This is a genomic window from Streptomyces sp. NPDC050416 (assembly GCF_044458845.1).
Taxonomy (GTDB): domain Bacteria; phylum Actinomycetota; class Actinomycetes; order Streptomycetales; family Streptomycetaceae; genus Streptomyces.
In genome coordinates this window covers 284,278-514,963 of sequence record NZ_JBITII010000003.1, presented here as the reverse complement: position 1 = coordinate 514,963, position 230,686 = coordinate 284,278, and the positions used below count along the sequence as shown (strand labels likewise).

Annotated in this window: 184 protein-coding genes, 3 tRNA genes and 8 pseudogenes (2 of these 195 running past the window's edge); 80 read left to right on the top strand and 115 right to left on the bottom strand. The window is 70.5% G+C overall.

Annotation, left to right across the window (positions count from 1 at the left end; genetic code table 11):
* The 14 genes and pseudogenes from ACIBL4_RS11875 to ACIBL4_RS11810 form a co-directional block, all read right to left on the bottom strand.
* A pseudogene (locus ACIBL4_RS11875) lies at positions 1-121 on the bottom strand (helix-turn-helix domain-containing protein) (it extends 108 nt beyond the left edge of the window).
* Positions 121-330 (bottom strand): annotated as a pseudogene (locus tag ACIBL4_RS11870) (DUF2975 domain-containing protein); the annotation flags it as partial. The pseudogenes ACIBL4_RS11870 and ACIBL4_RS11875, both read right to left, overlap by 1 nt.
* 89 nt (positions 331-419) lie before the next feature.
* Positions 420-2,384, bottom strand: coding sequence for a TIGR03960 family B12-binding radical SAM protein (locus tag ACIBL4_RS11865; protein ID WP_399408872.1), 1,965 nt, complete (start codon positions 2,382-2,384; stop codon positions 420-422).
* Positions 2,385-2,504: 120 nt separating this feature from the next.
* Positions 2,505-4,006 (bottom strand): annotated as a pseudogene (locus tag ACIBL4_RS11860) (CHAD domain-containing protein).
* Positions 4,007-4,071: 65 nt separating this feature from the next.
* On the bottom strand, positions 4,072-4,680 hold the full coding sequence (locus ACIBL4_RS11855; RefSeq protein WP_399408871.1) for a hypothetical protein: 609 nt from the start codon (positions 4,678-4,680) through the stop codon (positions 4,072-4,074).
* A gap of 22 nt (positions 4,681-4,702) precedes the next feature.
* Positions 4,703-5,905, bottom strand: a complete 1,203-nt coding sequence (gene rodA, locus ACIBL4_RS11850) for a rod shape-determining protein RodA (protein WP_399408869.1) — start codon at positions 5,903-5,905, stop codon at positions 4,703-4,705.
* Complete coding sequence (gene mrdA / locus ACIBL4_RS11845; RefSeq protein WP_399408867.1) at positions 5,902-8,148, bottom strand: penicillin-binding protein 2; 2,247 nt, start codon at positions 8,146-8,148, stop codon at positions 5,902-5,904. The genes rodA and mrdA overlap by 4 nt, the downstream gene beginning before the upstream one ends.
* A 148-nt stretch (positions 8,149-8,296) precedes the next feature.
* Entirely contained in the window at positions 8,297-8,968 is a 672-nt protein-coding gene (gene mreD, locus ACIBL4_RS11840) for a rod shape-determining protein MreD (RefSeq protein WP_399408865.1), read from the bottom strand.
* Between the two features lie 13 nt (positions 8,969-8,981).
* Positions 8,982-9,929: a rod shape-determining protein MreC gene (gene mreC / locus ACIBL4_RS11835; RefSeq protein ID WP_399408863.1), complete on the bottom strand. Its 948-nt coding sequence runs from the start codon at positions 9,927-9,929 to the stop codon at positions 8,982-8,984.
* Positions 9,930-10,073: 144 nt separating this feature from the next.
* Positions 10,074-11,093 carry a rod shape-determining protein gene (locus ACIBL4_RS11830; protein ID WP_030569938.1) on the bottom strand — a complete coding sequence of 340 codons (1,020 nt, stop codon included), beginning with the start codon at positions 11,091-11,093 and terminating at the stop codon, positions 10,074-10,076.
* 265 nt (positions 11,094-11,358) lie between these two features.
* Positions 11,359-11,772, bottom strand: a complete 414-nt coding sequence (gene ndk / locus ACIBL4_RS11825) for a nucleoside-diphosphate kinase (RefSeq protein ID WP_274816273.1) — start codon at positions 11,770-11,772, stop codon at positions 11,359-11,361.
* Positions 11,773-11,836: 64 nt separating this feature from the next.
* Positions 11,837-12,193: a DUF4233 domain-containing protein gene (locus tag ACIBL4_RS11820; protein WP_399408860.1), complete on the bottom strand. Its 357-nt coding sequence runs from the start codon at positions 12,191-12,193 to the stop codon at positions 11,837-11,839.
* A 6-nt stretch (positions 12,194-12,199) separates the two neighbouring features.
* The gene (locus tag ACIBL4_RS11815; protein WP_399408859.1) at positions 12,200-13,723 is read right to left on the bottom strand and encodes a bifunctional folylpolyglutamate synthase/dihydrofolate synthase; all 1,524 of its coding nucleotides are present in this window, start codon (positions 13,721-13,723) and stop codon (positions 12,200-12,202) included.
* A gap of 171 nt (positions 13,724-13,894) precedes the next feature.
* Entirely contained in the window at positions 13,895-16,519 is a 2,625-nt protein-coding gene (locus ACIBL4_RS11810; RefSeq protein ID WP_399408857.1) for a valine--tRNA ligase, read from the bottom strand.
* A gap of 138 nt (positions 16,520-16,657) precedes the next feature.
* Between ACIBL4_RS11810 and ACIBL4_RS11805 the strand changes: the two genes are divergently transcribed.
* Complete coding sequence (locus tag ACIBL4_RS11805; RefSeq protein WP_399408855.1) at positions 16,658-17,605, top strand: hypothetical protein; 948 nt, start codon at positions 16,658-16,660, stop codon at positions 17,603-17,605.
* A 61-nt stretch (positions 17,606-17,666) separates the two neighbouring features.
* Here the strand turns inward: ACIBL4_RS11805 and clpX are convergent, their stop codons facing one another.
* The 5 genes from clpX to ACIBL4_RS11780 form a co-directional block, all read right to left on the bottom strand.
* Positions 17,667-18,953 (bottom strand): ATP-dependent Clp protease ATP-binding subunit ClpX, encoded by a 1,287-nt coding sequence (gene clpX / locus ACIBL4_RS11800; RefSeq protein ID WP_399408853.1) that lies wholly within the window; start codon positions 18,951-18,953, stop codon positions 17,667-17,669.
* A gap of 182 nt (positions 18,954-19,135) precedes the next feature.
* Entirely contained in the window at positions 19,136-19,843 is a 708-nt protein-coding gene (locus tag ACIBL4_RS11795) for an ATP-dependent Clp protease proteolytic subunit (protein WP_086560987.1), read from the bottom strand.
* 109 nt (positions 19,844-19,952) lie between these two features.
* Positions 19,953-20,558, bottom strand: coding sequence for an ATP-dependent Clp protease proteolytic subunit (locus ACIBL4_RS11790; RefSeq protein WP_030240055.1), 606 nt, complete (start codon positions 20,556-20,558; stop codon positions 19,953-19,955).
* 335 nt (positions 20,559-20,893) lie between these two features.
* Complete coding sequence (gene tig / locus ACIBL4_RS11785; RefSeq protein WP_399408851.1) at positions 20,894-22,276, bottom strand: trigger factor; 1,383 nt, start codon at positions 22,274-22,276, stop codon at positions 20,894-20,896.
* 193 nt (positions 22,277-22,469) lie between these two features.
* Positions 22,470-22,546, bottom strand: a tRNA-Pro gene (locus ACIBL4_RS11780).
* Positions 22,547-22,711: 165 nt separating this feature from the next.
* On the opposite strand from ACIBL4_RS11780, the gene ACIBL4_RS11775 reads away from it, so the two are divergent.
* Positions 22,712-22,785: transfer RNA gene (locus tag ACIBL4_RS11775), tRNA-Gly, on the top strand.
* 96 nt (positions 22,786-22,881) lie between these two features.
* A pseudogene (locus tag ACIBL4_RS11770) lies at positions 22,882-23,276 on the top strand (RNA-binding protein).
* 200 nt (positions 23,277-23,476) lie between these two features.
* On the opposite strand, the gene ACIBL4_RS11765 reads toward ACIBL4_RS11770, so the two are convergent.
* The 3 genes and pseudogenes from ACIBL4_RS11765 to ACIBL4_RS11755 all read right to left on the bottom strand — a co-directional run bounded on the left by ACIBL4_RS11765 (position 23,477) and on the right by ACIBL4_RS11755 (position 24,957).
* Complete coding sequence (locus ACIBL4_RS11765; protein WP_399409328.1) at positions 23,477-23,770, bottom strand: PQQ-binding-like beta-propeller repeat protein; 294 nt, start codon at positions 23,768-23,770, stop codon at positions 23,477-23,479.
* A 263-nt stretch (positions 23,771-24,033) separates the two neighbouring features.
* Positions 24,034-24,673, bottom strand: a pseudogene (locus ACIBL4_RS11760) (serine/threonine-protein kinase); the annotation flags it as partial.
* A gap of 89 nt (positions 24,674-24,762) precedes the next feature.
* Complete coding sequence (locus ACIBL4_RS11755; protein ID WP_338778944.1) at positions 24,763-24,957, bottom strand: hypothetical protein; 195 nt, start codon at positions 24,955-24,957, stop codon at positions 24,763-24,765.
* A 695-nt stretch (positions 24,958-25,652) separates the two neighbouring features.
* Here ACIBL4_RS11755 and ACIBL4_RS11750 point away from each other — a divergent pair.
* Positions 25,653-26,765 carry an acyltransferase family protein gene (locus ACIBL4_RS11750; RefSeq protein ID WP_399408849.1) on the top strand — a complete coding sequence of 371 codons (1,113 nt, stop codon included), beginning with the start codon at positions 25,653-25,655 and terminating at the stop codon, positions 26,763-26,765.
* A gap of 15 nt (positions 26,766-26,780) precedes the next feature.
* Here ACIBL4_RS11750 and ACIBL4_RS11745 read toward each other — a convergent pair whose 3' ends face one another.
* Positions 26,781-27,242, bottom strand: coding sequence for an HD domain-containing protein (locus tag ACIBL4_RS11745; protein ID WP_399408847.1), 462 nt, complete (start codon positions 27,240-27,242; stop codon positions 26,781-26,783).
* Positions 27,243-27,272: 30 nt separating this feature from the next.
* A complete protein-coding gene (locus ACIBL4_RS11740; protein WP_399408845.1) occupies positions 27,273-28,451 on the bottom strand; it encodes a PP2C family protein-serine/threonine phosphatase in 1,179 nt (392 codons plus the stop codon).
* A 161-nt stretch (positions 28,452-28,612) separates the two neighbouring features.
* On the opposite strand from ACIBL4_RS11740, the gene ACIBL4_RS11735 reads away from it, so the two are divergent.
* Positions 28,613-29,872 carry a GNAT family N-acetyltransferase gene (locus tag ACIBL4_RS11735; RefSeq protein WP_399408843.1) on the top strand — a complete coding sequence of 420 codons (1,260 nt, stop codon included), beginning with the start codon at positions 28,613-28,615 and terminating at the stop codon, positions 29,870-29,872.
* Positions 29,873-29,885: 13 nt separating this feature from the next.
* Here the strand turns inward: ACIBL4_RS11735 and ACIBL4_RS11730 are convergent, their stop codons facing one another.
* Together ACIBL4_RS11730 and ACIBL4_RS11725 are read right to left on the bottom strand one after the other, a co-directional pair.
* Positions 29,886-30,698 (bottom strand): Fpg/Nei family DNA glycosylase, encoded by an 813-nt coding sequence (locus ACIBL4_RS11730; protein ID WP_399408841.1) that lies wholly within the window; start codon positions 30,696-30,698, stop codon positions 29,886-29,888.
* Between the two features lie 1,026 nt (positions 30,699-31,724).
* On the bottom strand, positions 31,725-32,210 hold the full coding sequence (locus tag ACIBL4_RS11725; RefSeq protein ID WP_399408840.1) for a ribose-5-phosphate isomerase: 486 nt from the start codon (positions 32,208-32,210) through the stop codon (positions 31,725-31,727).
* Positions 32,211-32,426: 216 nt separating this feature from the next.
* Between ACIBL4_RS11725 and ACIBL4_RS11720 the strand changes: the two genes are divergently transcribed.
* Positions 32,427-33,923: an amino acid permease gene (locus ACIBL4_RS11720; RefSeq protein ID WP_399408838.1), complete on the top strand. Its 1,497-nt coding sequence runs from the start codon at positions 32,427-32,429 to the stop codon at positions 33,921-33,923.
* Positions 33,924-33,991: 68 nt separating this feature from the next.
* On the opposite strand, the gene ACIBL4_RS11715 is transcribed toward ACIBL4_RS11720, so the two are convergent.
* Complete coding sequence (locus tag ACIBL4_RS11715; protein ID WP_399408836.1) at positions 33,992-35,797, bottom strand: serine/threonine-protein kinase; 1,806 nt, start codon at positions 35,795-35,797, stop codon at positions 33,992-33,994.
* Between the two features lie 209 nt (positions 35,798-36,006).
* On the opposite strand from ACIBL4_RS11715, the gene ACIBL4_RS11710 reads away from it, so the two are divergent.
* Complete coding sequence (locus tag ACIBL4_RS11710; RefSeq protein WP_399408834.1) at positions 36,007-36,750, top strand: hypothetical protein; 744 nt, start codon at positions 36,007-36,009, stop codon at positions 36,748-36,750.
* Positions 36,751-36,835: 85 nt separating this feature from the next.
* Here the strand turns inward: ACIBL4_RS11710 and ACIBL4_RS11705 are convergent, their stop codons facing one another.
* Positions 36,836-37,417, bottom strand: coding sequence for a biotin transporter BioY (locus tag ACIBL4_RS11705; protein WP_399408832.1), 582 nt, complete (start codon positions 37,415-37,417; stop codon positions 36,836-36,838).
* Between the two features lie 380 nt (positions 37,418-37,797).
* On the opposite strand from ACIBL4_RS11705, the gene ACIBL4_RS11700 reads away from it, so the two are divergent.
* Together ACIBL4_RS11700 and ACIBL4_RS11695 are read left to right on the top strand one after the other, a co-directional pair.
* The gene (locus tag ACIBL4_RS11700; RefSeq protein ID WP_399408830.1) at positions 37,798-39,201 is read left to right on the top strand and encodes an amino acid permease; all 1,404 of its coding nucleotides are present in this window, start codon (positions 37,798-37,800) and stop codon (positions 39,199-39,201) included.
* Between the two features lie 133 nt (positions 39,202-39,334).
* Positions 39,335-39,982 carry a superoxide dismutase gene (locus ACIBL4_RS11695; RefSeq protein ID WP_399408828.1) on the top strand — a complete coding sequence of 216 codons (648 nt, stop codon included), beginning with the start codon at positions 39,335-39,337 and terminating at the stop codon, positions 39,980-39,982.
* A 123-nt stretch (positions 39,983-40,105) separates the two neighbouring features.
* Here ACIBL4_RS11695 and ACIBL4_RS11690 read toward each other — a convergent pair whose 3' ends face one another.
* Together ACIBL4_RS11690 and ACIBL4_RS11685 are read right to left on the bottom strand one after the other, a co-directional pair.
* Positions 40,106-40,720, bottom strand: a complete 615-nt coding sequence (locus tag ACIBL4_RS11690; protein WP_399408826.1) for a histidine phosphatase family protein — start codon at positions 40,718-40,720, stop codon at positions 40,106-40,108.
* Positions 40,717-42,264: an FGGY-family carbohydrate kinase gene (locus ACIBL4_RS11685; RefSeq protein WP_399408824.1), complete on the bottom strand. Its 1,548-nt coding sequence runs from the start codon at positions 42,262-42,264 to the stop codon at positions 40,717-40,719. Before ACIBL4_RS11685 ends, ACIBL4_RS11690 begins: the two co-directional genes overlap by 4 nt.
* A 160-nt stretch (positions 42,265-42,424) precedes the next feature.
* Between ACIBL4_RS11685 and ACIBL4_RS11680 the strand changes: the two genes are divergently transcribed.
* Genes ACIBL4_RS11680 through ACIBL4_RS11635 form a run of 10 tightly spaced genes read left to right on the top strand, consistent with a single transcriptional unit; the run spans position 42,425 to position 52,284 of the window.
* A complete protein-coding gene (locus tag ACIBL4_RS11680) occupies positions 42,425-43,846 on the top strand; it encodes an extracellular solute-binding protein (RefSeq protein WP_399408822.1) in 1,422 nt (473 codons plus the stop codon).
* 2 nt (positions 43,847-43,848) lie between these two features.
* Positions 43,849-44,724, top strand: a complete 876-nt coding sequence (locus ACIBL4_RS11675; RefSeq protein WP_399408820.1) for a carbohydrate ABC transporter permease — start codon at positions 43,849-43,851, stop codon at positions 44,722-44,724.
* Positions 44,725-45,549, top strand: coding sequence for a carbohydrate ABC transporter permease (locus ACIBL4_RS11670; protein ID WP_086601815.1), 825 nt, complete (start codon positions 44,725-44,727; stop codon positions 45,547-45,549). It begins immediately after the preceding gene.
* A complete protein-coding gene (locus ACIBL4_RS11665) occupies positions 45,546-46,634 on the top strand; it encodes an ABC transporter ATP-binding protein (protein ID WP_399408818.1) in 1,089 nt (362 codons plus the stop codon). Before ACIBL4_RS11670 ends, ACIBL4_RS11665 begins: the two co-directional genes overlap by 4 nt.
* Complete coding sequence (locus ACIBL4_RS11660) at positions 46,631-47,455, top strand: DeoR/GlpR family DNA-binding transcription regulator (protein ID WP_399408816.1); 825 nt, start codon at positions 46,631-46,633, stop codon at positions 47,453-47,455. The genes ACIBL4_RS11665 and ACIBL4_RS11660 overlap by 4 nt, the downstream gene beginning before the upstream one ends.
* Positions 47,433-48,512 carry an ABC transporter ATP-binding protein gene (locus ACIBL4_RS11655; RefSeq protein WP_399408814.1) on the top strand — a complete coding sequence of 360 codons (1,080 nt, stop codon included), beginning with the start codon at positions 47,433-47,435 and terminating at the stop codon, positions 48,510-48,512. Before ACIBL4_RS11660 ends, ACIBL4_RS11655 begins: the two co-directional genes overlap by 23 nt.
* Positions 48,509-49,540, top strand: coding sequence for a 2-hydroxyacid dehydrogenase (locus tag ACIBL4_RS11650; protein WP_399408812.1), 1,032 nt, complete (start codon positions 48,509-48,511; stop codon positions 49,538-49,540). Before ACIBL4_RS11655 ends, ACIBL4_RS11650 begins: the two co-directional genes overlap by 4 nt.
* A gap of 31 nt (positions 49,541-49,571) precedes the next feature.
* Positions 49,572-50,996, top strand: coding sequence for an FGGY family carbohydrate kinase (locus ACIBL4_RS11645; protein ID WP_399408810.1), 1,425 nt, complete (start codon positions 49,572-49,574; stop codon positions 50,994-50,996).
* A 26-nt stretch (positions 50,997-51,022) separates the two neighbouring features.
* Entirely contained in the window at positions 51,023-52,057 is a 1,035-nt protein-coding gene (locus ACIBL4_RS11640) for a glycerophosphodiester phosphodiesterase family protein (RefSeq protein ID WP_399408808.1), read from the top strand.
* Entirely contained in the window at positions 52,057-52,284 is a 228-nt protein-coding gene (locus ACIBL4_RS11635; protein WP_399408806.1) for a hypothetical protein, read from the top strand. The genes ACIBL4_RS11640 and ACIBL4_RS11635 overlap by 1 nt, the downstream gene beginning before the upstream one ends.
* A 3-nt stretch (positions 52,285-52,287) precedes the next feature.
* On the opposite strand, the gene ACIBL4_RS11630 is transcribed toward ACIBL4_RS11635, so the two are convergent.
* Positions 52,288-52,926, bottom strand: coding sequence for a DsbA family protein (locus tag ACIBL4_RS11630; protein ID WP_399408804.1), 639 nt, complete (start codon positions 52,924-52,926; stop codon positions 52,288-52,290).
* A 137-nt stretch (positions 52,927-53,063) separates the two neighbouring features.
* Here ACIBL4_RS11630 and pepN (ACIBL4_RS11625) point away from each other — a divergent pair, with 137 nt between their 5' ends.
* Positions 53,064-55,643, top strand: a complete 2,580-nt coding sequence (pepN, locus tag ACIBL4_RS11625; protein ID WP_399408802.1) for an aminopeptidase N — start codon at positions 53,064-53,066, stop codon at positions 55,641-55,643.
* A 196-nt stretch (positions 55,644-55,839) separates the two neighbouring features.
* Positions 55,840-56,880, top strand: a complete 1,041-nt coding sequence (locus ACIBL4_RS11620; RefSeq protein ID WP_399408801.1) for a hypothetical protein — start codon at positions 55,840-55,842, stop codon at positions 56,878-56,880.
* 407 nt (positions 56,881-57,287) lie between these two features.
* On the opposite strand, the gene ACIBL4_RS11615 is transcribed toward ACIBL4_RS11620, so the two are convergent.
* The 3 genes from ACIBL4_RS11615 to ACIBL4_RS11605 form a co-directional block, all read right to left on the bottom strand.
* Entirely contained in the window at positions 57,288-58,430 is a 1,143-nt protein-coding gene (locus ACIBL4_RS11615) for a serine hydrolase domain-containing protein (protein ID WP_399408799.1), read from the bottom strand.
* A 92-nt stretch (positions 58,431-58,522) separates the two neighbouring features.
* Positions 58,523-60,277: a TIGR03767 family metallophosphoesterase gene (locus ACIBL4_RS11610; protein ID WP_399408797.1), complete on the bottom strand. Its 1,755-nt coding sequence runs from the start codon at positions 60,275-60,277 to the stop codon at positions 58,523-58,525.
* 267 nt (positions 60,278-60,544) lie between these two features.
* Entirely contained in the window at positions 60,545-61,012 is a 468-nt protein-coding gene (locus ACIBL4_RS11605; RefSeq protein ID WP_399408795.1) for an NUDIX hydrolase, read from the bottom strand.
* Between the two features lie 220 nt (positions 61,013-61,232).
* Here ACIBL4_RS11605 and ACIBL4_RS11600 point away from each other — a divergent pair, with 220 nt between their 5' ends.
* A complete protein-coding gene (locus ACIBL4_RS11600) occupies positions 61,233-64,529 on the top strand; it encodes a S8 family serine peptidase (protein WP_399408793.1) in 3,297 nt (1,098 codons plus the stop codon).
* Positions 64,530-64,596: 67 nt separating this feature from the next.
* Here the strand turns inward: ACIBL4_RS11600 and ACIBL4_RS11595 are convergent, their stop codons facing one another.
* Both ACIBL4_RS11595 and ACIBL4_RS11590 read right to left on the bottom strand, forming a co-directional pair.
* The gene (locus ACIBL4_RS11595; RefSeq protein WP_399408791.1) at positions 64,597-65,784 is read right to left on the bottom strand and encodes a hypothetical protein; all 1,188 of its coding nucleotides are present in this window, start codon (positions 65,782-65,784) and stop codon (positions 64,597-64,599) included.
* Position 65,785: 1 nt separating this feature from the next.
* The gene (locus ACIBL4_RS11590) at positions 65,786-66,322 is read right to left on the bottom strand and encodes an RNA polymerase sigma factor (protein ID WP_399409327.1); all 537 of its coding nucleotides are present in this window, start codon (positions 66,320-66,322) and stop codon (positions 65,786-65,788) included.
* 360 nt (positions 66,323-66,682) lie between these two features.
* On the opposite strand from ACIBL4_RS11590, the gene ACIBL4_RS11585 reads away from it, so the two are divergent.
* A complete protein-coding gene (locus tag ACIBL4_RS11585; RefSeq protein WP_399408789.1) occupies positions 66,683-67,699 on the top strand; it encodes an aspartate-semialdehyde dehydrogenase in 1,017 nt (338 codons plus the stop codon).
* Here ACIBL4_RS11585 and ACIBL4_RS11580 read toward each other — a convergent pair.
* On the bottom strand, positions 67,696-68,196 hold the full coding sequence (locus ACIBL4_RS11580) for a DUF1203 domain-containing protein (protein ID WP_399408787.1): 501 nt from the start codon (positions 68,194-68,196) through the stop codon (positions 67,696-67,698). The two genes, ACIBL4_RS11585 and ACIBL4_RS11580, sit on opposite strands and share 4 nt — an antisense overlap.
* A 261-nt stretch (positions 68,197-68,457) precedes the next feature.
* On the opposite strand from ACIBL4_RS11580, the gene pepN (ACIBL4_RS11575) reads away from it, so the two are divergent.
* Together pepN (ACIBL4_RS11575) and ACIBL4_RS11570 are read left to right on the top strand one after the other, a co-directional pair.
* Positions 68,458-71,031, top strand: a complete 2,574-nt coding sequence (gene pepN, locus ACIBL4_RS11575) for an aminopeptidase N (RefSeq protein ID WP_399408785.1) — start codon at positions 68,458-68,460, stop codon at positions 71,029-71,031.
* Positions 71,032-71,309: 278 nt separating this feature from the next.
* Entirely contained in the window at positions 71,310-71,633 is a 324-nt protein-coding gene (locus ACIBL4_RS11570; protein WP_356924030.1) for an ArsR family transcriptional regulator, read from the top strand.
* On the opposite strand, the gene ACIBL4_RS11565 is transcribed toward ACIBL4_RS11570, so the two are convergent.
* Positions 71,605-72,576, bottom strand: coding sequence for an EamA family transporter (locus ACIBL4_RS11565; protein ID WP_399408783.1), 972 nt, complete (start codon positions 72,574-72,576; stop codon positions 71,605-71,607). The two genes, ACIBL4_RS11570 and ACIBL4_RS11565, sit on opposite strands and share 29 nt — an antisense overlap.
* A 104-nt stretch (positions 72,577-72,680) precedes the next feature.
* On the opposite strand from ACIBL4_RS11565, the gene ACIBL4_RS11560 reads away from it, so the two are divergent.
* Entirely contained in the window at positions 72,681-73,199 is a 519-nt protein-coding gene (locus tag ACIBL4_RS11560) for a MarR family transcriptional regulator (protein WP_356924028.1), read from the top strand.
* Positions 73,200-73,539: 340 nt separating this feature from the next.
* Here ACIBL4_RS11560 and ACIBL4_RS11555 read toward each other — a convergent pair whose 3' ends face one another.
* The 3 genes from ACIBL4_RS11555 to ACIBL4_RS11545 all read right to left on the bottom strand — a co-directional run bounded on the left by ACIBL4_RS11555 (position 73,540) and on the right by ACIBL4_RS11545 (position 76,283).
* A complete protein-coding gene (locus ACIBL4_RS11555) occupies positions 73,540-73,827 on the bottom strand; it encodes a hypothetical protein (protein ID WP_399408781.1) in 288 nt (95 codons plus the stop codon).
* Between the two features lie 86 nt (positions 73,828-73,913).
* Positions 73,914-76,007: a 4-alpha-glucanotransferase gene (gene malQ / locus ACIBL4_RS11550; protein WP_399408779.1), complete on the bottom strand. Its 2,094-nt coding sequence runs from the start codon at positions 76,005-76,007 to the stop codon at positions 73,914-73,916.
* Positions 76,008-76,283 (bottom strand): hypothetical protein, encoded by a 276-nt coding sequence (locus tag ACIBL4_RS11545; protein WP_399408777.1) that lies wholly within the window; start codon positions 76,281-76,283, stop codon positions 76,008-76,010.
* Positions 76,284-76,506: 223 nt separating this feature from the next.
* Between ACIBL4_RS11545 and ACIBL4_RS11540 the strand changes: the two genes are divergently transcribed.
* The 4 genes from ACIBL4_RS11540 (at position 76,507) to ACIBL4_RS11525 (ending at position 82,011) form a co-directional block, all read left to right on the top strand.
* Positions 76,507-79,362, top strand: coding sequence for a beta-N-acetylglucosaminidase domain-containing protein (locus tag ACIBL4_RS11540; protein ID WP_399408775.1), 2,856 nt, complete (start codon positions 76,507-76,509; stop codon positions 79,360-79,362).
* A gap of 83 nt (positions 79,363-79,445) precedes the next feature.
* Positions 79,446-79,979 carry a PadR family transcriptional regulator gene (locus ACIBL4_RS11535; protein WP_399408774.1) on the top strand — a complete coding sequence of 178 codons (534 nt, stop codon included), beginning with the start codon at positions 79,446-79,448 and terminating at the stop codon, positions 79,977-79,979.
* Positions 79,976-80,662 carry an ABC transporter ATP-binding protein gene (locus tag ACIBL4_RS11530; protein ID WP_399408772.1) on the top strand — a complete coding sequence of 229 codons (687 nt, stop codon included), beginning with the start codon at positions 79,976-79,978 and terminating at the stop codon, positions 80,660-80,662. Before ACIBL4_RS11535 ends, ACIBL4_RS11530 begins: the two co-directional genes overlap by 4 nt.
* Positions 80,659-82,011: an FtsX-like permease family protein gene (locus ACIBL4_RS11525; RefSeq protein ID WP_399408770.1), complete on the top strand. Its 1,353-nt coding sequence runs from the start codon at positions 80,659-80,661 to the stop codon at positions 82,009-82,011. The genes ACIBL4_RS11530 and ACIBL4_RS11525 overlap by 4 nt, the downstream gene beginning before the upstream one ends.
* Positions 82,012-82,113: 102 nt before the next feature.
* Here ACIBL4_RS11525 and ACIBL4_RS11520 read toward each other — a convergent pair whose 3' ends face one another.
* A complete protein-coding gene (locus ACIBL4_RS11520) occupies positions 82,114-82,650 on the bottom strand; it encodes an HNH endonuclease (protein WP_010046718.1) in 537 nt (178 codons plus the stop codon).
* Positions 82,651-82,963: 313 nt separating this feature from the next.
* On the opposite strand from ACIBL4_RS11520, the gene ACIBL4_RS11515 reads away from it, so the two are divergent.
* The 8 genes from ACIBL4_RS11515 to ACIBL4_RS11480 all read left to right on the top strand — a co-directional run bounded on the left by ACIBL4_RS11515 (position 82,964) and on the right by ACIBL4_RS11480 (position 91,406).
* Positions 82,964-84,067, top strand: coding sequence for a mechanosensitive ion channel family protein (locus ACIBL4_RS11515; RefSeq protein ID WP_399408767.1), 1,104 nt, complete (start codon positions 82,964-82,966; stop codon positions 84,065-84,067).
* A 322-nt stretch (positions 84,068-84,389) separates the two neighbouring features.
* Positions 84,390-85,601 carry an ROK family protein gene (locus ACIBL4_RS11510; protein ID WP_399408765.1) on the top strand — a complete coding sequence of 404 codons (1,212 nt, stop codon included), beginning with the start codon at positions 84,390-84,392 and terminating at the stop codon, positions 85,599-85,601.
* Positions 85,602-85,657: 56 nt separating this feature from the next.
* Positions 85,658-86,995 carry an ABC transporter substrate-binding protein gene (locus ACIBL4_RS11505; RefSeq protein WP_399408763.1) on the top strand — a complete coding sequence of 446 codons (1,338 nt, stop codon included), beginning with the start codon at positions 85,658-85,660 and terminating at the stop codon, positions 86,993-86,995.
* A gap of 3 nt (positions 86,996-86,998) precedes the next feature.
* Positions 86,999-87,943 carry a carbohydrate ABC transporter permease gene (locus tag ACIBL4_RS11500; RefSeq protein WP_399408761.1) on the top strand — a complete coding sequence of 315 codons (945 nt, stop codon included), beginning with the start codon at positions 86,999-87,001 and terminating at the stop codon, positions 87,941-87,943.
* A complete protein-coding gene (locus ACIBL4_RS11495; protein ID WP_399408759.1) occupies positions 87,940-88,833 on the top strand; it encodes a carbohydrate ABC transporter permease in 894 nt (297 codons plus the stop codon). The genes ACIBL4_RS11500 and ACIBL4_RS11495 overlap by 4 nt, the downstream gene beginning before the upstream one ends.
* Positions 88,834-88,839: 6 nt before the next feature.
* Positions 88,840-90,105 (top strand): 6-phospho-beta-glucosidase, encoded by a 1,266-nt coding sequence (locus ACIBL4_RS11490; protein WP_399408758.1) that lies wholly within the window; start codon positions 88,840-88,842, stop codon positions 90,103-90,105.
* A complete protein-coding gene (locus ACIBL4_RS11485; protein WP_399408756.1) occupies positions 90,096-91,067 on the top strand; it encodes an N-acetylglucosamine kinase in 972 nt (323 codons plus the stop codon). Before ACIBL4_RS11490 ends, ACIBL4_RS11485 begins: the two co-directional genes overlap by 10 nt.
* A 117-nt stretch (positions 91,068-91,184) precedes the next feature.
* The gene (locus tag ACIBL4_RS11480) at positions 91,185-91,406 is read left to right on the top strand and encodes a hypothetical protein (RefSeq protein ID WP_399408754.1); all 222 of its coding nucleotides are present in this window, start codon (positions 91,185-91,187) and stop codon (positions 91,404-91,406) included.
* Between the two features lie 311 nt (positions 91,407-91,717).
* Here the strand turns inward: ACIBL4_RS11480 and ACIBL4_RS11475 are convergent, their stop codons facing one another.
* The 3 genes from ACIBL4_RS11475 to ACIBL4_RS11465 all read right to left on the bottom strand — a co-directional run bounded on the left by ACIBL4_RS11475 (position 91,718) and on the right by ACIBL4_RS11465 (position 93,514).
* Entirely contained in the window at positions 91,718-92,434 is a 717-nt protein-coding gene (locus ACIBL4_RS11475; protein WP_399408752.1) for a DUF1963 domain-containing protein, read from the bottom strand.
* A 93-nt stretch (positions 92,435-92,527) separates the two neighbouring features.
* A complete protein-coding gene (locus tag ACIBL4_RS11470) occupies positions 92,528-92,821 on the bottom strand; it encodes a winged helix-turn-helix transcriptional regulator (protein ID WP_399408750.1) in 294 nt (97 codons plus the stop codon).
* Between the two features lie 291 nt (positions 92,822-93,112).
* On the bottom strand, positions 93,113-93,514 hold the full coding sequence (locus ACIBL4_RS11465) for a DUF4234 domain-containing protein (protein ID WP_399408748.1): 402 nt from the start codon (positions 93,512-93,514) through the stop codon (positions 93,113-93,115).
* A gap of 270 nt (positions 93,515-93,784) precedes the next feature.
* Here ACIBL4_RS11465 and ettA point away from each other — a divergent pair, with 270 nt between their 5' ends.
* From ettA to ACIBL4_RS11450, 3 genes are read left to right on the top strand one after another with little or no spacing between them, the layout of a single operon-like run.
* Positions 93,785-95,449, top strand: a complete 1,665-nt coding sequence (ettA, locus tag ACIBL4_RS11460; RefSeq protein WP_399408747.1) for an energy-dependent translational throttle protein EttA — start codon at positions 93,785-93,787, stop codon at positions 95,447-95,449.
* A gap of 2 nt (positions 95,450-95,451) precedes the next feature.
* The gene (locus ACIBL4_RS11455) at positions 95,452-95,865 is read left to right on the top strand and encodes a thioesterase family protein (protein ID WP_356924005.1); all 414 of its coding nucleotides are present in this window, start codon (positions 95,452-95,454) and stop codon (positions 95,863-95,865) included.
* A complete protein-coding gene (locus tag ACIBL4_RS11450; protein ID WP_399408745.1) occupies positions 95,862-96,530 on the top strand; it encodes a hypothetical protein in 669 nt (222 codons plus the stop codon). Before ACIBL4_RS11455 ends, ACIBL4_RS11450 begins: the two co-directional genes overlap by 4 nt.
* A gap of 15 nt (positions 96,531-96,545) precedes the next feature.
* Here the strand turns inward: ACIBL4_RS11450 and ACIBL4_RS11445 are convergent, their stop codons facing one another.
* Positions 96,546-96,959 carry a globin gene (locus tag ACIBL4_RS11445; RefSeq protein WP_399408743.1) on the bottom strand — a complete coding sequence of 138 codons (414 nt, stop codon included), beginning with the start codon at positions 96,957-96,959 and terminating at the stop codon, positions 96,546-96,548.
* A 66-nt stretch (positions 96,960-97,025) separates the two neighbouring features.
* On the opposite strand from ACIBL4_RS11445, the gene ACIBL4_RS11440 reads away from it, so the two are divergent.
* Positions 97,026-98,021, top strand: a complete 996-nt coding sequence (locus ACIBL4_RS11440; protein WP_399408741.1) for a methyltransferase domain-containing protein — start codon at positions 97,026-97,028, stop codon at positions 98,019-98,021.
* 42 nt (positions 98,022-98,063) lie between these two features.
* Here the strand turns inward: ACIBL4_RS11440 and ACIBL4_RS11435 are convergent, their stop codons facing one another.
* The 12 genes from ACIBL4_RS11435 to ACIBL4_RS11380 form a co-directional block, all read right to left on the bottom strand.
* Positions 98,064-99,548, bottom strand: a complete 1,485-nt coding sequence (locus ACIBL4_RS11435) for an FHA domain-containing protein (protein WP_399408739.1) — start codon at positions 99,546-99,548, stop codon at positions 98,064-98,066.
* A gap of 32 nt (positions 99,549-99,580) precedes the next feature.
* Positions 99,581-100,927 (bottom strand): VWA domain-containing protein, encoded by a 1,347-nt coding sequence (locus ACIBL4_RS11430; protein WP_399408737.1) that lies wholly within the window; start codon positions 100,925-100,927, stop codon positions 99,581-99,583.
* Positions 100,928-101,027: 100 nt separating this feature from the next.
* Positions 101,028-102,401, bottom strand: a complete 1,374-nt coding sequence (locus ACIBL4_RS11425; RefSeq protein ID WP_399408735.1) for a PP2C family serine/threonine-protein phosphatase — start codon at positions 102,399-102,401, stop codon at positions 101,028-101,030.
* Positions 102,402-102,404: 3 nt separating this feature from the next.
* Positions 102,405-105,074 carry a tetratricopeptide repeat protein gene (locus tag ACIBL4_RS11420; protein WP_399408733.1) on the bottom strand — a complete coding sequence of 890 codons (2,670 nt, stop codon included), beginning with the start codon at positions 105,072-105,074 and terminating at the stop codon, positions 102,405-102,407.
* A 17-nt stretch (positions 105,075-105,091) separates the two neighbouring features.
* A complete protein-coding gene (locus ACIBL4_RS11415) occupies positions 105,092-106,426 on the bottom strand; it encodes a hypothetical protein (protein WP_399408731.1) in 1,335 nt (444 codons plus the stop codon).
* A 48-nt stretch (positions 106,427-106,474) separates the two neighbouring features.
* A complete protein-coding gene (locus ACIBL4_RS11410) occupies positions 106,475-107,509 on the bottom strand; it encodes a glutamate ABC transporter substrate-binding protein (protein ID WP_399408729.1) in 1,035 nt (344 codons plus the stop codon).
* A gap of 29 nt (positions 107,510-107,538) precedes the next feature.
* The gene (locus ACIBL4_RS11405; protein ID WP_399408727.1) at positions 107,539-108,990 is read right to left on the bottom strand and encodes a hypothetical protein; all 1,452 of its coding nucleotides are present in this window, start codon (positions 108,988-108,990) and stop codon (positions 107,539-107,541) included.
* A 163-nt stretch (positions 108,991-109,153) separates the two neighbouring features.
* On the bottom strand, positions 109,154-109,594 hold the full coding sequence (locus ACIBL4_RS11400; protein WP_399408725.1) for a GNAT family N-acetyltransferase: 441 nt from the start codon (positions 109,592-109,594) through the stop codon (positions 109,154-109,156).
* 73 nt (positions 109,595-109,667) lie between these two features.
* Positions 109,668-111,077, bottom strand: a complete 1,410-nt coding sequence (locus ACIBL4_RS11395; RefSeq protein ID WP_399408723.1) for a Cys-Gln thioester bond-forming surface protein — start codon at positions 111,075-111,077, stop codon at positions 109,668-109,670.
* 279 nt (positions 111,078-111,356) lie between these two features.
* Positions 111,357-111,833, bottom strand: a complete 477-nt coding sequence (locus tag ACIBL4_RS11390) for a single-stranded DNA-binding protein (protein ID WP_399409325.1) — start codon at positions 111,831-111,833, stop codon at positions 111,357-111,359.
* A 323-nt stretch (positions 111,834-112,156) separates the two neighbouring features.
* A complete protein-coding gene (locus ACIBL4_RS11385) occupies positions 112,157-114,112 on the bottom strand; it encodes a GTP-binding protein (RefSeq protein WP_399408722.1) in 1,956 nt (651 codons plus the stop codon).
* A 3-nt stretch (positions 114,113-114,115) separates the two neighbouring features.
* The gene (locus tag ACIBL4_RS11380; protein ID WP_399408720.1) at positions 114,116-115,723 is read right to left on the bottom strand and encodes a dynamin family protein; all 1,608 of its coding nucleotides are present in this window, start codon (positions 115,721-115,723) and stop codon (positions 114,116-114,118) included.
* A gap of 320 nt (positions 115,724-116,043) precedes the next feature.
* Between ACIBL4_RS11380 and ACIBL4_RS11375 the strand changes: the two genes are divergently transcribed.
* Positions 116,044-116,116 (top strand) — tRNA-Arg (locus ACIBL4_RS11375).
* A gap of 180 nt (positions 116,117-116,296) precedes the next feature.
* On the opposite strand, the gene ACIBL4_RS11370 is transcribed toward ACIBL4_RS11375, so the two are convergent.
* From ACIBL4_RS11370 to ACIBL4_RS11320, 11 genes are all read right to left on the bottom strand, one after another.
* Positions 116,297-117,691 carry a tyrosine-type recombinase/integrase gene (locus ACIBL4_RS11370; protein ID WP_399408718.1) on the bottom strand — a complete coding sequence of 465 codons (1,395 nt, stop codon included), beginning with the start codon at positions 117,689-117,691 and terminating at the stop codon, positions 116,297-116,299.
* On the bottom strand, positions 117,691-117,888 hold the full coding sequence (locus ACIBL4_RS11365) for an AlpA family transcriptional regulator (protein ID WP_030835967.1): 198 nt from the start codon (positions 117,886-117,888) through the stop codon (positions 117,691-117,693). Before ACIBL4_RS11365 ends, ACIBL4_RS11370 begins: the two co-directional genes overlap by 1 nt.
* Entirely contained in the window at positions 117,885-119,249 is a 1,365-nt protein-coding gene (repSA, locus tag ACIBL4_RS11360) for a replication initiator protein RepSA (RefSeq protein ID WP_399408715.1), read from the bottom strand. The genes ACIBL4_RS11365 and repSA overlap by 4 nt, the downstream gene beginning before the upstream one ends.
* Positions 119,242-119,427 (bottom strand): hypothetical protein, encoded by a 186-nt coding sequence (locus ACIBL4_RS11355; protein ID WP_399408713.1) that lies wholly within the window; start codon positions 119,425-119,427, stop codon positions 119,242-119,244. Before ACIBL4_RS11355 ends, repSA begins: the two co-directional genes overlap by 8 nt.
* An 88-nt stretch (positions 119,428-119,515) precedes the next feature.
* Positions 119,516-119,839, bottom strand: a complete 324-nt coding sequence (locus ACIBL4_RS11350; protein ID WP_399408711.1) for a SpdD-like protein — start codon at positions 119,837-119,839, stop codon at positions 119,516-119,518.
* 25 nt (positions 119,840-119,864) lie between these two features.
* A complete protein-coding gene (locus ACIBL4_RS11345) occupies positions 119,865-120,020 on the bottom strand; it encodes a hypothetical protein (protein WP_142163881.1) in 156 nt (51 codons plus the stop codon).
* Between the two features lie 9 nt (positions 120,021-120,029).
* The gene (locus ACIBL4_RS11340; RefSeq protein ID WP_399408709.1) at positions 120,030-120,221 is read right to left on the bottom strand and encodes a mobile element transfer protein; all 192 of its coding nucleotides are present in this window, start codon (positions 120,219-120,221) and stop codon (positions 120,030-120,032) included.
* Position 120,222: 1 nt separating this feature from the next.
* Entirely contained in the window at positions 120,223-120,360 is a 138-nt protein-coding gene (locus ACIBL4_RS11335; protein ID WP_399408707.1) for a hypothetical protein, read from the bottom strand.
* 74 nt (positions 120,361-120,434) lie between these two features.
* Entirely contained in the window at positions 120,435-121,115 is a 681-nt protein-coding gene (locus ACIBL4_RS11330) for a DUF2637 domain-containing protein (protein WP_399408705.1), read from the bottom strand.
* 83 nt (positions 121,116-121,198) lie between these two features.
* Positions 121,199-122,554, bottom strand: a complete 1,356-nt coding sequence (locus ACIBL4_RS11325; RefSeq protein ID WP_399408703.1) for an FtsK/SpoIIIE domain-containing protein — start codon at positions 122,552-122,554, stop codon at positions 121,199-121,201.
* Positions 122,555-122,556: 2 nt separating this feature from the next.
* On the bottom strand, positions 122,557-122,910 hold the full coding sequence (locus ACIBL4_RS11320; protein WP_399408701.1) for a hypothetical protein: 354 nt from the start codon (positions 122,908-122,910) through the stop codon (positions 122,557-122,559).
* A 422-nt stretch (positions 122,911-123,332) separates the two neighbouring features.
* Here ACIBL4_RS11320 and ACIBL4_RS11315 point away from each other — a divergent pair, with 422 nt between their 5' ends.
* Positions 123,333-124,376 (top strand): XRE family transcriptional regulator, encoded by a 1,044-nt coding sequence (locus tag ACIBL4_RS11315; protein ID WP_399408699.1) that lies wholly within the window; start codon positions 123,333-123,335, stop codon positions 124,374-124,376.
* Here ACIBL4_RS11315 and ACIBL4_RS11310 read toward each other — a convergent pair.
* Positions 124,360-125,154, bottom strand: a complete 795-nt coding sequence (locus tag ACIBL4_RS11310; protein WP_399408697.1) for an NUDIX domain-containing protein — start codon at positions 125,152-125,154, stop codon at positions 124,360-124,362. The two genes, ACIBL4_RS11315 and ACIBL4_RS11310, sit on opposite strands and share 17 nt — an antisense overlap.
* Positions 125,155-126,191: 1,037 nt before the next feature.
* Between ACIBL4_RS11310 and ACIBL4_RS11305 the strand changes: the two genes are divergently transcribed.
* Both ACIBL4_RS11305 and ACIBL4_RS11300 read left to right on the top strand, forming a co-directional pair.
* On the top strand, positions 126,192-130,283 hold the full coding sequence (locus ACIBL4_RS11305; RefSeq protein WP_399408695.1) for a hypothetical protein: 4,092 nt from the start codon (positions 126,192-126,194) through the stop codon (positions 130,281-130,283).
* Positions 130,284-131,143: 860 nt separating this feature from the next.
* Positions 131,144-131,995 carry a hypothetical protein gene (locus tag ACIBL4_RS11300; RefSeq protein ID WP_399408693.1) on the top strand — a complete coding sequence of 284 codons (852 nt, stop codon included), beginning with the start codon at positions 131,144-131,146 and terminating at the stop codon, positions 131,993-131,995.
* A gap of 575 nt (positions 131,996-132,570) precedes the next feature.
* On the opposite strand, the gene ACIBL4_RS11295 is transcribed toward ACIBL4_RS11300, so the two are convergent.
* From ACIBL4_RS11295 to ACIBL4_RS11285, 3 genes are all read right to left on the bottom strand, one after another.
* Entirely contained in the window at positions 132,571-133,101 is a 531-nt protein-coding gene (locus tag ACIBL4_RS11295) for a hypothetical protein (RefSeq protein ID WP_399408691.1), read from the bottom strand.
* Positions 133,102-133,602: 501 nt separating this feature from the next.
* On the bottom strand, positions 133,603-133,908 hold the full coding sequence (locus tag ACIBL4_RS11290) for a hypothetical protein (RefSeq protein ID WP_399408689.1): 306 nt from the start codon (positions 133,906-133,908) through the stop codon (positions 133,603-133,605).
* 592 nt (positions 133,909-134,500) lie between these two features.
* Entirely contained in the window at positions 134,501-134,779 is a 279-nt protein-coding gene (locus ACIBL4_RS11285) for a hypothetical protein (RefSeq protein WP_030901140.1), read from the bottom strand.
* A gap of 78 nt (positions 134,780-134,857) precedes the next feature.
* On the opposite strand from ACIBL4_RS11285, the gene ACIBL4_RS11280 reads away from it, so the two are divergent.
* Positions 134,858-135,613, top strand: a complete 756-nt coding sequence (locus ACIBL4_RS11280; protein WP_399408687.1) for a GntR family transcriptional regulator — start codon at positions 134,858-134,860, stop codon at positions 135,611-135,613.
* Between the two features lie 635 nt (positions 135,614-136,248).
* The gene (locus tag ACIBL4_RS11275) at positions 136,249-137,214 is read left to right on the top strand and encodes a D-2-hydroxyacid dehydrogenase family protein (protein WP_399408685.1); all 966 of its coding nucleotides are present in this window, start codon (positions 136,249-136,251) and stop codon (positions 137,212-137,214) included.
* 269 nt (positions 137,215-137,483) lie between these two features.
* Here ACIBL4_RS11275 and ACIBL4_RS11270 read toward each other — a convergent pair whose 3' ends face one another.
* The 3 genes from ACIBL4_RS11270 to ACIBL4_RS11260 form a co-directional block, all read right to left on the bottom strand.
* Positions 137,484-138,350 (bottom strand): tyrosinase family protein, encoded by an 867-nt coding sequence (locus ACIBL4_RS11270; protein ID WP_399408683.1) that lies wholly within the window; start codon positions 138,348-138,350, stop codon positions 137,484-137,486.
* The gene (locus ACIBL4_RS11265) at positions 138,334-138,792 is read right to left on the bottom strand and encodes a tyrosinase family oxidase copper chaperone (RefSeq protein WP_399408681.1); all 459 of its coding nucleotides are present in this window, start codon (positions 138,790-138,792) and stop codon (positions 138,334-138,336) included. Before ACIBL4_RS11265 ends, ACIBL4_RS11270 begins: the two co-directional genes overlap by 17 nt.
* A 232-nt stretch (positions 138,793-139,024) precedes the next feature.
* The gene (locus tag ACIBL4_RS11260) at positions 139,025-139,171 is read right to left on the bottom strand and encodes a hypothetical protein (protein WP_399408679.1); all 147 of its coding nucleotides are present in this window, start codon (positions 139,169-139,171) and stop codon (positions 139,025-139,027) included.
* Positions 139,172-139,348: 177 nt separating this feature from the next.
* Here ACIBL4_RS11260 and ACIBL4_RS11255 point away from each other — a divergent pair.
* Positions 139,349-139,486 (top strand): annotated as a pseudogene (locus ACIBL4_RS11255) (glycosyl transferase); the annotation flags it as partial.
* Between the two features lie 128 nt (positions 139,487-139,614).
* On the opposite strand, the gene ACIBL4_RS11250 reads toward ACIBL4_RS11255, so the two are convergent.
* The 4 genes from ACIBL4_RS11250 to ACIBL4_RS11235 all read right to left on the bottom strand — a co-directional run bounded on the left by ACIBL4_RS11250 (position 139,615) and on the right by ACIBL4_RS11235 (position 145,208).
* Positions 139,615-140,898, bottom strand: a complete 1,284-nt coding sequence (locus ACIBL4_RS11250) for an LPXTG cell wall anchor domain-containing protein (protein ID WP_399408677.1) — start codon at positions 140,896-140,898, stop codon at positions 139,615-139,617.
* An 895-nt stretch (positions 140,899-141,793) separates the two neighbouring features.
* On the bottom strand, positions 141,794-142,015 hold the full coding sequence (locus ACIBL4_RS11245; protein ID WP_399408675.1) for a hypothetical protein: 222 nt from the start codon (positions 142,013-142,015) through the stop codon (positions 141,794-141,796).
* Positions 142,016-142,753: 738 nt separating this feature from the next.
* Positions 142,754-143,062, bottom strand: a complete 309-nt coding sequence (locus tag ACIBL4_RS11240) for a hypothetical protein (protein ID WP_399408673.1) — start codon at positions 143,060-143,062, stop codon at positions 142,754-142,756.
* A gap of 1,810 nt (positions 143,063-144,872) precedes the next feature.
* On the bottom strand, positions 144,873-145,208 hold the full coding sequence (locus ACIBL4_RS11235) for a hypothetical protein (RefSeq protein WP_399408671.1): 336 nt from the start codon (positions 145,206-145,208) through the stop codon (positions 144,873-144,875).
* A 475-nt stretch (positions 145,209-145,683) separates the two neighbouring features.
* On the opposite strand from ACIBL4_RS11235, the gene ACIBL4_RS11230 reads away from it, so the two are divergent.
* Entirely contained in the window at positions 145,684-146,892 is a 1,209-nt protein-coding gene (locus ACIBL4_RS11230; protein ID WP_399408669.1) for a S8 family peptidase, read from the top strand.
* 950 nt (positions 146,893-147,842) lie between these two features.
* Here ACIBL4_RS11230 and ACIBL4_RS11225 read toward each other — a convergent pair.
* The 9 genes and pseudogenes from ACIBL4_RS11225 to iolC all read right to left on the bottom strand — a co-directional run bounded on the left by ACIBL4_RS11225 (position 147,843) and on the right by iolC (position 160,397).
* A complete protein-coding gene (locus tag ACIBL4_RS11225) occupies positions 147,843-149,363 on the bottom strand; it encodes a von Willebrand factor type A domain-containing protein (RefSeq protein ID WP_399408667.1) in 1,521 nt (506 codons plus the stop codon).
* Between the two features lie 149 nt (positions 149,364-149,512).
* The gene (locus ACIBL4_RS11220; protein ID WP_399408665.1) at positions 149,513-150,385 is read right to left on the bottom strand and encodes an ABC transporter permease; all 873 of its coding nucleotides are present in this window, start codon (positions 150,383-150,385) and stop codon (positions 149,513-149,515) included.
* Complete coding sequence (locus ACIBL4_RS11215) at positions 150,382-153,036, bottom strand: CocE/NonD family hydrolase (RefSeq protein ID WP_399408663.1); 2,655 nt, start codon at positions 153,034-153,036, stop codon at positions 150,382-150,384. The genes ACIBL4_RS11220 and ACIBL4_RS11215 overlap by 4 nt, the downstream gene beginning before the upstream one ends.
* A gap of 198 nt (positions 153,037-153,234) precedes the next feature.
* A complete protein-coding gene (locus tag ACIBL4_RS11210; RefSeq protein WP_399408661.1) occupies positions 153,235-154,626 on the bottom strand; it encodes an APC family permease in 1,392 nt (463 codons plus the stop codon).
* A 199-nt stretch (positions 154,627-154,825) separates the two neighbouring features.
* On the bottom strand, positions 154,826-156,328 hold the full coding sequence (mmsA, locus tag ACIBL4_RS11205) for a CoA-acylating methylmalonate-semialdehyde dehydrogenase (RefSeq protein WP_399408659.1): 1,503 nt from the start codon (positions 156,326-156,328) through the stop codon (positions 154,826-154,828).
* 14 nt (positions 156,329-156,342) lie between these two features.
* Positions 156,343-158,226, bottom strand: a complete 1,884-nt coding sequence (iolD, locus tag ACIBL4_RS11200; RefSeq protein WP_399408657.1) for a 3D-(3,5/4)-trihydroxycyclohexane-1,2-dione acylhydrolase (decyclizing) — start codon at positions 158,224-158,226, stop codon at positions 156,343-156,345.
* A gap of 140 nt (positions 158,227-158,366) precedes the next feature.
* A pseudogene (locus ACIBL4_RS11195) lies at positions 158,367-158,471 on the bottom strand (5-deoxy-glucuronate isomerase); the annotation flags it as partial.
* A gap of 88 nt (positions 158,472-158,559) precedes the next feature.
* Positions 158,560-159,450, bottom strand: a complete 891-nt coding sequence (locus ACIBL4_RS11190) for a deoxyribose-phosphate aldolase (protein ID WP_399408655.1) — start codon at positions 159,448-159,450, stop codon at positions 158,560-158,562.
* The gene (gene iolC, locus ACIBL4_RS11185; RefSeq protein WP_399408653.1) at positions 159,447-160,397 is read right to left on the bottom strand and encodes a 5-dehydro-2-deoxygluconokinase; all 951 of its coding nucleotides are present in this window, start codon (positions 160,395-160,397) and stop codon (positions 159,447-159,449) included. The genes ACIBL4_RS11190 and iolC overlap by 4 nt, the downstream gene beginning before the upstream one ends.
* 410 nt (positions 160,398-160,807) lie before the next feature.
* Between iolC and ACIBL4_RS11180 the strand changes: the two genes are divergently transcribed.
* Positions 160,808-161,008 carry a helix-turn-helix transcriptional regulator gene (locus ACIBL4_RS11180; protein WP_399408651.1) on the top strand — a complete coding sequence of 67 codons (201 nt, stop codon included), beginning with the start codon at positions 160,808-160,810 and terminating at the stop codon, positions 161,006-161,008.
* Positions 161,009-161,069: 61 nt separating this feature from the next.
* Here ACIBL4_RS11180 and ACIBL4_RS11175 read toward each other — a convergent pair whose 3' ends face one another.
* Together ACIBL4_RS11175 and ACIBL4_RS11170 are read right to left on the bottom strand one after the other, a co-directional pair.
* Complete coding sequence (locus ACIBL4_RS11175; RefSeq protein WP_399409323.1) at positions 161,070-162,113, bottom strand: zinc-dependent alcohol dehydrogenase family protein; 1,044 nt, start codon at positions 162,111-162,113, stop codon at positions 161,070-161,072.
* Positions 162,114-162,278: 165 nt separating this feature from the next.
* Positions 162,279-164,489 carry an MMPL family transporter gene (locus ACIBL4_RS11170; RefSeq protein ID WP_399408649.1) on the bottom strand — a complete coding sequence of 737 codons (2,211 nt, stop codon included), beginning with the start codon at positions 164,487-164,489 and terminating at the stop codon, positions 162,279-162,281.
* Between the two features lie 163 nt (positions 164,490-164,652).
* Here ACIBL4_RS11170 and ACIBL4_RS11165 point away from each other — a divergent pair, with 163 nt between their 5' ends.
* From ACIBL4_RS11165 to ACIBL4_RS11155, 3 genes are all read left to right on the top strand, one after another.
* Positions 164,653-165,318: a TetR family transcriptional regulator gene (locus ACIBL4_RS11165; protein ID WP_399408647.1), complete on the top strand. Its 666-nt coding sequence runs from the start codon at positions 164,653-164,655 to the stop codon at positions 165,316-165,318.
* Between the two features lie 77 nt (positions 165,319-165,395).
* Positions 165,396-165,635: a heavy-metal-associated domain-containing protein gene (locus ACIBL4_RS11160; RefSeq protein ID WP_399408645.1), complete on the top strand. Its 240-nt coding sequence runs from the start codon at positions 165,396-165,398 to the stop codon at positions 165,633-165,635.
* A 148-nt stretch (positions 165,636-165,783) separates the two neighbouring features.
* The gene (locus ACIBL4_RS11155) at positions 165,784-168,039 is read left to right on the top strand and encodes a heavy metal translocating P-type ATPase (RefSeq protein ID WP_399408643.1); all 2,256 of its coding nucleotides are present in this window, start codon (positions 165,784-165,786) and stop codon (positions 168,037-168,039) included.
* A 638-nt stretch (positions 168,040-168,677) separates the two neighbouring features.
* Here ACIBL4_RS11155 and ACIBL4_RS11150 read toward each other — a convergent pair.
* From ACIBL4_RS11150 to ACIBL4_RS11140, 3 genes and pseudogenes are all read right to left on the bottom strand, one after another.
* Entirely contained in the window at positions 168,678-169,967 is a 1,290-nt protein-coding gene (locus tag ACIBL4_RS11150; RefSeq protein ID WP_193505044.1) for a citrate synthase, read from the bottom strand.
* A gap of 340 nt (positions 169,968-170,307) precedes the next feature.
* On the bottom strand, positions 170,308-172,581 hold the full coding sequence (locus ACIBL4_RS11145) for an ATP-dependent RecD-like DNA helicase (RefSeq protein WP_399408641.1): 2,274 nt from the start codon (positions 172,579-172,581) through the stop codon (positions 170,308-170,310).
* A gap of 92 nt (positions 172,582-172,673) precedes the next feature.
* Positions 172,674-172,997 (bottom strand): annotated as a pseudogene (locus tag ACIBL4_RS11140) (multiprotein-bridging factor 1 family protein); the annotation flags it as partial.
* A 310-nt stretch (positions 172,998-173,307) separates the two neighbouring features.
* On the opposite strand from ACIBL4_RS11140, the gene ACIBL4_RS11135 reads away from it, so the two are divergent.
* Positions 173,308-173,529 carry a hypothetical protein gene (locus ACIBL4_RS11135; protein ID WP_399408639.1) on the top strand — a complete coding sequence of 74 codons (222 nt, stop codon included), beginning with the start codon at positions 173,308-173,310 and terminating at the stop codon, positions 173,527-173,529.
* 19 nt (positions 173,530-173,548) lie between these two features.
* On the opposite strand, the gene ACIBL4_RS11130 is transcribed toward ACIBL4_RS11135, so the two are convergent.
* Together ACIBL4_RS11130 and ACIBL4_RS11125 are read right to left on the bottom strand one after the other, a co-directional pair.
* Entirely contained in the window at positions 173,549-173,809 is a 261-nt protein-coding gene (locus ACIBL4_RS11130) for a hypothetical protein (protein ID WP_399408637.1), read from the bottom strand.
* A gap of 34 nt (positions 173,810-173,843) precedes the next feature.
* Complete coding sequence (locus ACIBL4_RS11125) at positions 173,844-174,437, bottom strand: CGNR zinc finger domain-containing protein (RefSeq protein ID WP_399408635.1); 594 nt, start codon at positions 174,435-174,437, stop codon at positions 173,844-173,846.
* An 88-nt stretch (positions 174,438-174,525) separates the two neighbouring features.
* On the opposite strand from ACIBL4_RS11125, the gene ACIBL4_RS11120 reads away from it, so the two are divergent.
* The gene (locus ACIBL4_RS11120) at positions 174,526-175,314 is read left to right on the top strand and encodes an MBL fold metallo-hydrolase (protein ID WP_399408634.1); all 789 of its coding nucleotides are present in this window, start codon (positions 174,526-174,528) and stop codon (positions 175,312-175,314) included.
* Positions 175,315-175,321: 7 nt separating this feature from the next.
* Here the strand turns inward: ACIBL4_RS11120 and ACIBL4_RS11115 are convergent, their stop codons facing one another.
* Together ACIBL4_RS11115 and ACIBL4_RS11110 are read right to left on the bottom strand one after the other, a co-directional pair.
* Complete coding sequence (locus ACIBL4_RS11115; protein ID WP_399408632.1) at positions 175,322-175,975, bottom strand: dihydrofolate reductase family protein; 654 nt, start codon at positions 175,973-175,975, stop codon at positions 175,322-175,324.
* Positions 175,976-176,091: 116 nt separating this feature from the next.
* A complete protein-coding gene (locus ACIBL4_RS11110; RefSeq protein WP_399408630.1) occupies positions 176,092-176,457 on the bottom strand; it encodes a hypothetical protein in 366 nt (121 codons plus the stop codon).
* Positions 176,458-176,645: 188 nt separating this feature from the next.
* On the opposite strand from ACIBL4_RS11110, the gene ACIBL4_RS11105 reads away from it, so the two are divergent.
* The 5 genes from ACIBL4_RS11105 to rbsD all read left to right on the top strand — a co-directional run bounded on the left by ACIBL4_RS11105 (position 176,646) and on the right by rbsD (position 182,551).
* Positions 176,646-177,713, top strand: a complete 1,068-nt coding sequence (locus tag ACIBL4_RS11105) for a LacI family DNA-binding transcriptional regulator (protein ID WP_399408628.1) — start codon at positions 176,646-176,648, stop codon at positions 177,711-177,713.
* Positions 177,710-179,254 (top strand): sugar ABC transporter ATP-binding protein, encoded by a 1,545-nt coding sequence (locus ACIBL4_RS11100; protein ID WP_399408626.1) that lies wholly within the window; start codon positions 177,710-177,712, stop codon positions 179,252-179,254. The genes ACIBL4_RS11105 and ACIBL4_RS11100 overlap by 4 nt, the downstream gene beginning before the upstream one ends.
* Positions 179,244-181,193 (top strand): substrate-binding domain-containing protein, encoded by a 1,950-nt coding sequence (locus tag ACIBL4_RS11095; RefSeq protein WP_399408624.1) that lies wholly within the window; start codon positions 179,244-179,246, stop codon positions 181,191-181,193. The genes ACIBL4_RS11100 and ACIBL4_RS11095 overlap by 11 nt, the downstream gene beginning before the upstream one ends.
* Before the next feature lie 69 nt (positions 181,194-181,262).
* Complete coding sequence (locus tag ACIBL4_RS11090; protein ID WP_399408622.1) at positions 181,263-182,165, top strand: ribokinase; 903 nt, start codon at positions 181,263-181,265, stop codon at positions 182,163-182,165.
* Complete coding sequence (gene rbsD / locus ACIBL4_RS11085; RefSeq protein ID WP_399408620.1) at positions 182,162-182,551, top strand: D-ribose pyranase; 390 nt, start codon at positions 182,162-182,164, stop codon at positions 182,549-182,551. The genes ACIBL4_RS11090 and rbsD overlap by 4 nt, the downstream gene beginning before the upstream one ends.
* Before the next feature lie 218 nt (positions 182,552-182,769).
* On the opposite strand, the gene ACIBL4_RS11080 is transcribed toward rbsD, so the two are convergent.
* Positions 182,770-183,273, bottom strand: a complete 504-nt coding sequence (locus ACIBL4_RS11080) for a GNAT family N-acetyltransferase (RefSeq protein ID WP_399408618.1) — start codon at positions 183,271-183,273, stop codon at positions 182,770-182,772.
* Positions 183,274-183,329: 56 nt separating this feature from the next.
* The gene (locus ACIBL4_RS11075) at positions 183,330-184,043 is read right to left on the bottom strand and encodes a GNAT family N-acetyltransferase (protein WP_399408616.1); all 714 of its coding nucleotides are present in this window, start codon (positions 184,041-184,043) and stop codon (positions 183,330-183,332) included.
* A gap of 86 nt (positions 184,044-184,129) precedes the next feature.
* On the opposite strand from ACIBL4_RS11075, the gene ACIBL4_RS11070 reads away from it, so the two are divergent.
* Complete coding sequence (locus ACIBL4_RS11070; RefSeq protein ID WP_399408614.1) at positions 184,130-185,326, top strand: AAA family ATPase; 1,197 nt, start codon at positions 184,130-184,132, stop codon at positions 185,324-185,326.
* A 14-nt stretch (positions 185,327-185,340) separates the two neighbouring features.
* Positions 185,341-186,963 (top strand): VWA domain-containing protein, encoded by a 1,623-nt coding sequence (locus tag ACIBL4_RS11065; protein ID WP_399408612.1) that lies wholly within the window; start codon positions 185,341-185,343, stop codon positions 186,961-186,963.
* 588 nt (positions 186,964-187,551) lie between these two features.
* Here the strand turns inward: ACIBL4_RS11065 and ACIBL4_RS11060 are convergent.
* From ACIBL4_RS11060 to ACIBL4_RS11045, 4 genes are all read right to left on the bottom strand, one after another.
* A complete protein-coding gene (locus tag ACIBL4_RS11060) occupies positions 187,552-188,355 on the bottom strand; it encodes a sugar phosphate isomerase/epimerase family protein (RefSeq protein ID WP_399408610.1) in 804 nt (267 codons plus the stop codon).
* Between the two features lie 44 nt (positions 188,356-188,399).
* The gene (locus ACIBL4_RS11055) at positions 188,400-189,332 is read right to left on the bottom strand and encodes a GNAT family N-acetyltransferase (RefSeq protein WP_399409321.1); all 933 of its coding nucleotides are present in this window, start codon (positions 189,330-189,332) and stop codon (positions 188,400-188,402) included.
* A gap of 167 nt (positions 189,333-189,499) precedes the next feature.
* On the bottom strand, positions 189,500-190,096 hold the full coding sequence (locus tag ACIBL4_RS11050; protein WP_399408608.1) for a dihydrofolate reductase family protein: 597 nt from the start codon (positions 190,094-190,096) through the stop codon (positions 189,500-189,502).
* 307 nt (positions 190,097-190,403) lie between these two features.
* Positions 190,404-191,453 (bottom strand): LacI family DNA-binding transcriptional regulator, encoded by a 1,050-nt coding sequence (locus ACIBL4_RS11045; protein WP_399408606.1) that lies wholly within the window; start codon positions 191,451-191,453, stop codon positions 190,404-190,406.
* Positions 191,454-191,744: 291 nt separating this feature from the next.
* Between ACIBL4_RS11045 and ACIBL4_RS11040 the strand changes: the two genes are divergently transcribed.
* Genes ACIBL4_RS11040 through ACIBL4_RS11030 form a run of 3 tightly spaced genes read left to right on the top strand, consistent with a single transcriptional unit; the run spans position 191,745 to position 194,904 of the window.
* On the top strand, positions 191,745-192,896 hold the full coding sequence (locus ACIBL4_RS11040; RefSeq protein ID WP_399408604.1) for a Gfo/Idh/MocA family protein: 1,152 nt from the start codon (positions 191,745-191,747) through the stop codon (positions 192,894-192,896).
* Positions 192,893-194,062, top strand: coding sequence for a dihydrodipicolinate synthase family protein (locus tag ACIBL4_RS11035; RefSeq protein WP_399408602.1), 1,170 nt, complete (start codon positions 192,893-192,895; stop codon positions 194,060-194,062). Before ACIBL4_RS11040 ends, ACIBL4_RS11035 begins: the two co-directional genes overlap by 4 nt.
* A 44-nt stretch (positions 194,063-194,106) precedes the next feature.
* Entirely contained in the window at positions 194,107-194,904 is a 798-nt protein-coding gene (locus ACIBL4_RS11030) for a sugar phosphate isomerase/epimerase family protein (protein ID WP_399409319.1), read from the top strand.
* Positions 194,905-194,954: 50 nt separating this feature from the next.
* Here ACIBL4_RS11030 and ACIBL4_RS11025 read toward each other — a convergent pair whose 3' ends face one another.
* Positions 194,955-195,584 carry a GNAT family N-acetyltransferase gene (locus ACIBL4_RS11025; RefSeq protein ID WP_399408600.1) on the bottom strand — a complete coding sequence of 210 codons (630 nt, stop codon included), beginning with the start codon at positions 195,582-195,584 and terminating at the stop codon, positions 194,955-194,957.
* Positions 195,585-196,027: 443 nt separating this feature from the next.
* Here ACIBL4_RS11025 and ACIBL4_RS11020 point away from each other — a divergent pair, with 443 nt between their 5' ends.
* On the top strand, positions 196,028-197,863 hold the full coding sequence (locus tag ACIBL4_RS11020; protein ID WP_399408598.1) for a glycoside hydrolase family 3 protein: 1,836 nt from the start codon (positions 196,028-196,030) through the stop codon (positions 197,861-197,863).
* 113 nt (positions 197,864-197,976) lie between these two features.
* Positions 197,977-198,633 (top strand): hypothetical protein, encoded by a 657-nt coding sequence (locus ACIBL4_RS11015; RefSeq protein ID WP_399408596.1) that lies wholly within the window; start codon positions 197,977-197,979, stop codon positions 198,631-198,633.
* A gap of 36 nt (positions 198,634-198,669) precedes the next feature.
* Here the strand turns inward: ACIBL4_RS11015 and ACIBL4_RS11010 are convergent, their stop codons facing one another.
* The 3 genes from ACIBL4_RS11010 to ACIBL4_RS11000 all read right to left on the bottom strand — a co-directional run bounded on the left by ACIBL4_RS11010 (position 198,670) and on the right by ACIBL4_RS11000 (position 204,414).
* The gene (locus ACIBL4_RS11010) at positions 198,670-200,097 is read right to left on the bottom strand and encodes a S28 family serine protease (RefSeq protein WP_399408594.1); all 1,428 of its coding nucleotides are present in this window, start codon (positions 200,095-200,097) and stop codon (positions 198,670-198,672) included.
* 96 nt (positions 200,098-200,193) lie between these two features.
* Entirely contained in the window at positions 200,194-200,586 is a 393-nt protein-coding gene (locus tag ACIBL4_RS11005) for a hypothetical protein (protein ID WP_399408592.1), read from the bottom strand.
* A 108-nt stretch (positions 200,587-200,694) separates the two neighbouring features.
* Positions 200,695-204,414: an ABC transporter ATP-binding protein gene (locus ACIBL4_RS11000; RefSeq protein WP_399408590.1), complete on the bottom strand. Its 3,720-nt coding sequence runs from the start codon at positions 204,412-204,414 to the stop codon at positions 200,695-200,697.
* Between the two features lie 190 nt (positions 204,415-204,604).
* Between ACIBL4_RS11000 and ACIBL4_RS10995 the strand changes: the two genes are divergently transcribed.
* Both ACIBL4_RS10995 and tesB read left to right on the top strand, forming a co-directional pair.
* Positions 204,605-205,762, top strand: coding sequence for an acyl-CoA dehydrogenase family protein (locus ACIBL4_RS10995; RefSeq protein WP_399408588.1), 1,158 nt, complete (start codon positions 204,605-204,607; stop codon positions 205,760-205,762).
* Positions 205,763-205,807: 45 nt separating this feature from the next.
* Positions 205,808-206,698 carry an acyl-CoA thioesterase II gene (tesB, locus tag ACIBL4_RS10990; RefSeq protein WP_399408586.1) on the top strand — a complete coding sequence of 297 codons (891 nt, stop codon included), beginning with the start codon at positions 205,808-205,810 and terminating at the stop codon, positions 206,696-206,698.
* Here the strand turns inward: tesB and ACIBL4_RS10985 are convergent.
* Both ACIBL4_RS10985 and ACIBL4_RS10980 read right to left on the bottom strand, forming a co-directional pair.
* A complete protein-coding gene (locus ACIBL4_RS10985) occupies positions 206,695-207,483 on the bottom strand; it encodes a phosphatase (protein ID WP_399408584.1) in 789 nt (262 codons plus the stop codon). The genes tesB and ACIBL4_RS10985 overlap by 4 nt on opposite strands.
* 93 nt (positions 207,484-207,576) lie before the next feature.
* Positions 207,577-209,643 (bottom strand): PucR family transcriptional regulator ligand-binding domain-containing protein, encoded by a 2,067-nt coding sequence (locus tag ACIBL4_RS10980; protein WP_399408582.1) that lies wholly within the window; start codon positions 209,641-209,643, stop codon positions 207,577-207,579.
* Between the two features lie 128 nt (positions 209,644-209,771).
* On the opposite strand from ACIBL4_RS10980, the gene ACIBL4_RS10975 reads away from it, so the two are divergent.
* The 3 genes from ACIBL4_RS10975 (at position 209,772) to ACIBL4_RS10965 (ending at position 213,977) form a co-directional block, all read left to right on the top strand.
* The gene (locus tag ACIBL4_RS10975; protein WP_399408580.1) at positions 209,772-211,235 is read left to right on the top strand and encodes a sodium:solute symporter; all 1,464 of its coding nucleotides are present in this window, start codon (positions 209,772-209,774) and stop codon (positions 211,233-211,235) included.
* 76 nt (positions 211,236-211,311) lie between these two features.
* Positions 211,312-212,295 (top strand): agmatinase, encoded by a 984-nt coding sequence (gene speB, locus ACIBL4_RS10970; protein ID WP_399408578.1) that lies wholly within the window; start codon positions 211,312-211,314, stop codon positions 212,293-212,295.
* Entirely contained in the window at positions 212,292-213,977 is a 1,686-nt protein-coding gene (locus ACIBL4_RS10965; RefSeq protein WP_399408576.1) for a thiamine pyrophosphate-binding protein, read from the top strand. The genes speB and ACIBL4_RS10965 overlap by 4 nt, the downstream gene beginning before the upstream one ends.
* A 63-nt stretch (positions 213,978-214,040) precedes the next feature.
* Here the strand turns inward: ACIBL4_RS10965 and ACIBL4_RS10960 are convergent, their stop codons facing one another.
* Together ACIBL4_RS10960 and ACIBL4_RS10955 are read right to left on the bottom strand one after the other, a co-directional pair.
* Positions 214,041-214,529, bottom strand: a complete 489-nt coding sequence (locus ACIBL4_RS10960) for an ATP-binding protein (protein WP_399408574.1) — start codon at positions 214,527-214,529, stop codon at positions 214,041-214,043.
* Positions 214,530-214,680: 151 nt separating this feature from the next.
* Entirely contained in the window at positions 214,681-215,316 is a 636-nt protein-coding gene (locus tag ACIBL4_RS10955) for a hypothetical protein (RefSeq protein WP_399408572.1), read from the bottom strand.
* A 269-nt stretch (positions 215,317-215,585) separates the two neighbouring features.
* Here ACIBL4_RS10955 and ACIBL4_RS10950 point away from each other — a divergent pair, with 269 nt between their 5' ends.
* Positions 215,586-216,437 (top strand): serine hydrolase, encoded by an 852-nt coding sequence (locus ACIBL4_RS10950; protein ID WP_399408570.1) that lies wholly within the window; start codon positions 215,586-215,588, stop codon positions 216,435-216,437.
* Positions 216,438-216,489: 52 nt separating this feature from the next.
* Positions 216,490-217,515: an esterase-like activity of phytase family protein gene (locus tag ACIBL4_RS10945; protein WP_399408568.1), complete on the top strand. Its 1,026-nt coding sequence runs from the start codon at positions 216,490-216,492 to the stop codon at positions 217,513-217,515.
* A 284-nt stretch (positions 217,516-217,799) separates the two neighbouring features.
* Here ACIBL4_RS10945 and ACIBL4_RS10940 read toward each other — a convergent pair whose 3' ends face one another.
* Positions 217,800-218,396, bottom strand: coding sequence for a TetR/AcrR family transcriptional regulator (locus ACIBL4_RS10940; RefSeq protein ID WP_020273324.1), 597 nt, complete (start codon positions 218,394-218,396; stop codon positions 217,800-217,802).
* 86 nt (positions 218,397-218,482) lie between these two features.
* Here ACIBL4_RS10940 and ACIBL4_RS10935 point away from each other — a divergent pair, with 86 nt between their 5' ends.
* The 4 genes from ACIBL4_RS10935 to ACIBL4_RS10920 are packed head-to-tail and all read left to right on the top strand — an operon-like array spanning position 218,483 to position 224,155.
* On the top strand, positions 218,483-220,099 hold the full coding sequence (locus ACIBL4_RS10935; protein WP_399408566.1) for a carboxyl transferase domain-containing protein: 1,617 nt from the start codon (positions 218,483-218,485) through the stop codon (positions 220,097-220,099).
* A 14-nt stretch (positions 220,100-220,113) separates the two neighbouring features.
* Complete coding sequence (locus tag ACIBL4_RS10930) at positions 220,114-222,042, top strand: acetyl/propionyl/methylcrotonyl-CoA carboxylase subunit alpha (protein ID WP_399408564.1); 1,929 nt, start codon at positions 220,114-220,116, stop codon at positions 222,040-222,042.
* Positions 222,039-222,989, top strand: a complete 951-nt coding sequence (locus tag ACIBL4_RS10925; RefSeq protein ID WP_399408562.1) for a hydroxymethylglutaryl-CoA lyase — start codon at positions 222,039-222,041, stop codon at positions 222,987-222,989. The genes ACIBL4_RS10930 and ACIBL4_RS10925 overlap by 4 nt, the downstream gene beginning before the upstream one ends.
* Before the next feature lie 5 nt (positions 222,990-222,994).
* Positions 222,995-224,155 (top strand): acyl-CoA dehydrogenase family protein, encoded by a 1,161-nt coding sequence (locus tag ACIBL4_RS10920; protein WP_399408560.1) that lies wholly within the window; start codon positions 222,995-222,997, stop codon positions 224,153-224,155.
* Between the two features lie 186 nt (positions 224,156-224,341).
* Here the strand turns inward: ACIBL4_RS10920 and ACIBL4_RS10915 are convergent, their stop codons facing one another.
* Both ACIBL4_RS10915 and ACIBL4_RS10910 read right to left on the bottom strand, forming a co-directional pair.
* Positions 224,342-224,764, bottom strand: coding sequence for a hypothetical protein (locus ACIBL4_RS10915; protein WP_399408558.1), 423 nt, complete (start codon positions 224,762-224,764; stop codon positions 224,342-224,344).
* 12 nt (positions 224,765-224,776) lie between these two features.
* Positions 224,777-230,566, bottom strand: coding sequence for a polymorphic toxin-type HINT domain-containing protein (locus ACIBL4_RS10910; protein WP_399408556.1), 5,790 nt, complete (start codon positions 230,564-230,566; stop codon positions 224,777-224,779).
* On the opposite strand from ACIBL4_RS10910, the gene ACIBL4_RS10905 reads away from it, so the two are divergent.
* Positions 230,517-230,686, top strand: partial view of a hypothetical protein gene (locus ACIBL4_RS10905; protein WP_399408554.1) — the start only. Its footprint extends 757 nt past the window's final position; the window shows 170 of its 927 coding nt (coding positions 1-170); the start codon lies at positions 230,517-230,519; the stop codon falls past the right edge of the window. The two genes, ACIBL4_RS10910 and ACIBL4_RS10905, sit on opposite strands and share 50 nt — an antisense overlap.

Sequence of the window (230,686 nt, the reverse complement as noted above, 5' to 3'; positions counted from 1 at the left end):
TGGCGCGACCGTTCTTGAGGACCGCGAGGTTGGCGGGGGTGATGCCGACGCGTTCCGCGAGTTCGCCCACGGACATCTTCCGCCTGGCCAGCATCACGTCGATGTCGACGGCGATCGGCATCAGATGACCTCTTCCAGCTCGGCCTGCATCCGGGCCGCTTCGATGTCCCGTGCGACGGCCTGGGCGAGCAGCATCCGCAGGACGAGCACGACCAGCGCGACACCCGGCACGGCCACGACGACCCCGCACAGCAGCAGCACCACCCCGGGAGCGACGGCCTCGCCCGGGGCGAGGACGACCGCGAGCGCGAAGACCAGCAGGGCGGCCGACGTACGCGGCGGAAGCGAAAGAGCCCCCTCCGAGTCGGAGGGGGCTCCCCGTGCGGCGAGACGGATGCGGTGCCGCCGCCGGACGACCGTCAGTGCGCGTGCCCGCTCGGCGCCGGGGCCGCGTTCTTGACCGTCAGGGGCAGGAGCTTCTTGCCCGTCGGGCCGATCTGGATCTGGGTGTCCATCTGCGGGCAGACACCGCAGTCGAAGCACGGCGTCCAACGACAGTCCTCGACCTCCGTCTCGTCGAGGGCGTCCTGCCAGTCCTCCCAGAGCCAGTCCTTGTCGAGGCCGGAGTCCAGGTGGTCCCAGGGCAGGACCTCCTCGTACGTGCGCTCGCGCGTCGTGTACCAGTCGACGTCGACGCCGAAGGGGGCCAGGGCCTTCTCCGCGCACCGCATCCAGCGGTCGTACGAGAAGTGCTCGCGCCAGCCGTCGAAGCGGCCGCCGTCGTCGTAGACCGCGCGGATGACGGCGCCGATCCGGCGGTCGCCGCGGGACAGCAGGCCCTCGACGATGCCGGGCTTGCCGTCGTGGTAGCGGAAGCCGATAGAGCGGCCGTACTTCTTGTCGCCACGGATCTTGTTGCGCAGCTTCTCCAGGCGGGCGTCCGTCTCCTCCGCCGACAGCTGCGGCGCCCACTGGAAGGGGGTGTGGGGCTTGGGGACGAAGCCGCCGATCGAGACCGTGCAGCGGATGTCGTTGGAGTTCGAGACCTCGCGGCCCTTGGCGATGACCTTCGTCGCCATGTCGGCGATCTGGAGGACGTCGTCGTCGGTCTCCGTCGGCAGGCCGCACATGAAGTACAGCTTCACCTGGCGCCAGCCGTTGCCGTAGGCGGTGGCGACCGTGCGGATCAGGTCCTCTTCCGAGACCATCTTGTTGATGACCTTGCGGATACGCTCCGAGCCGCCCTCGGGGGCGAAAGTGAGGCCGGAGCGGCGGCCGTTGCGCGTGAGTTCGTTCGCCAGGTCGATGTTGAAGGCGTCCACGCGGGTGGACGGGAGGGAGAGGCCGACCTTGTCGTCCTCGTAGCGGTCCGCGAGGCCCTTGGCGATGTCGCCGATCTCCGAGTGGTCCGCCGAGGAGAGGGACAGCAGGCCTACCTCCTCGAAGCCCGTCGCCTTCAGGCCCTGCTCGACCATGTCGCCGATGCCCGTGATGGAGCGTTCACGGACCGGGCGGGTGATCATGCCGGCCTGGCAGAACCGGCAGCCGCGGGTGCAGCCGCGGAAGATCTCCACCGACATGCGCTCGTGGACCGTCTCGGCCAGCGGGACCAGGGGCTGCTTGGGGTACGGCCACTCGTCGAGGTCCATCACCGTGTGCTTGGAGACCCGCCACGGGACACCGCTGCGCTTCGGTACGACGCGGGCGATACGGCCGTCCGGCAGGTACTCGACGTCGTAGAAGCCGGGTACATACACCCCGCCCGTCTTCGCCAGGCGGAAGAGGAGCTCCTCGCGGCCGCCGGGGCGGCCCTCCGCCTTCCAGGCGCGGATGATCGCGGTGACCTCCAGGACGGCCTGCTCGCCGTCACCGATCACCGCGCAGTCGATGAAGTCCGCGATCGGCTCGGGGTTGAACGCGGCGTGGCCGCCGGCCATGACGATCGGGTCGTCCAGGCCGCGGTCCTTGGACTCCAGGGGGATCCCGGAGAGGTCCAGGGCCACCAGCATGTTGGTGTAGCCCAGCTCCGTGGAGAAGGACAGGCCCAGCACGTCGAAGGCCTTCACGGGCCGGTGGCTGTCCACCGTGAACTGCGGGACACCGTGCTCCCGCATCAGCTCCTCGAGGTCCGGCCACACGCTGTACGTGCGCTCGGCGAGGACGCCCTGCTGCTCGTTGAGCACCTCGTAGAGGATCTGGACGCCCTGGTTGGGCAGGCCGACCTCGTAGGCGTCCGGGTACATGAGCGCCCAGCGGACGTCACAGGAGTCCCAGTCCTTGACCGTGGAGTTGAGTTCTCCGCCGACGTACTGGATCGGCTTCTGCACGTGCGGGAGCAGAGCTTCGAGCTGCGGGAACACCGACGCAGCGACTTCGGCAGGCATGTCGCGCACCTTCGTGAGCTGGACTGAACGGACAGGGTGACCATCCAGACTAACGCGACCCGGACGCACCTTCGTACGCGCGGAAGATCAGCGAAAGATCAGCGGAGGATCAGAGGAGGGTCAGAGGCCCGCCGCCCCGTCCTTGATCCCGGCCCAGAATCCGGGCAGCTCGGTCTCCACGCGCACCGCCCGTTGCTCCTCGCGCTCATGGAGCAGGCCGTAGGTGAAGGCGCTCTCCCCGGCCGCGTGGGCGACCGCCGACAGCTCGCGCAGGGCCTGCCTGGCCATCACGCTGTCCTGGTGCTCGCCGAGCAGGGTCTGGAGCGCCTTCATGGACTTGACCAGGTCCTTGGCCGGCTTGCCGAGGGCAGGCCGGGCCGCCTCCGCGGCGTAGCGGGCGCGCTTGGCCTTCTTGCGGGCCTCGTGGATCGCGACGTCACGGTCGGTGCCGGGCTCCAGTTCCACGGCCCGCTCGACCAGCCCGGCGACCTTGCGGAAGTCCTTCTTCACGGCCCTGGCGATCGGCTTGCGGGGCTTCTTGCCGGCCGCCTTCCGCAGGGGCGGGTCGGCGATCAGCGCGTCCAGGGTGTCGAGCAGGGCGAGGTAGCGGCGGGAGTCCAGGACGCCGATGAGCCGGCCACGGTTCCCGCCGTGCTCGGTTCTCGCCCAGGTGTGCAGCCGCTCGCCGACCGGTCCGCGCACCAGGGTGGCCGGCACCTCGTCGAGGGCCGCCGTCAGCCGTTCGGTCAGCACCTCGCGGTCCCGGTCCAGGCCCAGCTCACCGGCCAGCCACTTCAGCCCGTCACCGACCGGGTCGGTGACGGTCCGGTCGAGGATCTCGCCGTAGGACTTGAAGACGCTGCGCAGCCGGCGGGTGGCCACGCGCAGGCTGTGCACCGAGTCCTCGATGTCCCGCCGCACGGCCGGGTCGAGCTCGACGAGGGCGTCCCGCTGGGCCCGCACGTACGCCAGGACGTGGTCCGAGGCCGTCACCGGTTCCGCGGCCGGGGCGCGCGCTGCTCGTGCGGCGCCGTCTCCGCCAGGGCCCGCGCCAGCTTCGATGCCGAGGCCGACGGCCGTACGCCCGCCTTGCGCAACCGCTTCTCGACCTTGTCGAGGAAGGCCGGGTCTCCCCCGTCGGCGAGCTCCACCTCGATCTCCGTCCACTGCGCCGCACCGCCGCCGGCCGTGAGCCGGTCGGCCTGGACGGCGTCGACGCTGACCTCGGCGAGCAGCCGGCCGTCGGCGTCGACGAGGTGACGCACGTCACGGTCGGAGCGCAGCCGGACGACGGGCAGCAGTGCGCCGCCGCGGACGCGGGAGCGGACGAGCCCGGCGAGGTCGTCGGGGAGGGTGTCGGAGAGCGGGGCCTGGATCTCGTCGCGGACGCCGGGGGCGACGGGGAACTTCAGATGCCAGCCCGCGTCCGAGCCGCCGGTGCGGCGGCGCAGGGTGACGGACGACGCGGCGAGGCGTTCGTCGGCGGTGTCGTAGTAGGTGGCGTCGAGGTGGGCGACGCCCTTGTCGAGCACGGCCGCGACACCGGCGACACCGGTCAGGTCGGGAAGCCCGCCGTCCTCGGACTCGTACTTCCGTTCGACCTCGCGCTTCGTCTCCGCCATGACATGAATCTAGTGGCAGACCAGCCGGGACGGCAGTGGCCGGCGCCTCACAAGGGGCGTCGCGCTCAGGTCGTCAGCAGGGCCCGCATCTCCTCGCCGTCCGGGAACGGCGCGTCCTCCACCGTCCGGGAGACGAGGTACACGTGGGCGTCCTCGAACTGGTGGTACGACAGCGGCTCCGGGCCCTGTCCGACGATCAGCACGTTGTGCTCCAGGCGCCAGCTGACGTACCGGGTCGTGAATTTGGGCTGCCGGATGTCGTGGTCCGGCAGGCCCAGCCGGTCGGTGAAGCGCCGCACCACGGTGCCGAAGTGCGCGTCGAACTCCGGCCGCCAGGCGCCCTCCTCGCTGGTCCAGCCGGGCAGGGTGCCCCAGCAGTCCTCGTCGAGCAGGCCGCCGTCGACCGAGTAGAGGTAGGCGAACGGCAGGTAGAGCGAGCCGTCGCCGTCGCAGGTGACGAAGTGGCCCTGCGGGGTGACGTCGGTGGCTTCGGGGACATCGGGTGTGTCCTCGTACGCCGGTCCCCGCACCGCCTGCGACCAGTCGCGCCAGCCGCCCTCGCGCATCCGCGCCTCTATGGCGTCGCCGTCGGTCAGGTCCAGCTCCGCCAGCGCGAGGAGCTGACTCACCAGGTCCTCGGTCACCGGGCACAGGGCCACGTACTCCCCGGACATTCCACTCCCCCGTTACTGCCCGCTAGGCCGACATCGGGCGCTGGAGCCGGATCGACTGCAGCAGACCGACCGCTATCCACACGGCGAACATCGACGAGCCGCCGTACGACACGAACGGCAACGGCAGGCCGGTGACCGGCATGATGCCGAGCGTCATGCCGATGTTCTCGAACGTCTGGAAGGCGAACCAGGCGACGATGCCGGCGGCGACGATCGTGCCGTACAGGTCGCTGGTCTCCCTGGCGATACGGCAGGCCCGCCACAGGATGATGCCCAGCAGCAGGATGATCAGGCCGCCGCCGAGGAAGCCCAGTTCCTCCCCGGCCACGGTGAAGACGAAGTCCGTCTGCTGCTCGGGCACGAACTGGCCGGTGGTCTGCGAGCCGTGGAAGAGGCCGGAGCCGGTCAGTCCGCCGGAGCCGATGGCGATGCGGGCCTGGTTGGTGTTGTAGCCGACACCGGCCGGGTCGAGCTCGGGGTTGGCGAAGGCGGCGAAGCGGGCGATCTGGTAGTCGTCGAGCACCCCGATCTGCCAGACGGTGACCGCGCCGATGGCGCCCGCGCCGAGCAGCCCGAACACCCACCGGTTGGTGGCACCGGAGGCGAGCAGCACGCCGAGCACGATGATGACCATCACCATGACCGACCCGAGGTCCGGCATGAGCATCACGATCACCATGGGCACGGCGGCCAGGCCCAGCGCCTGCATGACCGTGCGGTGGTCGGGGTACTGCCGGTCGCCGGCGTCGACTCTGGCCGCCAGCAGCATCGCCATGCCCAGGATGATCGTGACCTTCACGAACTCCGAGGGCTGGAGGGAGAAGCCGCCGGGGAGCTTGATCCACGAATGGGCGCCGTTGATCGTGGAGCCGAGCGGCGTGAGCACCAGCAGGATCAGCAGGACCGAGAAGCCGTACAGGACCGGCACGGCCGTGCGCAGGCCTCGGTGGCCGAGCCAGATCGTGCCGGCCATCAGGGCGAGGCCGATGCCGGTGTTGAGCAGGTGCCGGATGAGGAAGAAGTACTGGTCGCCCTGGTTGAGCTCTGTGCGATTGCGGGTCGCCGAGTAGACGAGGAGCGTGCCGAGCAGGGACAGGGCCATGGCCGACATCAGGATCGGCCAGTCCAGCCGACGCGCCACCGAGTCGCGGGCGAGGAGTCTGGTCCAGCCCGAGCGCTCGGGGCCGTAGCCGGAGACCTGGAAGCTGTTCACACCGCCGGTCATGTCGGCAACCTCCGGCTTCCCCGCCGGCGCCGGCGCCTTCGGGTGTCACGGTTCTCCGGCGACGGCGGGGCCGACGTGGCCGGCTGGAGCGGGTCGGCCGGGGCGTTCGGGTCCTTCTTGTCCGCCTGCTGGTCCTTGGCCGGGTCCTTGGGGACCTTCGGGGAGGCGATCGTGCCGTCCGTCTTGACCTTCGGCAGGGCTTTCTCCGGGCTGGGCAGCAGGGCCTTCTTCCGGTCGATGTCGCCGTCCGGGGAGACGCCGTACAGCGCGTTGTAGATGTTGCGGACGGCGGGGCCCGAGGCACCGGAGCCCGTACCACCCTGGGAGATCGTCATGACGACCGAGTAGTCCTTGGTGTACGTGGCGAACCAGGAGGTGGTCTGCTTGCCGTAGACCTCCGCCGTACCCGTCTTGGCGTGCATCGGGATCTTGTCCTGCGGCCAGCCGCCGAACCGCCAGGCGGCCGTACCGCGGGTGGCGACTCCCGCGAGGGCTTCGTCTATGCGGTCGCGCGTCTGCTGCGTCATCGGCAGCTTGCCGTGCGGCTTGGGCTGGATCGGCGTGACGGTCTTGCCGTCGGCGCTGATGACGGCCTTGCCGACGGAGGGGTTGTAGAGGGTGCCGCCGTTGGAGATGGCCGAGTAGATGGTGGCCATCTGGATGGGCGTGACGAGCGTATCGCCCTGGCCGATGGAGTAGTTGACGGAGTCACCGGCGCGCATGCGGTTGCCTTCGAGGCAGTTCTCGTAGGCGATCTTCTCGGCGTAGCTGCCGTTGCGCTTGCCGGTGCGGCACCAGGCGTCCTTGTTGGCCTTCCAGTAGTCCAGCTTCCACTTGCGGTCGGGGACGCGGCCGGTGACCTCGTTGGGCAGGTCGATGCCGGTCTCCTTGCCGAGGCCGAACTGGTGGGCGGTCTTGTAGAACCAGTCGTTGGCGTTCTTCTTCGGCTTGGTGCCGCCGTCCCTCTTCCACTCCTCGTGGGAGAGCCGGTAGAAGACCGTGTCGCAGGAGACCTCCAGGGCGCGGCCGAGGCTGATCGGGCCGTATCCCTTGGACTCGAAGTTCTTGAAGACCTGGCCGCCGATCGAGTACGAGCTGGAGCACTGATAGGGGCCGTCGAAGGAGTACCCCGCGTTGACCGCGGCGGCCGTCGGGATCACCTTGAAGATGGAGCCGGGCGCCGACTGGCCCTGGATCGCGCGGTTGAGCAGCGGGTAGTTGGAGCTCTTGCCGGTGAGCCGCGCGTAGTCCTTGGCGGAGATGCCGCCCACCCAGGCGTTCGGGTCGTACGTCGGGTTGGAGGCCATGGCGACGACGCGGCCGGTCTTGGCCTCCATGACGACGACGGCGCCGGAGTCAGCCTTGTAGTTGGTGCCCGTGTTGCGGTCGTGCTCCTTGCGGGCCTGCTTCATGGCCTCGTTCAGCTGGTACTCGGCGATCCGCTGGACGCGGGCGTCGATGCTGGTGACGAGGTTGTCACCGGGGTGGGCCGGGTCGGCCTCGGCCTGGCCGATGACGCGGCCGAGGTTGTCGACCTCGTAGCGCGTGACGCCGGCCTTGCCGCGCAGCTGCTTGTCGTACTGGCGCTCCAGGCCGGAGCGGCCGACCTGGTCGGAGCGCAGATACGGCGAGTTGGTGTTCTGGGCCTTCTTGATCTCCTCGTCGGTGACCGGCGAGAGGTAGCCGAGGACCTGGGCGGTGTTGGCCTTGCCCGGGCTCGGGTAGCGGCGCACGGCCTCGGGCTCGGCGGTGATGCCGGGGAAGTCCTCGGCGCGCTCGCGGATCTGGAGGGCCTGCTTGGGGGTGGCCTCGTCGGTGATGGGGATGGGCTGGTACGGCGAGCCGTTCCAGCAGGGCTGGGGCGTCTTGGCGTCGCAGAGCCGGACCTTCTCCTGGACCTCCTTGGGCGTCATGCCCAGGACTCCGGCGAGCTTGGTGAGGACGTCCTTGCCGTCGTCCGGCATCTTCAGCAGCTCGGTGCGGGAGGCGGAGACGACCAGTCGTGTCTCGTTGTCGGCGAGGGCCACGCCGCGCGCGTCCAGGATGGAGCCGCGGACGGCGGGCTGGACGACCTGCTGGACGTGGTTGCCCGACGCCTCCTTGGCGTACGCCGCGCCCTCACGGATCTGGAGGTACCACAGGCGTCCGCCGAGGGTGAGCAGGAGGGACAGGACGAGGACCTGGATGACGACGAGCCGGATCTGGACCCGTGGGTTCCGCCCGGTCTCGGGGATGTTGGTCACTGCGGCTGCCTCCCCCTCTCGGTGCGCGTACGGATGTACGGGTACGAAGGTGTCTCCGGGCACGCGTGTGCGGATACGAATGAGGAACGACGGGCCCAGGAGCCGGCGTTCCTACCGGAGGGGTCCGTTCGGGTGAACTTCCCTGCGTTCACAGCCGCTTGACCCCCTTGATGCGCCCGGCCCGCGCCATCCGCGCCCGGGCCGCCTTCATGCGCAGCCCGTTCCGCTGGCTGCCGATCTTCAGACCGGTGCCGCCGGAGAGCCAGCCGGAGGAGATGTCCGTGGCCTTGGCCCCGGAGCCGGTCTCGGCGAGCGGATCGTTCTCGGCGCGTCTGGCCAGCGCCATCACCCCCGGCACCACGAACGGGGCGAGCAGCAGGTCGTACAGGGCGGCCGTGAACAGCAGGCTGCCCAGACCCACATGGCGCGCGGCGGTGTCCCCGACGAGAGCACCGACCCCGGCGTACAGCAGGGTGGAGCCGAGGGCGGCGGCGACCACCACGACCATGGGGCCGGTCGCGGACTTCAGCTGGCCCGTCTCCGGCTTCACCAGGCCCGCGAGGTAGCCGATGACGCACAGCACGAGCGCGTAGCGCCCGGCAGCGTGGTCGGCGGGCGGGGCCAGATCGGCGAGCAGGCCCGCGCCGAACCCGACGAGGGCGCCGCCCACATGGCCGTACACCAGGGCGAGGCCGAGGACGGTGAGGAGCATCAGGTCGGGCACGGCGCCCGGCAGGTGCAGGCGGGCGAGGACGCTCACCTGGATCACCAGGGCGACGACGACCAGGGCGGAGGAGAGCAGGATCCGGTTGACGCGCATGAGGTGACAGCTCCTACTGCTCTTGCTGGTTCTGGCCGTCTGCGGGGGCCTCGGCGGACGGCGTCACGGTCACCGTCACCGTCGGCCTCGGAGTCGGCTTCGGCTTGGGCGGGAGCACCGTGTCGCGCGGGTTCTTCTTGGGGGCCTCGACGACGACGCCGACGATGTCGAGCTTGCTGAAGGCCGCGTACGGCGTGACGTAGAGCGTGCGGGTCAGACCGCCGCCGGACGGGTCGACGCGGGAGACCACGCCGACGGGCACGCCGGGCACGAACGGCCGGTCGGCCTGCGAGCCGAAGGTGACCAGGCGGTCGCCCTTCTTCACCTCCGCCTTGCCGTTGAGGAGTTCCACGCGCAGCGGGCGGTCGCCCTGCCCGGAGGCGAAGCCCAGCTCGTCACTGGCCTCCATCCGGGTGCCGACCGTGAAGTCGGGGTCGCTGGCGAGCAGGACCGTGGCGGTGTTGGGTCCGACGGTGGTGACCCGGCCGACGAGCCCGTCCCCGTTCAGGACGGTCATGTCGCGTTTGATGCCGTCGTTGGCGCCGACGTCGATGGTGATGGTCCAGGAGAAACCCTGCGCGGCCCCGATGGCGATGACCTCGGCTCCCTTGATGCCGTACTGCCCCTGGCCGGCGATCTTCAGCATCTTGTCGAGCTGCTTGAGGCGGCTGCGGCTGCGGTCGTCGCTGCCGAGCCGCGCCTTCAGGGCCGCGTTCTCCTCTTCCAGCGCGGCGAGCCGGTCGTGCCGCTCACCGGATTCCCGGATGGCGGAGACCGCGTTGCCGACCGGGTCGACCGCAGCCGACACACCGCTCTCGATCGGGCCGAAGACCGTCGCCGCGCCCTGCCGGGCACCGTCGACCGGGGAATCCTCCCCACCGCGAATGTCCACCGTGATCAACGCGAACGCGATGGCGATCAGCAGCACCAGGAGCAGCCGGCTCTCTCGTGTGTCCCTCACGTGCGGCGGCCGTGCCCTTCCTCATAGGAATTCGGGAAGCCCCAGGGAAACCCGAGGGGCTGCATTGTGGGAGCTTATGCATCTATATCAACGATCCGCCGTACGAGAGGAGATCATCCCGTACGGCGGAATCGAAGAGTTACGTCATCTGCGCGGCTGGGCGTCCAGCACCTGCTGGAGCGCCTCGAACTCCTCGACGCACTTTCCGGAACCGAGCGCCACGCTGTCCAGAGGATCCTCGGCGATATGGATCGGCATGCCGGTCTCCCGGCGCAGCCGCTCGTCCAGGCCCCTCAGCAGCGCTCCGCCGCCGGTCAGAACGATTCCTCGGTCCATGATGTCGCCGGACAGCTCCGGCGGGCACTTGTCGAGGGTCGTCTTGACGGCGTCGACGATCGCGTTGACCGGCTCCTCGATCGCCTTGCGGACCTCCGCGGCGGAGACCACGACGGTCTTCGGCAGCCCGGACACAAGGTCCCGGCCTCGGATTTCGGTGTGCTCGTCGGTGTCCAGGTCGTACGCAGAACCGATCGTGATCTTGATCTGCTCGGCCGTGCGCTCACCCAGCAGGAGGGAGTACTCCTTCTTGATGTGCTGGATGATCGCGTTGTCCAGCTCGTCGCCCGCGACACGGATGGACTGGGCGGTGACGATGCCGCCGAGAGAGATGACCGCGACCTCCGTGGTGCCGCCGCCGATGTCGACCACCATGTTGCCCGTGGCCTCGTGGACCGGCAGGCCGGAGCCGATGGCAGCGGCCATGGGCTCCTCGATGATGTGCACCTGGCGGGCGCCGGCCTGGGACGACGCCTCGATGACGGCACGGCGCTCGACGCCCGTGATGCCCGAGGGCACACAGACGACGACCCGCGGACGAGCCAGATACCGCCGCTTGTGGATCTTCAGAATGAAGTAGCGGAGCATCCGCTCGGTGATCTCGAAGTCGGCGATCACACCGTCCTTCAGCGGACGAACGGCAACGATGTTGCCGGGCGTTCGCCCGATCATCTTCTTCGCTTCGGCACCGACCGCGAGGATGCCACCGGTGTTGGTGTTGATCGCGACGACGGACGGCTCGTTGAGTACGATCCCGCGACCCCTGACGTACACCAGCGTGTTGGCGGTCCCGAGGTCGACAGCCATGTCACGGCCGATGAACGACATTGAGTTCCCCATCAGGATTCGTCTGGCCTTCCCACTAGCTTTTGAGGGCTTTTCAGGTAGGCAAAGGTGGGTGCTGTGACGTGAAGGCTTCCATCGTAGACGCGCCTTCGCGAACACTGCGGGAGGGTCTCCGCCATTGTCAGCAGACGCCGCAGGGGTTCGCTTGTGGAGACGGGCGTTCGGGGACCATCGTTCCCTCGATCGCCACGCATATGCCAGAAAAGTCCGGGAGCCGTGGCTCCCAGACTTCCCTCGCCGTTTCACTTCAGGCGCGACCCGGGAAGAAGATCTTCACCTCGCGCTCGGCGGACTCCTCCGAGTCGGAGGCGTGGATCAGGTTCTCCCGGACGATGACGCCGTAGTCGCCGCGGATGGAACCCGGGGCCGCGGCGATCGGGTCGGTCGGCCCGGCGAGCGCGCGCAGCCCCTCGATGACCCGCTCACCCTCGACGATCATCGCCACGACCGGGCCGGAGGCCATGAACTCCACCAGCGGCTCGTAGAAGGGCTTGCCCTTGTGCTCGCCGTAGTGCTGCTCCAGCGTGTCCTGGTCCAGCGTGCGCAGCTCCAGCGCGGTGATCGCCCAGCCCGCCTTGCGCTCGATGCGGCTGATGATCTCGCCGGTCAGGCCGCGACGGACGGCGTCGGGCTTGAGGAGGACGAGGGTGCGCTGGCTCACGACGGGCTCCTATGCATCAAGGTTGTGCGGTGGAACGAGATTACCCGGCGTGTCGGGGAGCCTGTTACGCAGCGTCAGGTGTGGAGGAGCCGGACCGGTCCGCGAATCGCGCCTTCGCCTCGTCCACCTTCCGCCCGTAGTGCACCGACGCCCACCACAGGGCCGCGAAGACCACGCCCAGGAAGAACATCATCGGCACGGCGAAGCCCGACGCGATGAGCGCGATCTGCAACGCCCAGCCGAGCGCGACCCCGCCCGGGCGCGTCACCAGACCGCACAGCACCAGGCACAGGAACATCGCGACACCGCTGACCGTCCACACGGTCGCCATGGACAGGTCGGGATCCTTCATGGCGACCAGACCGGCGAAGCCGATGATGAAGAACTCGCCGATCAGGGTCGACGAACAGAGCGTACGCACGGGATCTCAGCCCCTCCCCAGGAGCAGTCGGGCCTCGCCGACGGTGATGACGGAACCGGTGACGAGCACACCGCCGCCCGCGAACTCGCCCTCCTCCTCGGCCAGCGTGATCGCGGCCTCCAGCGCGTCGGGCAGCCGCGGCTCCACCTGGACGCGCTCCTCGCCGAACACCTCGACGGCGATACCGGCCAGCTCGTCGGCGTCCATCGCGCGGTGACTGGAGTTCTGCGTGACCACGATCTCGGCGAACACCGGCTCGAAGGCCTCCAGCAGCCCCCGCACGTTCTTGTCGCCGCTCGCGCCGACGACACCGATGAGCCGGCTGAACTGGAAGGCCTCACCGATCGCCTCGGCCGCCGCCCGGGCGCCCGCCGGATTGTGGGCGGCGTCGAGCACGACCGTCGGGGAACGCCGCACGACCTCCAGCCGGCCCGGCGAGGCGACGGCGGCGAACGCCTTGCGGACCGTGTCGAAGTCGAGCGGCTCGGCCCGCTGCGCGCCGACGCCGAAGAACGCCTCGACGGCGGCGAGCGCGACGGCCGCGTTGTGCGCCTGGTGCGCGCCATGCAGCGGCAGGTACACCTCCGGGTACTCGCCGCCCAGGCCGCGCAGGGTCAGCAGCTGACCGCCGACGGCCACCTGCCGCTCCACGACACCGAACTCCAGGCCCTCCCGGGCCACGGTCGCGTCCACCTCGACGGCCCTCTTCAGCAGCACCTGCGCCGCGTCGACCGGCTGCTGCGCCAGGATGACCGTCGCACCCTGCTTGACGATGCCGGCCTTCTCGGCGGCGATCTCCGCGTGCGTGGTGCCGAGCCGGTCGGTGTGGTCGAGGTCTATGGGCGTGACGACGGCGACGTCGGCGTCGATCACGTTCGTGGCGTCCCAGGAGCCGCCCATGCCGACCTCGACGACGGCGACGTCGGCGGGCGCGTCGGCGAACGCCGCGTACGCCATGCCGGTGAGCACCTCGAAGAAGGACAGCCGGTACTCCTGCGACGCGTCGACCATCTCCACGTACGGCTTGATGTCCTGGTACGTCTCGATGAACCGCTCGGGCGCGATGGGGGCGCCGTCGAGACTGATGCGCTCGGTGATCGACTGCACGTGGGGCGAGGTGTAGCGGCCGGTCCGCAGCTCGAAGGCGCCGAGCAGGGCCTCGATCATGCGGGCCGTGGAGGTCTTGCCGTTCGTCCCCGTGATGTGGATCGACGGGTAAGCCCGCTGCGGCTCCCCCAGCACGTCCATCAGCGCGGCGATCCGGCTGACGGAGGGCTCCAGCTTGGTCTCGCCCCAGCGGGTGGCGAGCTCCGCCTCGACCTCGCGCAGGGCCTTGTCGACCTCGGGGTCGGCGGGCCGGGTCGGGATGTCGGCGTCGGGCGGGCCGCCCTGGGTGCGCAGGGTTCGGCTGCCGGCTTCGATGACCGCGAGGTCGGGGTCGCGGGTGGTCTCCTCCGCGATGATCTCATCGAAGGTGTTGAGGGGGTCGGGCTGGTCGTCGGCGTTGTGGTCTGGGGGGAGCTCGCTCACGGGGCCCAGTCTACGGAGACGGACTGACATTGTTCGCCGTGGGCGGGTGCGGGTCCATGGGGGCTGGTCGCGCCCACGCGGCGCAGCCGCACATCGATACAGCCCCGCGCCCCTGACTACGTCACGGCCCCGGCGCTGACAAGCACCGGGGCCGTGCGACCGTACGAACCTTTACGCCTGCGGCAGCCTCTCCAGCTGTGCCTGGATCCGGGTGATGTCCTCCTCCGCCTTGGCGAGGCGGGTGCGGATCTTGTCCACGACGTGGTCGGGGGCCTTCGCCAGGAACGCCTCGTTGCCGAGCTTGGCGTTCGCCTGCGCCTTCTCCTTCTCCGCCGCCGCGAGGTCCTTCGCGAGGCGCTTGCGCTCCGCCGCCACGTCGATCGTGCCGGAGAGGTCGAGGGCGACCTCCGCGCCCGCGACCGGCAGGGTCGCCGTGGCCGTGAAGGCGTCGCCCTCCGGCTGGAGCCGAAGCAGCTGGCGGATGGCGGCCTCGTGCGTCGCGAACGGCGTGCCGTCCAGGGCGAGCCGGGCCGGGACCCGCTGACCGGGCTGGAGGCCCTGGTCGGCGCGGAAGCGGCGGACCTCGGTGATGACCGACTGCAGGCTCTCGATCTCGCGCTCGGCGTCGGCGTCCCGGAAGCCACTGTCCTTCGGCCAGTCGGCGATGACGACCGACTCGCCGCCGGTGAGGGTGGTCCACAGGGTCTCGGTGACGAAGGGGACCACCGGGTGCAGCAGCTTCAGCGTGACGTCGAGAACCTCACCGAGGACCCGCTTGCTGACCTCGGCCGCCTCGCCGCCCGCCTGGAACGTCGTCTTGGACAGCTCGACGTACCAGTCGAAGACCTCGTCCCACGCGAAGTGGAACAGCGCGTCGGACAGCTTCGCGAACTGGTAGTCGTCGTAGTACGCGTCGACTTCGGCGACGACCGTGTTCAGGCGGGAGAGAATCCAGCGATCCGTCGCGGACATCTTCGACGGGTCCGGCAGCGGGCCGTCCACCGTCGCGCCGTTCATCAGCGCGAAACGCGTCGCGTTCCAGATCTTGTTGGCGAAGTTGCGCGAGCCCTGGACCCAGTCCTCGCCGATCGGGACGTCGACACCGGGGTTGGCGCCGCGCGCGAGGGTGAAGCGCAGGGCGTCGGAGCCGTACTTGTCCATCCAGTCCAGCGGGTTGACCGCGTTGCCGAAGGACTTCGACATCTTCTTGCCGAACTGGTCGCGGACCATGCCGTGCAGGGCGATGGTGTGGAACGGCGGGGTGCCGTCCATCGCGTACAGGCCGAACATCATCATCCGGGCGACCCAGAAGAAGAGGATGTCGTAGCCGGTGACCAGGACCGAGTTCGGGTAGAACTTCGCGAGCGACTCGGTCTGTTCGGGCCAGCCCAGCGTGGAGAACGGCCACAGGCCGGAGGAGAACCAGGTGTCGAGGACGTCGGTGTCCTGACGCCAGCCCTCGCCGCTCGGCGGCTCCTCGTCGGGGCCGGCGCAGACGACCTCGCCGTTCGGGCCGTACCAGACCGGGATGCGGTGACCCCACCACAACTGCCGCGAGATGCACCAGTCGTGGAGGTTGTCGACCCAGTCGAAGTAGCGCTTCTCCATCTCCTGCGGATGGATCTTGACCCGGCCGTCGCGGACCGCGTCACCGGCGGCCTTCGCGAGCGGGCCGACCTTGACCCACCACTGCATGGACAGGCGCGGCTCGATCGTCGTCTTGCAGCGCGAGCAGTGGCCGACCGAGTGGACGTAGGGCCGCTTCTCGGCGACGATCCGGCCCTCGGCGCGCAGCGCGGCGACGATGGCGGAGCGGGCCTCCAGGCGGTCCTGGCCCTGGAAGGGGCCGTGGGCGGTGATGACCGCGTGCTCGTCCATGATCGTCAGGGCCGGGAGGTCGTGGCGCTGGCCGATCTCGAAGTCGTTCGGGTCGTGGGCCGGGGTGACCTTGACGGCACCCGTGCCGAACTCGGGGTCGACGTGCTCGTCGGCGACGACCGGGATGGAGCGGTCGGTCAGCGGCAGCTTCACCAGCTTGCCGATCAGGTGCTTGTACCGCTCGTCCTCGGGGTGAACGGCGACGGCCGTGTCACCGAGCATGGTCTCGGCGCGGGTGGTGGCGACGACGATGGTGTCGTCCCCGTCGCCGTACTTCATGGAGACGAGCTCGCCGTCGTCGTCCTGGTACTCGACCTCGATGTCCGAGATGGCGGTCAGGCACCGGGGGCACCAGTTGATGATGCGCTCGGCGCGATAGATCAGCTCGTCGTCGTAGAGCCGCTTGAAGATGGTCTGGACGGCCTGGGACAGGCCCTCGTCCATGGTGAACCGCTCACGCGACCAGGCGACGCCATCTCCCAGGCGCCGCATCTGTCCGCTGATCTGCCCGCCGGACTCGGCCTTCCACTGCCAGACCCGCTCGACGAAGGCCTCACGGCCCAGGTCGTGCCGGGACTTGTTCTCCTTGGCGAGCTCCCGCTCGACGACGTTCTGCGTGGCGATACCGGCGTGGTCCATGCCGGGCTGCCACAGCGTCTCGTAGCCCTGCATCCGCTTACGGCGGGTCAGAGCGTCGATGAGCGTGTGCTCGAAGGCGTGCCCGAGGTGCAGGCTGCCCGTGACGTTCGGCGGCGGGATGACGATCGTGTACGGCGGCTTGTCGCTCTTCTCGTCCGCCTCGAAGTAGCCCCGCTCTACCCAGCGCTCGTACAGCGGCCCCTCTACGTCGGCCGGCGCGTACTGGGTCGGCAGGTCGGTGCTGGGCGCTGGTGGCTGCTGCTGAGCGTTCTCGGTCACGGGGGTCAGTTTAGGGGTGTCACCACCCCGTCCCGAAACGCGTTTGCTGTGTAACGGTGCGGGCCCCGATGCCATGCACACGGCGGGTCTGCGCCAGGATGTCTCGAACGCATAAGCATCTGGAGGGGAACCCAGAACATGAGCTACAACCAGCCGGGCCCGTACGGCGGGCAGCCCCAGCAGCCCGGACCGTACGGCCAGCCCGGTCCGTACGGCCAGCAGCCGCAGGCGCCCCAGCCCGGCTACGGCTACCCCCAGCAGGCCCCTCCGCCCCAGCCCGGCTACGGCTACCCGCAGCAGCCCCCGCAGGGCGTCCCGCCCCAGCCGGGTTACGGCCAGCAGCCCCCGTACGGCCAGCAGCCGCCCTACGGCCAGGCCCCGTACGGCGTCCCCCAGCCCCCGGCCCCGGGCGGCAAGAAGAAGACGGGCATCATCATCGGCGCGGTCGCGGTGGTCGCGGCGATCGCCGTGGGCGCGTACTTCGTGATCGGCGCGGGCGGTGGCGGCCTGGAGGACGACGGGCCGCACAAGCTCACGACGCCGGCGACGGTGCTCAGCGACTACAAGCGCACCACGAAGGACGGGGCGACCGTCGGCACCGACTCGACGGCGGAGCTGGAGAAGAGCGGTGTCAAGAACGCCAAGTCCGCGGCGGCTCTCTACTCCACGGTGGATCTGAGCGACTACGACCCCGACGATCCGTCGTCCGCGGCGAAGATGGCGACGGCCAAGACTCTTTCGGTGGCCGGTGCCTACGGTGAGATCTCCGACCCGGAGGCGACGCTGGACCTGTTCTTCGCCAACTTCAAGAAGTCGGCCGAGAAGGAGTCCGCCACCGGGTCCGGCAAGCCCGAGCTGGTCGGCGAGCCCGAGGCGGCCGACCTCGACGGCGCGGTCATGAAGTGCCAGTCGGTCAAGGGGCAGGACCGGGCGACCAAGCAGGAGAAGACCAACTGGTTCTGCGCGTGGGCCGACTACAGCACCATCGCCATCGTGTCGCCGGGCGAGGCGGCCAAGGGCGTCACCAAGGACGTGGCGATCGACCTCACCACCAAGGTCCGCGGGGAAGTCCGCATCAAGGCCTGACGCCGGAAACGACGAAGGCGCCCAGCAGAAGTGCTGGGCGCCTTTCGCGTGCGGTGAGTGACTAGGCCGTCTTCTGCTCTCCCGGACCGCGTCCGCGCGCATCCCGCGGAATCAGCGTCGGGTTGACGTTCGACTGGACGACGTCCGCCGTGATGACGACCCGGGCCACGTCCTTGCGGGACGGGACCTCGTACATCACGCCCTGGAGGACTTCCTCCATGATGGCGCGCAGGCCGCGCGCGCCGGTCTGGCGCAGGATGGCCTGGTCCGCGATCGCTTCGAGGGCCTCGCGCTCGAAGTCCAGCTCCACTCCGTCGAGTTCGAAGAGGCGCTGGTACTGCTTCACGAGCGCGTTGCGCGGCTCGACGAGGATCTGGAGCAGGGCCTCGCGGTCGAGGTTGTGGACCGAGGTGATCACGGGCAGGCGGCCGATGAACTCGGGGATCATGCCGAACTTGACCAGGTCCTCCGGCATGACCTCCTGGAACTGGTCCTTGGACTCCATCTCGCGCTTGGAGCGGATCTGCGCGCCGAAGCCGATGCCCTTGGCGCCGGCCCGGGACTCGATGATCTTCTCCAGGCCCGCGAAGGCACCGCCCACGATGAACAGCACGTTCGTCGTGTCGATCTGGATGAACTCCTGGTGCGGGTGCTTGCGGCCGCCCTGCGGCGGGACGGAGGCCGTGGTGCCCTCGAGGATCTTGAGGAGGGCCTGCTGTACGCCCTCCCCGCTCACGTCGCGCGTGATCGAGGGGTTTTCACTCTTCCTCGCGACCTTGTCGATCTCGTCGATGTAGATGATCCCGGTCTCGGCCTTCTTGACGTCGTAGTCGGCGGCCTGGATCAGCTTGAGCAGGATGTTCTCGACGTCCTCGCCGACGTAGCCGGCCTCCGTGAGGGCCGTGGCGTCGGCGATCGCGAAGGGGACGTTCAGCATCCGCGCGAGGGTCTGCGCGAGCAGGGTCTTGCCGGAGCCCGTGGGGCCGAGGAGGAGGATGTTGGACTTCGCCAGTTCGATGGCGTCGTCGCGGCCGCTCGCCCCGCCGTTCTCACCGGCCTGGACCCGCTTGTAGTGGTTGTAGACCGCGACGGAGAGGGCCTTCTTGGCGGCCTCCTGGCCGACCACATAGCCCTCGAGGAACTCGTAGATCTCGCGGGGCTTCGGGAGCTCCTCCCAGCGGACCTCGCTGGTCTCCGCCAGCTCTTCCTCGATGATCTCGTTGCAGAGGTCGATGCACTCGTCGCAGATGTACACACCGGGCCCTGCGATGAGCTTCTTGACCTGCTTCTGGCTCTTGCCGCAGAACGAGCACTTGAGCAGATCGCCGCCGTCACCGATGCGTGCCACGGTGTGCTTCCCCTTCGCCTGGGAGACTCCTGGACGCCGACGTCCAAGCGGACTCCTGGTGCTGCCTTATGTCCGACGGTACCTTGCCGGGCCCCTCGTTCGGGCCCCCCTTGGCGCGGTTCACTTTGACGTGGACCGTCCGAAACCGTGCCAAGGGGCGGCAGACGATACAGCCTGTCGCCTCAGCGCAGGCTCGAGTTGTCCATCTTCCGGGTGGAGATGACCTGATCGATCAGGCCGTAGCTCAGCGCGTCCTCGGCCGTGAGGATCTTGTCGCGCTCGATGTCCTCGCGGATCTTCTCGATCGTCTGGGTCGAGTGCTTGGCCAGCATCTCCTCCAGCTGCGTACGCATGCGGAGGATCTCGTTGGCGGCGATCTCCAGGTCGGACACCTGGCCGCGGCCCGTCTCGCTGTAGGGCTGGTGGATCAGCACGCGCGCGTTCGGCAGGGCCATGCGCTTGCCCGGCGTACCGGCGGCGAGCAGGACGGCGGCGGCGGAGGCCGCCTGGCCCATGCAGACCGTCTGGATGTCCGGCTTCACGTACTGCATCGTGTCGTAGATCGCCGTGAGCGCCGTGAAGGAGCCACCGGGGCTGTTGATGTAGACCGAGATGTCACGGTCGGGGTCCATCGACTCCAGGCACAGCAGCTGCGCCATGACGTCGTTGGCGGAGGCGTCGTCGATCTGGACGCCGAGGAAGATCACACGCTCCTCGAAGAGCTTCGCGTACGGGTCGTACTCGCGGATGCCCTGGGAGGTGCGCTCGACGAAGCGCGGGATGATGTAGCGGGACTCGGCCTGCGGGCCGGTGTACTCGCCCTGAGCGGCGCGCATGTCCTGCACGGCGTGCATACGGTCGTAGATCCCGCTGCCGGGGAACTGGTTCACGGTGTCTCCTGAAAAGGGCTGAGGCGGTCGGCTGGGGCTGTCTGGGGTCTCGGGGGCCCGGGAGGGCTCCGTGGGCCTCACGGGGCGCCACAGGCCCCGTGGGGACCTCTCAGGCCCCGGTGCCGCCGCCGCCCGGCATACCGGCTGCCGTGGGGATCACGTCGTCGATGAGGCCGTACTCCTTGGCCTCGAAGGCGTCGAACCAGCGGTCGCGGTCCGAGTCGCGGGTGATCTGCTCGACCGTCTGGCCGGTGTGCTGGGCGGTGAGCTCGGCCATGCGCTTCTTGGTGTGCAGCAGCCGCTCGGCGTGGATCTTGATGTCCGAGGCGGAGCCCGCCAGGCCGGCGGAGGGCTGGTGGATGAGGATCTCGGCGTTCGGCAGCGCGAAGCGCTTGCCGGGGGTGCCGGCGCTGAGCAGGAACTGTCCCATCGAGGCCGCGAGGCCCATGGCGATCGTCACCACGTCGTTCTTGATGAACTGCATGGTGTCGTAGATCGCCATGCCGGCCGTGATCGAACCGCCGGGGCTGTTGATGTACAGGTAAATGTCCTTGTCCGGATCGGCGGCAAGGAGCAGCAGCTGTGCGGTGATCTTGTTCGCGATGTCGTCGTCGACCGGCTGGCCGAGGAAGATGATCCGCTCGTTGAGCAGCCGGTTGTAGACCTGGTCGCCGAGGCCACCACCGATGGAAGGCTCGCCGGCGGCTGAAGGCATCAGATTCGTCACGTATCCACCTGCTCGTCTTACGACGGCGCCGGGCCGTCTCACGTGTTCCCTGCGGGGCGGGAGCCGTATCGGAGACTCCACTGCCCTGGTATTCATGGACCCTAACGCGCGGGTCCCTTCGGGGAATCCCGGAGATGGGAGTGTTCGCCGGGGGCGTAGCGCTGCGCGGCTGTGGCGGGGTGATTCGGTCCATCGGCGGCTGCGGGCGCGTCGTGGTGGCTCGCGCAGTTCCCCGCGCCCCTGGGGTGTCCTATCCCCCTGGGTGACAAGAAGGCCCTGGGGCGTGCCCCAGGGCCTTCTCACGAACTCACCGCTGCCGGGGCTCAGCCCTCGGTCTTCTCCTCGGCGGTCTCCGACTCGGCGGCCTCGGCCTCGGCGGACTCGGCCTCGTCCTCTTCGTCGTCGAGGTCGATGATCTCGCCGTTGGTGTCCTTGACCGTGGCCTTCTCGACCACGACGGCCAGGGCCTTGCCGCGGGCGACCTCGCCGACCAGGAGCGGAACCTGGCCGCCCTCGACGACCGCCTGGGCGAACTGGTCGGGGGACATGCCGGAGGAGGCGGCACGCCGCATGAGGTGCTCGGTGAGCTCCTCCTGGTTGACGTTGAGCTTCTCCTGCTTGACGAGCTCGTCGAGGACGAACTGCGTCTTGATGCCCTTGACCGCGGCCTCGCGGGTCTCGGTCTCGAACTCCTCCTCGCTCTTGCCCTGGATCTCCAGGTACTTCGCGAGGTCGAGACCCATCTGGCCGAGCTGGTGGTGCTCGAGGTTGTGCTTGCGCGTGTTGACCTCGTCCTCGAGCAGCTTCTCGGGGACGGGGACCTCGACCAGCTCGAGCAGCTTCTCCAGGACGCGCTCCTGGGCCTGCGTGGCCTGGTCGTACTGCTTCATGTTCTCCAGGCGCTTGCGGCTGTCGGCGCGCAGCTCCTCGATGGTGTCGAACTCGGAGGCGAGCTGAGCGAACTCGTCGTCCAGCTCGGGCAGTTCACGCTTGGCGACCTGGGTGACCTTGACGGTGACCTCGGCCTCCTTGCCGGCGGCGGAGCCGCCCTTGAGCTCGGAGGTGAAGGTGGCCTCGCCACCGGCCTCCAGGCCCTTCACGGCGTCGTCGATGCCGTCCAGCAGCTCGCCGGAGCCGATGGTGTAGGAGACGCCGTTGGCGACGCCGTCCTCGAGGACCTCGCCCTCGACCTTGGCCTCCAGGTCGATCGTCACGACGTCGCCGTCCTCGGCGGCACGCTCGACCGGGGCGGTGGTGGCGAAGCGCTCACGGAGCTCCTCGACCGCCTTGTCGACGTCCTCCTCGGTGACCTCGACGGCGTCGACCTCGACCTCGATGCCGGAGTAGTCCGGGATCTCGATCGCGGGGCGGATGTCGACCTCGGCGGTGAAGTTCAGCGTCTCGCCGTCCTTCAGCTCCGTGATGTCGACCTCCGGCTGGCCCAGGGGGCTCAGCTCGGCCTCGTTGACCGCGTCGGTGTAGAACTTCGGCAGCGCGTCGTTGACGGCCTCCTCCAGCACCGCACCGCGGCCGAACCGCTGGTCGATGACCCGGGCCGGGACCTTGCCCTTGCGGAAGCCCTTCACCGTGACCTGCTGGTTGATCTTCTTGTACGCCGCGTCGAGGCTGTCCTTGAGCTCCTCGAAGGGCACCTCGACAGTGAGCCGAACCCGAGTCGGGTTCAGGGTCTCCACGGCGCTCTTCACGGTTCGGTCTCCTTGTGGCTGACTTCTTGGGTTCTGCCGGTGCCAGAGCGGCCCGGCGGATTTCGCCGCCCGGAGGACTTCAGACGATGAGACACACGGGCGTGCAGCTTGCATAGTAACGGCAGCGACTACACCGCCCAAAAGGCGATCACGCGAGTGATCGGGGGACGATCACGCGAGGTGACCGGGTGGCTGGTCGGGGTGGCGGGATTTGAACCCACGGCCTTCCGCTCCCAAAGCGGACGCGCTACCAAGCTGCGCCACACCCCGTCTGGTGCGACACGTAGGGTACATGCCGCCAGGCGGTGTGGCCGCCGCATTTCCACAGGGGCCCGTGCCGCGTCGGCCACGGCGGGAATGCGGTGTGCGACGGACGGGGCCGACCCGCTACGATGCCTTCAGTGCCGCGGTCGCCCGACCTGCGGCGCGCGCTGTGCGGGCGTAGCTCAATGGTAGAGCCCTAGTCTTCCAAACTAGCTACGCGGGTTCGATTCCCGTCGCCCGCTCCATACGGCTCAGGGCCAGGCGGAGGATCATTCCTCCGCCTGGCCCTGAGTGTTTCCTGGCCCTGATCGCTGCAGGGGGCGTGTCGTTACGGTGATCGCATGACGCCCGACTCCCTCGCACCCGCGGACATCGCGTCGATGCCCAGGATCGAGTTCGCTTTCCCCGGTCCACTGCGCGACCGGCTCGTCGCAGCGATCCTCGACGGTTCGAAGACCTCCACGACCGGACTCGTCGTCCACTACGAGCACGGGGGAGAGCCTCTGCCGGAAGTCGGGAACCGCGCAGGTGGATATCGCGCACGTGACAGATGAGGGGGAAGGGCACAGCAGCGTGGCCGAGTGGCGGGTAGGGGCACGAGCGGTTCTGGCACAGCGAGGAGATGCGGGCGGCCTTGGGGGACCCCGGCTTCACCGTCGACGACACGACGCCGGCGGTTCTGGAACGCTTCCGCCTCGTCGTCGACCTGCGCCCCTCCGACGAGCAGGACAGGTAAAGCCGGCGTCCTCTTCGGCCGGTGTCGGCTCCCGCCAGGGTGTCTCGGCGGCCCTTTTCGGGTTGCCGACGCCGGAGGCGTCCGGCTGTCCGCGGTGCGGAGCCTCTTCGCGCAGCCAGGCGCTCAGCGCCTCGACGTTGGCCCGATCGGCGTCGTCGGCCGAGATCATCCCGTTGGCGACCCAGCTCATGGCGTTCGGTCTATCCCGCCGGCGCTCGACCGGTCGATCCATTTCGGCCTGATCCGGGGGACGGGGTGCGCAGGTCCCGTACGTCGACGGTGTAGACCGAGCGCTCGCCGTACGGGACGTACAGGGCGTCGCCGACCAGGGTGAGAGGGGCGCCGGAGGCGTTGTCGGTCCGGCCGCCGTCGTCGCGGCCGGAGCGGGTGCCTTCGACCTTGCCGGTGACGGCGTCCAGGGCGGCCACCCGGCCGCTGGGGGACGCGACGTACACGTGGGTGGCGGAGGCGGCCGGGGGGCCCGGCCGTTCCACGGTGGAGTTGCTGTCCCACAGGGCCCGGCCGGTGCGCGGCGAGACCGCGCTGACGCCGCCGCTGGTGCGGGTGAAGTAGACGGTTCCGCGGATCAGGTACGCGCCGGACGCGTCGGACTGCCCGGCCGGGACCCGTACGGCGGTGAGCGCGCGGGTGGAGACATCGACCAGGGTGAGGCCGCTGCCCAGCGTGATCGCGTCCGCGAGCACCAGGCGGTCGCCGTCCTGGCCGAGCACGTCCGGGGCGCCCTTGGCCTGGACCGTCCGCGGCGGGTGGCGGCGTGGGTGAGGACCGAGCCGAGGGAGAAGATGTCGGCGGCCGGGCCGACGTCCTGGGGGGGACGCGAACTGTTCCGGGGACATGAAGGGCGGCGTGCCCATGACGCGGCCGGTCTGGGTGAGGACGTCGGAGGCAGCGAACTCGGCGGCACGGGAGATGCCGAAGTCGATGACACGGGGGCCGTCGTCGGCGAGCATCACGTTGGCCGGCTTCAGGTCGCGGTGGACTACTCCGGCGCGGTGCATGTCGCGCAACGCCTCCGCCAGGCCGGCGGCGAGTTCACGCAGGCGGGGCAGGGGGAGCGGGCCGTGCTCGCGGACGTGGGTGCCTAGGTCGGCGCCCGGGATGTAGAGCGTGGCCATCCAGGGGCGCGGCGCGTCGGCGTCCGCGTCCACGACGGGGGCCGTGAAGGCTCCGCTGACCTGGCGGGCGGCGGCCACCTCGCGGCGGAATCGGGCGCGGAACTCGTCGTCGTCGGCGTACTGGCCGTGCACGACCTTGATGGCGAGGGGCCGGCCGGAGGCCGAACGGGCCAGGTAGACCACGCCTATGCCGCCGGAGCCGAGGCGGTCCTCGATGCGGTAGCCGCCCACTTCGGCCGGGTCCAAGTCGCGCAGCGCCATCCCCGTACGTTCCCCCCGTCACGCACCGCCCCCTGGTCGGGAAGGAGCGTATCCGCACGACGAACCCCGGGACGGCGGCAGCGGCCCGGTCAGAAGCTGATGGAGTTGATGGTCTCCGCTATCGAGTTGAGGAATCGCTGGATGTCGTCGGCCATACCGGTCGAGGCGAGGAAGAAGCCGAAGAGGATCGCCACGATCGCGGGCCCTGCCTTGATGGATCCCCCTCTCAGCAACACCACAAGGATGATCGCCAACAGCAGCACCACAGACAGTGAAATGGCCACAACTGATCACACCCTCGGTCGGTCCGCTCTCCCGGCCCGGTGACGCGACCCCGCGCACCCCGCCAGAACCATCGTGCCACCAACCCGGCCGGGCTATGCGGATCGTGACGCATCGACCACGTCACTCGTGTCCGGGCCGGTGCGCGGCCCCTGCGGCCGCGGGTCGAACGGCAGTGACTCGTACGGGAATTCGAGGCACCACCCGCACAGGGAATTCGACGGAATCGTTTCCATGCCCACACAACGCGTTCGCAGCTAATTCGAATTGCCCCCGCAAGTTCCTCAACGACCCTGCGGCAGGCTCCGGAGAGGCACGGAAGGGGACATTCCACAGGAGTCGCCTGCTGGTCTTATGCGCCGCTTAGTCCGGAAGTGTCACGACAAGCAGGACGGGGTGTGAGGGACACCGTCCGTCGCCGGACGATGTGTTGGCCATCACTCCCGCAAGGACGTCAACTCCCCGAAATCCGGGGTACCCACAGCGAATAGCCAGGATTCACATCCGGCGTTTTACGAATAGCCGCAGGGAACGCTAGGGTGCCTCAGATGTTCCACGCTGCCTCGTCCCCCGCAAGCGCAGCGAGGTCCCGGATCGTCTCCCCGAGCTCCTGGTGGGAGGGTCTGTGACGAACTCGCTGCGACCGAACGGCGACCGCAGGGCGCCACTTCCCCCGGCACAGTCCTCTGCCGACGGAGTGCCGAGCCCGCGCTCGCCGCAGAGCCCCCAGAAGAAGCAGAACGGCAAGCAGCGCGACGCGTTCTTCGACAACGCCAAGTACCTCGCGATCGTGCTGGTCGCCATGGGCCACGCCTGGGAACCACTCAAGGGCGACAGCCGGATACTCGAGGCCGCGTACCAGGTCGTCTACGCGTTCCACATGCCGGCGTTCATCATCATCTCCGGCTACTTCTCGCGCAGTTTCGACATGCGGCCCGACCGGCTCAAGCGCCTGATCACCGGTGTGGCCGTGCCGTACATCGTCTTCGAGACGGCCTACCCGCTCTTCAAGCGGTTCATCGACAACGATCCGCACCAGGACATCAGCCTCCTCGACCCCTGGTACCTGACCTGGTTCCTGTGCGCGCTGTTCATCTGGCGGCTGACCACGCCCATCTGGAAGGTGGCGCGCTGGCCGCTGCCGCTCGCGCTCGGCCTCGCGATGCTCGCGACCGTCTCCCCGGAGATCGGTGACGACCTCGACCTCCAGCGGGTCCTGCAGTTCCTGCCGTTCTTCGTGCTGGGCCTGGTGATGAAGCCCGAGCACTTCCACATGGTGCGCCGCCGTTCCGTGCGGATCGCCTCGGTGCCCGTCTTCGCCGCCGCGCTGGCCTTCAGCTGGTGGGCCGTACCGCGCATGAACACCGCCTGGTTCTACCACCGGGACGCCGCGCAGGAGCTGGGCGCGCCGTGGTGGACCGGCCCGGTCATGGTGCTCGCGATGTTCGGCTGCTCCCTGGTGCTGACCGCCTGCTTCTTCGCCTGGGTGCCGCGCCGCCACATGTGGTTCACCGCGCTCGGCGCCGGCACGCTCTACGGCTACCTGCTGCACGGCTTCCTGGTGAAGGCCGGCGACTACCAGGGCTGGTTCGAGTCGGCGTGGATGCACCGGCCGCTCGGTGAGATCGCCGTGACCGTCGTCGCGGCCGCCGTGGTGACGGTGCTGTGCACCAAGCCGGTGCGGCGGGTCTTCCGGTTCGCCATGGAGCCGAAGATGGAGTGGGCCTTCAAGCGGGACGCGGCCGAGGTCGCCCGTGAGCGCCAGAGCGCCGAGCGGCGCGAGCGCGAGCGCGAGAAGGTCAACGCCTGACGCCCCTGCCCCGGTTCATCCGACGAGACCGAGAAGTGCGCGCATCCGCGAGTACTTCTCGGTCAGTCGCGTGCGGGTGGCCTCGTCGAGGACCGCGAGGCGTGCCGGGTCCGCGTTGTGCGCCAGGTCCGACTCCTTCACCAGCAGCGCGCCGGGCGTGGCGAGGATGCGCGCGGCGTACGCCTCGGGCGGCTCCCCGGCCCGCTTGGTGACCGCCAGGACGATGTCCTTGGTCCGGCTGCTCAGCGCCGCCTCGCGCAGCCACTCGGGCGAGAGCGCGTCGTCCTCGACGGCATCGTGCAGCCAGGCCGCCGCGATCTGCTCCTCGTCGCCGCCCCGTGCCCGTACGCCCTCCGCGACAGCCTGGAGATGCTCCGCGTAGGGCCGTCCGGCCTTGTCGGTCTGGCCGGCGTGCGCGGCGCGGGCGGTGGCCTCGACCTCGGCCAGGGTCAGCGGGGTGCGGGGTTTCTCGGTCACGGCTCCAGTGTGCACCCGGAGAAGCGCACTTCAGCGGGGAGCGGCGGCCGTCGGGCCCTCCCGGCAGATCAGCAGCAGCGCCCGGTCGTCGTTGACGTCCTTGGCCACCGCCTCGATGAGGTGCCAGGCGGCGCCGTGGAAGCCGCCCGCCACGTACCGGTCGGCCTCGCCGGTGAGGCGGTCGATGCCCTCGACGATGTCGCGGTCGGAGGTCTCCACCAGGCCGTCCGTGAACAGCATCAGCACGTCACCCGGGCGGAGCGAGCCCTTCACCGGGTCGAACTGGGCGCCGTCGTACACACCGAGGAGCGGGCCCTCGGCCGTCTTCTCCTCCCAGCGGCCGCTGCCCGCGCTGAGCTGGAGGCCCGGCGGGTGGCCGGCGGAGTAGAGCTCGTAGTCGCCGGAGTCCAGGTCGAGGACCAGGTGGATGGAGGTCGCGAAGCCCTCGTCCCAGTCCTGGCGGAGCAGATAGCCGTTGGCGGCCGGCAGGAAGGCGTGCGGGGGCAGCGAGCCGAGGAGGCCGCCGAACGCGCCGGACAGCAGCAGGGCGCGGGAGCCCGCGTCCATGCCCTTGCCGGAGACGTCGGTGAGGACGACCTCGAGCGTACGGCCGCCGTTGGTGCGGGCCGCCACCACGAAGTCGCCCGAGAAGGACTGGCCGCCCGCCGGGCGCAGCGCCATCTCGCGGTGCCAGCCGTCCGGCAGGCCGGGCAGCTTGCTCTGCACCCGGATGCGTTCGCGCAGGTCGAACAGCATGGTGCCGCCGCGCCGCCAGGGCACACCGACCCGGCTGCGGAACTGCGCCAGCAGCAGCCCGAAGAAACCGCAGGCCGCGACCACCAGCACCACGCCCGGGGTCACCCTGGACGGCCCCTCCGTGTAGGGGCCGAGCTGCACCGACTCCACGATCAGCGCCGTGGCCGCCGCCGCGTACAGGCCGAGCAGGCTCGCCGGGCGCAGCACCAGGCCGCCCACGACGACCGGCAGGACCAGCGCGGCCGGCGAGAACCACACCGAGTTCGCGAGCGTCGCCGCCGCGATCAGCGGGACCATCAGGAGCAGGCCGGCCAGGGCGATCCAGTCCGAGCCGTCGCCGCGGAAGTAGTCCACGGCGGCTCGGCGCACGCCGACGCGGGCCCGGTGCCACTGCTTCTTCAACCGGGCCGTGAACGTCTCGGCTTCCGCGCGCCGCTCTCGTCCTGCTGCCATTAGTTCGGGACCCTATCCATCGGACCGGCCAGTTGGCACGGGAGGTCCTACTTGTCCCCCGTCCGAGGGCCGACTTCCCAGTGAACTTCACGGTGCGCCGCCTGTCGCCGGCCGGGAGAAATTCCCTCGCCCGTCCCGCATGGCCCTGGTAGGCATGGGCCATGGTGACTGACACGACCGGCCCTGCGGCGACCCTGCGGGTGCTTCGGCGGGACGAGTGGGACAAGTGGTACGACACCCTCATCCGCGCCTTCGGTGGAGTGCCCGAGTCCGCCGAGGAGCGGGAGTTGTGGGGCTCGCTGACCGAGTGCGACCGCTCGCTCGGTGTCTGGGACGGGGACGCCTGTGTGGGGACGGCGGGGGCGTTCTCCTTCCGGCTCACCGTGCCCGGCGGGGCCTCGGTGCCGGCCGCGGGCGTCACGATGGTGAGCGTGGCCGCCACGCACCGCCGGCGCGGTGTCCTGACGTCGATGATGCGGCGGCAGTTGGACGACGTCCGTGCGTGGGGTGAGCCGCTGGCCGTGCTCACGGCCTCCGAGCCGGCGATCTACGGCCGGTTCGGATACGGCGCGGCCACCTTCCAGTTGAACGCCGAGATCGACACGAGCCGGGTGCGGCTGGCCTCGCTGCCGGCGGGTACGGACGACGTGCGTCTGCGCTACGCCGATCCCGCCGAGGTCGTGGACGCGTGCGAGGCCGTGTACGCGCAACTGGTGCCGTCGCGGCCGGGGATGCTGGCGCGGCGGCCCGGCTGGGAGCGGCTCGGGGTGCTCGATCCGGAGAGCGGGCGGGACGGGGCGTCACCGCTCCAGTGCGTCCTCGCCGAGCGGGACGGGGAGACGGTCGGGTACGCGCGGTACCGCGTCAAGCCGGACTGGGGGACCGCCGGGCCCAACGGCAGCGTGACGGTGGAGAACTCGGCCGCGCTGGATCCCGCGGCGGACGCGGCGCTGCTGCGGTTCCTGTTCGGTATCGACCTGACGTCGACGCTGGTGATGCGGGGGCGGCCGGTCGACGACGCGTGGCAGTACCTGGTGTCCGACATACGGCGGTGCCGGCCGCGGTTGCGGGATTCGCTGTACGTGCGGCCGGTGGAGGTCGGGGCGGCGCTGGAGGCACGGACGTATCAGACACCGGTGGACGTGGTGTTCGAGGTGGAGGACGCGTTCTGTCCCTGGAACGCCGGGCGTTGGCGGCTCAGCGGGGATGCGAAGGGGGCGTCCTGCGAGCGTACGGCGGATGCGGCGGATGTCGCGCTGTCCGTACGGGAGTTGGGGGCGGCGTATCTCGGTGGGGTGAGCCTCGGGGCGTTGGGGGCGGCGGGGCGTGTGCGGGAGGTACGGCCGGGGGCCTTGGCGGAGGCGTCGTCGGCGTTCGGGAGCGGCGGTGGCGCGGCGCCGTGGTTGCCGCACGGCTTCTGAGATCGGGGGCTTTTCAGGGGCGTTGGCAGGTCGGGCACCAGAAGAGGTTGCGGGCGGCGAGATCGGCGGTGCGGATCTCGCCGCCGCAGATGTGGCAGGGCTGGTTGGCTCTGCGGTAGACGTACACCTCGCCGCCGTGGTCGTCCACGCGGGGTGGGCGGCCCATCGCCTCCGGGGTGTGTTCCGGGCGGACCGTGTCGATGCGGTTGTTACGGACGCCCTCGTGCATGAGCTCGACCAGGTCGGTCCAGATCGCGTGCCACTCGGGCGGGGTGATGTCCTTGCCGGGGCGGTACGGGTCGATGCGGTGCCGGAAGAGGACCTCCGCGCGGTAGACGTTTCCCACGCCGGCGATGACCTTCTGGTCCATGAGGAGGGCGGCGATGGTCGTACGGCTGCGGGAGATACGGCGGTAAGCGGTGTCCGGGTCGGCGTCGTCGCGGAGGGGGTCGGGGCCGAGGCGGTCGTGTATCGCCTGCTTCTCCGGGGGTGTGATCAGGGCGCAGGTGGTGGGGCCGCGGAGGTCGACGCAGGTGGTGTCGTTCGCGAGGCGGAGGCGGATCGTGTCGGTGGGTGCGGGGGTGGTGGGGGCGGGGGTGAAGGTGACCTTGCCGAAGAGGCCGAGGTGGATGTGGATCCAGTCGGTGGTGCGGAAGCCGAGGAAGAGATGTTTGCCGTGGGCTTCCGTGTGAGTGAGTTCCGTGCCGGTGAGGAGGGTGGCGGCGTCGGTGAACTTGCCCTGGGGGCTGGTGATGCGGGGGGTTGTGCCGAGGAAGGCGGTGGCGTAGTCGTGGGCCAGTCTGTGGATGGTGTGGCCTTCCGGCACGGGTACCTCCTGTGATGGTCGCCTTGCGGGTTTTCCCACCCGCCCGCCCGAAGCGGTTCCTCAAGGGGCTGAGGTCGAAAAGCCCCGGGGCTCCGCCCCGGACCCCGGTGGGAGCTTTCCCACCCACCCACCCGAAACAGTTCGTCGAGACGCTGCAGTCGAAAAGCCCCCGAGCTCCGCCCCGGACCTCGGTGGGAGCTTTCCCACCCACCCACCCGAAGCCGTTCCTCAGGGGGCTGGAGTCGAAAAGCCCCGGGGGTCCGCCCCGGACCCCGGCGGGGGGCTTTCCCACCCACCCACCCGAAACAGTTCGTCGAGACGCTGGAGTCGAAAAGCCCCGGGGCTCCGCCCCGGACCCCGGCGGGGACTGCGTCCCCTGCACCCCTCGCGGGGCTCCGCCCCTGCACCCCGAAAAAAGGGGCTGCGCCCCTCGTCCCGCATCGGGCCCGGAGTGCTGGACGCCCGCATGATGCCCGGAAGTCCTGGGCGTCCGCCGGAGGCCCGAGTGTGCCGGACGCCCGCATCGGGCCCGAGTCTGCTGGACGCCCGCGTCGAGCCCGCGTGCGTTGGACGCCCGCCTCGGACCCAAGTCTGCTGGACGCCCGCCTCGGACCCACGTGCGTTGGACGCCCACCTCGGACCCAAGTCTGCTGGACGCCCGCCTCGGACCCACGTGCGTTGGACGCCCACCTCGGACCCGAGTCTGCTGGACGTCCACGTCGGGCCCACGTACGTTCGACACCGCCTCGGGCTCCCGTGCGTTGGACGCCCGCATCGAGACCGGGTGCGGTCCGCCGGTGCGGCTGGCTCGGATGGCCTGGGCCCTCGCATCGGGCTCGGATGTGCTGAGCGGCCGGGGGTCCGGTGCTCAATCCCATCGCTGTGTTCCGCCCGTGTGGGATTCGGGCCCCGAGTGGGGCCCGGGTCCGGCTCGGAGGTGGAGTGGGATGAGCCACGCCTCCGGTGGGGCGTAGCCCGCCGGGGCATGCCCTCCCCCGGGCGGTGCAGCTGCCTGCCCCAGGGGGCTTACTGCTGGGGGTGGTGGGGTGGGATGGGCGGGAGGTCGCCGGTTGACTCGTAGCCGGCGAGCATGTCGATTCGGCGGATGTGACGTTCGTCACCGGAGAACGGCGTGCTGAGGAACGTCTCGATGAACGCCGTCGCCTCGTCCTGCGAGTGCATGCGCGCGCCCACGGCGACGACGTTCGCGTTGTTGTGCTGGCGGCCGAGCGCCGCCGTCTCCTCGCTCCAGGCGAGGGCCGCGCGGACGCCCTTGACCTTGTTCGCGGCGATCTGCTCGCCGTTGCCGGAGCCGCCGATGACGATACCGAGGGCGTCGGGGTCCGCGGCCGTCCGCTCCGCGGCGCGGAGGCAGAAGGGCGGGTAGTCGTCCTGGGCGTCGTAGATGTGCGGGCCGCAGTCGACGGGGTCGTGACCCGCCGCCTTCAGCCACTCGACGAGGTGGTTCTTGAGTTCGTAGCCCGCATGGTCCGAGCCGAGGTACACGCGCATGGGACGAGTGTGACACGGGTGTTTCGGGGCAGGCGCGCGGGGTGGCGCTCATGAAAACTTGACGTGAGTGTGAGCCGGGTAACTGAAGCTCAGGAAAACCTCAAGTAACAATCTGGATTCAAAGGTTCTCCTATTCGTTCGCCTCCGATTCACTGGACCGGCTCGTACACCGCTCGTACGAGCACACAGCTCCCCGGCGCAAAGGAAATCTGTTCCATGACCTCGCAGCCGACTCTCAAAACGACAGGAAACGAACCCGGTGACGGCTCCGGGCTCCAGGCCGGGCTGAAGAGCCGGCATCTGTCGATGATCGCCATCGGTGGCGTCATCGGGGCGGGCCTGTTCGTCGGGTCCAGCTCCGGCATCGCCACCGCCGGGCCCGGCATCCTGCTGTCGTACGCCCTCGTCGGCACGCTCGTCGTGCTGGTGATGCGGATGCTCGGTGAGATGTCGGCCGCCAACCCGACGTCGGGTTCCTTCTCCGCGCACGCCGACCGCGCGCTCGGGTCCTGGGCCGGTTTCTCCATCGGCTGGCTGTACTGGTTCTTCTGGGTGGTCGTGCTGGCGGTCGAGGCGACCGCCGGTGCGGTGATCCTGGAGGGGTGGATACCGGCCGTGCCGCAGTGGGCCTGGGCCCTGATCGTGATGCTGGTGCTCACCGCCACCAACCTCGTCTCCGTCGGGTCGTACGGAGAGTTCGAGTTCTGGTTCGCCGGGATCAAGGTGGTCGCGATCGCCGCGTTCATCGTCATCGGCGGGCTGGCCGTGTTCGGGCTGCTGCCGGGTGTGGACAGTGAGCAGGCCGGGCTGAGCAACCTCACCGAGCACGGGGGCTTCCTGCCCCACGGTCCCGGGGCGATCCTCACCGGTGTGCTGCTCGTCGTCTTCTCCTTCATGGGCAGCGAGATCGCCACCCTGGCCGCCGGTGAGTCCGAGAACCCGCAGCAGGCCGTCACCAAGGCCACCAACAGCATCATCTGGCGTGTCGCCGTGTTCTACCTCGGCTCGATCTTCGTCGTGGTGTCCCTGCTCCCGTGGGACAGCAAGTCCATCACCAAGGACGGCTCGTACGTCGCCGCGCTCGACTCCCTCGGCATTCCGCACGCCGGTCAGATCATGAACTTCATCGTGCTGACCTCGGTGCTGTCCTGTCTCAACTCCGGCCTCTACACCGCCTCCCGCATGGCCTTCTCGCTCGGCCAGCGCGGTGACGCGCCCAAGGGCTTCGCCCGGACGACCGCCAACGGCGTGCCGCGCACGGCGATCCTCGCGTCCGTCGCGTTCGGATTCGTCGCCGTGTTCTTCAACTACAAGTTCCCGGACTCCGTCTTCCTCTTCCTCGTGAACTCCAGTGGCGCTGTCGCCCTGTTCGTGTGGCTGGTGATCTGCTTCTCCCAGCTGCGGATGCGGAGGATCATCCAGGCCGAGGCGCCCGAGAAGCTCGTCGTGAAGATGTGGCTGTACCCGTACCTGACCTGGGCGACGGCCGCGCTGATCGTGTTCATCCTCGGTTACATGCTCACCGACACCGAGCACGACGGGCGCGAGACCATGCTGCTGTCGCTGCTCGTCGCGGCGCTCGTCCTCGCAGTCGCCTTCGTGAAGGAGCGGGTCCTCGGGGGGCGGCGGGCCGCCGCTGCCGCCGCGCAGGCGCAGACACAAGGACAGGGGCAGGTGCAGGACGACAGGCGGGACGAGGTTTCGGCCGGCTGACCGAGCTTTTCCCGGTGCCCCCCGTTCGTGGTGAACGGGGGGCTTTTCCCTTGCCGCCCACAGGCCTGCTACAGCACCGTGAAGCTGTCCTTGACCTTCTCGTACGTGCGGAGGGCTTCCGGTTCGATGCCGGAGTCGTACCAGGTGTTGATCTGGTATGACTTGCCGCCCGAGTTGAAGCCGAGCAGGCGGGCGTGCCAGTGGACGCCCTGCAGCGTGAACGTGTACTCCCACACCACCGCCGGATGGCCGCGGAACGTCGTCTCCTCCAGGCGGACCTTCCGGTAGTCCTCGCCCTGTTGGGCGTTGCGCTCCGAGGTCTGCCAGGTCTCCAGCAGGTCGCCGCGGGCCAGGGACGACTTGCCGACGAGTTCCTGCGTGCCGTCCGGGGAGGTGTAGTGCACCTCCGCGCCCGTCTTCACGTCCCGCCGCCAGCCGTCGGGTGTCGCCCAGGCGAATCCTCCGGCCTCCCGGTGCGCGCCCGGCGGCAGGCTCTGCGGCCTGGCTGTGCCTTCGACGGTGGGTGAGGGCACGCCGCCGGTCGTGGGTGGTGCGGAGGCCGAGGAGCCTGCGCGGGGGGCGTTGTCGTCCGGTGAGTCGGATGTCGTCGCCAGCACGATTCCTACGACGGCGCCGACCGTCGCGACCGTGGCTGCCGCGGCGGCGAGCATCGTACGGCGGTGGCCGGCGCGGGGGCGGGCCGCGGCCGGTGCGGCGGGACCGGGGAGTTCGCCCGGCGGCATCGCGGTGGGTGCCGGGTGGGGGCGGCACTCCGTCGCCGCCTGTGCTCGGCTGAGGGAGACGGGGCTCGGGCGGGGGGTGGCCGTGGTGGCGTGGGGTGTGGTGGTGTGTGGCTGGACGGGCGCGGGCGCGGGCTCGGATTCGGGCTCGGGCTCGGGCTCGGGCTGTCGGTCCGGACTCGCGGCGGCGGGGTCCTGAGCGGGGGCCTCCTGCGACACCGGCTCCACATCCGACGGCTCCGCCAACCCCGTTGTCCCCTCCCGCCGTTCCCGTATCGCCCCCACCGGCACCGTAGGTGTCGGTGCCGGGAACGCGACCGGCTCCAAGACCGCTTCCAGTTCCTCCAGGCCCGGGCGGACCGACGGTTCCTTTTCCAGCAGGGACGTCAGGATGTCGCGCAACGGGCCCGACGTGGCGGGGAGTTCGGGCTCCTCGTACAGGACCGCGTGCAGGGTCGCGAGCGTGGTGTCGCGGGCGAAGGGGGAGCGGCCGCCGAGGGCCGCGCAGAGCGTGGCGCCTAGGGACCAGACGTCGGAAGGTGGGCCCTGCGGGCGGCCGGAGATGCGCTCGGGGGCCATGTAGTCGGGCGAGCCGACCAGCATGCCGACCATGGTGAGCGCCTTGGCGTCCTGGATGGCGGCGATGCCGAAGTCCGTGAGGACGACCCGCCCGGAGGCGGTGCCGCGTCCCGGCCCGGCCGACCCGCTCCAGGTCTCCACCAGCACGTTGCCCGGCTTGATGTCCCGGTGCAGCACGCCCCGCGCGTGGACCTGCCGTAGCGCCGCGACCAGGCCGAGTCCGGTTCGGGCCGTGTCGCGGGGGCTCAGTGGGCCGTCCTCCGCGAGGATCTGTTCGAGGGAGCGGCCCGCGACCAACTCCATGACGATCCATAGGCGTTCGCCTTCGTCGACCACGTCGTAGACCCGTACGACGTTGGGGTGGTCGATCCGGGCCGTGGCCCTGGCCTCGCGCAGGGTGCGTTCGCGACGCGTCCTGCTGTCCTCCGCGTCGAGGCCGTCGATACGCATTTCCTTGACGGCGACCTGGCGGTCGAGTATTTCGTCGGCGGCTCGCCACACCCGCCCCATTCCCCCCTGGCCGATACTTTCGACCAGCCGATAGCGCCCCGTCACCAATATCCCTGGAACACCGCCGATGTTCGCATTCCCCGGCAATCCGCTGCACCCCCTCTGCGACGCCCGCGACCGACTCCAGTGAAACACAACGGTCACACTTCGTGCCGCACCAGGATAGTGCCGGTAAATCTTGTGGTAGCTCTTTCAGTACTGGCGAATTCTGGTGCAGGCCAGGGTAGTCCAGGGGGACGCAAAGGGGGGCGAACATGAGTTCTCGTCGCACGACGGCGGTCGCGGGATCGCTGGTGGCAGCATCTTTCTCGGCCGTGGTGATCCTTTCCGGAACGGCCGGAGCGGAAGACGAAGGGCCCGCGAGCAGCAAGGGGGGAAAGGTCGTTGACGAGGCACCGGCGGGGGTGAAGCTGACCACGCTGCTGCCCGAGAAGATCTCGGTCGACAACGGCTCCGAAAAGACGGCGCTCACCGCCACGGTGAAGAACGAGGGGAACAAGGACAGCGGGAAGATCCAGCTTTTGGTCGTCGGTTTCGAGGGGCTCACCGTCAAGAACGTCCAGGGGTGTTCCCCGATAGCCGAGAACAATCTTCCGGAGGGTTCGAACAGCGGTTTCAGCTGTCCTCTCGGCAATCTCGCGCCCGGTGAGTCGAAGTCGTACGCCGTCGATGCGACGTACGACCTGGGCAAGACCGGGAAGATCTGTCTGCCCGTGCGGACGGGCGACGGGAAGAAGACGTTCTGGCAGCAGGGCCCGGTGCCGTTCGGCACGACGAATCCGTCGCCGGACGCACCGGCGACGCCGCTGCTGCTCGGCACCGACAACGAGCCGGTCTCCCCCGGCAAGCCGGATTCCCCGGGCGGCAAGGAGCTGCCGAAGACCGGTCCGGCGCGCGATCTGCTGCCGCTCGGGGCGGCCGGTGTGTCGCTGCTCGCGGCGGGCGTGGCCGGGATGTGGTGGTCCCAGCGGCGGCGGCCAGGGGTTCAGGAGGGCTGATTCAGCCCCTGCCGACCGTACTTACGCTCAGAGGCCCGCCGGGGGCGTGACGCCCCCGGCGGGCCTCTGGGCAACACCTACGGGTTCAGCGCTTGTTCGCGAACTTCCATGCCGTCGGCAGCGCCCCCATCGCCAGCGCCGCCTTCAGCGCGTCGCCGATCAGGAACGGCGTGAGGCCGGCGGCGATCGCGGCGGTGGCGGACATGCCGGTGGCGAGGGCCAGGTAGGGCACGCCGACGGCGTAGATGATCGCCTCGCCCACCAGCATCGTGCCCGCCATGCGCAGCATCGAGCGGTCGGCGCCGCGGCGGGCCAGGGCGCCCACCACCGTGGCGGCGAGGATCATGCCGAGGATGTAGCCGAAGGAGGGGGCGACGCCGGAGGTGCCGCTCGCGAACCACGGCACACCGGCGAGGCCCGCCACGGCGTAGAGCGCCAGCGCGAGGAAGCCGCGGCCGGCGCCGAGGGACGTGCCGACGAGCAGTGCGGCGAAGGTCTGGCCGGTCACCGGCACCGGGGAACCGGGCACGGGCACCGAGAGCTGCGCGGCGAGGCCGGTGAGCGCGGCTCCGCCGAGCACGAGGGCCGCGTCCCGGACACGGGACGCGGGCAGCAGGTCGGCGAGGACCTGCCCGGTGCGGGCGGGTGTGGCGGCAGCGGTGCTCATGGGGACTCCGCGAGAGTGAGGGCCGTTCGGGACACCGTGACGCTATCCCAGCGCCCTCACCCCGATCACCGTCAGCGCCCGACAAAGGCGCGAACGCGCGGTTGGTCGACTCCGGACAAAAGATTGGGGGATACACGGGCGTGAAGTGATGCCGGTCACGGAGGCAGCGAGGCTTCGATCACGGGCGGACGGGCAGGCCGACTGTAGGGTTTCGCCAAATCGCCTCCTGGACGGGTGTCAACCCTCCGGTTACGGACACTCACAGCGCGCTCTCCGGGTGTCCGCATGATGGACGGCCCTCCCTGTCGGCCGGAGGGACCGCCCAGACTGGCGGCGTTTTTGCCCTCTCACGCCTCTCACGCATTGGACGATCCGCGCCCATGCCCAGCAGCACCACCACCGGGACACCGCCCAGCACGGACGACGTCTCCCTCTCCCATGGCCTGAAACAGCGCCATCTGTCGATGATCGCCCTCGGCGGGGTGATCGGCGCCGGACTGTTCGTCGGTTCCGGCGCGGGCATCGCCGCCGCCGGTCCGTCGATCGTGGTCGCCTACGCCCTCTCCGGCCTCCTCGTGATGCTGGTGATGCGGATGCTCGGTGAGATGTCGGCCGCGTATCCGTCGTCGGGTTCGTTCTCGGCGCACGCGGAGCGGGCGATCGGCCCGTGGGCCGGATTCACCGCCGGATGGGCGTTCTGGGTGCTGCTGTGCACGGCCGTCGGTCTGGAGGGCATCGGCGCCGCGAAGATCGTGAGCGGCTGGCTGCCGGGCACGCCGGAGTGGGCGTGGGTGGCACTGTTCATGGTCGTGTTCTGCGGCACGAACCTCGCGGCCGTGAAGAACTTCGGCGAGTTCGAGTTCTGGTTCGCGGCCCTGAAGGTCGGCGCGATCACCCTGTTCCTGGTGCTCGGCGTCCTGGCGATCCTCGGGATCCTGCCCGGCACGGACTCCCCCGGCGCCTCGCACCTCACCGACTTCCTCCCCAACGGCGGTGAGGGCCTGGTCATCGGGCTGCTCGCCTCGGTCTTCGCCTACGGCGGGCTGGAGACGGTCACCATCGCGGCGGCCGAGTCGGAGAACCCCGTCAAGGGCGTGGCGAGCGCGGTCCGTACGGCGATGTGGCGGATCGCGCTGTTCTACGTCGGCTCGATGGCGGTCATCGTCACGCTGGTGCCGTGGGACTCGAAGGAGGTCGTCGAGAAGGGCCCGTACGTGGCCGCTCTCGACGAGCTCGGCATCCCGGGTGCCGGCCAGTTGATGAACGTCGTGGTACTGGTGGCGCTGCTGTCCGCCATGAACGCCAACATCTACGGTGCTTCGCGCATCGCCTACTCGCTGGTCGAGCGCGGTCAGGGCCCGAAGGCGCTGGGCCGGGTCTCGGGCGGGGTGCCGCGGATCGCCGTGCTGGCCTCCTCCGTCTTCGGGTTCCTGTGCGTGCTGCTGAGCTACTGGCGGCCGAACGACGTCTTCTCCTGGCTGCTGAACATGATCGGCGCGGTGATCCTGGTCGTCTGGATCTTCATCGCCGTCTCGCAGCTGCGGCTGCGGCGGCGCCTGGAGCGGGAGACGCCGGAAAAGCTGGTCGTGCGGATGTGGGCGTTCCCGTGGCTGACGTGGGTCGCGCTGGCCGGCATGGCCGCCGTCTTCGTCCTGATGGCCCGCCAGCCCGACACGCGGGTGCAGCTGTACTCGACGGGCGGGATGACGCTGGCCCTGGCGGCCGTTGGGTACGCGTGGCAGAAGGCGCGGGCCCGGCAGCAGGAGCCCCCTGGCGTCTCTTGACGTCCCCTGACGGCGGAAGGCCCCCGACACGCGGGGGCCTTTTTGTGTGCCCTGGGCATCCGACATCGCCCTCTTGCTGCTAGCGTGCTGTTGCAAGTCTATTGCAATAAGAGATTCGGAGGGGATCCCGCCCATGCCCGTCTACACGTTGCCCGACCTGCCCTACGACTACTCCACGCTCGCCCCCGTGATCAGCCCGGAGATCATCGAGCTGCACCACGACAAGCACCACGCGGCCTATGTGAAGGGCGCCAACGACACGCTGGAGCAGCTTGCGGAGGCGCGGGACAAGGGGACGTGGGGGGCGGTCAACGGGCTGGAGAAGAACCTGGCCTTCCACCTGTCCGGGCACATCCTGCACAGCATCTACTGGCAGAACATGACCGGCCCGAAGGACGGCGGCGGTGAGCCGCTGGCGCAGGACGGTGTGGGTGAGCTCGCGGACGCGATCACCGAGTCGTTCGGGTCGTTCGCGAACTTCAAGGCGCAGTTGTCCAAGGCGTCGGCGACCACGCAGGGCTCGGGCTGGGGCGTGCTGGCCTACGAGCCGCTGAGCGGGCGGCTGATCGTGGAGCAGGTCTACGACCACCAGGGCAACGTCGGCCAGGGCTCGACCCCGATCCTCGTCTTCGACGCCTGGGAGCACGCCTTCTACCTCCAGTACCGCAACCAGAAGGTCGACTTCATCGAGGCCATGTGGCAGGTCGTCAACTGGCAGGACGTCGCGCGGCGGTACGAGGCCGCCAGGTCCCGCGTGGACGTGCTGCTGCTGGCGCCCTGACGGCTGCGTGCCGCCGAGTCGTCCTGCCTCGTGATCGTCTTCTCACCCTTCACGAACGGCAGGCGGAAGAAGGAAGCCCCCGCGAGGACGTGACTCGCGGGGGTTTTCCGTGCGGGTACCGAGCTACGGCTCGCACGGCACGTTGAGGGAGAGGAGTGCGGCACAGCCGTCGGGGTTCATGCGCAGTTCGCTGATCGCCGCGTTCCGCAGGCGCGGGAACACCCTGCGGTACTCCCCGGGCGGGATCGACAGCAGGGTGCACAGAACCAGGCGCAGCAGGGTGTTGTGGGCGACGACGAGGACGCGTCCGCCGGGGTGGGCGGCGGTGATGCGCCGCAGGGCCGCGACCCCGCGGGCCGCTGCAGCCGTCGGGTCCTCGGCTCCGGGGAAGGGGTGGGCGGCGGGGTCGGCGCGGAAGGCCGCGGCCCGGTCGGGGTTCTCGGCCTCGAACTCGGCGAGCGTACGGCCCTCCACCACTCCGAAGTCGCATTCGGCGAGGCCGGGTTCGCGCCGCGGGACGAGGCCCATGGCCCGGCAGGCGGGCTCGGCGGTGGCGACGGCCCGGGAGAGCGGGGACGTCCAGATCGCGTCGACGGGATGCGCGGCGGCCCAGCGGCCGAGGGCCTCGGCCTGGGCGCGGCCGGTGTCGGTGAGGCCGATGTCGCTGACGCCGGCGTACCGGTTCTCGGCGTGCCAGACGGTCTGTCCATGGCGGGCCAGCAGGAGCGTGGTGGTCATGACTCCCCAGTGTCCGGGTGCAGACGGGTCAGGGCGTGTTCCGCTACGGGGGCGGGCAGCCAGCCGCGTTCCCGCAGGGCGTGGACGAGGCGGGCGTACGGCTCGGCGAAGGCCGCCGTGCGCTCGGGGCGGGGTTCCAGGACGGTGCGGACGCGGACCATGCGCTCGGTGATGTCCGCGAGCGCGCCCGCCCCCGACGCCCCGTACGCGGCCAGCGCGGCCATGCCCAGGGCCGGTTCGGTCTGCTCGGGGACGCGGGCCGGTCGGGCCAGGATGTCGGCGCGCAGCTGGTTCCAGTAGCGGCTGCGGGCACCGCCGCCGGTGAAGGTGAGCGGGCCGTCGAGCGGGGCGCCGAGGTGGTGCAGGTAGTCCAGGCACAGGCGTTCGGCGAAGCCCACGCCCTGGAGCAGCGCGGCCCACAGACCGGCGTCGCCCTCGGGGTCGCCCAGGACCAGGGCGGTCGCGTCCGGCGCGCGGAACGGGAACCGCTCCCCCGGCGAGACCAGCGGGTAGGCGACCGCACGGGACGGCTCGAACGCCGCCGCCCGTGCGTCCATCGTGGCGGGGTCGGCGTCCGGGAAGTGGGCCGTGAGCGCCCCGGCGCCGACGCTCGACGCCCCGCCGGGCAGCCAGGTGCCGTCGGGGGCGCGGTGGTTGTAGACCACGCCGGTGGGGTCCCGGACCGGGTCCCGGGCCGCTCCCTTCAGCACGAGGGTCGTGCCGAGCACCGAGTTCCAGGAGCCGGGGCGCAGCGCGCCCGAGGCGATCTGGGCCGCGCAGCCGTCCGTCATCCCGGCGAGCACCGGGGTGCCGGCGGGGATGCCGGTGGCGTCGGCGGCGTCCGGGCCGACCTGGCCGAGGCGGGTGCCCGGGCGTACGACGTCGGGCAACAGGCGGTCGGGGACGCCGAGTTGCGCCAGGGGCGCCTCCGGCCAGGCCTCCGCGTGCAGGTCGTAGCCGGTCTTGAGGGCGTGGCTGGAGTCCGCCGGGGGCGGTTCGCCGGTGAGGCGGGTGATGACCAGGTCGGGCTGGTGGGCGAGGCGGAACCGCGGGGCGGATGTCCGCGGGGCGGATGTCCGCGGGGCGGATGTCCGCCGGGCGGCCCCGGCCGCCCGGCCGCCCCTCGCGCCGCCGCCGTACTCCTCCAGCAACCACAGCGCCTTCGGCAGCGCCCAGGTGTCCTGGACCGCGAGCCCCGTCTCCCGGACCCGCGCCGCCTCCGCCGCCGCGCGGCCGTCGTCGTACATCAGCGCGGGGCTCACCGGGCGGCCCGAGCCGTCCGTCAGCAGGACCGTGCCGGACGTGCCGCACACCGCGAGGCCGCCGACCGGCACGCCGGGCGCGGAGCCGAGTGCCGCCCGGGACGCCGTGCACAGCGCCGACCACCACCGCTCCGGGTCCTGCTCGTGCCGCACCCCGTCCCGCCGCCCGGTCAGCGGGGCCGAGCCGCTGCCGAGGACCCTGCCGGCGGCGGTGACGAGCAGCACGCGGACGCTCTGTGTGCCCAGGTCGATGCCCAGCCAGCCCGCACCCTCGTCCGCCATCCGGGACCTCCTGATGTCGCAGCCGGATCTGTGAACTTCTCACTGTGCCCCGATATTTTCCCGTGCGCGAGGGATTGACGCCCAACTTCAGCCGTTCCACCCTCTGTTGACGAGTCGACTCGACGTGTTAACCAGCCCCAGCCCCCACGTGGAGGTACGGATGGACACGCACGCGCACGACCGGCGGCGCTTCCTCGCGCTCGCCGCCGGGGCTGCCGCGGCCCCGCTGCTCACCGCCTGCGGCGCCGGCTTCGGCGGCGACGACAGCAAGAGCGACGGGTCCGCCGCGGACGACGTCACCGGCTCCTTCGACTGGAAGCGGGAGCAGGGCACCACCGTCAAGGCGCTGCTCAACAAGCACCCGTACACGGACGCCCTCATCGCCGACCTGAAGTCCTTCACCGCGAAGACCGGCATCAAGGTCGAGTACGACGTCTTCCCGGAGGACAACTACTTCGACAAGCTCACCGTGGACCTGTCCAGCGGGCGTGCCTCCTACGACGTGTTCATGCTCGGCGCGTACATGGTGTGGCAGTACGGTCCGCCGAACTGGCTGGAGGACCTCGGGCCCTGGATGCGCAACTCCTCGGCGACGGGCGCCGAGTGGGACCAGGCGGACTTCTTCCCGAACCTCCTCCAGGCCGACCAGTGGTCGCTGAAGGCGGGCGCGCCGCTGGGTCAGGGCGGGCAGTACGCGCTGCCGTGGGGCTGGGAGACGAACGTCGTCGCCTACAACACGGAGGTGTTCGGGAAGCTGGGCCTGAAGCCGGCCGAGACCTTCGAGGAGCTGACCGAACTCGCCGGCACCATCAAGCAGCGGGCGCCGGGCGCGGGCTTCGACGGGATGTACGGGATCGCCGTACGCGGGTCCAGGAGCTGGGCCACCATCCACCCCGGCTTCATGACGATGTACGCCCGCAACGGGCTGAAGGACTTCACGGTCGACGGCGGGAAGCTCACCCCCGCCATGAACAGCTCCGACGCCGTCGCCTTCACCGAGGACTGGGCCGGCATGGTCAAGCGGGGCGGGCCGCCGTCCTGGACGTCGTACACCTGGTACCAGTGCTCCAGCGATCTGGGCGCCAGGAAGGCCGGGATGCTGTTCGACGCCGACACGGCCGCCTACTTCCAGGCCGTGAAGGGTGCCAGCCCGGCCTCCGGGAAGATCGCCTTCCACCCCGGCCCGAAGGGGCCCGACGGCTCCCTGGCCACCAACATGTGGATCTGGTCGCTCGGCATGAACGCCAAGAGCAAGAAGAAGAGCGCCAGTTGGCTGTTCCTGCAGTGGGCGACCGGCAAGGAGCACCTGCGCAAGAGCGCGATCACGCACAACCACATCGACCCGGTGCGCAAGTCGGTCGCCGACGACGCCGCGTACAAGGACAAGATGCGGCATCTGCCGGGCTTCCTGGAGACCTTCGAGACGGTCGTCGACCAGACGAGGATCCAGTTCACCCCGCAGGCGCAGTTCTTCGACGCGACGACCAGCTGGGCCGCCGCCCTGCAGGAGATCTACGGCGGCGAGGACGCGAAGTCCGTCCTGGACGGGCTGGCGGACGACCTCGCCGACAAGGTGCGTTAGCCATGCGGCTCGCGCTGCGTCCGTACCTCCTGATCGTGCCCGCGCTGCTGCTGACCTGCGGGATCCTCTACCCGTTCGGGCTCGGCCTGTACTACACGCTGTTCGACTTCTCGGCGAGCAAACCGCGGCCGGACATGGTGCGGTTCGAGAACTACACGACCGTCTTCACCCAGGAGGCGTTCTGGAACTCGGCCTGGGTGACGGTGCTGTACGCGGTCGGGGCCGCCGCCGTCGAGACCGTGCTCGGGGTGGCCGTCGCCCTGCTGCTGCACCGGTCCAGCCTCCTCGGCCGGATCCTGGAGAAGATCCTCATCCTGCCGCTGATGATCGCCCCGGTGATCGCGGCGATCATCTGGAAGCTGATGCTCCAGCCCTCGGTGGGAGTGGTCAACTACCTGCTGAGGCCCTTCGGTCTGGGCGGGGTGCAGTGGACCGACACCCCGACGGGCGCCCTGCTGTCGTCGATCGCCGTGGACGTGTGGGTCTACACGCCGTTCGTGGCGATCCTCGCCCTCGCCGGTCTGCGGTCGCTGCCCACCTCCCCGTTCGAGGCGGCGGCCGTGGACGGCGCGGGGTGGTGGTACACGTTCCGCCGGCTGACGCTGCCGATGCTGTGGCCGTACGTGCTGGTGGCGGTGATCTTCCGGTTCATGGACTCGCTGAAGGTGTTCGACATCATCTACGCCCTCACCGAGGGCGGGCCCGGTGACTCGACCGTCGTCCTCCAGATCCGGGCGTATCTGGAAGCCATCCGCTTCCAGCGCTACTCGTTCGGGATCAGCTACACCATCGTGCTGTGGGCCGTGGTGTACCTGGCCGCCATGGTGCTGGTGAAGCACCTGGGGAAGATCCAGCGCCGGGCCGCGGAGGTGACCTGAGTGAAGAAGCGTGTGCTGGGATGGCTCGCGGACGCCGCGCTCGTCCTCTACTTCGTCTTCGCGCTGTTCCCGATCGCCTGGATGGTGATCCTGTCACTGAAGCCGGCGGACCAGCTCTTCTCCACCTACTTCTCCTTCTCCCCCACCCTCGACGGCTACCGGACCGTCCTCGGCGACAGCGAGGGCATCCCGTTCGTGCGGTTCTTCGTCAACAGCCTGGTGGTGTCGGTCGGCGCGGTGGTGCTGTCGCTGGTGGTCGGGCTGCCCGCGGCGTACGCCTCGGCGCGGTGGCGGTTCAAGGGCTCGGAGAACCTGATGTTCACGCTGCTGTCGTTCCGCTTCGCGCCCGAACTGACCGTGATCATCCCGCTGTTCGTGCTGTACCAGAAGCTCGGGCTGTTCGACACGTACGTCGGCATGGTGTGGGTGCTGCAACTGGTCACCCTGCCGCTGATCGTCTGGATCATGCGGTCGTACTTCGCCGACCTCACGCCCGAGCTGGAGCAGGCGGCGCTGCTGGACGGCTACACCCGCAAGCAGGCGTTCTTCAAGGTCGCCCTGCCCCTGGTCAAACCCGGTATCGCGGCCGTGTCGCTGCTCGCCTTCATCTTCGCCTGGAACAACTTCGTCTTCCCGCTGATCCTCACCTCCAACGAGGCCCAGACGGTGACCGTGGGCGCGCTGTCCTTCCTCGGCGGCGACCGGCCCAAGTACAACCTCACGGCCGCGGCCGCGCTGGTGTCCGTCGTACCGCCGCTGCTGCTGGCGCTGACGATCCAGCGGTATCTGGTGCGGGGACTGTCGTTCGGGGCGGTGAAGTCTTGATCAGGCTGAGCGGGATACGGAAGGCGTACGGGAAGACCGTCGCGCTCGACGGGCTGGAACTGGAGGTGCGGGAGGGCGAGTTCTTCTGCCTGCTGGGCCCGTCGGGCGCGGGGAAGACCACGACGTTGAAGACCGTCGCCGGGCTGGAACAGCCCGACTCCGGCACGGTCGTGCTCGACGGCGAGGACATGCGGGGTGTGGAGCCGTACGACCGGGGTGTGGCGATGTGCTTCGAGAGCTACGCCCTCTACCCGCACCGCTCGGCCTACGACAACCTGGCCTCCCCCCTGCGTTCGCCCCGGCACCGGCTGCCCGCCGCCGAGGCCCGGCAGCGGATCGGCGCGATCGCCGAACTGCTCGGGATCTCGGGGCTGCTGGACCGGCCGGTGGGCCAGTTGTCCAACGGGCAGCGGCAGCGTGTCGCCCTCGGCCGGGTGCTGGTGCGCCCCGCCCGGGCCTTCCTCCTCGACGAGCCGCTCTCCCACCTCGACGCCAAGCTGCGCCAGCAGATGCGGGCCGAACTGAAGGCGATCGGGGCCGTGCAGCACACCACCACCCTGTACGTCACCCACGACTCGGTCGAGGCACTGGCGCTCGGCGACCGGATCGGGGTGATCCGGCAGGGGCGGATCGTGCAGACGGGCACGCGGGAGGAGATCTGGTACCGGCCGTACGATACGGAGGTCGCGCGGGCCTTCGGGCGGCCCCGGATCAATCTGCTGCCGGGGGTGGTGACGGAGAGCGGCGTGCGGTCGGACGGCGGGGTGGAGCTGCCCGTCCGGGCGCAGGCCGCGCCGGGCACGGACGTCCTCGTCGGCCTGCGTCCCCGGGACATCGCCCTGCACGGCGAGGGCCACGGGCTGACCGGCACCGTGTACGTCACCGAGGTCCTCGGCCGGTCCGTCGAGGTCACCGTCCGGCTCGGGACCGGGGACCAGCGGGTGTCGCTGGTGGCGCCCCGGGCGGACGCGGCACGCCTTCGTCCGGACGATCCGGTACGGCTCGCGGTCCGGCCTGAGAACCTGCTGCTGTTCGAGGCCGACCGGCCGGAGCGACCGGGACAACGGATAGAGACACAGCGATGAGCAGCAGCAGTGGTGGACAGCAGGGGCCCGCGGCGCGGCAGGCCGCCATGGCCGAGCAGGTGCTGGCCGACGGAACGGCGACGGCGGCGGAGCTCGCCGAGCGGTTCGGGGTGAGCCTGATGACCATCCACCGGGACCTCGACGAGCTCGAACGGCAGGGCATCGTGCGCAAGTTCCGGGGCGGGGTGACCGCGCAGCCGTCGGGGGTCTTCGAGTCGAACGTGCAGTACCGGCTGAAGACCATGCGGGCCGAGAAGGCAGCCGTCGCCGAGCACGCGCTGCGGATGGTGGAGCCCGGCATGGCGATCCTGCTGGACGACTCCACCTCCACCCTGGAGATAGCCCGGCGCCTGCGCACGGGCGAGGTCACACCGCTGACGGTCGTCACCAACTTCCTGGAAGCGATCAACCTGCTCGCCGACCAGCGCGGCATCCACCTGATGGCGCTCGGCGGCGACTACGACCCGCTGCACTCCTCGTTCCTCGGGGTGTCCTGCGTGGAGGCGGTCGAACAGCTGCGGGTGGACGTGTGCTTCGCGTCGACGTCGGCCGTGCACCGGGGTTACGCCTACCACCAGGAGCAGCACATCGTGTCCGTGAAGCGGGCGATGCTCGACGCGGCGGCACGGAACGTCCTGCTGATCGACCACACCAAGCTCGGCCGGGTCGCCCTGCACCGGGTCGTCCCGCTGTCCCGTTTCGACCTGCTCCTGGTGGACGACGGGGCGTCGGCGGAGGCGCTGCGGGACCTGGACGAGCACAAGGTCCGTTACGAGGTCTGTGCGACGAAGGGCAGCGATGACCGAGCTGGAGCTACGTGACCTGCGCAAGACCTACCGGGCCCGGGGTCGTCCGGGCGTGGACGCGGTGCGCGGCCTGGACCTCGCACTGCGTTCCGGGGAACTGCTGGGGCTGCTCGGCCCGTCGGGCTGCGGCAAGTCGACGACGCTGCGGATGATCGCCGGCCTGGAGCCGGTCACCGGCGGGGACATCCTGGTCGGCGGGGCGTCGGTGGTCGAACGGCCCGCGCAGCAGCGCAACATCGGGGTCGCGTTCGAGAACTACGCGCTGTATCCGCCACTGTCGGTCGCGGAGAACCTGGCGTTCGGCCTGAGGGCCCGGGGCCGTAAGGCTCGTGGGGACGTCGACCGCAAGGTGAGGGAGATCGCCGAGCGGGTCGGTCTGACCGGCCTCCTCGACGCCCGCCCGGCCGGCCTGTCCAGCGGCCAGAAGCAGCGCGTCTCCCTGGCCCGGGCGCTGATCCGCGAACCGGACGTGCTGCTGCTCGACGAGCCCCTCTCCCACCTGGACGCGGCCCAGCGGGACACCACCCGCCGCGAACTCAAGCGCATCCAGAAGGACCTGGGCCACACCACGATCCTGGTCACCCACGACCAGGAGGAGGCCCTCTCCCTCGCCGACCGGATCGCCGTGATGAAGGACGGCGTCATCCAGCAGCTCGGCACCCCCTACGAGGTCTACGACAGCCCGGCCAACGTGTTCGTGGCGGACTTCGTCGGCGAGCCCGCGATCACTCTGCTGCCCGGTATCGCCGACGGCGACGGCCACGCCCGCCTCTCCGACTCGGTGCGGATCGCGCTGCCCGTGCCGGTGGAGGAGGGCCGGGAGGTGGTGGTCGGGATCCGCCCGGAGGACGTCCGGCTCACCGCCGAAGAGGGCCTGCCCGCCCGGGTCGTCGCCCATGAACCCCTGCTGGAGTCGGGCCTGGCGACCCTCGCCCTCGACGGGGTCGAACGGCACCTGGTCGTCCTCACCGACCCCGAGGTGCGGCTCGCCCACGACGAGCGGGTCCGGGTCGCCGCCGACCTCCGGCACACCCATGTCTTCGACGCCGAGACAGGAGAGGCTCTGCGATGACTGCCGGAAACAGCGTGCGTGTGGTGGCCGCCGGTGACCACTTCGTCCTGCCGTCGCTGATCACGCGGGCGGTAGAGCACGAGGTGGAGCGGGCCCGGGTGACGGAACTGAGGCTCGGCTGGCCGCTGGAGCCGTTCGGGCCGGTCGCCGAGGTGCAGGAGGCCAGTGACGCCGAGGACGAGATGATCGAGGCGCTGGCCGGGGCGCAGGTGCTGGTCACGCAGATGGGGCCGGTCACCGAGAAGGTGCTCGCCGCCTGCCCGGACCTGAGGCTGGTCGTGGTCTGCCGGGGCGGGCCGGTCAACGTCAACCTGGACGCGGCGAAGCGGCGTGACGTGCGGGTGTGCTTCGCGCCGGGCCGCAACGCCGCCGCCACCGCCGAGTTCACCGTCGGCATGATGCTGGCCGCGCTGCGCCGCATCCCCCAGGCCCACGACCCGCTGTCCCGGCAGGGCAGTTGGGAGGGCGCGACGTACTACACCTACGAGCAGAGCGGTCTGGAGCTGGAGGACCTGCCCGTCGGGCTCGTCGGGTACGGGGCCGTCGGCAGCAGGGTGGCCCGCGTGCTGTGCGCGTTCGGGGCGCGGGTGATGGTGTACGACCCGTATGTGCACGGCGAGATCCACGGACTGCGCGTGACCTCGCTGGACGAACTCCTGCGCCGCTCCCAGGTGATCACCCTGCACGCCCGGCTCACCCCGGAGACCCGGGGGCTGATCGGTGCCCGGGAGCTGGGGCTGCTGCCGTCCGGCGCGGTGGTGGTGAACGTGGCCCGGGGGCCGCTGCTGGACGAGGGCGCGCTGTGCGACGCGCTGGAGAGCGGGCAGGTCTCGGCGGCGGCGCTCGACACGTACGAGCGGGAGCCGCTGCCGCCGGAGTCTCGGCTTCTGGGGCTGGGCGACCGCGTCGTGCTCACCCCGCATCTCGGTGGTGCGTCGCGCGCGGTGGCGGAGAAGGCGGCGCGGATCGCCGCGGAAGAGGTGGGCCGCTGGGTGCGGGGCGAGCCGCTCGCGCACTGCCTGACCTGAGGACCTTGAGAGGACCCTTGAGGGGAGCCGCATGTACGTCGGTATCGATGTGGGCACGTCCATGGTCAAGGCGGCGGCCTTCGACGACACGGGCCGGGAACTGGCCGTGTCGTCCCGCCCGGTGGACCTGAGACTGCACGGCGGGTTCGTCGAGCAGGACATGGACGAGGTGTACGGGGCGGTCGTCGCCGTGCTCGACGAGCTCACCGGACAGGTCCCGGGGCCGGTCGAGCTGGCCGGGCTCACCGGGCAGGGCGACGGGGTGTGGCTGGTCGACGGGGAGGGGCGGCCCGTGCGGCCGGCGGCCTCCTGGATGGACGGGCGGGCACACGAACTGGTCGACCGGTGGCTGGCCGACGGCACGTTCGAGACGGTGTTCCGGCGGACGGGGAGCGCGATGTTCCCGGGCTGCCCGGGGCCGCTGCTGGCGTGGCTGGACAGCAACGAACCGAAGGCGCTGGATGCCGCGAAGGCCGCCGTGTACTGCAAGGACATGGTGTTCCAGCGGCTGACGGGGTCGGGCCCGGCCACGGATGTGTCGGACGCGTCGATGCCGTTCCTGGACCCGCGCACCCGGACGTACGACAACCGGGTCGTGGAGCTGCTGGGGCTCACGCACCGGCGGCGGCTGCTGGCCCCCGTCAGCGACCCGGTCGCCACGGCCGAGGCGCGGGGCGAGGGCCTGCCGTCCGGCACCCGGATCGCGAACGGCCCGTACGATCTGCCGGCCTGTGCGCTGGGCGCCGGGGTGACGGCCCCGGGGGACGGTCTGCTGATCGTCGGGACGTGTCTGGCCAGCCTGGTCGCCACGACCGAGCTGGACCTGACGGGCGAACCGGCGGGCCTGTACATCTCCACCGACCGGCCCGGGTACTGGCTGCGTGCCATGCCCGCGATGGTCGGCACGGCGGCCCTGGACTGGGTGCTGTCGACGACGGGCGTGCGGCACGACGAGGTGGACAGGCTGCTGGCGCAGACCCCGCCGGGCGCGAACGGCGTCCGCGTGCTGCCGTACTTCGCGCCCTCCGGGGAACGGGCCCCCTTCGTCGAGCCCCGGCTGCGTGCCGAACTCACCGGTATCTCCCTGGAGTCGACCCGGGGCGACCTGGTCCGCGCCACCTGCGAGGGCATTGGTTACGCGGCCCGGCACTGCCTGGAGGCGGCGGGCCTCGACGGGAATCTGGCCGTCTGCGGCGGCGGCACCCGCAGCCCCGCCTGGATGCGGCTGCTCGCCGATGTGCTCGGCCGGCCGCTGCGGGTCGTCGAGGGCGAGGTGGGCGCGCGGGGCGCGGTCCTCGCGGCGGCCGAGCGGTACGGGGTCCCGCTGGACGCGCCGGGGTGGACCCGGCCGACGGAGGTCGTCGAGCCGGACCCGGCACGGGCCGCGTCCTACAGCAAGGGCTACGAGGAGCACCTGGTCCGGCTCGCGCAGGCACGGGCCCGGGCGCGCACATGAATCCACCTACCGGGAAAGGGAGTCGTATGCGGCTCGGACGGAGATCTCTGCTGCTCGCGGCGGCGGCGGGAACAGCCACAGCCGCCACGGCCACCCCGGCGGCGGCCGCACCCCGCGGGAGCGGCCCGGTGGTCATCGGCCACCGCGGCGCGGCCGGCTGGCGCCCCGAGCACACGGCCGTTTCGTACACGTACGCGGTGCAGACGGGCGCCGACTGGATCGAACCGGACCTGGTGCCGACGAAAGACCATGTGCTGGTGGTCCGGCACGAGAACGAGATCTCCCAGACCACCGACGTGGCCCGCCGGCCGGAGTTCGCCGGCCGGCGCACGACGAAGACGGTCGACGGCCGGTCCGTGACCGGATGGTTCACGGAGGACTTCACTCTCGCCGAGCTGAAGACGCTGCGGGCGGTGGAGCGGCTGCCGCAGGTCCGCAACCGCAACACGGTCTTCGACGGGCGCGAGGAGGTCATGACCTTCCAGGAGGTCGTCGCTCTGGCGCGGAAGCTGTCGAGGGCGCACGGCCGGACGATCGCCGTCTTCCCGGAGACCAAGCACCCGACGTACTTCCGGTCCATCGGCCTGCCGCTGGAACCAAAACTGGCCGCCGCGATCCGCCGGGCCCGGCTCGGACCGCGCGAGTGCGTCGTGCAGTCCTTCGAGCCGACGAGCCTGCGGCGCATGACGGGCCTGGGTGTGCCGCTGTGGCAGGCGCTGGGGACGACGGGCGGGCCGTACGACCTGCCCACGACGACCTACCGGTACATGATGACCCCGGACGGGCTGGCGGACATCGCGCGGTACGCGGACTGGATCGGGCCGGACAAGTCGTCGCTCGTCGGCACGTCGCTCCTCGCGGACGCGCACGCGGCAGGCCTGCGCGTGGGGCCGTACACCTTCCGGGCGGAGAACCAGTTCCTGCCGGCGGAGTTCCGGCGCGGCACCGGAAGCAGCGATTTCGGGGACGCGTTCGCGGAATACGCGCTGTACTACCGCATGGGGGTCGATGCGGTCGTAACCGACTTCCCGGACTTGGCGGTGATGGCGAGGAGGGGCTGATGATTCGCAGGGCGTGCCGGACCTGCGGCACCATGCAGGACTTCCGGAAGCTCAACGAGGAGGAGCGGGCGGCGGTCCGTGAGGAGAAGAAGGATCCGCGCCACTACGTGGACAACCTCTGGCGGTGCACCGTGAAGGGCTGTCTCTGGTACCAGCCGTATCTGCACACCGACGGCGGCGGCCTCCTCCCCGAGCGGTTCAGGGAGGAGGCCGCACCCGCCGGGTGACGCCTACAGGTTGGAGAAGTCCGGACCCTTCGTGCGCGTGCGCTTGATCTCGTAGAAGCCCGGCACCGAGGCCACGGCGAGGGTGCCGTCCCAGAGGCGGGCGGCCTCCTCGCCCTTGGGGGCCGGGGTGACGACCGGGCCGAAGAAGGCGAGCTGCTCGCCGTCCGCGCCGGGCACGGCGATGACCGGGGTGCCGACCTCCTGGCCGACCTTGTCGATGCCCTCCTTGTGGGAGGCGCGCAGCTCGGGCTCGTACCGGGTGCCGTCCCAGTGCTCCATGAGGGACTCGGGCAGGCCGACGTCCTTCAGTGCGGCGGCGACCGTCTCCTTGCCGGGGCCCTCGCCCTGGTTGTGGATGCGGGTGCCGAGCGCGGTGTAGAGGTCGCCCAGCACCTCGGCGCCGTGCTCCTGCTGTGCCGCTATGACGATCCGGACAGGGCCCCACGCCTTCGTCTCGAGCAGGTCGCGGTACTCCTCGGGCAGCTGGTCGAGCTTGTCCTCGTTGAGCACGGCGAGGCTCATGACATGCCAGCGGACCTGGATGTCCCTGACCTTCTCCACCTCGAGAACCCACCGGGAGGTCATCCACGCCCAGGGGCACAGCGGGTCGAACCAGAAGTCGACGGGAGTCTTGTCCGACATGTCTCTCCTCATGAGGAAGCCGTTTCTCCGGCAACGTCGAAGCTCGTCCCGGTCATTCCCGGGTGCCTCGTGTCAGGGGTACGTGGCAGGATCGTCGCTGTTCAGCCGTATCCGACGACGCTTGAGGAGTTCCGCCCGTGCCCGGTGAGAATCTGTCCCGCGACGAGGCCCGGGAGCGGGCAGCCCTGATCGGCGTCGACGGGTACGAGGTGTCCCTCGACCTGCGGTCCGCGGTCGGTTCGGACGACACCGACGGGCCCCGCACGTTCCGGTCCGTGACGACCGTCCGGTTCCGCTGCAACGAGCCCGGTGCGAGCAGCTTCGCCGATCTGATCGCCCCGAGTGTGACGGCCGTCTCACTCAACGGCCGGGATCTGGACCCCGGTGAGGTCTTCGACGGCTCGCGGATCACGCTGGAGGACCTGGCCGCCGACAACGAGCTGGTCGTCGACGCGCAGTGCGCCTACTCCCGCACCGGCGAGGGCCTGCACCGCTTCGTCGACCCCGAGGACGGCGAGGTGTACCTGTACACGCAGTACGAGCCGGCCGACTCCCGCCGCGTCTTCGCGAACTTCGAGCAGCCCGACCTCAAGGCCCCGTTCCGCTTCGAGGTGCGGGCGCCGCAGGGCTGGACGGTGTGGAGCAACGGCGTGGGCGAACAGGCCGACGGCGTGTGGCGGTTCGCCGAGACCAAGCCGATCTCGACGTACATCACGTGTGTGGTGGCGGGCCCCTACCACTACGTGACGGACAGCTACTCCCGTACGTTCGCCGACGGCACGACGCTGGAGATCCCCCTGGGCGCCCTGTGCCGCAAGGGTCTCGCGCCCTACTTCGACGCCGACGACGTCTTCCTGGTCACCAAGCAGGGCCTGGACTTCTTCCACGACCACTTCGACTACCCGTACCCGTTCGGGAAGTACGACCAGGCGTTCGTGCCCGAGTACAACCTCGGCGCGATGGAGAACCCGGGTCTGGTGACGTTCCGGGAGGAGTACATCTTCCGGGGCAAGGTGACGCAGGCGTCCTACGAGGGCCGGGCCAACGTCGTCCTGCACGAGATGGCGCACATGTGGTTCGGCGACCTGGTCACCATGGAGTGGTGGGACGACCTGTGGCTGAAGGAGTCGTTCGCGGACTTCATGGGCGCGTTCTCGCTGGTCGGCGCGACCCGCTTCGTCAACGGCTGGGTCACCTTCGCCAACCGCCGCAAGTCGTGGGCCTACCGGGCCGACCAGCTGCCCTCCACGCACCCGATCACGGCGGACATCCGCGACCTGCAGGACGCCAAGCTGAACTTCGACGGCATCACGTACGCCAAGGGCGCGTCGGTGCTGAAGCAGCTGGTGGCGTACGTCGGCCAGGACGCGTTCCTGGAGGGCGCCCGGCGCTACTTCAAGCGCCACGCGTACGGCAACACGCGCCTCGGGGACCTGCTGTCGGTGCTGGAGGAGACCAGCGGCCGGGACATGAGCGCCTGGGCGCGGTCCTGGCTCCAGACGGCCGGGGTGAACGCGCTGACCCCGCAGCTGCTGCTCAACCCGCAGGGCCGCGTGGAGGAGCTCGCGGTGGTGCAGGAGGCGGCCGAGTCGCATCCGGAACTGCGCCCGCACCGGGTGGCGGTGGGCCTGTACCGGGCGACGGACGGCGGGGCGGTCGAGCGGTACGCGCGCGCCGAGGTGGACGTCGACGGTCCGCGCACGGTCGTGGCGGGGCTGTCCGGCACCGAGGCGCCCGACCTGGTCCTGGTCAACGACGACGACCTGACGTACTGCAAGATCCGCTTCGACGAGACCTCGCTGGCGACGCTGCGCGAGCACCTGGGGTCGGTGACCGACCCGCTGGCGGGTGCCCTGTGCTGGTCGGCGCTGTGGAACATGACGCGCGACGCGCTGCTCCCGGCGGGGGACTTCGTGGACCTGGTGCTGCGGTTCGCGGGAGGCGAGTCCGAGATCGGCGTGGTGCAGATGCTGCACGCGTGGGCCGAGTCGGCGGTCACGCACTACGCGGCGCCCGCCCGGCGGGAGACGACCGCCCGCCTCCTCGCCGAGGGCGCGCGGCGCGAGCTGTACGCGGCCGAGGCCGGCAGCGAGCACCAGCTGGCGTGGGCGCGTTTCTTTGCCCGGACGGCCACCGCCGAGGCGGACTTCGAGCTGCTGGGCGACCTGCTGGCGGGCACGGCGTCGGTCGAGGGCCTCGACCTGGACCAGGAGCTGCGGTGGGTGTTCCTGGAGCCGCTGGCCGCGCACGGGGTGGTGGACGAGAAGGCGCTGGCCGAGGAACTGGCCCGGGACGACACGGCCTCCGGCAAGCGCCACCAGGTGCGCTGTCTGGCCGCCCGTCCGTCGGCGGCGGTCAAGGCGCAGGCGTGGGCGCAGGTCGTGGAGTCGGACACGCTGTCCAACGCCATGGTCGAGGCGACCATCGCGGGCTTCTCCCAGGGCTCGCAGCGGGAGTTGCTCGCGCCGTACGCGCGGAAGTACTTCGCGGCGATCGAGCGGGTGTGGGCCGAGCGGTCCATCCAGATCGGGATGCACGTGGTGCAGGGCATGTTCCCCTCGCTGCAGCAGTCCCCGGAGACCCTCGCCGCCACGGACGCGTGGCTGGAGGACCACCGGGAGGCGGCCCCGGCCCTGCGCCGACTGGTGCTGGAGGCCCGGGACGACTTGGCGCGGGCGCTGCGCGCGCAGGAGTGCGACCAGGCCTCTGGCCAGTAGCTTTGGCCTGAGATCGGGGCGTTCCGCCATCGTTACGAGATGCGTGCCCCGCGAACCGTAACCCCTGGCCCGCACCCGAACGGACCAGGGGCTTTCGGCATCCGAACACCCGTCCTTTAACGCTGGGTTGTCCGTATTTGTCGACGGGCCTGTAACAGCGGTTAAAGAGCGGCCGGAGCGCGGGAAATTGCCGGTCATGACCCACAACACACCGCTCTCCCCGCGCCCTCTGCACGACCTGTCCGGCCGCGGCCGGCTCCGTGTGATGACGGTCGCTCAGCTCCGCTCGCACGGCGTGACGACGTCCGCGACGAACGAGCAGTGCCGCCCCGGCGGACCCTGGCAGCAGCTCCTCCCGGGCGTCGTCCTGCTCCACCCGGGCCCGCCGACCAGCGAGGAGCGGCTGCACGCGGTGCTGATGTACGCGGCGCGGGAGCGCGGCACGGGCGTCCCCGCCCAGCCCGGTGCGGGCCGGGGTCGCGCCTCCGCCTGCCCGGAGGCGATGATCACCGGCCTGGCCGCCCTGACGCTGCACGGCTTCTCCTCCACTCCCCCGCTGCCGTCCCTGGACGCGATCGACGTGCTGGTCCCGCGGCTGCGCCGAGTGCGCTCGACGGGCTGTGCACGCATCGTCCGCGGCGCCGCGCTGCCCGCCCCCGAGCAGGTCACGGGCCTGCCGGTGGCCCCGGTCGCCCGCGCGCTGGCCGACGCGGTGGCCGACCTCCGGGACGCCGGCACCGTGCGCCGGCTGATGACGGAGGCGGTGCGCGGCGCTTATTGCGAGCCGGCGGCGGTGGTGCGGGAGCTGAACCAGGCACGGCTGCTCAGCCGCCCGCACGTGGTGGACGCGGTGGACTCCCTGCTGGCCGAGGGCCGGGCGATCGCGGAGGACCGCCTTTACCGGATGGTCCGCGAGTACGGGCTGCCCGACCCGGCCTGGAACGTCGACCTGCGCCTGCCCGGCGGCCCCTACCTCGGCGGCCTCGACGCGTACTGGCCCGACCATGCGGTCGCGGTCGAGCTGGACACTCGCGCGCCCCGGCAGGACGACGACGTCCTGTGGTCCGAGTACGCCCGCAAGGGCGAGCACCTGGAGCGCCTCGGCATCACGGTCGTCCGCATCACGCCGAGGAAGCTCCGCGACTCTCCGGAACAGCAGGCGACGGTGGTCCGCACGGCCCTGATGGCCTCGGCCGACCGCGAACCGGCCGCGTATGTCGTGGTGCTGCCCCGGTAGTGACGGACCGGGGGCAGGACCAGGAGGAGAGCGGAGGGGCCGCCGGAGTCGCCGGCGGCCCCTCCTCGCACTCCGGCGGTGACTGATCATGATCTGTCGCGGTGCCCGGGAGCAGGCAGCCGCTGCGCACGTCCTGATCGCCGGAGAGCAGAGCGAGCACCTTCGCGTGTGCCGCGAGGAGGATCGCGGTGAGCGGCACGCCAGCAGGGCCGCCGTCACGTCGCCGGGGACGCTCCTGACGTGCTCCCCGGTGCCGGGCACCGGCTCCTTCGCCCAGCGGGGCAGGGCCGTGAAGCCGCCCTCGACCCTGCTGTCGCTTCCGGGGACGCGGGCGTCGGGCCGACTGTGCTTCTCGCATGATGAGCGGGCCTCTCACCAAGCGGACCGAACGGACGGACGGCACCGTCCTACGTGCCGCAGAACTCCGCCTCGATGACCGCGTCGGTACTGCCCGACCAGTCGCCATTGAAGTTGACGGCCAGGGAGTGCCGGCCGTCCTCCGTCGTCACGGCGTCCGAGTTCGAACCGAAGATGCCGCCGTCGTGGCCCCAGACGTGGACGCCGCAGCCGAGCTCGCGGTCGACGAGCCCCAGGCCGTAGCGGCTGGTCTCCCGGCTGGAGGGGACCGTGGTCTTCATCTCCTTCAGCTGCTCGGGCGGGAGCAGCCTGCCGCGGAGCAGCGCCGAGTAGAAGCGGTTCAGGTCGGCGGAGCTGGAGACCATCTGGCCCGAGCCGTAGGCCAGACGCGCGTTCAGTTCCGTGACGTCGTACGTCGGGCCGGTGTCCGTCCGGGCCAGTTTGGAGTAGGCGCGGCTGCCGGGCCGGGGCAGGGTGACCCGGGTGGTGGGGACGGACGTGGAGGTCAGGTGCAGCGGGGCGATGATGCGCCGGTCGATCTCGTCGCCGTAGTCGTCGTTGCCCGTGGCCTTCTCGATCACCCGCGCGGCCAGGAGGTAGTTCGTGTTGGAGTACCTGAACGAACTGCCCGGCGCGAAGTACGGCTCGTTCGCCAGGGCGAAGGCGAGCAGCTCCTCCGGGTCCGCCTCGTCGAACCGGTGCTTCATGAAGCCGTCCGCGGTCATGTACGTCCGCTGGAAACCGGTGTCCGCCAGGTAGTCGTAGATGCCGCTGGTGTGGTTCAGGAGCTGGCGGAGGGTGATCCCGCGGCCGTCGTGTCCGTGGCCCCGGACGACGCCCGGCAGCCACTTGTCCACCGTGTCGTCCAGCGACAGCCGCCCCTCCGCCTCCAGTTGCAGGACGACGGTGGCGACGAACGTCTTGGAGATGCTGGCGACGCGGTAGTGGTCCCGCGTCGAACGCGGCTGGCCCGTCTTGAGGTCGCCGACCCCGGCCGTGGCCGCCCAGGTGCCGTGCCCCTGGCGCACTCTCACGGTCACGCCCGGGACGCCGTCGGCGATGGCGGCACGCACCGCCTGCCGGGTTGCGTCGTGGTGGCCTGCGGGCAGGGCCGCGACCGCGGGGCCCGCCAGGGCCGCCGACAGCGCCACGGCCGTCGCCGCCGTCAGGATCGTGCGTGCGCGTCTGTTCATGTCCCGTACCCCCGTCATGTCGAGCGGTGTCGGGGGGTGGGACCGCGAGCCGGCGGGCCGGAGTTGACCGGCCCGGGCGGGTTGGGCGGGATTCAGCCCTTTTTCAGAACCAGCTCGGTGTTGCGGTCCGCCGGGTCGCCGCCGAGGGTCGCGCTCGCGCCGGGGGCGTTGAGGGACAGCTCGCGGTAGAGGGCGGCGAGGCCGGTCTGGGAGAGGTCGGAGAAGTCCGTGCGGTGCGGGGCCGAGGACTCCACCAGCGTGGTGAACAGGGAGACCGTGCCGTCCTTGTTGTCGGTCAGCTCGATGATGCGGGCGAGCTGGGGATAGTCGACGTGGGAGGCCGTGGAGATCTCCCAGAAGGAGCCGCCGGAGGACATCGCGTGCGGGGTGATGACGTTCTTGTGGATGTGGCCGTTCACCCAGGCGAGCACGTTGCGGTGACCGCCGAGGAGGGCGAGGACCTCCTGACCGTTGTGGCGCCGCTCCTGGGGGCGGGCCGGATCGATGCGTGTGTTCGTCATCGTCTTGCTGGTGTGATGGCTGAAGATCACCGCGTGGGAGTCCTTGTTCTCCCGCAGCGTCCGGTCGAGCCACTTCAGCTGGGCCGTGCCGAGTGAGCCCTCGTAGTGGCCGCCCGCGTCGGTGGTGTCCAGGCTGATGCCGATGACGTCGTCGGAGATGCGGAAGGCGTAGTACTGGGTGCCCGCGTCGAGGTTGGCGGAGGAGTAGCCGTGTCCGGCCGGGCCGAGGCCGCGGTAGGCCGGGTCCAGGTGTGCCCGGAGGTACTCGGCCGGGGTGAAGGGTGCGCGGCTCTCGTCGGGGGTGACCGAACGCATGGCGCGGGCGTGGGACTTCAGGAAGTCCTCGTAGCGGACGCCTTCGGGGTCCCGGGCCTTCTTGATGAGGGTCTGCAGCCGCTGCGCCTCGGCCGCGGACACGTCCATCAGCTTCTTGCCGCCGACTGCGAGTTCGGTGAGGTAGGAGTCGCCGTGCGAGGCGTAGCAGCCCATCGGCAGGGAGTCGTGGTTGCCGACGGTGGAGTACCAGGGCAGATTGAGGCCGGGGCTGCGGACCTCGCGGATGGCGGCCTTGAGGAAGCCGTCGAGGTGCGGGAAGCCGGCCTGCTTGTCACTGTCGCGGACCGGGGCCTCCGGCTGCCAGTACTGCTTGAGGCCGCTGTTCTGGACGCCCTCGTACCGACGCGGGTCCCCGGAGTTGGGGGTGATGCGCCCACCGCTCATGATCTTCATGAACCACTCCAGCTCGGACTTGGCGTTGTTGTCCGTGTTGTCGCCGGTGGTCATGGCGAAGTGCAGCGGGGTGCCGGTGACGGGGGCGCCGCGGAGCGCGTTGATCCGTTCCACGAGCGCGATCGCGCCCTGCACGGTCAGCGCCTCGTGCGGCCGCCAGGCGTGGATGTCGGCCGAGCGCAGGTACTCCAGGCGCAGCGGGTGCTGGGCGTCGATGATGTGCAGGTCGGTGAGCTGCACGAACGCCGCGAGCGCGGTACGGCGCCCGGCGCGGCCGGACTTGGGCGCGGCCAGGTCGGAGCGCACGACCCGCTGCCAGCCGGGTCCGTCGCCGAGGCGCCGGTAGCCCGAGCCGCGCGGAGTGGCCACGGACGCCACGGTCGTGCCCTTGGTGTAGGGGGCCAGCGGCGCGGCCGGTGCCCGGCGGGAGGATGCGGCGACGGCCTCGGTGGTCTCGCCGGCGGTGGCGGCCTGGCTGTCGCTGGGCCGCAGGGCGTAGCCGACGCCCCCGGACAGGGCGACCGCTCCGGTGGCGGCGAGGACGGAACGACGGTGGATGCCCTGGCCGGAGCCGGCGACTGAGCGTGTGCGCGACATGCGCTTCTCTCCCCGAGTGCGAACGCGTCGGCAGTGGTCGCGGGAAGCTCGGCACGCGAACTTCCCGCTCGTACTGGATCGTTGGCACCGGGAATGACCTGCGCGTAAACGGGGCGGCAACGCGCAGCGCCGATCACCGTACGTGGATCTTCGACCACCTTGCGCGTCGTCGGCCGCTCCGGGAACGGCCGGGAGCCGGTCACGCCGTGTTCATCTTCCTGGGTACTGCATATAGGGCACAGGCCCCGTTCAGCTGGAAGACAGGCCCTATTCGGCGTCCTCCAGCACATCGGAGAGCCGTCCGGTGGGCGGCCGTTCCCGCCACAGGCGCAGGGCGATGTCGACCATCCCCACCCGGACGAGGCCGGGCACCGCGTCCAGGTCGTGCCAGGCGGCGAAGTCGGTGGAGCCGCCCACCTCGTAGCGCAGTTCGCCGCCGGTGATCCGGCCCTCGTAGACGAAGCGGACGGCGTGATGGTCGACGGCGCGTCCGAGGCCTCCGCGGAAGACGCGGTGGGAGGAGTCCACGCCGAGCAGTCCGGTGACCTCGATGCGGTACCCGGTCTCCTCCTCGACCTCCCGCCGCACGGTGTCGTAGGGGTCCTCGCCGTGCTCCATGCCGCCGCCGGGCACGACCCACTCGGGGGTGCCGTCGGGGGCCGGGGAGCGGGCGAGCAGGATCTGTCCGTCACGGACGCATATGGCGTAGGCCGCCACCCTCAACTTCTGTCGCACTCCGGGACGTTAACCGATTTCGCCGCCTTCGGGACTCATGCCCGCAAAACGCATCGCGGGTTTTCCCCATACATCCATTTCGTTTCGGTCAACCCTCCCCAAAGAACGTCCCCTTGCGTAAAGCTGTGCGATCGTCCGGGCCTGCGATCCGGACGGTCGCGACCAGGGCCGATCGGTTCCCGGTCGCTCCCGCTCGTTCCTTTACCTACAAGGGATGCCGATGACCAACACCCCCGAGCGTGACCCGATATCGTCCCGGAGACGTGTGGCGCGCGTCGCCGTGGCCGCCGGCCTCGTCGCCGCGCTCTCCGCGGCCGGGCCGGTCCCCCTGGCCTTCTCCGCAGACGGTCCGGGCGCGTCCGTACCGGCCGACACCGACGTCAAGTCGGCGCACGACAAGCTCGGTTCGGGCGACGCGGACCTGCTCGCCGAGGCGAAGGCGGACGGCGACAAGACCGTCACGATGATGGTCGCCACCGCGCCCGGGCAGACCGAGCAGGTCGCCGGGCAGCTGGACGCGGTCAAGGGCGGCTCGGTGGGCCGGGCCGACGACAAGCTGGGCTACGTCCGGGCCACCGTCCCGACGTCCCGGGCGGACTCGGCCATCGCCGCCGCCGTCAAGCTGTCCTCCGTGCACGGCATCGACCTGCGCGAGGAGATCCCGCTGGACGACCCGACGCCGGCCGCGGACGCCGCCAAGGGCGCCAAGCCCGCCGCGGGGACGTACCCGGCGCCGGGGAAGAAGACTCCCGCGGAGAACCCGTACAACCCGTCCTTCGAGACGGGCGCGGTCGACTTCGTCGAGGACCACCCGAAGGCGGACGGCCGCGGCATCACCATCGGCATCCTGGACTCCGGCGTCGACCTGGGCCACCCGGCGCTGCAGAAGACCACCACCGGCGAGCGGAAGATCGTCGACTGGGTGACGGCGACGGACCCGGTCGTCGACAACGACAACACCTGGCGCCGGATGGACGCCTCCGTCGCGGGCCCCACGTTCACGCACGACGGCAGGACCTGGAAGGCGCCTTCGGGCGCGTACCGGGTGAGCACCTTCAAGGAGTCGTACACCACCGGCGGTGACGCCGCGGGTGACGCCAACCGCGACGGCGACACCACGGACTCCTGGGGCGTGCTGTACGACCCGGCCGCCGGTACGGTCCGCGTCGACCTGAACAACAACTTCGACTTCGCCGACGACACCGCGATGAAGCCGTACAAGGACGGCTACCAGATCGGGTACTTCGGCACCGACGACCCGAAGACCGACATCGCCGAGCGGCAGCCGTTCGTCGTCGAGATCCGCAAGGACGTCGTCTACAACGGCGCCGGCGCGAAGGCCGACTTCGTCAACATCGGCGTCATCGAGTCCGAGCACGGCACGCACGTCGCCGGCATCACCGCCGCGAACGGCCTGTTCGGCGGCAAGATGGACGGCGCCGCCCCGGGCGCCAAGCTGGTCTCCTCCCGCGCCTGCACCTGGTCCGGCGGCTGCACCAACGTCGCGCTCACCGAGGGCATGATCGACCTCGTCACCAAGCGCGGCGTCGACATCGTCAACATGTCCATCGGCGGCCTGCCCGCGCTGAACGACGGCAACAACGCGCGCGCCGAGCTGTACACGCGCCTCATCGACACCTACGGCGTCCAGCTGGTGATCTCCGCGGGCAACTCCGGCCCCGGCACCAACACCATCGGCGACCCGGCCCTGGCCGACAAGGTGATCTCGGTCGGCGCGTCCGTCTCCAAGGAGACCTGGGCCGCCAACTACGGCTCGGTCGTGGAGAAGAAGTACGCGCTGATGCCGTTCTCCTCGCGCGGCCCGCGTGAGGACGGCGGTTTCACCCCGACCCTGGTCGCCCCGGGTGCCGCGATCAACACGATCCAGACGTGGCTGCCGGGTGCCCCGGTCGCCGAGTCGGGCTACTCCCTGCCGGCCGGCTACGGCATGCTCCAGGGCACCTCGATGGCCTCCCCGCAGGCCGCCGGTGCCGCCGCGCTGCTGCTGTCGGCCGCGAAGCAGAAGAAGATCGAGCTCAAGCCGGCGACGCTGCGCACGGCCCTCACCTCGACCGCCGACCACATCAAGGGTGTGCAGGCGTACGAGGAGGGCGCGGGCCTGATGAACATCGAGGACGCCTGGGACTCGATCCGTGACGGCGCGAGCTCCCACGCGTACACCGTGAAGGCGCCGGTCGACACCGCGATGGACGACAAGCTCAAGACGCCCGGCTACGGCACGGGCCTGTACGACCGTGAGGGCGGTCTGAAGGCCGGCAAGAAGAAGACGTACGAGATCACCGTCACGCGTACGTCCGGCGCCGACAAGGCGGTCCGGCACGAGCTGCACTTCGAGAACAACGCGGGCGGCACGTTCCGGATCGTCGGCTCCGACGAGGTGAAGCTGCCGCTGAACAAGCCGGTCACCGTCAAGGTCCAGGCCGCGCCGAAGTCCGCGGGCATCAAGAGCGCGATCCTGGAGGTCGACGACCCGAAGACCGAGGGCATCGACCGGCAGGTCCTGACCACGGTCGTGGTCGCGGCGCCGCTGAAGTACACGTTCTCCGCGTCCGGTTCGGTGCAGCGCAACAGCTCGCGGCACTACTACGTCACCGTGCCCGAGGGCGCGAAGACGCTCGAGGTCGCGCTGGGCGGGCTGAAGGACAAGAGCCAGACCCGGTTCATCGCCATCCACCCGTACGGTGTGCCGTCCGACCCGACGTCGACGGTCAACTGCTACCCGAACTACTCGAACCCGGCCAACACCTGCCGCCCGGACCTGCGTTCCTACGCGAACCCGCAGCCCGGCGTGTGGGAGATCGAGGTCGAGTCGCGCCGTACGTCGCCGCTGCTCGACAACCCGTACAAGCTGGACGTCGCCGTGCTCGGCGCGGCCTTCGAGCCGGAGACCGTGACCGTGCCCGAGGTGAAGGTCGGCACCCCGGCCGCCGCCTCCTGGAAGGTGACGAACGGCTTCGCCGCGATCGACGGCAAGCTGGTGGGCGGTTCGCTCGGCTCGTCCAAGACGACCCGGCCGTCGATCAAGCAGGGCGAGACGCAGACCACGACGGTCGAGGTGCCCGCGGGCGCGAAGTCGCTGGACGTCGCCATCGGCGGTGTCTCGGACGCGGCCGCGGACCTGGACCTCGCCGTCTACGACGCCGCCGGCAAGCAGGTCGGCAGCTCCGCGGACGGCGACTCGGAGGAGTCGGTCTCCGTGCCCTCGCCGGCCGCCGGTAAGTACACCGTCCAGGTCGTCGGCTACTCGGTGCCGGCCGGCACGACCGAGTACGACTACCAGGACGTGTTCTTCGCTCCCTCCCTCGGCAGCGTCACCGTCGACGGCTCGGCGCCGGTGAAGCTCGGCACGGGTGACTCGGCGACGGTCTCGGGCAGCGTCACCGCCGCGGCGGCCGCGCCCGAGGGGCGTGTGTTCTTCGGCGAGGTCCAGCTGGTCAACGCGCGCGGTACGGCCGCGGGCGTGGGCAGTGTGAAGATCGAGAAGGTTCTGCCGTAGCGGTTCGACGGCATCTGGGGGCGGGCGTCCGGCAGGGCGCCCGCCCTTGTTCTTTCGGTTCCTCCGCTCACTCGCAGGGGAGGGTCGCCGACCCGGGCAGGGCGGCGGTGATCCAGGCCCGCTCGGGGGCGATCGCCTTCTCCCCGACTCTCCACAGGTCCGGCTGGGCCTGCCCGCGCGTGATCCCGACGAGAACGCGGTCGCCTGGCCGCGGCCGGGGTACGGCGTCCTCGTCCATGGGGAAAACGACCCGGTCCTGGCCCTTGGCGGGCTTGTAGGAGCGGTCCACGTCCAGGGTGACGCGGTCCTGGCCGGTGCCGGGCACCCGTTCGACCTCGGCGACGGTGCCCTCGGCCACGAGCCGGGCGCAGGCCAGATAACCGGCGTGACCGAGCTTGGCGCTCGCCTCGCCCCGCGCCGGACCGGCCGCGGAGTCGGCGGCCGTGCTGCCCGCCGCGTCGTCCGCCGACCCGTGATTCCCCTGCACGACGAGCCAGCCCATGCCCACCACGACGCCGGCGGCCACGGCCGCGGCGACTCCCCGCAGAGCCACGCCCAGGGCCCGCCGACGCCCGCGCCGCCCGGCCAGCGCAACCACACCCGCCCCGGCTCCCGCCTCCTGCCCGGCAGTCTCCGGCTCGAGGCCACTCACCGCCGGACCGGCGGCCGCTCCCGATCCGGCAGCGCGCGTAGCCGCCGCCGGCCCAATGGCGGGCGCCCGACCCTCCGGATCCCCGGCCTCCCCCCGGACCCGCGTCCCAACCTCCGGCTCGACGCCAACCGCCGACCCCACAGCCGTGGCCCGCTCCACCGCGCCCCCGGCCTCACCCCGAACCCGCGTCCCAACCTCCGGCTCGACGCCAACCGCCGACCCCACAGCCGTGGCCCGCTCCACCGCGCCCCCGGCCTCACCCCGAATCCGCGTCCCAACCTCCGGCTCGACGCCAACCGCCGACCCCACAGCCGTGGCCCGACCCGCCGGATCCCCGGCCTCCTCCCCGGTCCGCGCGCTGGCCTCCGGCTCGGTACCGGCTGCCCCGGCCTCCGTCCCGGTGTCGCGCGCGAGCGTCTCGCCGATCAGCAGCAGCTGTTCCCGCAGCAGTGTCACGTCCGCGGTCGCCGCTCGGTGGGCCGCCATGAAGGACGCGTCCCGCCGGGCCCCCTCCGGCAGCGGGTCGTCGGTGAGCGCTGCCATCAGCGCGTCCACGCCGTCGTAGTCGGCGTCGCGCCGGTCGTCGTCGTTCCGGGCGGTCACGTCACACCACCTCGTCCTCGTGCAGGCGGGCGCGCAGAGCCCGTACCGCCGTGTGCAGCCTGCTCTTGACCGTGCCCTCCGGGACGCCGAGCTGTTCAGCGATGGACCGGACCGGCAGGTCGGCGTAGAAACGCAGCACGACGACCTGCCGCTGGGCGTCGGGCAGCTCGTCCAGGCCCTGGGCGACGGCGACGGACAGCACGCTGGTGTCCTCGCCGGAGGGATGCTCCAGTTGCCGCAGCGCGGCCAGTCGCTCCCCGAGCCGCTCCTGGCGGCGCTTGGCCCGGTGCCAGTCCATGGCGAGGTTGGAGGCGACGACCGCCGCCCACGCCGAGACGTCCCGCGGCGCCTCCTGGCCGCTCGCGGCCCGCTCCAGCAACCGCAGGCGGACCTGCTGCACCCCGTCCGGCAGGTCCGCCTGCGGTACTCCGCCGAGCGCGAGCACCGCCCGCACCCGGCGCTCCTGTGCCGCGTCCAGCGGATCGTCACCGGTCCCGGCGTGCGCCTCCCGGCCCCGCCGGGCCCTCCCGCGCAGCAGCACAAGCCACCCCCTCGCCGTGTTTCTCCTATGACGCCGGCCCGGCCCGGAACGTTCGGTCTTTTTTTCCGGTGGGACGACGGCAGGGCGTGGCAGGACGGCAGAGGCGTACGTCACACTCCCGTGTGGCCGAGAGCAACAGGGGCAGGCGACCTTGCGGCGTATGCCCCCCGGCAGATGAATTTCTCCAGCTCAGCGGGGGTCGACGTCGAATGTCCGCAACCATGGGACGGGACACGTCGTCCCACTCTCCGGGCAGACCGGGGAAAGAAGTGGACAGGTGGGCCTTGGTCGGCCGCATGATGGAAAAGCCTCGGCCAAGCAACGAGCACGTGAAGAGACGCAGGAGAGGGAGTCACCGTGAGGGTCGGAATCGTCGGAGCCACCGGACAGGTGGGCACGGTCATGCGCAGGATCCTCACGGAACGGAACTTCCCGGTCACGGAGCTGCGCCTGTTCGCCTCGGCCCGCTCGGCGGGCACGCAGCTGGACGGCGTGACGGTGGAGGACGCGTCGACCGCCGACTACACCGGCCTGGACATCGTGCTGTTCTCCGCGGGCGGTGCCACGTCCAAGGCACTGGCCGAAAAGGTCGCCTCCCAGGGCGCCGTCGTGATCGACAACTCCTCCGCGTGGCGCAAGCACCCGGAGGTCCCCCTGGTCGTCTCCGAGGTGAACCCGCACGCGATCGCGGACCGCCCCAAGGGCATCATCGCCAACCCGAACTGCACGACGATGGCCGCGATGCCGGTCCTCCGTCCGCTGCACGCGGAGGCCGGCCTGGAAGCCCTGGTCGTGGCCACGTACCAGGCGGTCTCCGGCTCCGGCCTCGCCGGCGTCGCCGAGCTGCACGGCCAGACGCAGAAGGTCGTCGCCGAAGCGGACCGGCTGACGCACGACGGCGCGGCGGTCGACTTCCCCGAGCCGGGCGTCTACAAGCGCCCCATCGCCTTCAACGTACTGCCGCTCGCGGGCAACATCGTCGACGACGGCCTGAACGAGACCGACGAGGAGCAGAAGCTCCGCAACGAGTCCCGCAAGATCCTGGAGATCCCCGAGCTGAAGGTCTCCGGCACCTGCGTGCGCGTCCCGGTCTTCTCCGGCCACTCGCTGCAGATCAACGCCCGCTTCGCCCGCCCGATCTCCCCGGAGCGCGCGACGGAGCTGCTGAAGGACGCCCCGGGCGTCGAGCTCTCCGACATCCCCACCCCCCTCCAGGCCGCCGGCAACGACCCGTCCTACGTCGGCCGCATCCGCCGCGACGAGACGGTGGACAACGGCCTGGCCCTCTTCGTCTCCAACGACAACCTCCGCAAGGGCGCGGCCCTCAACGCGGTCCAGATCGCGGAGCTCGTGGCGGCCGAACTCAAGGGCTAACCCCGGCGCACCTCACAGCCCCTGCGCACCTCGTAGAGGAAACACCCGTACTCGACGGCCCGGACGTGGACGAGCGCCACGGCCGGGTCGTCGAACGCTTCCCCGAAGGCCCGCTCGAAGGCACCCGGCTCCTCGACCAGCCGCCCGCCCAGGATGTGCCCCTCGGCGGAGTAGCGGCGGACCGTGCGGCGGGCGTTGGTGAAGGGCAGGGCGGCGTCGGCGTCCGGTCCCGGGCAGTCGTCGGCGTGGATGAAGACCGGGCCCACTTCGTCGTACGCGCCGGGGTCGACGCCCTGTTCCGCCGCCCAGCGGCGCAGCGGGGCGTAGGAGACCAGGGCGATACGTTCGCCCGGCTCGCTGCGGCCCAGGCAACAGCGCAGGGGCGCGCCGCCCTCGGCGTCGGTGAAGGGGGCCGTGGGACGGCCCGCGTCGTCCGTCGCGCGCAGTTCCTTCAGGACCCGTGGGGCGATGGGCTGTGCGGTGTACGTCGTCGTCATGGTCATCAGCCTCGCTTGCCCGGGCCGCGCGGACCGGCGGGATCCGGACGTCGTGTTGCTCCTGCCCCGGGCCGTCGCCCGGCACGTACGACGGCCTCAGGCAGGGCCGGGAGCGGGCAGGCCGCCGCGCACGCGGAGCACCACCGGCGACACAGTCCCTCGTCGGGCAAGGGGTTTCCCTAGGAGACACCCAGGTCGTCGCCTGATGCGAAGCTGCCGTGGAAAGATGGCGCAACCCACCCATACCGAGGAGATGACCGCGTGCCTGGCACAAACCTGACCCGCGAAGAGGCGCAGCAGCGGGCGAAGCTGCTCGCCGTTGACTCGTACGAGATCGAACTCGACCTCTCCGGCGCGCAGGAGGGCGGCACCTACCGGTCCTCGACCACGGTGCGCTTCGACGTCACGGAGAACGGGGCGGAGTCGTTCATCGACCTGGTGGCCCCGGCCGTGCACGAGGTGACCCTCAACGGGGACTCCCTCGACCCCGCCGAGGTCTTCGCGGACTCCCGGATCGCCCTGCGCGGCCTGCTGGAGGGCCGCAACATCCTCCGGGTGGTCGCCGACTGCGCGTACACCAACACCGGTGAGGGCCTGCACCGTTTCGTCGACCCGGTCGACGACCAGGCCTACCTCTACACCCAGTTCGAGGTGCCGGACGCCCGCCGGGTGTTCGCGAGCTTCGAGCAGCCGGACCTGAAGGCGACCTTCCAGTTCACCGTGAGGGCGCCGGAGGGCTGGACCGTCATCTCCAACTCGCCCACGCCCGAACCGCAGGACAGCGTCTGGGTCTTCGAGCCGACACCGCGCATCTCGACGTACATCACGGCGCTCATCGTCGGCCCGTACCACTCGGTGCACAGCGTGTACGAGAAGGACGGCCAGTCCGTCCCGCTCGGCATCTACTGCCGCCCCTCGCTCGCCGAGTACCTCGACTCGGACGCCATCTTCGAGGTGACCCGGCAGGGCTTCGAGTGGTTCCAGGAGAAGTTCGACTACGCGTACCCGTTCAAGAAGTACGACCAGCTGTTCGTGCCGGAGTTCAACGCGGGCGCGATGGAGAACGCGGGCGCGGTGACCATCCGCGACCAGTACGTGTTCCGGTCGAAGGTGACGGACGCGGCGTACGAGGTGCGCGCGGAGACCATCCTGCACGAGCTGGCCCACATGTGGTTCGGCGACCTCGTGACCATGGAGTGGTGGAACGACCTGTGGCTGAACGAGTCGTTCGCCACGTACACCTCCATCGCCTGCCAGGCCGCCGCGCCCGGCTCGCGCTGGCCGCACTCCTGGACGACGTTCGCCAACTCCATGAAGACCTGGGCGTACCGGCAGGACCAGCTGCCCTCCACGCACCCGATCATGGCGGACATCAGCGACCTGGACGACGTCCTGGTCAACTTCGACGGCATCACGTACGCCAAGGGCGCCTCCGTGCTCAAGCAGCTCGTCGCGTACGTCGGCGAGGACGAGTTCTTCACGGGCGTACAGGCGTACTTCAAGGCGCACGCGTACGGCAACACGCGCCTGTCCGACCTGCTGGGAGCCCTGGAGACGACCTCCGGGCGTGACCTGAAGTCCTGGTCGAAGGCGTGGCTGGAGACCGCCGGCATCAACGTCCTGCGCCCCGAGATCGAGACGGACGCCGACGGTGTCGTCACCTCCTTCGCCATCCGCCAGGAGGCCCCGGCCCTGCCCGCCGGCGCGAAGGGCGAGCCGACGCTGCGCCCGCACCGGATCGCCGTCGGCCTGTACGAACTGGACGACGCCAGCGGCAAGCTGGTCCGCGAGGAGCGCATCGAGCTGGACGTGGACGGCGAGTCGACGGCCGTACCGCAGCTGGTCGGCAAGCGCCGCCCGGCCGTGGTCCTGCTCAACGACGACGACCTGTCCTACGCGAAGGTCCGCCTGGACGAGCGGTCCCTGGCCTTCGTGACGGAACACCTCGGCGACTTCGAGTCCTCCCTGCCGCGTGCCCTGTGCTGGGCGTCGGCCTGGGACATGACCCGTGACGCCGAGCTGGCGGCCCGCGACTACCTGTCGCTGGTGCTGTCCGGCATCGGCAAGGAGTCCGACATCGGCGTCGTGCAGTCGCTGCACCGCCAGGTGAAGCTGGCGGTCGACCTGTACGCCGACCCGGCCGCCCGCGAGGCACTGCTGGCCCGCTGGACCGACGCGACGCTGGCCCATCTGCGGGCGGCGGCGCCGGGCAGCGACCACCAGCTGGCGTGGGCGCGCGCGTTCGCCGCGACGGCCCGCACGCCCGAGCAGCTGGACCTGCTGGACGCCCTGCTGGACGGCTCGAAGACCATCGAGGGCCTGGTCGTCGACACGGAGCTGCGCTGGGCGTTCGTCCAGCGGCTCGCGGCGGTGGGCCGGTTCGACGAGACGGAGATCGCGGGCGAGTACGACCGTGACCGTACGGCCGCCGGTGAGCGTCACGCCGCCACGGCCCGCGCGGCCCGGCCGACCCCGGAGGCCAAGGCGGAGGCGTGGGCGTCGGTCGTCGACTCCGACAAGCTGCCGAACGCCGTGCAGGAGGCGGTCATCTCCGGCTTCGTCCAGACCGACCAGCGCGAGCTGCTCGCCCCGTACACGGACCGCTACTTCGAGGTGGTCAAGGACATCTGGGAGTCGCGCTCCCACGAGATGGCCCAGCAGATCGCGGTCGGCCTCTACCCGACGGTCCAGGTCTCCCAGGAGACCCTGGACAAGACGGACGCCTGGCTGGCCTCCGCCGAGCCGAACGCGGCCCTGCGGCGGCTGGTGTCGGAGTCACGCGCGGGCGTGGAGCGCGCGCTGCGGGCCCAGCGGGCGGACGCGGCGGCGGAGTAGCCGTTCCCGTGGTCACGGCCTGTGGGGGCGCCCGGCGCTGTGCCGGGCGCCCCCGTTTTCAGAGGCTGATGAAGATTCAGAGGCCCTGAACTTTCAGAGGCTGATGAAGGGCGAGTGCTCGATGAGCAGGAGCTCGCGCAGGTACGAGCGGATGCGCGCCAGGCCTCGGAGTCGCGTCGGCACGGGTGCGGGCATGGTTCCCCCAGGAGTAAGGTACGTCTCGTGGCGTACCTGAGGGAAGGTACGCCACGAGACGTACCTTGTCGAGAGGTGGAGTGATGGCGTCGAGCGAGCTTCCGCACCCGCGTGCCGAGGAGCTGGAGGTGGGGCCGGTCCTGCTGGCGCTCGCCGACGAGAACCGGCGCCGGGTCGTGGCCGAACTCGCCGCGCGGCCGGACGAGGAACGGCTGTGCGCCTCCTTCGAGCTGCCGGTGAGCAAGTCCAGCCGCACCCATCACTGGCGAGTGCTGCGCGAGGCGGGTCTGGTGTACCAGCGCGACGCCGGCAACCGGCTGTACATGCGCCTGCGCAAGGACGACCTGGACCGCAGGTTCCCCGGCCTGATCCAGGCCGTCATCGCCGCGGACCGGGGCCCGCGCTGACGTACTCCTCGGGCCTGGTGCCGAGCCGGGACGCAGCAGGCCGTGACGCCCGGCCGAAGGCGAGGGCGCGCCGGGCCGCCGCCTTCCGCCGCGGGCCGGTCTGGCCCGCCACCGTCGCCCCGAACGCCAGCGCCATGCCCGCCAGTTGCACCGGCGTCAGCGCCTGACCGAGCGCCGCCCAGCCGACGACGGCCGCGGTCAGCGGGGAGAGCGGGCCGAGGAAGGTCACCTGGGTGGCGGTGAGACGGCCGATGCCGCGGAACCACAGCCAGTACGCGATCGCCGTGTTCGCGACGGCGAGGTAGAGGTAGCCGCCGACCGCCCGGCCGTCCAGCGCCGGCGGCGCGCCCTCGACGAGGAAGGCGAGGGGCGCGATCAGCAGGCCGCCCGCGGTCAGCTGCCAGCCGGTGAGGGCCAGCGGGCCGACACCTTCGGGGCGCCCCCACCGCTTGGTGAGCACGGTGCCGGTGGACATGGACGCGGTGGAGGCGAGGGCCGCCAGCACGCCCGGCAGGTCCAGCGCCCCGGCCGCCTCGAGCACGACCAGGCTGACGCCGAACGCGGCCGCGATCCCCGTGAGCAGCGTGCGCGGCGTCGGCCGCTGCCCCAGCAGCAACGCCGCGAGGCCGACCACGAACAGCGGGCCCACGGAGCCGACGACCGCCGCCATGCCGCCGGGCAGCCGGTACGCGGCGAGGAACAGCAGCGGGAAGAAGGCGCCGATGTTCAGCGCGCCCAGCACCACCGACTTCCACCACCAGGCACCGCGCGGCAGCACCCGGGCGAGGGCGAGCAGCAGCAGACCGGCCGGCAGGGCGCGCATGAGGCCGGTGAACAGGGGGCGGTCGGCCGGGAGGAACTCGGTGGCGACGGCGTAGGTCGTGCCCCACGAGACGGGGGCGAGGGCGGTGAGGGTGACGACAGCCGGGCGGGAGGTGGCCATGAGAGCGCCCTTCAAATAGGTCGATGGAAAGTAGCTTAGCTCTAAGCAACTTTCCGTCAAACTACTTTCTTGCGGGTGACTCACGGGCGCCGGATACTCGTGCCATGAGTGAACGCCCCGAGCAGCGCAAGGACCCCGTCGACGCGATCATCGACCAGTGGGCGACGGTGCGGCCCGACCTCGACACCGCCGCGATGGAGGTCTTCGGCCGCATCTACCGGCTCTCCCGCGCGATGGGCGACCGGACGGAGAAGGCGTACGCGCAGTTCGGGATCGGCCGCGGGGAGTTCGACGTCCTCGCGACACTGCGCCGCGCCGGTGAGCCCTACACGCTCTCGCCCCGCCAGCTCTCCGCGACGCTGATGCTCACGACCGGGGGCATGACGGGGCGCCTGGACAAGCTGGAGCGCGCGGGCCTGCTGCGCCGCTCCCCCGACCCGCACGACCGGCGCGGCCTGCACGTCACCCTCACCGACAAGGGCCTGGAGCTGATCGACCAGGCGGTCGGCGCCGGACTCGCCGTCCAGACGGAGGCGCTGTCCGGCCTCGACGCCGAGCAGGCCGGACAGCTGGCGGAACTGCTCAGGGAGCTGCTCCGGACGACGGAGGGCCGGCAGGACTGAGCAGGCGCCCGCGGGTCCGCGGCCTGCCCCCGCGGTGGTGCCGGCCCGTCGAGGCGCTATCCCACGTGGGCGGTCACGGCCGCCTCGATCGCCCCGCGCCCGCCGCGTCGGCCGCCCACGCCGCGTACCGGTCGGGCCGCACCAGCACCGTGGGTGCAGCGCCATCTGACCACACCGAACCCCTGACTCCATGCCGGCTCACGGCCATCGGAGTCCGGCTCACGGCCATGGAAAAGCCGAGGGCGCCGCCCCGGTCGCCGTACGGCCGCGTGCGCGGCGTACGTACGACGGGGACGGCGCCCTCGGAAAAGGTGCGCGGCGGACTCGAAACGAGCCCCGGTCAGGCCTTCGCGTCGGCCTTGCCGTCAGCGTTGGTCGTGATGTTGGAGCTGGTCGGGTCCTTCTTCTTGTGCGACTTGTCCCCGACCATCACCAGACCGGCGATGACCAGGTACAGCACGATCGGGGCCACGACGAAGAGGCCCAGCGTCTCGATGACGCTCAGGCCCGGGCCGGGGTCGTCGCCGTCGTCGCGCGTGAGCGCGGAGGCGGGCGACGACATGAGCAGCATCATCAGCGTCGTACCGGCGGCCAGGGCGCCGGCGCGCAGGGCGTTCTTCTTGTCCACGGTGCCAAAAGTATCCAACGCCGGTCGGGGCCGCGCGCCCGGGGTGCCGTAAGAGGCGCGGCAAGAGGTGCCGCAACCAGCCGGGCTCAGCCGCCCGGCCCGTCGGCCTGCTGCCGCAGTACCTCGATGAGGGCGTGCAGCCGGGGCGAGGCGGCCAGATCCTCCAAGGTCACGGGACGTCCCTCCGCGTCCGCGATCGGCAGCCGCCAGTTCGGGTACTGGTCCCACGTCCCCGGGAGGTTCTGCGGGCGGCGGTCGCCCACCCCGTCCGGGAGCCAGACGCCGACCATGCGGGCCGGGGTGCGCAGCAGGAAGCGGTGGACGGCCTGGATCTCGGCCTCCTCCGAGGAGGTGTCGGTGCCGCCGGTGCCGTCCAGCAGGCCGAGCTCGGTGAGCAGGGCCAGCCACTCGGCGGTGTCGGCGGCTGCCTCGGCGCGCTCCTGGTGAAGCGGGCGGGTCAGCAGGCCCAGGCTGTCGCGGAGTTCGACGTGCTCGCCGGTGAGGCGGGCGGCGGTGGAAGGCAGGTCATGGGTGGTGGCGGTGGCCAGGCAGTCGGCGCGCCAGCGGTCGGGGGGCAGGGGGCGGCCGTCGCCGTCCCAGTCGCGTTCGAACCACAGCACGGACGTGCCGAGCACCCCGCGCTCGCGCAGCGCCTCGCGCACGCCCGGTTCGACGGTGCCCAGATCCTCGCCGATGACCAGCGCCCCGGCCCGGGAGGCCTCCAGGACGAGGACGGCGAGCATGGCCTCGGCGTCGTAGCGGACGTAGGTGCCCTCGGTCGGGGGCCGGCCCTGCGGCACCCACCACAGGCGGAACAGGCCCATGACGTGGTCGATGCGCAGGGCTCCGGCGTAGCGGAACAGGGCGCGCAGCAGCTCGCGGAAGGGGGCGTAGCCCGACTCGGCCAGGCGGTCGGGGCGCCAGGGCGGCAGTCCCCAGTCCTGGCCGCGGGCGTTGAAGGCGTCCGGCGGGGCGCCCACCGACATGCCGGCGGCGAAGTACTCCTGCTGGGCCCAGGCGTCGGCGCCGCCGGGGTGAACGCCGACCGCGAGGTCGTGCACGATCCCGACCGGCATCCCGGCCTCGCGCCCGGCGCGCTGCGCGGCGGTCAGCTGGGTGTCGGTGAGCCAGGCGAGCCGGGACCAGAAGTCCACCCGGTCCATCAGGCCGTTGCGGGCCCGGGCGGTCTCGGCCGAGCGCGGGTCGCGCAGGCCGGTCGGCCAGCGGTGCCAGTCCGAGCCGTGCACCTCGGCGAGCGCGCACCAGGTGGCGTGGTCCTCCAGGGCCTGGCCCTGCTCGGCGAGGAAGTCGCAATAGGCGGCGCGTCTGCCGGGGCCGAGCGGCACCGCGCACAGCAGCTCGAGCGCCTCCCGCTTGAGCTCCCACACGGCGTCCCGGTCGATCAGCGCGCCTTTTTCCAGTACGGCTTCGCGCAGCCGGCCGGAGCGCTCCAGCAGGGCGCGCAGCCGCTCGCGGTCCTCGACGTACGCGTATTCGGGGACGTCCTCGACGCGCAGGTGCACCGGGTCGGGGAAGCGGCGGGAGGAGGGCCGGTACGGGGAGGGGTCGGTGGGGGCGCCGGGGACGGCGGCGTGCAGCGGGTTGACCTGGACGAATCCGGCGCCGAGCGACCGTCCGGCCCAGCCTGCCAGCTCGGCGAGGTCGCCCAGGTCTCCCATGCCCCAGGAGCGGCGGGACAGCAGGGAGTAGAGCTGGACGAGGAGTCCGTAGGAGCGCCCGGTGGGGGTGGGCAGCCGGGCCGGGGCGATGACCAGGTGGGCGGTGGCCGTGCGGCCGTCGGGGACGGTGACGGTCAGCCGGTGGACCCCGGGCGGGAGGTGCTCGGCCGAGGCGCGGGTCTCGCCCTGCTCGGTCTCGATGAGCAGCCGGCTTCCCTCGGGGAGCGCGGCCAGGGCGGCCGGGGGGCCTGCGCCCCAGCCGACCACCGTGGGCGGCAGCAGCCTGGTGCCCCGTTCCCGCTCCCGGGCGGCGAGCGCGGCGCGGACCGCGCCGGGCGTGCTCGCGTCCACGCCGAGAGCGGCCAGGGTGAGGGTGACCGCGGCGGCCGAGGCCGCGACCGTACGGTCCGGGGACGGGCTGTACGAGGTGGCGACGCCGTGCAGTTCGGCGAGGCGGGACAGGTCCTCGGAAGGCGGTTCGGCCGGCCGGGGTTCGGTCATCTACGACCTCGAGAAGTCCGGGACGAAGGTGAAGGAGGGGGGCTCGCTGGTCAGGGGGGCGGATTCGGCGAGCGGCGGCTCGCTGGTGAGGGGCTCGGCGTCGGGCAGCGGCGTCTCGCTGGTCAGCGGGGGCTCGGCGCAGGTGTTCTCGGAGCTGAAGACGCAGTAGTGGGGGTCTTCGTAGCGGGGGTCGTCATAGTGGGGGTCGAGGTCGGCGGACGTGTCCGCCACGGGTTTGGACGGGGCCGGGAGCGGAAGGAACGTCATCGCAGCCACGGGGGCCTCCTTGTCGGGTACGGCGTTCAACGGTTATCGCAGCCCTACCCAGTCGACGCGAAGGCAGACACCCCAGGCCGGACATCGTGCTTCTGCTCACATTCCACTGCCTTCCACTCCTTCCAGATTCCGGCAAACCAGTGATAACGGCCACTCTCGTTGACACCTTCACCGGGCGGGTGGTGGGCTCGTTCTCCCGGTCGAACACACCTGGAGGGGGCCTGTGGGACTGCGGCGTGGGAAGCGGGCGGCGGCTCTCGCCGTCGCCGTCGTCGCCGGAACCCTCGGCTCGGTGCCCGCGGCGGTGGCGGCCCCGCCGGTCCCGGGCCGGGCCGCGACAGCCGCCTCCGACACCGCCGGGCCGGACCTCTCCGTCTGGCCTCGCCCCCAGTCCCTTCGCGCGAACGGCGCACCGGTCGCGGTCACCGACGAGGTCGCCTTGATCACCGGCCCGTCGGCGGACGGGTACGCCCTCGAAACCCTGCGCACGCTGCTGCGGCAGGCCGGGGCCCGTCGCATCACCGACTCCGCCCGGCCCGGGGCGCTGGTCGTGCGGGCGGGCACGGAGCCCGTCCACCGGGGCGACCGCCACGCCCTGCCGGCCGGGGGATACGAGCTGTCCGTGGGCGGGGACGGCGTCCTGCTCACCGGCACCGGCGAGGACGGCCTGTTCCACGCGGTCCAGACGCTGCGGCAACTCGTGCGTCCCGACGGCACGATCACCGCCGCCGTCGTACGCGACTGGCCGGGCACCGCCGTGCGCGGCATCACCGAGGGCTTCTACGGCACCGCGTGGACGCACCGGCAGCGGCTGGAGCAGCTCGACTTCATGGGGCGCACCAAGCAGAACCGCTACCTGTACGCGCCGGGGGACGACCTGTACCGGCAGGCGCGCTGGCGTGAGCCGTACCCGGCGGAGCAGCGCGCCGGGTTCCGGGAGCTGGCCGAGCGGGCCCGCCGCAACCACGTCACGCTCGGCTGGGCGGTGGCCCCGGGCCAGGCGATGTGCTTCGCGTCGGACTCTGACGTGCGGGCGCTGACCCGCAAGCTCGACGCGATGTGGGCGCTGGGCTTCAGGGCCTTCCAGCTCCAGTTCCAGGACGTCAGCTACAGCGAGTGGCACTGCGACGCGGACGCCGACCGGTTCGGGTCCGGTCCGCGGGCGGCCGCGCGGGCGCAGGCCCGGGTGGCGAACGCGGTGGCCCGGCACCTGGCGGAACGGCACGCCGGCGCCGCCGCTCTGTCGCTGATGCCGACCGAGTACTACGAGGAGGGCACGACCGACTACCGGCGGGCCCTGGCGGGCACGCTGCACCCGGGTGTCGAGGTGGCGTGGACGGGCGTCGGGGTGGTGCCGCGCACCATCACGGGCGGTGAACTGGCCGACGCCCGGGAGGCGTTCCGGCATCCGCTGGTCACGATGGACAACTACCCGGTCAACGACTACGAGCCCGGCCGTCTCTTCCTCGGCCCCTACCGGGGCCGCGAGCCGGCGGTCGCCACCGGTTCGGCGGCCCTGCTCGCCAACGCGATGCAGCAGCCCGAGGCGTCCCGCATCCCGCTGTTCACCGCCGCCGACTACGCCTGGAACCCGCGCGCCTACCGCTCCGGTGAGTCCTGGCGTGCCGCGATCGCCGACCTGGCGGGCGGGGACCGGCGCCGTGAGGATGCCCTGACCGCGCTCGCCGGGAACGACGCGTCGTCGGTCCTCGGCGAGGAGGAGTCGGCGTACCTGCGCCCGCTGACCGAGGCGTACTGGCGGGCCCGTACAGCCGGTGGCGCCGGCGACGACGCCGCGCGGCGGCTGCGCGAGGCGTTCACGGTGCTGCGCGAGCTGCCCCGGCGGCTGACGGGAACCGACCTCGCCCCGGAGGTCGCCCCCTGGTCGCGGCAGCTGGCCCGCTACGGCGAGGCGGGCACGGCCGCGCTCGACATGCTGGACGCGCAGCGCGCCGGGGACGCGGCGGCGGCCTGGACGGCGTACCGCAGGCTCGGCGCGCTGCGGGACCGGCTGGAGCCGGCACCGGTCAGGGTCGGCACGGACGTCCTGGACGCCTTCCTGCGGCGGGCGCAGAAGGCGTACGCGGCCTGGTCGGGCATCGACCACGAGCCGCCCCCGAGCCCCGGTGACCCGGGCGACGGCCGCGCCCTGCATTTCCCCGGCCCCCGGTCCCTGACGGCCGTGACAGTCCTCACCGACCCCGGCACCGAGGGGGACGTCGAGGTGCACGTGCCGGGCGGGGGCTGGCGGCGGGCCGGCCGGCTGGCGACTTCCGGCGCGACCGAGGTGCGGGCCGGACAGCGCGTGGACGCCGTACGGGTCACCGGTCCCGCCCCGTCCCGCGTACGCCACCTGGTGCCGTGGTTCGCGGACTCCCCCGCCACCTCCCTTGAGCTGACGCGGGACCGTGTGGACGCCGAGACCGGCAGGACGCGGCGGCTGACGGCCGGGCTGAGCTCACTGCGCCCCACCGACGCCCGCGGCAGGCTCACCGTCGAGGCGCCCGAGGGTGTGCGGGTGAAGGTGCCCGGGACCGAACTGGCCGTGCCGCGCGGCACGAAGGTGGAGGTCCCCGTCGAAGTGACCGTGGAGCGCGGTGCGCCGAGGCGGTCCTACGCCATCCGGCTGGGGTTCGCGGGAGCGACCCGCACCCTCACCGTCCGGGCGTTCCCGCCCACCGGCGGACCCGACCTGGCCCGCACCGGCACGGCGCGTTCCTCGGGCGACGAGACGCCAGCCTTCCCCGCGTCGGCGGCGAACGACGGTGACCCCGGCACCCGCTGGTCGTCGCCGGCCGACGACGGCGCCTGGTGGCAGGTCGAGCTGCCACGCCCGGCGCGGCTCGGCCGGGTCGTGCTGCGCTGGCAGGACGCCCACCCCTCGGCGTACCGCGTCCAGGTGTCGCCGGACGGCCGCCGCTGGCGCACGGCGGCAGCGGTACGGGACGGCAGGGGCGGCCGGGAGAGCGTCCGCATGGACGAGCGCGACGTGCGCTTCGTACGGGTGCAGGGCGAGAAGCGGGCCACGCCGTACGGGTACTCGCTGTGGTCGGTGGAGGCGTACGCCGTCACGGACTGAACCCACTCCTCGGGCCCGGGCCGGGAAATTGGGCCGCCGTCGACTATTCACTCAGTACATGTACTGAGTATATAGTGATCGGCATGAGCACCCGCCACATCCTGCTGGGCCTGCTCGCCACGGGTCCGAGCCACGGCTACGACCTCAAGCGACGCCACGACGAACGCTTCCCGCAGGCCCGCCCCCTGGCTTACGGGCAGGTGTACACGACCCTCCAGCGCCTCGTCCGCGACGGCCTCGCCGAGATCGAGGGCACCGACTCGGACGGCGGCCCGGAGCGGACGATGTACCGCGCCACGGAGGGGGGCACGCGCGAACTGTCCCGCTGGGCCGGGGAGATCACGCCGCCCGCGCCGTTCGTGGCGAACGAGATCTTCGCCAAGGTCGTCGTCGCGATCCTCTCAGGCGGCGACCCGGCCGCGTATCTGAGCGCCCAGCGCGCCGCCCACATGGAGCGGATGCGCGAGCTGACGGCCCTCAAGGCCGCGAAGGGCGCGGACCTGGCGACCGTGCTCTCGGCGGACTACGCCCTCAACCACCTCGACGCCGACCTCCGCTGGATGAGCACCACGGCGGCCCGGCTCACCACCCTGACCGCGGAGGTCGACGCAGCATGAACAGACCCGTGCCTCTTCTCACGGCCAGTGGCCTCACCAAGGCGCACGGCAGGACGCCCGCCCTGCGCGGGGCGTCGGTCGAGCTGCACGCCGGTGAGATCCTCGCCGTGACCGGCGCGAGCGGCAGCGGGAAGTCGACGCTGCTGCACTGCCTGGCCGGGATCGTCCGGCCCGACGAGGGCTCCGTGTCCTACGACGGCCGACGGCTGGCGGACCTGCCCGAGAAACGCCTGAGCGAGCTGCGGCGGACCGAGTTCGGCGTGGTGTTCCAGTTCGGGCAGCTCATCCCCGAGCTGACGGCCCTGGACAACGTCGCCCTGCCGCTGCTGCTGGCGGGCACCGGCCACGCCCGGGCCCGGGCCCTGGCCGGTGAGTGGCTGGAGCGGTTCGGCGTGCGCGGGCAGCAGGACCTGCGGCCGGGCGAGATGAGCGGCGGCCAGGCCCAGCGGACCGCGCTGGCCCGGGCCCTGGTCACCGGCCCGAGGGTGGTCTTCGCGGACGAGCCGACGGGGGCCCTGGACTCGCTCGCCGGCGAGCAGGTCATGACGGCCCTGGTCCACACGGCCCGCGAAGCGGGCACGGCGGTCCTGCTCATCACCCACGACGCCCAGGTGGCGGCGTACGCGGACCGGGAAGTCCAGTTGCGGGACGGTGCAGTGGCGCCGCTGGGGGTGACGGCATGAAGGCTCTGCGTGCCGATCTGCGCCTCGCTTGGGAGCTCACGCGGGGTTCCGACCGCGGCGAGTGGTGGCGGGTGACGCTGACGGCGACGGGCGCCGCGCTCGCGACGGGGTTCGCGCTCACCGCCGTCACCCTGGCCTCGCTGCGGGGCAGCTACCGGGTGCCCGTCGCCGCGGGCCTGCTGGACGAGCCCGGCACGCGGTCCGGCGTGATCGTCGGCCTGCTGCTTCTGCTCGTGCCGGTGCTGGGGTTCCTCGGCCAGTGCGCCCGGATCGGCGCGGTGCACCGCGACCGGCGGCTGGCCGGGCTGCGGCTGGCCGGGGCGACGCCCTGGCAGGTGCGGCGGATCGCCGCGCTGGAGACCGGGATGGCCTGTCTGCTGGGCTCTACGGTCGCCACCGTCCTGTCGGTACTGGTCCTGCTGCGCCAGTGGGACCGGCCAACCGCCCTGGCCTGGGTGGGGATCGCCCTGGTCGCCGTGGTCGTACCGGTGCTGGGCGCGACGGCGGGCGTCCTGGCGCTGCGCCGGGTCGTGGCCTCCCCGCTCGGCTGGGTGCGCCGGGTCGGGCCGCGCAGCGGACGGGGACCAGGGCTGCTGTTCCTGGCCGGGGTGCTGCTCGTCGCGGTGCTGGCGCTGCTGACCGTGACCACCACGTCCACGGCCGCCTCCAACCGGCCGAACGGAGGGCCGCCGCTGCAGCTGATGGGCATGGTCCTCGCGGTCGGGGCGGGCGCCGTGTGGCTCTCCGGGGCCACCGCGAAGGCGACCGGGCGGATCCTCGCGGTCCGGGCCCGGTCGGCGGCGACGCTGATCGCGGCGGAACGACTGCGCGACGACCCCTGGTCGGCCGCCCGCACACACGCGGCGGTGCTGCTGGTGACGGTCGTGGGCACCGGCTTCCTGGGCATCCGGCAGGTGCTGAGCGACGCGGTGCGCACCCAGAGCCTGTCCGCACCCGCGTCCTACTACACCACCGGCCTCGACCTCACCGGCGCCGCGATCGCCATCGCCTTCGCGATCACCCTGTCCGGCCTCGCCGTCGGCACCGCCGAGTCCCTGGCCACCCGCCGCCGGGGGCTGGCCGCGCAGGCCGCCGCCGGGGTGCCGCGCACGGTGCTCGGCCGGGCCCTGCTGCTGGAGACCGCGCTGCCGCTCGCCCCCGCCGTGCTGCTCTCGGGCCTGGGCGGGACGGCCATCGGCACCTGGTACGCCCTGCTCGCCGGCCGGCCGGTGCCCTGGGCGATCGCCCTGGCCCCGGTCGCCGTCTACGCCGCCTGCCTCCTGGCCGCGGCCACCTCACTGCCCCTGCTGCGCCGGTCGGTACGCCCGGGGGAGCTGCGGTACGCCTGAGCGCCCCTGCTCGTGACGGGCCGGCCCGGGGGAACGGGGGTTCCCCGGGCCGGCCGCGGCGTCTACGAACGGCACATGGCAATACGAAGGCCCGGATCCTCGTCAGGCGGAAATGCCGTCGATCCGGGCCAAGGCGTCGTCCGCGCCGTACGGCTGCAAGTACGGCAGCCAGCGCGGGTCCCTATGGCCGGTCCCGATGATGCGCCAGGCCAGGCCGGAGGGCGGAGCGGGTTTGTGGCGCAGCCGCCAGCCGATCTCGAAGAGGTGACGGTCGGCCTTCACGTGGTTGCAGCGGCGGCAGGACGCCACCACGTTGTCCCAGACGTGCTTGCCCCCGCGGCTGCGCGGGATGACGTGGTCGACGCTGGTTGCGACGCCACCGCAGTACATGCACCGGCCCCCGTCGCGGGCGAACAGCGCCCGGCGGGTCAGTGGAACGGGCCCCCGATAGGGGACCCGGACGAACCGCTTGAGCCGGACCACGCTGGGTGCGGGGACTGTGACGGTCGCGCTGTGCAGATAGGCGCCGGACTCCTCGAGGCAGACGGCCTTGTTCTCGAGGACGAGGACGAGCGCGCGGCGGAGCGGTACGACACCTAGCGGCTCGTACGACGCGTTGAGGACCAGGACGTGCGGCACGGATGCCTCCTTGGACGCCGGCGGCGCGTGGCTCGCGCCGGGACGATTCGTAGCCAGTCTCCCCTCATGCCTGGTGAAAGCGCCACCATGTCCCCGTAACGGGCTGGGAGTGTTTTCGACCACATCTCATTCATCCCCAGGATCATGGCGTGTTCAAGCGCAGGTGAGCACGGTCTCTCCTTCACACATCCCGCGGGAGCACACACAATGCCCCGTTAGTGTGGTGGTTCTGCCCCTTCGGTGACCCAGTCGTGCACTTGACCCCCTTGAACCACCGCACCGGGGCGGACCGCTGTACTTGGAGGTACCTGCCGTGTCCCTGTCCGCTGTCCTGCTCGCCGCCGGCCCGTCGCCGTCGCCGACCCCCTCGGATACGGAGACCCCGAGAGTGCCCTCCCTCGAGGACGCCCAGGAGAAGGCGACGAACGCCGCCGGCTGGGTCGAGCAGAACTGGTCGACGTGGCTCGCGATCGGCCTGCGGGTCCTGCTGATCGTGGTGATAGCGGCGGTGCTGAGGGTCGTCGTCCGGCGTGCGATCACCAAGCTGATAGACCGCATGAACCGCACCGGCCAGTCCGTGGACGGCTCCGGGCTCGGCGGGCTGCTGGTCAACGTCGAGCGCCGCCGCCAGCGCTCGCAGGCGATCGGCTCGGTGCTGCGTTCGGTGGCGTCGTTCCTGATCATGGGCACGGCCGCGCTGATGGTCCTGGGCACCTTCCAGATCAACCTGGCCCCGCTGCTGGCCTCGGCCGGTGTGGCCGGTGTGGCGATCGGTTTCGGCGCCCGCAACCTGGTCACGGACTTCCTCTCGGGCGTCTTCATGATCCTGGAGGACCAGTACGGCGTCGGCGACACGATCGACGCGGGGGTCGCCTCCGGCGAGGTGATCGAGGTGGGCCTGCGCGTGACCAAGCTGCGCGGCGACGGCGGCGAGATCTGGTACGTCCGCAACGGCGAGGTCAAGCGCATCGGCAACCTCTCGCAGGGCTGGGCGACGGCCAACGTCGACGTCACGGTGCACGCGGGCGAGGACCTGGACAAGGTCAAGGCCACCCTGGACGAGGTCGCCGAGAAGATGAGCGCCGAGGAGCCCTGGAACGAGCTGCTGTGGGGCCCGATCGAGGTCCTCGGCCTGGACAGCGTCCTGCTGGACTCCATGGTCGTGCGCATCTCCGCCAAGACCATGCCCGGCAAGTCCCTGACCGTGGAGCGCGAGCTGCGCTGGCGCATCAAGCGGGCGTTCGACGCGGCGGACATCCGCATCGTCGGCGGCGCCACGGCCACGGCGGAGGAGACGCCCGCCGACCCGACGGCGGGGATGGCGCCCCCGTCGGTGTACGCCAACTCGGCGTCCCCGCAGTCGGCGGCGGCGTCCCCGCTCACGCCCGTCGCGCCGCCGACGAGCACGACCAAGTAGCCGACCCGCCGCACGAGGAGGGCGGCACCCGGGCTTCCCGGGTGCCGCCCTTTCGCATGCCCGGGTTCGGATGCCCGGGTTCGCATGCCCGTCGCTCGCCCGTCGCTGGGTTCGCAGGCCCGTCGCTTGCCCGGGTTCGCATGCCCAGGTAACGACTGCGTTGCCTGAACCGTCCGCTATTGACGCCCGCGCGGCGCCGGGCTTACCTTCCTCCCCACCGATAGGAAACTTTCCTAACAGTGATCAGCCGCAGGTCGGCCCGATGGACTTCCCCGCCTGATCACTGAGAAGCTGAGCAGCCGAAGGGCAGGTGTGGACACGCATGGCAGGAACCGCCGGCACGCCGGGCACCCCGCGCGTCCTGCGCGCCATGAACGACCGGGCCGCCCTCGACCTGCTGCTGGAGCACGGACAGCTGTCCCGCACCCGGATCGGCAAGCTCACCGGCCTGTCGAAGCCGACCGCCTCCCAGCTCCTGGCCCGCCTGGAGGCCGCGGGCCTCGTCCTGGCCACCGGCACCACCGAAGGCCGGCCGGGCCCGAACGCCCAGCTGTACGAGGTCAACCCGGCGGCCGGTTACGCCGCCGGACTCGACGTCACCCCCGAGCGGATCCTCGCCGCGGTCGCCGACATCACCGGCCGTACGGTCGGCCGCCACGAACTGCCCACCCCCGGCCGGCGCACCGGCATCCCCGTCGTCCAGCAGGTCACCGACGCCCTGGACGGTGCGGTCAAGGCGGCGGGCCTCGCCCGGGGCGACATCCACCGCCTCGTCATCGGCACCCCCGGCGCCTTCGACCCCACCACGGGCCGCCTGCGCTACGCCTCCCATCTCCCCGGCTGGCACTCCCCCACCCTGCTGGACGAGCTCGCCGCCGCCCTGCCGATGCCGTTCGAGTACGAGAACGACGTCAACCTGGTCGCGCTCGCCGAACAGCGCCTCGGCGCGGCCCGGGACCACACGGACTTCGTACTGCTGTGGAACCAGGAGGGCCTGGGCGCCGCCCTGGTCCTGGGCGGCCGGCTGCACCGCGGCTGGACCGGCGGCGCCGGCGAGGTCGGCTTCCTGCCGGTGCCGGGCACGCCCCTGGTCCGCCAGGTCACCAAGGCCAACAGCGGCGGCTACCAGGAGCTGGCCGGCTCCCAGGCCGTCCCGAGGCTCGCCCGCGAACTCGGCATCCAGGACATCCCCGCGGGCCCCTACGCCGAGGCCGCCGCACACCTGGTGGCCCGGGCCGCGGAGACCGACGACGAACCTCACCGCCGCCTCCTGCAGACCTACGCGACCCGGCTCGCCACCGGTCTGGCCTCCCTGGTCTCGGTCCTCGACCCGGAACTCGTCGTACTGAGCGGCGCCTCCCTCACCTCGGGCGGCGAGCCGCTGCGCGCCCTCGTCCAGGCCGAGCTGGAGGAACTGGCCGCGTCCCGCCCACGCCTGGTCGTGGGTGACGTCCGTGAACACCCCGTGCTGCGCGGCGCGCTGGAGAGCGCGCTCGCGACCACGCGCGACGAGGTCTTCGACACCTCCCGCTGACCCCACCCCCCTCCCCGGTATTTCCCTCCTTCCCCCGTACCTCAGGGAGCTCTGCCATGCCCGGAACATCCAGAAAAGCGGCTGTCGCCCTCGCCGTATCCGCCTCCATCGCCCTCCTCGCCACGGCCTGTACGGGCCAGGCGGACTCCGGCGCCTCCGACGACGCGTCCAAGGAGACGACCCTCAACTTCTGGCACGCCTGGAGCGCGCCCTCCGAAGTGAAGGCCGTCAAGGACCTGGTCGCCGGCTTCGAGAAGACGCACCCCAAGATCCATGTGAACGTCGTCGGCAACATGACCGACGACAAGATCAACCAGGCCCTGCGCACCGGCGGCGGCAAGGCCCCGGACGTGATCTCGTCCTTCACCACGAACAGCGTCGGGAGGTTCTGCTCCTCCGGTGCCCTGGTGGACCTGAACCCGTTCTTCGAGAAGTCGGGCATCGACCCGGAGAAGACCTTCCCGAAGGCGATGAACGAGTACACCCAGTTCGAGGGCAACCGCTGCGCGGTCCCGCTCCTCGGCGACGCGTACGGCCTCTACTACAACAAGACGGCGTTCGAGAAGGCCGGCATCGCCGGCCCGCCGAAGACCTGGTCCGAATTCGAGAAGGTCGCCAAGAAGCTGACGATCCCCCAGGGCAACACCTACAAGCAGCTCGGCTTCATGCCGAACTACCACGGCTGGGAGACCACCACCGAGCACTACCTCGGCCAGTTCTCCCCGACGTACTTCGACAAGGACGGCAAGTCGAACGTCGCGAAGGACCCGGCTTTCGTGAAGGCCTTCACGGTCCAGAAGAAGCTGGTCGACGCCCTCGGCGGCTACCGCAAGCTGGAGACCTACCGCTCCAAGCTCGGCGACGAGTGGGGCCCCAAGCACCCCTTCCACACCGGCCAGGTCGCCATGCAGCTCGACGGCGAGTGGCGCCTGGGCATGGCCCTGGACACCAAGCCCAAGTTCGAGATCGGCGTGGCCCCGCTGCCCGTCCCCGACGACCAGGCCGACCAGTACGGCAAGGGCTACATCACCGGCACCATCGCCGGTATCGCGGCGACCAGCACGAAGCAGAACGCGGCCTGGGAGCTGGTGAAGTACATGACCACCGACACGGACGCGGTGGTGAACTTCTCCAACGCCATCCACAACGTGCCGTCGACGCTCGCGGCGCTGAAGTCCCCGAAGCTGACGTACGACCCGCGCTTCAAGACGTTCCTGGAGATCGCCGCCAACCCGCACTCCACCACGGCCCCCGCCTCAGTCAACGGCGGCGTCTACCTCACCACGATCCAGGAGTTCGGCTACGGCTACGAGAGCGGCAAGGCCACCGACCTCAAGGCCGGCCTGAAGAAGACGGCCCAGCAGATCGACACGGACATCGCGCAGGCGAAGTAGGCCATGAGCACTCTTACGTTGCGGGCGAAGCACCGCCGTTCGACCCTGCGCACCCTCGCGTTCCTCTCCCCCTGGCTGATCGGCTTCTCGGTCTTCTTCGCCTACCCCCTGCTGTCGACCGTCTACTTCTCCTTCATGCACTACGACGGCTTCAAGCCGCCGGTGTGGTCGGGCACGAAGAACTGGACGTACGTCTTCGAGCACTACCCGTTCTTCTGGCCCGCCCTGCGCAACACCCTGTGGCTGGTCGTCATCATGGTCACGCTCCGGGTCGCCTTCGGCCTGGGCGTGGGCCTGCTGATCACCAAGATCAAGACGGGGACGGGTGTCTTGCGCACCCTCTTCTACCTGCCGTACCTGGCCCCACCCGTGGCGGCCACCATGGCCTTCGCGTTCCTCCTCAACCCCGGCACGGGCCCGGTCAACTCGATCCTGGAGAAGACCGGGCTCCCCGCCCCCGGCTGGTTCAACGACCCCGCCTGGTCGAAGCCGGCCCTCACCCTGCTGGCCCTGTGGGGCATCGGCGACCTGATGGTCATCTTCATGGCCGCGCTGCTGGACGTACCGAAGGAGCAGTACGAGGCGGCCGAACTGGACGGCGCGACACCCTGGCAGCGCTTCCGGTACGTCACGCTCCCGAACATCTCCCCGATCGTCATGTTCGCGGTCGTCACCGGCGTGATCCAGACCATGCAGTACTACACACAGCCGCTGATCGCCGGAAAGGTCGCCTCGGGCGTGATCCAGGGCGCGGGCACCCAGTTCGAGCCCGGCTACCCGGACAAGTCGACCCTCACCCTCCCCCAACTCGTCTACAACCTGGGCTTCCAGCGCTTCGACTACGGCTCCGCCTGCGTGGTCGCCCTGGTCCTGTTCGCCCTCTCCATGGCCTTCACCGCACTGCTCATGCGCCGCAAGGGCGGTCTGATCCAGGCAGGTGAACGATGACCCAACTCCTCGACAAGCCGGCGGAGCTGAAGGCACCGCCCTCCCCCGCGCAGCGCACGGCCCACCGCAGGGCGTTCCTGGAATGGGTCGCGATCCACTCCCTGGGCATCGCGGCGGCCCTGTTCTTCACCCTGCCTTTCGTCTTCATCGTCCTCACCTCGCTCATGAGCGACAGCCAGGCGCTCAGCCGCGACCTGATCCCGCACACCTGGGAATGGGACAACTACCGCAGGGTCTTCGACACCCCCGGCTTCCTCACCTGGTGGCGGAACACCCTGTTCTACGCGGTCGTGGGCACGGCGCTCACGGTGGTCTCCTCGATCCCGGTGGCCTACGCCCTCGCGAAGTTCCGCTTCCGGGGCCGCAACCTCGCCCTGATGCTGGTCATCTCGATGATGATGCTGCCGCCGCAGGTGATCATCATCCCGATGTACCTGTTCTGGGCGAAGCAGCTGGATCTGTCCGGCACGCTCTGGCCGCTGATCATCCCCATGGCGTTCGGCGACGCGTTCTCGATCTTCCTGCTGCGCCAGTTCCTCACCACGATCCCCGACGAGTACCTGGACGCGGCCAAGGTGGACGGCTGCGGCGACCTGCGTACCCTCCTGAAGGTCGTCCTCCCGATGGCGAAACCGGGCATCGCCGCAGTGGCCCTCTTCCAGTTCTTCTACGCGTGGAACGACTACTTCGGGCCCCAGATCTACGCCTCGGAGAACCAGGGCGCCTGGACCCTCTCCTACGGCCTGGAGTCGTTCAAGGGGGCCCACCACACGGACTGGAACCTCACCATGGCCGCCACCGTGCTGGTGATGGCCCCCGTGATCCTCGTGTTCTTCTTCGCCCAGAAGGCATTCGTCGAGGGCGTCACGCTCACCGGAGTGAAGGGTTAAGCACGTATGAAACTCACCGTGGTCGGCGGAGGCTCGACCTACACACCGGAACTCGTCGACGGCTTCGCACGCCTGAGGGACACTCTTCCCATCGAGGAACTGGTCCTGGTGGACCCGGCGGCCGAGCGGCTGGAGCTGGTGGGCGGACTGGCCCGCCGCATCTTCGCACGCCAGGGCCACAACGGCCGGATCGTCACGACCGACAATCTCGACGCGGGCGTCGAAGGGGCGGACGCCGTACTGCTCCAACTCCGCGTCGGCGGCCAGGCGGCCCGGGAGCAGGACGAGACCTGGCCCCTGGAGTGCGGCTGCGTGGGCCAGGAGACGACCGGCGCCGGCGGCCTGGCGAAGGCTCTGCGCACGGTCCCGGTGGTCCTGGACATCGCGGACCGGGTACGCCGTACGAACCCCGACGCCTGGATCATCGACTTCACGAACCCGGTCGGCATCGTCACTCGCGCCCTGCTCCGGGCCGGTCACAAGGCGGTGGGCCTGTGCAACGTGGCGATCGGCCTCCAGCGCAAGTTCGCGGGACTTCTGGGCGTCGAGCCTCCGGAAGTCCACCTGGACCACGTGGGCCTCAACCACCTCACCTGGGAAACGGGAGTACGCCTGGGCGGCCCGGAGGGCGAGGACGTCCTGCCCAAACTGCTGACCGACCGCGGCGACACGATCGCGGCGGACCTGCGCCTGCCCCGCCCGCTCCTCGACCGCCTGGGCGTGGTCCCGTCGTACTACCTGCGCTACTACTACGCGCACGACGAGGTCGTACGGGAACTCGGGACGAAGCCCTCCCGCGCGGCCGAAGTGGCCGCCATGGAACGCGAACTGCTCACCCTGTACGCCGACCCGTCCCTGGACGAGAAGCCGGCCCTGCTCGCCGAGCGGGGCGGCGCCTACTACTCGGAGGCGGCGGTGGACCTGGCCGCGGCCCTCCTGGGTGGTGGCGGCAGCCCGTACCAGGTGGTGAACACCTGCAACCGGGGCACGCTCCCCTTCCTCCCCGACGACGCGGTGATCGAGGTCCAGGCGGCGGTGGGCCCGCAGGGCGCCTCCCCCCTGCCGGTCCCGTCCGTGGACCCCCTTTACGCGGGCCTGATGGCGAACGTGACGACGTACGAGGACCTGGCTCTGGAGGCGGCTCTGCGCGGCGGCCGCACCCGCGTCTTCCGGGCCCTCCTCTCGCACCCCCTCATCGGCCAGTACGAGTACGCCGAGACGCTCACCGACCGACTGATCGCACACAATCGGGAGCACCTCGCGTGGGCCTGACCGCACGTGTCCTCGCCATCGACGCCGGCAACAGCAAGACGGACGTCGCGATCGTGACGGCGGCCGGAGAGGTCCTGTCCACGGCACGCGGCGGCGGCTTCCGCCCGCCCGCGGTGGGCCTGGACACGGCGATGACCACGCTCGCCCACACGGTCACCCAGGCCCTGTCCACCGCCGGGCTCGCCACCGTCGACCACGTCTCGGCGTGCCTCGCCAACGCCGATTTCCCCGTGGAGGAGGACCAGTTGGCGGCGGCGCTGCACGCGCGCGGCTGGAGCCGGACGGTGGCGGTCCGGAACGACACCTTCGCCATCCTCCGGGCCGGTGTGACGGAACCCCGGGGTGTCGCGGTCGTCTGCGGTGCGGGCATCAACTGCGTCGGCATGCGCCCCGACGGCCGCACGGCCCGCTTCCCGGCACTGGGCAGGGTCTCGGGTGACTGGGGCGGCGGCTGGGGCCTGTCGGAGGAGGCCCTGTGGCACGCGGCACGCGCGGAGGACGGCCGTGGGCGTCCCACGGCCCTGGCCCGCACCCTCCCCGCCCACTTCGGCCTGCCGTCCATGTACGCCCTCATCGAGGCGCTGCACCTGGGCGCCGTGGAACAGTCCCGTCGCCACGAGCTGACGCCGGTCCTCTTCGCGACGGCGGCGGACGGCGACCCGGTCGCCCGCACGATCGTCGAACGGCAGGCGGACGAGGTCGTCGCGATGGCCGTGGTGGCCCTGACCCGTCTGGACCTGCTGGACGAGCCGACGCCCGTCCTCCTGGGCGGCGGGGTCCTGGCCGCCCAGCACGCGCAGCTCAACGGCAGGATCGCCGAGGTGCTGTCCGCCAGAGCGCCGAAGGCGACCCCGCAGGTCGTCACGGCCGGCCCCGTCCTCGGGGCGGCGCTGCTGGGGCTGGACAAGGTGGGCGCCGGGGAGGGGGCACAGGACCGGTTGCGGGCGCACTTCGGGGCGTGAGGGGCGTACCCACGGGACCTGAGAGAGGCCCGTTCACGAGACCGGCCGGAGCCCCGCGGGACAGCGGAGATGGACGGACTGAGGCACTCGAACACGCGAGGGCGCATACTAGGGGCAATGACAAAGCCTGCTGCACCGAAGCGCCATCTGCCCACCAGCCCCTTCAGGGCCCCCGTCGTTCCAGCTCCCAAGCACTTCGCTGTGGGCGACCAGGTCACCCACGACATGTACGGCCTCGGCCGGGTCATCGGCATCGAGGACGGCATCGCGGTCCTCGTGGATTTCGGCTCCGCCCAGCACCGGATCCTGAGCCCGTACGCCAAGATGACCAAGCTCTGACACCGCTGTGCCCGGTCACGGCACACCAGGTCCCTCCCGGGCCCTGGCACCAGAAGGAGACCTCCCATCGATCTGACCTCGCTCTTCTCCGCCCCGGAAGGGGCGCCCCACTCCGCGGCCACGGCGTCACCGCCTCCGGCCACGAACCCCTTCCAGGCCCCGGACTTCGGAGAGGACGACGGCGCGACGGCACCGGAGCCCCTCAACGGCGACCGGCACTGACACCAAAACGTGCCACAGAGGGCATGAAAACGCCCCTCACCAGCGGTTTCCTTGCCGATGAGGGGCCGTTTCCCGCGGGCTCGGACCAGTCAGCAGCAGAGGACCTCTGCCCCTGCCTCGCGGAAGTCCCCGGTCGCGAGTGCCTTGACCGGGATCGTGTAGTACAGCGTTCCGGCGTCTCCCCAGCCCCATCCGAGGTCGGTGTCCTCGGCGAGCTGGAGCAGATGCACGGCGCAGCCGTCGGCGTCTCGGGACGACACCTTGAGCGTGTGTGAGGTGTCCGGCCAGCCGAAGGCGCAGTGACTGCCGGCGGTGTTCCCGTCGAGATCTCCCATCTCGCTGAGAATGAGCGATGCCGCTCCCCAGTGCTGCTCCCTGTCGAACTCCAGGTCCGTGTCCTCGACGTCCCAGCAGTCCGGAAGCATGGTCACCCCAGCCGCGTGGACCGGCATGGCCGGGTAGCTCCTCGCTGGTCCGGGTGCGACCGTCTCGACCGCCCGTGCCGGGTCGGCTGGGATCACGCGGCACACCCCGGATCCGTACAGATCCAGCTTCCGGTACTCCTCGTACGGCAGATCCGGATCGAGATAGAAGAAGTTGAGCAGACCGGGCCGTACGGGCAGTTCATCGCCCAGCCACGCTGCGAGGGCATCGGTGTCCAGCACGGCGTGCAGGGACAAGGGAACCCCGCTGTGTTCGGGCCAGGGCGTCTCCGGTTCCAGGAGGGCAGGCCCACCGAGCCGGCATCGACCGGTGGGCTGGGCATCTCCCGTTGAGGGCACCAGCCGAAAGCCACGGCGAGCCATGGCGGCAAACTGCCGGCCGGCCTTCTCACCGAGCCGTTCCGTACATACGCGGCTCAAGCCGGCAGGATCGTCGAACTGCATGCCCCGATCTTCTCAACTCCCGCCCTGCGGGGCCTCCGCTCCCCAGTCCCACAGAGCCTGGAGCACAGGGCCGAGGCGGCGTCCACTTCGCGTGAGCGCGTAGCACACGCGCGGCGGCCAGCCCGGCCGACGGTCCCGCTCCACGACGCCGGCCTCGCCGAGCTGTGCCAGCCGGTCGGATGGCACCTTGTCCGACACCATGGGCAAGGCCACGCGCGGCTCGCTGTAGGAGCGGTCGCCGCGCAGCAGCTCGCACACCACCAGCGTCGTCCAGCGGCCGCGCAGGGCCGCCGGCGTGATCTCCACCGGGCACTCCGGCGTAGGCGCGGTGACGTCAGCGCGTGGGTCGTCGGGGAGCCCTGCCCGGTGACCAAGAAGGACGTCGGTCGATCATGCGAGAACTGGCCGATCGGCCCGAAGAGGTGTACGCAGTGTTCGCCGAGCGGTTCAACAGCGGCGACCCCACCGCGTTGGCCGGACCGGATCTGCACGCCGCCAACGGGCACCTGCAAAAACTCGGAGTTCCCATCTCGGTCCGCCCGCTGCATGTGTACCGCAACGGAGACCTGGCGCTGCTGATAGTCGACACACAGCGGCTCAGGCCGCCAGAGGCACCTGTTCGCCCTCTTCCGGGACCTGGTAGTGAGCCCAGACCTGGTTCAACTCGTGCTGGTAGTAGAGCGGGTACAGCCCCGCCACGATGAAAAGGATGAGGCCGATCCACGGATTGCAGCTGCGCTCCATCCCGGCCGACTGCTGCATGCGGGCGATGCGCAGACCGGTGTTGTAGACCGACACGAAGGGCGGAATGATCAGCAGCCAGCCGACGGCCAGAGCCAGGAGCGCCATCACCGGATTGACCTCGATGCGGCGATCGAAGTCCTGGGCTTCGCGATTCACCTTGTAATACCAAACCAGGTGGTAGATGCCCAGCGTGATCAGCGGCCAGATCAGCCAGACAAGGAATATGTTGCGGGTTTTTCCAGCGCGACCTGACATGACGCACCTCCCATGAATCCAGTGCATCACGATCAGCCGCCACATGCGCGTGGTGAGCTTCGGGCACCCTCGGACCGGGACGTCTCCGGGCCGCACGAGGGCCCCCGGTCCGGCCGACGGCGCCCGGCACAGGTCGGCGGGCCTCGACCGTCGACCACGAAACCGCAGGTCAGCGCCCTCTGACCCAACGCGTTTCCACCCAGGGCTGGCGGTACGGCAAGATGGGGTGTATCTGCCCACTGCCGTATTCAAGCTGCCGGACGGTTTCTCTTGGCTGAGTTCATTTACACCATGCGCAAGGCGCGTAAGGCGCACGGCGACAAGGTGATCCTCGACGACGTGACGACCAGCTTCTACCCGGGAGCGAAGATCGGCGTCGTCGGCCCGAACGGCGCCGGCAAGTCGACCATCCTCAAGATCATGGCCGGGATCGAGCAGCCGTCCAACGGCGACGCCTTCCTCACCCCCGGCTACACGGTCGGCATCCTGCTCCAGGAGCCCCCTCTGAACGAGGAGAAGACCGTCCTGGAGAACGTCCAGGAGGGTGTCGCCGAGATCAAGGGCAAGCTCGACCGGTTCAACGAGATCGCCGAGCAGATGGCGACCGAGTACACCGACGAGCTCATGGACGAGATGGGCAAGCTCCAGGAGCAGCTCGACCACGCCAACGCCTGGGACCTCGACGCCCAGCTGGAGCAGGCCATGGACGCCCTGGGCTGCCCGGCCGGCGACTGGCCCGTCACCAACCTGTCCGGCGGTGAGCGCCGCCGCGTCGCGCTGTGCAAGCTGCTGCTGGAGCAGCCCGACCTGCTGCTGCTCGACGAGCCCACCAACCACCTCGACGCCGAGTCCGTGAACTGGCTGGAGCAGCACCTGGCCAAGTACCCGGGCACCGTCGTGGCGGTCACCCACGACCGGTACTTCCTCGACAACGTCGCCCAGTGGATCTGCGAGGTCGACCGCGGCCGCCTCTACCCCTACGAGGGCAACTACTCGAAGTACCTGGAGACCAAGGCCGCCCGCCTCAAGGTCGAGGGCCAGAAGGACGCCAAGCGGCAGAAGCGCCTCAAGGAGGAGCTCGAGTGGGTGCGGTCGAACGCCAAGGGGCGGCAGGCCAAGTCCAAGGCGCGTCTGGCCCGTTACGAGGAGATGGCCGCCGAGGCCGACAAGATGCGGAAGCTGGACTTCGAGGAGATCCAGATCCCGCCGGGCCCGCGCCTGGGCAGCGTCGTCGTCGAGGTCAACAACCTCACCAAGGGCTTCGGTGACAAGCTGCTCATCGACGACCTGAGCTTCACGCTGCCGCGCAACGGCATCGTCGGCATCATCGGTCCGAACGGCGCCGGCAAGACGACGCTGTTCAAGATGATCCAGGGCTTCGAGGAGCCCGACTCCGGATCCATCAAGGTCGGCGACACCGTCAAGATCTCCTACGTCGACCAGAGCCGCGAGAACATCGACCCGAAGAAGACGCTGTGGGCGGTTGTCTCCGACGAGCTGGACTACATCAACGTGGGCCAGGTCGAGATGCCGTCGCGTGCGTACGTCTCGGCCTTCGGGTTCAAGGGTCCGGACCAGCAGAAGCCGGCCGGTGTGCTCTCCGGCGGTGAGCGCAACCGGCTGAACCTCGCGCTCACCCTCAAGCAGGGCGGCAACCTGCTGCTCCTCGACGAGCCGACCAACGACCTGGACGTCGAGACGCTCTCCAGCCTGGAGAACGCGCTGCTGGAGTTCCCCGGCTGCGCCGTGGTCGTCTCCCACGACCGGTGGTTCCTGGACCGCATCGCCACGCACATCCTCGCCTACGAGGGCGAGTCCAAGTGGTTCTGGTTCGAGGGCAACTTCGAGTCGTACGAGAAGAACAAGATCGAGCGGCTCGGCCCGGACGCCGCGCGTCCGCACCGCGCCACCTACAAGAAGCTGACCCGGGGCTGATCTTGCGGCACATCTACCGCTGCCCGCTGCGCTGGGCGGACATGGACGCGTACGGCCACGTCAACAACGTGGTGTTCCTCCGCTACCTGGAGGAGGCCCGTATCGACTTCCTGTTCCGTCCGGAGAAGGACTTCAAGCAGGGGTCCGTGGTGGCACGCCATGAGATCGACTACAAGCGGCAGCTGGTCCACCGGCACACCCCGGTGGACATCGAGCTGTGGGTCACGGAGATCAGGGCGGCGTCCTTCACCCTCACCTACGAGGTGAAGGACGACGACCTGGTCTACGTCCGGGCCTCGACGGTGATCGTGCCGTTCGACTTCGAGGCCCAGCGCCCGCGCCGGCTCACCTCGGAGGAACGCGAGTTCCTCCGGGAGTACATGGACGACGACGAGGAGGAGGCCGTCGCCGCATGACGGTGCTCCACCTCGCCGACGAGGGGGAGGCGGCGGATCTCGCGGCCTTCCTCTCCCGGCTGCTCCACTACGACCGCGGGGCCGCGGTGCGCCTCCAGGCGGCCGGCACCGCCCTGGCCGTGTTCGGGCGTCCGCCGTCCTTCGAGGTGCTGGCCGTGCGCGCGGTGCGGCTGGCGAAGCCGTACGAGGACGGGCTCGACGTCACCCTTGACGTGACCGTGTCCGCCGGTGAGCTGCTGGAGTCGGTGGACGAGAAGGGCGCCACGGCCGTCGTGCCGGGCGCGGTGACCGGGCCGCCCTGGGCGGGCGTGCTGCCGCCGCGCGGCGGCTGGCGGCCCGAGCCGGGACTGCCGGCGCCCGAGGCGCTGCGGTCCCTCGTGGCCGCCGCCGTCGCCGAGTTCCGCTCCCGTACGCAGGAGTTGCCGGACGAGCGGCGTACGAGGGCCGAGCTGGACCGGATCGGGCGGGACATCTGGTCCCGTACGGTCGGCGACACCCGGCTCCCGGTCCGGGCCGTGCACGCGGCGCAGTCGCTCGGCTTCCTGCGGCCCGGCGTGCCACTGGGCCTGTTCTCGTCGGGCGCGTGGCTCAGGCTGCGCACGCCGTACGGGTCGATCGCCGTACGGCAGGCCGGGCTCGGGGCGCTGGACGTCAGCGTCCGCTGACCGTCACCGCGCGTGTCAGCCCGGGGTGTTCACCATCGAGGCCGCCGCGTACGTCAGGTAGTTCCACAGCGTCTGCTCGTGCTCCTCGGACAGCCCGAGTTCCTCGACGGCGACCCGCATGTGCTTCAGCCAGGCGTCGTGCGCCGCTCGGTCGACCGTGAAGGGCGCGTGCCGCATCCGCAGGCGGGGGTGGCCGCGGTTGTCGCTGTACGTCGTGGGGCCGCCCCAGTACTGGATGAGGAAGAGCGTGAGGCGCTCCTCGGCCGGGCCCAGGTCCTCCTCGGGGTACATGGGCCGCAGCAGCGGGTCCTCGGCGACTCCCTCGTAGAAACGGTGGACGAGCCGACGGAAGGTCTCCTCCCCGCCGACCTGCTCGTAGAAGGTCTGCTCCTGAAGCGTGCCGCGCCGAATCTCTTTCACGCACTCCATGCTCTCAGACGCGGGGACATAGGACTCAAGGCCTAGGACCGGCCCCGGTGCCCTTACTGTGGGGGTATGGGCGGGCATGCACCCGACAGGGAACGCGACAGGGAATCGGACGATCTCGCCGCCTCCGCGCGGGCGGCACTGGTGCGCCGGATCGACGCGAGCGGAGCCTGGGCCGCCGACCCGGTGTGGCGGGAGGCGTTCGCGGCGGTCCCGCGTCACCTCTTCGTGCCGTACTACTACGTCGGTGTCGCCGGCGGCTACGAACGCCGGTGGGGCGAGAGCCCCGACCCGCGCGGGCGGGAGCGGTGGCTGTGGGGCGCCTACGAGGACACCCCGCTGGCGACCCGGCTGCGCGACGGCGAACTGCTCTCCTCCAGCAGCCAGCCGTCCCTGATGGCGGACATGCTGGCCGCGCTGCGCGTGGAGGACGGGAACACGGTCCTGGAGATCGGCGCCGGCACCGGCTACAACGCCGCGCTGCTCGCCCACCGGCTGGGCGACGACCGGGTCACCACCGTCGATCTCGACCCGGAGATCACCGAGTCGGCCCGCCGGCACCTGGCCGCTGCCGGGTACCACCCGGTCGTCGTCACCGGCGACGGCGCCCGGGGCGTGCCCGAGCGCGCGCCGTTCGACCGGATCATCGCCACCTGCGCGCTGAGCACCGTGCCGCGCGCCTGGCTCGTCCAGAGCCGCCCCGGCGGCCGGATCCTGATGCCGCTCGCCACGGGCCTGGTGGTGCTCACGGTGACCGACGCCGACCACGCCGAGGGGCGCTTCCTGCACACGCCCGCCTACTTCGTACCGCTGCGCGGCGGGAGCCGGCCCGGGGGCGAGCCGCTCCAGCTGGGCGGCGTACCGCGCCGGGCCAGGGAGGACGACCTGTTCCGGTTCCTGCTGGCCCTGACCCGCGGCACCCTCGACCCGCAGGAGGCGCACTCGCTGTCGGAGCAGGAGGGCAGGCCGCAGCGCGAGCGCTACGGCATCACCGTCAGCGGAGACCGGGAATGGGCCTGGCTGGACGACCCGGAGGGGCCGTACGCCTGGCCCCTCCCGGCCTGAGCCCGGCTCGTGTCCTGAGTCCGGCTCGTGTGCTGAGCGGGCTCAGCCGCGGCGGATCGTGATCGTCGTCCAGGCGCCCACGTGCACCCGGTCGCCGTCCTGGAGCGGCACGGGGACGAACGGCTGGATCGGCTCCTCGGAGCCGTTGACCGTCGTGCCGTTCGTCGAGTTCTGGTCGACGACCGCCCAGCTGCCGTCGGGCTGCTGGACCAGCACCGCGTGCTGGTGCGAGACACCCGGGTCCTCCGGCGGCACCGAGAGATCGATGTCCGGGGTGTCGCCGGTGGAGTGCCGGCGGCGGCCGATCGTGATCTGGTTGCCGGTGAGCGTGCGCTGCTGCTCGGGCGAGTACGCGGGCAGGTTCAGGCCCGCGGCCTCGGGGCCGGAGCGCTGCATCATCGCCATGAAGTACTCACGGTCCGGGCCGATGGTCGCGGTCCACGTCGCCGGTCCCTGAGGAGCCTGGGGCTGCTGCGGGAAGCCGCCGGGGCCGGGCGGGGCCTGGGTCGCGCCGGGCTGCGGGTAGCCGTAGCCGCCGCCCGGACCACCACCGGGGCCGGGACCGGGCGGGGCCTGGGTGGCGCCCGGCTGCGGGTAGCCGTAGCCACCGCCCGGACCACCACCGGGACCGCCCGGGCCACCGGGGCCGCCAGGGCCACCGCCCGGGCCGGTGGGCGACGGCGGGGAGATCACCCAGTCGTCAGCGCCACCGCCGAAGGACTGACCGCCCTGCTGCGGACGCTGGGTCTCCTGCGGGAACCCGGGCGGAGCCGGCGGGCCGGACTGCTGGAAGCCCTGCGGAGCACCGCCGGGACCGCCGGGACCGCCGGGGCCACCAGGACCGGGCGGAGGCGGGACCGGCCGCGAGGGGTCGGGGCCGAATCCGGGCGGACCGGGAGGACCGCCCGGACCACCAGGACCGCCGGGACCACCAGGACCGGGACGACCGCCGGGGCCGCCGGGGCCGGAATGACCCGAGGGGGCGCTGCCGAACGGCGGGATCGGCTCGGCCGGGCGGTTCACCTGCGACGGGCGGGAGCCCTGGTACTCGTACGAGTCACCACCGCCGTACGACGGACCGGACGGGCCGGGAGGACCAGGCGGACCAGGCGGACCGGACTGACCGGGCCGGCCCGGGGGCTGGAAGCGCACGCCCGGGCCGGGCGGCGGCGGGGGCGGTGCGGCGGGGGTGTACGAAGTCGCCGTGTTCGTCAGGAAGTTCCACCGGCACTCCTCGCAGAACGGTGCGCCGCCCTCACGCGGCGTACGGCACTGCGGACAGAGCTCCGGCTCGGCGTTCGGCACGGCGGACAGGTGCGGAGGACGCCCACCGGGCTGGCCACCGGGGCCACTCGGTCCGCCGGGAGGGCCACCGGGACCGCCCGGGCCGCCGGGGGGCGGGAAGCCGTAGCCGCCGGGCGGGGGCGGCGGGGGAGGAGGCGGAGGCACGGCACCCGCCATGCGGTGACCGCAGACCTCGCACCAGTCGTCGGAACCCGACTGGTGTCCGTTCGGGCAGGTCGGCATGTCGGCGCGTCCCTCCTTCGATCTCTTCTAGGTCACTTCTTCACGCGAACGGTCTTGGTGGACCGGGTCTCGAGCGTCATCTCGTCGGCCTCTTCGACCTTCGCCTTCAGTCGCACAGTACCGGTCGCGGCATCGACCACGTCCACCACCTTCGCAAGCAGTTTCGCAGTATCGGCGTTCCCGGAGGCACTCGCGAGCTGAACGGCCCGGCCCAGTTTGGCCGTTGCTCCATCCATATCTCCCGACTTACGAAGATCCAGCCCTTGTTGGATGACCTGTGCCAGTTCCGCCTGCCCGGTGTAGTGGGCGACCTGAGGGTTGATGGACGTCGAGGCGACCATGTCGTCCGTCCACACGGCACGGACCAGGCCCTGCGCGCCGAGGTTCTGGACGGTGCCGTCGGGCTGCGGAATGACCAGCGAGATCCGGGCCGCCAGCATCTCCTGCCCGATGTTCGCGGCCGGGACCTCGACGCAGACGTGGTAGTCACGGGACTCGTCTCCCCAGGAACCCAGGGGGTAGTCGCCCGCGCGCGGACCCGCCTCGGTGCGCCGGCCGGTCAGGTCCTCGACCGTGGGGGCGACCTGCTTGACGAACTTCACAGTGGTGTCGACCGGGGTCCACAGCCGCAGGGAGACGTCCGCGACCTCCTTGCCCATCGCCGTTTCCATCATCTGCGTGAAGTCGGCGGCGAGTCCCGCCGGGTCGGCGACGATGTCGGCGGTGCCGAGCAGGGCGGAGGCGATCCCTGTGACTTCTTTCACTTCCCAGTCGGTGCCCACACCGCGCGCGTCACAGGTGAAGCGCCCGACGCACGCGTCGAGCGCGGCCTTCAGGTCCTGGGGTGACTCGTGTTCGTTGCGGCCGTCGGTGAGCAGGATGCCGTGCCGGATGGCGACGTCCGCGGAGGACAGCAGGCGGTCGGCCAGTCGCAGCCAGGTGCCGATGGCCGTGCCGCCGCCCGCACTGAGCGAGCGCAGCGCCCGTTTGGCCTGCTCGCGGGTGGTCGCGTCGGCGACCGCGAGGCGACCGCCGCCCGGGTAGACCTCCTTGGCCACGTGCGTCCCGCCGATCACGGCGAAGTGCACGCCGTCGCGCAGGGTGTCGATCGCGGCGGCCGTGGCGTCGCGGGCGTTGCGCATCTTGGTCGCCGGGTAGTCCATCGACCCGGAGCAGTCGACCATGATCGCCACGGCCGCGGACGGGCTCTGGCCGGGCGAGAAGAGGTGGGGCGCCGCGACCGCGGTGCCGATCGTGCCGCCGCCGGTCGCCGTCACCGTGACGATGGCGTTGACCTCGCGGGCGCCCTCCGGCAGGTACTCGTTCTGATAGACGTCCACCGTGAACTGGGGCACGTTCGACTTCGAGAAATTGGCCATGCCTGCTTCTCTCCCCCTCGAAAACCCCCGCCGGAGCAGGGTGATGACGGTAGGCGGACCGGTCCCCTCCGGTCCGCTGAGGCATCCCCGTAACGCGGCCTCAGGCCGATCCTGCCCCCTGGGAGACGGCCGGGAACGGCACGAGGGCCACTGTTACGTTGTCGTGGCCCCCGCCGTCCAGGGCGTGACCGACGAGCACCCGGGCGCTGTGCAGCGGTTGCGCGGCGGCGTCGAGCGGGACGACCCGGGCCATCTCGTCGGCCGCCTCCGCGTAGTTCCACAGGCCGTCCGTGCAGACCACGACCACGCCGGGCCGGTCGGGCTTGAACGCGGCGGTGTGCGGCTCCAGTTCGTAGGCGTCCGCACCGAGCCAGCCGGTGATCGCGTGGGCGCGCTCGTCGGCGTAGGCCTCGGCCTCGCTCATCAGGCCCGCGGCGACCATCTGCGCGGCCCACGAGTCGTCCTCGGTGAGCCGGGCGGGGGGTGCGCTCCGGTCGACCGGGACCCAGTAGGCACGGCTGTCGCCGACCCAGCCGACGATCAGCAGGCCGGAGGTGACCACGCTGCCGACGATGGTGCACGCGGGCGCGTTCTGGTGCGGGGCGTGTTCGCGAGCCGTGGCGGGTTCGGCGGCGAGCGAGTTGACCGCGCGCGAGGCGGCGATGATCGCGTCGTGCATCGCCTGCTGCGGGTGCGTGCCGCGTGGCAGGGCGTCCAGCAGTGACTCGCTCGCCGCCTTCGACGCCGCCATCGAGGCGTCGTCGGGGCGGGTCGCCGAGGAGACGCCGTCGCAGACGATCGCCACGGAGGCGGATGAGCCGTCCGGCAGGACGGTGCTGCCGATGGCGAACGCGTCCTCGTTGCGGTGGTGGCGCAGGCCGCGGTCGCTGACCGCGGCCACCGGGCCGGACTCCTGCTCCATGTGGTCCCGTTCGCGCGGCTGGGCGTGGCCGCAGTTCTCGCAGTAGCCGTCGTCGTCCACGCGGCCGGCCCGGCAGGCCACGCAGACCTTGCCGCCGGCGCCCGCGGCCTGGGCCGCCGGGTCGGCGGACACCCGTGGGTCCGGTGCCTGGAGGAGGTACTCGTCGGGCTGCTGTGCCTGGTAGGGCTCGGACTGCGCCGGATATCCCTCCGGCTGTGGGGCGTAGCCGCCGGGCGGGGCGGGGTGGCCCTCGGCCCGGGGCGGATGGTCGAAGCGGACCCCCTCGGCCGGCGGGGCACCGGGGAGCGGGGGTGCGTCCGGCCCCGGGGCGGCCCATGGCGCGCCGGCGGGCGGCACCGACGGCGGCTCGGGATACGCACCGGCCGGAGCGCCCTGTGCGGGCACCGAGCCGTTCATGGTGATGGTCGGGTTGTCCTGAGGCCGTACCGGCACGGCGGACAGGTCGTATCCGCACGCGCCGCAGAAACGGTCACCCGATTCGAGGGGTTCCTCGCAACTCGGGCAGGCGGACAACTGGGGCATCTGCGACATCAACTACACCCACGTCCGGGGGCGGTAACGATTGGCACGTTCCACCAGGTCGATCCTCTCCTCGCCGCCGCGCGCCAGCCGGGCCAGCGTGCGATACGAGCGTTCCAGGCCGAAACGCAGGCCCCGCTCGTCCAGGCCGCTGCCGAGCAGCGTCCGTCCTCCGGCGGCGGGAGGGGCGGAACCCTGGCCCCCGGAGAGTACCCAGTCCAGCGCGCAACCGAGGACTTCGGCCGACAACTGCTCGCGGCGCGCCGGGTCCAGACCGTACGCGTCCAGGGCCTCGACCTGCGCCGCGGCGGCCGTGAGGTCCTCCAGGAACGGTACGTCGGAGGCGGTCGCCGTGCGCTGCCGCAGCCGCGCCCGGACGGCGGCCACACGCGCGGCCGTGTAGTGGATGGAGGACTCCGGGACCGACTCCAGCGTCCGTACGGCGCTGCGCCGGTCCCCGGTCGCCAACTGCACGCGGGCCAGGCCGAACGCGGCGCTCACATAGCTCGGGTCCGTCGACCACACCAGCCGGTAGTACTCGGCGGCGTTGTCGAGCTGGCCCAGCACCTCCGCGCACAGACCCAGCGCCAGCTTGGGCGCGATCTCGCCGGGGAAGGCGTCGTAAATCGCGTCGAAGGCGAGCGCGGCGCCCTCGTCGTCCCCCGTGACCAGCGCGGCCATGCCCCGGTACCAGACCACCCGCCAGTCGTCGGGCCGTTCGCCCTCCAGCGTGACCAGCGCCTCCAGCGCGGCGGCCGGATCACCGGTCTCCAGCCAGGCCCGGATCTGCCGCAGTCGCGTCTCGATCGAGGGGGCCGGAGCCGCCGCGAGGGCGCCGAGCAGCTCGGCCGGGGCGGAGGTCATCAGGCCCGCGAGGAAACCGGCGTTGGGGTCGGACGGGTCGACGCGGGGCACGGGGAGGGCGAGGGCGGCGGCGCGGGTGTCGACGGGCTTGACGAGGCCGTGGGGGCTGGGCAGGCCCGACGCCCCGCCGGGGCCCGGCCCTGGCGCGGCTCCTCCGAGCCCGGCGGCCGGCTGGGCGGCATGCGGTGGGGAGGGGACCGCGGGCAGCGCCTTCGCCGTAGCGGAGTTGCGCCGATTCCGCACCACTCTCGCCCCCAGCCGGGACACCTCACCGTCCAGCTTGGGGAACAACTCCGTGTCCGTGACCCGCAGCTCGGGCCCGAACAGCGTGGACAGGGCGGGCCGGGCGCGGCCCGTCTGGAGGGAGACGACCTCCCGCAGGACACCCGTCAGCTGCTCGGTCATCTCCTGCGCGGAGGCGAACCGGCGGGCCGGGTCGGGGTCCGTGGCGCGGACCAGGAGGCGGTAGAACGACTCGTACTGCCGGAAGACCTCGATGTTGTCCGGGTCGGGCAGGGAGTCGACGTAGACGTTCGTGTAGCCCTGGAAGTCGAAGGTGAGGACCGCGAGCGTGCGGGCGACCGTGTAGAGGTCGCTCGCCACCGACGGGCCGGCCTCGGCGACCTCCGGCGCCTGGTACCCGACCGTGCCGTAGATGGCCGACTCCTCGTCGTCCATCCTGCGCACCGCGCCCATGTCGATCAGCTTGAGCTGGTCCTCGGTCTGGATCGCGTTGTCGACCTTGAAGTCGCAGTACAGCAGGTTGCGGCTGTGCAGATGGCCGAGCGCCTCCAAGGCCTCCAGGCCGTACGCGCAGGCCTGCTCCACGGGCAGCGGGTCGCGCCTGCCGTGCGGGGTGCGGCGGGCGTTGGCGATCTCCTTCAGCGACTTGCCGCCGACGTACTCCATGACGATGTAGCCGTCGAGGGAGCCCGTGCGCTGGTCCAGGTGCTCGACGAAGTTGTAGATCCGCACGATGTTGGCGTGCTCGATCTCCGCCAGGAAGCGCCGCTCGGAGATCGCCGCGGCCATCGCGTCCTGGTCGCCGGTGTCCAGCAGGCCCTTGAGGACCACCCAGCGGTCGGAGACCGCCCGGTCGACGGCCAGGTAGACCCAGCCGAGACCGCCGTGCGCGAGGCAGCCGACCACCTCGTACTGGCCGTGCACGACGTCCCCGGCCTTCAGCTTCGGCACGAACGAGTACGGATGCCCGCACTTGGTGCAGAAGCCCTCCGTACGTCCCGGCCGGTCGCCGCGCGCACGGCCCACCTGGGCGCCGCAGTCGGAGCGCGAGCAGAACCGCTTCCGCTCGGGCACTTCGGGGTTGTCCAGGACCATTTCGCGCGGGTCTGGCCGCGGGATCGGCGGGACCTGGACCAGTCCCGCGCCCAGCCGGCCCCGGGACGAGGAACCGGCGGCGGAACCGGAGCTGCGCACCGACACCGAGCGGCCCGTCGCCTTGCCCGACAGGGAGCGCGAGAGGCGTCCCGACACCGAGCGGCGGGACTTCGACGACTGGGACGACGTACGGGAACTGCGGCCGCTGGAGCGGGAGCTGCCGCTGCGCCCCGAGCCGTGGGAGCCCCCCTTGCCGCCGGCGGTGATGCCGGTGGGGGGTGACCCGACCATGCCGTTCGCGGCGACGACCGGGGCGAGGCCGCAGGTGTCGCAGTACAGTTCGCCGCCGCCCACGTCCTCGTAGCTGCCACCGCAGGCGGGGCGCTGGCAGGTGCGCTGCGGCTCGCCCGGTGTTCCGCCCGGTGCTTGGCCCGGTGACGGGCTCGGCGGTTCGTTGGGTGGTTCGTTCGGTGCCTGACTCACGGACTCCCCCTTGTCGCTCATGCGCCCGGCCCCCTCCGGTCGTCCTCCGGCACGCCCTGGTCCGGCACCCGCGGGCCGCCGAGCAGTTCCGCGGCGGCCTGCTGGTAGCGCAGCACGGCCTGTTCGGCGGCGCGCAGGTCGCAGGGGGCGCTCCACAGCATGCGGCGGGCCTTCTCGTACCGCTCCACCAGCAGCGTGTCCTCGGCGAAGCCGTGCCGGGCGACCTTCGCCTTGTACGCGTCGAGCCGGCCGCGCAGTTCGGCACGGACCGCCAGGGGTGCGGTGACCGCGGTCAACGACTCGCGGGCGCGCAGCAGTTCGTCCTCCGCCTTCTGCTCCAGCGACTCCAGGAGCGGGGACAGCCGGTGCCACTGGGCCTGTCTGCGGTACTCCGCGGCCGCCGCCAGCTGTTCCTGCAACGCGGTCGGCGGTCCGCTGACGACCGGCACCTCCGTCGCGGCGATCTTCGCGAGGACCTCGCCGCGGGCGGTGCGCGCCTCGGCGAGCGTACGGTCGGCGCGGCTGAGGACGTCGCGCAGTCTGACGATCCGCTTCTCAGCGTCCTGCCGCACCGTCAGGACCGCGTCGATCTCCCGGCGTACGTCCTCCAGGGCGCGCGCCTCCCGGTCGTACACCGTCGTGTCCGGCCTGCCGCCGCCCGGAGCCGAACTGCCCTCCGCGGCCTGCCAGAACGCCAGCGGGTCCGACACGACCTGCTCGCGCAGCTTCGTGAGCGTGCGGGTGATGCGCTCCAGGTCGTCACCCGCCGGGTGCTCGCCGGGGCGCACGCCGACCGAGTGCGCGAGCCTGCGGGTGCGCTGTAGCTCGGCCGCCAGCAAGTCGATCCGGGCCGGCAGCGCCGACCAGACCGCGTCGGCCGCGACGACCATGTCCAGGCTCGTCGCGTACAGCTCGTTCATCCGGTCGACGAGGGTGGCAAGCGAGTAGCGTTCGCTGAGTTTGTTCCCCGTGCCGTGCAGGGTCGGGGCGTTGGCCGTCGCCGTGGCGCTGCCCGCGACCGTGACCGAGTCGCCGTTCAGCAGCTCGGTCAGCTCCACCAGGTCCTCGCGGCTGGACCAGCGGCGACGTGCCCGGATCTCCCGGGCGGTGCGCAAGGCGGCCGTGTACGCGTCGAAGTACGTCCACAGCAGCGTGATCGACGCCTCTGTGGACGTCCAGCGTTCCCGGGTGACGCCGGTGAGCTCGGCGCCCTCCAGGAGTCTGCGGCCCGCGTGGTCCTGGAGGGCGAGGAGCGAGGTCTCGATCGCCTCGTGCTCCGCGCCGAGCCGCGCCAGCGCACGGTCCACCTCGTCCCGGTCCATCACCGGCCCGGTGGATCCCGTGACGCCCATCGATCACCTCTCGCTGCGGTTGTGCCGGTTGGGGGGGCGGTGCGGTTGTCAGGTCGTGCGCAGGTACTGCGGTGCCGGTGGTTCCGACTTCTCCGGATTCTTGCCCAGTGTCGCCGACAGCCATTTGCGGTACGACGCCTGCCAGCCGGTCGCGGTGTCCTTGCGGTAGTCCACCAGGATCTGGTTGACCCGGCGTACCAGATCGTGGGCTTCCTTCTTCATCGCCACGCCGTAGTACTCGGCAGTGAAGGGATCGCCCTTGAGCTCGACCGTCGGATCCTGTGCCGCCTGGCTCGCGGCGAGCGCGCCGTCGGTGACCACCGCGTCGGCCTCGCCGAGCTGGAGCCTGACCAGGCAGTCGAGCTGGTTCGGGACGGTCTTGGAGATGTCGGTGGTGGTGGGGAGTTCGCCGCTCTTCTTGTCAGCTTTCAGCGTGGAGTACGCCGTGGAGCCCGCGGCCGTGCAGACCCGCTTGCCGGCGAGCGTGCCGTCGTAGCCCTTGATGGGCGAGGACTTGGGGGCCAGGACCTGCTGTCCCGTCTTGAAGTACGGCGCGGAGAAGGCGACCTGGTCGATGCGCTCGCAGTTGATCGTCATCGTGCGGACGACCATGTCCACGCTGCCGTCCCGGATCGCCGGGATGCGCTGGTTGGTGGGGATCGCCTTGAACTGGACCGCGTTCGGGTCTCCGAGTATGTCCTCGGCGATGCGGTGGACCAGGTCGATGTCGAAGCCCTCCAGCTCCCCGCGCTTGCCGCTGTTGGGGTCGCGGTAGCCCCAGCGGTAGCTGTTCTGGTCGATACCGACGATCAGCTTGCGCTTCCCGCCCTGTCGGTTCTTGATCTTCTGGATGGTGTCGCCGTCGGCGGAGGAGGGCGGCAGGGTCTGCTTCTCGGGGTCCTTGCAGTCCTCTTGGGCCTTCTCGGCCTTGATCGTTGCCGACTGGGCGACTGCCTGGTCGTCCACGCTCCTCGGTCCGGACAGCGGGACGCTCAGGGCGAAGACCGCCACCAGGGCGCAGACGACCGCCATCGCGGCCACCCCGCCCCAGCCCTTCAGACTGGCCCGCAGACGTGCTCGCATGGTCGCGCCCCCTTTCACCCGTGTCCCGTTCATCGGTACTCCGACAGCCTGCGGCCGATGCCGAGCACCGCGCCGGCGGCGCCGAGCAACGCGAGAACGGCCGCGCCCGCCGACAGGCCCGTCAGCGCGTCTCGGCCGTCGTCGGCCGCGCGCTTGAACTCGGTTTCCTCGTGCGCGAGTGCCGTACGCAGGTTCTTGTCGACGCTGTCGAAGCACTCGCCGGTCGTCTTGCCGGTGCCGACGACCTTGTCCAGCGCCTGCTGGTAGTTGCCGTTCTCGTCCTGTTTCCGGGCCGCGGTGTGGCGCTTCTTCCACTCCGTCATGTTGCCCACGGCAGCTGTGACGGGGTTTTCGCCCGATGCGTCGTCGGCGAGCTTCCCGGCGGCCGCGAGGTGCTTGCCCAGGGCGTCGATGTCCGTGCGGAAGTCGTAGTCGTAGGCGTCGTAGGTCTCTTCGCCGACCTTCTTCGTCTCGGCGCCGCGGGCCACCAGGGTCAGGTTCTCGTTGCCCCGTGCCTTGAGGGAGGCGATACGGGCGTCGTGCAGCACGTTCAGGGAGCGGACGCCGTGTTCGTAGGAGTCGTCGAGTCCCGCGCGGGCGACGCTGTGGCCGACGACCAGCCAGAGCAGGATCACGGTCGCGGTGGCCGTGGCGGCGACCAGGCCGTGGTTCAGGACGCGGTTCGTGCGCTGGTAGTTGCGGTGCTGGGCCCAGGCGAGGGCAGCCAGGGCGGCGATGCCGAGCGCGATGGCGGCCCAGGGGTAGGGCGTGGCGTCCGCGTAGTCCGCGCGCAGACGCTGGTTCTCCTTCGTGTACAGGTCCTCCGCCGCCGGGAGCATCTGCTCCTGCATCTTCTCGTTGGCGTAGCGGAGGTAGGCGCCGCCGACCGGAAAGCCCTGGCGGTTGTAGGTGCGGGCGCGCTCGACCAGGCCCTTGTACTCCGGGAGGAGTCTGTTGAGCTTGGCGATGGTCGCCGCCGACGGGGAGTCCGGGTCGGAGTTGGCGGCGGCGTTGACGAGTTTCTCCGCGGCCGTGCGGATGTCCTTCTCGTAGCGGTCGCGGGAGGCGGCCGTCTCCTGGCCGCCGGCGAGGAAGCCGCTGGAGGCGGCGGTGTTGGCGTCCGCGAGGGAGCGGTAGATGTCGGCCGCGTCCGAACTGAGGGGCTGACTGCTGGTGAGCACGTCGTCGGCCGCCGCCGCGCGGTCGGTCATCTGCCAGGCGGTGACGGTGCCGAAGGCGACGACGAGAAGGGCGAGGAGGGCGCCGATGATACGGAGGCGGCCGGGCTCCGTGATGGCGGCGGCGCGGAGTCGGTCCAGTCCCTCGGCGAAGGCGGTGCGGCGGGGCTGGGGCTCCGTACCGCCGTGCGGTCCTTGCGGCGGTTGCGTAGTTTGCGCGGGTGCTGGTTGGGCCGGTACCGCCGGGAGGGTGGGCAGGCCCGGGCCTGTTGGTGGTGTGCTGCTCGTCGGCAGGTGTGTCACTGTGACCTCCCCCATGGTCATCCGTCGCCGCAAGTATCCCTTCCGGCACTGACATCCGCACCGCCCTTGCCACGATCTTGATCTGATCGCAGCGCGAGGCACCACCCCTTGCCCGGATACACGTCGGGGGGATCGGTTCGGTTCCCGTCGGGCATGCGCGCGGCTACTCCACGTAGCGTCGAAACCCTTGCGCCGCCGCCGTGAAGCCGCACGCCGCGTAGAAGCGGTGGACGTACTCGTCGTCCGCCGCCAGCAACTGCACCTTGTAGCAGCCGGCCGACTCCCCCAGCCGCACGGCCGACTCCATGAGCCGGCGCCCGACGCCCCGCCGCTGGAAGCGGCCGGCCACCACGACGTTCTCCACGAACAGGATGGCCCGACCACCACGGGTGAGGTTCGGCATCACGATGCAGTCCGCCGTCCCGGCCACGGAACCGTCGGCCTCGGCGACCAGGACGGTCCGCCCCTGCTGCCCGGATATCGCCGCCCAGACGGCCTCCGCGGCCGCCTGTGACAACGGAGCGTCGTCCGGGTTCAGTTCGCCGTAGAGGCCCAGCAGCGCTGCCAGGTCCGCCTCGGCCGCCTCCCGCACCGTGATCTTCATGCACTGAGCCTAGAAGCAGGGCCTGCCTGGGACGCGGCCTTCAGCGGACGTGAGCGTCAGCGGAGGGTGAGCGTCAGTCCCCCGTCGGAGTCTCCTTGCGGCGGAGCACGATCAGGGTCGTTCCGCCGATCAGGACCAGGGTGATGGCTATGCCGGCGATGAGGGGCGTGACGCCCGAGCTGCCGGTTTCGGCGAGGTTGGTGTCCGTCGCCGTGCCGCCCGCCGAGGCCGGGCTCGGTTCACTGAGGGTCTGCGTGGCCGTGCCCGTCCCGCTGCCCTGGACCTGGCAGTCCAGCATGCCGGTGAAGCGCTGGGTGAAGCCGCCCGGGCCGTGGATCGTGAAGTCGTACGCCTGGTCCTCCTGGAGCGGAACCGTCACCGTTCGGGACTCGCCCGCGGCGATGGTGTGCTCGAGGCCCGCCAGTTCGAAGGTGAACGGCTCGTCGCCCTTGTTGGACGCGATGATGTCCACGCCGCCCTCGGCGCAGTTCTTCGCCGCCGACAGCGCCGGGATCGCGCCCTTCTTCGCCCAGGTCGCGCCCGCCGTCGCCGACACCGTCGACTCGCTGGAACCGGCCAGGATCTGCGTCTGGCTGCGGCTCTCGGAGGCGAAGGCACGGCCGACCGGCACCGTCGTCGAGGCCTGCACGGTCAGTTCCGCCGCGCCGGCCGCCGCTTCCTCGGGCACCTCGAAGAACACCTGTCCGCCGTCGGACGTGGAGGTGACGGCCTTGCCCTGCTTGTCGACGATCCGGACCCCGCTCGTGGCGGCGTCCGCGGGCGGGCTCACCGTCACACTGCCGGCGTTGGTGTGCACCGTCACCGGGCCCAGCCGCTCCCCCGGCCGGCCGGAGACCGCCGGCGGGTCGAGGGTGAGCGAGGCGCGGGGTTCGGGCCGGCTCCGGGCGTTCTTCTCCAGGTAGTCCGCGAGCTGCTCGGCCTGCGGGTCGAGGGCGTCGACCGCCACGTCGTCCGAGTAGCGCCAGATCGCGACCTGCGTGCCGGCCGCCGCGTCCTGCTCGGTCAGCGCACCGCGGACGCCCGCCTTCCGGGCCAGCGCCGCGAGGTCGTTCACCTGCGGGTAGGAGTTCTGCAGGATCCAGTGGATCCGGCCGGCGTCCTTGTTGGCGCCCAGGGACGTGCCGCTCCAGGGCGTCTCGTGGTACTCGGCGTCCCGCTGCGTCGGGTTGTGCAGGTCGACGCAGTACGTCTGGAGCATGCCGCCGCCCTCGACGGACATCTCGAACAGGCCCGCCGACACCTGCTGGTCCCCGGTGGCGCCGTGTATCACCGCGGTGCCGTACGTCTTCAGCCCGGCTATCGTCGCGGTCGCACCGCCCTGACTCCGCGTCGTCTCCTCGGCGGCCGCCTGACCGGCGCCGGCCAGCACACCCCCGGCGACCAGCCCGGACACGAGCGTCGCGGCACCGAGGCGGGCAGCCCCTCGCCTGCGTACGAACACCGCAGAGAACGAAGCAAACACCAAATTCCCCTTCGAGCAGGACCCGTCGATGTGGGGGGTACGGTCCCACCAGCAGAATCACAAGCCTCATGGGCCGCAAGAGCCCCGAAAGCCATGCCCGGCATCCTAGGTACGCGGCGGACACCGCTCGCCGGTGAGGCGGTCGGACGAGTGATCCGACTCGGAATCGTTATCCCCAAGACCCCTGGTGAGCAGGGCTTATCGACAAGTCCACCCCCGATTTTTCGGTGCGCACTCGCCGATAAGCCACAGTTCGGGCAGACTGGCGGGTGATTGACGTCACGTCAATACGGCGGCTTCCGGGGGTTGTTGAGCGGGCGCTCCGGCCGGTTCCGGTGAATCCTCCTGCGGGGTCTCCCAGTTGGGCTCCGACTGCGCCGGTGCCGGTGCCGTCTCCGGCTTGCCTCCACGGCGGAACGCCGAGGTCCCCCATGCCAGGTCGTGCCCGATCGCCACCGCGTCGATGTCCGCCGACGTCCAGCTCTGCCCCTCGCGCACGTCGGTCCGCACCTTCAGCCTGCCCTGGACGATCACGGGCTCGCCGACCGTCAGCGACGCCGCCGTGTTCGTGGCGAGCTGGCGGTTGGCCCACACCGTGAAGAAGTTGGTGTGACCGTCGGTCCACATGTTCTTCTCGCGGTCCCAGTAGCGCGCGGTCACCGCCAGCCGGAACCTCGCCGACGGGCCGGACGCCATCTCCCGGTACACCGGCTGAGTCGCCACCCTGCCGACCGCACAGACCATCGTCTCGTTCATCGCGAACCCCTCCCTCGCCCGGACCTTCGACACCGGGCCGACGCGTACGGGCCCGTCCCGTACGGCTGTGTCCGCCAGACTGCCGCCTCCGGGCCGGGCCCGCTGAGCGCTGTGGATCACCGCCCGGCCTGTGGACAACGCCGTCACCCGGACGGGTGATACCGAGCGGTCAGGGATGCTGGGTGGTCAGGAACGTGCGGTGGTCGGGCACGCGCGGTGGCCAGGCACGCGCGGTGGCCAGGCACGCGCGGTGGCCAGGCACGCGCGGTGGCCAGGCACGTGGAGAGGTCATGAACGCGGTGCGGCCCCGTCCGCTCGAGGCATCACGTCCCCGCCCCCACCACCCTCCCGTACTGCTCCCGAACCTCCCGGTACCGCAGCAGCTCCGCCGCCACGGGATCCAGCACCCTGGCCCTCCCGCACCCTGCCGCCGCCTCCCGCAACCGGCGTTCCGCCTCAAGCCCGTAGCGCCGGGCAGGCCCCCGCGCCGCCATCCGGCAGCTCCACTCGATGAGCGGGCCGCCGACGATGCCGATCACCATCAACAGCACCGGCACGCCCAGGTTCGGCGCCATGACCCCGACGATCTGGCCCACCAGCCACAGCCCGCCCAGGAACTGGAGAATCGTCATGGACGCCTGGGTCAGCACGGCCACCGGCCACCACCCCGGCCGGGGCGGCCGCCCCGTCGGCACTCCCGCCCGCACGCTCAGCTCGTCCAGCGCCTCGGGCAGCCCCTGGGAGCCGCGGACGGCCGCCTCGCGCACCGCCTGGGCCCACGGCGCGGGCAGGCCCGCCGATGCCCGGTCGGCCACCGTCCGTACCGCCTGCTCGACCCGCTGCCGGGCGGTGGCCTCCTCGTCGGCCTGTGTACGCGAGGGGAGCCGCCCCGTCGCGGGCTCGCCGCGGTCCTGGTACCAGCGCCACAACCGCAGCCAGGGCGTACCACAGGCGCGGTTGGCGTTGCGCAGCCACGCGCGTTCGGCGGCCTCGCCCGCCGCCGTGGCACCTACCGCGTCCGCCAGCCGGTCCGCGAACTCCTCCCGGGCCTGTTCGCTGAGCCCGGTCCGCCGCCGCGTGGCGTAGACGGGCCACAGCCGTGCCGCCGCGATGTCCACGTCGGCCGCGATACGCCGAGCCGGTGCCGTGCGCTCCGCGACGAACTGACCGAGAGCCTCGCGGAGTTCACCGACGCCGTCGCCGGTGAGCGCGGACAGCGCGAGCACGGTCGTACCCGGTTCGCCGTACTCCCCGAGGGCGATGCCGTCCTCGTCGAGGAGCCGCCGCAGATCGTCGAGGACCTGCTCGGCGGCTTCCCCGGGCAGCCGGTCGACCTGGTTGAGGACGACGAACATGACCTCCGCGTGGGCCGCCATCGGCCGCAGATAGCGCTCGTGGAGGATGGCGTCGGCGTACTTCTCGGGGTCGACGACCCAGATGACCGCGTCGACGAGCGTCAGGATGCGGTCCACGTGCTCGCGGTGCTGTACGGCCGCGGAGTCGTGGTCGGGCAGGTCGATGAGGACGAGTCCGCGCAGCTGGGACTCCGCGTGCCCGGTCGGCAGCGGACGGCGGCGCAGCCGGGGCGGGATGCCGAGCCGCTCGATGAGGCTCGCGGCCCCGTCGCTCCAGCTGCACGCGATGGGCGCGGCGGTGGTGGGACGGCGTACTCCCGTCTCCGAGATGGCCACTCCGGCGAGGGCGTTGAACAGCTGCGACTTGCCGCTGCCCGTGGCGCCCGCGATGGCGACGACGGTGTGCTGCCCGGAGAGCCTGCGCCGGGCGGACGCCTCGTCGAGCACCCGCCCGGCCTCCGCCAGCGTGCGGCTGTCGAGCCGGGTGCGAGAGAGCCCCACGAGTTCGCGCAGGGCCTCCAGCCGGGAGTGCAGCGGTCCGTCGTATGCCAGGGGGGTGACCGTCGGCGGGGCGGCGGGACGGTTGTCCAGCACGGCGTACTGGTGTCCTTGGGTGGCCTCGTCGACCCGCCGCGCGATGAGCCCGTCGTCCCAGGAGGCCGTGGAGGCCGTGGAGGCCGTGGAGGCCGTGGAGGCCGTGGAGCCGGGGGAGCTGGTGGAATCCGGGGATGCCGTGGAGCTTGCGGAGCCCGTACGGGAGGTGGAGTCGCCGTCCGGCACGCGCGCGTGGGTGCCGTCCCTGCTCTCGTGCCCGGAGGCGCTCTGGGGGGCCTTCGCCGACGGGTTCCCGGCGGCTGCTGCCTTGTCCGCGTCGCCCGGCTGCTCGGCGCGCTCGTCGTGGTCCTGGTCAGTGACGGCGGTCACCGGTCACCTCTCCTTCTGCAGTACGGACAGCGCGGCGATGAGTTCGGCCTGGGGCTCGGGGTGGACGTCGAGGGCGTCGAGCGGGGCGAGCCGGCGCTCGCGTTCGGTGTGCAGGACCCGGTCGACGTGCTCGGCGAGCAGCCGTCCGGCCCGGTCGCGCAGCCGCAGTGCGCCGTGGGCGCCGATCCGCTCGGCGAGCCCCTCCCCGGCCATCCGTCCCCGCCGGCCGCCCAGCAGGGACGTGGCGACGAGGGCGGCGACCAGCTCGGGGTCGGGTGAGAGGTTCCGGTCGAGCTCGCGTACCTCGTCCTCGGCGAACTCCTCCAACTCCCGCCGCCACCGCCGTACGGCGAGACCGATCCGGTGCTCGGCGCTCTCCGCGGCGGGTTCGCGATCGGCGAGCCCGGGGGCGGCCGCCGCGGGTTCGCGCCGCCAGGCGTCGTCGATGCGCTCGTCGGCTGCGGTGACGGCGCACAGCAGCAGCGCGCTCAGGCTCTCCACGAGCGCGTCGAGGAGTTCACTGGCGGTGCAGTCCAGGGGGAAGGCGCGCCACCGCTTGAGGGCGTCTCCCGCGAGCACCGCCCCGGCCTGCAACCGGCCCCGCACGCGCTTGTGCTCGCTGTCGTACGCCCCGTCGACGGCGGCGGTGAGCCGCAGTGCGGCGGCGTACTGTGCGGCGGCGGCGCCGGCCAGCTCGGGCATCCGGGACTTGAGGGAGTCGAGGACGCCGTGTGCGGTGCGGGCGACGACCTGTTGCCGGGCCGCCGGGTCCTGGACGTGGTGGATGAGCCAGGTGCGCAGCTGGGCCACGGCACTGGCCGGCAGGAGCCCACCGCCCCAGGCCGACTCGGGCAGTTCGGGCACGGTGAACCGCGGCACGTGCCCGAGTCCGGCCTTGGTGAGCAGGGCCCCGTACTGCCGCGACACCTCGGCGACCACCTGGTGGGGCACCCGGTCCAGGACGGTGACGAGGGTGACGTCGTACTCCTTGGCGGTGCGCAGCATGTGCCAGGGCACGGCGTCGGCGTAGCGGGCGGCCGTGGTGACCATGATCCAGATGTCGGCCGCGCAGATGAGCTCGGCGGCCAGGACGCGGTTGTCGGACACGAGGGAGTCGATGTCGGGGGCGTCGAGGAGGGCGAGGCCGGGCGGCAGCGTTTCGGTGGTCTCGACGCGCAGCACGCGCGCGGGGTTCTCGCCGGGCAGCAGCAGGTCGTCCGCGGAGTCCTGCTGGGGCACCCACACACGGGTGAGATCGGGCAGCACCCTCATCCCGCTGAACCAGTGATGATCCTCCGGATGGCAGACCAGCACGGGGGTCCGTGTCGTCGGCCGCAGCACTCCGGCCTCGCTGACCCGCCGTCCCACGAGGGAGTTCACCAGCGTGGACTTCCCGGCTCCGGTGGAGCCCCCCACGACGGCCAGAAGTGGCGCTTGGGGGTCTCTCAGCCGGGGCACCAAGTAGTCGTCGAGCTGGGCGAGCAGTTCGTCGCGGCTGGCACGCGCGCGTGGGGCCCCCGCCAAGGGCAGCGGGAAGCGTGCGGCGGCGACACGGTCGCGCAGGGCGGAGAGTGCGTCGAGCAGCTGAGGCCGTACGTCCAAGGTCACCACATGCGAAGAATGCCCAATTTTAGGGGAATTCTGAAGCATATGAGCATGTCTGCGCGCCGATGGAACACAAGGGACGGAAGGGACTAGTGGGACGTGGGGCCACGCGAGGCATAACGAGTGCACAACACCCGATGCCTCTGACGCCAAAAGCGGTGCACGATTCGTACCTGCCTGCGATTATCAGGACCGCTTCACCGAACCTCCACATCGAGCCACGGAGGCGAAGCAACAGGGACAAGGACGCGGGAGCCCTATCCTTGTCCCCGGCAACGTCACGGATCGGCCCACACCAGGGCACCACGACAGAGGCCACCACACCGGCCCCCGTAGCTCAGTGGATAGAGCAGGCGCCTTCTAAGCGCTTGGCCGCAGGTTCGAGTCCTGCCGGGGGCGCAAGTCTCCGCCCTCCCTTTGGGGAGGGCTTTTTGCTGGTCAGGGTGGGTGTCGGCCGACCCGCCGAAGCCCCGGCCCCCCCTTGATGATCAAGGGCGGGCTCCGGGGCTGTCCGGCTGTTACCGGGTTTTTGCGGGTGGCCGTGTCGAATACGTGTCGAAGTTTCTGCGGGCCGCGAGGTCAGTCGGCGGACGGCCGCTCGGGGAGATCTCCGGCAGCTTCGAGCCGCCTCTTCAGGTCGGGCAGCTGGCCCTCGACGCAGCGGGCGTAGGTCGCCAGGAGCACGGCAACACTGTTTCCGGCCCACTCGGCCACCTGAGCGGGTGGAATCCCGTCGTTCAGCCACTTCGTCAGGCGCGTGTTCCGGTTGTCGTAGACACGCCGTCCGGTGGGTGACTCGAAGACGTGCGGGGGCAGTACGGCCTTTCGGGCGTTGCGCCACGCTCGACGGATGACGGAACCGGCGAGGATGCCGCCGGACTCGCCTTGGAACAGCAGGTCACCGGGCTTGAGCTGTTCGTCCTCGATGTGCTGCCGAAGGATGCGCGTCAGGGCGGGATGCCCCGGCACAGTGCGCGTCTCGCCCTCCGCACGGCCCTTCAAGTCGCGCTGCTCGTGGATCTCCCCCGTGTCTGTCCACTGCTTTCCGACCTCAGGGGTCGCGGTGTGGATCAGCAGCTCGCACCACTGGTCAGTAGCGTCGAGCTCGGGCAAGGTCACGTCCTCCACTCGCATCGCTACGGCCTCCTCGGGCCGGGGACCGCAGTAGTACAGCGTGGCGAAGAAGGCGTGAAGTCGCTCGCCGCCGCGTGGCCGGCGCCGTATCCAGTCGAGGATGGCCGCCGCTTGCTCCGGGTTCAGCAGGGACCGTTTGTCCACGGCGTTCGTGGTCTTTACGACGGCCGTCGACTCCTTGCCCTTGGGAAGCGGGTTGTTCCGTAGGATGCGCCGCCGGATCGCGTACTTCATGGCGACGTTGAGGATGCGGCGGTTGCGCTTGCGGGACCAGGCCGCCGCTTGCTTGCCATCTAGGCGCGTGTCGATGGCGCGTAGTACCTGGTCGACCTTCTCCGGGTCCTCCCAGGCCGAGACGGGCAAGGAGTTTCGCTCGACCCATCGGAGGATGGCCACCACGTCTCGGGGTGCGTCGGGGCGTCGGTTGGTGTTGAACGCCCACTCACGCAGGGCGGTGCGCACGGCGGCAGGCGCGAACTGGGTGGGCTTGGCCCGCAGTAGCGCGATGGTGGTCGCCGTCAGGGTCTTGGCGATGTTCTTGCGGCTGTTGCCGCCGAGTTGTGCCCAGCGGGCATCCACGTACTCGACGGCGAACTTGTACCAGGTCATGGCAGCCGACTTGGAACGATGCGACACCGGGAGTCCGGTGGCGATGACGAACGCCTCGCCCTTGCCAGTGGCCCGGATGAGTTCGGAGCGGAAGCCCTCGGCGAGGGCGACGGTGTCGAAGGGCTCACGCCAGCGCTTCCCCGCGACCACCCAGCGCACGGTGTAGGTGGTCTTCCGGGCGCCCTTGTAGGTGAGGATCTTGTAGACCTTCACGTCGTACGTCGTCTCCATCAGGCGGCGTCCTCACGGTCGTCGAGCCAGTGTTCGAGGTCGCTCCGCCGGATTCTGAGGTCGCCGTTCGGGAGCTTGATGCAGCGCGGTGCGCGACGCTTGGCGCGCCAGTCGTAGAAGGTCGAGCGCGAGACGGCCAGCTCCTCGCAGACCTCCGCGAGGGTGAGCATGGTGCGCGATCTGGTGGCCGTGGTCATGTACTGCTCCCTTCGCTGAGCAAGGCTTCGCGGGCGGTTTCGCGGTTGAGCTGGAGGTCGCGGGCGATGGTGGCGGCGAGTGCGGATTCGCCGGGGGTATGGCCGTGTCCGGCGTACTGCCAGTCGGCCAGGACCAGGACGGTGTCCGGCTCGCATTCCTCCAAGCCGAGGGCGGCGTGTTCCTGGGCGGCGCGGTAGTCGGCGCGGGCCTGGCGGAGGGCGCCGAGGGTGGTGGAGTAGCGGCGGGACTTGGAGGAGAAGTGGCCGCGGAAGCCGAGTATGTGTGCCCAGGCCCACAGGCGCCGGTCGGGGTAGAGCGGGTCGAGTTGCTTGCAGGCCTCGATGAGACGGCGGGTGTGGTCGGGGACTTGGTGGCGGTCGAGCTCGGAGAGTTCGCCGATGCGGCGGTCGAGGGTGCCGGTGTTCTCGGCGGACTTGGTGGCGTACTTGGCCACGTAGGAGGCGACGGCCTGTTCGGTGATGTCGGAGCCGTCACCGAAGGCCTTCACTGGCCGGACATCGAGCTGCGTGCCCCAACGGAAGGTGCGGGCCGGTTGGTCCTCGGCGGCCGGGACCGAGACCGAGGTGTAGGAGTGCGCAGCAGTTGCACGGATCGCGTCGGTGAGGAGGCCGACCGTGGCCCAGGACGGCGGGGCGGTCTCAGGTCCGTCCGGGCCGTCGATGCGGATCACCGCATGGAAGTGCACGGCGCCTCGCTTCTGGAACTCGGCGACCTTGCCGTACGAAAGGCGGGCGCACTCTCTCAGGTCCCGCTGTGTGATGCCGGCGCGGGCGGCGATCTCGCGGCGGAGCCGGTTGGTGAAGCGCTGCCAGAGCTGCCCGGCATGGTTGTTGAACAGCACGGCACCCGCGTAGTCGTACGTCGCCGGGTCCAGGGCGGTGCCAAGTTCCGGGGCGTTCGGGGCGTGGCGGGTGCCGCAGCGGCATGCGCCGTGGTCGGGCCGGTTGTGCACGCGACCGAACGAGGGGGCGGTGAGGGTGGCGAAGACCCGGGGGTGGTCGCGGACGGTGGCGGGGATGTCGCGTCGGTCGTCTCCGGCGAGTCCGGCGCGGATGAGGTGGTAGGTGTCGCCCGCGTAGGTCCAGGCGCAGGAGGGGCAGCGCGAAGCGCGTCGGTTGCCGCATGCGACGCGAAGACGGCCCCCCGGCTCGTTGGCGGTGGTGTAGTGGTGCAGGGTCTGGCCGGTGGTCTTGTCTTTGGTGAGGGTCCAGCCGGTGAGGTGGATGGGGTCGGCGCAGCCGCCGGTGCGGCGGATCTGCTCGTGCCAGCGGTGGTAGTCAGGGGCCGAAGCCACCCTCAGCAGGTCGCCGAGGGTGGTCGGGTCGAGCAGGTCAGGCACGTGCACCCTCCTGGACGCGGCGGGCGGGGACGGTGCCCTGGCCGTTGCAGGCCCGGCAGGCGATGGTGAGCGTGGGCAGGTGGCCGTGCTGGTCGCGGCTGCCGGTGGTGATGGCGGCGGTGGCGAAGCCGTCACAGTTCGGGCAGATGCGGGCTGTCGGTGTGGTGCGGTCGGTCATGCTGGGGGTTCCTTCCGGTTGCGAGATCGGACAGGGACGGCGCCCGGAGCGGACGAGACTTGGCGGTTGAGGCCGCTCCGGGGGCCGGTCAGCGCCGCTTCATCTCCGAGGCGAGCAGTGAGCGCAGGACGACGGCGCAGACGGCGACCGAAGCGCCGGTGATGGCGACCGCCAGGAGCATGGAGACCAGGACGGCGCCGACGACCAGGACCACGGCGGTGCCACCGCCGACGAGGGCGAGCGCGGTGCCGGGGGTGAGCTGAACCGTCGGCCGGGACGGCGCGGGGGCCGGGGCGACCGGGGTGGGCTGCGTGGTCTGGGCGGCCGGGACGATGGTGGTCGGCTCGACCACGGTGGGCTGCGTGACGTGGCCGGTCGGCGTGGGCATGGTCGGGATCTTCGGACGGAACATCAGCGGTTCTCCCTTCCGGGGGCGGTTACTTGACGAAGGTGTCGATGGCAGGGGCCAGGACGCTGTCGGCGAGGAGGAAGCCACCGAGCAGCAGAACGGCGATGAGCCAGGCGGGCGGGCGGATGAGCTTGACGCCGAGGTAGCCGACGACGAGCAGCGCGAGCCAGAGCGGAACCTGCATGGTGGCCTCCTAGCGGACCTTGCAGCGGTGGGTGCGGGCGGCGAGCTGGGCGGCGGACTGGCTGGAGTAGTCGGAGGACCAGCCGCACCGGTCGGCGGTGCACACGGCGGCGTACTTGGTCTGGCCGTTGCGGTCGCGGTGGGTGCCGATCTGCACCGGGCCGATCCGCATCACGGAGTGGAAGTGGTCACGAGCGGGCATGTCAGTCGGTCTCCTCTCGGGTCAGGGCCGGGTCAGGGAAGGCGGCGCGGATGCCGACGGCGGTGGCCGGGTCGGCGGTGCGGCGGGCGGCTTCCTCGGCGAGCAGGTGCGCGAGGAAGGGCCGGTTCGCGGCGGCCATCTCGCGGGCGGCGTCGAGGTGGTCGGCGGCGGTCAGGTCGCCGGGTCACTGGTCATGGCGTGTCTCCCGTCGAGTCAGGCGAGTTGGGCGGCGATGGCGTCGGCCAGCTGGGGCGGGACGCCGAGCCGGGCGCGCAGGGTGTCGGTGTCGATCGGCGAACCGGTACGGGCGTGGTGGTCGTCGGCGACCTTGCGGGCGTGGTCGACCAGCGCGGCCGGGACCGGCACAGCCGGAGCGGGCACGGGCGGGGCGGGATCGGCGGCCGGAAGGGCCGGAGTCTCGTCGACCGCCGGGGCCAGCTCGGGCTCACGCTCTGGTTCGGTCTCGGTAACCGGCTCAGGGTGCGGCTCGGTGACCGGGGCTGCGGGTGCCGGCGGATCCGGCATCCGGTCCGTGGCCGAGTGGGCGAGGAGCGTGCCGCCCATGAAGGCCAGGGCGGGCCATGCGGCAACGAGAATGCGCAGCCAGGCCGGGACGTCGGTCAGGTCGAGGAGTCCGGCGGTGGCGACGTTGGCGCCGAGCGAGGCGACCAGGGCGATCACGAACCAGCACCAGGCAAGCCGGGACGGGCCATCGGAGCGCAGCCGCCGCCAGGCAGCGACCAGGAGCAGGTCCACGCTGATCGGGTAGGCCCAGGCTTTCCAGCCGTCCTGTCCGGCAGCGGCGGCCAGGTCGTGAAGGTGGGCGAAGGACAGCGCCCCGGCAATGGCGGCCTGGACCAGGACGGCGTCGACGCGGAGAGCGGGGCGGGCCATCACAGTTCCTTCCTGTCGTGAGGCATGGGAGGGGTAGGGACCTGGCGCGAAGCGGTCACGCCGACCGGTGAAGCGGGAGAGGGTCAGGCCGTGGCGGGGGCCGTCTTGGACAGCGGCACCCGGGCCGGGGGCAACGGGCCAGCCGCGGGCCGGTAGGCGGCCAGGGCAGGCAAGTCGGGGGTGCGGTCGGCGTACTTGTTGCAGATGTTCACGGCCTGGCGCAGCGAGGTGTGCGGGGCGCGGATGCGGTGCCAGCCACCGGTGGAGTCACCGGCGATCGCGATGCCGCGTGTCTCAGCGGGGATCTGGATGGCAGCCAGGACGGCGTCCGGGGAGATGTCACCGAAGGCCATGTTCGCGGAGGTTTCGTCGTTGACGCGGTGAGCGGTGCGGCCGGTGAGCTGGGCGCGGAGCATGGTGATGCCCTTGCCGAGTTCGGAGCCGAAGCGCTGCCCGCAGATCTCCAGGTAGATACCGGCCGCACGGCCGAGCTGGGCGAGACGCACCAGGGCGGTGATGATCCGGTCCCGGCGTTTCTCCTCGTCCTTGCTGGCGAACAGGGCGAGTTCGGCAACCTCGTCGACCAGGACTACGACCGGGACGGGGCGGATGTCGTCGGGCAGGTCCCAGATGTCGGCGGCGATCTCCGCATCCGGCACCGCGACACTGATGTGCTGCTCGGCCCGGATCAGTTGGTAGACCTCCCCCATGTGCGACACCAGCGCTTCCAGCAGCTCCAGGGCGGTGTCCGGGTTGTCGGCCAGTGCTGAGAAGCGACGTGCCAGCGGGAACAGCTCAACCCCCTGCTTGCAGTCGATGCCGACCAGGGCGACGGGCTGCGAAGCGAGCCCGGCGACCAGGTTGCGCTGGTAGACCGACTTGCCGGACTCCGTGGCCCCGAGGGTCAGACCGTGCGGCACGGCACGGTAGTCGCGGTAGTGCACCGAGCCGTCCTCACGCAACGCGACCGGAACCCGCATCGGACGTTCCTCGGTCTTCGCGGGCATCTGGACCCGCTGGAGCACGTCGTAGCCGGTCATCCGCAGCTCAACGACACCGGAGCGCACCTCGCGGGAGGTCACGCCGTACATCCCGAAGGAGTGGCGCAGCCGGTCCGTAGAGGCCGCCACGTCGAAGGCGTCCTGTCCCGGTCGGAGCTTGAGACGCAGGACCAGGCCGGTGCGGGTGGGCCGCAGTCGCAGGATGCGCGGCACGCGGGATTCCGGCACCGGCCGGTTAGCCACCCGGGCCAGGGCCAGCCGCCAGCGTGAGGGCGGGACCGTCAGGCCGCAGGCGTCCATGACCGAGGCGTAGCGAACCAGGACCCGCACCGTGGCGACGAGGACCCCGAAGGTCAGCCAGTACCAGGCGGGGCGCCGCCACCGCAGGAGACCCGCAGCGGCGACGACCACAACCACAGCGACCATGAACCAGGTCATGATCAGGCCGCCTCGGACACCGAGCCCGTGGCGGCCAGGGAGGTGACGGCGACCGCGCGGAAGGCGATGCCGTGCCGCTTCTGGCCGTTGAACTCGTTCTCCCACGGCCGGGCGATCAAACCCGTCAGCGCGACCGGGGTGCCCATGGCCAGGTCGCTGGAGATACCGGGCTCCGGGACGGTGATGGACAGGATCTCAACCTCGTCGTTCGCCGCGAACATCACGTCCACGGTCATCAGCTTGACGCCGTCGGCATCGATAGCGATCTCACCGGTCCGACGGTCACGAACCTTGGGCTGCGGGGCCTTGGCGACCATCACGGTCGCGCCGGACGTCTCAACGGGAATCTGACGCATGATGGAACTCCCTTACGAGGGGCGGGAGCGGCGTACTTGCTTGGCGGTGGGTCGCCGCTCTCGTGCATTGACAGATGAATGCAGCAAAGCTGCGCGGAGTGCGCCCCAACTGGTGCGCACCAGTAGGCTGCATCTGGTGCGCACCAGATGTCAAGCGCTGTTGCTGCTTCGGCTTCTCAACTCGCCTTACTGCGATGGTTCTAGGGAACCGTCTCCGCCAACGCCCCGGTAGCCAACATGGGTTAACACCTGACGCGTTAACCCCTGCCGACCTGCGGTGATCTCAGGCATGCTGCAATGAGGTCTCTGTAATCCAGGCAGGGCGGCGCCACGTGACGAACGGACTTAAGACAGCAAGGAGTGCACGGGAGTGGTCGCAAGAGCGACTCGTTCGGGAGATCGAGCGCTATGCGCGACAACACATGCTCGACGTCGCTTCAACAGCCAGCCTGCGCGTGTACGTCTCGGAGTGGGAGAACGGCCGGCGCTCCATCTCAGCCCGCTACGCGAAGATACTGCGAGCGCTGCTCGGCATCACGGACGACGAGCTGGCTGGCAGGACAGATTTGCTGGTGCCTGCCGCCACGACCGACGGATACGACGAACTGATGGGACGTATCGACGCGGCTCGCAGCATCAGCGTGACCATGGTGAGCACGTTCATGGATCAAACAGAACTGCTCAGGACCGTGGACCGGCAGATGGGCGCAGCAAGCCTGGTCGACCAGATGACGGCCCACCTTGCGACGCTTGAGGACGCTCTCACTTTCGCCGTACTGCCCGAGACACGGCGTCCAGTCGCACGTGCCTTGGCTGGAGCAGCGACACTGGCCGCCTGGCAAGCACTTGACGTTGGAGCCATCGAGCGAGCCTGGCGGCACTACGAGTTGGGCAAGCGAGCCGCCCAAGAGGCCGAAGAACCGATGTACCTGGCACACGCCACAGCCGAGCAGGCCTACGTCCTCTGCGACGCCGGACGCGCACCCATGGCGCTGCAGCTCATCCACGAGGCCCAGCGACTCGGCGGAAAAGCCATGTCCCCCCGCCTTACAGCCTGGCTGTACGCCGCAGAGGCCGAGATATGTGCCCGAGCGGGCATGCCCGACGACTGCAAGCGCGCACTGGAGAGCGCGGCGCGCTCCCTGCCCTCGGGTGACGAAGCCCGTGACCCCGACATGCTGAGCATCTTTCTCAACGGCGGACACCTCGCCAGATGGCGAGGTAACGCACTGGCCCTGATCGGGGACGAAGAAGCGGTAGAAAGCCTCTACACGGCCCTGGACACTGCCGACCCGACGTTCATACGGGCCTCCGCAGGTCTGCGTTGCGACCTGGCCCAGGCACATATAGCCCGCGGCGAGTACGACCAGGCGCACAAGCACCTTCGCCAGGCCCGCTTGATAGCGAACCGCACCGGGTCCGTACGCCAACGGCGTCGAGTCGAACTGCTCACGCAGCGTTTGTAGGCGGAACTCCAGCACCTCGTGCGGAGAGGACATGGAGCAGGGCCACGAGCGTGCCGGAGCCCATGAGTTCACCCCGCGCCATGAGGCCAGGAATGTCGGCGAGCGGCACCCAGGCGATGTGCCCGGCCTCCTCCAGATCGGACGGCTCACCAACGAGCTTGGCGCCCGTGCCCACGAAGATGTCGTGCGGTGAGTCGACCATGCCCACCATGGGTTGATACGTGACCACGTGCTCCAAGGAGTCCGGCCGCCAACCAGTCTCCTCCTCGACCTCACGCAGCGCTGTCTGCAACGAGTCTTCCCCCTCGTCGACGATGCCGCCCGGGAGCTCCCACCCGAACGAGTCGGGGACGAAACGGTAGCGCCACATCATCAGCACACGGTCCTGGTCGTCGATGACGGCCGCGATGGCCACGTGATGAAGTTTCACGACGTGGTGCTCGAAGCGCTCGACCCCTGGCGGTTCGACGTCGACAAGGCTGAGCTTCACCCAGCGGTTGTCATACAGAGTCCGCTCGCCATGGATCTGCCACGGTTCGACATCCGCCGGCGCCTGCGTCGTCACAGACCGATCCGGCACCCGGTAGGAGCTGCGGCCGTGTACCTCAATCACACTCTCCGCAACGAGCTTGGCGAGCACCTGCCGTAGCGCGGTCCGGCCGATGGCCAGCTCTTCCGACAAGGTTCGCTCAGACGGGAGCTTGGAACCTGGCGGGTACTGTCCCGTCACGATCCACTCGCGAATCGTGCGGTAGACCCGCTCCGACTTGGGTCCCATCCGGTTAGCACGCTCCCTGTCGTCCTCTTATGTCGGCCGGCACAAGCGTAGCCCGGAGCCCACTCCCAAGAGTAGGCACTGACGACGTGGACGATCAGCAGCCAAGACGAGGCAAGCGGCGTCAAGCATCTCCCGGGACCGGACAAGATCAGCGGCCAAGAGCGCGGTAGAACTTTCCCTACTTCATCAAGGCGGCTCGCTCCGCTCACCGCGCGCGGCACGGGCGCCGGCCGGGCCTGCGCTCCTGTCTCCGCCCCGCTCCAGCCCGGCCGGCGCCCGTGCCGCGCGCACAGCAATCGGCCACCTGACGTCAGAGAAGGGGTACGTCGTGGCTGGGGCCGGTCGGCTCCACGGCTTTAGGCAGCCACTTTGGCGCGAGCCTCGAGGATCATGGCCCCAACGTCGTGCTTTACCGGGCAGGTCCACAGACTGCCCGACGCGCCGGAAGCTTACGGGGCCATGATCACTCGCGCCAAAGCAGCTCCAGCCCAAAGCCGCTCCACCGACCCGTCGCTTCGTCCGCCTGGATCCAGGCAGGAAGAAACAGTCCCTGGAGCACCAGGAAACTCATATGCATGGCTCAGCTCACTTATCCTCAGAACAGGGCTGGCTCAGCGACAGGGGGTTGCAGTGGCAGGAGCATCTACGTCGACTCGATGGTGGTTGTCGGTGATGGCCACGATGTCAGGAACTCTAGTCGTCGCTTTGGTTCTCGTCGCGATCTTTGCCAGCCTAGACACAGCTGATCGGATCGCCAGTATCGCCGGGGCTACCCTCGGAGCTCTTGGCCTGATCGTAAGCGTGGCCCAACTTCGGCGCGTCGAAGCTAGCGCGCCGACGGCGGGAGCCCGCTCAGTCCAGGCCGGCGGCAGCATCGGGCGCGCTGTCACCGGTGACCAGAACCGCCTTCAGGGCTCCGCGAACGTCGTTCCGTCGTCCTCCCGCCAACCGCCCCCCACCACACCTCCAGGGGAACGTGGTGTTTCTGCCTCTGGGAACATCGGCGAGGCAGTCACCGGCGACGGGAATGATGAGTCATGACGTGGTGGCACCGCTTCAGCAGGACGGCATCAGCCGCCCCTGACAGTAATGCCACACGCCAAGGCAGAAAAAAGGCGCTTCCCGAGAGTAACGACTATGAGGGAGACCCTCTACGGACGAGGGAAGCGAAGGGCGAGGGACCTTCAAGGCAACGGGCGATCACAACCCATGGAGATCTCGGGCTAGCAGTAACCGGTGATAACAACCACGTCACCAACGTCGTCGTTAACAGCGCCCCCACATCACTATCTTCGGCCTACCGAGAAGAGATCAGGCACCTGGCTGCAGCTCACTTCCAAGGGCGCGAGGCTGAACTCGCCGCGATGAATTCGTTCGCCATCGGCGACGATCCGGTCAAGGCCGGTTACTGGCGATGGCTTGCACCGGCGTGGTCAGGCAAGACAGCCCTCATGGCTCAGTTTTCACTAAACCCACCAGATGGAGTGGATGTACTGGCTTTCTTCATCACTGCCCGCATGGCGGGTCGGTCTGACCGCACCGCCTTCCTCGCCACCCTGCAAGAGCAACTACGCGCTTATCTCCAAGACAGCGACGTCGACTGCACAAGCTACGGCGGTTTCCACGAGGCATTGCAAAGGGCAGCAGAGCAGGCTGTCGCTTGCGGCCGACGCCTTGTCTTGGTGATCGACGGCATGGACGAAGACAGCGGTGTGGAATCGGCAGTTAGCGGCTACAGCATCGCCGGCCTCCTCCCGCGCTGCCCGCCTGAAGGGCTACATGTGATCGTTGCGGGGCGACCCAACCCTCCTGTTCCCGGCGACGTAGCCCCTGACCACGTTCTCCGATCACCCAGCATCAATCACTGCTTGACGGAGTCCACCGCGGCTCGCGCCGTGCGAGAAGATGCAGAGCGCAGCCTTGACGCGCTAATCGCCGCCGAAGGCATTTCCCTGGACCTCGTTGGCCTGACAGCAGCCGCAGGTGGTGGTCTCAGCGCTGCTGATTTGTCCCTCCTCACCGGGGAGCACACAGCTCGACGTGTCGAGGTCGTACTCGGCGGCGCGACAGGCCGATCATTTGAGCTTCGCCCCGCCCAGTGGGCAGTATGCGACAACGCACCTGTGCCCCTGTATTCCTTTGCGCATCAGGAGATCCTAACGGGAGCTCGTCAACTCCTTCCGGTTGCCCTACTGGAGGGCTATCGCGACCGAATCCATGAATTTGTAGGACATTACCAAGGACAGAGATGGCCAGCCGATACTCCCGAATATGCACTGTCTGGCTATTCACAGATGCTGCGGGAGCTACATGACGCCAGACGCCTAACCGAGCTAGCCACGGATCTGCGGCGCCACGCACTGCTATGGCAGGTCACCGGAAGCGATATCCGAGCCTTCACGGAAATCAACGACGCCTTCACATTGCTCCGCAATTCGACGGAACCCGACTTGCCTTCCTGCGTTCGCCTTTCGTACTGTCGCGATCAACTCAAGCAGAAAGCCCTCAATGTCCCTGTTCACGCTATCCTCGCATGGGCTAAATCGGGACATATCCGCAAGGCGGTAGCCCTCGCTTCTGTCAGAGTTGAACTCGTTCCACATGAAGGCTTTTTGTTTGGCGCTATCCTTCAAGGAGCGATTAGCGCAGGGGAAACCGAATTGGTTTTGAGAGCCGCGCAAGCTATCCCCAAAGCGCATGTGAAAGATTCAGCATTTCGCAGCATCGTTACCGCCTACGCGGCGGAACGGAAATTCACAGAAGCTGTCGACCTAACCCATTGCATCACTGATCCGGAACTCCACGCCATGGCGCAAATAGGGGTATCGGAAGCGCTGTTGAAAGCAGGACAAGCGGACGAAGCGATCCGCCTCACTCATACAGCGAGTGAAGTAGCTCGCACCATCACCGACCCCTACAACCAATCATCTGTACTGACAAACGCGGCAAAAGTACTCGCAAAGACAAGCGAAAGAGACCAAGCGGCGAACCTCGCCCGTGCGGCAGCCGAAACAGCCTTTACCATCCCCGACCCCGAGGAGCAGGCATTTGCACTGACGGAAGCGGCGCGAGCAAGTGCAGAAGCGAAGAATGATGAAGAGGCGGCATCCTTCGCGCTCACAGCAGTTGAAGTAGCCCGCACCATTGTCGACCCAGAAGAGCAAGCGTTCGCACTGACGGAATCAGCAGGAGAGCTGGCGAAGGTGGGGAACATGGAAGGGGTTGAGAATATTACTCAGATGATCCCCACTCCAGAGCTTCGCACTTCGCTTTTGGTGGCGGTATCAAAAACGCTGGTCGAGGCAGAAAAGACAGCAGAAGCAGTAAAGTTCGCTCGCACAGCAGCCGAACTAGCTCGCACTATCGCTATCCCAAATAGCCAGGTAAGCGCCTTGGTGAACGTCGCGCAAGCGTTCATAGAGGCTGGCCTGACAGAGGAAGTTGAAACCCTCACCTGCACCGCCACTGAAATTTCCCATACCATCACGGACCCTGATGATTTGGCGAAGGCCCTAGTGGCCATTGTGCGGGCTCTCGCACGGGCGAATAGGACAGAGCAGGCCGCAAAACTCACACACACCATCAGCCAACCCGAGGACCAAGCAGAGGCAATGACGGTCATCGCACGAGCACTAGCGGAGGCCGGCAAGACAGATCAGGCAGTAGAACTTGCACGCATTGTCAGTGAACCCGAGGGCCAAGCAGAGGTAATGATGGTCATCGCACGAGCACTAGCGGAGGCCAGCAAGACGGACCAGGCAGGGGAAATCGGACTCCGTGTCGCCGAAGTTGCCCGCACCACCATCGATTCTGACCGCAAGGCCAAGGTGCTCGCTAACGCGGCACTAGTGCTCGCAGAGGTCGGCATGCCAGAAGAAGCCGCAGACCTTGCCCACACCGCAACCGAAGTAGCCCGCAGCATTACCAACCCTAAGTGGCGCGCCACAGGGCTCGTGAGTCTGACGCATGCACTCATTGAAGCAGGCAGGCCAGATGAAGCAACAAATCTCGCCCACACCGCTGCTGAGGTTGCCCGCAGCATCATTGCCCCTGACGACCGGGCCAGGGAACTGGGAAAGGTTGCGCAAGCACTCGCCAGGGCCGAAAAGACGGATGAGGCTATAACACTCGCCCATGCCACTGTCGAAGTAGCCAGAACCGTCCCTAACCGCCATTGGCGTGCCACTGCTCTGAGAAACGCGACACGGGCGCTCGCACAAGCGGGAGGTACAGGCGAAGCCACCAAGCTTGCCCATACCATCGCCGAACCTGATATCCAGTCGTCAGCCCTCGTGGACATTGCGCAAGTGCTGATCAAGGCAGGCCAAGCAGATGAGGCTACCCGCCTAGCTCACGCGGCAGTTGAGGTTGGCCGCACCATCACCGACCCCGAAGACCAGGCAGATGCACTGGCGAAAGCGGCGGAAACACTCGCCAAGACTGGCGATACAGACCAAGCGGTGAGTCTCAGTCGCACAGCAGCAGAGATAGCCCGCACCATCACCGATCCCGAAGATAGGGCAGATGCACTGGCGAAAGCGGCGGAAGCACTTGCCGAGATTGGCGATACAGACCAAGCAATAGAAATAGCCCACACCGCCGCCGAAGTGGCCCACACCATTAATAACCCCCAAGGGCGCTCTACTGCCCTGAAGAGCGTAGTACGGGCGCTCGCACACACCGGAAACACAGACGAAGCCACTAACCTCGCACGCACCATCACCGAACCCGACGACCATGCCTCAGCATTGGCAATCGTCGTGGAAGAACTGGTGAAGGCAGGACACACCGCCGAAGTTGGCAACCTCACCCACACAGCAGCCGCAGTTGCCCGTACCACCCTCAATGTGCAGTGGCGTGCAATTGCCCTGCGTAACGTGGCGCAGGCGCTCGCACACACGGGAAACACAGACGAAGCCACTAACCTCGCGGGCACCATCACCGAACCGACGCATCAGGCCTCAGCACTGGTGACCATTGCACGGACCCACGGCCGTTCGTCAGAAGGTAGGTCGCTGCTCGCGTGGGCTCTGTCGCTTGAGTCATTGAGCAGGATCACTGACGAGCTGCCATCTCTTGCTCCAGAGGTTTTGGATGAGGCGGTCCGCTGTATGCGCCAGTCGCTGTAGGGCGAAGGGGCCCGTGCCAGACGCGTGCCAGATTCAGCGGAGTGCCACGGGGAACACCGGGGTCTCGGAGAACGGTCACCCAGGTTCCGGACCGCTTCTGAGCAGGTCAGCCATAGATCAAGCCCTAGATGCCCTCTGCTTCCCAAGCTGAGGTCCCACCGCAAGGCTGGCCGCCGTCATGGACGATGACCTCATGAAGGTGCGGGCTTGGTTCTGTCTCTTTGGTCAGTGTCGGGTGCAGACGAGGATGCCCGCGAGGCGGAGTGCGGCCTGTTAGGCGACGGAAGGCGTCTCCCTCTGACACCGTCGATGGCCGGCATGTTGTTGCACGTTGATCGAATGGCCGATGAACCCCACCACGCATGAGCTCGTCGACAACCAGATCCCCGCCGAGCAGTGGGACGCCTGCAGGAAGGGCAAAACACCCGGGCCGCCCTGATGTGCCTGTGGGATCGTTGAGCCGGGGAGGGAGCGTGATGATGAGAGTTGCCGCGTTATGCGGCCTTGTTCCCGCTGTCCTCCTGACCGCGGGGTGCGAGAGCACACACAGCGCCGAGGCGGAGCCGTCGCCGAGCTACAGCGGCCCCGCCTGGGACGCCTATCGTGAGGGCTGGGGATTCGGGAAGCAGCGCCATGATGACGCCGTGGTGCCGCCCGACGTGGCGCGGAATGTTGAGTCAGGGGATCTCGGAGACGCTGCCGACGCCGATATGGAAAACGCCGAATGGTGATGCGAACGGAACCTCCCGAGTGAGCTGGAGACGGAGGACCAGGACCAAGAGGACGCGTTGGTCGCCGGGTGCGTCGGCGGGGTCTTGCCGCTCGCGGACCACCCTGAGCTCTATGTCCAGTAAGGGATTATGGATCTTCAGGGAATAGGGGCGTTGGCTGCTGCTGCGGTCGCGGCTGTCGGTATCCCGGCCGCACTGGTCGTCGGCAGGTGGCAGATGCGCGCGGCGCTGCGGGCAGCGGAGCAAACGGCCCGTGCCGGCATGGCACAGGCAGAGGCCAGCTACAAGGCGGCACTCGATGCCGTCCGTGCCTCCGCGGACGAGACACACGCCCAGTGGCTCAGGGACACACGTCGACAGGCCTATTCCTCGTTCCTCCTCGCCTGCCACGAAGCGCTCACGGCTTCCCTCGCGCTGAGGGAAAACTGTGGCACACAAGAGCGATACGACCGGTATGAAGCACTGGAGGACGAGGTTCGGGCGGCATCAACGAAGGCTCACACCGCGGAGCTTGTTGTAAGGCTTGAAGGGCCGGATTCCGTATCGCTGCTCGCCACCCATTTGGTCGGCCTTCTGGACAGCATCATACGGGACGATAACTACATGGCTAACCTCGCCAAGGCCCGCCCCGATCTCGAACTGCTGGTAGAGGAGGAAGGAATGTCGAGCCCCTACGGTGATCTCCTCAACGCAGTGATCACTTACCAGTTTGAAGCGCGGAATGAACCGGCCCGTGGCGCGTATCACTGGGAAGAGGACGTGCCAGACGAGCTCGCCGCCGCGTGGAAAGCCGTTCAGCAAGCCAGATTCCGAATTCCATTTCCGCATAGAGATCTGGCTGAACTCGTCACCGCAGAGTCCCGGCACGCCTCCTGGGAAGCGCGCAACAGGAGAGACACTGCAGCCCGTGAGTGGGATGAAGCGCAACGCAATTACGTCGCGACCGTAAGGGAACTCCTTAGCGCACCCGCGAGTAGGTGAACAACTGCCTTGCCCAGACGCAGTATCTCGGCGAGGAATTCGTCGCCGTGGCTCCCCAGATGCCGGACAGCCTACGGGAGACCACCTGTCGGCCCGAGTCTCGCAGCGGCAGACGGGCGAACGGGGCTCGGCCGCGTGCCGTCCAGGATGAACCGCACCGACGGGTGGTCGCGGCGGCGCCCAAGCATGTCGCGGTGGAGTTCGCGGCAGTCGACGTCGACAGCCGTGTTCGTGTTCCGCGAAGCGGTCGCCGCTTGTTGGGAAGGGCCACGGCCGACCCCACAGGCCACGAGAGGGGCGGCCGTGGCTCGACCTGCACCGCCTCACCGAGGCTGCACGCCTCCCGTACTCTTCCCCGCACCCTCACGACACAGATCTCCTGAATGGCTGTCTAACACCAATGGGTCCCACACCGCACGCGATGGAGCGGAACCCGCGGCGCCCGGCTGTTTGCCAGCGTTCGTGATGGTCGTGGCGGCCTGTTCGACGCCGGGGTAGGGATGCGGGTGGGAACTGAGAGCGTGCGCTCGGTGGTCAACGGCGACTGGGTTCGGGGCAGTCTAGGACGACGTCTTCTAGCTACTGCCCCCGCATCCCACAGTCTTCTTTATGGGGTACTTTGCGGGTTGACCGCCCAGCGTATTGGATTCGTACGGACTCTTACTGAGCACGCCCACTTCGCTACGGCGCCACTTCTGGCCAGCACTGTCGACGAACGTCATCTTGATGCCAACGATGAAATCACCGTTCCCGTAAGGAACCTCGACCCTGGAACAGGGCGGAACCTGGCCCACAAATTTGTCGACGTATTTTAGGTCCTTTGATGTCGAGTCGCCGGGCACTCTGATGTAAACATCGGTGGCTGGATCGAATGATCTGTTGGAAATCACTACGACCCATGTTTCAGGTCGTGCTCCATTTTTTGTCCTGTCCTCCACCCAATTCGTAACCAGCGCCGCTTGACTCTGCTCTTGCTCTCTGTCCTGCTCCTTGATTTCCTGCAGCTGGTACCACCCGAGTACGCCGGTAACCATAAGGCCAATAGCGGCCGCACCTGAAGAAACGTCAGTAGCCCAGTCCCGCTTGCGCCGTGCGCTGTCCTCCATCGCTCCCCCTCTAATTTGGAGGAGGAAATACCCGTGCTCGTACTGCGGAAACCCCTGTTGGCGAGCTGTGTCTAGATCCGTACAAACACTCAGCCCGTCTTCGCCCACGGTGGTCCTACTGCAGCTCTGGTCACGACGACTGCGCAGGGCTGTGTGCACACAAAGCCGACCGACTTGGCCCCACAACCTCAGGATGGGCTCCCGCTGACGATCGCAAATGGACGCCCCGCCCGTGTATTTGTAGATTGCAGCTCTCAGATAGCTGCGGATCAGTAGGATCTGACTCCTGACATCAACGGCCCCGGACAGGGGCGCGCACCAGCGACTCTGTCCGGCCGTAGGGTCAGTCGACGGCAACACCGTTGCAGCTTCGGATCGCACCCCTGGAGCGGTAGTCACTAAGCTCAGTCCCACCGCAAGCGTGCCAAGCGCACGCCGGATGAGAACAGGGAGCCCCGGACCGTTTCCGAGGCCCCCTGCTGCACTACACACGGTTGCCGCTCAGTTCCCGCAGGGGTGCCCAGGCGCGACCGGCCTCCGTCCGCGGCTGGTCGCTACGCGCAGCACGTCCCGCAGTGCGCTGGTCAACTGGGCGGCGAGAAGGTGCAACTCCTCCAGGTCCTCGATGTCGTCGTCGATTACCTGCCGTGCGTGCTCAAGCAGTTGGGACGCCATCCCAAGCTGGAACGCCTCGATGTGGTCCGCCAGGCGGGACACGTAGCCCCCATGGTCACCAGTGCTCAGATAGCACGGCTTGCCGTCCGGCCCCGCCCATGGGAGGAGCCTCAGTTCGTCCTGTGCCGTCATCCCTCTACTCGCCCCTCGGTGGCCTCGATGTTGGGCGCCGGCGTGCCGCTGGATGTCGAGTTCCTCGATGCGTCGCCTCCGGGCCGAGGCTGGTCAGATGCCGAGTGGCACAGGCAGCCGCAGGCCTCGTAGATCAAGGGGAGGTCGACCGGCGCCAAAACCGGAGTGGACTCCGCGCAGGCCTGGTGCGTGCCGATCTGGCAAGCAGCCGAGCGGTACGAGGTAGCTGAGATGTCGGGGCCGCGAGTCTGCCGCCGCGAGGACGTCACTGAACCCCCAGGGGATTCGACCAGACGTCGGTCGACAGGTAGGGAGCAATGACGACCGTCGGGCGCCGTCGGGTGCGGTCTTCTCGCGCCAGCACGTACGGACGGACGAGTTCACTGTCCTCGCCCCTGAGCAAGTGCCGATGGCTCGGCTCGTCGACGGCCTGCGCGAGGGCGACTGTCGGCTCGTCAGCGGATGCCGGGGACACCGGGTCGATCGGTGGCCGCGAGGGCCTTAAGGTGCGGCGGTGCCTGCCCTTGGGGGCATGTCGCGCTCTGGCGAGAGCAACGGCGCGACGGATACGGTTGAGCATGCTGGTCAGCTCCTATCGCTGATGGCTCGGTCCCCCGACATCGCCCGTCGCGGGGACCGCTTTGCGTACGACCGCCCAGAGGGTGCGGTCGTTCAGGCTGGTGGCGAGCAGCCCAAATCGATCGGCCTCGGCCACGGCTTCCAGGACCTCCCGCCATAAGTCGGCGGAGAGAGATTCCGGCACTGCCGCTTCGACCGACGTGTGCCGGTCGTGTTCCTCCACGCGCGCAGGAAGTCCGAGGTCGGACAGCCGGGCAGCGATGGCTGCCGCGCGAACTCCCGAAGCGGGCACAGGGCAGCCTCCGTCACCGACGATCACTTTGAGTAAAGCTAGTTAACTAGATTAGAGCTAGTGGACTAGATTTTCCATATGCCTGAGCAGCCGCCCTACCTCCGCATCGCCGACGAACTCCGGCGGCGGATCGCGGAACACGTATGGGAGCCCGGGGACCGCCTGCCCTCCCGCGCCCAGATCGGCCAGGAGTGCGGTGTGGGCGAGAACGTGGTCCGCCGCGCGCAGGAGTTGCTGATTTCCCAAGGTGTGCTTGAGGGACGCGCAGGTTCGGGCACGTACGTCGCCGAGCCCCGACAGCGGGTCCGGGTCGTCCGGTCATCAGCCCGGGAGCAGCCCAGCGGATCGCCCTTCCGGGCAGACATGAAGGCCCTGGGCAGACAAGGGGATTGGGAAAGCCGGACCGAGGCCAAGGTGCCGGCACCGGCAGACATCGCAGCGCGGCTCGGCCTCACCGAGGGCGACCTCTGCGTCCGGACCACGTACGAGTTCCTTGCCGACGGCAGGCCAGTGCAGCTGTCGACGAGTTGGGAGCCGTACGACCTCACCGCCGGAACACTCGTCGTCCTCCCCGAGGGAGGGCCGCACGCCGGGGCGGGAGTCGTGAACCGCATGGCCGCGATCGGCGTCACCGTCAGCCACGCCGTAGAGCAACCGGAACCGCGACAGGCGACCACCGAAGAGGCGTCACTGCTCGGTATCCAGAAGGCCGCTCTCGTGACGCACATCCGGCGGACGTACTACAGCGACGATGGGCGGCCCGTGGAGACGGCGGACATCGTGGTACCCGCCGCGCATTGCGAGATCGTCTACGAGATCCCGATCAACCGATAGCCAACAGTCGAGACCGAGCCGGAGTCACTGGAGTGCGCCGCATGCCCAACAAGGTCTCGGCCTGCCCCGAGTGCGGCCAGCCCATGACATCCAGCGGACTCGTGCTCTCCGAACGGGTGGACGACGGTCGGCGGGCGTGCCGCTCCCTGTGGAGGTGTACCGATCGGCATCTCTGGTGGGGCTGGGCAGACCGGCCAGACGAGCCCCTAGAGGCCTGCCCGGTGCCGAACCTCTTCCGCTGAGATCAAACGGCGCGAGACCGCGTGTCGAATGCGTGTCGACTTCACGGGCGAACGCCCTACGGGCCGAACAAGTACGCAGGTCAGCAGTGGTGTGTCACTCGATGCACCAAGCGCCTTCTAAGCGCTTGGCCGCAGGTTCGAGTCCTGCCGGGGGCGCAAGTCTCCGCCCTCCCATCGGGAGGGCGTTTTCGCGTCCGCGCTCCCGTTGCCGCTGAGACACCTTGTTACGGGTTGCCAGGCCCCCGGAATGCCGACCCAGGTGTCGTGGAAGAAGCCGTACGGCGCAGCGGTGGTCGGGTGACTGGGCAGGCTTCCCACGTCACCACCCGAGCGCGATCATGACCCCTGGAACCGAACCGTGGACCGAACCACGGACTGTGAAGGGGGCATGCCGTGCGGCTGCGCTGCGCTGTGCTGGACGATTTTCAGAAGGTGGCGACCGAGGTCGCCGACTGGTCGGTGATCTCGGACGACGTGGAGGTCGTGTCCTTCGACCGGCACATCGACGGCGAGGTGGCCCTGGCCGCCGCCCTGGCCGACGTCGACATCGTGGTGACCCTGCGCGAGCGCGTACCGTTCCCGGGGTCGCTGATCGCCCGGCTGCCCCGGCTGAAACTGCTCATCGCGTCCGGCATGCGCAACTCGGTCATCGACTACGCGGCCGCCGAGGCGCACGGTGTCACGGTGTGCGGCACGGCCAGCTCCTCCACCCCGCCCGTCGAACTGACCTGGGCGCTGCTGCTCGGCCTCGCCCGCGGCATCGTCGAGGAGAGCGGCGCCCTGCGCTCCGGCGGCCCCTGGCAGAGCACGGTCGGCGCCGACCTGCACGGCCGGCGCCTCGGGCTTCTCGGTCTGGGGAAGATCGGCAGCCGCGTCGCACAGATCGGCCTCGCCTTCGGCATGGAGGTCCACGCCTGGAGCCAGAACCTCACCCGCGAGCGCGCCGACGAGGTCGGCGTGGAACTCGCTCCCTCCCAGGCCGACTTGCTCGCGAACAGCGACTTCGTGTCGGTCCACCTCGCCCTGAGCGACCGCACCCGCGGCCTTCTCGGCCCCGCCGAACTCGCCCTCCTGAAGCCGACCGCCTATCTGGTCAACACCTCGCGTGCGGCGATCGTCGACCAGGACGCTCTGCTCGGCGCCCTGCGCTCGGGCCGTATCGCGGGCGCCGGCGTCGATGTCTTCGACGTCGAGCCCCTCCCGGCCGACCACCCGATGCGCACGGCCCCCCGCCTCCTCGCCACGCCGCACCTCGGCTACGTCTCCAGGGCCAACTACGCGACGTACTACGGCCAGGCGGTCGAGAACATCCGGGCCTTTCTGGATGGTTCGCCCGTACGGCTCCTGGCGCCCCGCTGAGGTGTGCGGCCTGGTGACCTCCTGCCCGGCGGTCACGGCCCCTGCGTCGGCGGCTGCAACCGGCCAGGGGTCCGCAAAGGTCCCGTCGTTCGCCCGGTGCGGCGAGAGCGGGGGTCCCCCTGCTCGAAGAGCTTCGGGAGGTGCCGGGCGTCGCAGGGCAGGCGAGGCGTGCGGACACCCCTTGGTCCGCGCGGTACGCGCCCCGGGCCTCGCCGTGCCCGTTCGCGTGCCGCGCGCAAGCAGCCGCACCTCTACACGGCTCGTACGGACTACGCGTACCGGTAGATCCGGCTTTGGTCCTCCAACTCGGCCGGTGTGACGTCCCACGGCGGCATCCTCTGGTGCCGCGCGACGACTCGGCCGCGTTGTGCGTCCCCTCGGGCGAGCGGCTTCGCGGGGAGATAGCGGGCGCCCGGGTGCCGCCGCTGCCAGCGGAACCAGAGAAGATCCACGAAGGCGTGGTGAAACCAGAAGACGGGGTCGTTGACGGATGCGCCGCCCGTCATGTGGCCGCCGACCCAACGGTGGACCCGGTTGTGGGTGCGCCACGAAGCGGGGCCCCGCCCGGGCCCCCACCCTTCCACCTTGTTGCGGAACCCTTTGGTCGATGCGGAGTTCCACGGTGCCGTGTCGTAGACGGGATCGTTGAGGACCCCCTCCAGGTCCTTGGCCGTGGGCAGCGTGATCGGGTCCCGGGGACGGCCCAGGTCCCGCATGAGGAACTCCGTGTCGGTGATCCCCACCTTGATCGTCCACTTGCCGTTGCGGTGGGCGAAGGGGCCGGACATCACCTGCCGGTCGGAACGCCGCCCGGTGCCGCCGAGCAGGTCATCGGTCCACGGTACGGCCGTCCGCCTGCGGTTGCGCGTCCAGTCCCAGTACGGCAGGGTCACCGACTCGTCCACGCGGCGCAGTGCGTTCTCCAGGTCCAGCAGGAACCTGCGGTGCCAGGGCAGGAAGGAAGGTGCCATGTGGGCTGCGCGCAGGCCGCCCTCACCGTCGGGGGCGTAGAACTCGATGTGGGTGCGCACGAACTCGTCGTACTCACCGCGTCGCTTGAGCTCCAGCAGCGCGTTGACGAGCCGGCGCCGTTCGGACCGGGTGAGCGTGCTGATGTCCTTACGCGTGTACACCATGGCGATGCTCCCCCTCGGCGTCCTTGTTCCCGTTCGCCGTACGGCTGTCCTTTGTGTGACTGCTCCGCTCTCCCGGCGTGCCCAGCCGTGCGCCGGGGCCGAGTTCGTCGACGGCAGCGCGCGCGGCGGCGAGCGGGGTCGCGTACGACTGGTAGTGGTCGACCATGCTCATCCAGCTGCCGTCCGCCCGGCGCATCAGATGCAACGGCCGCCCGTCCACGGTGACGTGCCACGCGCTCGGGCCGCCCTCCCCGGGCCGCCCGGCGTCGTACCTGACACCCGCGATGCGGCGCCCGCGGTATGTCTCGTCGAACCGTTCCCCGTCTCCGGCCGGTCCCGGCGCCTTCCCCTCCGATCTCGACGCCTTCGGGGTCGTTCCCGACGCCACCAGGATGGGGGCGAGAGCCACCGTGAACGCCGATGCGAACAGCCCCCACAGCACACGGCGTCGCGCCGTGGCCCTGGCATGGTGGACGGCGGGCGGCTTCGCCGGGTGCGCTGAGCCGGCAGCCGCGGGCGCGACCGTCGTGGGCGCCGCGGGGCGCGCTGGTTGTGACTGTGGTGGTTTGCCGGTTCGCAATGCCTGCCTCCTCCTCGCCTTGAAAAGGCGGTTCGCGTGACACACGCTCGACGGGCCGATCCCATGCGCGGTGGGATCGGCGCGGGAATCCCGCTCAGCCCTGCGCCTTCAGTCCCGGAGTCAGTCGAGCGCTCTCGTGGCCGAGGGCGTTCTCGGTTCCCTTGAGGGTGCTGGCCAGGAAACCCTTGTTCTCCGTATCGAGCGCTTCCGGCCGGTGGTTCCGCCAGCCACTGGTCGACATGCTTCCTGACCTCGGTCGCGTCTCCGGTGAGGCCGGCGGCCTTGAGCGGGAATCACTTCACCGCCTTCAACGAGCCCCGGATCGAGCGGAAACCCCCGCACTCAGAAAAATGCGGCGGCCCACACCGAAGGTCACCCGAATGAGGGGCATGTCTTTATCCGCCTTTCCCGTCCTCGCATTTGCGGGGGAAAGGCATGGTCCAGCCGTCAAAACACGTCGTACCGGCCCGCCGCACGGCAACTCCGGCTGGTGTTGCGCCACATGTCCGTCGACTGCGACGTCGTGACGCTCACCAACCCCGGCCCAGTCGCCGAGAGCCGTCCGCCCTGCCCCGTCTGGTCCGCCTGATCCTGACATGCGAACGGACCAGGGATGGGTCGGCCTGGGGACCGGGAAAGCACTCGGGTGCCGGACGCGGTACGTCCGGCACCCGGAGCAGAGCACTACCGACGGTACGCAGCCCTGCCTCGTCGGTACAGGACCACACCGCTCGTCAGCAGCAGCGCCGCGGCCCCCGATGCCGCGATGGCCTGCTTGTCGAGGCCGGTGTCGGGGAGGTGGGGCGGCTCCCCCGGGACGGGCGGCTTCGCCGGGGGCTCGGAGTGCCGAGGCGGCTCCTTGGTCGGCGGAGTCGTGGCAGGAGGCGACGATGTGGGTGGCTTCGTCACCGGCGGCTTCGTGGACGGCGTGTCGCCGTAGCCGCTGTCGTCGCCGTAGCCGCCGTCCTTGCCGTAGCCACTGTCGTCGCCGTAGCCGCCGTCCTTGCCGTAACCGCTGTCCTTGCCGTAACCGCTGTCCTTGCCGTAGCCGGTGTCCTTGCCGTAGCCACCGTCCTTGCCGTAGCCGGTGTCCTTGCCGTAGCCACCGTCCTTGCCGTAGCCACCGTCCTTGCCGTAGCCGGTGTCCTTGCCGTAGCCACCGTCCTTGCCGTAGCCGGTGTCATGACCCGAGTCGGCGTCCTCGCCGTAACCATCGTCATGACCCGAACTGGCGTCCTCATCACTGCCTGCATCCTCGCCGTAGCCACCGTCCTGACCGGAGCTGGTGACCTCACTGCCGGTGGCCTCACCGGATCCAGTGGCCTCACCACTGTCGGCGGCCTCACCACTGCCAGTGGCCTCATCGGAACCGGCGGCCTCACCACTGCCAGTGGCCTCACCGCTCTCGGCGGCCTCACCACTGCCGCTGGCCTCACCACTCTCGGCGGCCTCACCACTGCCGGCGGCCTCACCACTCTCGGCGGTGTCATCACTGCCAGTGGCCTCACCGGAGCCGGCGGCCTCACCACTGTCGGCGGCCTCACCACTGCCAGTGGCCTCACCGGAGCCGACGGCCTCAGCACTGCCGGCATCTTCGCCATAGCCACCGTCGGCCTCGGCCTCGTCGCCGTACCCGCTGTCACTACTGGGGGCACTACTGGGAGCGCTGCTGGGGGCACTGTCGCCGTACCCACTGTCACTGACGGAACCGGGCACATCGACATCGACGCGGTCGGTGTTGTTGTCGAGGCCACCGGGCCCGCGGTCCTCGCTCTGGGCAGCGACGTGCGGAATGGCTGACGATCCGCGCGGGTTCGGGCCGCTGGTGAAGGAGCTCCCGACGGGCGGGGCGGTCGCGGCACTCATGTCGCTGGACTTGTCAGAGGCGCTGACGGACATGTCGGCGTGCGAGTCCGCGAACGCCGTGATGCCGTACAGGGGCAGGATGCTCGTCGCGGCGGCAGCCACGACCATTCCCCTACTCAGGTTCTTTCGCAATCTAGTCGTCTTCCTGTTCGAAGAAAAGGGGAAACCACAGGCCGGAATCGCGCGGGATTGCGTGCATCAGATCACACGCATCGCGTCAGCGATTCCTTCTCTTCTTGCGGCTGCGACCTGGGACGGCTTCTCGCCTCCCGTAGTTCCGCCTCCGCTGGATCTTCCGGCTGGTCCAGTAATGAGAACCGGTGAAGTGCCAGTATCGACAGTCCGAGCACCGGTAGATGCGGTCGGGGATTTTCTCCAACAATGGCTGCTTGATCAGCCAGAGCCTCGCCTCGGATTCGGTACGGAACGACGCTTTCCCGGTTTCCGGACAACGCGGCAGGATAATCGTATCAGTCATATTCCCTCCGAGGCGCGATGCTACTCGCATCTCTCTGGGTGTAACTGATACTGCATCGGCAGGAAACCCTCCATCAAGTAGGTGACACTCTTATGGGCGAGCAGTCATTGAATTTAATCCGAACGGCCCTGTACGGCGACTGATATGAATTTCACTGATCGGACGATGCTCGGGACGGCTTCACCATCTGCGCCACCCAGCGGGCATGCGTTCGAACACGTTGGCCGAGCCCACCGGCCACGGAAAAGAAAGAGCGGCCATCGGATTGGATGGCCGCAGCCGACATGGCGCCGGCTCATCAGCGACTGTCATATCGCCGGTGACATGACGTCACGTTGATCAATAGCTGTGAAACGGAAAGCGTCTCTCTCTCGGCGGATCGGGATGCCACTTCATCCGCCCGTAGAGAAAGACGCTTTCAGTCGGGCCCCGATCCCGAAGGGACCCACGGCAAAGGCTCTGACCGCGCCGATCTGTAGTCGAACGATCAAAGCCAGGGCCCAGAAGGACTCAGGCCGTTCAGACCGCGGGGAGCGTGACCGTGACCGTGGCCGTGGCCGTGTTGGTGTTGGTGTTGGTGTTGCTGTTGGAGTTGTTGTTCTCGTTGACGATGATGATGTCGTCAACGCTGTCGTCGTTGTCCCCGTCCCAGCAGGAGGCGCTGGCAGCCGAGGCGGAACCCGCGAGGAGGGCCACCGCGGCGAGGGCCGACGCAGCACCCAGCTTCATGCTCTTGCGCATTTGAATCTCCATTCTGATTCTTCCCCACTGGAAGAACGGAACCGATACTGCCGCGACACGGAAGGTCACACAACTTGGAATCACCCAAGGGCAGGAAGTTCATCCATATGGCCCTGTACTACAGGAGATGGTGATTACCGAGTGCGCAGACCACATCTAGTCGGCCGCCCAAGGAGCAATGACCGACGAGCCAGAGAGGTAAACCGATCAGCAGCGGGCCGGTGGGAAGGTCCAACGCCTGACAGCCGGGCCGCGCGCAACCTCGCCCCCAGTGGGCGAGGTCACGATCCTGTTGCTCCGACTCAGAACCTGCACCTGCCCTCCTGGGTATCAAAAGGGCCGACCGCCATAGGCGGTCGGCCCTAGATTCTAGGCACCTGATATTCTTAGGTGCCTTCGGGAAGATGTGATCGGGCGTGCAGACCCTGCAACACTCGTGCGCTGCCCAGCCATGAATCACCGGAGTTATGGCACGGCACAACCCGGCTTCAGAGAGCTCAGCCCACCCCGTCACTACCCCGGAAACCGCCGAGCAGCGAAATGCGCGGCTCGATGCCGCGCATTCGCCGTAGTTCGCGCCGCTCGAGTGGAGCGCCTCCCCCCGGCGGATGAGGTTGTCCCCTCATCCGCCCGCCAGGGAAAGACGCTTCCAGTCGGATCACGATCCCTAAGAGAATCGGGTGACCGCCGGACTGGAATCGAACGATCGCAAGCCGGCCCCCTAGGGCTCAGCCCCTATCAGAGGCCGATGACGCCCAGGAGGGTGGGCGCGACGGCCTGCTGGGGAGCGGCGGCCGCCGGGGCCGCAGCCGCACCCGCGTCAGCCCCGTCCTCGGGGGCCTCCAGGGTGACGACAGCGCTGGCAGTGGCGTCGTTGTCGTTGGTGTTCGTGTTGTCATTGTCGTTGTTGTTCTCGTTGACAATGACGATGCCCGACTCGTCGCTCACCGGCACGTCCTCGACGGCGCTGGCAGCAGAGGCGGAACCCGCGAGGAGGGCCACCGCCGCGAGGGTCCCCGCAGCACCCCGCTTCATGGTCTTGCGCATTTGATATCTCCGTTCTGTCTCTTCCCGGTTGGAAGAACGAGACAGATATTGCCTCAACGCGGAACCGGGCACCACTTGGAATGCCTGTGACTCCGGAACTTCATCCACATGGCCCTCTGGGGGCAGCTAATATGAAGTGCGAGATCCCCAGGTCATGCCTTATCCATGGCCCGACGGAGTAACGACACACCGACTGCGCAACAGAGTTGGATCACCGTTTCATTTCGAACCACCGACCGAATGCACGCTCGATGGGGAGGCCTTCGGCCCTGTTCCCGGCATCGGCCCGAGGTGCCTCGAGTTGCAACCGAATCGCCGTCGGTGAGGGCGGGTGTCCGTGGTGCTCCGACAAGGCCAAATCCCCCCGTCAGCAAGGCAGTCAGTTCCGGCTGAGTGGAGGAGGTTCGTTCTCAACTCGTCGGCCTGGGCCTGGAGGTGCCGGATGCGCTGGGCAGTAGAACGCAGAGCGCGGGTAGTCATGCGGTGTTCGCCCGACGGCGGCGGGGTGGCGGAGGCCGGCACAGCGCGTGATCCGCTGTGGTCGGCTCAGGCGGCGCAGTTCGGCACGGAGGTCATTCCGGCGCGGGCAACAGCACGCGCAGCGCCTCGCGTTGCCCACGGCTTCAGGGCTGGATGACCTGCTCGGTGGCCAGGGCCTCACCAGCCGCGCAGAGTTGGCTCGAGCACGTCCGTCTTGCGTCTCCGTGGACCGGCAGGCGCTTTGGGCGGCAGACTTCGACGACGCGTCCACCAGCTCCCTCAAGGAGACGGCGGGAGCAGCGCTGTAGCTGTCGATTCCTTCGGGTGCCCAGCCACGGTTCTTCGCGGCCTGCACGAGGGCCACTGGAGATCTTCGAGGACTCGGGTCATGTGGGGCCGCGATGGCTTGCCTGGGCTGCGCTGTGCGGCGGGATGAGGTATCCCGACGGTGGTGGCCCTGCGGTGCCCGCTGCAAGCTCGGTGTGAGTGAACCGCGTCTGACAGGAACGGCGTTGGCTGTCAGCCCGTCCGTCGTGGCGGGCGGGCGGTGCTGGATTTTGGCGAGGATCGCCGACGTCGTGCGCCACCGGTTCGGCGTCGAGTGCGTCATGGGCCGGGCTGGATCTGGTGCTGCACCGCATCGGCTGGCGCGTGCAGGCCCCGTCCCGCAGGGCCACCGGGCGCGACGAGGAGAAGATCGCCACCGGAAGGACGAACAGTGGCCTGCACCAAGCGAGTGCTGGAGTTCGCGCTGGACGGCAAGAGCACCGGCCATGCCGGCTGGGAGAAGCACGATCCGACCGGGAGAACGGGCCGCTCCACGGTGCCTCTCAGCGTTTGTGGACGCGTCGCCAACGAAACCGCAACCGCCTGCCCGGGACGGGAGGAGGAGGGGCCGGTCGAGAGGGGGCCGCCGGACGTGTACGAGAGGTCGTGTACTGCAGGGAAGACGGTGCCGTGTTGTCACACTCGTGCTCTTCGGGCCCAGAGCCCTACTCACACAGCACGTCGCCAAGTCCACAGGGTGCTGAGCGAACCCTGACCGCGACGACACCGGGCATCCATCTGCTCGCGGGCCATGTGCGAGGTCTTGAGCTCAACTGCAGGGCGGGGCCGGGGCGCCGCAGACGCTGCGGCCACTGCAGGAGGGGTGACTTCGGCGGTGATGGCCTCGTGGCACGCGCGGAGTTCGACTCCGCTTCCAGATCCGTACCGATGCCGGTGCATGACCGACGATGTGCCGGCGGTGGCCGCCGTCCACCCGGACCCTGCGGATCACGGAATGGGCGGCGACCGTATCCATCAGACTGCTGCCGGCGAGGGAGTGCCGTCAGCAGTCGCCGATCTGGGTGCTCGCACCGTCGGTCTCCAGCGTGGCGCAGACCCCGGTCGTTCTGGGCAAGGTGGCGGTGAAGGTCCCTTCGACACCGGCCTTAACGGTCTTCTGGGCGCTCAGACGCATACTGCCGTCGCCATCGGTGATGTGCACACTCACGGTCCGCTCCTGGTCACAGGTGACGCCGACGCTGACCGCGGTGGTCAGCTTGCTGCTGACCGTGCTGAGGTTGACGCCGCAGGGGAAGTCCTGCTGGGCAGCGGCCTGCGCGGGCGCGGCGGCGACGATCGGTGCGGAAGCCAGCAACACGGTGGCAGCCGAACGGAGCATGCGATGAGGCATTGGTTCTCCAGGGTGTCAATCGTGCCGACCGCCCTTGGACGGCCGGCCTTTCCATCACGGCGCCCAAATTTCCCTTAAGCGCCATTCGGGGTAGATGTGACCATGGTTCGCACGATGCCCGCAACACGGCGCGCTTCCATCTGAGGACCCCATCCGCCAGTCGGGTGGACCGCGGTTCGCGCCCCCGCGTCCGCCTGTGCGGAAGCGTCAACTTCCGTACACTGCGTCGGTCTCGGCCACCTACGCCGCCGCCGTCACCTCGTGGAGGGGACAGCGGGCAGGACGGCCTGCGCCTGATGCGTGTCGTCTGCATACGCGCGCAGAATTCACCAGTACGTGGACTTTGGTGCGCATTCAGGGTGAAAAGTGATGATAGGGCAGTTCCGTGATGAACCGTCTGGTCATCATATGATCAGCAGCTTTAGCGAGCGGCGTCACAGGTCCCCGAGGAAGGTTCTTCAGGATGCGAGAGAAGTTCACCGCCCGTCGGCGGATCGTCGCAGCGATCGTCGCGACGGCCGCGACCGCCGCGATCGGGTGCGGTAACGCCCTGCCCGCCCAAGCCGGTCCGGCCACCGCAAGGATTCTGGACGAGGATTCCGCCGACTCCATCGACGGCAGCTACATCGTCGTTCTCAAGGAGTCCGCCGGGTTCAAGGCGAGATCGGCGGAAGGAGAATTCTTCGCATCCAAGTACGGCGCCACGGTGGAGCAGACCTACGACGCCGCGCTCAATGGCTACGCGATCCGTATCGGCGCCGCCGGAGCGAGGAGTCTGGCGGAGGACCCGGCCGTCGAGTTCGTCGAGCAGGACAAGAAGGTCCACCTCGACGCAACCCAGTTCAACCCGCCGTGGAACCTGGACCGGATCGACCAGGCCCGCCCTCAGCGCAGCCTGACGTACACCTATCCGGATACGGCGGGCGGCTCCGCGACCGTGTACGTGATCGACACCGGAGTGCGCATCACTCACACGGAGATCGCCGGGCGCGCCAGACACGGCTATGACTTTGTCGACCGTGATGCCAACGCCTCCGACGGCAACGGTCACGGAACGCACGTCGCCACCACGGTCGCCGGCAAGACGTACGGCGTGGCGAAACGCACCAGGATCGTGTCGGTTCGGGTGCTGAACAACAGCGGGGCCGGCACCCTCGCCAACGTCGTCGCGGGCGTCGACTGGGTCACCTCGCGCCGCGTCGGGCCCGCGGTCGCCAACATGTCGCTGGGCGCCGGCGCCAGCACGGCGCTGGACACCGCGGTGAGGAACTCCATCGCCTCCGGTGTCACCTATGCGGTGGCCGCCGGCAACTCCAACGCGAATGCCGCCTACTACTCACCCGCCCGCGTGAGCTCTGCCCTCACCGTGGGAGCCAGCACCTGGATTGACGAAAGGTCCAGTTTCTCCAACTACGGTTTCATGCTCGACATGTTCGCCCCCGGCTCGTCGATCACCGCCGGCTGGCACACCAGCGACACCGCGTCGGCCACGCTCTCCGGCACCTCGATGGCGGCCCCCCATGTCGCGGGAGCCGCGGCCGTCTACCTCACCTCGCACCCCACCGCCAGTCCGGCGACCGTGCGCGGCGCACTCGTCAACGGGGCCACGACCGGAGCCCTGAGCAACGTCGGAACCGGCTCACCCAACAGGCTCCTCAGACTCGTACCCTGACGAGCTTGTGCACGGTTGGCGGTGAGGCGTCGAGCTGGGGGGGCGCGTTCACCCTGGCGGGCGTGGGTGATGTCCGCGCAGCTTCCAGACCGGGTCTGTCCTTGCGAACACGGCCGTTCAGCGAACCGCCCGGGGCAGGGGACTTTGGAGTCGCGCTCCATCGAAGACGTGCTGTCCCCGGGCCCTGTCGCCCCCACTGCGCGGCGTCGGTGGCGGCGACCAGACCCGTGATTGTCATCTGGACCGGCCACCACCGCGAAGACGGGCTCCAACGGTCCGTGCTCCGCACACCGGACACCGCCGCCGCGTGGCGGCCCGGGCCGCGAGGGTGCCCAGGGCCTGCTGGAGAGCCGCTTCCACGGCTGTGGGAACAAACAGCGTTCCCACACCGTCGGGCGGAACCAGCCAGCGGAGACGCCCTAAGGCCCGGTGCGGCGCGGGTACCGTGACCCATGCGCCATGGCCCAGATATCGGACATCCGTGCCGACCCAGCGGCCTGCGGGATCCGGTGGCAGGAAGAAGCCCACTCTGCGGGCGACTGCGTCCGCCAGTACGGGGCCGGGCGCCTGCGGAATGCGTAAGAGGGCATCCAGGGCCAGTGCACCCAATTCCTCCGGCACACTCAGCACATCCCAGAACCGTCCGCAGGGCAGCACTGCGACGCCGCTTTCTTCGTGCCACTGCCGTTCGCAGTCAAGCGGATCGGTCTCGGCGGCGGCGAGCCACTCCGTGGCCTGCCTCCTGATGGTTCGCATGAGGTCCCTCCGGATCCATTGGAAACGGCGTTTCCCCCCGTGCCATCCAGGCTGGTCAGGCCCGGCCCGTTCATGATGATGGATTTCTCAATTGCGCGGAAGGGGTGGCGCACCCTGGCGAATTTCCTCTGAAGTGCTCGATATCGAACTCTGCATTCCCCTGGGTTCTGAAAATCGCCCAACAATATGAACGTTCATTCTCGGTCGGTGCGCTTCAGACGCGACGCCGTGTCGATCGCCTCCGCGAGGCGGTGTATCTCCGTGTCCTGCGTGCGGTCCGCCAAGTCGTCGGCGCGCTCGGCGAGTTCTCCGAGCCGCGGGGCGCCCGGCAGCAAGGGGTCGTCGTGGCGCAGGGCGTCGGCGAAGTAGGCGGCCGTCGCGGTGACCTGGAAGGAGCGGTTCGCGCTGCGGACGGAGTCGTCGAGGGCGCCCGTCTCCAGGTCGCCGGTCTCCTCGTGCGGGTCGCGGGTGCCGGGGTCGAGCCAGCGGACGGTGGCGGTGGCGAGGTGGCCTTCGGCGCCGGGCTCGGTGCGGACGGCGTACAGGGCGGTGACGGTGTGGCCGGGGCCGACCTCGCCGCCGTCGACGCGGTCGTCGCGGAAGTCCTCGTCGGCGACCCGGCGGTTGTCGTAGCCGACCAGGCGGAACTCCTCGACGGTCTCCGGGTCGAAGGCGACCTGGGCCTTGGCGTCGCGGGCGGTGAGGTCGATGTTGCGCGGGAGTTCCTCGCAGAAGACCTTGCGGGCCTCGGCGGTGCCGGACACGTACACGGTGTGGCCGTCGCCCTTGTCGGCGAGGCGTTCCATCAGGGCGTCGCCGTAGTCGCTGCCGACGCCGACGCCGAAGAGGGTGATGCCGTGCTCGCGGCGTTCGCCGGAGATCCGCTCCAGGATCGTGTCGGCGTCGGTGTCGCCGGTGTTGGCGAGGGCGTCGGAGACGAGGACGACCCGGTTGGTCGCGCCCTCGCGCAGTCCCTCGACGGCCGTCTCGTAGCCGGTCTCGACGCCCGCGCCGAGGTTGGTGGAGTCGCGGGTGTGCAGCTCGGAGATGACGTCGTGGATCTCGTCGCGGTTGCCGTCGAGGCGGGTCATGGGCAGGACGGTCTCGGCCTCGTCGCTGAAGGTGACGATGGCGACCGAGTCGTCGTCGCGCAGCCGGTCCGTCATCACCGAGAGGGACTCCTGGGCGAGGTCCAGGCGGCCCGGTTCGGCCATGGAACCCGAGACGTCGATGACGAAGGTGAGGGCGGCGGGCGGGCGTTCGCCGGTGCGTTCGGTGGTGCGGGTGGCCAGGCCCACGCGGACCAGGGACCAGTCCTCGTCGGCGGTGCGGGCGCCGTCGACGGTGACCGAGAAGCCGTCGCCGTCGGGGCGTTCGTAGTCCTGGCGGAAGCTGTTGACGAACTCCTCGGGGCGGACCGTCGACGGGTCGGGGAGCCGGCCGTCGGCCAGGGTGCGGCGGGCGTAGTCGTAGGAGGCGGTGTCTACGTCGAGGGCGAAGGTGGAGAGGTGGTCGGGATCTTCGCGGCGGTCGTCGTCCTGCTCGCTGGTGCCCTGGCTCCAGGCGGGCGCGGGCAGACCCGAGGTGTCGCGGTCGGCGGCCTTGCTGCCCTCGCCGCTGTCGCCTCCCCCGCTGCACGCGGTGAGCAGCAGCCCGCCCGCCGCTGTGAGCGCCAGCAGCAGTTTGCGTGTCCGGTACCGCTCGTACGGCTTCATCGTCCGTGCCCCCTGGCTCCGTTGGCGTCGGCTTTCTTGCGACTGTGACGGCGCGGGGGGCCCGAACGTGCGGTACGGGGGGTTGCGGAAGCGTCTCGAAGCGGCCACGGAGGCGGCCCGTCGAGACCGGTGGGTGATCCTCCGTTGACCTAGGAGACGACGTCCTTGCGGGCGAAACCGCGGAAGGCCAGGGCGAACAGCACGAGCGCGTACGTTACGGAAATCGACGTGCCCTGGATCATGTCCGTCCACTGCAGCTGCGGCTGGACGGCGTCGAGCCAGGCGTACTGCCAGTGCGCGGGCAGGAAGTGCCGCCAGTCGCCGAGGGCCGTCACCTCGTCGAGGACGCTGCCGATGATGGTCAGGAACACCGCGCCGCCGACCGCGCCGAGCGGGGCGTCCGTCCGGGTCGACAGCCAGAACGCGAGGGCAGCGGTGACCAGTTGGGACACCATGATGTACGCGACGACGATCAGCAGGCGCTGGGCCGCGGTGCCGGTGGGCAGGGTGCCGCCGGTGGGCAGCTCGAGCGGGCCCCAGCCGTAGGCGGCCGTGCCGACGACGAGGGCGACGATCGGGAGCAGCACCAGCGCGGCCAGGCTGAGGCTGAGTCCGACGGCGAGCTTGGACCACAGCAGCCGGGCGCGGGGCACGGGGGCGGCGAGCAGGTAGCGCAGGGACGACCAGCTCGCCTCCGAGGCGACCGTGTCGCCGCAGAACAGGGCCACGGGGATGACGAGGAGGAAGCCGGCGGCGGAGAAGAGGTTGACGGCTGCGAAGTTGGCTCCGGACGCCGTCGCCGTGTCCATGAGGTTGACGCGGTTGTTGTTGCCGCCTGGGTCGCCGCCGACCTGGAAGGCGATGAGCAGGATGAGCGGCAGGGCGAACAGGACGCCGCCCATGACCATCGTGCGGCGCCGCTTCAGCTGCCGGACCAGCTCGACGCGGAAGGGCAGGGTGCGGCCCGCGCGGTAGCCGTCGGCGACGTCGACGGGCTCGGCCCGGTCGGCGAGCTTGCTCATGCTTCGGCTCCGATCAGGGTGAGGAAGGCGTCCTCCAGGCGGCGGTGCGGGCCGACCGATCGCACGGGCACGTCCAGCCGCACGAGTTCGGCGACCAGGCGCTGCGGGGTGCCGTCGGCGCCGAGCTGGACCAGCAGCCCTTCCTCGACGGGCACGGCCGAGGCGACGCCCGGCAGGGCGGCGACCTTCTCGACGACGGGCTCGTCCACGGGCGTGGCCGTGCCCACCAGGAGGGTGTCACCCGAGCCGACGATGTCCTCGACCGGGCCCGCCTGGACGAGCTGTCCGTGGTCCATGACGACCAGGTGCGTGCAGGTCTGCTCGACCTCCGCGAGGAGGTGGCTGGAGACGATGACCGTGCGTCCTGCCGCGGCGTAGCGGATCATCACCTCGCGCATCTCGCGGATCTGCGGCGGGTCCAGTCCGTTGGTCGGTTCGTCGAGGATGAGCAGGTCCGGCATGCCGAGCATGGCCTGGGCGATGGCGAGGCGCTGGCGCATGCCCTGGGAGTAGGTGCGCACCGCGCGGGCGAGCGCGTCGCCGAGGCCCGCGATCTCCAGGGCCTCCTCCATGTGCGCGTCCTCGGCCGGGCGGCCGGTGGCGCGCCAGTACAGGTCCAGGTTCTCCCGGCCGGACAGGTGCGGCAGGAAGCCCGCGCCCTCGACGAAGGCGCCGACCCGGGACAGGACCGGGGCGCCCGGGCTGATGGCGTGGCCGAAGACGCGGACCTTGCCGCCGTCCGGCTTGATCAGGCCCATCAGCATGCGCAGGGTCGTGGTCTTGCCGGCGCCGTTCGGGCCGAGCAGACCGAGGACCTGGCCCTTCTCCACGCGGAACGACAGGTCCTTGACGGCGTACCGGTCGGAGGACTTGGCGTACCGCTTGGTCAGGTCCGTGATCTGGAGGGGCACTTCGGCGAGTTCGGGGTCCGGCGGGGCGGGGGCCGCGGTGCGGCGGCGGCCCGTGATGATCAGCGCCAGGGCGATCGCGACGCCGGCGAGCGGCATCCACCACACCCAGGCGGGCAGCGGGCCCTGCGCGTTGCTCTCGCCGAGCGCAGCCGGGACCTTCAGGTCGCCCTTGAGGGAGACGGTGTACGTGGCCGGGGTCGCCGGGGAGGCGTAGCCGAGGTCCGTGGAGGCGAGGACCAGGCGCAGCCGGTGGCCGTCGTCGATCTCGTGGTCGACGGCCGGGAGGGTGATGGTGACGTCCTTGCCGGCCTTGGCGCCCTCGACCCTGATGGGCGTGACCAGCTGGGAGGGCAGCACCGGCTGGGTGCGGCCCGGGCCGACGTCGTAGACCTTGGCGAAGAGCACGGCGTCGTCGCTGGTGGACTTCACGTGGACCGTGGCCGTCGGAGAGCCGGTGATCTGGACGTCGTCCCGGAAGGGGGCCGACTCGAACGCGGCGAACTGGCCGGGGAAGTCGAGGGAGATCCCGACGCCGAGCGAGGACAGCTGGCTGAGGCCGCCCGCGCCGCCGAGGCCGGGCAGGGCGGAGACGCCGGGCGGGCTGGCGCCGGGCGGGTTGTCGAAGCTCTGCTCGCGGCCGGCCAGGGCGATGGAGCGCTGCTTGCTCTCCAGGCCGGGGTAGCGGTCCGAGGTCACGCCGGTCAGGCGGGGTTCGCCGTCGCCGGAGCCGAGGCCGAGGGTGCGGGTGACGCGGAAGGCGGGGCCGGTGTCGACGCCCGTGTCGTCCTTCAGGTAGCGGTCGAACCAGCTCTGCGCGCGGCCCTGGACGCGGCTCGTCTCCATGTCGCCGCCGTCGTGGCCGCCGGCGATCCAGTCGACGTCGACGGGGGCGCCGTTGGCGCGGATCGCCTTCGCGGCCTGGTCGGCCTGGCCGAGCGGGAAGAGGGAGTCGGACTGGCCCTGCATCAGCAGCGTCGGCACCTTGATGTCCTTGCCGACGGCGGAGGGCGAACGCTCGTCGAGCATCTTGCGCGCCTCGGCGTCCGGTTTGCCCGACTCTGCGACCCGCTCGTACATCCGGCACAACGCGGGCTCGAACCGCTCGCAGCCGCCACCGGAGTTGACGAAGATGCCGGCCCACAGCTTCTTGAACACGCCGTTCGGGAACAGCGCGTCGGAGAGGTTCCAGTACGTGATGGCCGGGGCGATGGCGTCCACCCGGTCGTCGTGTCCCGCCGTGAGCAGCGCGATCGCGCCGCCGTAGGAGGCGCCGGCCATGCCCACGCGAGGGTCGCCGGGCTTGTCGAGCTCGACCTGGGGCTGTTTCGCGAGCCAGTCGATGAGCTTCGAGACGTCCGCGACCTCGCCCTCGGGGTCGTTCAGCCCGATCTTCCCGTTGGACTTGCCGAAGCCGCGCGCGGACCAGGTCAGCACCGCGTAGCCGTCTCTGGCGAGGTCCTGGGCCTGCTGCCGTACGTCGTTCTTGCTGCCGCCGAAGCCGTGGCCGAGCAGGACGGCGGGGCGGCGGCGGTCTCCTCCGGAGGTGAAGAACGAGGTGTCGATGCGCACGCCGTTCCCCGTGTCCAGGACTCGGTCGGAGCGGTCGACCGGGGGCACCTCGTCGGACGCGACGGCCGTCCATGTCCCCGCGCCCGCGAGCACGACGACGGCGGCCCCGGCGGCGAGGAGCCTCCGGGGCCTCCGAAGCAGCCCGTTCAGTCCGGGCAGTCGAAGATCCATGCGTCAACGGTACGGGGTGAAGCTGTCGATGAGTTGTCGACCGGAGGCTGAAGTGCGGGGCCTTCCAGGGGTGTACACGGAGTTTGGGCGTACTGCGGGGGGTGTACAGCTTCGAGCTCGGCGGGGGCTGTGCGTTGCCGGGTGCGGGTGCCGTTGTGGTTGGTCGCGCAGTTCCCCGCGCCCCTTGAAAGAAGGCCCTTATGCCTCCGGTACTGATACCAGCCAGCGTGTGTGCCTGTGTGGGCGGAGGTAGAGAGCCCAGTACAGGGTTGCTGTGGCTGTGATGCCGCCCGTCCAGAGCAGGTACGTCGGGTCCTGCTGGATGAGGATGTACACCAGGACCACGATCAACAGGAGCGGTGCGGCGGGCCACAGGGGCATGCGCCAGGCCGGGGTGTGTTTGTGGGGGCCTCGGCGGGACAGGAGCGCGGCGGTGGCGACCAGCAGGTACATGCCCGTCACCGAGACGCCCGTGACGCCGTAGAGGGTGTCCAGGTTCACGAAGCACAGGGCGGCGCCGGGGATGCCCACCGCGAGGGTGGAGACCCAGGGGGAGCCGAAGCGGCCGAGGCGGGAGAAGAGGGCGTTGACCGGGTCGGGCCAGGCCTTGTCGCGGGCCGAGGCGAACAGGACGCGGGAGTTCTGGATGACCATGACGATGCCGGCGTTGATGATCGCGAGGGCCACGCAGAGGCTGACGAAGGTGCCGACGGCCGTGTTGGACCAGGCGGTGACCATGGCGCCGATGTCACCGCCGGTCAGGGCGGCGAGGTCCGGGGCGCCCAGGGTGATGGCGGCGACCGGGACGAGGATGATCACGGCGGAGATGGCGAGGGTGGCGAGCACCGTGCGGGCGACCGTGCGGCGGGGGTTCTCCAGTTCCTCGGAGAGGTAGACGGCGGTGGAGAAGCCCTGGGTGACGAACAGGGCGATCGCGAGGCCGGAGGCCACCAGGAGCGCCGTGACCGTGTCCGGGGCGCCGTCCGGGGTCGCCACCTGCATCGAGACCAGGCTGCCGGGGCCGCGCTCTGCGTGGGTGAAGCCCAGGGCCGCCACGACCGCCGCCGCGATGACCTCCAGGACCAGGAAGACACCGGTGATCCAGGCGTTGGCGCGCAGGTCGAGCAGGCCGGCGAGGGTCGCGAGGAGCATGACGGAGGCGCCCGTCCAGGACGGGTCGAGGTGGACGAGGGGGGCGAGGTAGTCGGCCGTGCCCATCGCGATGACCGGCGGGACGATCATCACGACCAGGAGGGAGAGGACGAACACCAGCCAGCCGGCGAGCCGTCCGGCGAGCGTCGAGACCATGGCGTACTCGCCGCCGGCGCTGGGAACGAGGGTGCCCAGCTCCGAGTAGCAGAACGCCACCGCGACACAGAGCAGCGAGCCGATGGCGATGGTGAGGGCGGTGGCCGTGCCGAGCGCGCCGAACAGGTCGGGGACCACCACGAACAGCGTGGAGGCGGGCGTGACGCAGGAGAGGGTGAGGAGGGTGCCGCCGACGACTCCGATGGAGCGCTTGAGCTTCCTGGGGGGACGGTCCGGCGCGTGCGCGACGGCGGTCTCGACAGGGCGGAGCGTGTCGGTCATGCGGCGGTTCCCATCGGCTCGGCGGCTCGGCGGTGATGTGCGCAGCATCGAACCCCGACGAAAAGCGACACGTCAATGGGTGTTTGCCTACGGAATCCGCAGTAAAAATGATCTCTGGCTGTCCTTTTGATCACAAGTGGTCAGTGGAAACAGGTCCGGGGGCGCCTGCGGTTATCGCAGGCGCCCCCGGAGAAAAAACTCAGTGGTTGCGCGGGAAGCCCAGGTCCACGCCCGCCGGGGCGTCGGCCGGGTCCGGCCAGCGGGTGGTGACGACCTTGCCTCGCGTGTAGAAGTGCGTGCCGTCGTTGCCGTAGATGTGGTGGTCGCCGAAGAGGGAGTCCTTCCAGCCGCCGAAGGAGTGGTAGCCCACGGGGACCGGGATCGGGACGTTCACGCCGACCATGCCGGCCTCGACCTCCAGCTGGAAGCGGCGGGCCGCGCCGCCGTCCCGGGTGAAGATCGCGGTGCCGTTGCCGAACGGCGAGGCGTTGATCAGCTCCAGGGCCTCCTCGTAGGTCTCCGTGCGCAGCACGCACAGGACCGGGCCGAAGATCTCGTCCTGGTAGGCCTTCGCCGACGTGGGCACCTTGTCGAGCAGCGAGATGCCGATCCAGTGGCCGTTCTCGAAGCCGTCGACGGTGTAACCGGTGCCGTCGAGGACCACCTCCGCGCCCTCGGCCGCCGCGCCCTCGACGTAGGCGGCCACCTTGTCGCGGTGGACCTTGGTGATCAGCGGGCCCATCTCGGAGGTGGGGTCGTTGCCGGGTCCGATCTTGATCTTCTCGGCGCGCTCGCGGATCTTCTCGACCAGTTCGTCACCGACGGCGCCCACCGCGACGACCGCCGAGATGGCCATACAGCGCTCGCCCGCCGAGCCGTACGCGGCGGACACGGCGGCGTCGGCCGCGGCGTCCAGGTCGGCGTCCGGGAGGACCAGCATGTGGTTCTTGGCGCCGCCGAGCGCCTGGACGCGCTTGCCGTTGGCGGAGGCCGTGGTGTGGATGTAGCGGGCGATCGGGGTCGAGCCGACGAAGGAGACGGCCTTGACGTCCGGGTGCTCCAGCAGGCGGTCGACGGCCACCTTGTCGCCGTGGACGACGTTGAAGACGCCCTCCGGCAGGCCGGCCTCTGCGAGCAGCTCGGCGAGCTTGACCGACGCCGACGGGTCCTTCTCGGACGGCTTCAGCACGAACGTGTTGCCGCACGCGATGGCGAGGGGGAACATCCACATCGGCACCATCGCCGGGAAGTTGAACGGCGTGATGCCCGCGACGACGCCGAGCGGCTGGCGGAGCGAGGACACGTCCACGCGGCTCGCCACCTGCGTGGACAGCTCGCCCTTCAGCTGGACGCTGATGCCGCAGGCCAGGTCGACGATCTCCAGGCCGCGCGCCACCTCGCCGAGCGCGTCGGAGTGCACCTTGCCGTGCTCGGCGGTGATCAGCTCCGCGATCGCGTCCCGGTTGGCGTCGAGCAGCGCGCGGAACTTGAAGAGGATGGACGTGCGCTGGGCCAGGGAGGACTGGCCCCAGGTGGTGAAGGCCTCCTTGGCTGCGGCGACCGCCGCGTCCACCTCGTCGACCGAGGCGAACGCGACCTTCGTCGTCACCTCGCCGGTCGCCGGATCGGTCACCGGCCCGTGGGTGCCCGAGGCGCCTTCGACGGTCTTGCCGCCGATCCAGTGGTTGACGATCTTCGTCATGGCCGGGAACTCCTTCACAGATGGCGGCGTCGGGTGGAGATGTGCCGTTCGTACAGCTCGCGTGCCTTGACCGCGGACGGCCGTGTCGCGGTCTCGGCCACGGGTACATCCCACCAGGCCTGCGCGGGAGGCGCGCCCGACACTGTGTCTGCCGTTTGGGTCTCCACGTAGACACATGTGGGAGTGTCGGCGGCCCGGGCCTCGGCGAGCGCCGCCTCGAGGTCCCGCACGGTCTTCGCGCGCAGCACGCGCGTGCCGAGGCTGGCCGCGTTGGCCGCGAGGTCCACCGGCAGCGGCGGTCCCGTGTACGTGCCGTCCTCGGACGGGAAGCGGTAGGCGGTGCCGAACCGCTCGCCGCCCACCGACTCGGACAGTCCGCCGATGGACGCGTAGCCGTGGTTCTGGATGATCAGGATCTTGATCGCGACGCCCTCCTGCACGGCCGTCACGATCTCCGTCGGCATCATCAGGTACGTGCCGTCGCCGACCAGCGCCCACACGGGACGGTCGGGGGCGGCCATCTTCACGCCGATGGCGGCCGGGATCTCGTAGCCCATGCAGGAGTAGCCGTACTCCAGGTGGTACTGGTCGCGGGACCGGGTCCGCCACAGCTTATGCAGGTCGCCGGGGAGGGAACCGGCGGCGTTGACGATGATGTCCGACGCGTCGACCAGAGCGTCCAGGACGCCGAGGACCTGCGGCTGGGTCGGGCGGGTGTCCGGCTCGTCCACCTCGTAGCAGGCGTCGACGCGCTGCTCCCAGCGCTCCTTGTCCTCGGTGTACTCGGTGGCGTACAGCGGCGCGACCCGGTGGCCGTGCATCTCCAGCCGCTCGGTCAGCTCCTCCAGGCCGGTGCGGGCGTCCGCGATCAGGGGCTGCCCGGCGAGCTTGTGGCCGTCGAGGGAGGCGATGTTGAGGTTGAGGAACCGGACGTTCTCGCCGGTGAAGAGGGTGCCGGAGGCGGTGGTGAAGTCGGTGTAGCGGGTGCCGACGCCGATCACCAGGTCGGCGGTGCGGGCGAGTTCGTCCGCGGTGGCGGTGCCGGTGTGGCCGATGCCGCCGACGTCCTGGGGGTGGTCGTGGCGCAGGGAGCCCTTGCCGGCCTGGGTGGAGGCGACCGGGATGCCGGTGGTCTCGGCGAACTCGGCGAGCGCCTCCTCGGCGCGGCTGTGGTGGACGCCGCCGCCGGCGACGACCAGGGGCCTCTTCGCCGCGCGGATGATCCGTACCGCCTCGGCGAGCTCCGCCGGGTCGGCGCCGGGACGCCGTACGGTCCAGACGCGCTCGGCGAAGAACTCGTCGGGCCAGTCGTACGCCTCGGCCTGCACGTCCTGGGGCAGCGCGAGGGTGACGGCGCCGGTCTCGACGGGGTCGGTGAGCACGCGCATCGCGTTCAGCGCCGACGGGATCAGGGCCTCAGGGCGGGTGATCCGGTCGAAGTACTTCGACACCGGGCGCAGACAGTCGTTGACCGACACGTCGCCCGCGTACGGCACCTCCAGTTGCTGGAGGACCGGGTCGGCGGGGCGGGTGGCGAAGATGTCGCCGGGCAGCAGCAGCACCGGCAGGTGGTTGATGGTCGCCAGGGCGGCGCCGGTGACGAGGTTGGTGGCGCCCGGGCCGATGGAGGTCGTCACCGCGTGCGTGGAGAGGCGGTTGGACTGCCGCGCGTAACCGACCGCGGCGTGCACCATGGCCTGTTCGTTGCGGCCCTGGTGGTACGGCATCGCGTCGGTGTGTTCCAGGAGCGCCTGGCCGATGCCGGCGACGTTGCCGTGGCCGAAGATGCCCCAGGTGGCGCCGATGAGCCGCTGCCGTACGCCGTCGCGTTCGGTGTACTGGGCGGACAGGAAGCGGACGAGCGCCTGAGCGACGGTCAGCCTCGTCGTCGAGGTCATCGGTATCCCCCTACCTGTGGATGGTCACGGATACGCAGTGGCCGCCGCGGGCGTTCACCGCCGGGAGTGAACGCGCGGTCTCCCGGCAGGACACGGCGAGGCGGCCTGCGCCTGGGACTTTGCGGACATGCCCTGGCGTGGGGGACCTCCGGCGCGGGGCCGTAGCGGGCGGGGAGTTGTCGCTCGCACTTCGCTCCTGCCAAAGCAAAGCGGCCTCCCGCGCCGGAGGCGATCTGGGCCCGGGCGTGACACACGCCCGGGAGGGGCGGCACGATCCGCACGCCGGTCGTGGTGCCCTCGGGGATGTACGGCTCACTGCTCATGAAGCGGCCCTCACAGCAGTCCTACGGCGGTGTCCACGGCGGCGGCCACATCGCCGTCCGCCGGGTACAGCAGCGAACGGCCGACCACCAGCCCGCGCACGGTGGGCAGTTGGAGAGCGCCGCGCCACTTCTCGTACGCCCCGGCTTGCTCCTCGGCGGATCCCCCCACCTCGCCGCCCAGCAGTACGGCGGGCAGCGTGGAGGCGGCCATGACCTCGGCCATGTCGTCGGGGTTGTCGGTGACCGGCACCTTCAGCCAGGTGTAGGCCGAAGTGCCGCCCAGGCCCGAGGCGATGGCGATGGACCGGGTGACGGCCTCGGCGGACAGGTCGTTGCGCAGCCGGCCCGTCTCGTCACGGCGGGAGATGAACGGCTCGACGAAGACGGGGAGCCGGCGGGCCGCCATGTCGTCGATGGCGCGGGCGGTGGACTCCAAGGTGGTGAGGGAGCCCGGGTCGTCGTAGTCGATGCGCAGGAGCAGCTTGCCCGCGTCGAAGCCGAGGCGCTCGATGTCCTCGGGGCGGTGGCCGGTGAAACGGTCGTCGAGTTCGAAGGACGCGCCCTGGAGGCCGCCGCGGTTCATCGAGCCCAGGACGACCTTGCCGTCGAGGGCGCCGAGCAGGAGCAGGTCGTCGAGGATGTCGGCGGTGGCGAGGACCCCGTCCACGCCCGGGCGGGACAGGGCCAGGCAGAGGCGTTCGAGGAGGTCGGCGCGGTTGGCCATGGCCATGCTGCGGCCGCCGACGCCGAGCGCGCCGCGGGCCGGGTGGTCGGCGGCGACGATCATCAGCCGGCCGTTGTCGTTCAGCAGGGGCCGGCGGGGGCGGCGGGCGGCGGCCTCGGCGATCGCCTCCGGGCGGTGGCTGCGGAGACGCACGAGTTCGGAGACGTCGACGGTCACTTGACGGCCCCCGCGGTGACGGCCGCCTCGATCTCGTCCGCGGTGGGCATCGCGGACGAGCACTCCAGGCGGGAGGCGACGATGGCGCCGGCGGCGTTGGCGTGCCGCATGGTCTTCTCCAGGTCCCAGCCGGCCAGGAGGCCGTGGACCAGGGAGCCGCCGAAGGCGTCTCCGGCGCCGAGACCGTTGAGGACGTTCACCGGCAGCGGCGGGACCTCGGCGCTCTCACCGTCGCGGTTCACGGCCAGGACGCCCTTGGGGCCCTGCTTGACGACGGCCAGCTCGGCTCCGGCGTCCAGGAGTGCCTGGGCGGCGGCGTGCGGCTCGCGCACGCCCGTGGCGACCTCCACCTCGTCGAGGTTGCCGACGGCGACGGTGGTGTGGCGCAGGGCCTCCTGGTAGAAGGGGCGGGCCGCGTCGGGGTCGGCCCAGAACATCGGGCGCCAGTCGAGGTCGAAGACGGTCGTGCCGGACTTGGCGCGGTGGGCGAGGGCCGCGAGGGTCGCCGTACGGCTCGGCTCCTCGCTCAGGCCCGTGCCCGTGACCCAGAAGACGCGGGCGTCGCGGATGGCGTCCAGGTCCAGCTCGTGGGCGTCGATCTCCAGGTCGGGGGCCTTGGGCTGCCGGTAGAAGTACAGCGGGAAGTCGTCCGGCGGGAAGACCTCGCAGAACGTGACCGGGGTGGGCAGGCCGGGGACCGGGGTGACCCAGCGGTCGTCCACGCCGAAGCCCCTCAGGGCCTCGTGCAGATAGGTGCCGAAGGGGTCGTCGCCGGTGCGGGTGATCACCGCCGTGCGCCGCCCCAGGCGGGCCGCCGCGACCGCGACGTTCGTGGCCGAGCCGCCGAGGAACTTGCCGAAGGAGGTGACCTGCGGCAGCGGGACGCCCGTCTGGAGCGGATACAGATCCACTCCGATGCGCCCCATGGTGATCAGGTCGTACGCCATCGGTTTCCCCTCGGTGTCGGCTCTCCCCGGCTTTGTAGTCCCCTTTCCGAAGCCCTGTCAATGTTTTGTCCGGACATTCGGACCAGATCATGACAGCGCTTTCCGGTGTCGTGCACATGTGTCCGTCGTGTGCGCCCCCTCGTTTCTTCAGTCTTCGCCTGGTGCCGCGTCAAGGCACCCCGCCGGAGCTCGGGCGGGCGCGTTTGCCGCGGCTGTGTCACAAACGCCCCCTTCCTGTCACAGGTGTCCCAGGTACGCGGAACTTCCGTCACACCCGGCACACAGGGCCTGCCCTGTGTCACGGGGTGTCGTTGACCGGACAAAGGCTTGTTGATCGCCAGCGCAGCGCCCGGCTCCCCCAGACGGCCGTCCCCGGCCGCCGCCGTGGTGCGCGCGGGGAGGTGCACGTCATGACCGACCGAAGGCTCTGGTCCTACAAGGAGATCGCGGCACACATCCGGGTGCAGCCGGACACCGTGCGGTCCTATCGCAAACACGGACTGCTGCCGCCGCCCGACCACGTCGAGAACGGCAAGCCCTACTGGTATGCCGACACGGTCCGGGCCTGGGTGGCATCCCGGCCCGGCAACCGCACCCGAAGAGCCGACTGACCGTCCCGGCCCGACCCCGTGCCCCACCGCCGCGTGGGGCACGGCTGTCTTCGGGGAGCGGTCAGCGCCAGGGCTCGATGACCGTCGCGCCCGCCGGTGGCGCCGTCCCCATCGCCGCCAGGGCGGGCGGGGCCTCGTCGAGCGGGATCGTGGACGTCACCAGCAGGTCGGGGCGCAGGACGCCACTGCGGACCAGCTCCAGCATCGGCGGGTAGCCGTGCGCGGCCATGCCGTGGCTGCCGAGGAGTTCCAGCTCCAGGGCTGTCGCACGGGCCATCGGCACGGGTGTCGTACCGGTCGGCGAGGGCAGCAGGCCGACTTGGACGTGCCGGCCGCGGCGGCGCAGGCCGTTCACGGAGGCGGCGCAGGTGGCGGGGGAACCGAGGGCGTCCAGGGAGAGATGGGCGCCACCGCCGGTGAGGTCACGGACCGCCGCCGCGGGGTCCGGCACGGCCGACGCGTCCAGGCACTGCGCCGCCCCGAACGTCCGCGCCAGGTCCAGCGCCCGGGCCGACACGTCGACGGCCACGACCCTCGCGCCCGACGCCGCCGCGATCATCACCGCCGAGAGACCGACCCCGCCGCAGCCGTGCACCGCGACCCACTCCCCCGCCGCGACCCGGCCCTGCCGCACCACCGCCCGGTACGCCGTGGCGAACCGGCAGCCCAGGGAGGCCGCCGTCGCGAAGGACAGCTCCCCGGGAAGCGCCACGAGGTTGACGTCGGCGTGGTCCAGGGCCACGTACTGGGCGAAGGAGCCCCAGTGCGAGAAGCCGGGCTGGGTCTGCCGCTCGCACACCTGGTGGTCGCCCGCCGCGCAGGACGGGCAGGTGCCGCAGGCGCAGATGAACGGCACGGTGACCCGGTCGCCGGGCCGCCAGCGGGTCACCCGGTCGCCCACCGTCTCGACGACCCCGGCGAGTTCATGCCCCGGCACGTGCGGCAGCGCGATGTCCGGGTCGTGGCCCTGCCAGCCGTGCCAGTCGCTGCGGCACAGGCCCGTGGCCTCGACGCGCACGACGACCCCGTGCTCCGCGGGCTCCGGATCGGCGACGTCCCGCACCTCGGCCGGCTCCCCGAACCGCTCGAACACCACGGCCCGCATGATCCACCCGCCTTCCGTAATCATGCCCGGGATCGCCGGTTGCCCTCACGCCCCCGGGCAGTCAGCGTCTCGGGGAACGCTAGCCCGTGCCGTGCGGGCCTCTGCCATGTGGGTTCGTGCCGTGCGGGCCCGTGCCGTGCGGACCCGTGCCGTCCAGGCCTGCGTTCAGCCCGGGGCTCCGACCTTGTCCCGGGCCGGTTCCTCCCGCGCACCGGCCGGTTCCGGGCCCGACTCTCTCAGGCCGAAACGCTCGTGGAAGCGGCGCAGGGGGCCCGGGGCCCACCAGGTGGCGCGGCCGGTGAGGCGCATGACCGCGGGGACGAGGAGGCTGCGGACGATCATCGCGTCCATCAGGACCGCGAGGGCGATACCCAGGCCGAGCATCTTGGTGTTGGTGACCCGGGACGTGCCGATCGCGACCATGACCACGGCCAGGATGACCGCCGCCGCCGTGATCAGCCCGCCGGTGCGCTTCAGGCCGTGGCGGACGGCCCGGTCGTGGTCGCCGGTGCGGTCGTACTCCTCCTTGATGCGCGAGAGCAGGAACACGCCGTAGTCCATGGACAGGCCGAACGCCACGCAGAACATCAGGACCGGGAGGGTCGTCTCGACGGAGCCGGGACTGGTGAAGCCGAGCAGGCCGGAGAGATGACCGTCCTGGAAGATCCAGACGACCGCGCCGAACATGGCCGTCAGACTGAGCGTGTTGAGGACGACCGCCTGGACCGGTATGAGCACGCTGCCCGTGAGGAGGAAGACCAGGAGCAGCGTGACGATCGTGATGAAGACGGCCGCGAGCGGCAGGCGTTCCCCTATGGCGTCCTTGGAGTCGACCAGGACGGCCGCCGTGCCCGTCACCTTGGTGTCGAAGGGGGCCCGGACCTCGCGCAGGTCGCCGACGAGGCGCTGGGCCGGGTCGTCGACCGCCTCACCCTTCGGCAGCACCGTGAAGTACGCCGAGTCGCCCTTCACCAGCGGCCCGTCGACCCGCAGCACCTCGGGAAGTCCGGCGATGCGCTCCTTGTAGGCGCCGTACTGCGCCTCGGTCGCGCGGCCCTCGGCGAGCACTTCCAGGCCGCCGCCGGGGCTGCCCGGGAAGCCGTCCCTGATGTGCTGCTGCACGACATGGGACTCGGACGTCGAGGGCAGCTGGCGGTCGTCGGCGGTGCCGAACCTGACACCCAGGAAGGGCAGCCCGAGCAAGACGAGGACGGCTGTGGTGCCCAGGGCGAAGAACGGAGCGCGGCGCATGACGAGCGACGCCGAGCGCGCCCAGGCCCTGCCCTCCTCCTCGGCGGGCTTCGGCGGGCAACCGCACCGGAACACGCGGCGCAGGTCGAGGGAGTTGACCCGGTGCCCCAGCAGCGTCAGCGCCGCCGGGAGCAGGATCAGCGCGGCGGCCGCGGCCAGCAGCACCACGGCGATCCCGGCGTAGGCGAAGGACCGCAGGAAGTACTGCGGGAAGACCAGCATCGCCGCCAGGGACACCGCGACCGTGAGGGCGGAGAACAGCACCGTGCGGCCGGCGGTGCGCAGCGTCGTGCCGATCGCGGTCAGGGGCTCGGCGCCGGTGGACAGTTCCTCGCGGAAGCGGCGGACGATGAACAGCGCGTAGTCGACGGCGAGGCCGAGACCGAGGGCCGTGGTGAGGTTGATCGCGAACACGGACACGTCGGTGAGCTCGGTGAGGCCGCGCAGGATCGCGTTCGTCCCGAGGATGGCGACGATGCCGATGCCGAGCGGCAGCAGGGCCGCGACGGCACTGCCGAAGACCATCACCAGCAGCACGAGCGTCACCGGCAGGGCGATGAGCTCGGCCCGGGTCAGGTCCTCCTGGATGATCGTCTGCATCTCGTGCCGCACGGCGACCGGGCCGCCGACGGTGACCTCCACCGCGCCGTGCGCTCCGCGGTAGTGGGGCGCGATGCGCTCCAAGGTCTCCCCGGCGGTCTTCTCGTCGCCCGTGATGCGGGCGACGATCAGCGCCTCATGACCGTCCTCGGCGCGCAGGGCCGGGGTGCGGGACTGCCAGTAGGATCCGACGCCGGTGACGCCCCGCTCGCCGGCCAGTCGCGCGGCGAGACCCTTCGCCCGGGCTGCGAAGGCCGGGTCGTCGACCGAGGCGTCGCCCGCGTCGACCAGGAGCAGCAGGTTGGACTGGGAGCCGGGGAACTCTCGCTCCAGGGCCTTGGTCGCGTACGTGGACTCGGCGGCCGGGTCCTCCCAGCCGCCGGCACCCAGCCGGTCGGCGACGCCGCTGCCGGCCAGCACGGCGAGCGCGGTGAGTACCAGCGCCACCAGCAGAGACAGTCTGGGGCGAGCGGTCACGAAACGGGTCCAGGCTCCGACGCGCGGTGGTGTGTCGACTTCGGTCATCGTGCGGTGTCCCCTTCACCGTGACCCGTGTCCAGGCGCAGCCTGACAGCATGGTGCTGCCATAGACTGGCAAACACGAGAGATCGCTCGCATTCCTGCCGACTCCAGAATGCGAGCGGCCGCTCGTGTTTGTCAATCGCGTTCTGAGACCTGGGGATAACGCGTGCCCGAGAAGACCGAGAAGCCCGGAACCGAGACGACGGCAACCACCGAAGACCGGCCGCGCCGCCGCCAGGCCCGCGGCGAGCGCCGGATCGCCCAGCTCCTCGACGCCGCCGCCACCGTCTTCTCCACGACCGGATACACGGCCGCCAGCACCAACGCCATCGCCCGCGAGGCGGGCGTCTCGCCGGGGACGCTGTACCAGTTCTTCCCGAACAAGGAAGCGATCGCGATCGAGCTGGGCAGCCGGCTCATGCACGAGATGCGGCAGTCCTACGACGAGGTCCTCGCCCCGATCGACCCCGCGGTGACCCCGATCGAGGAGGTGGTCGCCGGGACCGTCGACCGCTTCATCGAGTTCAACTGCCGCCACCCGGCCTTCTTCGCGCTGATGCACGGGCCCGACATCCCGGGACGCATCGCCGAGGAGCACGACGCGCTGCACCGCACGCTGGCCACCCGGGTGGAGGCGATCCTCACCCCGTTCGCGCCCGGCGTCCCCGCCCAGGAGATCACTCGCACGGCCCAGATGTGCGTCGGCATCTACAAGGCCGGCCTGGAGCTGGTCCTGGCCCATGAGGGCGCCGAACGCGAGGCGTACGCCCAGGAGCTGAAGACCGCTCTCCTGCGCTACCTGGCGCCGCTGACCGAGGGCGTCGTGAACTGATACCCCCTAGGGGTACAGTGGGTAGGCGGACCCCAAGGGTCCCCATTGCCCCAGACGCCTCGACGAGGAGTAACGAGATGACCGCCCAGACCGACACCACGGGCCCCGTCACCACCGTCTACAAGGTGAGCGGCATGAGCTGCGGACACTGCGAGGGCGCCGTTTCCGGCGAGGTCTCCCAGATCTCCGGCGTCAGCTCGGTGACGGCCGTCGCCTCGACCGGCGAGGTCACCGTCGTCTCCGCTGCCCCGCTCGACGACGAGGCCGTGCGCGCGGCCGTCGACGAGGCCGGTTTCGAGCTGGCCGGCCGGGCCTGAGACACCCGCCGAGAACTTCGGACATCCGGCCGGGCCTGAGACACCCCGGCCCTGGCATTCGTACCGACGTCAGGGCCGTACGCCGCCGCTCCCGGCCCGTACGGCCCGTCCCGCTTCCCGGGCGCACCGCAACTCCTGGAGTACGGACATGACCAGCACCACCGCCAGGGCGCCGGCCGACCGCGAGCCGGCGCTCGCCGAGGTCGAGCTGCTCATCGGCGGGATGACCTGCGCCTCCTGCGCGGCCCGCGTCGAGAAGAAGCTCAACCGCATGGACGGCGTCACCGCCACGGTGAACTACGCGACGGAGAAGGCCCGGGTCACCTACCCCGCGGGCACCGAGGTCGCCGATCTGATCGCGACCGTGGTGAAGACCGGGTACACCGCCGAGGAGCCCGCACCCGCGCGCGAGGAGGAACCCGCCGCCGAGGGAACGCAAGCCTCCGAGGAGGACCCCGAGCTGTCGGCCCTCCGCCGCCGCCTCGTCGTCTGTGCCGCCCTCGCCGTGCCGGTCATCCTGCTGGCCATGATCCCGGCGCTCCAGTTCGACAACTGGCAGTGGCTCTCGCTCACCCTCGCCGCCCCAGTCGTCGTCTGGGGCGGGCTGCCCTTCCACCGCGCGGCCTGGACGAACGTCCGGCACGGCGCCGCCACCATGGACACGCTGGTCTCCCTCGGCACGCTGGCCGCGTTCGGCTGGTCCCTGTGGGCCCTGTTCCTCGGCGACGCGGGCATGCCCGGCATGCGGCACCCCTTCGAACTCACGGTCTCACGCGGCGACGGCGCCTCCTCGATCTACCTGGAGGTCGCCTCCGGCGTCACGGCGTTCATCCTGCTGGGCCGCTATCTGGAGGCGCGCTCCAAGCGCCGCGCGGGAGCGGCCCTCCGCGCGCTCATGGAGCTGGGCGCCAAGGACGTCGCCGTCCTGCGCGACGGGCGCGAGGTGCGAATCCCGGCGCAGCGGCTGGCCGTCGGCGACCGGTTCGTCGTACGGCCCGGGGAGAAGATCGCCACGGATGGCACGGTCGTGGAAGGCGCCTCCGCGGTGGACGCCTCGATGCTGACCGGCGAGTCCGTGCCGGTGGACGTGGCGGCCGGGGACGCGGTCACCGGCGCCACGGTCAACGCGGGCGGGCGGCTCGTCGTGGAGGCCACCCGGATCGGCGCCGACACCCAGCTCGCGCGGATGGCGAAGCTCGTGGAGGACGCGCAGAACGGCAAGGCCGAGGTGCAGCGGCTCGCCGACCGGATCGCCGGGGTCTTCGTGCCGGTGGTCCTGCTGCTCGCCGCCGCCACGGCCGGTGCCTGGCTCGGCCTGACCGGCGACGGCGTCGCCGCGTTCACCGCCGCCGTCGCCGTCCTGATCATCGCCTGCCCGTGCGCACTGGGCCTGGCCACCCCGACCGCGCTCATGGTCGGCACAGGCCGCGGCGCCCAGCTCGGCATCCTCATCAAGGGCCCGGAGGTCCTGGAGTCCACGCGCCGGATCGACACGGTCGTCCTGGACAAGACCGGCACGGTCACCACGGGCCGGATGACGCTCCAGGAGGTCCATGTCGCCGAGGGCGCCGACGAGAAGGAGGTGCTGCGCCTGGCGGGCGCCGTCGAGCACGCCTCCGAGCACCCCGTGGCCCGGGCGATCGCGCTGGGCGCCGCGGAGAGGGCCGGACAGCTCCCCGACGCCGAGAACTTCGAGAACGTCCCCGGACGGGGCGTACGAGGGCGTGTGGAGGGCCGTGAGGTCGCCGTGGGGCGGCTCTTCGTCGACGTACCGCCGGAGCTGGCCCGCGCGCGGGACGAGGCCGAGCGGGCCGGTCGTACGGCCGTCCTGGCCGGCTGGGACGGGACGGCGAAGGCCGTCCTGGCCGTGGCGGACGCGGTCAAGGAGACCAGCGCGGAGGCGGTGCGGGAGCTGCGCGCGCTGGGGCTCACGCCCGTGTTGCTGACCGGGGACAATCGGACGGTGGCCGATGCGGTGGCCGAGGTCGTCGGGATCGACCGGGTGATCGCCGAGGTCCTGCCCGAGGACAAGGTCGACGCCGTACGGCGGCTGCAGGGCGAGGGGCGGGTCGTCGCCATGGTGGGTGACGGCGTCAACGACGCGGCCGCGCTCGCCACCGCCGACCTGGGCCTGGCCATGGGCACCGGCACGGACGCGGCGATCGAAGCGGGCGATCTGACGCTGGTGCGCGGCGACCTGCGAGTGGCCGCGGACGCGATCCGGCTGTCCCGCCGGACGCTGGCCACGATCAAGGGCAACCTCGTGTGGGCCTTCGGCTACAACGTCGCCGCGCTGCCGCTGGCCGCCGCGGGGCTGCTGAACCCGATGATCGCCGGGGCCGCGATGGCCTTCTCGTCGGTCTTCGTCGTCACGAACAGTCTCCGACTTCGGACATTCCGGTGAAGTCCCCCGAATTCGCCCTAAGTTCGCGGCGAACGTGATATGAGCCCCTCTGGAGTCCTGGACCCGGCTCACATAAGCTCTTCACAAGGCTCGCGCATCATCCTTACGCTTGAGCCCCGGACGGCATATCCGGGCTCTTGCGTATCTAGCGGACATACGCAAGAGACGCAGATCACAGTGATGTGAACGTAACCATCGAAGGGGTTCGAAGGTCTAAGTTGACGATGTCAGGGAGCGTCTTGGGGGGCGTCACCTGACATCTGGGGATGTCTTGGGGGACGTCTCCAGAGATGCGTTGCCGGGGCACGTACACCGGGAAGCTTTGAGCGGCCCTCCCGGTCGTGCGTTGTCCCGGCAGACCGCACACCGCAGTACGGCGGGTTTTGCTCGTTGTGCTCACAGCGATTCAGGCGCTGTCCTCACAGACGCCCGGCCGGATCCCGTGGGGGGAATCCGTACCGGGACTGGGAAGGCGCCCTGGTCGTCGGCCCGTGGGGGGACCGGCGACAGGGCGCCTTCTTTTCTTTGCCGCCACTCCGGCCTGCTCGCGCCACAGGTACGCAAGAGCCCCCGCACCCGCACGAGCGGATACGGGGGCCGAGCGGCACTACGACGCCGGCGGCTGACGGCCGCTCGTCTCAGCGCTCCTCGACGGGCACGAAGTCACGCTCGACGACGCCCGTGTAGATCTGGCGCGGGCGGCCGATGCGGGAGCCCGGCTCCTTGATCATCTCGTGCCACTGGGCGATCCAGCCCGGCAGCCGGCCGAGGGCGAACAGGACCGTGAACATCTCGGTCGGGAAGCCCATGGCCCGGTAGATCAGGCCGGTGTAGAAGTCGACGTTCGGGTAGAGGCTGCGCGAGACGAAGTAGTCGTCGGAGAGCGCGTGCTCCTCCAGCTTCAGCGCGATGTCCAGCAGCTCGTCGGACTTGCCGAGGGCGGACAGCACATCGTGCGCGGCGGCCTTGATGATCTTGGCGCGCGGGTCGAAGTTCTTGTAGACCCGGTGGCCGAAGCCCATCAGGCGGACGCCGTCCTCCTTGTTCTTCACCTTGCGGATGAAGGAGTCGACATCACCGCCGGAGTCGCGGATGCCTTCCAGCATCTCCAGCACGGACTGGTTGGCGCCGCCGTGCAGCGGGCCCCACAGCGCGTTGATGCCGGCGGAGATCGAGGCGAACATGTTCGCCTGCGAGGAGCCGACCAGGCGAACCGTGGAGGTCGAACAGTTCTGCTCGTGGTCCGCGTGCAGGATCAGCAGCTTGTCGAGCGCGGCGACCACGGTCGGGTCCAGGTCGTACTCCTGCGCCGGGACCGAGAAGGTCATCCGGAGGAAGTTCTCGACGTAGCCCAAGTCGTTGCGCGGGTAGACGAACGGGTGGCCGATCGACTTCTTGTACGCGTACGCCGCGATCGTCGGGAGCTTGGCGAGCAGGCGGATCGTGGAGAGGTTGCGCTGACGCTCGTCGAACGGGTTGTGGCTGTCCTGGTAGAACGTGGACAGCGCCGAGACCACCGAGGACAGCATGGCCATCGGGTGGGCGTCGCGGGGGAAGCCCTTGTAGAAGTTCTTGACGTCCTCATGCAGCAGGGTGTGCTGCGTGATGTCGTTCTTGAACGTCGAGAGCTCGTCGACGGTCGGCAGCTCGCCGTTGATCAGCAGGTAGGCGACCTCCAGGAAGGTGGAGCGCTCGGCCAGCTGCTCGATCGGGTAGCCGCGGTACCGCAGGATGCCCGCTTCGCCGTCCAGGTAGGTGATGGCGGATTTGTAGGCGGCGGTGTTGCCGTACCCGCTGTCCAGCGTCACCAGACCGGTCTGGGCGCGGAGCTTGCCGATGTCGAAGCCCTTGTCACCGACGGTGCTGTCGATCACCGGGTAGGTGTACTCGCCGTCGCCGTACCGCAGTACTACAGAGTTGTCGCTCACGTCATCCCTCACCGACGTTGTGCCTCTTCTTCGAGGTGCCCTGACTGTCTCTACCATCCCCCATTTGGCGCAGGAGAGTGCACTCGGGGTCGACCATTGGGCCTATCGGCGGCACTGAGTGCCGCCAACCTGTCCATCCTGCCCCCTCCTGCCCTCCCCAGGAAAGCACTGTGTGACCTTTCCGACTTGTTTGATCGATCATTTTTTCGTCCGCGGGTGCCGACGGGGGTGTGGTGGCCCTGACCCCGGGTCAGCTCCGCCGCCCGGCCGCGGGTCGGCCTCGTCGCCGGGGCGGCGGCATCGGGTCGCCGTCGCCCGGCAGCGCGTGGACGCGTCGGCGTCAGTGTGACCCGTCCGGGAGCCGGCCCCCGGCCAGGCGGAAGTCCAGCGCGGTGCACCGCCGCCCCGCGGACACCGTACGGACCGCCTGGCCCAGGGCCTTCCGCGAACCGACCAGCACCACCAGCTTCTTCGCCCGAGTGACCGCCGTGTACAGCAGGTTGCGCTGGAGCATCATCCAGGCCCCGGTGGTGACCGGGATGACGACAGCGGGATACTCGCTGCCCTGGGAGCGGTGGATCGTCACCGCGTACGCGTGGGCGAGCTCGTCGAGTTCGTCGAACTCGTACGGCACCTCCTCGTCCTCGTCCGTCCTCACCGTCAACCGCTGGTCGTCGAGGTTGAGGGAAGTGACCACGCCCACCGTGCCGTTGAAGACGCCGTTCTCGCCCTTCTCGTAGTTGTTGCGGATCTGCGTGACCTTGTCGCCGACGCGGAAGACGCGACCGCCGAACCGCTTCTCGGGAAGGTCGGGGCGGGCGGGCGTGATGGCCTGCTGGAGCAGGCCGTTGAGGGTGCCGGCGCCGGCCGGGCCGCGGTGCATGGGCGCCAGGACCTGCACGTCCCGGCGGGGGTCCAGCCCGAACTTGGCGGGGATCCGCCGGGCCGCCACGTCCACCGTGAGCCGCCCCGCCTCCTCCGTGTCGTCCTCGACGAAGAGGAAGAAGTCCTTCATGCCGTCGGTGAGGGGGTGCTGGCCGGCGTTGATCCGGTGCGCGTTCGTCACCACGCCCGACTGCTGGGCCTGGCGGAAGACCCGGGTGAGGCGGACGGCGGGGATCGGGCCCCCGTCGGCCAGGAGGTCGCGCAGCACCTCCCCCGCGCCGACGCTGGGCAGCTGGTCCACGTCCCCAACGAAGAGCAGATGCGCCCCCGGAGGGACGGCCTTCACCAGCTTGTTGGCGAGGAGGAGGTCCAGCATGGACGCCTCGTCGACCACCACGAGGTCGGCGTCCAGCGGGCGGTCCCGGTCGTAGGCCGCGTCGCCGCCGGGCTTCAGCTCCAGCAGGCGGTGGACCGTGGAGGCCTCGGCGCCGGTGAGCTCGGACAGGCGCTTGGCGGCCCGGCCGGTCGGGGCGGCGAGCACGACCTTCGCCTTCTTGGCGCGGGCCAGCTCCACGATGGAGCGGACCGTGAAGGACTTGCCGCAGCCGGGGCCGCCGGTGAGGACGGCGACCTTCTCGGTCAGGGCGAGTTTGACGGCGGCCTCCTGCTCCGGGGCCAGGTCGACGCCGGTGCGGGTCTTCAGCCAGCCGAGGGCCTTGTCCCAGGCCACCGCCTGGAAGCCCGGCATCCGGTCCTCCTCCGTGCGCAGGAGGCGCAGCAGCTGGGCGGAGAGGGAGAGTTCGGCGCGGTGGAAGGGCACGAGGTAGACGGCGGTGACGGGCTCGCCGCCGTCAGGGCCCGGGACCTTCTCCCGTACGACGCCGGGGTCCTCGCCGTCCTCCGCGGGCTCGGCCAGCTCGGCGAGGCACTCGATGACCAGTCCCGTGTCGACCTGGAGGAGCTTGACCGCGTCCTTGATCAGCTGCTCCTCCGGCAGGAAGCAGTGGCCCTGGTCGGTGGACTGCGACAGCGCGTACTGCAGGCCCGCCTTGACGCGCTCCGGGCTGTCGTGCGGGATGCCGACGGACTGGGCGATCTTGTCGGCGGTGAGGAAGCCGATGCCCCAGACGTCGGCGGCGAGGCGGTAGGGCTGGTTCTTCACGACGGAGATGGACGCGTCGCCGTACTTCTTGTAGATCCGCACCGCGATGGACGTGGACACCTCGACGGTCTGGAGGAAGAGCATGACCTCCTTGATGGCCTTCTGCTCCTCCCAGGCGTCGGCGATCTTCTTCGTCCGCTTGGGCCCGAGGCCCGGGACCTCGATGAGCCGCTTGGGCTCCTCCTCGATGATCTGGAGGGTGTCCAGCCCGAAGTGCTGCGTGATCCGGTCGGCGAAGACCGGGCCGATGCCCTTGACCAGGCCGGAGCCGAGGTAGCGGCGGATGCCTTGGACAGTGGCGGGCAGGACCGTCGTGTAGTTCTCCACGTGGAACTGCTTGCCGTACTGGGGATGCGAGCCCCAGCGGCCCTCCATGCGCAGGGACTCCCCGACCTGGGCGCCGAGCAGCGCGCCCACGACCGTGAGCAGATCGCCGCCGCCTCTGCCGGTGTCGACCCGGGCGACCGTGTAGCCGTTCTCCTCGTTGGCGTACGTGATCCGCTCGAGAACGCCTTCGAGCACGGCGAGTCGCCGTTCGCCGGCGGGGGTTCCCGTCTGGTTGGGCATGATCCGACCGTACCGCCGGGGTACGACAGTCAGGCCTTTATGTGACCTTCCTTGACGGCCGTCACGAACGCCGTCCAGCCGTGGGTGGAGAAGACCAGGGTGGGGCCGGGGGTGGTTTTGCTGTCGCGGACGGGCACGTCTGGGTTGGCCACGGTCGCGAAGTGGTCGGTGTACTTCGACTCCAGATCCTCCAGCCACCGCGCGAAGAACCCGTCCGTCCCCAGCACGCGGTCGATCCGTTGGGCGTCGTCGGGCTTCGGAAGGCGCCTCCCGGCCTCGAAGTGGCTGATCAGCGTGGGCGAGCACACGACCTGATCACTCAGTTCCTCCTGGGTGAGACCGGCAGCGATCCGCCGCAGCCGCAGTTCCTCTCCGTACTTCTGACGCGGCGTCCGAAGTGTGCGGCGTTCCTCCATGCGGCAACTCCTTTTCTTGACAAGCGCGATGTCAAGCCCCGACCCCTGGCAGCGTAGCCAGCACCGACCCCACTCTGTGAGCGATGCACCACAGAACGCAGTCACCGCAGGTCGGAAGGCAAGCAGACGTGACAGACCTCACCGCTCGAGCCCTCGAACCGCTCCTCCCCGTGGCCCGCCGCTCGGAGGAACGTCCGTTGCGCGGAGAGGACAACCGACTGGTCCGTCCCTACCTGGCGGCGGAGGTGAGCGCGTGACGGCCGGGCGGCTGCTGCCCTGGACGACTGTCGATGGCAGACCGTGCTACCTCGTGGGCGACGGGACCGGATACGTCTCACGCCTGGCCAAGGACATCGAAGCCGTACAGCTGGACATGGCGGACGATCTTCTCGGCCACGCCGCCGCACTCCTCGCGGAACACCGCGTGACGAGCGCGGAGCTGCGCTATCTGGCCCTGCGGCTCGCCGAGTCCCTGCGGGACGTCAAGCGGGTGGCGGAGAGCAGAGGGGCACGGCTCGACCCGTCACCATGATCCTGACCAAGGGTCAGAGTCACTCTCCGGTCTGCCGCTCGTGTCGGTGGGTGCCGCGGGCCAGTTCCTGGAGCAGCTCGTGCTCGGTCTTCCCGACATCCCGGGCCATCTTGTGCAGCAACAGGGCACAGATGGCCGCCGCCCCGTCCATCAGGGCCTCGGTCGCCATGGGGTCCTCGCGCCGTCGCTCTGCCACGTAGGCCGCGAGCAGGTCGTTGCCGGAGACATAAGCGGTCATGAACTCGATGCCGTTACGAAGACGGTCGTAGTCGCTGGTCATGGTCGAACCGTCCCACACGAGTGAAGCGAACGAGTCATCGCGGGTTGCTGCGGCGGGCATACGCGCGGGCCGCGCGGGCGCGGTCGCCGCAGCGGGTGGAGCACCAGTGACGGCGGCCGTGGCGGAGCAGGTAGCGGTTGCAGGGCGGGGAGCCGCAGGCGGTGAGGCGTTCGGCGTCGGGGGACGTGAGCAGGTCGGCGGCGTCGGCGGCGAGCGTGGCCAGGGCCAGGTCGACGATCGCGGTGGTGGGGTGGGGGGCCGTGCGGTAGGGGCCGGATTTGTCGTCCCACCGCAGCAGCGGGGCCGTGGGGACCCGGGTCATCGCGTCATTGACGGCCGCCACGGCCGCGGGGAGGGCGGGCAGGCCTTCGGCCCGGGCGGCGAACAGCGACCTGATCTGTTCGCGCAGGGAGCGCAGTTGGGCCGCGCACATCTCCCGCATGCCGGCGTCGACCGGGGCGAGGCCGCGCCGGGTGAGCCAGTGGTTCGCCTGGTCGGGGGTGCCCAGGAGGTCGACCGTGTGCCCGCCGGGCAAGGCGATCGCGCTGTTGACGAGGGCGAGGGAGGGGTGTTCCTCCTCGCCGTGGGCGGGCGGCGGGGCGGGCTGGTCGATCACGGGCTCCTGCATATCTCTCATGGTACGGCTTGCCTGTATCCGTGAGAAGCGACTACTGTCGTCTCACGGTTCGAACGCATCTATCCGTGAGGATTCCTTCATGTCCGCGCTTTCCACGAAGACCGCCCCCTTTCCCGTCCGCGTCCTCGGCGGCCCGACCGCCGTCTTCGAGTACGGCGGCCTGCGCTTCCTGACCGACCCGACCTTCGACGGCCCCGGCGACTTCCCCGCGCCCGCCGTGGTCCTGACGAAGACCGCCCCGTCCGCCGGTACACCCGACGAACTCGGACCCGTCGACGTGGTGCTCCTCTCGCACGACGAGCACGCCGACAACCTCGACACCTCCGGCCGGGCCCTGCTCACCGACGTCCCGCTCACCCTCACCACCCCCGGCGGCGCACAGCGCCTCGGCGCGAAGGCCACGGGCCTGGCCGACTGGCAGTCCGTCGAGCTCGAGCGCCCCGACGGCGGCACGGTCACCGTCACGGGCGTTCCCGCGATCCACGGCCCCGGCCCTCGCGAGGAGGTCGAGCCGATAACGGGCCAGGTCGTCGGCTTCGTCCTGACCGGCGAGGGCCTGCCCACCGTCTACGTCAGCGGCGACAACGCCTCACTCGACGCGGTGAAGGAGATCGCCGAGCGCTTCGCCCCGGTGGACACCGCCATCCTGTTCGCCGGCGCGCCGCGGTTCGCGGAGGTCTTCGACGGCAAGGTCATCGTCCTCGACAGCGCCATGGCCGCCGAGGCCGCGCGGATCCTCGGCGCCCGCCGCGTGGTCCCCGTGCACTACGACAGCTGGGCCCACTTCACCGAGGGGCGCGACGAGTTGGAGGCCGCCTTCGCCGCCGCCGGGCTCGCCGACCGGTTGGACTGGGGCAAGGACACCTGACCTGCCGTCACTTCCTCCAGAACAGGTGATGGACCACCCCGCTGGGGCTCGGCACCACATCGCAGTGGAAGCGGTCGAACAGCTCCTCGGGGGACTCCCAGAGCCGTGAGCCGGACCCGATGACCACGCCGGGCGAGACCGCCACGTGCAGCGTGTCCACCAGGTCGGCGTCGAGGAACTCCCGGATGGTGGCTGCCCCGCCGCCGAGCCGGACATCCTTGCCGCCGGCCGCCTCGCGCGCCTGCTCCAGGACGTCGGCCGGGTCGCCGCCGACGAAGTGGAACGTCGTGTCGGAGAGGGTGAACGAAGGGCGCTCATGGTGGGTCATGACGAACACCGGCGTGTGGAACGGGGGTTCGTCACCCCACCAGCCCTTCCACTCGTAGTCCTGCCAGGGGCCGCGCTGGGGACTGAACTTGTTGCGGCCCATGATCTCGGCGCCGATGTTGTTCGCGAAGTCGCGCGTGAAGTAGTCGTCGAGACCGCGGCTCCCGCCGGGGTCGGTGCGGTTGGGCCAGCTCGCCGTGGCGCCGGCCCAGGCGAACATCTGTCCCGGGTCGGCATGCCCGAAGGGCCGCTCCAGGGCCTGGTGCTCACCGGCACCGAATCCGTCACTAGAGACGTTGAAGTTCTGCACGCGCAGTAGCTGCGGCTGGGACACGGCGCTCCTCCTGTGGTGGGCGATGCATGTGGTCGTCGAGGAACAGACCGCCCGGGGCGGCGGAACTCATCGGTGGCCCGGAGATTCTCCTCCCCCGGCCTACCGAGCCCCCGCCCTCACCCGGCCTGCGCGACCACGTGCTCGATCACCTGCCGAAAGTCCTCGCTCGGGGAGAACTCCACGAACTCGCTGTCCTCCAGGGCGACCGGGACATGGCCGGGGTCCCAGTAGTACGCCTGTCCCGCCTCGTACTCCTCCTCGCCGGAGGCCGTGCGCATCCTGATCCGGCCCTTAAGCAGATAGCCCCAGTGGGGGACCTGGCACGCGTCGTCCGGCAGGCCCTTGAGGGCCGGGCCCATGTCCGTGCCCTGGGGCAGGCTGATGTAGCCCACCGACATGCCGCCTCCGATCGGCATGAGGCGCAGTTCCACGCCGTTGCCCTCCAGGGCTACGGGTACGTCGTTGCGAGTCGCCGCCGTCATGTCTCCTCCGCTCCGGCCCGCCCGGGCCTCGCGACAACGGACCTCCTCCTTCCACCCTGAACCGCCGGGGAGCGGCCCGCGACATCACGATCCGGTCAAGAGGTGCCGTCCGGGTCTTGATTTACCGGCGTGTAATCGATTCCATCCACCCGTCGATGTAATCGATTCCACGAGGAGGTGGAGCGGCGGTGGCCAGCATCAAGGACGTCGCTGCCGAGGCCGGCGTATCCGTCGCCACGGTCTCGCGCGTCCTGAACGACCACCCGTCGGTCAGCGCCGACGCACGCACCCGCGTGCTGGCCGCCGTCGAGTCCCTGGGCTACCGCCCGAACGCCGTCGCCCGCTCCCTGCGCACCGACCAGACCCACACCCTCGGCCTGGTCATCAGCGACGTACTGAACCCGTACTTCACCGAACTGGCCCGCTCCGTCGAGGAGGAGGCCCGCGCGCTCGGCTACAGCGTCATCATCGGCAACGCCGACGAGCGGCCCGACCTCCAGGACCACCACGTGCGCACCCTGCTGGACCGGCGGATCGACGGGCTGCTCGTCTCCCCGACGGACGGCGGCTCGCCGCTGATGCTGGACGCGGCGCGGGCCGGGACGCCCATGGTGTTCGTGGACCGGTGGATCCCGGGCGTGGACGTGCCGGTGGTCCGGGCGGACGGACAGGCCGCCGTCCGGGACCTCGTGGCGCATCTGCACGGGCTCGGGCACCGGCGGGTCGCGATCATCGCGGGCCCGGCGGCGACCACGACCGGGCGCGAGCGTGTGGAGGCCTTCCGGGAGGCCCTCCAGGAGTACGGGCTCGGCCTCCCCGACGCCTACATCGGGCAGGGCGACTTCCAGGCCGAGAGCGGGCGCCGGGTCACCGAGGGGTTCCTCGACCTGGCCGAGCCGCCCGAGGTCGTGTTCGCGGCCGACAACCTGATGGCGCTCGGCGCGCTGGACGCCGTACGCGCGCGCGGTCTGCGCGTGCCGGACGACATCGCGCTGGCCGCGTTCGACGACATCCCCTGGTTCGTGCACACCGATCCGCCGGTCACCGCGATCGCCCAGCCGACCGGTGAGCTGGGGCGGGCCGCCGTGCGCGCGCTGGTCGACCGGATCGAGGGGCGGCCCGGCGAGTCCGTCACCCTTCCCGCGCGGCTCGTCGTACGCCGCTCGTGCGGCGAGCCGTACCCGGCCTCCCCGGAGCCGGACTCTGCACAGGCCCCCGCTGTGCAGCCCCCCGCAGAGAACAGGAGCCATTCGTGAGCAACGCGGACGAGTTGCTGCGCATCGAGGGCATACGCAAGACCTTCCCGGGTGTGGTCGCGCTGGACGGCGTGGACTTCGACCTGCGCCGGGGCGAGGTGCATGTGCTGCTCGGTGAGAACGGCGCGGGCAAGAGCACCCTCATCAAGATGCTCTCCGGCGCCTACACGCCCGACGCCGGACGGATCCTGGTCGGCGGCGAGGAGGTGCGCATCCAGGGTGCGCAGGACTCCGAGCGGCTCGGGATCGCCACCATCTACCAGGAGTTCAACCTCGTTCCGGATCTGACGGTCGCCGAGAACCTCTTCCTGGGGCGGCAGCCGCGCCGGTTCGGGGTGATCGACCGGAAGCGGATGGAGGCCGACGCCGAGGCGCTCCTCGCGCGCGTGGACGTGAACGTGTCGCCCCGCGCGCGGGTGCGCGAACTCGGCATCGCGCGTCTGCAGATGGTCGAGATCGCCAAGGCCCTCAGCCTGGACGCGCGGGTGCTCATCATGGACGAGCCGACCGCCGTGCTCACCTCCGAGGAGGTCGACAAGCTCTTCGCGATCGTGCGCACGCTGCGCGAGGACGGCGTCGGGGTCGTCTTCATCACGCATCACCTGGAGGAGATCGCCGCCCTGGGTGACCGGGTGACGGTCCTCCGGGACGGCAGGAGCGTCGGGCAGGTGCCCGCCGCCACGCCCGAGGACGAACTCGTCCGGCTCATGGTGGGCCGCTCGATCGAGCAGCAGTATCCGCGCGAACGGGCCGATCGCGGCCCCGCGTTGCTGTCCGTGGAGGGACTCACCCGCGACGGCGTCTTCCACGACGTCAGCTTCGAGGTGCACGCCGGTGAGGTGGTCGGCATCGCGGGGCTGGTCGGCGCCGGCCGTACGGAGGTCGTGCGGGCCGTGTTCGGGGCGGACCCGTACGACAAGGGGACCGTGAAGGTCGCCGGTTCCGCGATCCATAAGGACGACGTCAACGCGGCGTTGACCGCGGGCATCGGGCTCATCCCCGAGGACCGCAAGGGCCAGGGCCTGGTGCTGGACGCGTCGGTCGAGGAGAACCTCGGTCTGGTGACCCTGCGGTCGGCCACGCGCGCCGGGCTCGTCGACCTCAAGGGGCAGCGCGAGGCCGCCGAGCGGATCGCGGGGCAGCTCGGGGTTCGGATGGCGGGCCTCGGTCAGCACGTGCGTACGCTCTCCGGCGGCAACCAGCAGAAGGTCGTCATCGGCAAGTGGCTGCTCGCCGACACGAAGGTGCTGATCCTCGACGAGCCGACGCGCGGCATCGACGTCGGCGCCAAGGTCGAGATCTACCAGCTGGTCAACGAACTCACCGCCGCCGGTGCGGCCGTCCTGATGATCTCCAGTGATCTGCCCGAGGTGCTCGGCATGAGCGACCGGGTGCTGGTCATGGCGCAGGGCCGGATCGCCGGCGAACTCTCCGCCGACGAGGTGACCCAGGACGCCGTGATGGCACTCGCCGTCAGCACTCCGACCACCACGAGCACAAGCACCACCACGACCGGAACGGAGGCCTCCCGTGGCCACTGACACGCTCAAGAGCACGACGGGCGCGGGTGGCGCCTCGGGCGGCCTGCGCCGTCTCCTGCTCGACAACGGCGCGCTCACCGCGCTCATCGTCCTCGTCGTCGCCATGTCGGCGCTGTCCGGCGACTTCCTGACGACGGACAACCTCCTCAACGTCGGCGTGCAGGCCGCCGTGACCGCCGTCCTCGCCTTCGGCGTGACGTTCGTGATCGTCTCGGCGGGCATCGACCTGTCGGTCGGCTCGGTCGCCGCGCTCGCGGCCACCGTCCTCGCCTGGAGCGCCACCTCGGCGGGCGTCCCGGTCTTCCTCGCCGTGCTGCTGGCCATAGCGACGGGCATCGTCTGCGGCCTGGTCAACGGCATTCTGATCTCCTACGGCAAGCTGCCGCCGTTCATCGCCACGCTCGCCATGCTGTCCGTGGCCCGCGGCCTGTCCCTCGTCATCTCCGAGGGCTCCCCGATCGCCTTCCCCGACTCGGTCTCCCACCTCGGCGACACGCTCGGCGGCTGGCTGCCGGTGCCGGTCCTGGTCATGGTGGTGATGGGCCTGATCGCCGCCTTCGTGCTCGGCCGGACCTACATCGGCCGCTCGATGTACGCGATCGGCGGCAACGAGGAGGCCGCGCGGCTGTCCGGGCTGCGCGTGAAGAAGCAGAAGCTCGCCATCTACGCCTTCTCGGGCGTCTTCGCCGCCGTCGCCGGTGTCGTCCTCGCCGCCCGCCTCTCCTCCGCGCAGCCGCAGGCCGCCGACGGCTACGAACTGGACGCGATCGCCGCGGTCGTCATCGGCGGAGCCTCCCTCGCGGGCGGTACGGGCAAGGCGTCCGGCACGCTGATCGGCGCACTGATCCTGGCCGTGCTGCGCAACGGGCTGAACCTGCTGAACGTGTCGGCGTTCTGGCAGCAGGTCGTCATCGGCGTCGTCATCGCGCTGGCCGTGCTGCTCGACACCGCGCGCCGCAAGGCCGGAGTGACCCCGGTCGCGGGCGGCGCGGGCGGCGGCAGGGGCAAGCAGGCGACGACCTACGCGCTCGCGGCCGTCGTCACCGTCGCGATCGTCGGCGCGACGTCCTTCCTGCACAACGGCTCCTCCTCGGCGAGCACCCCGAAGATGGGCCTGTCGCTGTCCACCCTGAACAACCCCTTCTTCGTGCAGATCCGGGCGGGCGCCCAGGCCGAGGCGAAGAAGCTGGGCGTGGACCTGACCGTCACGGACGCGCAGAACGACGCCTCCCAGCAGGCCAATCAGCTCCAGAACTTCACCACGTCCGGACTCGGCGCGATCATCGTCAACCCGGTCGACTCGGACGCGGCGAGCAACTCGGTGCAGGCCGCCGACCAGGCGAAGATCCCGGTCATCGCCGTCGACCGCGTCGTCAACAACGCCAGGACCGACACCCTGGTCGCCTCCGACAACGTCACCGGCGGTGAACTCGCCGCCAAGACCATCGCCGACAAGCTGGGCGGCAAGGGCAAGATCGTGATCCTCCAGGGCCAGGCCGGCACCTCCGCCGCCCGTGAGCGCGCCCAGGGCTTCGCGAACGGCCTCAAGGCCTACCCCGGCATCCAGGTCGTCGCCCAGCAGCCCGCGGACTTCGACCGCACCAAGGGCCTCGACGTGATGTCGAACCTGCTCCAGGCGCACCCGGACGTCCAGGGCGTCATCGCCGCGAACGACGAGATGGCGCTCGGCGCGATCAAGGCGCTGGGCTCCAAGGCCGGCAAGTCGGTCTCGGTGGTCGGCTTCGACGGCACGCCTGACGGGCTGAAGGCGGTCGAGGGCGGCACGCTGTACGCGTCCGTGGCGCAGCAGCCGTCCCAACTCGGGAGGATCGCCGTGGACAACGCGCTGAAGGCGCTCCAGGGGAAGAAGGTCGAGGAGACGGTGAAGGTGCCGGTGAAGGTGGTCACGAAGGAGAACGTGGCCGGATTCAGCGGCTGACATCGGGGAACGGCGGGCGGTCACCCACGGTGGCCGCCCGCCCATGTCACTGACGTGGGGAGACAACTCATGTACGACTACGACCTCCTGGTCGTGGGGTCGGCCAACGCCGACCTGGTGATCGGTGTCGAGCGCCGGCCCGGTGCCGGGGAGACCGTGCTCGGCTCCGACCTGGCCGTCCATCCGGGCGGCAAGGGCGCGAACCAGGCGGTCGCGGCCGCCCGGCTCGGAGCCCGTACGGCTCTGCTGGCCCGGGTCGGCGACGACGCGTACGGCCGGCTGCTGCTCGACTCGCAGCGCTCGGCCGGCGTCGACACGGTGGGTGTCCTGGTGGGCGGCGCGCCGACCGGGGTCGCGCTGATCACGGTCGACCCGTCCGGGGACAACAGCATCGTGGTCTCGCCGGGCGCGAACGGCCGGCTGGCCCCGGAGGACGTCAGCGCCGCCGGGAGCCTCTTCCACGCCTCCCGGGTGGTGTCGGCGCAGCTGGAGATCCCGCTGGAGACGGTGGTGGAGGTCGTACGGAACCTGGCGCCGGAGAGCCGTTTCGTGCTGAACCCGTCGCCGCCGCGGCCCCTTCCGCGGGAGGTGCTGGCGGCGTGCGACCCGCTGATCGTCAACGAGCACGAGGCGAAGGTGATCCTCGGCTCGGCCGCCGTGGGGGACAGCCCGGAGGACTGGGCGCGGATCCTGCTCGCGAAGGGGCCGCGGTCGGTGGTGGTGACGCTGGGCGCGGAGGGCGCTCTGGTCGCCTCGGCGAAGGGCGTCTCCCGGGTGCCGTCCGTGAAGGTGAGCGCCGTGGACACGACCGGCGCGGGGGACGCGTTCACCGCCGCGCTGGCCTTCCGGCTGGGGGCGGGTGAGTCCCTCGCGGAGGCGGCCGCGTACGCGGCGGGGGTCGGGGCGCTGACCGTGACGAAGGAGGGCGCGCAGGCGTCCTTCCCGACGGCGGCGGAGGTCGCCGCACTGTGAAGCGGAACGGGATACTGAACCGTCATCTCGCCGGTGCGCTGGCCGAGCTGGGGCACGGGGACGGGGTGCTGGTGTGCGACGCGGGCATGCCCATTCCCGACGGCCCTCGGGTGGTGGACCTCGCCTTCCGGGCCGGGGTGCCGGCGTTCGCCGAGGTGCTGGAGGGGCTGCTGGCGGAGCTGGTGGTCGAGGGAGCGACGGCGGCGACGGAGATGAGGGAAGCGAACCAGGAGGCCTCGGACCTCCTGGACGGGCACTTCCCGTCACTGGACCTGGTGTCGCACGAGCGGCTCAAGGAGCTGTCGGCCGGGGCCCGGCTGATCGTCCGCACGGGCGAGGCGCGGCCGTACGCGAACGTGCTGCTGAGGTGCGGCGTCTTCTTCTGAGGCTTCCTCTTACGAGGCTTCGTCTCGTGAGGCTTCTTCAAGGGGGCCCGGTCCGTCGACCGGGCCCCCTCGGCTTTCCCCTCCCGTCAGAACCCCCGCGATCCCCCCAGATCCCCTCCCAGAAAGTCCTGACGCCATGTACGACCCGCGGAGAACAGAAAGGGTTGCACGGCCGGACAAGATTTTCTTTCCCCGTTCTCACCGGATCCTTGGGGAGATCACCGCGCCGGCCGGGTCAGCACGCGGGTGAGGCCGCCGTCGTCCTCCTCGACGTCCCTGACGTGCGTGAACCCGATCCTGCCGAGCAGGCGCAGCGAGGCCTCGTTCCGCGCGGCGACGGTGGCGTGCACCTCGGTCAGCCCGAGCACGTCGAAGCCGTAGCTCACGAGCGCCTCCGCCAGCTCCGTCCCGAGGCCGCTCCCCCAGGCCTCCGGGGCGAGGGCGTACACGATCTCGTGGCCGTCGACCGCGTCCGTCCGCTTGATCTCCGCGTGCCCGACCAGTCGCCCGCCGCGCCTGACCGCCCACACGTCGAACAGGTCCTGGGCGTAGACCTTGCTGAAGATCCGCCCGAACAGGGCCCGGTCGTCCACCTCGGCAGCGGGGCCGTCCCCCATCCACCGGGAGACCCTGGTGTCCTGGAACAGGGCGACGAAGTCCTCCTCGTCCTTCGGGGTGTAGGCGTCGAGGAGCAGGCGGGCGGTGCGCAGGGGCGGGGGCATGGGGGCGACGCTAGCCATGGAGGTAAGGGGGTGCACCGCATTTTTCCGCAGGACCGTCACGGCGTGCGGAAGCCGCGGAACGTCACCTGCTTCCGGCTGGTGAAGCCGAGTCGTTCGTAGAGGGCGATCGCTTCGGCGTTGGTGTCGGCCACGTGCAGGAAGGGGCGTCGGCCCTGGGCCAGGATCCCGGTGACGAGGGCGGTGACCAGGCGGCCTGCGTGGCCGCGCCCGCGTGCCTCGGGGGCCGTGCAGACGGCGCTGATCTCGGTCCATCCCGGCGGCCGGAGCCGCTCGCCCGCCATGGCGACCAGCCTGCCGCCGTCGCGGACGCCGAGGTAGGTGCCGAGGTCCCGGGTACGCGGCCAGAACGGCCCGGGGCGGGTGCGTGCGGCCAGATGGAGCATCTCGGGCACATCGGCCGCACCCAGTTCGACCACGTCGGTGCCGGTCGCGGCAGGGGCCTGAGCGGGCCGGCCGCCGGCGGGCCAGATCATCTGGCGGCCTTCGAGGACGAAGACCGGCGCCCAGTCCGGCGGCGGGGTCGCCGGGCAGCTGAACATGTCGGCGAACGCGTCCCGGCCGAGGAGCCGGGCGAGATCGGCCCAGTCCGCCGCGTCGGCTTCGGCGGGTACCGCCGAGAAGGTCGCGACCTGCGGCAGGTAGGTGGCGGCCCGGCCGGCCCGGCGGCCGAGCTCCGCGTGGCGGCCTCGCAGCGACTCGCCCACCGGGTCGTCGAGTGCCGTGGTGTCACCGCTGTCGCCGTTCGTCATCGTGAACCAGGCTACCTTTCATTTCATCGTGAGTTCGGGGCGCAGGGCCCGTCTCGCCGGACCGACACGGCGTCGCAGTAAAGGAGTTGAACGTGGACGCGCAGGACACCGCCAGGCGACTGCGGTTGATCGGCGACGAGATGGCGGAGCGGTTCTACGAGCGGGCCGATGTCGTGCGGACGCTGGTCGTGACGCTGCTGGCCGGGCAGCACTCCTTGGTGCTCGGGCCGCCCGGGACGGCGAAGTCCGAGATGGCGCGGGAGCTCACGGGCCGGATCGAGGGCGCGGCCTACTGGGAGATCCTGCTGTCGAAGTTCACCGCGCCGACGAGGATGTTCGGCCCCATCGACGTCGCCGCGCTGGCCCGGGGCGAGTACCGCCAGGTCTACGACGGCCGCGCGACCACCGCGCACATCGCGTTCATCGACGAGATCTTCAAGTGCTCCACCGCGGCGCTGAACGAGACGCTGGGCTATCTCAACGAGCGGATCTACCACCCCGAGAACGGCGGCTCGCCGATCCGCTGCCCCCTCATCGGGGCCATCACGGCGAGCAACGAGCTGCCGAGTGAGGACGACGCGGCGGCGATCTACGACCGGCTGCTGGTGCGGATCGAGGTCGGGTACCTGGAGAACCCCTCGAACTTCGCCGCGCTCGTACGGTCCGCCGTCCGGCGGCCGGCGGCACCGGCCAGGACCACCGTCGAGCTGGCCGCGCTGGAGCACGCGGTGCGCGAAGCCGTCCCGGCCGTGGACGTCCCGGACGCGATCGTCGACGCGGTGTGCACGCTGCGCGCCGCCCTGCGCCGCAAGGAACTCGTCGCCTCCGACCGCCGCTGGCGGCAGTCGGTGGGGTTGCTCCAGGCCTCCGCCTACCTCGACGGCCGCCCGGCGGTCGACGAGACGGACCTGTCGCTGCTGACGCACGTGCTGTGGGACTCCCCCGCCGACCGTCCCACCGTCGAGCGCGAGGTGCTGCACCTGGTCAACCCCGACGCCAAGGAGGCGCTGGACCTGGCCGACACCCTCGACGAACTGGAGGCGCAGCTCGACGCCATGGCCGGGCAGTCCCGTGAGGCGCTGAGCGACTGGGTCATCAAGAAGGCCCACAACAGGCTCGCCACGGCGGGCAAGCGGCTGGAGAAGCTCCGCGAGGAGGCCGTGGCAGCGGGCCGCTCCACCGCCGCCATCGACCGGGCCACCGGCCGCCAGCGCGCCGTCCGCGCCCGGGTTCTCACCGAGGCCCTCGGCGTGGACGCGAGCATGGTGCAGGCACAGCTCTGAATCCGGGGGTGACCATGGAGGACGGTGCTTCGAAGGGGCTGGAGGAGTTGTCGAGCCTGGCCGGGAAGTGGCTGGGGCTGTCCTCCGCCGTGCCCGGGCGGCACACCGCGGTCGTGGTCGCGGACCGGTTCGACCGGATGACCTGGCGGGACACCTACGAGCAGTCGGCCGCACTGCGCGAGCTGGCCGAGGAGCTCGACGCGCGCCACGCCCACGCCACCGACCTGCTGACGGATGTGTTCCTGGCCGCCTACAAGGCCGCCCCGCGGTTGCGCGAGCCCGCGGAGATGGCTCCCGCCCGGCTGGCCGACCACCAGGTCGTCACCGCGCTGGTCGAGTCACCGGGGTTCACCGAGCTGCGCCGGGAGACGGCCGGTGACCCCTACGCCGCCGCCATGGCCGTACTCGCCCAGGCCGCCGCACTGCGGGGGTTGCTGGAACGCACCCGGGAGGCACGGGAACGGGCCGGGCAGGAGGAACAGGGACGGCAGGCCGCCGAAGACGCGGCGACCTCCGTGGCCGAGGCGCTGCGGCAGGGCGCCGAGGAGGCCGGGCAGGACGGGACCGTGCCCGCTCCGGCCGCCGACGCCGTACGGCAGGCTGTCGAGGCCGCCGAAGCCGCCGAGGCCGCCGCGCGGCAGGCCGCCAGGGACGCCGCGCGGGCCCTCGGGGCGGCGGCCCCCGGCGTCCAGGCCGGTGCGCGAAGCGCGGCGGCGAAGGCCGCGCAGGCCGTGCGGCAGGAGTCCGCGCTGATGCGGGCGTGGGGCGTCGGCCCCGGTGAGCTGGAGCGCATGCCGTTCGACGAGCGCGCCCGGCTCGCCGAGCGGCTGCGCACCGGCCGGCTCGCGCGGTGGGCCGAGCTGATCGGCCGCTTCCGGCAGATGGCCAGGGGCGAGCGCGCCCGCAAGGTGGAGAACACCACCGGGGAACTGGTCGGTGTGACGCTCGGCAACGACCTCTCCCGGATCATCCCCTCGGAGCTGGCGGGCCTCGGTGTGCCCGAGCTGCGTGCGGTGTTCGCCGTGCGGTACGCCGCCGGGGAGCTGATGCTCTACGACAGTCAGGGGGAGCAGTCCACCGGCCAGGGCGCGATCATCGCGTGCGTGGACACCTCGCACTCGATGTACGAGGCCGGGCCCGGTGGGATCACGCGGGAGGCGTGGGCCAAGGGGTGCGCCCTGGCGCTGCTGGACCAGGCGCGCGAGGCGGGGCGCGACTTCGTCGGCATCCTGTTCTCCGCCCCCGGCCGGCTCCAGGTCTTCCGCTTCCCGGCCGGCCGGTCCGCCGGCACGGACCGGGTCGTCGACTTCGCGGAGACCTTCCTGGGCGGCGGCACCAGCTACCAGACGCCGCTGTCGGCGGCCGGCGAGCTGCTGGAGGAGGAGTTCGGCGACACGGCCCGCAGGCGCGGCGACATCGTGATGATCACCGACGACGACTGCGGCGTCACGGAGGAGTGGATGCGCGGCTGGAACGATGCCAAGCGCCGGCTCGGCTTCCGGGTGTTCGGCGTGGTCGTCGGCGCCCCGCGCGTCGGCGAGGCCGGCTCGGTGCTGGAGGCGCTGTGCGACAACCTCCGCTCCGTAGAGGACCTCACCGACGTCCACGCGGCCGCCGATCTGTTCCGCGTGATCTGACCGCACCGGGCGGTTGCAGGGCCGATCATGGCTGCCGCGTGGCGGCCGATCCGCCGGTGCCGGAGCCCGGCCGGGGGAGGCGCCGCGTGGCGGCCGATCCGCCGGTGCCGGAGCCCGGCCGGGGGAGGCGCCGCGTTGCGGTCGAGCCGCCCGTGCACGAGCCAGATCGGGGCCGCCGCGACGTGACCGAGCTGCCCGTGACAGAGCCAGCCAATCCCTCCGGGCCGCGAGCACCGGGCCCGACCAAGAGAAGGCTGCCGGGATGAGGTCGAGCCGCCCGTGCCCACGGTGGTCAGAGGCTCCGCAACTCCGAACGAGCCGCCCGTGTCCGGGCCCGGTCAGGGGCTGCTGCGATGCGGCCGAGCCGCCCCGCCTGCCCACGGTGGTCAGAGGCGCCGCAACTCCGAACGAGCCGCCCGTGTCCGGGCCCGGTCAGGGGCTGCTGCGATGCGGCCGAGCCGTCCCGGCTCGAGGTGGTCTGGGTCGTCGCGGCGTGAATGAGGCGGTCAGGGGCTGTCGTGATGCGCGCGGCCGTCCGTCCCCGAGCCAGGTCAGGCGCTCCGCGGAACAGGCACGTCCCGCCCCCCGTCACGCCGATTCGTTCAGCAGCCGGTTCAGATGCTCGTGGCCCGCCTTTAGCAGGCCGGGCAGTTCGGGGACCGACTCGTACCACCGCTTCTCGTACTCCCAGCACAGCCAGCCGTCCCAGCCGTGCCGGGAGAGGACCTCCACGCACTCGGCCAGCGGCAGGACGCCCGCGCCGAGCGGCAGCGGGGTCGTGTCCTCGGCGGAGGCGATGTCCTTGACCTGGACGTAGCCGAGGTGCGGGGAGAGCGCAGCGTAGGTCTCCGAGGGCTGTTCGCCGCCCAGCCAGGTGTGCATCACGTCCCACAGCGCGCCCACCTGGCGGTGGCCGACCAGCCCGAGGACGCGCATCGCGTCGGCGGCGGTGCGGTGCGAGTCGTGGGTCTCCAGGAGGATGCGGACACCCAGGTCGTTCGCGTACTCGGCGGCCGTGCCCAGCCGCCGGGCGGCCGTCGCGTCGGCCTCCTCGGGTGTCTGGACGTCCAGGTCGCCGCCCGGGAAGACCCGGATGTACGGGGCGCCGAGGTCGCGGGCCAGGTCGAGGAGGGAGCGGATCTCGGCCAGGACGGGTTCGTCGTCGCCCGGCGCGGCGACCCGCGCGTAGCCCGCCAGGCCCAGGAGCTCTACGCCCGACCCCTTGAACTCTGCCGCGACATCGGCCCGTTCGGCGGGGTCGAGGCCGGGGTGGACCGGTTCCTCGGGGTGGGCGCGCAGCTCCACACCGTGGTAGCCGTGCGCGGTCGCGAGCCGCAGGACGTCGGGCAGGGGCAGGCCGGGGACACCGAGGGTGGAGAACGCCAGCTTCATGTGGACGGACCCTACCCGGCACTCCTGCCGGCGACTCCCCTTCGTCATGCTGGTGTTGCGTGAAGATCCAGTCGCCAGTCCTGGCCGACCAGGTCCTGGCCGAAGGAGCGGTGCGGTTTCTCCGCGACCAGCACGAAGCCGTGGCGCTGGTAGATGCGGCGGGCCGCGGCGAGGACGTCGTTGGTCCACAGGACGACCTCGCGGTAACCGGCCTCGCGCGCGAAGGCGACGACGGCCCCGACGAGCCGGTCCCCGATGCCCAGGCCACGCGCGTCCGGCTCGACCAGCAGCAGCCGGAGCCGGGCGGCACCCGGCGCGTCGTCCCGTACGCACATCACGCACCCCACCGGCCGGCCGTCCAGCTCGGCGATCCACGTCCGCTCCAGATGCGGGTCGTGGTCCTCTGCGTAGTCGGCGACGATCCGGGCGACCAGGCCCTCGTAGTCGGCGTTCCACCCGTACTCGGCGGCGTACAGCGCGGCGTTGCGCTGCACGATCCAGCCGAGGTCGCCGGGGGCGGGCTCGCGCAGGAGGACGTCCTCGGGGCGTGGCGCCCGGCCCTCGCCCAGGATCGTCCGGACGGTCCGCATCGCCTCGGCCAGCCGCTGCCGGTCGTCGGCGCGCACGGTGTCCAGCATCGCCCCGACCGTCTCCCGCGCCCGCTCGTCGAGGAGCGCGGCGGCCTCCCGGCCCCGCTCGGTGAGGGTGACACCGCGGCGGCGCGGATCCCTCTCGGACGGTCCGCGCAAAACCAGCCCGTCCTCCTCGAACCTGTTCAGGATGCGGCTCAGGTACCCGGCGTCCAGGTGCAGCTGCGTCCGCAGGTCGGCGGCGTCCGTGCGCGGCGCGTGCGCGAGTTCGTAGAGCACGCGGGACTCGGTGAGGGTGTAGGGCGCGTAGAGGTGACGGCCGTAGTCGAGCGCGCCGATGACGTTCGTATAGAAGCGGTTGAAGGAGCGGATGTCCTGAACGGTCATGACCACGCCCCGATGCTTGACTCAGTCAGGGATTCCCATCGAGGTCGAGCCTAGACGGCCAGGACGCCCGGGACCAGGGCCTGGCGTTTGGATCACGCCGCAGACGCGGGGGCTGGCACGCGCATCCGCGCTGTCGGTTCTCTGCGACGTGATCCAGACGACAGACCCTAGCCCGCCGTGGCCGGCCGGTAGACGCACACCTGGGCGCCGGTCTTGGCCGTGGTCGTCGAGACCAGCTCCATCGGGCGCTTGCCACCGTCGTCGGGGAAGATCGTCTTGCCGCCGCCCAGCAGCACCGGCATGACGATGAGCTGGAGTTCGTCGACCAGGCCCTCGGACAGGAGCGTGCGCACGAGCGTCGGGCTGCCCATCATCGCGAGGTCGCCGCCCTCGGCCTCATGCAGCTCCCGGATGCGGGCGACGGCCTGGTCACCGGGGATCAGCGAGGTGTTGTTCCAGGTGAGGTCGGCCTCGCCGAGGGTGCTGGAGACGACGTACTTCTTCAGCGAGTTCATGCGGTCGGCGAACGGGTCCCCGGCCCGCTCGGGCCAGGCGGCCGCCATCGTCTGCCACGTACGCCGCCCGAACAGCAGCGCCTCGGCACTTGCCAGCCCCGCGTCGAAGGCACCGCCCAGCACCTCCTCGTCGAAGTACGGATGCGACCACCCACCGTGCGCGAACCCGCCGTCGGTGTCCTCCTGCGGCCCGCCCGGGGCCTGCACGACGCCGTCCAGGCTGATGAACTCGGTGATCACGATGCGCATGGACTCTCTCCTGTTGTTCTCGCTCGGGCGATGACGGCAGTACGGACCGGGGGACGACGCGAAACTCATCGCCCGTGCGGCCGGGGAACCGACGTCCGGGACATGGTGTCCCGGGGGTGACGGCCGCGCACGAGGAACGCGCTGCTCGGTACGGCAAGTTGCCGCCACCGGCGGTATGACCCGAGTGGTGTCAGAACCATGCCGATCAGCCACCACTCAGCCCGTCCGGCGTTTGAGGACGAGGCCGTTCAGGCCGAAGCGGGGGCCCGGGGGCAGCCCCCAGAAGGCCCGGGTCCGGACGCCGGGGTCAGGAATCCCGCGGCGCCCCGGAGGAACCCCGCACCATCAACTCCCCGCGCACCGACGCGATCCCCCCGGGCGGCGCCTCCTCCCGCCCCATCGCGATCCGGCCGGCCCGCGCCCCGGCCTCCGCCAGCGGCAACCGCACCGTCGTCAGCGCGGGCACCGCGTCGATGCTGAACGGCAGATCGTCGAACCCGGCCACCGACACGTCCTCCGGAATCCGCAGCCCGGAGTCCCGCAGCGCGGCGCACGCCCCCAGCGCGACGGAGTCGTTCGCGGCGACGACCGCCGTCAGCGACGGGTCGCGCCGCAGCAGTTCCAGCGTCGCCTCGTAGCCGGACCGCCGGTCGTAGCGCCCGTGCACCGTCCATCGGGGGTCCTCCTCGATGCCGTGCGCGGCGAGCGCGGCCCGGTGCCCCTCCAGCCGGTGCCGGGTGGTCGTCCGTTCCTCCGGGCCCGCGATGTAGCCGAGCCGCCGGTGCCCGAGCCCGATCAGGTGCTCGGTGAGTTCCTGCCCGCCCCCGCGGTTGTCGAAGGTCAGCGCGATCGCCCCGGTCTCCGGCGCCGGCGGGCGTCCGCACAGCACGACCCGCGTCCCGGCGTCAACCAGCTTCCGCACCTTGGCGTCCATGGCCGCCTGGTGCGCCGCGTCCTCGATCGCCCCGCCGGTCAGCACCACGGCCGCCGCCCGCTGCCGCTGCAGCAGCGTGAGATACGTCAGCTCCCGCTCGGGAGAGCCCCCCGTGTTGCAGACCACCGCGAGTCTCTCCCCGCCCGCGCGGCCGCCCGGCCCGCCGATCTCGGCCTGGATCGCGCTCGCCATGATCCCGAAGAACGGGTCGGCGATGTCGTTCACCAGGATCCCGACCAGGTCGGAGGTGGCGGCGGCCAGGGCGCTCGCGGGCCCGTTGAGCACGTAGTCCAGCTCGTCCACGGCCTTCAGCACCCGCTCCCGGGTGGATGCGGCCACGGGGTAGTTCCCGTTCAGCACGCGCGACACCGTCGCGGGCGAGACCTGCGCGCGGGCCGCCACGTCCGCCAGGGTCACCGTCATCTCGTCGTCCTCCGGTCGCGCATCTCGTCGTCCGCCCTCGTACACATGGAGAGTCGCCCTCGTACACATACAGACCTGTGGCCTTGGTTCCGACCGACCTGTGGCCATGGTTCCGAGCAGACCTTAAGCCCACGACCCCGGGTTGTTCGCCCCCTCGAACAACTCGTCCTGGTCACGGTCTTGTCCACACCGCGGTTCAGAGGCTAGCTTCTCCCTGTATAGAAAGCGCTTGCTGTAACGCTCATCAGTGGGGGCGTACGCGGCGCGACGACCGCGTACGAAGGGAACGACGTGACACGCAAGACGGTGCGTATCGCCATGAACGGCGTGACCGGGCGCATGGGCTACCGCCAGCACCTGGTCCGCTCCATCCTCGCCCTCCGTGAGCAGGGCGGCCTCGACCTCGGCGACGGCACCGTGCTGTGGCCCGAGCCGATCCTGGTCGGCCGCCGTGAGCACGCGCTCAAGGCGCTGGCCGAGCGGCACGGGCTGGAACACGTCTCGACCGACCTGGACGCGGTCCTCGCCGACGAGACGGTGGACATCTACTTCGACTCCCAGGTCACCTCCGCCCGCGAGGAGGCCCTCAAGAAGGCCGTCGCGGCCGGCAAGCACATCTACACCGAGAAGCCCACGGCCACCGGCCTCGACGGAGCCCTGGCCCTGGCCCGCCTGGCGAACGAGGCCGGCATCAAGCACGGCGTCGTCCAGGACAAGCTCTTCCTCCCCGGCCTGCTCAAGCTGAAGCGCCTCATCGACGGCGGCTTCTTCGGCCGGATCCTGTCCGTACGCGGCGAGTTCGGCTACTGGGTCTTCGAGGGCGACTGGCAGGCCGCCCAGCGCCCGTCCTGGAACTACCGCGCCGAGGACGGCGGCGGCATCGTCGTCGACATGTTCCCGCACTGGGAGTATGTCCTGCACGAGCTGTTCGGCCGCGTGAAGTCCGTCCAGGCCATCGCCACCACCCACATCCCGCAGCGCTGGGACGAGAACGGCAAGCCCTACGACGCCACCGCCGACGACGCCGCGTACGGCATCTTCGAGCTGGAGGGCGGCGCGATCGCCCAGATCAACTCCAGCTGGGCCGTGCGCGTCAACCGCGACGAGCTCGTCGAGTTCCAGGTCGACGGCACCGAGGGCTCCGCCGTCGCCGGCCTGCGCAACTGCCGCGTCCAGCACCGCTCGGCCACGCCCAAGCCCGTCTGGAACCCGGACATCCCCGCCACCGAGGTCTTCCGCGACCAGTGGCAGCAGATCCCGGACAACGCCGAGTTCGACAACGGCTTCAAGGCGCAGTGGGAACTGTTCCTCAAGCACGTCTACGCCGACGCCCCCTACCACTGGGACCTGCTGGCCGGCGCCCGTGGTGTACAGCTCGCCGAGCTGGGCCTGAAGTCCTCGGCCGAGGGCCGCCGTATCGACGTTCCGGAGATCCAGCCGTGACCATCCGACTCCCGGACAGCAACGGGGCGTCGCGGACGTACGAGCCGCGCACCGAACCGCTCCTGGTGAGCCCCGGCACGCCCTTCACCTCCCGCACGGTCTACTCGGCGGCACATGTCGTCGCCGACCCATACGCGGACGTCTCCCCCGACTCGCCCGCCGCCGTCGACTGGGACGCCACCCTGGCCTTCCGCCGCCACCTGTGGTCGCACGGGCTGGGCGTCGCCGAGGCGATGGACACCGCCCAGCGCGGCATGGGCCTGGACTGGGCCGGCGCGGCGGAGCTGATCCGCCGGTCGGCGGCCGAGGCGAAGTCGGTCGGCGGTCTCATCGCCTGCGGCGTGGGCACCGACCAGCTGTCGGCCACCGAGATCGGCTACCCGTACAGCCTGGCGGAGATCCGCGCCGCGTACGAGCAGCAGCTCGCGGTCGTCGAGGAGTCCGGCGCGCGGGCGATCCTGATGGCCTCCCGGGCCCTGGCGGCGGTCGCCAAGGGGCCGGAGGACTATCTGGAGGTCTACGGCCACCTGCTGCGCCAGGCGTCCGAGCCGGTCGTCCTGCACTGGCTCGGCCCGATGTTCGACCCGGCGCTGGGGGGCTACTGGGGCGCGACGGACCTGGACGCCGCCACCCACACCTTCCTGGACGTCATCGCCGCCCACCCGGACAAGGTCGACGGCATCAAGGTCTCGCTGCTGGACGCGCAGCGCGAGATCGACATCCGCCGCCGTCTGCCGCAGGGCGTGCGCTGCTACACGGGCGACGACTTCAACTACCCGGAGCTGATCGCCGGCGACGAACAGGGCTTCAGCCACGCCCTGCTGGGCATCTTCGACCCGCTGGGCCCGCTGGCCGCCGAGGCGGTCCGGGTGCTCGACGCGGGGAACACGCAGGGCTTCCGCGACCTGCTGGACCCCACGGTCGGACTCTCCCGGCACCTCTTCCAGACCCCGACCCGCTTCTACAAGACGGGCGTGGTGTTCCTGGCCTGGCTGGCCGGCCACCAGTCCCACTTCACGATGGTCGGCGGCCTCCAGTCGGCCCGTTCGCTGCCGCACCTCGCGAAGGCGTACGAACTCGCCGACGGTCTGGGCCTGTTCCCCGACCCGAAGCTGGCGGAGGAGCGGATGAAGAACCTGCTGAGCGTGTACGGAGTGGACCAGTGACCACCGCGGAGCCAGCACGCCTGGAGCGCTTCTCCATCAACCAGATGACGGTGAAGCAGCTGTCGATGCCGGAACTGGTCGAGTCCTGCGGCGACCTGGGCATCACGAACGTGGGCCTGTGGCGCGAGCCGGTCCAGACATACGGGCTGGAGGCCACGGCCAAGCTGGTCCGGGACGCGGGCCTGACGGTGACAACGTTGTGCCGGGGCGGCTTCTTCACGGCGATCGACCCGCGGGAGCGCGCCGAGGCCCTGGCCGACAACCGCCGGGCGATCGACGAGGCGGCGACGCTGGGCACCGACACCCTGGTTCTGGTCTCGGGCGGACTCCCGGCGGGCTCGAAGGACCTGCACGGGGCGCGCGAACGCATCGCGGACGCCCTGTCGGAACTGGGCCCCTACGCGGAGCGGCACGGCGTCCGCCTGGCCATCGAGCCGCTGCACCCGATGTACGCCTCCGACCGCTGCGTGGTGTCGACGCTGGCCCAGGCCCTTGACCTGGCCGAACGCTTCCCGGCGCACCAGGTGGGGGTCACGGTCGACACGTACCACATCTGGTGGGACGACACGGCTCCCGCGCAGATCGCCCGGGCGGGTGCGGGCGGCCGGATCCACACCTTCCAGCTCGCCGACTGGACGACTCCGCTCCCGCAGGGCGTGCTGACCGGCCGCGGCCAGATCGGCGACGGCTCGATCGACATGCGGGAGTGGCAGCGGTACGTGGAGGCCGCGGGCTACGCCGGTGCCATCGAGGTGGAGCTGTTCAACGACGGGCTGTGGGCGAGGGACGGACGGGAGGTGCTGGCCGAGACGGCGGCGCGGTTCGTCGAACACACCCGGTGAGTCGAGCGCACGTGTGACCCGTCACGGTCGTAGGCCACGCCCCCGCCGGCCTACGACCGTGCGACGAACCCGTTCACCCGTTCCTCCAGCCGCTCGCGGCACCGCGGCCACTCCGCTGCCGTCACCGAGAAGATCGCGGAGTCGCGCAGCCGGCCTTCCTCGCCGGGAGCCCATGACCGGGACCAGTTCCGCAGCACGCCCTCGAAGCGGGCTCCCACGCTCTCGATGGCCGCGCGGGAACGGCTGTTGCGGGCATCGGTCTTCAGGTCCACACGCGAGACGCCCCACTCCTCGAAGGCGTGCCGGAAGAGGAGCAGCTTCGCCTCGGCGTTCACGCCCGTGCCCTGGGCGGAACGGGCGAGCCAGGTGAAGCCGACCTCGACCGCGTCGAGTCGGTCGTCCGCGAGCCAGCAGCGTGGCTCCCAGTAGGCCGTGGCGCCGACGGCCCGTCCCGTGGCCGTCGAGATCTGCGCGTAGGGCGCGAGCCGCCCCGTCGCCGCGCGGGCGAGCTGCGCGTCGACGTAGGCGTCCACCTCGTCGGCAGCCGGTACCCAGGTGAAGGCGTAGGTCTCCCGGTCCCCCGTCGCCGCCAAGGCCAACTCGGCGGCGTGCCGGTGGCCCAAGGGCTCCAGACGGACCAGAGCACCCTCCAGGACGGGTCCTTCCAATACGAAGCTCACGCAGGCAAGCCTTCCGTACACGGCCCGGGGCGTCGAACGAAATACCCGGCATCCCCGCAACCGGGTGCGCGGCGAGCAGTGGCCGGAAGCAGCGGCTCATCCTCCCCGTCGAGCCCGCTGCTTCACCCGCGTACCGACTTCCGGAAATCCGGCCCGAGCCGGGAACCCCGCCCGGACTCCCGTCGTCCAATCGCAGGCCGCCGGAGAGTCACCACGGTGCGGTGTCGGCCCTCGCTGCTGGCTGCGATCGCTGACCACCCTCTCCGCCGTACCGCGGCCGGCGGCACCGCCGCCATCGGCGCGTCCCCCTCCAACCGCGCCGGTGGCGGCCCCCGCGCGGTTAGTGTGCGTTCCCTTGACTGGCAGAAACTTCCCGGTTACTGGTGGGCCGTTGGAAGTTTCCTTCAGCGGATCCCAGTGGATCACCTCCGGAAGGAGCGCACGTGCACGACACCGGCACGGGAAACACCGCACAGCCCTCCAGACGCGCCGTCCTCGCCGCCACGGCCGGCGCCGCCGGCGCCCTCGCGGCCGCCGGGCCCTCCTACGCCGCCGACGCCCCCGACGCCCCCGACGACAGGCGACTGCGCGCCCTCGTCTCCCGCATGACGCTGGAGGAGAAGGTCGGCCAGCTCTTCGTGATGCGGGTGTACGGCCACTCCGCCACCACCCCCGACCAGGCCGACATCGACGCCAACCTCAAGGAGATCGGGGTCCGTACGGCCGCCGAACTCGTCGCGAAGTACCGGGTCGGCGGCATCATCTACTTCGCCTGGGCGCACAACACCCGCGAGCCGCACCAGATCGCGGCTTTGTCCGACGGCATCCAGCGAGCCTCCCTGGAGCTGCCGCGCGGGCTGCCCGTGCTCGTCTCCACCGACCAGGAGCACGGGATCGTCGCCCGCGTGGGCAGGCCCGCGACGCTCTTCCCGGGTGCCATGGCCGTCGGCGCGGGCGGGTCGCGGTCCGATGCCCGCGGCCTCGGGCGGATCGCGGGGCGTGAGCTGCGGGCGATGGGCATCCGGCAGGACTACTCCCCCGTGGCCGACGTGAACGTCAACCCGGCCAACCCGGTCATCGGCGTACGGTCCTTCGGCGCCGACCCGAAGGCGGTGGCCGCGCTGGTGGCCGCCGAGGTCGCCGGGTACCAGGGGTCCGGGGTGGCCGCGACCGCCAAGCACTTCCCCGGGCACGGGGACACCAACGTCGACAGCCACACCGGCTTCCCGACCATCACGCACAGCCGGGAGCTGTGGGAGAAGCTGGACGCACCGCCGTTCCGGGCGGCGATCGCCGCGGGCATCGACTCGATCATGACGGCGCATCTGATGGTCCCGGCTCTGGACGACTCCGGCGACCCGGCGACCCTCTCCCGCCCGATCCTCACCGGCATCCTCCGCGAACGGCTCGGCTACGACGGGGTGGTTGTCACGGACTCCCTCGGCATGGAGGGCGTGCGGACCAAGTACGGCGACGACCGGGTGCCGGTGCTCGCGCTGAAGGCGGGCGTGGACCAGCTCCTCAACCCGCCGGACCTGGACCTCGCCTGGCACGCGGTCCTCGCGGCCGTGCGCAGCGGCGAGCTGACGGAGGCGCGGCTCGACGCGTCGGTCCTGCGGATCCTGCGGCTGAAGGCGAAGTTGGGGCTGTTCCGCGCGCCGTACGTGGGTCAGGAGGGCGTCGACCGTGTGGTCGGCACCCGGGCGCATCTGGCGGCGGCCGACCGGATGGCCGAGCGGACGACCACCCTGCTCGTCAACGAGGGGCGGCTGCTGCCGCTGTCCCGGCGCCGGTACCCCAAGGTGCTGGTGGTCGGAGCCGATCCGGCCTCGCCGTCGGGGACGACCGGGCCGCCGACCGGGGTGCTCGCCGCCGCGCTGACCGGCCTCGGGTTCACCGCCACCGCCCTGCCGACAGGGACGGCCCCGTCCGCGGCGACCATCGCGCGGGCCGTCGCGGCGGCGCGGGACGCGGACGCGGTGGTGGCGGCGACGTACAACGTCACGGCGGGCAGCGGCCAGAAGACGCTGGTCGAACAGCTCGTGGCGACGGGGAGGCCGGTCGTGGCGGTCGCGATCCGCAATCCGTACGACGTGGCCCAGCTGCCCTCCGTCCCGGCGTGCCTGGCGGCGTACTCCTGGACCGACGTCGAACTGCGGGCCGCCGCACGGGTGATCGCGGGACGGGTGGCCCCACGCGGGAAACTCCCCGTGCCGGTGCAGCGGGCGGATGATCCGGAGCAGGTGCTGTACCCGATCGGATACGGGCTGACGTACTAGACGTACGCCACAGACCGGGCGCACCACCCCCAAGGTGCGCAAACCTACCCAGGTGCCTGGCGTGCGCCCCTCGTAGCGGGCCACGCTGGGCCAGGGCACTGGGGGGAACGGCCATGCGTACGAGAAGTTCGGCGGGGGTGGTGTGGGGGCTGCTGGTGCTGGTCGGTGTGGTGCTGACCGGGTGTCAGAGCTCCTCGGCGGGTGTCGCGGAGGACGGGCGGCTGGGCGGGCCGGAGTCGGGGACCACCGCTGCCGGGTCGGCGCCGGTGACCCGGCCGTCCGGGTACGGGGCGGTGTTCCTCGCGGTCGACGAGTGCAGTTCGTTCGGCACGACGAGCTTCACCGAGGTGCCGTGCGCCGGAGAACGGGCGGCGGCCCGGGTCGTGGCGCGGCACGACGGCACGGTCCGGGACGGGCCGCGCTGCCCGGCGACCACGGACTTCGTGCTGCACATCAGCGAGCAGCGGCCCTCGTACGACGAGGACGGCGACGGGGCGGTGCCGCAGGGCTACGCCTGTATGCGCAACCTCCAGCCGCCGCACCCGGGCGACCCGGGCGGCGGGGGCGGGCCGCGCACCATCGTCGGCGACTGTGTCTACAGCTCCGGCGACGGGCAGGTCCGCGAGACCTCGTGCGACGGGAAGGGCGGGCAGGAGCCGGAGTACGAGGTGACCGAGGCGGTCGCCCGTCGCGCCGACTGCCCGGTATCGACCGCTCTGTACGTCCGGCTCGGGGGCGACAGGCCCGTGGGGTGCGCCCGGCCGCTGTGAGCAGCCGGGCGCGACAGCACGGACGGGCCACCGGCCTTACGGCCGCAGCGTCATCTCACGCTGTACGTCCCGCTTGTCCAGCTTGGCGTCGAACTTCGCCAGCGGCTTGGCCGCCTGCGGGTTCGCCTGCACCGAGCTGGTGGCGACACCGGCCCAGTCGAGGATGCGGGCGGTGGCCAGGGCCTTCTGCTCGGGCACGAGGCCCGCGACGTTGGCGCCGTGGTTCATGCCGGGGGCGGTCATGACGTAGGAGTCCTTCGCGCCCTTGCCGACGCGGAAGGGCTCCGCGCCCCACGGGTCGTTCTGGCCGTAGACGAACAGCATCCGCCGGGCGTTGTGGCGGACCCAGGTGTCCACGTCCCGCATCGCCGACGGCTGGAACTTCATCGGGATGTCCCGGGGGACGAAGTTGCGCGGCGGCTGGTAGCCGTAGCGGATGTACTGCTTCTCGATGTGCGGGAAGCCGATGGTCGGCGCGCCGAGCTGCGTGCCGGCCTGGTAGTAGTACGGCGTGTAGGTCGTCAGGCCCTGGTCGGCGTAGGCGGAGAAGCCGGAGATCGTGTCGACGGAGTTCCAGATCTCGTCGTCGGTGGCGTTCTTCGCGTCGGCCGGGATCTGGTCGCAGTCCTTCAGCAGGCTGTACTGCCAGAAGCCCCACACGTAGTCGAGGACGGTCGCCTCGAAGGCCTTGTCCAGGCTGCCGATGGTGTCGAAGGTGAGGCCGTTGTCCTGCGCGTAGGCGGCGTACTTCTTCTCCAGCGGCTCGCGGCGCACCAGTGCCTCGCGCTGCACGCCGTTCAGCCGGTCGCGGCACTCCTCGCTGCCGACGCGGGCGAAGAAGCGGTCGTAGGCGGAGTCCTCCTTGTTCACCACGTCGTTGGGGGCGACGTAGGCGACCACACCGTCCATGTCACGCGGGTAGAAGCGCTCGTAGTAGGTGGCGGTCATGCCGCCCTTCGAACCGCCCGTGGAGATCCACTTCTTGCCGTAGATACCCTTCAGCGCCTTGAAGACGCGGTGCTGGTCGCTGGCCGCCTGCCAGATGTCCAGCTTGGACCAGTCGGCCGGGGAGGGCCGGGACGGAGTGAAGAAGCGGTACTCCAGGGAGACCTGGTTGCCGTCCACGATCTGGGTCGGCTCGCTGCGGCGGGGCGTCGTGGAGACGTTGTAGCCGCTGGTGAAGAAGACCGTCGGGCGCGCGACGTCCTTGTGCAGCACGGTGATGCGCTGCTGGAACGTGCCCTTCGAGGGCTTCCGGTGGTCGACCGGCTGGGTGTAGTTCAGGACGAAGAAGCGGTAGCCGGTGTACGGCTTCTCCTCGACCAGGCTCATGCCCGGTATGGAGAGCAGCCTCTCCTTGATGTCGGTGGTGCCGGTGGCGTCGGCGGCGGTGGCCGCTCCCGCCGTGCCCAGTGTGCCTATGAGCACCGTGAGCGCCAGCAGCCATCTGAGCGCCTTGCGCATGCGCACTCCCCTGTGAGACAGATGTGCGCCGGAAGCTAGCGGACCAACTCCCCTCAGCACCAGGGGACATGGGGAAAACCCTCTATGCGCCGGGCGTCAGCACAGGATCCAGCCGGAGCTGACCGAGCCCTGCCCCACCCTGCCCTTGAGCCATACGCAGCGGCGCCCGGCGTGCACCATCACCGGGCCTGCGTGGTAGGCGAACCGGCCCTCGTCGACGACGGGGCGGCTGCCGCGTGCCTGCACGCTCACCGACATCTTCCGCTTCACGCCGGGCTTCTTGGTGACGGTCACGGCGCAGATGTAGGCGCCGCGTTTGTAGACGAGCACGGTTCCGGTGGAGAAGGGCAGGGTGCGGACCTTGCGGCCGGGACACGAGGGGGAGGCGGCGGCCTGCGCCTCGCCCGGCGCCGCGACGGCCAGCAGGCCGGAGGCGGTCAGCACGGCCAGGCCCAGCGCGAGCCGCCGGCGTATCGCTCCACTGTCCACTGTCGTCCTCCCGTACCGCGTCGTGCGCGACCATCGACGTACAGCTGTACGGACGCAGAGCGTATGTCGGACGGTTGCACGAGCGTTACGGAAACGCCGGTCGCGGCCTCACCGGGACGCGCCGACCGGCTCCTCCGGCTCCGCGGCGCCGATGAACGTCCGCCACAGCTCGGCGTAGCGCCCGCCGCGCGCGAGCAGCTCCTCGTGCGTGCCGTCCTCGGCGACCCGGCCGTGGTCCATGACGACGACCCGGTCGGCGCGGGCGGCGGTGGTGAGGCGGTGGGCCACGACGAGGGTGGTGCGGCGGCCCGCGAGGCGGTCGGTGGCCTGGTTGACCTGGGCCTCGGTGGCCAGGTCGAGGGCGGCCGTCGCCTCGTCGAGCAGCAGGACGTCCGGGTCGACCAGCTCGGCGCGGGCCAGGGCGATCAGCTGCCGCTGCCCGGCGGAGAGGTTGCGGCCGCGCTCGGCGACCTCGTGCAGGTAGCCGCCCTCCAGGGTGGCGATCATCTCGTGCGCGCCGACCGCGCGGGCCGCCGCCTCGACCTCGGCGTCGGTGGCGTCGGGGCGGCCGTAGGCGATGGCGTCGCGGACGGTGCCCTGGAAGAGGTACGCCTCCTGCGGGACGACTCCCAGACGGTGCCGGTACGAGGTGAGGTCGAGGGCGCGCAGGTCGGTGCCGTCGACGGTGACCCGGCCGCCGGTGGGGTCGTAGAAGCGGGCCACGAGCTTGACGAGGGTCGACTTGCCCGCGCCGGTCTCGCCGACGAACGCGACGGTCTGCCCGGCGGGGATGCGCAGGTCGACGCCGCCGAGGGCCTCTTCGTCGTCGCCGTACGCGAAGTGCACGTCCTCGAAGGCGATGTCGCCGCGCAGGGACAGCACCTCGCGGGGTTCGTCGGCGGACTTCGTCGACGTCGGCTCCTGGAGCAGCTCCTGGATGCGGCCCAGCGAGACGGACGCCTGCTGATAGCCGTCGAAGACCTGGGACAGCTGCTGCACGGGCGCGAAGAACAGGTCGATGTAGAGCAGGTAGGCCACCAGCGAGCCGATGGCCAGTGTCCCGTCGTCGACCCGTGCCCCGCCGACGATCAGCACGGCCGCGGCCGCCACCGATGACAGGAACTGCACGAAGGGGAAGTACACGGAGATCAGCCACTGGCCGCGGATACGCGCCTGGCGGTAGCTGTCGCTGTGCCCGGCGAACCGCCGCCCGCCGTCCCGCTCGCGCCGGAAGGCCTGCACGATCCGCAGCCCGGACACCGACTCCTGCAGGTCGGCGTTGACCACCGAGACGCGTTCGCGGGCCAGTTCGTACGCCTTCACGCTCGCCCGGCGGAAGAAGTACGTGGCGATGATCAGCGGCGGCAGTGTCGCGAAGACGACCAGGGCCAGCTCCACGTCGAGCACCAGCAGGGCGACCATGATGCCGAAGAAGGTGACGACCGAGACGAAGGCGGTGACCAGGCCCGTCTGGAGGAACGTCGACAGCGCGTCGACGTCGGTCGTCATCCGGGTCATGATCCGGCCGGTCAGCTCCCGCTCGTAGTAGTCGAGCCCGAGGCGCTGGAGCTGGGAGAAGATCTTCAGCCGGAGCGCGTACAGCACCCGCTCGCCGGTGCGTCCCGTCATCCGGATCTCGCCGAACTGCGCCGCCCACTGCACGGCCACCGTCAGCAGCGCGAGCAGCGACGCCACCCACACGGCGCCGATCGCGACCTGGGTGACGCCCGAGTCGATGCCGTGCCGGATCATGATCGGCAGCAGCAGGCCCATGCCCGCGTCGACGGCGACCAGACCGAGGCTGACCAGCAGCGGCAGCCCGAAGCCGCGCAGCAGCCGGCGCAGGCCGTAGGACTCCTCCGGCTGGACGGCCTGCTTCTCGTCGACGTCGGGGACGTCGGTGGCCGGGGGCAGCGCCTCCACCTGGGCGAGGAGCTCGGGGGTGGCGGGGCTCTCGGCGAGGGCGAGGTCCTTGCGCTCGCGGTCGCCGCTCCACAGCCGTGGGGTGACCCCGCGCTCGGCGTCGAACTCGGCGTCCAGCTCGTCCCGGACGGAGGTGTCCTCCTGGGGGCAGGCCGGCTGGGTGTGGCCCGGGGAGACCGCGCCCAGCTCGTCGGGGTCTGTGAGCAGGCGCCGGTAGAGGGCGGACCGCTCCTGGAGCTCGTCGTGGGTGCCGATGTCGGCGAGGCGGCCGCCGTCCAGGACGGCGATGCGGTCGGCGAGGTTCAGGGTGGAGCGGCGGTGGGCGATCAGCAGGGTGGTGCGGCCCCGCATGACCTCCTTCAGGGCCTCGTGGATCTCGTGCTCGACGCGGGCGTCCACCGCGGAGGTGGCGTCGTCCAGGACCAGCAGGCGCGGGTCGCTGAGGATGGCGCGGGCGAGGGCGACGCGCTGGCGCTGGCCGCCGGAGAGGGTCAGGCCGTGCTCGCCGACGGTGGTGTCGTAGCCGTCGGGCAGCTCGCTGATGAACCGGTGCGCCTGGGCGGCGCGGGCGGCCTGCTCGATCTCCTCCCGGGTGGCGTCCGGGCGGCCGTAGGCGATGTTGTTGCGGACGGTGTCGGAGAAGAGGAAGGAGTCCTCCGGGACCAGCCCGATCGCGGCCCGCAGTGATTCCAGGGTCAGTTCGCGCACGTCGTGGCCGCCGACGAGGACGGCACCGCGGGTGACGTCGTAGAAGCGCGGCAGCAGCAGGGAGACCGTGGACTTGCCGGAGCCGGAGGAACCGACGACGGCGAGGGTCTCGCCGGGGCGGATCTCGAAGGAGAGCCCGTCGAGGACGGGGCGGTCGTCGGCGTAGCCGAAGGAGACGTCGTCGAACTCGACGGTCGCGGGGGCGTCGGCGGGCAGGTCCTTGCGGCCGTCCTCGAGGGACGGCTCGGTGTCGATCAGCTCCAGGACGCGTTCGGTGCCCGCGCGGGCCTGCTGGCCGACGGTGAGCACCATGGCGAGCATGCGGACCGGGCCGACGAGCTGGGCGAGGTAGGTGGAGAAGGCGACGAACGTGCCGAGCGTGATGTGCCCGCCCACCGCGAGCCAGCCGCCGAGCGCCAGCATCGCGACCTGGCCGAGGGCGGGGACGGCCTGGAGGGCCGGGGTGTAGACGGAGTTCAGGCGGATGGTGCGCAGCCGCCCGGCGAAGAGGCGGCGGCTGACGTCCCTGAGCTTGCCGGTCTCCTGGTCCTCCTGCCCGAAGCCCTTCACCACGCGGACCCCGCTGACGGCGCCGTCGACCACGCCGGCGACGGCGGCGGCCTGCGCCTGGGCGTACCAGGTGGAGGGGTGCAGCCGGGTGCGGCTGCGCTTGGCGATCCACCACAGGGCGGGGGCGACCGCCAGGGCGACGAGGGTGAGCGGCAGCGACAGCGACGCCATGATCCCCAGGGAGATCAGGAACAGCAGGATGTTCCCGATGGTCATCGGGAGCATGAACAGCAGGCCCTGGATCAGCTGGAGGTCGCTGGTGGCGCGGCCGACGACCTGGCCGGTGGACAGCTCGTCCTGGCGGCGGCCGTCGAGCCGGGTGATCGTGCCGTACATCTCCGTCCGCAGGTCGTGCTGGACGTCGAGGGCGAGGCGGCCGCCGTAGTAGCGGCGGATGTAGGTGAGGACGTAGACGACCAGTGCGGCGCCGATGAGGAGGCCGGCCCAGGTGGTCATCGAGCGGGTGTGGTCGCTGATGACGTCGTCGATGATCACCTTGGTGATCAGCGGGACGAGGGCCATGACCGCCATGCCGGCCAGGGAGGAGCCGAGGGCGAGTACGACATCCTTCGGGTGGCGCCACGCATAGGCCCACAGTCGTCGTGCCCATCCCCGTTGCGGTGTCACGCGGTTGCCCTCCGGTCGTCCTGGTCTGCGGTCGTCCTGGTCTGCCGGAAGGCACCAACGCCGCGGGAGGCTGTTTTCATCCCGCGGCGTGACGAGCGTTACCCCGCCCCCACCCTGGACGGTCGTTGATACTCGCCGGTATCTTGGTCTGAGCAAGCGCTTAGACAGCTAGGTCCCTGGAGGTGGCGGCGTGCGCCGTACGGTGTTCAACGAGGATCACGAGGCGTTCCGGGAGACCATCCGCGCCTTCATCGAGGCCGAGGTCGTACCGGTGTACGACGAGTGGTTCGCGGCGGGCCAGGCGCCCCGCGACTTCTACTACAAGCTCGGTGAGCTGGGCATCTTCGGCATCAACGTGCCGGAGGAGTTCGGCGGTGCCGGCCTGGAGTCGCACAAGTTCGAGGCCGTGCTCTACGAGGAGACCGCTCGCGCCGGCGTCCAGTTCGGCGGCTCCGGCGTGCACGTGCTGCTCGCCCTGCCCTACATCAAGATGCTCGCCACCGACGAGCAGAAGAAGCGCTACCTGCCGAAGTTCGTCACCGGCGAGGAGATGTGGGCCATCGCGATGACGGAGCCGGGCACCGGTTCCGACCTCGCGGGCATGAAGTCCACCGCCAAGCTGAGCGAGGACGGCACGCACTACGTCCTCAACGGCGCCAAGACCTTCATCACCGGCGGTGTGCACGCCGACCGTGTGATCGTCTGCGCCCGGACCGCCGCCCCGACCGCCGAGGACCGCCGCCACGGCATCTCCCTCTTCGCCGTCGACACCAAGTCCGAGGGCTACTCGGTCGGCCGCAAGCTCGACAAGCTCGGCCTGAAGACCTCCGACACCGCCGAGCTGGCGTTCGTCGACGTCAAGGTGCCCGTCGAGGACCTCCTCGGCGAGGAGAACAAGGGCTTCTACTACCTCGGCCACAACCTGGCCTCCGAGCGCTGGGGCATCGCCTTCGGCGCCTACGCCCAGGCCAAGGCCGCCGTCCGGTTCGCCAAGCAGTACGTGCAGGAGCGCACGGTCTTCGGCAAGCCCGTCGCCCACTTCCAGAACACCAAGTTCGAGCTGGCCGCCTGCCAGGCCGAGGTGGACGCCGCCGAGGCCGTCGCCGACCGCGCGACCGAGGCCCTCGACGCCGGTGAGCTCACCCCCGCCGAGGCCGCCTCCGCGAAGCTGTTCTGCACCGAGGTCGCCCACCGCGTCATCGACCGGTGCCTCCAGCTGCACGGCGGCTACGGCTACATGAACGAGTACCCGATCGCCCGCCTGTACGCGGACAACCGCGTCAACCGCATCTACGGCGGCACCAGCGAGATCATGAAGACGATCATCGCCAAGGACATGGGCCTGTAAGGCCCCCGTCACCGGTACGCGATCACTGGCCGGTACAACTACCCCATGAGTCAGGCACTACAGGACCTCCTCGATCTGCTCGACCTGGAGCAGATCGAGGAGGACATCTTCCGCGGCCGGTCCCGGTCCGCCGTCGTCCCCCGGGTCTTCGGCGGGCAGGTCGCGGCCCAGGCGCTCGTCGCGGCCGGGCGCACGGTCCCCGAGGACCGGCCCGCGCACTCCCTCCACGCGTACTTCCTGCGCCCCGGCGATCCCGGCGCGCCCATCGTCTACACCGTCGACCGGATCCGCGACGGCCGCTCCTTCACCACGCGTCGGGTGGTCGCCGTCCAGCACGGCAAGCCGATCTTCCACCTCTCGGCGTCCTTCCAGGTGTACGAGGACGGGCTGGACCACCAGGAGCGCATGCCGGACGCGCCCGATCCCGCCACGCTGCCCACCAGTGAGCACCGGCTGCGCGGATACGGCCATCTCGACCCGGAGGTCGTGGAGCGGTTCCTGGAGGCCCGGGCCGCCGTCGATCTGCGCTACGTCGACGAGCCGCCGTACGGGAAGTTCGGCGAGCCGCGCGAGCCGCACTCCCAGGTGTGGTTCCGCACCAACGGCAAGCTGGCCGACGACCCGCTGCTGCACGTCGTCCTCGCCACGTACGTCTCCGACATGACGTTGCTCGACTCCGTGCTGCTCGCGCACGGTCGAGGTGGCTGGGCCGTCGGGGACGTCGTCGGCGCCTCCCTCGACCACGCGATGTGGTTCCACCGGCCGTTCCGCGCCGACGAGTGGCTGCTGTACGACCAGGAGTCCCCGTCCGCGTACGGCGGCCGGGGACTGGGACAGGCCCGCATCTACACGCAGGACGGGCGGCTGGCCATCACGGTGATCCAGGAGGGCGTGGTCCGCGTCCCGCGCGAGCGGGGCCAGGGCGACAGGCCCTAGCCGAGGCCCGCCTCCGCCAGCAGATACGCCGTCAACGGGTCGTAGTGGCGGGGGCTCACCACGTGGTCGTCCAGGGGCACCGTCACCTGTACGGTGCCCTCGGCCTCGGCGAGGAAGAGGGCCGGGTCGTTGGAGTCGGCGTAGCCCACGGAGTCCACGCCGTGCTGTCCCGCGTAGCCCGCCCAGCCGTGGTCGGCGACGACCAGGTCGGGCAGCGGGCGGCCCTCGCGCTCCAGGGCGGTCAGTATGGCCTTCATAGGTTCGCCCGAGTGGGTGTGCCACAGGGTGGCGCCGTGCTCCAGCACCGCCACGTCCGCGAACTGCACGACGTAGCCCTCCTCCGTCGTCAGCGCCTCCGGGATGACGACGATCTCGCAGCCGGCCGCCCGCAGGGCCGTCGCGGTCGCGCGGTGCACGTCGAGCAGGCCGCCGGGGTGGCCGGTGGCGAACAGCACCCGCTGCTGCCCGTCCGCCGCCTTGCGCAGCCGTCCGGCGAGCCGGTCCAGGGCCGCGATGGTCAGCTCGGGATCGATGGTGTCCTGGCCGTACCGGTACTCGGGGTCGTCGTTCACGCCGGCCCGTTCCGCCATCACCGCGAGGACGTCCTGCTCGTCGCTCCAGCGGTCGCCGAGTTCCAGGCCCAGCCAGTAGTGGCGGTTGCCGTTGGCCAGCTGGCGGTAGTGGGAGAGGTTGTTCTCGCGGGGGGTGGCGACGTCGCCCGCGATGCGCGTCCTGACGAGGTGGTCGACGAGTTCGGCGCGGCTGGGTGTCCCGGGTATCGGCATGACAACCATTGTGGAGCAGCCGACTGGGGGCGGCCCTGGCGTATCGCACGCTGGGATGTGCGTCACGTACTCAGCGGGACACCGCTCACGTACTCAGATGTGCCGCAGCGCGAACCAGAGTTCCATGCGGACGTCCGGGTCGTCGAGGTCCGCCTCCAGCAGGGCCGCGCACCGGGCGATGCGCTGCCGCACGGTGTTGCGGTGCACGGACAGCGCGACGGCCGTGCGGTCCCAACTGCCGTGCAGGGACAGCCAGGTGCGCAGGGTCTCGGTGAGCGCGGGGTGGGCCGTGACGGGCGCGAGCAGGGTGCGGGCGTGGGCCGCCGCATCGCCGGGCGGGACGAGGTCGGCGAGGGCGGGGCGCGGGCCGTGCCGGAGCAGCGGGGCGCGGGTGGCGCGGGCCCGGGCCAGGGCGCGGGCCGCCTGGGTGTCGGCGGCGGGCCAGTCCTCCGGGGTGACGTCGGCGCTGACGCCCAGGGTCCAGCCGGGCAGCGGCTGCGGTGCCCGGTCGGCCGGGACCAGGACCCGGACGACGTCGCCCGCCGGGTCGACCAGGGCGGACCCGAGCGCGGCACCCAGCGCGGAGGCCGCGACGGCGTCGGGCAGGCCCTCCCCGTCGGGACGGGCGTGCACGACGACCCACCGCCGCCCCTCCCCGAGCAGCGGCGCGACGTCCTCGGGCGCGGCCCCCAGCAGCAGCCGCACCAGCGCCGAGGAACGGGCGGCACCGGTGCCGCTCTGCTGCTCCCCGGTGAGGAGGTCCAGCAGCACGGCGGCGACGGAGGCGATGGTGTGGTCCCCCGGTGCCCGCCCGGGCACGGCCACCCCAAGCACGAATCCGCGCCGCCCGGCGCCCAGGGCGTAGGCGGCGAGGTGGGTTCCGGAGACGGTGTCGGTCGCGGAGGTGGGGTGGGGGCGGTTGGGGGGAACGGGCGTCGGGGGCTGAGGTGAGGGCGAGGGCCGGCCGGCCGGCTGATGCTGGGGGCGGCCGGCCTCGGCGGCCCCGCCACGCGTCGGTGGCCACCGGACGTCACCGGCCTCCCCCGGCCGTCCGGCTCCGGCAGCCCCGCCCGGCCGTCCGGCTCCGGCAGCCCCACCCGACCGTCCGGCTCCGGCGAACCCGCCCGGCTGCGCCACCGGTCCCTCCGTGCGCGCCACCCCACCCGACTGCGCCACCGATCCATCCGTGCGCGCCACCCCACCCGACTGCGCCACCGATCCATCCGTGCGCGCCACCCCACCCGGCTGCGCCGCCTCCGCCGGACGCCTCGCGCCGGGCGCGTCCGCCGGCCGCACCACCCCGGACCCGGCCTCGCCGGGCCCACCCGAACGTCCGACGCCGGCGGATCCGCCCTGCCGCGGCGCCGGTCCGTCCGTGTGCGGTGCCCTGCCCAGCTGCGTCGCCCCGCCCGCCCGCGCGGTCTCGGCCGGAGACCGCGCGCCCGGTGTGGGCGCCGTCCGTCCAGCACCCGCAAGCGGCGTACCCGCAGGCAGCCCGGCCCCTGCCCCCGCCTCCGCCGGCCGTACGACCTCCGCCAGCCGCGCCAGCGCCGAGCCCACCTCTGCCCCCGGCTCCCGGCCCGCCCCCGCGATCTCCTCCCCCTCCGGCCCGTACAGCACCGTCCAGCCCCCCAGCCGCTGGGCCAGCTGCCGGAGGACCGACGGGACCGGGTCGGGGCGGGAGGCGGCTGCGGCGAGGCTCTGCTGGGCCTCCGTGACGCGGCGGAGTTCGGACAGGCGGGCCTGGGCCATCAGCTGCCAGACCGCGCGGGCCACGCCCGAGAAGGTGGTCTGCGGCGGCACCTCCAGCAGCGGCAGGCCGTATCTCTCGCACGCCGCGACCAGCGCCCTCGGCACCGTGTCGTGCACCGGCGCCACCCCGAAGCCCAGGGCCGCGCCGCCCGCCGCCACGATCCGGGCCACGTAGTCGTCGAAGTACGTGCCCGCCCCCGCCGCCTCGGGGATGTGCACGCCCGCCGTGAGCAGCAGTTCCCCGCCCAGCAGATACGGATACGGGTCGGCCATCTCCGAGGTGTGCACCCAGTGGACGGCGGTGCCGGGGTCGTCCGGGCCGGCGATCCGGCGCAGGGCCAGGTCCTCGCGGGCCAGGAGGGCGGACAGCGGGACGGGGGGCGTGGGGGGAACCGTCGAATCCGGCATGTGTGCGTTTCCTCCAGCCAGCGCCGCTCCAGTGGATGAAACGTACACTTCGCAGTCGCTTTCCGGCCACCTAGGGTCAGTCCTCGTCAACCTCGTCCCCACGAGCGAGCGTGTGCGAAGGAGGCCCCATGGCCGTCGACTACCTCGTGATCGTCGTCTACTTGGCCGGGATGCTCGCCATGGGCTGGTGGGGCATGCGCCGCGCCCGCTCCAAGAGCGAGTTCCTGGTGGCCGGCCGCCGCCTCGGCCCGGCCATGTACTCCGGCACCATGGCGGCGATCGTCCTCGGCGGCGCCTCCACCATCGGCGGTGTGGGCCTCGGCTACCAGTACGGCCTGTCGGGCGCCTGGATGGTCTTCACCATCGGCCTCGGCCTGCTCGCCCTCTCCGTCTTCTTCTCCGCCCGCATCGCCCGGCTGAAGGTCTACACCGTCTCCGAGATGCTCGACCTGCGCTACGGAGGCGGCCGGGCCGGCGTCATCTCCGGGGTCGTCATGTGGGCGTACACCCTCATGCTCGCGGTGACCTCGACCATCGCCTACGCCACGATCTTCGACGTCCTGTTCGACATGAACCGCTCGCTCGCGATCGTCCTCGGCGGCTCGATCGTCGTCGCGTACTCCACCCTCGGCGGGATGTGGTCGATCACCCTGACGGACATGGTGCAGTTCGTCGTGAAGACCATCGGCGTGCTGCTCCTGCTGCTGCCGATCGCCGTCGTGAAGGCGGGCGGGTTCGCCGAGATGAAGGACCGGCTGCCCACCGGGTACTTCGACCCGCTCGGCATCGGCGGCGAGACGATCTTCACCTACGTGCTGATCTACACCTTCGGCATGCTCATCGGGCAGGACATCTGGCAGCGCGTGTTCACCGCCCGCAGCGACCGGACCGCCCGGTGGGGCGGGACGATCGCCGGCACCTACTGCCTCGCGTACGCCCTCGCCGGTGCCGTCATCGGTACGGCGGCCAAGGTGCTGTACCCGAAGCTCGGCAGCGCGGACGACGCCTTCGCCACCATCGTGAAGGACGAACTGCCCGTCGGAGTGCGGGGACTGGTGCTCGCCGCCGCCCTGGCTGCCGTGATGTCCACCTCCTCCGGCGCGCTGATCGCCTGCGCCACCGTCGCCAACAACGACATCTGGTCGCGGCTGCGGGGGCTCGGCACGGCGCCCGCCGGCGACCATGACGAGGTGCGGGGCAACCGCGCCTTCATCCTGCTCATGGGGATCGCCGTGATCGGCACGGCCATCGCGATCGACGACGTCGTGCAGGCGCTGACCGTCGCCTACAACCTCCTCGTCGGCGGACTGCTCGTGCCGATCCTCGGCGGGCTGGTGTGGAAGCGGGGCACGGTGTACGGCGCCCTCGCCTCCGTCGTGGTCGGCGGACTCTCGGTGATCGTGCTGATGGCGACCCACGGCATCCTCGCCAACGAGCCCGTCTACTACGGCCTGCTCGCCTCGCTCGCCGCGTACGTGATCGTCTCCCTGGCCACCCCCGCCACCGACGCCGCCGTCCTGGCCGCCTGGCGCGAGCGGCTCGCCGGACGGTCCCCCGAACTCCCGTCCGAACCGGTCACGGCTCCCCAGTAGAGTCGTAGAGCAGTCCGTACATAGCAGCACACAGCAGTACATACGCGATGAAGCGTAGGAGAGAAGGCATTTCCTCATGAGCAGCAACGAGACTCCCCGCGGGCCCGTCGACTCGTCCCGCGTCCCGCGGTACGCCGGTCCCGCGACCTTCGCCCGGCTGCCCCGGCTCGACGAGGTCGGCGGACGGGCCGATGTCGCCGTGGTGGGCGTGCCGTTCGACTCGGGTGTCTCGTACCGGCCGGGCGCCCGCTTCGGCGGCAACGCGATCCGTGAGGCGTCCCGGCTGCTGCGCCCGTACAACCCGGCGCAGGACGCCTCCCCGTTCGCCCTCGCCCAGGTCGCGGACGGCGGCGACATCGCCGTGAACCCGTTCAACATCAACGAGGCCGTCGAGACCGTCGAGGCGGCGGCGGACGACCTGCTCGGCACGGGCGCCCGCCTGATGACCCTCGGCGGCGACCACACCATCGCGCTGCCCCTGCTGCGCTCGGTGGCGAAGAAGCACGGCCCGGTGGCCCTGCTGCACTTCGACGCCCACCTCGACACCTGGGACACCTACTTCGGCGCCGAGTACACGCACGGCACCCCGTTCCGCCGCGCGGTCGAGGAGGGCATCCTCGACACCTCCGCCCTGTCCCACGTCGGCACGCGCGGCCCGCTCTACGGCAAGCAGGACCTGACCGACGACGAGAGGATGGGCTTCGGCATCGTCACCTCCGCGGACGTCTACCGGCGCGGTGCCGACGAGGTCGCCGACCAGCTCCGCCAGCGCATCGGCGACCGGCCGCTGTACATCTCCATCGACATCGACTGCCTCGACCCGGCCCACGCGCCCGGCACGGGCACGCCCGAGGCCGGCGGCATGACCTCGCGCGAGCTGCTGGAGATCCTGCGCGGGCTGGCGTCCTGCAACCTGGTCTCGGCGGACGTCGTCGAGGTGGCGCCCGCGTACGATCACGCGGAGATCACGTCGGTGGCCGCGTCCCACACGGCGTACGAACTGACCACGATCATGTCGCGCCAGATCGCCGCGGCCCGGAAGGACTCGGAAGCGCAGTGACTCACGACCACGACCTGGTGCTCCGCCCGACGCCCGCCCAGACGGAGGCAGCCCTGAACCCTCCCCCCGGCCGCACCGGCGGAGACCTGGTCGTGGAGACGCTGGCCGGGCTGGGCACCACAACCGTCTTCGGCCTGCCCGGCCAGCACGCCCTCGGCATGTTCGACGCGCTGCGCCGCTCCGACCTCAGGTACATCGGCCTGCGGGTGGAGAACAACGCCGGGTTCGCGGCGGACGCGTACGGCCGGATCACGGGTGAGGCGGCGCCGCTGCTGCTGTCGACGGGGCCGGGAGCGCTGACCTCGCTGGCGGCGCTCCAGGAGGCGGCCGCGGCCAGCGCCCCCGTCCTGGCGATCAGCAGCCAGGTCCCGACGGCGGGGCTCGGCGGCGGCCGCCACGGCTATCTGCACGAACTGCCCGACCAGGCGGCCTCGTTCCGGGGCGTGGTGAAGTCGGTCCACACCGTCCGCACCCCGTCGCAGATCCCGTCCGCCATCGAGGCGGCCTGGAAGTCGGCACTGAGCGCCCCGCACGGCCCGGTGTGGGTGGAGATCCCGCAGGACGTGCTGCTCGCCGAGACGGCGATCCCGGTGGTGACCGGCGGCGACGCCTTCCCCGAGGAGCTGCCGCCGCGCCCCGAACTGACCGCCGTGGCCGCCGACCTGCTGTCGAAGGCGGCCCGACCGGCGATCATCGCGGGCGGCGGGGTGATCCGGGCGGACGCGTCGAAGAAGCTGCGTCAGCTGGCCGAAACGCTTCAGGCGCCGGTCGTCACGACGCCGGGCGGCAAGGGCGCGTTCCCCTGGACGCACCCGCTGTCGCTCCAGTCCTGGATCGAGGACCGCCACACCACGGACTTCCTGGAGGACGCGGACGTCCTCCTCGTCGTCGGCTCGGGACTCGGCGAACTCTCCTCCAATTACCACACGTTCAAGCCGCGCGGCCGGATCATCCAGATCGAGGCCGACCTCGGCAAGCTGGAGTCCAACCACCCCGCCCTCGGCATCCACGCGGACGCCCGCCTCGCGTTGCAGGCGCTGCTGGAGACGGTCTCCGAGCGGCAGGACCCGACGGCACCGGAGCGCGTGCGCGCACTCCTCGCGAAGGTCGCCGAGCGCATCGCCGCCCAGGAACTCACCCTGGAGCAAGAGGTGCTGGCGTCCGTCCGCCGGGCCCTCCCCGCCGGCTCCCCGTCCTTCTGGGACATGACGATCCTCGCGTACTGGGCCTGGTCGGCCTTCGACGCCAAGGGCCCCAACCACATGCACTCCGCCCAGGGCGCGGGCGGCCTCGGCTACGCCTTCCCGGCGGCACTCGGCGCGGCGGTGGCCGACCCGACCCGGCCGGTCCTCGCCGTCTCCGGCGACGGCGGCGCTCTGTACTCGATCGCCGAGCTGGCGACGGCCCGCCAGTACGGCCTGAACGTCACCTGGCTGATCGTCGACGACGGCGGCTACGGCATCCTGCGCGAGTACATGACCGACGCGTTCGGCGAGGCGACGGCGACGGAACTGACCCGGCCGGACTACGTGGCACTGGCGGAGTCCTTCGGCGTCCCCGGGGTCCGTACGACCCCGGAGAACCTGGAGCAGGACCTCGCGAAGCAACTCGCGTCGCCGGGGCCTTCGGTGGTGCTGCTCCCGGCGGTGCTGCGGATGTTCGCACCGACGCACCTGGACTGAGCACCGGCCGGTCCGGCCAGGCCGCGGGCGAAAGGGAGCTGATCACGGCCGTAGTACGCCCGCTCAGTTGCCGCTGCCTTCATGCCGGTCGTTGCCGGTATCGGTGTCGGTATCGGTATCGGTATCGGTGTCGGTGTCGGTGTCGGCATCCGCATCGGCATCGGTGGGGCGGAAGCATGCCGTCACCGTCTTGCCGTTCCGCCGGCACCGCATCCCCCACTCATCGGCGAGCTTCCGCACGATCGCCACTCCGCGGCCGGAGACATCCCCCGGCTCCGCTTCGCGCTGGCGCGGCAGCGTCGGATCCTCGTCGTGGACGCTCACGTGAAGGCAGTCGCCGTCCCATGTGAGGACCAGGTGCGCGTCGCTGTGCGCGTGGATGTGCGCATTGGTGATCAGCTCGGACACGGCCAGCACGATGGCGTCCACCGTGTCCGGCTCCGCAGCGGCCCAGGGCAGGGATTCGAGACGCCTGCGTGTCCACTCCCGCCCGGCGCGCACTCCCTCGGACATGGGGAACGAGTGCGCCCATCCCATCGCCTTCACCGCCACGGCCCCGACCTCCTCTCCCTCGGCCCCACGTATGTGAATGAACCGGGTACCCGGCGCCCGCCTCAACAGACACGATGCGGTGGGCCGCCCGCGACTTTCCGGCCGGCCCACCCCACACGCCAGTTACTTTCAAGTACGGGTCGAACACGGCCTACAGGCCGTCGCGGACCATCGCGGCGACGAGGTGGACGTGGCGGTCGGCCGCCGTGTTCGACATCTCGTTCTCGAAGTTCAGGCCGTAGGGCCAGAAGTGGCCCCCGCCGGTGGAGATCTTCGCGCCTGAGCCGTCGTACTGCTTGACCAGCGCGGTCGCCTGCCCGCCGGTCCAGGTGCCGCTGCCGCCGAGGCGGGACCATCCGGAGCTGGTGCCCACGCCGATGGTGTGGGCGATCTCGTGCAGGGCCGTCCGCTCGGTCATGTAGCTGCGGTTGCTGCCGAAGCGGATGGTCCCGTTGATGTTGCCGTCGGCGGTGGGTACACCCGGCTCATAGCGGACGGTGATCGTCTTGCCCAGGTCACTGAGGTTGTTGTAGCGGGCCACCGCCGCGTTCATGGCCCGGGTGATGGCGTCGTAGGCGGTGCGCTGGTCCTCGGTGGGGTTGCTCGCCCGTACGAGGGACCAGGTGATGGTGGCCGCGGCGGCGCGTTCGCGGGCGGGGGCGGGGGCGGGGGCGGTTGCGGAGGTGACCTGGGAGGTGGTCCGCGGGGTGGTGGCGGCCTGGGCGGCGCCCGGGCCGGCCAGGAGTGCGGCCGTCAGGGCGGCTATGAGGGCCTTGCGTGGGCTCATTGAGGATCCTCCTGTGGGGGGCCGTCGAAAGCTCGCGAAACTTCGTACGCCGTTCGGCACCTCGGACAGCGGAGGTCAAATCTCTTTGCTGGTGGGGAAGTTGACGCGCTGTCGACCGCAAGTATCCCGGCGGGAAAGGTGGCGTCAAGAGTTTCAAATGTGCCGGAATTGGGCCCACCCTGTGAAACCGCACGGCACCCCGGTAACGACTCGCACAAGTCTTCGCCAAGTCGCACAACCTTTCCCCCGCCCCGATGAGTCATGGGTGCATGACTTCTGGGATATCCCGCCGCGCGAGAGTGCTGGCGGTGGCCGTGGGTACGGGTGTGCTCGTGCCGCTCGTCGCCGCCGCCACGCCCGCGGCCGCCGCCACGCCGGCCGTGACCTGTACGTCCGCCAGGGCCGGGCTGGCCGCCCAGCTGAAGAAGGACATCACCGCCGCGCTGGCCACCCGCAAGGGCACCGTCGCCGTCGGCCTCTACGACCGCAGCACCAACACGACGTGCACCCTGCGCGCGAGTTCCGCCTACGACTCGGCCAGCGTCGTCAAGGTCACCGTCCTCGCCACGCTGCTGTGGGACGCGAAGAAGCACGACCGGTATCTCACCGACCGCGAGAACACCCTCGCCAAGGCCATGATCACCAAGTCGGACAACGCCGCGACCTCCACCCTGTGGAAGCAGCTCGGCATGACGAAGATCAAGGGCTTCCTCACCGCCGCCGGCATGACCCAGACCAAGCCCGGCGCGAACGGCTACTGGGGCCTGACGCAGATCACCGTCACCGACGAGCAGAAGCTGCTGAAGCTTCTGACGGCCAAGAACACGGTCCTGAGCGACAACTCCCGCGCCTACATCCTCAAGTTGATGGGGCAGGTCGTCTCGTCCCAGCGCTGGGGCACACCGTACGGAGTGCCGTCCGGTGTCACCGTGGCCGTGAAGAACGGCTGGCTGCAACGCTCCACGAACGGCTGGCGGGTGCACAGTGTCGGCGCGTTCAAGGGCGGCGGCCACGACTACATGATGACCGTGCTCACCCACGGCAACAGCACCATGAACTACGGCATCGCGACCATCCAGGCGGTGGCCAAGGTCATCCACAAGGACCTGGCCGCGAGTTGACCCTTCACCACGCGTCCTACCCGGCGTCACCGGCCCGCCCTACGGTGACGCCATGCCCCTCAGAACCCCTCTCGCCCTCCTCACCGCAGCCCTGACGGCGACCACCTGCCTGACCGTCGCCGCCCCGGCCCAGGCGCACACCCGGCACGCCTGCTCGCCGGCCGTCTCCATCGACGGCTTCTCCGACGCGCTGGACAAGACGACGTACGAGAACACCTACGTCGGCAACCTCTCGGCACTCGCCAGGGACAGCGACGGCTCCCTGGCCGCCCTCTCCGACCGCTCGTCCCTCTTCCGCCTGGACGCGCGGACGCTGAAGCCCCGTTCCGTGGTCGCACTCGCCGACGAGCACGGCACCGCGCTCGACTCCGAGGGCCTGGCCGTCGACCGCGACGGTACGCGCCTGATCACCTCCGAGACCGAGCCGTCCGTACGCCGCTACTCCCGCACCGGCAGGCTCCTCGACCGCCTCCCGGTCCCGGACGCCCTGCGGGTGAGCCCCGCGGGCCGCGCCCGGCCGAACGGCACCTTCGAGGGCCTGACCCTGCTCCCCGGCGGCCGCACCCTACTGGCCTCCATGGAGTACGCGCTCTCCGGCGACGACCCGACGACCGTCCGCTTCCAGACCTGGCGCAGGACGCCGCACGGCCACTTCGCCCTCGCCGCCCAGTACGCCTACCGCACGGACCCCGGCCTGGGCGTCCCCGAGGTCCAATCGACCCCCGACGGCCGCCTCCTGGTCCTGGAGCGCGGTTTCACCTCCGGCGTGGGCAATACGGTTCGCCTCTATCTGGCCGACCCGCGCGGGGCGACGAACACGAGCGACATCGACACCCTGCCGACCCGCCCCGCGGCCCGCCTGATCAAGAAGACCCTCCTCACCGACCTGGCCACCTGCCCCTCCCTCGGCGCCACGGCCAGACAACCCCAGCCGAACCCCCTCCTCGACAACATCGAGGCCATGACGATCACGGGCCGCAGGAACAACACCCTGAAGGTCCTCCTCGCCAGCGACGACAACGAGAACCCGACCCAGACGACCCGCTTCTACGCCCTGCGGGTGAGGCTGACTTCCTAGCTCTCCCGCCGGGGGCCGGGCGGAGCCCCGGGACAAGCTCGGCCTCTTGTCCGGCCGCTTCGGCGGGCGAGCGCAGGGGTCGCAGGGGGCGAAGCCCCCGCCGGGACCCGGGGCGGAGCCCCCCGGGGGCAAGGGCGGCCTCTTGTCCAACCGCTTCGGCCGGGCGGGTAGGCGAGCGCGGGGGCGCAGGGCGCGAAGCCCCCACCGGGACCCGGGGCGGAGCCCCCACACGGCATCAGCCTCCTGGCCGACAGATACGGGCGGGCGGGTGGGCGAACACCCCCCTAAACCCCCACCGCCGCGAACGCCCCCCGGGCCATCCGATGCAGCAGCTCCGCCGTGGCCCCCCGCCCGGGCAAAGACCCCGCCCTCCCCAGATGCGGCGTCGAGTTCAGCAACCCGAACACCGAGTGCACAGCCGACCGAGCCGCAGGCTCACCGAGCCCCGGGTACACCTCCCGCACCACCCCCACCCACAGCTCCACGTACTGCCGCTGCAGCTGCCGCACCATCTTCCGGTCGCTGTCCCGGAGGCGATCCAGCTCCCGATCGTGCAGGGTGATCAGAGGCCGGTCGTCGAGCGCGAAGTCGATGTGCCCCTCGATCAGCGAGTCGAGGACCGCCTCAGCCCCCGCACCCCCGTCCGCCTCCGCCACCCGCCGCTTCGCCCCCGTCAGCAGCTGCCCGCTGATCCCCACCAGCAGCTCCGCGAGCATCGCGTCCTTGCCCGCGAAGTGCCGGTACAGCCCGGGCCCGCTGATCCCGACAGCGGCACCTATCTCGTCGACTCCGACCCCGTGGAAGCCCCGCTCGGCGAAGAGCCGGGCAGCCTCCTTGAGGATCTGCTCGCGTCGGGTGGGGGCGTCGGTTCTCGTGGCCATGAAAACAATTCTAGACAGGGAGGTTAGCGGTCGTTAACCTGAAGGAAATGCGTTAACGCTCATTAACAAGGTGAGGGGACCGCAGGATGCACGAGGCACCGGAGCTCACGAGCGCGGCAGACCCCGCGTCGGAGGCCTTTCGGGCCAACGAGGAGGCGCACCACGCCCTCGTGGAGGAGCTGCGCGCCAAGCTGGCCGCAGCCGCGCAGGGCGGCGGTGAGAAGGCCCGCGCCCGCCACACCGCGCGCGGCAAGCTGCTCCCCCGCGACCGCGTCGACACCCTCCTCGACCCGGGCTCGCCCTTCCTGGAGCTGGCCCCGCTCGCGGCCGACGGGATGTACGAGGGCCAGGCCCCGGCCGCCGGTGTCATCGCGGGCATCGGCAGGGTCAGCGGCCGCGAAACCGTGATCGTCGCCAACGACGCCACGGTCAAGGGCGGCACGTATTACCCGATGACGGTCAAGAAGCACCTCCGCGCCCAGGAGGTCGCCCTGGACAACCGCCTCCCGTGCGTCTACCTCGTGGACTCCGGCGGCGCCTTCCTCCCCATGCAGGACGAGGTCTTCCCGGACCGGGACCACTTCGGCCGGATCTTCTACAACCAGGCCCGCATGTCCGGCGCCGGCATCCCCCAGATCGCCGCCGTCCTCGGCTCCTGCACGGCCGGCGGGGCGTACGTCCCGGCGATGAGCGACGAGGCGGTGATCGTCCGCAACCAGGGCACGATCTTCCTGGGCGGCCCGCCCCTGGTGAAGGCGGCCACGGGCGAGGTCGTCACGGCGGAGGAACTCGGCGGCGGCGAGGTCCACTCCCGCGTCTCGGGCGTCACGGACCACCTCGCGGAGAACGACGCGCACGCGCTCCGCATCGTCCGCACGATCGTCTCCACCCTCCCCGCCCGAGGACCGCTCCCCTGGGAGGTCACGGAGGCGACGGAACCCAAGGTCGACCCGCACGGCCTCTACGGCGCGGTCCCGGTCGACTCGCGCACCCCGTACGACGTGCGCGAGATCATCGCGCGCGTGGTCGACGGTTCCCGTTTCGCCGAGTTCAAGTCCGAGTTCGGCCAGACCCTGGTCACGGGCTTCGCCCGGATCCACGGCCACCCGGTGGGCATCGTCGCCAACAACGGCATCCTGTTCTCCGAGTCCGCCCAGAAGGGCGCCCACTTCATCGAGCTGTGTGACCAGCGCGGCATCCCGCTGGTGTTCCTGCAGAACATCTCCGGCTTCATGGTCGGCAAGGACTACGAGGCGGGCGGCATCGCCAAGCACGGCGCCAAGATGGTCACAGCGGTGGCCTGCACCCGCGTACCGAAGCTGACGGTCGTGGTCGGCGGCTCGTACGGCGCGGGCAACTACTCGATGTGCGGCCGGGCGTACTCCCCCCGCTTCCTGTGGATGTGGCCGAACGCCAAGATCTCGGTCATGGGCGGCGAGCAGGCCGCGTCGGTCCTCGCGACCGTCAAGCGGGATCAGCTGGAGGCCCGCGGCGAGTCCTGGCCCGCGGAGGACGAGGACGCTTTCAAGGCCCCGATCCGCGACCAGTACGAGCGCCAGGGCAACGCCTACTACGCGACGGCCCGCCTCTGGGACGACGGTGTGATCGACCCGCTGGACACCCGCCAGGTCCTGGGCCTGGCCCTGACCGCGTGCGCCAACGCGCCCCTGGGTGACCCCCAGTTCGGCGTCTTCCGGATGTGAGGGGACGGACGACGATGTTCGAGACAGTGCTGGTGGCCAACCGGGGCGAGATCGCCGTACGGGTCATCCGTACGCTGCGGTCGATGGGCGTGCGCTCGGTGGCCGTCTTCTCCGACGCGGACGCCGACGCCCGGCATGTCCGCGAGGCGGACACGGCGGTCCGGATCGGCCCGGCCCCCGCGTCCGAGAGCTACTTGTCGGTGGAGCGCCTGCTTGAGGCCGCGGCCCGCACCGGCGCCCAGGCCGTCCACCCGGGCTACGGCTTCCTCGCCGAGAACGCCGCCTTCGCGCGCGCCTGCGCCGAGGCCGGCCTGGTCTTCATCGGCCCTCCGGCGGACGCGATCTCCCTCATGGGCGACAAGATCCGCGCCAAGGAGACGGTCCGGGCGGCCGGAGTGCCCGTGGTCCCCGGCGGACGGGACCCGGACCTGGCCGAGGCGGCCCGCGAGCTGGGCGCGCCCGTGCTGCTGAAGCCGAGCGCGGGCGGCGGCGGCAAGGGCATGCGCCTGGTGCGGGACCTGACCCGGCTGGAGGAGGAGATCGCCGCGGCCCGCCGCGAGGCCCGCGCCTCCTTCGGGGACGACACGCTCCTGGTGGAGCGCTGGATCGACCGCCCACGCCACATCGAGATCCAGGTCCTGGCCGACGGCCAGGGGAACGTGGTCCACCTCGGCGAGCGCGAGTGCTCCCTCCAGCGCCGCCACCAGAAGATCATCGAGGAGGCGCCGAGCGTCCTCCTCGACGAGGAGACACGCTCCGCGATGGGCGAGGCGGCGGTCCAGGCGGCCCGCTCCTGCGGCTACCGGGGCGCGGGCACGGTGGAGTTCATCGTCCCCGGCACCGACCCGTCGTCGTACTACTTCATGGAGATGAACACCCGCCTCCAGGTGGAGCACCCGGTCACGGAGCTCATCACCGGCCTGGACCTGGTCGAGTGGCAGCTGCGCGTGGCGGCCGGCGAGCCTCTGGGCTTCACCCAGGCGGACGTACGGCTGACCGGCCACGCCGTGGAGGCCCGTATCTGCGCCGAGGACCCGGCGCGCGGCTTCCTTCCCTCCGGCGGCACGGTCCTGAGGCTCCGCGAACCGCAGGGCGACGGTATCCGCACCGACTCGGGCCTCACGGAGGGCACGGAGGTCGGCAGCCTCTACGACCCGATGCTCTCGAAGGTCATCGCGTACGGCCCCGACCGCGCGACCGCCCTGCGCAAGCTCCGTTCGGCCCTGGCGGAGACGGTCACGCTCGGGGTGCAGACCAACGCCGGCTTCCTGCGCCGGCTGCTCGCCCACCCGGCGGTGGTCGCCGGCGACCTGGACACCGGCCTGGTCGAGCGCGAGGTGGAGGACCTGGTCTCCACGGACGTACCCGAGGAGGTGTACGAGGCGGCAGCCGCCGTACGCCTGGAGGTGCTCCGGCCCGAGCCGGGCGGCTGGACGGACCCCTTCTCGGTCCCCAGCGGCTGGCGGCTCGGCGGGGAGCGCAAACCGCCCGTCTTCCACCTCAGGATCCAGGACCCCCTGGAGTACACCCCGCGCGGCACCGCCACGGTCACCGACGACCGGGTCTGCGTCACGCTGGACGGCGTCCGCCACACCTTCCACCGCGCCGCCGACTGGCTCGGCCGCGACGGCGACGCCTGGCACGTACGCGACCACGACCCGGTGGCCGCGTCCCTCAGCCGCGCGGCCCACGCGGGCGCCGACTCGCTGACGGCGCCCATGCCGGGCACGGTGACGGTGGTGAAGGTCGCCGTCGGCGACGAGGTGACGGCGGGCCAGAGCCTGCTGGTGGTGGAGGCGATGAAGATGGAGCACGTCATCTCCGCCCCGCACGCCGGCAAGGTCACCGAACTGGACGTGACCCCGGGCTCGACGGTCGCCATGGACCAGGTGCTGGCGGTCATCGCACCGCACGAGGGGGCACAGGAGGAGGCGGAGAAATGACTGTCGACGGTCTCCCGATGGTGGTCCCGACCACGGACCTGCCCACCCGCGTCCGCATCCACGAGGTGGGCGCACGCGACGGCCTGCAGAACGAGAAGGCGACAGTCCCCACCGAAGTCAAGGCGGAGTTCATCCGCCGTCTGGCCGAAGCGGGCCTGACGACGATCGAGGCGACGAGCTTCGTCCACCCCAAGTGGGTCCCCCAACTGGCGGACGCGGAGCAGCTCTATCCCCTGGTCGGCGACCTCCCGGTGGCACTGCCGGTGCTCGTGCCGAACGAACGCGGCCTCGACCGTGCCCTGGCGCTGGGCGCGCGGCGGGTGGCGGTCTTCGCCAGCGCCACGGAGTCCTTCGCCAAGGCCAACCTCAACCGCACGGTGGACGAGGCCCTGGCGATGTTCGACCCAGTGGTGGCCCGGGCGAAGGCGGACGGCGTCCATGTCCGCGGCTACCTCTCCATGTGCTTCGGCGACCCCTGGGAAGGCGAGGTCCCGATCCCCCAGGTGGTCCGGGTCTGCAAGGCCCTCCTGGACATGGGCTGCGACGAGCTGAGCCTGGGCGACACGATCGGCGTCGCGACCCCGGGCCACGTGGTCGCGCTCCTCGCGGCCCTCGACGAAGCAGGAATCCCACCGTCCGCCCTCGGCGTCCACTTCCACGACACCTACGGCCAGGCCCTCGCCAACACGCTCGCCGCCCTCCAGCAGGGAGTGACGACGGTCGACGCCTCCGCGGGCGGCCTGGGCGGCTGCCCGTACGCGAAGTCGGCGACCGGCAACCTGGCCACCGAAGACCTCGTGTGGATGCTGCGAGGCCTCGGCATCGACACCGGAATCGACCTCGGCCGCCTCGTCGCCACGAGCGCGTGGATGGCCGACCGCCTGGGCCGACCGAGCCCGTCCCGCACCGTCCGAGCCCTGTCCCACGAGGACACCGAGGAGCAGTGATCACCATGGACTACCGCCTTCCCCCCGAGTTGGAGGAACTCCGCCGCACGGTCGAGGAGTTCGCGCACGAGGTGGTGGCGCCGAAGATCGGCGACTTCTACGAGCGGCATGAGTTCCCGTACGAGATCGTCCGGGAGATGGGCCGCATGGGCCTGTTCGGGCTGCCGTTCCCCGAGGAGTACGGCGGCATGGGCGGCGACTACCTGGCGCTGGGCGTGGCCCTGGAGGAACTGGCACGGGTCGACTCCTCGGTAGCCATCACGCTGGAAGCCGGTGTCTCCCTCGGCGCGATGCCGGTCTACCGCTACGGCACGCAGGCCCAGAAACAGGAATGGCTCCCCCGCCTCTGCTCCGGCGAACTCCTGGGCGCGTTCGGCCTGACGGAACCGGACGGCGGCAGCGACGCGGGCGCGACCCGCACGACGGCCCGTCTGGACGCGTCGACGAACGAGTGGGTGATCAACGGCACGAAGTGCTTCATCACCAACTCGGGCACGGACATCACGGGCCTGGTGACGGTCACGGCGGTCACGGGCCGCACCCCGGAGGGCAAGCCGCAGATCTCCTCGATCATCGTCCCGTCCGGCACCCCGGGCTTCACGATCGCGGCCCCGTACTCGAAGGTCGGCTGGAACGCCTCGGACACGCGAGAGTTGTCCTTCTCCGACGTCCGTGTCCCGGCGGCGAACCTCCTGGGCGAAGAGGGCCGAGGCTACGCCCAGTTCCTCCGCATCCTCGACGAGGGCCGCATCGCCATCGCGGCGCTGGCCACCGGCCTGGCCCAGGGCTGCGTCGACGAGTCGGTCAAGTACGCCAAGGAACGCCACGCCTTCGGCAAGCCGATCGCCGCGAACCAGGCCATCCAGTTCAAGATCGCCGACATGGAGATGAAGGCCCACACCGCCCGCCTCGCCTGGCGCGACGCGGCGGCCCGCCTGGTGTCCGGCGCCCCCTTCAAGAAGGAGGCTGCCCTGGCCAAGCTCCATTCCTCCACCATCGCCGTGGACAACGCCCGCGAGGCCACTCAGATCCACGGCGGGTACGGCTTCATGAACGAGTACCCGGTCGCCCGCATGTGGCGCGACTCCAAGATCCTCGAAATCGGCGAGGGCACGAGCGAGGTCCAGCGGATGCTGATCGCGCGGGAGTTGGGGCTGGCGGGCTGAGAGACGGTACCTGTTCCGCCTCAGTTTGCCGTCAAACACCTCTGCAGCCCACCGCCGTGCGGTGGGCTGCAGAGGTGTTTCGCTCAGAACGAAGGACGCGAACCCAAAATGACGGAAACGGGATTCCCGAGGTCCGCTATTCGCAGTTGCGTGTCTTTGGGGGGAGGTCCAGTCTTCGGAATCCGATTAGGTGCCGAACCGATCCAAGACATCCAAATCACCTTCGAAGGAGACCACCATGATCCACGCTCGATTCCCTGCCAGGAAGTAGTGATGCTCTGGCACCTCAAGAAGTGCAGCCGTAACCGAAGCGGCCTGACCTTCGGAAAAATGCACACAGTAGGGCGAAATCCCGTCTCCTACATGCTCGACTACAGAGCCGGGCCTGGTTCGCGCACAGATTTCCCTGGATGCACTCGCCACGAGAAGCTGCTCATCGTCGAATTTCCAGTGGCTATGCCGCCCATCCACGCGACGCCAATCGATCTTCCCTCCAACGAAGGGCAAGTGGAGTTCCAACCAGTCGAATACATCTGACGCGCTCGTTTTCTTCAGGGCAGCTAGAGGCGGCACAGAGAATACCTCTTCTTCCCAGTAGTCACCAGACAAACCGTTCCTCCATCAACCGCATCCATGCAGACCCTGAAGCTTCGTCACGGTTGCTTCAGTGGCATTGAATTGGAAGTGCGGACCCTTTTCCTTGCCTGCCCACACGTTGATGTGAGCCCCGCTTCGATCATCAAATTCGATTCGGAAGCCAACCTTGCCGTTAGCCGTCTGCATGCCGATCGGCTTACCTTTGATCGCCCCGAACTTGCCCAGCGTTACTTTTTCTGCCTTGAATCCGCGAGAACTCAGCCAATCGAGAGCCTGATTCCGCGCCTGGTTGAAGTCATCGGTGACAGGCTCGCCACCATCATTGTGCACCAGTACTGGCGTAGCTCCTGCCAGCACAAAGTACGTGTGCAGATCGCTCACGCTGAGGTTGTGAACCGTGGCCGAACCGACTGTCCGCCGCTCCACAGAAGCGACCTGGACACGCGTCCCCGCGCCAGTCCGCAGCCACTCCCCCGACTTCAGATCAGTGGCATCGACCCACTCCCCCAGCTCAGGCACCCAGAACGGATGACCATCAGTCGCCGTGACCGAAGCCGTCTTGGAGCCCTTCTTGCCGTCGGTGTCGATCGTGAGCTTGACGAGGTGCTTGAGGCCCTTGCCCTTGATCTCGGCTGTGACCGTCTCGGCCTTGGTCTCGCCCGTCTCCGGATCGGTCGCCAAGACCCTGTCGCCGATGTCGACGTCCTTGATTTTTTTGGTGGAACCGTCGGCCATCAGCACCTTGGTATCGGGCGTGAAGCTGTTGCCCACCTTGCAGGTCACGGCTTCCGTCGCCTCGTCCACCGCCTTGCTGCTCTTGCGCCAGTCCTGGAAGTTCTCCCAGAGCCTGCGGCTCAGGCCCCCGATGCGTTTGATCAGGGCCCAGGCCTTGTCCATCTTGTTCCAGTACTTCGCGGCCAGCCGCGCCAGTGGCCCGCCGGCCACGAGTGAGGACACCACGTTGAGTGCCGTGGCCCCGCAGGAGCCCAACGCCCCCGTGGTGAAGCAGTCCAGCGCGTCCGTGATGCCCAGCTCGTCCGCGACGATCTTCGCCAGCTCCTTGGCGACGGCGATCGCCCGCTGCTTGGCTGCGTCCGCCCGGGCCTTCTGCTGGCGCGCCCGATGCTGCGCCGGCGACTCCTTCGGCTTCTGAACGCCGTAGTACGTGTAGTAGGTGTCGGTCGCCTTGACCTCCCACCCGCCGTCACGCTCGAGAGTGCAGGTGATGCCGACGTTCACACAGTCGTCGGGCTTCAGGCCGCTCGGGTCGGAGAAGGTGACCGGGTTGTTGTTGCTGTACGAGTAGCCGTTGATCTGCTGCGGGTCGGTGTAGTCGATGATCGGGTCCGCCGAGATGAAGCGGCCCGTGTCGGAGTCGTATTCACGTGCTCCGAGGGTGGTCAGGCCCGTGGACTGCTGGACCGTGCCGCCGACGAAGCCCTTGTCGTTGACCCAGGCGCGCGACGAGGTCGACGACGTCGACTCGTCACGGGGGTTACCGAAGGGGTCCATGCGGCGGCGCGTCGTCTCACCCGTCTTGGCGTTGATCGCCAGTTGGGCCGTTCCCTGGTGGTCCGACGCCAGGAAGTGGACACCGGACGCATCGCGCATGGCGATCTGCATCTCACCGAACGCGTAGTAGCGCGTCGTCGTCACCTTGGACGTCGCCTTGTCCAGGCGCAGCTCCACGCCCGGCAGGTAGAACGTCTTCTCCTTGGAGGTGTCCCGGAGGATCCGCTCTCCCGACGCGTCGTACGTGTACTGCGTCACCGTGCCGTCGGCGTTGGTGACCTTGGTCAGCTCACCCTGCTTGTCCCAGTCCAGGGACTGGGTGTCCCCGTTGAGCACACGTGTCTTGGTATTGCCCGTGACGTCGTAGGTGTAGGTGTCCTGAGAAGTGACCTCGGGCACCGTGCTCGTGGCGGCCGTCTTCTCCACGACCGACGACACCGTGTGCGGACCGGAGTTCGTGCCGTTGGGACCGGACTTCTCCCCGTAGGTGTACGTCCGGGTCGAGGTCGGGGCCCCGTTCAGGCCATGCCGCGTCTCGCTCTTCCGGTTGCCGATCGCGTCGTAGCCGTATTCCGTCCAGTAGGGAGACACCCCACCGACCGTCGAGGACGACGCTGCCGATGTGCAGGCCGCATCGGCACTGCCGGTGCCCCTGGCCCCGCTGGACGTCACCGACGAGGTCCACGCGTCGGTCAGACGACGCAGGCCGTCGTACTGGAAGCACTGCACGTCGCTTGTGCCGTTGGTAGGCGTGTCGGCGATCGAGAGGACGTCACCGACGGAGTTGTACGTGAAGTCCGCGTCGTAGGCGGCGCTCGCCGCGCCCTCCACCCTGACACTCGCGTTGGCCAAGCGGTGCGTGCCCGCCTCGAACGTGTTGTTGAGCCACGTCTTCTTGGCAGCCGACTCGCCGGTGAACAGTTCCACCTGCTCCAGGTCGGAGGTCGGCGAGTACGACACGTCGGTGACGTACTTGAGGCCGCCAAGCGACGTGTTCAAGCCCGTCGGCCGTTGCAGCTCGTCGTACCTGTACCCGAGGGCCTCGGCGGGCAGGTCGCCCGCTGCGGGCAGGCCCTGACCCTGCACGGTCCCGTCGTCGTTGTACTGGGTGGTGAACTCATAGGTCCCGCCCAGCTGCGGTTCGGCCGCCTTCGACAGGAAGTACTTCGTCGAGACCGGCTTGTAGTCGTTGTTTGCGTCGAGGGTCGGATAAGTGACCGACGAGTGGACGGCGCCGTCCTTGTAGCTGTAGACGCCGTACAGCTCACCCTTGGCGACGGTGTCGTACTTCGTCATCGACAGCCTGGTGCCGGTGTCCGGCTCTCCCTGCCAGGTGGAGTCGGGACGGCCCAGCACGTCGTACTTCGTGGACGTCTTGTTGCCGTTGACCGTCACCGACGTCTGGCGGTCCATGGCGTCGTACGTGAACTCCTCCGTGCCGGTGTCCGGGTCGACCGCCTTCTTCTTACGGCCCAGCTGGTCGTAGGTGTACGTCCAGGCGTTTCCGGCGTCGTCCGTCACCTTCTCCAGCTGACCGGCCGGGGTGTAGCCGTAGGACGTGGTGACCACGTCTCCGCCCTGCGGGTACTGGATCTGGGTCGTGGTGTGGTCGCGCGTATCCTTCACGACCGTCGTCTTCGTGCCGCCCGCCGGCGGGGTCATGGTGACCCGGTCTCCGCCGTGGACGTAGGTCGTGCGGTGCTTCTCCTCCCCCTGCACGTTGAAGATCGAGGCGGTGACCCTTCCGGCTCCGTCGTACTCGGTCACCGTCTGACCGGTGAGGTCGGCGTTGACCGGCTCGAAGAGCTGGGAGGACGGGGCACCGGCGGCGTAGTAGGTGTCGTTGACCTGTATCACTCGGTTGGAGCCGTCATAGAGGGTGTCGGCGACCATGCGGCCGCCTCCCGGCCCCTCGGTCTGCTCCTGCCGAGGCCGCAGCAGGCCGTCGTACAGCGTCCATTCACTGCCGTACGCCTGGCCGCCCTTCTCGATCTTCTGGGTGTACACGGCGGTCGGGCCGGCGCTCCCGCGCACCAGATACTGGTACTTGATCGACGCGCTCGCACCGATGCGGTCCGGAAGCCAGACCGACGTCAGGCGGCCCAGCCCGTCATAGGCGAGTTGGGTGCGCCGGTTGTTCTGGTCGACCTTGGCGGTCGGCAGGCCCCACTGCGGCGCGTACTCGGTGGTTGCCGTCCAGCCCGCTCTGTTGGTCACCACCGACTTCGTGGCCAGCCCGTACGTTTCCGCGTACGTCGTCGACGTTGCGTACTCCGTCGGGGACGAGGCCGTTTCCGCGTCCTTCACCACCAGCGGGCGGCCGAAGTCGTCGTACGTCGTCACGCTGGTCGTCTGGTAGTTCGCTGTCGTACCGCTGTGGGACTCCAGGCGCTTGGTCGTGGTCACGTCGCCCTTGGTGGGGGCCGTGCCCAGTGTGGTGGAGCCGTCGTAGAAGGTCAGGTCGTCGGAGATGACCTGGGTGCGCCGGTCGGGAGTCGCGGCACATTCGACGCTGACCTTCTCTACCCGCGACACGTATGCATACATGTGCCGGGTCTCGCTGTCCGCGTACTCGGTGCGGACACATTGATTGTCGGCGACACCGACCTCGCCGTAGTCGTCGACCTGGCGGACCCGCCCGGTCTTCGAGTCGTACTGGGTAGTGGCCCTCGTACGCCGCCAGCCGCCGATGGCGAGCGCGACATAGGTGTCGGTGGAACCGTTGGCGACGTAGCGCGCCCGGCGCGTGCCCCAGTCCTTGGTACTCGTCGCTGTCACCGCGGTCCACGGCACCGCCACCGACTTCTCGGTGACGTCGGCGCCGTTGTAGGTGAGGGTCTCGAGTTCCTGGCCGGCCTTCCACTCCGTGTCTTCGTACGAGGTCCCGTTCGAGTCGGTGACCGATGCGGAGCGCGTGGCGCCGCTCGCGTTCACGTCACCGTGAAGACCGCGGAAGAAGACATGCTCGGTCTTCGTGTTGGACGGGGAGTTGGTGCCGTTCGAGGTAACGACGCGCACCTTGCCGTAGCCGCGCCAATCACCCCAGGTACGGAATTCCGCCTTCGTGAGACCGTCGGCCTTGGTCTTGCGCCAGCCTGCGTCTCCTGCGTAGGTGTACGACGTGATCCGATCGTCGTTGCCGCCGGTGAGGTCGGTCTCGGTCACGGACTCGACGACGTATTTGTGGAACCAGTCGAGGATCGGGTCCTCTTCGCCCGGCGGGTTCCATTTCACCGGGAAGCAGCGCTTGGTCGAGGAGTCCTCGGCGGGCAGGTTCGTCGTCGTGCACTCGTTGGGTGCGTAGTTGACGCTGAGCGCTCCGCCCGTCTCGTTCTCCACCCCTGACAGGCGGAAGCGATGGAAGGGCTGGATGTTGTCGCCGAGCTTGTCGACTCGGTTGGGGAGTTGCTTGCCGTAGAGCTTCACGGACGGGACGGATGCGTCCGTGCCGACCTTTCCGGTGTGGTCGATGCCGTCGAGCCACAGCGACTTCGAGCCGTCACCGTTGTCGGTGAAGATGTGGGCGAGGTTCCACTCGTCGACCGGGCTATACGTGGCGTCACCGGTGCGGATCTGCGTGGCGACATTCGTCAGCTTCTTGCGGGTCCAGAAGGTGGGAGAGTTCTGGCCCGCGCACTTGGTGCTTGCCTTGCAGTTCTGGTCCCAGGGCACATCCGGCCATCGGGTGGCCGTGGCGTCCGTGAGGTCTCCGGGTTCGCAGTCGGCCGCCGCGCCGATGCAGCGTTCTGCGGTGGTGAAGACGACCCGGGCAGCGGGCTTGGTCGAGTACACCTTGTCCTTGCGCTGGCCGTAGTCGATCCGCTTGAGGTACCCGCCGCGGATGTACGGTTTGCCGTTCTCGCCCGTCTTCAGGCCCTGCGTGTAGTGATTCGTCTCCTTGCCGTAGAAGTACGACATGACATTGCCGTGCGGGTCGATGACGTGATCGAGGTTCCAGCGCCAGGCCTGGGAGCAGTAGGCGTCGGCGAACGTGGCCTTGTGGCAGGGCTCGCCGGAGTCGTCGCCGTACACCGGGACGGTCCAGGTGGAGCCGGTCTCCTCGTTGCCGGACGCGTACCCCGGCAGCCGGTTCCGGCCGAAGAAGTACTGGGTGCCGTCGGTCGTGGTGAGCTTCCAGTACTCGCCGTCGTCGTCACCGTTGGTGGTGTCCGTCAGGCGCTCGATCTTGGAGTTGTCGTCGTTGGCGAGTCGCCAAAGGCCCGTGGCGTCGTCCTTCACGAGCTCACCGGACGTGCCGCCGGCCAGCGCGACCCGCCAGCTCGGGGTACGCCACCACGTCACCCGCGCCGAACTTCGCGGCACCGTGCTGCACCTGGCCGGACACGGCTACCTGCATCGCGTCGCCACCGAGGACGTGACCACCGAGCTCGTCCTGCGCGAGCGGGGCAGCGGCACGGAGCA

Excerpts from the sequence above, each read along its gene's own strand:
- ACIBL4_RS11865 (WP_399408872.1), bottom strand. The coding sequence starts at position 2,384 with ATGCCTGCCGAAGTCGCTGCGTCGGTGTTCCCGCAGCTCGAAGCTCTG.
- ACIBL4_RS11855 (WP_399408871.1), bottom strand. The coding sequence starts at position 4,680 with ATGTCCGGGGAGTACGTGGCCCTGTGCCCGGTGACCGAGGACCTGGTG.
- rodA (WP_399408869.1), bottom strand. The coding sequence starts at position 5,905 with ATGACCGGCGGTGTGAACAGCTTCCAGGTCTCCGGCTACGGCCCCGAG.
- mreD (WP_399408865.1), bottom strand. The coding sequence starts at position 8,968 with ATGCGCGTCAACCGGATCCTGCTCTCCTCCGCCCTGGTCGTCGTCGCC.
- ACIBL4_RS11830 (WP_030569938.1), bottom strand. The coding sequence starts at position 11,093 with ATGTCGTTCATCGGCCGTGACATGGCTGTCGACCTCGGGACCGCCAAC.
- ACIBL4_RS11805 (WP_399408855.1), top strand. The coding sequence starts at position 16,658 with ATGAGCTACAACCAGCCGGGCCCGTACGGCGGGCAGCCCCAGCAGCCC.
- ACIBL4_RS11790 (WP_030240055.1), bottom strand. The coding sequence starts at position 20,558 with ATGCCTTCAGCCGCCGGCGAGCCTTCCATCGGTGGTGGCCTCGGCGAC.
- ACIBL4_RS11740 (WP_399408845.1), bottom strand. The coding sequence starts at position 28,451 with ATGGCAGCAGGACGAGAGCGGCGCGCGGAAGCCGAGACGTTCACGGCC.
- ACIBL4_RS11735 (WP_399408843.1), top strand. The coding sequence starts at position 28,613 with ATGGTGACTGACACGACCGGCCCTGCGGCGACCCTGCGGGTGCTTCGG.
- ACIBL4_RS11725 (WP_399408840.1), bottom strand. The coding sequence starts at position 32,210 with ATGCGCGTGTACCTCGGCTCGGACCATGCGGGCTACGAACTCAAGAAC.
- ACIBL4_RS11720 (WP_399408838.1), top strand. The coding sequence starts at position 32,427 with ATGACCTCGCAGCCGACTCTCAAAACGACAGGAAACGAACCCGGTGAC.
- ACIBL4_RS11710 (WP_399408834.1), top strand. The coding sequence starts at position 36,007 with ATGAGTTCTCGTCGCACGACGGCGGTCGCGGGATCGCTGGTGGCAGCA.
- ACIBL4_RS11705 (WP_399408832.1), bottom strand. The coding sequence starts at position 37,417 with ATGAGCACCGCTGCCGCCACACCCGCCCGCACCGGGCAGGTCCTCGCC.
- ACIBL4_RS11700 (WP_399408830.1), top strand. The coding sequence starts at position 37,798 with ATGCCCAGCAGCACCACCACCGGGACACCGCCCAGCACGGACGACGTC.
- ACIBL4_RS11695 (WP_399408828.1), top strand. The coding sequence starts at position 39,335 with ATGCCCGTCTACACGTTGCCCGACCTGCCCTACGACTACTCCACGCTC.
- ACIBL4_RS11690 (WP_399408826.1), bottom strand. The coding sequence starts at position 40,720 with ATGACCACCACGCTCCTGCTGGCCCGCCATGGACAGACCGTCTGGCAC.
- ACIBL4_RS11685 (WP_399408824.1), bottom strand. The coding sequence starts at position 42,264 with ATGGCGGACGAGGGTGCGGGCTGGCTGGGCATCGACCTGGGCACACAG.
- ACIBL4_RS11680 (WP_399408822.1), top strand. The coding sequence starts at position 42,425 with ATGGACACGCACGCGCACGACCGGCGGCGCTTCCTCGCGCTCGCCGCC.
- ACIBL4_RS11675 (WP_399408820.1), top strand. The coding sequence starts at position 43,849 with ATGCGGCTCGCGCTGCGTCCGTACCTCCTGATCGTGCCCGCGCTGCTG.
- ACIBL4_RS11660 (WP_399408816.1), top strand. The coding sequence starts at position 46,631 with ATGAGCAGCAGCAGTGGTGGACAGCAGGGGCCCGCGGCGCGGCAGGCC.
- ACIBL4_RS11655 (WP_399408814.1), top strand. The coding sequence starts at position 47,433 with ATGACCGAGCTGGAGCTACGTGACCTGCGCAAGACCTACCGGGCCCGG.
- ACIBL4_RS11650 (WP_399408812.1), top strand. The coding sequence starts at position 48,509 with ATGACTGCCGGAAACAGCGTGCGTGTGGTGGCCGCCGGTGACCACTTC.
- ACIBL4_RS11645 (WP_399408810.1), top strand. The coding sequence starts at position 49,572 with ATGTACGTCGGTATCGATGTGGGCACGTCCATGGTCAAGGCGGCGGCC.
- ACIBL4_RS11640 (WP_399408808.1), top strand. The coding sequence starts at position 51,023 with ATGCGGCTCGGACGGAGATCTCTGCTGCTCGCGGCGGCGGCGGGAACA.
- ACIBL4_RS11635 (WP_399408806.1), top strand. The coding sequence starts at position 52,057 with ATGATTCGCAGGGCGTGCCGGACCTGCGGCACCATGCAGGACTTCCGG.
- ACIBL4_RS11630 (WP_399408804.1), bottom strand. The coding sequence starts at position 52,926 with ATGTCGGACAAGACTCCCGTCGACTTCTGGTTCGACCCGCTGTGCCCC.
- ACIBL4_RS11620 (WP_399408801.1), top strand. The coding sequence starts at position 55,840 with ATGACCCACAACACACCGCTCTCCCCGCGCCCTCTGCACGACCTGTCC.
- ACIBL4_RS11615 (WP_399408799.1), bottom strand. The coding sequence starts at position 58,430 with ATGAACAGACGCGCACGCACGATCCTGACGGCGGCGACGGCCGTGGCG.
- ACIBL4_RS11610 (WP_399408797.1), bottom strand. The coding sequence starts at position 60,277 with ATGTCGCGCACACGCTCAGTCGCCGGCTCCGGCCAGGGCATCCACCGT.
- ACIBL4_RS11600 (WP_399408793.1), top strand. The coding sequence starts at position 61,233 with ATGACCAACACCCCCGAGCGTGACCCGATATCGTCCCGGAGACGTGTG.
- ACIBL4_RS11580 (WP_399408787.1), bottom strand. The coding sequence starts at position 68,196 with ATGACGACGACGTACACCGCACAGCCCATCGCCCCACGGGTCCTGAAG.
- ACIBL4_RS11570 (WP_356924030.1), top strand. The coding sequence starts at position 71,310 with ATGGCGTCGAGCGAGCTTCCGCACCCGCGTGCCGAGGAGCTGGAGGTG.
- ACIBL4_RS11565 (WP_399408783.1), bottom strand. The coding sequence starts at position 72,576 with ATGGCCACCTCCCGCCCGGCTGTCGTCACCCTCACCGCCCTCGCCCCC.
- ACIBL4_RS11560 (WP_356924028.1), top strand. The coding sequence starts at position 72,681 with ATGAGTGAACGCCCCGAGCAGCGCAAGGACCCCGTCGACGCGATCATC.
- malQ (WP_399408779.1), bottom strand. The coding sequence starts at position 76,007 with ATGACCGAACCCCGGCCGGCCGAACCGCCTTCCGAGGACCTGTCCCGC.
- ACIBL4_RS11535 (WP_399408774.1), top strand. The coding sequence starts at position 79,446 with ATGAGCACCCGCCACATCCTGCTGGGCCTGCTCGCCACGGGTCCGAGC.
- ACIBL4_RS11530 (WP_399408772.1), top strand. The coding sequence starts at position 79,976 with ATGAACAGACCCGTGCCTCTTCTCACGGCCAGTGGCCTCACCAAGGCG.
- ACIBL4_RS11525 (WP_399408770.1), top strand. The coding sequence starts at position 80,659 with ATGAAGGCTCTGCGTGCCGATCTGCGCCTCGCTTGGGAGCTCACGCGG.
- ACIBL4_RS11510 (WP_399408765.1), top strand. The coding sequence starts at position 84,390 with ATGGCAGGAACCGCCGGCACGCCGGGCACCCCGCGCGTCCTGCGCGCC.
- ACIBL4_RS11505 (WP_399408763.1), top strand. The coding sequence starts at position 85,658 with ATGCCCGGAACATCCAGAAAAGCGGCTGTCGCCCTCGCCGTATCCGCC.
- ACIBL4_RS11500 (WP_399408761.1), top strand. The coding sequence starts at position 86,999 with ATGAGCACTCTTACGTTGCGGGCGAAGCACCGCCGTTCGACCCTGCGC.
- ACIBL4_RS11495 (WP_399408759.1), top strand. The coding sequence starts at position 87,940 with ATGACCCAACTCCTCGACAAGCCGGCGGAGCTGAAGGCACCGCCCTCC.
- ACIBL4_RS11490 (WP_399408758.1), top strand. The coding sequence starts at position 88,840 with ATGAAACTCACCGTGGTCGGCGGAGGCTCGACCTACACACCGGAACTC.
- ACIBL4_RS11480 (WP_399408754.1), top strand. The coding sequence starts at position 91,185 with ATGACAAAGCCTGCTGCACCGAAGCGCCATCTGCCCACCAGCCCCTTC.
- ACIBL4_RS11475 (WP_399408752.1), bottom strand. The coding sequence starts at position 92,434 with ATGGCTCGCCGTGGCTTTCGGCTGGTGCCCTCAACGGGAGATGCCCAG.
- ACIBL4_RS11465 (WP_399408748.1), bottom strand. The coding sequence starts at position 93,514 with ATGTCAGGTCGCGCTGGAAAAACCCGCAACATATTCCTTGTCTGGCTG.
- ACIBL4_RS11450 (WP_399408745.1), top strand. The coding sequence starts at position 95,862 with ATGACGGTGCTCCACCTCGCCGACGAGGGGGAGGCGGCGGATCTCGCG.
- ACIBL4_RS11445 (WP_399408743.1), bottom strand. The coding sequence starts at position 96,959 with ATGGAGTGCGTGAAAGAGATTCGGCGCGGCACGCTTCAGGAGCAGACC.
- ACIBL4_RS11440 (WP_399408741.1), top strand. The coding sequence starts at position 97,026 with ATGGGCGGGCATGCACCCGACAGGGAACGCGACAGGGAATCGGACGAT.
- ACIBL4_RS11435 (WP_399408739.1), bottom strand. The coding sequence starts at position 99,548 with ATGCCGACCTGCCCGAACGGACACCAGTCGGGTTCCGACGACTGGTGC.
- ACIBL4_RS11430 (WP_399408737.1), bottom strand. The coding sequence starts at position 100,927 with ATGGCCAATTTCTCGAAGTCGAACGTGCCCCAGTTCACGGTGGACGTC.
- ACIBL4_RS11425 (WP_399408735.1), bottom strand. The coding sequence starts at position 102,401 with ATGTCGCAGATGCCCCAGTTGTCCGCCTGCCCGAGTTGCGAGGAACCC.
- ACIBL4_RS11415 (WP_399408731.1), bottom strand. The coding sequence starts at position 106,426 with ATGGGCGTCACGGGATCCACCGGGCCGGTGATGGACCGGGACGAGGTG.
- ACIBL4_RS11410 (WP_399408729.1), bottom strand. The coding sequence starts at position 107,509 with ATGCGAGCACGTCTGCGGGCCAGTCTGAAGGGCTGGGGCGGGGTGGCC.
- ACIBL4_RS11400 (WP_399408725.1), bottom strand. The coding sequence starts at position 109,594 with ATGAAGATCACGGTGCGGGAGGCGGCCGAGGCGGACCTGGCAGCGCTG.
- ACIBL4_RS11390 (WP_399409325.1), bottom strand. The coding sequence starts at position 111,833 with ATGAACGAGACGATGGTCTGTGCGGTCGGCAGGGTGGCGACTCAGCCG.
- ACIBL4_RS11370 (WP_399408718.1), bottom strand. The coding sequence starts at position 117,691 with ATGGAGACGACGTACGACGTGAAGGTCTACAAGATCCTCACCTACAAG.
- ACIBL4_RS11365 (WP_030835967.1), bottom strand. The coding sequence starts at position 117,888 with ATGACCACGGCCACCAGATCGCGCACCATGCTCACCCTCGCGGAGGTC.
- ACIBL4_RS11355 (WP_399408713.1), bottom strand. The coding sequence starts at position 119,427 with ATGACCGACCGCACCACACCGACAGCCCGCATCTGCCCGAACTGTGAC.
- ACIBL4_RS11350 (WP_399408711.1), bottom strand. The coding sequence starts at position 119,839 with ATGTTCCGTCCGAAGATCCCGACCATGCCCACGCCGACCGGCCACGTC.
- ACIBL4_RS11345 (WP_142163881.1), bottom strand. The coding sequence starts at position 120,020 with ATGCAGGTTCCGCTCTGGCTCGCGCTGCTCGTCGTCGGCTACCTCGGC.
- ACIBL4_RS11340 (WP_399408709.1), bottom strand. The coding sequence starts at position 120,221 with ATGCCCGCTCGTGACCACTTCCACTCCGTGATGCGGATCGGCCCGGTG.
- ACIBL4_RS11335 (WP_399408707.1), bottom strand. The coding sequence starts at position 120,360 with ATGGCCGCCGCGAACCGGCCCTTCCTCGCGCACCTGCTCGCCGAGGAA.
- ACIBL4_RS11330 (WP_399408705.1), bottom strand. The coding sequence starts at position 121,115 with ATGGCCCGCCCCGCTCTCCGCGTCGACGCCGTCCTGGTCCAGGCCGCC.
- ACIBL4_RS11325 (WP_399408703.1), bottom strand. The coding sequence starts at position 122,554 with ATGACCTGGTTCATGGTCGCTGTGGTTGTGGTCGTCGCCGCTGCGGGT.
- ACIBL4_RS11320 (WP_399408701.1), bottom strand. The coding sequence starts at position 122,910 with ATGCGTCAGATTCCCGTTGAGACGTCCGGCGCGACCGTGATGGTCGCC.
- ACIBL4_RS11315 (WP_399408699.1), top strand. The coding sequence starts at position 123,333 with ATGCTCGACGTCGCTTCAACAGCCAGCCTGCGCGTGTACGTCTCGGAG.
- ACIBL4_RS11310 (WP_399408697.1), bottom strand. The coding sequence starts at position 125,154 with ATGGGACCCAAGTCGGAGCGGGTCTACCGCACGATTCGCGAGTGGATC.
- ACIBL4_RS11305 (WP_399408695.1), top strand. The coding sequence starts at position 126,192 with ATGACGTGGTGGCACCGCTTCAGCAGGACGGCATCAGCCGCCCCTGAC.
- ACIBL4_RS11300 (WP_399408693.1), top strand. The coding sequence starts at position 131,144 with ATGGATCTTCAGGGAATAGGGGCGTTGGCTGCTGCTGCGGTCGCGGCT.
- ACIBL4_RS11295 (WP_399408691.1), bottom strand. The coding sequence starts at position 133,101 with ATGGAGGACAGCGCACGGCGCAAGCGGGACTGGGCTACTGACGTTTCT.
- ACIBL4_RS11290 (WP_399408689.1), bottom strand. The coding sequence starts at position 133,908 with ATGACGGCACAGGACGAACTGAGGCTCCTCCCATGGGCGGGGCCGGAC.
- ACIBL4_RS11280 (WP_399408687.1), top strand. The coding sequence starts at position 134,858 with ATGCCTGAGCAGCCGCCCTACCTCCGCATCGCCGACGAACTCCGGCGG.
- ACIBL4_RS11270 (WP_399408683.1), bottom strand. The coding sequence starts at position 138,350 with ATGGTGTACACGCGTAAGGACATCAGCACGCTCACCCGGTCCGAACGG.
- ACIBL4_RS11260 (WP_399408679.1), bottom strand. The coding sequence starts at position 139,171 with ATGTCGACCAGTGGCTGGCGGAACCACCGGCCGGAAGCGCTCGATACG.
- ACIBL4_RS11245 (WP_399408675.1), bottom strand. The coding sequence starts at position 142,015 with ATGCGCAAGAGCATGAAGCTGGGTGCTGCGTCGGCCCTCGCCGCGGTG.
- ACIBL4_RS11240 (WP_399408673.1), bottom strand. The coding sequence starts at position 143,062 with ATGCGCAAGACCATGAAGCGGGGTGCTGCGGGGACCCTCGCGGCGGTG.
- ACIBL4_RS11235 (WP_399408671.1), bottom strand. The coding sequence starts at position 145,208 with ATGCTCCGTTCGGCTGCCACCGTGTTGCTGGCTTCCGCACCGATCGTC.
- ACIBL4_RS11230 (WP_399408669.1), top strand. The coding sequence starts at position 145,684 with ATGCGAGAGAAGTTCACCGCCCGTCGGCGGATCGTCGCAGCGATCGTC.
- ACIBL4_RS11225 (WP_399408667.1), bottom strand. The coding sequence starts at position 149,363 with ATGAAGCCGTACGAGCGGTACCGGACACGCAAACTGCTGCTGGCGCTC.
- ACIBL4_RS11220 (WP_399408665.1), bottom strand. The coding sequence starts at position 150,385 with ATGAGCAAGCTCGCCGACCGGGCCGAGCCCGTCGACGTCGCCGACGGC.
- ACIBL4_RS11215 (WP_399408663.1), bottom strand. The coding sequence starts at position 153,036 with ATGGATCTTCGACTGCCCGGACTGAACGGGCTGCTTCGGAGGCCCCGG.
- ACIBL4_RS11210 (WP_399408661.1), bottom strand. The coding sequence starts at position 154,626 with ATGACCGACACGCTCCGCCCTGTCGAGACCGCCGTCGCGCACGCGCCG.
- mmsA (WP_399408659.1), bottom strand. The coding sequence starts at position 156,328 with ATGACGAAGATCGTCAACCACTGGATCGGCGGCAAGACCGTCGAAGGC.
- iolD (WP_399408657.1), bottom strand. The coding sequence starts at position 158,226 with ATGACCTCGACGACGAGGCTGACCGTCGCTCAGGCGCTCGTCCGCTTC.
- iolC (WP_399408653.1), bottom strand. The coding sequence starts at position 160,397 with ATGGCGTACGACCTGATCACCATGGGGCGCATCGGAGTGGATCTGTAT.
- ACIBL4_RS11180 (WP_399408651.1), top strand. The coding sequence starts at position 160,808 with ATGACCGACCGAAGGCTCTGGTCCTACAAGGAGATCGCGGCACACATC.
- ACIBL4_RS11175 (WP_399409323.1), bottom strand. The coding sequence starts at position 162,113 with ATGCGGGCCGTGGTGTTCGAGCGGTTCGGGGAGCCGGCCGAGGTGCGG.
- ACIBL4_RS11170 (WP_399408649.1), bottom strand. The coding sequence starts at position 164,489 with ATGACCGAAGTCGACACACCACCGCGCGTCGGAGCCTGGACCCGTTTC.
- ACIBL4_RS11160 (WP_399408645.1), top strand. The coding sequence starts at position 165,396 with ATGACCGCCCAGACCGACACCACGGGCCCCGTCACCACCGTCTACAAG.
- ACIBL4_RS11155 (WP_399408643.1), top strand. The coding sequence starts at position 165,784 with ATGACCAGCACCACCGCCAGGGCGCCGGCCGACCGCGAGCCGGCGCTC.
- ACIBL4_RS11145 (WP_399408641.1), bottom strand. The coding sequence starts at position 172,581 with ATGCCCAACCAGACGGGAACCCCCGCCGGCGAACGGCGACTCGCCGTG.
- ACIBL4_RS11130 (WP_399408637.1), bottom strand. The coding sequence starts at position 173,809 with ATGACCAGCGACTACGACCGTCTTCGTAACGGCATCGAGTTCATGACC.
- ACIBL4_RS11125 (WP_399408635.1), bottom strand. The coding sequence starts at position 174,437 with ATGCAGGAGCCCGTGATCGACCAGCCCGCCCCGCCGCCCGCCCACGGC.
- ACIBL4_RS11120 (WP_399408634.1), top strand. The coding sequence starts at position 174,526 with ATGTCCGCGCTTTCCACGAAGACCGCCCCCTTTCCCGTCCGCGTCCTC.
- ACIBL4_RS11110 (WP_399408630.1), bottom strand. The coding sequence starts at position 176,457 with ATGACGGCGGCGACTCGCAACGACGTACCCGTAGCCCTGGAGGGCAAC.
- ACIBL4_RS11090 (WP_399408622.1), top strand. The coding sequence starts at position 181,263 with ATGTACGACTACGACCTCCTGGTCGTGGGGTCGGCCAACGCCGACCTG.
- ACIBL4_RS11080 (WP_399408618.1), bottom strand. The coding sequence starts at position 183,273 with ATGCCCCCGCCCCTGCGCACCGCCCGCCTGCTCCTCGACGCCTACACC.
- ACIBL4_RS11075 (WP_399408616.1), bottom strand. The coding sequence starts at position 184,043 with ATGACGAACGGCGACAGCGGTGACACCACGGCACTCGACGACCCGGTG.
- ACIBL4_RS11065 (WP_399408612.1), top strand. The coding sequence starts at position 185,341 with ATGGAGGACGGTGCTTCGAAGGGGCTGGAGGAGTTGTCGAGCCTGGCC.
- ACIBL4_RS11060 (WP_399408610.1), bottom strand. The coding sequence starts at position 188,355 with ATGAAGCTGGCGTTCTCCACCCTCGGTGTCCCCGGCCTGCCCCTGCCC.
- ACIBL4_RS11055 (WP_399409321.1), bottom strand. The coding sequence starts at position 189,332 with ATGACCGTTCAGGACATCCGCTCCTTCAACCGCTTCTATACGAACGTC.
- ACIBL4_RS11050 (WP_399408608.1), bottom strand. The coding sequence starts at position 190,096 with ATGCGCATCGTGATCACCGAGTTCATCAGCCTGGACGGCGTCGTGCAG.
- ACIBL4_RS11045 (WP_399408606.1), bottom strand. The coding sequence starts at position 191,453 with ATGACGGTGACCCTGGCGGACGTGGCGGCCCGCGCGCAGGTCTCGCCC.
- ACIBL4_RS11030 (WP_399409319.1), top strand. The coding sequence starts at position 194,107 with ATGACGGTGAAGCAGCTGTCGATGCCGGAACTGGTCGAGTCCTGCGGC.
- ACIBL4_RS11015 (WP_399408596.1), top strand. The coding sequence starts at position 197,977 with ATGCGTACGAGAAGTTCGGCGGGGGTGGTGTGGGGGCTGCTGGTGCTG.
- ACIBL4_RS11010 (WP_399408594.1), bottom strand. The coding sequence starts at position 200,097 with ATGCGCAAGGCGCTCAGATGGCTGCTGGCGCTCACGGTGCTCATAGGC.
- tesB (WP_399408586.1), top strand. The coding sequence starts at position 205,808 with ATGAGTCAGGCACTACAGGACCTCCTCGATCTGCTCGACCTGGAGCAG.
- ACIBL4_RS10985 (WP_399408584.1), bottom strand. The coding sequence starts at position 207,483 with ATGCCGATACCCGGGACACCCAGCCGCGCCGAACTCGTCGACCACCTC.
- ACIBL4_RS10980 (WP_399408582.1), bottom strand. The coding sequence starts at position 209,643 with ATGCCGGATTCGACGGTTCCCCCCACGCCCCCCGTCCCGCTGTCCGCC.
- ACIBL4_RS10975 (WP_399408580.1), top strand. The coding sequence starts at position 209,772 with ATGGCCGTCGACTACCTCGTGATCGTCGTCTACTTGGCCGGGATGCTC.
- speB (WP_399408578.1), top strand. The coding sequence starts at position 211,312 with ATGAGCAGCAACGAGACTCCCCGCGGGCCCGTCGACTCGTCCCGCGTC.
- ACIBL4_RS10955 (WP_399408572.1), bottom strand. The coding sequence starts at position 215,316 with ATGAGCCCACGCAAGGCCCTCATAGCCGCCCTGACGGCCGCACTCCTG.
- ACIBL4_RS10950 (WP_399408570.1), top strand. The coding sequence starts at position 215,586 with ATGACTTCTGGGATATCCCGCCGCGCGAGAGTGCTGGCGGTGGCCGTG.
- ACIBL4_RS10945 (WP_399408568.1), top strand. The coding sequence starts at position 216,490 with ATGCCCCTCAGAACCCCTCTCGCCCTCCTCACCGCAGCCCTGACGGCG.
- ACIBL4_RS10940 (WP_020273324.1), bottom strand. The coding sequence starts at position 218,396 with ATGGCCACGAGAACCGACGCCCCCACCCGACGCGAGCAGATCCTCAAG.
- ACIBL4_RS10935 (WP_399408566.1), top strand. The coding sequence starts at position 218,483 with ATGCACGAGGCACCGGAGCTCACGAGCGCGGCAGACCCCGCGTCGGAG.
- ACIBL4_RS10930 (WP_399408564.1), top strand. The coding sequence starts at position 220,114 with ATGTTCGAGACAGTGCTGGTGGCCAACCGGGGCGAGATCGCCGTACGG.
- ACIBL4_RS10925 (WP_399408562.1), top strand. The coding sequence starts at position 222,039 with ATGACTGTCGACGGTCTCCCGATGGTGGTCCCGACCACGGACCTGCCC.
- ACIBL4_RS10920 (WP_399408560.1), top strand. The coding sequence starts at position 222,995 with ATGGACTACCGCCTTCCCCCCGAGTTGGAGGAACTCCGCCGCACGGTC.